Source organism: Lysinimonas soli (assembly GCF_042655435.1).
GTDB classification, from domain to species: domain Bacteria; phylum Actinomycetota; class Actinomycetes; order Actinomycetales; family Microbacteriaceae; genus Lysinimonas; species Lysinimonas soli.
The window spans coordinates 55,917-282,037 of sequence record NZ_JBHSMG010000003.1 but is presented as its reverse complement, the minus strand read 5'-3'; the positions used below and the strand labels follow the sequence as shown (position 1 = coordinate 282,037).

General features: G+C 69.2%; 216 protein-coding genes, 2 tRNA genes, 1 pseudogene and 2 riboswitches (1 of these 221 only partly in view). Of the genes and pseudogenes, 105 read left to right on the top strand and 114 right to left on the bottom strand.

Annotated elements, in window-relative coordinates; translation table 11 throughout:
• Positions 1-66 precede the first annotated feature (66 nt).
• From ACFPJ4_RS13110 to vanX, 3 genes are read left to right on the top strand one after another with little or no spacing between them, the layout of a single operon-like run.
• A complete protein-coding gene (locus ACFPJ4_RS13110; protein ID WP_465262169.1) occupies positions 67-1,092 on the top strand; it encodes an NAD(P)-dependent oxidoreductase in 1,026 nt (341 codons plus the stop codon).
• Complete coding sequence (vanA, locus tag ACFPJ4_RS13105) at positions 1,085-2,125, top strand: D-alanine--(R)-lactate ligase (protein WP_386740893.1); 1,041 nt, start codon at positions 1,085-1,087, stop codon at positions 2,123-2,125. Before ACFPJ4_RS13110 ends, vanA begins: the two co-directional genes overlap by 8 nt.
• A complete protein-coding gene (vanX, locus tag ACFPJ4_RS13100; protein ID WP_386740892.1) occupies positions 2,122-2,796 on the top strand; it encodes a D-Ala-D-Ala dipeptidase VanX in 675 nt (224 codons plus the stop codon). Before vanA ends, vanX begins: the two co-directional genes overlap by 4 nt.
• On the opposite strand, the gene ACFPJ4_RS13095 is transcribed toward vanX, so the two are convergent.
• Both ACFPJ4_RS13095 and ACFPJ4_RS13090 read right to left on the bottom strand, forming a co-directional pair.
• Positions 2,745-3,836: a sensor histidine kinase gene (locus ACFPJ4_RS13095; protein ID WP_386740891.1), complete on the bottom strand. Its 1,092-nt coding sequence runs from the start codon at positions 3,834-3,836 to the stop codon at positions 2,745-2,747. The genes vanX and ACFPJ4_RS13095 overlap by 52 nt on opposite strands.
• A 10-nt stretch (positions 3,837-3,846) precedes the next feature.
• A complete protein-coding gene (locus tag ACFPJ4_RS13090; RefSeq protein ID WP_386740890.1) occupies positions 3,847-4,536 on the bottom strand; it encodes a response regulator transcription factor in 690 nt (229 codons plus the stop codon).
• A gap of 62 nt (positions 4,537-4,598) precedes the next feature.
• On the opposite strand from ACFPJ4_RS13090, the gene ACFPJ4_RS13085 reads away from it, so the two are divergent.
• Positions 4,599-5,684, top strand: a complete 1,086-nt coding sequence (locus ACFPJ4_RS13085; RefSeq protein ID WP_386740889.1) for a DNA glycosylase AlkZ-like family protein — start codon at positions 4,599-4,601, stop codon at positions 5,682-5,684.
• An 11-nt stretch (positions 5,685-5,695) separates the two neighbouring features.
• On the opposite strand, the gene ACFPJ4_RS13080 is transcribed toward ACFPJ4_RS13085, so the two are convergent.
• Together ACFPJ4_RS13080 and ACFPJ4_RS13075 are read right to left on the bottom strand one after the other, a co-directional pair.
• Complete coding sequence (locus ACFPJ4_RS13080; protein WP_386740888.1) at positions 5,696-6,697, bottom strand: hypothetical protein; 1,002 nt, start codon at positions 6,695-6,697, stop codon at positions 5,696-5,698.
• Positions 6,698-6,777: 80 nt separating this feature from the next.
• Entirely contained in the window at positions 6,778-7,719 is a 942-nt protein-coding gene (locus tag ACFPJ4_RS13075) for a DsbA family protein (protein ID WP_386740887.1), read from the bottom strand.
• 259 nt (positions 7,720-7,978) lie between these two features.
• Here ACFPJ4_RS13075 and ACFPJ4_RS13070 point away from each other — a divergent pair, with 259 nt between their 5' ends.
• On the top strand, positions 7,979-9,091 hold the full coding sequence (locus ACFPJ4_RS13070) for an ABC transporter ATP-binding protein (protein WP_386740886.1): 1,113 nt from the start codon (positions 7,979-7,981) through the stop codon (positions 9,089-9,091).
• A gap of 86 nt (positions 9,092-9,177) precedes the next feature.
• Here the strand turns inward: ACFPJ4_RS13070 and ACFPJ4_RS13065 are convergent, their stop codons facing one another.
• Both ACFPJ4_RS13065 and ACFPJ4_RS13060 read right to left on the bottom strand, forming a co-directional pair.
• Positions 9,178-10,458, bottom strand: coding sequence for a pyruvate dehydrogenase complex dihydrolipoamide acetyltransferase (locus ACFPJ4_RS13065; RefSeq protein WP_386740885.1), 1,281 nt, complete (start codon positions 10,456-10,458; stop codon positions 9,178-9,180).
• Positions 10,458-12,647, bottom strand: a complete 2,190-nt coding sequence (locus ACFPJ4_RS13060; protein WP_386740884.1) for an alpha-ketoacid dehydrogenase subunit alpha/beta — start codon at positions 12,645-12,647, stop codon at positions 10,458-10,460. Before ACFPJ4_RS13060 ends, ACFPJ4_RS13065 begins: the two co-directional genes overlap by 1 nt.
• 174 nt (positions 12,648-12,821) lie before the next feature.
• On the opposite strand from ACFPJ4_RS13060, the gene ACFPJ4_RS13055 reads away from it, so the two are divergent.
• The 7 genes from ACFPJ4_RS13055 (at position 12,822) to ACFPJ4_RS13025 (ending at position 21,436) form a co-directional block, all read left to right on the top strand.
• Entirely contained in the window at positions 12,822-13,352 is a 531-nt protein-coding gene (locus ACFPJ4_RS13055) for a VOC family protein (RefSeq protein ID WP_386740883.1), read from the top strand.
• A gap of 35 nt (positions 13,353-13,387) precedes the next feature.
• Positions 13,388-14,071, top strand: coding sequence for a GntR family transcriptional regulator (locus ACFPJ4_RS13050; protein WP_386740882.1), 684 nt, complete (start codon positions 13,388-13,390; stop codon positions 14,069-14,071).
• A gap of 47 nt (positions 14,072-14,118) precedes the next feature.
• Positions 14,119-15,495 (top strand): NADP-dependent succinic semialdehyde dehydrogenase, encoded by a 1,377-nt coding sequence (locus ACFPJ4_RS13045; protein ID WP_386740881.1) that lies wholly within the window; start codon positions 14,119-14,121, stop codon positions 15,493-15,495.
• Positions 15,492-16,379 (top strand): NAD(P)-dependent oxidoreductase, encoded by an 888-nt coding sequence (locus ACFPJ4_RS13040; protein WP_386740880.1) that lies wholly within the window; start codon positions 15,492-15,494, stop codon positions 16,377-16,379. Before ACFPJ4_RS13045 ends, ACFPJ4_RS13040 begins: the two co-directional genes overlap by 4 nt.
• A gap of 55 nt (positions 16,380-16,434) precedes the next feature.
• On the top strand, positions 16,435-17,745 hold the full coding sequence (locus tag ACFPJ4_RS13035; RefSeq protein WP_386740879.1) for a DUF4032 domain-containing protein: 1,311 nt from the start codon (positions 16,435-16,437) through the stop codon (positions 17,743-17,745).
• Positions 17,742-19,982, top strand: a complete 2,241-nt coding sequence (locus ACFPJ4_RS13030; RefSeq protein WP_386740878.1) for an MMPL family transporter — start codon at positions 17,742-17,744, stop codon at positions 19,980-19,982. The genes ACFPJ4_RS13035 and ACFPJ4_RS13030 overlap by 4 nt, the downstream gene beginning before the upstream one ends.
• 89 nt (positions 19,983-20,071) lie before the next feature.
• On the top strand, positions 20,072-21,436 hold the full coding sequence (locus ACFPJ4_RS13025) for a carboxypeptidase regulatory-like domain-containing protein (RefSeq protein ID WP_386740877.1): 1,365 nt from the start codon (positions 20,072-20,074) through the stop codon (positions 21,434-21,436).
• Here the strand turns inward: ACFPJ4_RS13025 and ACFPJ4_RS13020 are convergent.
• Genes ACFPJ4_RS13020 through ACFPJ4_RS13010 form a run of 3 tightly spaced genes read right to left on the bottom strand, consistent with a single transcriptional unit; the run spans position 21,433 to position 24,508 of the window.
• Positions 21,433-22,023: a TetR/AcrR family transcriptional regulator gene (locus ACFPJ4_RS13020; RefSeq protein WP_386740876.1), complete on the bottom strand. Its 591-nt coding sequence runs from the start codon at positions 22,021-22,023 to the stop codon at positions 21,433-21,435. The genes ACFPJ4_RS13025 and ACFPJ4_RS13020 overlap by 4 nt on opposite strands.
• Positions 22,024-22,049: 26 nt before the next feature.
• Positions 22,050-23,483, bottom strand: coding sequence for an amidohydrolase family protein (locus tag ACFPJ4_RS13015; RefSeq protein WP_386740875.1), 1,434 nt, complete (start codon positions 23,481-23,483; stop codon positions 22,050-22,052).
• Complete coding sequence (locus ACFPJ4_RS13010) at positions 23,480-24,508, bottom strand: ketopantoate reductase family protein (RefSeq protein ID WP_386740874.1); 1,029 nt, start codon at positions 24,506-24,508, stop codon at positions 23,480-23,482. Before ACFPJ4_RS13010 ends, ACFPJ4_RS13015 begins: the two co-directional genes overlap by 4 nt.
• Before the next feature lie 115 nt (positions 24,509-24,623).
• Between ACFPJ4_RS13010 and ACFPJ4_RS13005 the strand changes: the two genes are divergently transcribed.
• Entirely contained in the window at positions 24,624-25,238 is a 615-nt protein-coding gene (locus ACFPJ4_RS13005; RefSeq protein WP_386740873.1) for a helix-turn-helix domain-containing protein, read from the top strand.
• A 45-nt stretch (positions 25,239-25,283) separates the two neighbouring features.
• On the opposite strand, the gene ACFPJ4_RS13000 is transcribed toward ACFPJ4_RS13005, so the two are convergent.
• From ACFPJ4_RS13000 to ACFPJ4_RS12960, 9 genes are all read right to left on the bottom strand, one after another.
• Entirely contained in the window at positions 25,284-25,934 is a 651-nt protein-coding gene (locus ACFPJ4_RS13000; RefSeq protein ID WP_386740872.1) for a helix-turn-helix domain-containing protein, read from the bottom strand.
• A gap of 112 nt (positions 25,935-26,046) precedes the next feature.
• Positions 26,047-27,102: a zinc-dependent alcohol dehydrogenase gene (locus tag ACFPJ4_RS12995; RefSeq protein ID WP_386740871.1), complete on the bottom strand. Its 1,056-nt coding sequence runs from the start codon at positions 27,100-27,102 to the stop codon at positions 26,047-26,049.
• Positions 27,103-27,123: 21 nt separating this feature from the next.
• A complete protein-coding gene (locus ACFPJ4_RS12990) occupies positions 27,124-28,512 on the bottom strand; it encodes a M24 family metallopeptidase (RefSeq protein WP_386740870.1) in 1,389 nt (462 codons plus the stop codon).
• A 55-nt stretch (positions 28,513-28,567) separates the two neighbouring features.
• A complete protein-coding gene (locus ACFPJ4_RS12985) occupies positions 28,568-31,111 on the bottom strand; it encodes an ATP-binding cassette domain-containing protein (RefSeq protein ID WP_386740869.1) in 2,544 nt (847 codons plus the stop codon).
• Positions 31,111-32,289, bottom strand: a complete 1,179-nt coding sequence (locus ACFPJ4_RS12980; protein ID WP_386740868.1) for a substrate-binding domain-containing protein — start codon at positions 32,287-32,289, stop codon at positions 31,111-31,113. The genes ACFPJ4_RS12985 and ACFPJ4_RS12980 overlap by 1 nt, the downstream gene beginning before the upstream one ends.
• Positions 32,286-33,350 carry an ABC transporter permease gene (locus tag ACFPJ4_RS12975; protein ID WP_386740867.1) on the bottom strand — a complete coding sequence of 355 codons (1,065 nt, stop codon included), beginning with the start codon at positions 33,348-33,350 and terminating at the stop codon, positions 32,286-32,288. Before ACFPJ4_RS12975 ends, ACFPJ4_RS12980 begins: the two co-directional genes overlap by 4 nt.
• Positions 33,350-34,726: an amidohydrolase family protein gene (locus ACFPJ4_RS12970; protein ID WP_386740866.1), complete on the bottom strand. Its 1,377-nt coding sequence runs from the start codon at positions 34,724-34,726 to the stop codon at positions 33,350-33,352. Before ACFPJ4_RS12970 ends, ACFPJ4_RS12975 begins: the two co-directional genes overlap by 1 nt.
• A 143-nt stretch (positions 34,727-34,869) precedes the next feature.
• Positions 34,870-35,202: a Dabb family protein gene (locus ACFPJ4_RS12965; protein WP_386740865.1), complete on the bottom strand. Its 333-nt coding sequence runs from the start codon at positions 35,200-35,202 to the stop codon at positions 34,870-34,872.
• Positions 35,199-36,638: an amidohydrolase family protein gene (locus ACFPJ4_RS12960; protein ID WP_386740864.1), complete on the bottom strand. Its 1,440-nt coding sequence runs from the start codon at positions 36,636-36,638 to the stop codon at positions 35,199-35,201. The genes ACFPJ4_RS12965 and ACFPJ4_RS12960 overlap by 4 nt, the downstream gene beginning before the upstream one ends.
• A 144-nt stretch (positions 36,639-36,782) precedes the next feature.
• On the opposite strand from ACFPJ4_RS12960, the gene ACFPJ4_RS12955 reads away from it, so the two are divergent.
• The gene (locus ACFPJ4_RS12955; protein WP_386740863.1) at positions 36,783-37,817 is read left to right on the top strand and encodes a ketopantoate reductase family protein; all 1,035 of its coding nucleotides are present in this window, start codon (positions 36,783-36,785) and stop codon (positions 37,815-37,817) included.
• On the opposite strand, the gene ACFPJ4_RS12950 is transcribed toward ACFPJ4_RS12955, so the two are convergent.
• From ACFPJ4_RS12950 to ACFPJ4_RS12930, 5 genes are all read right to left on the bottom strand, one after another.
• A complete protein-coding gene (locus ACFPJ4_RS12950; protein ID WP_386740862.1) occupies positions 37,810-38,514 on the bottom strand; it encodes an SDR family oxidoreductase in 705 nt (234 codons plus the stop codon). The two genes, ACFPJ4_RS12955 and ACFPJ4_RS12950, sit on opposite strands and share 8 nt — an antisense overlap.
• Before the next feature lie 201 nt (positions 38,515-38,715).
• On the bottom strand, positions 38,716-39,738 hold the full coding sequence (gene rlmB, locus ACFPJ4_RS12945; RefSeq protein ID WP_386740861.1) for a 23S rRNA (guanosine(2251)-2'-O)-methyltransferase RlmB: 1,023 nt from the start codon (positions 39,736-39,738) through the stop codon (positions 38,716-38,718).
• The gene (gene cysS / locus ACFPJ4_RS12940) at positions 39,735-41,177 is read right to left on the bottom strand and encodes a cysteine--tRNA ligase (protein WP_386740860.1); all 1,443 of its coding nucleotides are present in this window, start codon (positions 41,175-41,177) and stop codon (positions 39,735-39,737) included. Before cysS ends, rlmB begins: the two co-directional genes overlap by 4 nt.
• Positions 41,174-42,334 carry a 2-C-methyl-D-erythritol 4-phosphate cytidylyltransferase gene (ispD, locus tag ACFPJ4_RS12935; RefSeq protein ID WP_386740859.1) on the bottom strand — a complete coding sequence of 387 codons (1,161 nt, stop codon included), beginning with the start codon at positions 42,332-42,334 and terminating at the stop codon, positions 41,174-41,176. The genes cysS and ispD overlap by 4 nt, the downstream gene beginning before the upstream one ends.
• Positions 42,335-42,431: 97 nt before the next feature.
• A complete protein-coding gene (locus ACFPJ4_RS12930) occupies positions 42,432-42,914 on the bottom strand; it encodes a CarD family transcriptional regulator (RefSeq protein ID WP_386740858.1) in 483 nt (160 codons plus the stop codon).
• A gap of 101 nt (positions 42,915-43,015) precedes the next feature.
• On the opposite strand from ACFPJ4_RS12930, the gene ACFPJ4_RS12925 reads away from it, so the two are divergent.
• Complete coding sequence (locus tag ACFPJ4_RS12925; RefSeq protein ID WP_386740857.1) at positions 43,016-43,864, top strand: hypothetical protein; 849 nt, start codon at positions 43,016-43,018, stop codon at positions 43,862-43,864.
• Positions 43,865-43,944: 80 nt separating this feature from the next.
• On the top strand, positions 43,945-44,457 hold the full coding sequence (locus tag ACFPJ4_RS12920) for a hypothetical protein (protein ID WP_386740856.1): 513 nt from the start codon (positions 43,945-43,947) through the stop codon (positions 44,455-44,457).
• Between the two features lie 22 nt (positions 44,458-44,479).
• Here ACFPJ4_RS12920 and ACFPJ4_RS12915 read toward each other — a convergent pair whose 3' ends face one another.
• Together ACFPJ4_RS12915 and ACFPJ4_RS12910 are read right to left on the bottom strand one after the other, a co-directional pair.
• The gene (locus ACFPJ4_RS12915; protein WP_386740855.1) at positions 44,480-45,160 is read right to left on the bottom strand and encodes a response regulator; all 681 of its coding nucleotides are present in this window, start codon (positions 45,158-45,160) and stop codon (positions 44,480-44,482) included.
• A complete protein-coding gene (locus tag ACFPJ4_RS12910) occupies positions 45,157-46,374 on the bottom strand; it encodes a sensor histidine kinase (RefSeq protein ID WP_386740854.1) in 1,218 nt (405 codons plus the stop codon). The genes ACFPJ4_RS12915 and ACFPJ4_RS12910 overlap by 4 nt, the downstream gene beginning before the upstream one ends.
• A gap of 164 nt (positions 46,375-46,538) precedes the next feature.
• Here ACFPJ4_RS12910 and phoU point away from each other — a divergent pair, with 164 nt between their 5' ends.
• On the top strand, positions 46,539-47,192 hold the full coding sequence (phoU, locus tag ACFPJ4_RS12905) for a phosphate signaling complex protein PhoU (protein ID WP_386740853.1): 654 nt from the start codon (positions 46,539-46,541) through the stop codon (positions 47,190-47,192).
• Positions 47,193-47,215: 23 nt separating this feature from the next.
• Here phoU and ACFPJ4_RS12900 read toward each other — a convergent pair whose 3' ends face one another.
• Positions 47,216-47,959 (bottom strand): phosphoglyceromutase, encoded by a 744-nt coding sequence (locus ACFPJ4_RS12900; protein WP_386740852.1) that lies wholly within the window; start codon positions 47,957-47,959, stop codon positions 47,216-47,218.
• A 150-nt stretch (positions 47,960-48,109) separates the two neighbouring features.
• On the opposite strand from ACFPJ4_RS12900, the gene ACFPJ4_RS12895 reads away from it, so the two are divergent.
• On the top strand, positions 48,110-48,895 hold the full coding sequence (locus tag ACFPJ4_RS12895) for a class I SAM-dependent methyltransferase (RefSeq protein WP_386740851.1): 786 nt from the start codon (positions 48,110-48,112) through the stop codon (positions 48,893-48,895).
• A gap of 19 nt (positions 48,896-48,914) precedes the next feature.
• Here ACFPJ4_RS12895 and ACFPJ4_RS12890 read toward each other — a convergent pair whose 3' ends face one another.
• From ACFPJ4_RS12890 to ACFPJ4_RS12875, 4 genes are all read right to left on the bottom strand, one after another.
• Positions 48,915-50,030 (bottom strand): FUSC family protein, encoded by a 1,116-nt coding sequence (locus ACFPJ4_RS12890; protein ID WP_386740850.1) that lies wholly within the window; start codon positions 50,028-50,030, stop codon positions 48,915-48,917.
• Between the two features lie 14 nt (positions 50,031-50,044).
• On the bottom strand, positions 50,045-51,127 hold the full coding sequence (gene ygfZ, locus ACFPJ4_RS12885; protein WP_386740849.1) for a CAF17-like 4Fe-4S cluster assembly/insertion protein YgfZ: 1,083 nt from the start codon (positions 51,125-51,127) through the stop codon (positions 50,045-50,047).
• Positions 51,120-51,755 carry a nitrobindin family protein gene (locus ACFPJ4_RS12880; RefSeq protein WP_386740848.1) on the bottom strand — a complete coding sequence of 212 codons (636 nt, stop codon included), beginning with the start codon at positions 51,753-51,755 and terminating at the stop codon, positions 51,120-51,122. The genes ygfZ and ACFPJ4_RS12880 overlap by 8 nt, the downstream gene beginning before the upstream one ends.
• A 187-nt stretch (positions 51,756-51,942) precedes the next feature.
• The gene (locus ACFPJ4_RS12875; protein ID WP_386740847.1) at positions 51,943-52,194 is read right to left on the bottom strand and encodes a hypothetical protein; all 252 of its coding nucleotides are present in this window, start codon (positions 52,192-52,194) and stop codon (positions 51,943-51,945) included.
• A gap of 99 nt (positions 52,195-52,293) precedes the next feature.
• On the opposite strand from ACFPJ4_RS12875, the gene ACFPJ4_RS12870 reads away from it, so the two are divergent.
• The 8 genes from ACFPJ4_RS12870 (at position 52,294) to ACFPJ4_RS12835 (ending at position 60,919) form a co-directional block, all read left to right on the top strand.
• Positions 52,294-52,977 (top strand): winged helix-turn-helix domain-containing protein, encoded by a 684-nt coding sequence (locus ACFPJ4_RS12870; RefSeq protein ID WP_386740846.1) that lies wholly within the window; start codon positions 52,294-52,296, stop codon positions 52,975-52,977.
• 79 nt (positions 52,978-53,056) lie between these two features.
• Positions 53,057-55,234: an RNA degradosome polyphosphate kinase gene (locus ACFPJ4_RS12865; RefSeq protein WP_386740845.1), complete on the top strand. Its 2,178-nt coding sequence runs from the start codon at positions 53,057-53,059 to the stop codon at positions 55,232-55,234.
• Positions 55,231-56,187, top strand: coding sequence for an NUDIX hydrolase (locus tag ACFPJ4_RS12860; protein WP_386740844.1), 957 nt, complete (start codon positions 55,231-55,233; stop codon positions 56,185-56,187). Before ACFPJ4_RS12865 ends, ACFPJ4_RS12860 begins: the two co-directional genes overlap by 4 nt.
• 159 nt (positions 56,188-56,346) lie before the next feature.
• Positions 56,347-57,453: a phosphate ABC transporter substrate-binding protein PstS gene (locus tag ACFPJ4_RS12855; RefSeq protein WP_386740843.1), complete on the top strand. Its 1,107-nt coding sequence runs from the start codon at positions 56,347-56,349 to the stop codon at positions 57,451-57,453.
• A gap of 122 nt (positions 57,454-57,575) precedes the next feature.
• Complete coding sequence (gene pstC / locus ACFPJ4_RS12850; RefSeq protein WP_386740911.1) at positions 57,576-58,616, top strand: phosphate ABC transporter permease subunit PstC; 1,041 nt, start codon at positions 57,576-57,578, stop codon at positions 58,614-58,616.
• A complete protein-coding gene (pstA, locus tag ACFPJ4_RS12845) occupies positions 58,613-59,713 on the top strand; it encodes a phosphate ABC transporter permease PstA (RefSeq protein WP_386740842.1) in 1,101 nt (366 codons plus the stop codon). The genes pstC and pstA overlap by 4 nt, the downstream gene beginning before the upstream one ends.
• 31 nt (positions 59,714-59,744) lie before the next feature.
• Positions 59,745-60,524 (top strand): phosphate ABC transporter ATP-binding protein PstB, encoded by a 780-nt coding sequence (pstB, locus tag ACFPJ4_RS12840; RefSeq protein WP_386740841.1) that lies wholly within the window; start codon positions 59,745-59,747, stop codon positions 60,522-60,524.
• Positions 60,525-60,529: 5 nt separating this feature from the next.
• On the top strand, positions 60,530-60,919 hold the full coding sequence (locus tag ACFPJ4_RS12835; RefSeq protein WP_386740840.1) for a RidA family protein: 390 nt from the start codon (positions 60,530-60,532) through the stop codon (positions 60,917-60,919).
• A gap of 182 nt (positions 60,920-61,101) precedes the next feature.
• Here ACFPJ4_RS12835 and ACFPJ4_RS12830 read toward each other — a convergent pair whose 3' ends face one another.
• Positions 61,102-61,731, bottom strand: coding sequence for a DNA-directed RNA polymerase subunit beta (locus ACFPJ4_RS12830; protein ID WP_386740839.1), 630 nt, complete (start codon positions 61,729-61,731; stop codon positions 61,102-61,104).
• A gap of 70 nt (positions 61,732-61,801) precedes the next feature.
• Here ACFPJ4_RS12830 and ACFPJ4_RS12825 point away from each other — a divergent pair.
• Positions 61,802-61,874: transfer RNA gene (locus ACFPJ4_RS12825), tRNA-Lys, on the top strand.
• Positions 61,875-61,992: 118 nt separating this feature from the next.
• Here the strand turns inward: ACFPJ4_RS12825 and ACFPJ4_RS12820 are convergent.
• Positions 61,993-63,126: a hypothetical protein gene (locus ACFPJ4_RS12820; RefSeq protein ID WP_386740838.1), complete on the bottom strand. Its 1,134-nt coding sequence runs from the start codon at positions 63,124-63,126 to the stop codon at positions 61,993-61,995.
• 1,198 nt (positions 63,127-64,324) lie between these two features.
• Between ACFPJ4_RS12820 and ACFPJ4_RS12815 the strand changes: the two genes are divergently transcribed.
• From ACFPJ4_RS12815 to ACFPJ4_RS12785, 7 genes are all read left to right on the top strand, one after another.
• Positions 64,325-64,981, top strand: coding sequence for a helix-turn-helix domain-containing protein (locus ACFPJ4_RS12815; protein WP_386740837.1), 657 nt, complete (start codon positions 64,325-64,327; stop codon positions 64,979-64,981).
• Between the two features lie 356 nt (positions 64,982-65,337).
• Complete coding sequence (locus tag ACFPJ4_RS12810) at positions 65,338-66,279, top strand: hypothetical protein (RefSeq protein ID WP_386740836.1); 942 nt, start codon at positions 65,338-65,340, stop codon at positions 66,277-66,279.
• A 53-nt stretch (positions 66,280-66,332) separates the two neighbouring features.
• Positions 66,333-66,677 carry a PadR family transcriptional regulator gene (locus ACFPJ4_RS12805; protein ID WP_386740835.1) on the top strand — a complete coding sequence of 115 codons (345 nt, stop codon included), beginning with the start codon at positions 66,333-66,335 and terminating at the stop codon, positions 66,675-66,677.
• On the top strand, positions 66,674-67,339 hold the full coding sequence (locus tag ACFPJ4_RS12800) for a hypothetical protein (RefSeq protein WP_386740834.1): 666 nt from the start codon (positions 66,674-66,676) through the stop codon (positions 67,337-67,339). Before ACFPJ4_RS12805 ends, ACFPJ4_RS12800 begins: the two co-directional genes overlap by 4 nt.
• Positions 67,300-68,298, top strand: coding sequence for a hypothetical protein (locus tag ACFPJ4_RS12795; protein ID WP_386740833.1), 999 nt, complete (start codon positions 67,300-67,302; stop codon positions 68,296-68,298). The genes ACFPJ4_RS12800 and ACFPJ4_RS12795 overlap by 40 nt, the downstream gene beginning before the upstream one ends.
• 155 nt (positions 68,299-68,453) lie before the next feature.
• Entirely contained in the window at positions 68,454-68,942 is a 489-nt protein-coding gene (locus ACFPJ4_RS12790; RefSeq protein WP_386740832.1) for a WapI family immunity protein, read from the top strand.
• Between the two features lie 236 nt (positions 68,943-69,178).
• Entirely contained in the window at positions 69,179-69,847 is a 669-nt protein-coding gene (locus ACFPJ4_RS12785) for a DUF3885 domain-containing protein (RefSeq protein ID WP_386740831.1), read from the top strand.
• A gap of 80 nt (positions 69,848-69,927) precedes the next feature.
• Here ACFPJ4_RS12785 and ACFPJ4_RS12780 read toward each other — a convergent pair whose 3' ends face one another.
• The 5 genes from ACFPJ4_RS12780 to ACFPJ4_RS12760 are packed head-to-tail and all read right to left on the bottom strand — an operon-like array spanning position 69,928 to position 74,256.
• Positions 69,928-70,677: an SDR family NAD(P)-dependent oxidoreductase gene (locus tag ACFPJ4_RS12780; protein ID WP_386740830.1), complete on the bottom strand. Its 750-nt coding sequence runs from the start codon at positions 70,675-70,677 to the stop codon at positions 69,928-69,930.
• A 19-nt stretch (positions 70,678-70,696) separates the two neighbouring features.
• Positions 70,697-71,698 carry a zinc-dependent alcohol dehydrogenase gene (locus tag ACFPJ4_RS12775; protein WP_386740829.1) on the bottom strand — a complete coding sequence of 334 codons (1,002 nt, stop codon included), beginning with the start codon at positions 71,696-71,698 and terminating at the stop codon, positions 70,697-70,699.
• A gap of 11 nt (positions 71,699-71,709) precedes the next feature.
• Entirely contained in the window at positions 71,710-72,570 is an 861-nt protein-coding gene (locus ACFPJ4_RS12770) for a fumarylacetoacetate hydrolase family protein (protein WP_386740828.1), read from the bottom strand.
• Between the two features lie 10 nt (positions 72,571-72,580).
• Entirely contained in the window at positions 72,581-73,492 is a 912-nt protein-coding gene (locus ACFPJ4_RS12765; protein ID WP_386740827.1) for an SMP-30/gluconolactonase/LRE family protein, read from the bottom strand.
• Complete coding sequence (locus ACFPJ4_RS12760) at positions 73,489-74,256, bottom strand: IclR family transcriptional regulator (protein ID WP_386740826.1); 768 nt, start codon at positions 74,254-74,256, stop codon at positions 73,489-73,491. The genes ACFPJ4_RS12765 and ACFPJ4_RS12760 overlap by 4 nt, the downstream gene beginning before the upstream one ends.
• Before the next feature lie 84 nt (positions 74,257-74,340).
• On the opposite strand from ACFPJ4_RS12760, the gene ACFPJ4_RS12755 reads away from it, so the two are divergent.
• Entirely contained in the window at positions 74,341-76,068 is a 1,728-nt protein-coding gene (locus ACFPJ4_RS12755) for an IlvD/Edd family dehydratase (RefSeq protein WP_386740825.1), read from the top strand.
• A gap of 379 nt (positions 76,069-76,447) precedes the next feature.
• Positions 76,448-77,629: an RtcB family protein gene (locus tag ACFPJ4_RS12750; protein WP_386740824.1), complete on the top strand. Its 1,182-nt coding sequence runs from the start codon at positions 76,448-76,450 to the stop codon at positions 77,627-77,629.
• A 309-nt stretch (positions 77,630-77,938) separates the two neighbouring features.
• Here ACFPJ4_RS12750 and ACFPJ4_RS12745 read toward each other — a convergent pair whose 3' ends face one another.
• Genes ACFPJ4_RS12745 through ACFPJ4_RS12735 form a run of 3 tightly spaced genes read right to left on the bottom strand, consistent with a single transcriptional unit; the run spans position 77,939 to position 80,781 of the window.
• On the bottom strand, positions 77,939-79,024 hold the full coding sequence (locus tag ACFPJ4_RS12745; protein ID WP_386740823.1) for an NADH:flavin oxidoreductase/NADH oxidase: 1,086 nt from the start codon (positions 79,022-79,024) through the stop codon (positions 77,939-77,941).
• Between the two features lie 23 nt (positions 79,025-79,047).
• Entirely contained in the window at positions 79,048-79,818 is a 771-nt protein-coding gene (locus ACFPJ4_RS12740) for an SDR family NAD(P)-dependent oxidoreductase (protein ID WP_386740822.1), read from the bottom strand.
• 48 nt (positions 79,819-79,866) lie between these two features.
• Positions 79,867-80,781 carry an alpha/beta hydrolase fold domain-containing protein gene (locus ACFPJ4_RS12735; RefSeq protein ID WP_386740821.1) on the bottom strand — a complete coding sequence of 305 codons (915 nt, stop codon included), beginning with the start codon at positions 80,779-80,781 and terminating at the stop codon, positions 79,867-79,869.
• Between the two features lie 250 nt (positions 80,782-81,031).
• On the opposite strand from ACFPJ4_RS12735, the gene ACFPJ4_RS12730 reads away from it, so the two are divergent.
• From ACFPJ4_RS12730 to ACFPJ4_RS12715, 4 genes are all read left to right on the top strand, one after another.
• Positions 81,032-82,186, top strand: coding sequence for a substrate-binding domain-containing protein (locus tag ACFPJ4_RS12730; RefSeq protein WP_386740820.1), 1,155 nt, complete (start codon positions 81,032-81,034; stop codon positions 82,184-82,186).
• A gap of 72 nt (positions 82,187-82,258) precedes the next feature.
• Positions 82,259-82,978: an SDR family NAD(P)-dependent oxidoreductase gene (locus ACFPJ4_RS12725; RefSeq protein WP_386740819.1), complete on the top strand. Its 720-nt coding sequence runs from the start codon at positions 82,259-82,261 to the stop codon at positions 82,976-82,978.
• 27 nt (positions 82,979-83,005) lie between these two features.
• On the top strand, positions 83,006-85,558 hold the full coding sequence (locus tag ACFPJ4_RS12720; RefSeq protein WP_386740818.1) for an ATP-binding cassette domain-containing protein: 2,553 nt from the start codon (positions 83,006-83,008) through the stop codon (positions 85,556-85,558).
• A complete protein-coding gene (locus ACFPJ4_RS12715) occupies positions 85,555-86,577 on the top strand; it encodes an ABC transporter permease (protein WP_386740817.1) in 1,023 nt (340 codons plus the stop codon). The genes ACFPJ4_RS12720 and ACFPJ4_RS12715 overlap by 4 nt, the downstream gene beginning before the upstream one ends.
• Positions 86,578-86,586: 9 nt before the next feature.
• On the opposite strand, the gene ACFPJ4_RS12710 is transcribed toward ACFPJ4_RS12715, so the two are convergent.
• On the bottom strand, positions 86,587-88,314 hold the full coding sequence (locus ACFPJ4_RS12710) for a sigma-54-dependent Fis family transcriptional regulator (RefSeq protein WP_386740816.1): 1,728 nt from the start codon (positions 88,312-88,314) through the stop codon (positions 86,587-86,589).
• 220 nt (positions 88,315-88,534) lie between these two features.
• Positions 88,535-89,254: a GntR family transcriptional regulator gene (locus tag ACFPJ4_RS12705; RefSeq protein ID WP_386740815.1), complete on the bottom strand. Its 720-nt coding sequence runs from the start codon at positions 89,252-89,254 to the stop codon at positions 88,535-88,537.
• A 152-nt stretch (positions 89,255-89,406) separates the two neighbouring features.
• Here ACFPJ4_RS12705 and ACFPJ4_RS12700 point away from each other — a divergent pair, with 152 nt between their 5' ends.
• From ACFPJ4_RS12700 to ACFPJ4_RS12685, 4 genes are all read left to right on the top strand, one after another.
• Complete coding sequence (locus tag ACFPJ4_RS12700) at positions 89,407-90,903, top strand: NAD-dependent succinate-semialdehyde dehydrogenase (protein WP_386740814.1); 1,497 nt, start codon at positions 89,407-89,409, stop codon at positions 90,901-90,903.
• Positions 90,900-92,147: an iron-containing alcohol dehydrogenase gene (locus ACFPJ4_RS12695; RefSeq protein WP_386740813.1), complete on the top strand. Its 1,248-nt coding sequence runs from the start codon at positions 90,900-90,902 to the stop codon at positions 92,145-92,147. Before ACFPJ4_RS12700 ends, ACFPJ4_RS12695 begins: the two co-directional genes overlap by 4 nt.
• Positions 92,144-93,091: a 3-hydroxyacyl-CoA dehydrogenase gene (locus ACFPJ4_RS12690; RefSeq protein ID WP_386740812.1), complete on the top strand. Its 948-nt coding sequence runs from the start codon at positions 92,144-92,146 to the stop codon at positions 93,089-93,091. The genes ACFPJ4_RS12695 and ACFPJ4_RS12690 overlap by 4 nt, the downstream gene beginning before the upstream one ends.
• Positions 93,092-93,231: 140 nt before the next feature.
• The gene (locus tag ACFPJ4_RS12685) at positions 93,232-94,857 is read left to right on the top strand and encodes a flavin-containing monooxygenase (protein ID WP_386740811.1); all 1,626 of its coding nucleotides are present in this window, start codon (positions 93,232-93,234) and stop codon (positions 94,855-94,857) included.
• A 61-nt stretch (positions 94,858-94,918) separates the two neighbouring features.
• Here ACFPJ4_RS12685 and ACFPJ4_RS12680 read toward each other — a convergent pair whose 3' ends face one another.
• Entirely contained in the window at positions 94,919-95,188 is a 270-nt protein-coding gene (locus tag ACFPJ4_RS12680) for a glutaredoxin family protein (protein WP_386740810.1), read from the bottom strand.
• Positions 95,189-95,262: 74 nt separating this feature from the next.
• Between ACFPJ4_RS12680 and ACFPJ4_RS12675 the strand changes: the two genes are divergently transcribed.
• Both ACFPJ4_RS12675 and ACFPJ4_RS12670 read left to right on the top strand, forming a co-directional pair.
• Complete coding sequence (locus tag ACFPJ4_RS12675) at positions 95,263-95,700, top strand: OsmC family protein (protein ID WP_386740809.1); 438 nt, start codon at positions 95,263-95,265, stop codon at positions 95,698-95,700.
• 16 nt (positions 95,701-95,716) lie between these two features.
• Positions 95,717-96,055 carry a DsrE family protein gene (locus ACFPJ4_RS12670; protein WP_386740808.1) on the top strand — a complete coding sequence of 113 codons (339 nt, stop codon included), beginning with the start codon at positions 95,717-95,719 and terminating at the stop codon, positions 96,053-96,055.
• Between the two features lie 23 nt (positions 96,056-96,078).
• On the opposite strand, the gene ACFPJ4_RS12665 is transcribed toward ACFPJ4_RS12670, so the two are convergent.
• A complete protein-coding gene (locus ACFPJ4_RS12665) occupies positions 96,079-97,014 on the bottom strand; it encodes a LysR family transcriptional regulator (protein WP_386740807.1) in 936 nt (311 codons plus the stop codon).
• A gap of 69 nt (positions 97,015-97,083) precedes the next feature.
• On the opposite strand from ACFPJ4_RS12665, the gene ACFPJ4_RS12660 reads away from it, so the two are divergent.
• The 7 genes from ACFPJ4_RS12660 to chrA all read left to right on the top strand — a co-directional run bounded on the left by ACFPJ4_RS12660 (position 97,084) and on the right by chrA (position 103,122).
• Positions 97,084-98,247, top strand: coding sequence for a TDT family transporter (locus tag ACFPJ4_RS12660; RefSeq protein ID WP_386740806.1), 1,164 nt, complete (start codon positions 97,084-97,086; stop codon positions 98,245-98,247).
• Positions 98,248-98,299: 52 nt separating this feature from the next.
• On the top strand, positions 98,300-99,967 hold the full coding sequence (locus ACFPJ4_RS12655) for an FAD-dependent oxidoreductase (RefSeq protein WP_386740805.1): 1,668 nt from the start codon (positions 98,300-98,302) through the stop codon (positions 99,965-99,967).
• Positions 99,964-100,323, top strand: a complete 360-nt coding sequence (locus ACFPJ4_RS12650; protein WP_386740804.1) for a rhodanese-like domain-containing protein — start codon at positions 99,964-99,966, stop codon at positions 100,321-100,323. The genes ACFPJ4_RS12655 and ACFPJ4_RS12650 overlap by 4 nt, the downstream gene beginning before the upstream one ends.
• Positions 100,323-100,622 (top strand): metal-sensitive transcriptional regulator, encoded by a 300-nt coding sequence (locus tag ACFPJ4_RS12645; protein WP_386740803.1) that lies wholly within the window; start codon positions 100,323-100,325, stop codon positions 100,620-100,622. Before ACFPJ4_RS12650 ends, ACFPJ4_RS12645 begins: the two co-directional genes overlap by 1 nt.
• A gap of 240 nt (positions 100,623-100,862) precedes the next feature.
• Positions 100,863-101,090, top strand: coding sequence for a YgaP-like transmembrane domain (locus ACFPJ4_RS12640; RefSeq protein WP_386740802.1), 228 nt, complete (start codon positions 100,863-100,865; stop codon positions 101,088-101,090).
• Between the two features lie 114 nt (positions 101,091-101,204).
• Positions 101,205-101,918, top strand: a complete 714-nt coding sequence (locus ACFPJ4_RS12635) for a phosphatase PAP2 family protein (RefSeq protein ID WP_386740801.1) — start codon at positions 101,205-101,207, stop codon at positions 101,916-101,918.
• A gap of 28 nt (positions 101,919-101,946) precedes the next feature.
• Positions 101,947-103,122, top strand: coding sequence for a chromate efflux transporter (gene chrA, locus ACFPJ4_RS12630; protein WP_386740800.1), 1,176 nt, complete (start codon positions 101,947-101,949; stop codon positions 103,120-103,122).
• 21 nt (positions 103,123-103,143) lie between these two features.
• On the opposite strand, the gene ACFPJ4_RS12625 is transcribed toward chrA, so the two are convergent.
• Positions 103,144-103,956, bottom strand: coding sequence for a hypothetical protein (locus tag ACFPJ4_RS12625; protein ID WP_386740799.1), 813 nt, complete (start codon positions 103,954-103,956; stop codon positions 103,144-103,146).
• A gap of 166 nt (positions 103,957-104,122) precedes the next feature.
• On the opposite strand from ACFPJ4_RS12625, the gene ACFPJ4_RS12620 reads away from it, so the two are divergent.
• The 6 genes from ACFPJ4_RS12620 to ACFPJ4_RS12595 all read left to right on the top strand — a co-directional run bounded on the left by ACFPJ4_RS12620 (position 104,123) and on the right by ACFPJ4_RS12595 (position 108,754).
• Entirely contained in the window at positions 104,123-104,797 is a 675-nt protein-coding gene (locus tag ACFPJ4_RS12620) for a BON domain-containing protein (protein ID WP_386740798.1), read from the top strand.
• A 12-nt stretch (positions 104,798-104,809) separates the two neighbouring features.
• On the top strand, positions 104,810-105,241 hold the full coding sequence (locus ACFPJ4_RS12615) for an Hsp20/alpha crystallin family protein (RefSeq protein ID WP_386740797.1): 432 nt from the start codon (positions 104,810-104,812) through the stop codon (positions 105,239-105,241).
• Between the two features lie 4 nt (positions 105,242-105,245).
• Positions 105,246-106,232, top strand: a complete 987-nt coding sequence (locus tag ACFPJ4_RS12610) for a zinc-dependent alcohol dehydrogenase family protein (protein WP_386740796.1) — start codon at positions 105,246-105,248, stop codon at positions 106,230-106,232.
• A gap of 121 nt (positions 106,233-106,353) precedes the next feature.
• Positions 106,354-106,773, top strand: coding sequence for a type II secretion system protein (locus ACFPJ4_RS12605; protein ID WP_386740795.1), 420 nt, complete (start codon positions 106,354-106,356; stop codon positions 106,771-106,773).
• A gap of 2 nt (positions 106,774-106,775) precedes the next feature.
• Entirely contained in the window at positions 106,776-107,345 is a 570-nt protein-coding gene (locus tag ACFPJ4_RS12600; protein WP_386740794.1) for a type II secretion system protein J, read from the top strand.
• Positions 107,336-108,754, top strand: a complete 1,419-nt coding sequence (locus ACFPJ4_RS12595; RefSeq protein ID WP_386740793.1) for a hypothetical protein — start codon at positions 107,336-107,338, stop codon at positions 108,752-108,754. The genes ACFPJ4_RS12600 and ACFPJ4_RS12595 overlap by 10 nt, the downstream gene beginning before the upstream one ends.
• 24 nt (positions 108,755-108,778) lie before the next feature.
• On the opposite strand, the gene ACFPJ4_RS12590 is transcribed toward ACFPJ4_RS12595, so the two are convergent.
• Positions 108,779-110,596: a heavy metal translocating P-type ATPase gene (locus ACFPJ4_RS12590; protein WP_386740792.1), complete on the bottom strand. Its 1,818-nt coding sequence runs from the start codon at positions 110,594-110,596 to the stop codon at positions 108,779-108,781.
• 163 nt (positions 110,597-110,759) lie between these two features.
• Between ACFPJ4_RS12590 and ACFPJ4_RS12585 the strand changes: the two genes are divergently transcribed.
• Positions 110,760-112,118 carry an NRAMP family divalent metal transporter gene (locus tag ACFPJ4_RS12585; RefSeq protein ID WP_386740791.1) on the top strand — a complete coding sequence of 453 codons (1,359 nt, stop codon included), beginning with the start codon at positions 110,760-110,762 and terminating at the stop codon, positions 112,116-112,118.
• Here the strand turns inward: ACFPJ4_RS12585 and ACFPJ4_RS12580 are convergent.
• The gene (locus tag ACFPJ4_RS12580) at positions 112,108-113,511 is read right to left on the bottom strand and encodes an MBL fold metallo-hydrolase RNA specificity domain-containing protein (RefSeq protein ID WP_386740790.1); all 1,404 of its coding nucleotides are present in this window, start codon (positions 113,509-113,511) and stop codon (positions 112,108-112,110) included. The genes ACFPJ4_RS12585 and ACFPJ4_RS12580 overlap by 11 nt on opposite strands.
• A 197-nt stretch (positions 113,512-113,708) precedes the next feature.
• Between ACFPJ4_RS12580 and ACFPJ4_RS12575 the strand changes: the two genes are divergently transcribed.
• The 4 genes from ACFPJ4_RS12575 to ACFPJ4_RS12560 all read left to right on the top strand — a co-directional run bounded on the left by ACFPJ4_RS12575 (position 113,709) and on the right by ACFPJ4_RS12560 (position 119,757).
• Complete coding sequence (locus tag ACFPJ4_RS12575; protein WP_386740789.1) at positions 113,709-114,371, top strand: response regulator transcription factor; 663 nt, start codon at positions 113,709-113,711, stop codon at positions 114,369-114,371.
• A gap of 50 nt (positions 114,372-114,421) precedes the next feature.
• Positions 114,422-115,402 carry a sensor histidine kinase gene (locus tag ACFPJ4_RS12570; protein ID WP_386740788.1) on the top strand — a complete coding sequence of 327 codons (981 nt, stop codon included), beginning with the start codon at positions 114,422-114,424 and terminating at the stop codon, positions 115,400-115,402.
• Between the two features lie 100 nt (positions 115,403-115,502).
• A complete protein-coding gene (locus tag ACFPJ4_RS12565; RefSeq protein ID WP_386740787.1) occupies positions 115,503-117,044 on the top strand; it encodes a glycosyltransferase family 39 protein in 1,542 nt (513 codons plus the stop codon).
• Between the two features lie 100 nt (positions 117,045-117,144).
• A complete protein-coding gene (locus tag ACFPJ4_RS12560) occupies positions 117,145-119,757 on the top strand; it encodes a CDP-glycerol glycerophosphotransferase family protein (RefSeq protein ID WP_386740786.1) in 2,613 nt (870 codons plus the stop codon).
• A 13-nt stretch (positions 119,758-119,770) separates the two neighbouring features.
• Here the strand turns inward: ACFPJ4_RS12560 and ACFPJ4_RS12555 are convergent, their stop codons facing one another.
• Entirely contained in the window at positions 119,771-120,316 is a 546-nt protein-coding gene (locus ACFPJ4_RS12555; RefSeq protein WP_386740785.1) for a hypothetical protein, read from the bottom strand.
• An 82-nt stretch (positions 120,317-120,398) separates the two neighbouring features.
• Here ACFPJ4_RS12555 and ACFPJ4_RS12550 point away from each other — a divergent pair, with 82 nt between their 5' ends.
• On the top strand, positions 120,399-121,352 hold the full coding sequence (locus tag ACFPJ4_RS12550) for a quinone oxidoreductase family protein (RefSeq protein WP_386740784.1): 954 nt from the start codon (positions 120,399-120,401) through the stop codon (positions 121,350-121,352).
• A gap of 9 nt (positions 121,353-121,361) precedes the next feature.
• Positions 121,362-122,486 (top strand): DNA adenine methylase, encoded by a 1,125-nt coding sequence (locus tag ACFPJ4_RS12545; RefSeq protein WP_386740783.1) that lies wholly within the window; start codon positions 121,362-121,364, stop codon positions 122,484-122,486.
• Here ACFPJ4_RS12545 and ACFPJ4_RS12540 read toward each other — a convergent pair.
• The 4 genes from ACFPJ4_RS12540 to ACFPJ4_RS12525 are packed head-to-tail and all read right to left on the bottom strand — an operon-like array spanning position 122,447 to position 126,273.
• Positions 122,447-123,538, bottom strand: coding sequence for a VIT1/CCC1 transporter family protein (locus tag ACFPJ4_RS12540; RefSeq protein WP_386740782.1), 1,092 nt, complete (start codon positions 123,536-123,538; stop codon positions 122,447-122,449). The two genes, ACFPJ4_RS12545 and ACFPJ4_RS12540, sit on opposite strands and share 40 nt — an antisense overlap.
• Positions 123,535-124,476, bottom strand: coding sequence for an aldose 1-epimerase family protein (locus tag ACFPJ4_RS12535; RefSeq protein ID WP_386740781.1), 942 nt, complete (start codon positions 124,474-124,476; stop codon positions 123,535-123,537). The genes ACFPJ4_RS12540 and ACFPJ4_RS12535 overlap by 4 nt, the downstream gene beginning before the upstream one ends.
• Entirely contained in the window at positions 124,473-125,453 is a 981-nt protein-coding gene (locus ACFPJ4_RS12530) for an aldose 1-epimerase family protein (protein WP_386740780.1), read from the bottom strand. The genes ACFPJ4_RS12535 and ACFPJ4_RS12530 overlap by 4 nt, the downstream gene beginning before the upstream one ends.
• A 4-nt stretch (positions 125,454-125,457) precedes the next feature.
• Positions 125,458-126,273 carry a DeoR/GlpR family DNA-binding transcription regulator gene (locus ACFPJ4_RS12525; protein WP_386740779.1) on the bottom strand — a complete coding sequence of 272 codons (816 nt, stop codon included), beginning with the start codon at positions 126,271-126,273 and terminating at the stop codon, positions 125,458-125,460.
• A gap of 57 nt (positions 126,274-126,330) precedes the next feature.
• Between ACFPJ4_RS12525 and galT the strand changes: the two genes are divergently transcribed.
• The 3 genes from galT (at position 126,331) to ACFPJ4_RS12510 (ending at position 129,657) form a co-directional block, all read left to right on the top strand.
• Complete coding sequence (gene galT / locus ACFPJ4_RS12520; protein ID WP_386740778.1) at positions 126,331-127,659, top strand: galactose-1-phosphate uridylyltransferase; 1,329 nt, start codon at positions 126,331-126,333, stop codon at positions 127,657-127,659.
• Entirely contained in the window at positions 127,656-128,828 is a 1,173-nt protein-coding gene (galK, locus tag ACFPJ4_RS12515; protein WP_386740777.1) for a galactokinase, read from the top strand. The genes galT and galK overlap by 4 nt, the downstream gene beginning before the upstream one ends.
• Positions 128,829-128,916: 88 nt before the next feature.
• Positions 128,917-129,657, top strand: coding sequence for a hypothetical protein (locus ACFPJ4_RS12510; RefSeq protein ID WP_386740776.1), 741 nt, complete (start codon positions 128,917-128,919; stop codon positions 129,655-129,657).
• Positions 129,658-129,695: 38 nt separating this feature from the next.
• Here ACFPJ4_RS12510 and ACFPJ4_RS12505 read toward each other — a convergent pair whose 3' ends face one another.
• From ACFPJ4_RS12505 to ACFPJ4_RS12495, 3 genes are all read right to left on the bottom strand, one after another.
• Complete coding sequence (locus tag ACFPJ4_RS12505; RefSeq protein WP_386740775.1) at positions 129,696-130,583, bottom strand: bifunctional methylenetetrahydrofolate dehydrogenase/methenyltetrahydrofolate cyclohydrolase; 888 nt, start codon at positions 130,581-130,583, stop codon at positions 129,696-129,698.
• On the bottom strand, positions 130,580-131,866 hold the full coding sequence (glyA, locus tag ACFPJ4_RS12500) for a serine hydroxymethyltransferase (protein ID WP_386740774.1): 1,287 nt from the start codon (positions 131,864-131,866) through the stop codon (positions 130,580-130,582). The genes ACFPJ4_RS12505 and glyA overlap by 4 nt, the downstream gene beginning before the upstream one ends.
• A gap of 32 nt (positions 131,867-131,898) precedes the next feature.
• Positions 131,899-131,980: riboswitch (ZMP/ZTP riboswitch) on the bottom strand.
• Positions 131,981-131,982: 2 nt separating this feature from the next.
• Positions 131,983-133,194: an MFS transporter gene (locus ACFPJ4_RS12495; RefSeq protein ID WP_386740773.1), complete on the bottom strand. Its 1,212-nt coding sequence runs from the start codon at positions 133,192-133,194 to the stop codon at positions 131,983-131,985.
• Between the two features lie 118 nt (positions 133,195-133,312).
• Between ACFPJ4_RS12495 and purU the strand changes: the two genes are divergently transcribed.
• Both purU and nagA read left to right on the top strand, forming a co-directional pair.
• Positions 133,313-134,170 carry a formyltetrahydrofolate deformylase gene (gene purU, locus ACFPJ4_RS12490; protein WP_386740772.1) on the top strand — a complete coding sequence of 286 codons (858 nt, stop codon included), beginning with the start codon at positions 133,313-133,315 and terminating at the stop codon, positions 134,168-134,170.
• Positions 134,167-135,309, top strand: coding sequence for an N-acetylglucosamine-6-phosphate deacetylase (gene nagA / locus ACFPJ4_RS12485; protein WP_386740771.1), 1,143 nt, complete (start codon positions 134,167-134,169; stop codon positions 135,307-135,309). The genes purU and nagA overlap by 4 nt, the downstream gene beginning before the upstream one ends.
• A 5-nt stretch (positions 135,310-135,314) precedes the next feature.
• Here nagA and ACFPJ4_RS12480 read toward each other — a convergent pair whose 3' ends face one another.
• The 7 genes from ACFPJ4_RS12480 to ACFPJ4_RS12450 form a co-directional block, all read right to left on the bottom strand.
• Positions 135,315-136,085 (bottom strand): glucosamine-6-phosphate deaminase, encoded by a 771-nt coding sequence (locus ACFPJ4_RS12480; protein ID WP_386740770.1) that lies wholly within the window; start codon positions 136,083-136,085, stop codon positions 135,315-135,317.
• Complete coding sequence (locus ACFPJ4_RS12475) at positions 136,085-137,023, bottom strand: ROK family protein (protein WP_386740769.1); 939 nt, start codon at positions 137,021-137,023, stop codon at positions 136,085-136,087. The genes ACFPJ4_RS12480 and ACFPJ4_RS12475 overlap by 1 nt, the downstream gene beginning before the upstream one ends.
• The gene (gene nagZ, locus ACFPJ4_RS12470; protein ID WP_386740768.1) at positions 137,020-138,453 is read right to left on the bottom strand and encodes a beta-N-acetylhexosaminidase; all 1,434 of its coding nucleotides are present in this window, start codon (positions 138,451-138,453) and stop codon (positions 137,020-137,022) included. Before nagZ ends, ACFPJ4_RS12475 begins: the two co-directional genes overlap by 4 nt.
• Positions 138,450-139,304 carry a carbohydrate ABC transporter permease gene (locus tag ACFPJ4_RS12465; RefSeq protein WP_386740767.1) on the bottom strand — a complete coding sequence of 285 codons (855 nt, stop codon included), beginning with the start codon at positions 139,302-139,304 and terminating at the stop codon, positions 138,450-138,452. The genes nagZ and ACFPJ4_RS12465 overlap by 4 nt, the downstream gene beginning before the upstream one ends.
• A complete protein-coding gene (locus tag ACFPJ4_RS12460; protein WP_386740766.1) occupies positions 139,301-140,212 on the bottom strand; it encodes a carbohydrate ABC transporter permease in 912 nt (303 codons plus the stop codon). Before ACFPJ4_RS12460 ends, ACFPJ4_RS12465 begins: the two co-directional genes overlap by 4 nt.
• 103 nt (positions 140,213-140,315) lie before the next feature.
• On the bottom strand, positions 140,316-141,677 hold the full coding sequence (locus ACFPJ4_RS12455) for an extracellular solute-binding protein (protein ID WP_386740765.1): 1,362 nt from the start codon (positions 141,675-141,677) through the stop codon (positions 140,316-140,318).
• A 70-nt stretch (positions 141,678-141,747) separates the two neighbouring features.
• The gene (locus tag ACFPJ4_RS12450; protein WP_386740764.1) at positions 141,748-142,983 is read right to left on the bottom strand and encodes an ROK family transcriptional regulator; all 1,236 of its coding nucleotides are present in this window, start codon (positions 142,981-142,983) and stop codon (positions 141,748-141,750) included.
• A gap of 168 nt (positions 142,984-143,151) precedes the next feature.
• Here ACFPJ4_RS12450 and ACFPJ4_RS12445 point away from each other — a divergent pair, with 168 nt between their 5' ends.
• The 3 genes from ACFPJ4_RS12445 to ACFPJ4_RS12435 are packed head-to-tail and all read left to right on the top strand — an operon-like array spanning position 143,152 to position 146,013.
• Positions 143,152-143,610, top strand: coding sequence for an FMN-binding protein (locus ACFPJ4_RS12445; RefSeq protein WP_386740763.1), 459 nt, complete (start codon positions 143,152-143,154; stop codon positions 143,608-143,610).
• Between the two features lie 10 nt (positions 143,611-143,620).
• Positions 143,621-144,508 (top strand): FAD:protein FMN transferase, encoded by an 888-nt coding sequence (locus ACFPJ4_RS12440; RefSeq protein WP_386740762.1) that lies wholly within the window; start codon positions 143,621-143,623, stop codon positions 144,506-144,508.
• Entirely contained in the window at positions 144,505-146,013 is a 1,509-nt protein-coding gene (locus ACFPJ4_RS12435; RefSeq protein ID WP_386740761.1) for an FAD-dependent oxidoreductase, read from the top strand. Before ACFPJ4_RS12440 ends, ACFPJ4_RS12435 begins: the two co-directional genes overlap by 4 nt.
• Here ACFPJ4_RS12435 and ACFPJ4_RS12430 read toward each other — a convergent pair.
• Positions 146,007-146,903 carry a helix-turn-helix domain-containing protein gene (locus ACFPJ4_RS12430; RefSeq protein WP_386740760.1) on the bottom strand — a complete coding sequence of 299 codons (897 nt, stop codon included), beginning with the start codon at positions 146,901-146,903 and terminating at the stop codon, positions 146,007-146,009. The genes ACFPJ4_RS12435 and ACFPJ4_RS12430 overlap by 7 nt on opposite strands.
• Positions 146,904-147,006: 103 nt before the next feature.
• On the opposite strand from ACFPJ4_RS12430, the gene ACFPJ4_RS12425 reads away from it, so the two are divergent.
• The 3 genes from ACFPJ4_RS12425 to ACFPJ4_RS12415 all read left to right on the top strand — a co-directional run bounded on the left by ACFPJ4_RS12425 (position 147,007) and on the right by ACFPJ4_RS12415 (position 148,974).
• Entirely contained in the window at positions 147,007-147,702 is a 696-nt protein-coding gene (locus ACFPJ4_RS12425; protein WP_386740759.1) for an SDR family oxidoreductase, read from the top strand.
• Positions 147,703-147,814: 112 nt separating this feature from the next.
• Positions 147,815-148,285 (top strand): Hsp20/alpha crystallin family protein, encoded by a 471-nt coding sequence (locus ACFPJ4_RS12420; protein ID WP_386740758.1) that lies wholly within the window; start codon positions 147,815-147,817, stop codon positions 148,283-148,285.
• An 80-nt stretch (positions 148,286-148,365) separates the two neighbouring features.
• Positions 148,366-148,974 (top strand): YdeI/OmpD-associated family protein, encoded by a 609-nt coding sequence (locus ACFPJ4_RS12415; protein WP_386740757.1) that lies wholly within the window; start codon positions 148,366-148,368, stop codon positions 148,972-148,974.
• A 31-nt stretch (positions 148,975-149,005) separates the two neighbouring features.
• Here ACFPJ4_RS12415 and ACFPJ4_RS12410 read toward each other — a convergent pair whose 3' ends face one another.
• Complete coding sequence (locus ACFPJ4_RS12410; RefSeq protein ID WP_465262168.1) at positions 149,006-150,253, bottom strand: NADP-dependent isocitrate dehydrogenase; 1,248 nt, start codon at positions 150,251-150,253, stop codon at positions 149,006-149,008.
• Between the two features lie 160 nt (positions 150,254-150,413).
• Between ACFPJ4_RS12410 and ACFPJ4_RS12405 the strand changes: the two genes are divergently transcribed.
• Positions 150,414-150,866 (top strand): GNAT family N-acetyltransferase, encoded by a 453-nt coding sequence (locus tag ACFPJ4_RS12405; RefSeq protein WP_386740755.1) that lies wholly within the window; start codon positions 150,414-150,416, stop codon positions 150,864-150,866.
• Positions 150,867-150,871: 5 nt separating this feature from the next.
• Positions 150,872-151,192, top strand: a complete 321-nt coding sequence (locus ACFPJ4_RS12400) for an MGMT family protein (protein ID WP_386740754.1) — start codon at positions 150,872-150,874, stop codon at positions 151,190-151,192.
• A gap of 242 nt (positions 151,193-151,434) precedes the next feature.
• Here the strand turns inward: ACFPJ4_RS12400 and rplL are convergent, their stop codons facing one another.
• The 7 genes from rplL to ACFPJ4_RS12365 all read right to left on the bottom strand — a co-directional run bounded on the left by rplL (position 151,435) and on the right by ACFPJ4_RS12365 (position 157,445).
• On the bottom strand, positions 151,435-151,821 hold the full coding sequence (gene rplL, locus ACFPJ4_RS12395) for a 50S ribosomal protein L7/L12 (RefSeq protein ID WP_386740753.1): 387 nt from the start codon (positions 151,819-151,821) through the stop codon (positions 151,435-151,437).
• 54 nt (positions 151,822-151,875) lie between these two features.
• The gene (gene rplJ, locus ACFPJ4_RS12390; RefSeq protein WP_386740752.1) at positions 151,876-152,391 is read right to left on the bottom strand and encodes a 50S ribosomal protein L10; all 516 of its coding nucleotides are present in this window, start codon (positions 152,389-152,391) and stop codon (positions 151,876-151,878) included.
• A 252-nt stretch (positions 152,392-152,643) separates the two neighbouring features.
• On the bottom strand, positions 152,644-153,885 hold the full coding sequence (locus ACFPJ4_RS12385; protein WP_386740751.1) for a hypothetical protein: 1,242 nt from the start codon (positions 153,883-153,885) through the stop codon (positions 152,644-152,646).
• Between the two features lie 38 nt (positions 153,886-153,923).
• Positions 153,924-155,396, bottom strand: a complete 1,473-nt coding sequence (locus ACFPJ4_RS12380; RefSeq protein WP_386740750.1) for a sensor histidine kinase — start codon at positions 155,394-155,396, stop codon at positions 153,924-153,926.
• An 81-nt stretch (positions 155,397-155,477) separates the two neighbouring features.
• Positions 155,478-156,338 (bottom strand): NAD-dependent epimerase/dehydratase family protein, encoded by an 861-nt coding sequence (locus tag ACFPJ4_RS12375; RefSeq protein ID WP_386740749.1) that lies wholly within the window; start codon positions 156,336-156,338, stop codon positions 155,478-155,480.
• A 71-nt stretch (positions 156,339-156,409) separates the two neighbouring features.
• Complete coding sequence (locus ACFPJ4_RS12370; RefSeq protein WP_386740748.1) at positions 156,410-157,150, bottom strand: response regulator transcription factor; 741 nt, start codon at positions 157,148-157,150, stop codon at positions 156,410-156,412.
• A 97-nt stretch (positions 157,151-157,247) separates the two neighbouring features.
• Positions 157,248-157,445, bottom strand: coding sequence for a hypothetical protein (locus tag ACFPJ4_RS12365; RefSeq protein WP_386740747.1), 198 nt, complete (start codon positions 157,443-157,445; stop codon positions 157,248-157,250).
• A 259-nt stretch (positions 157,446-157,704) separates the two neighbouring features.
• On the opposite strand from ACFPJ4_RS12365, the gene ACFPJ4_RS12360 reads away from it, so the two are divergent.
• Positions 157,705-158,340, top strand: coding sequence for a YqaJ viral recombinase family protein (locus ACFPJ4_RS12360; RefSeq protein ID WP_386740746.1), 636 nt, complete (start codon positions 157,705-157,707; stop codon positions 158,338-158,340).
• A gap of 45 nt (positions 158,341-158,385) precedes the next feature.
• Here ACFPJ4_RS12360 and ACFPJ4_RS12355 read toward each other — a convergent pair.
• A pseudogene (locus ACFPJ4_RS12355) lies at positions 158,386-158,907 on the bottom strand (DUF998 domain-containing protein); the annotation flags it as partial.
• 102 nt (positions 158,908-159,009) lie between these two features.
• Positions 159,010-159,696 carry a Pr6Pr family membrane protein gene (locus ACFPJ4_RS12350; RefSeq protein WP_386740745.1) on the bottom strand — a complete coding sequence of 229 codons (687 nt, stop codon included), beginning with the start codon at positions 159,694-159,696 and terminating at the stop codon, positions 159,010-159,012.
• Between the two features lie 161 nt (positions 159,697-159,857).
• On the opposite strand from ACFPJ4_RS12350, the gene ACFPJ4_RS12345 reads away from it, so the two are divergent.
• Positions 159,858-160,814, top strand: a complete 957-nt coding sequence (locus ACFPJ4_RS12345) for an NADP-dependent oxidoreductase (RefSeq protein ID WP_386740910.1) — start codon at positions 159,858-159,860, stop codon at positions 160,812-160,814.
• 36 nt (positions 160,815-160,850) lie between these two features.
• Here ACFPJ4_RS12345 and ACFPJ4_RS12340 read toward each other — a convergent pair whose 3' ends face one another.
• From ACFPJ4_RS12340 to ACFPJ4_RS12305, 8 genes are all read right to left on the bottom strand, one after another.
• Complete coding sequence (locus tag ACFPJ4_RS12340; RefSeq protein WP_386740744.1) at positions 160,851-161,882, bottom strand: sugar phosphate isomerase/epimerase family protein; 1,032 nt, start codon at positions 161,880-161,882, stop codon at positions 160,851-160,853.
• A gap of 53 nt (positions 161,883-161,935) precedes the next feature.
• Positions 161,936-163,069, bottom strand: a complete 1,134-nt coding sequence (locus tag ACFPJ4_RS12335; protein ID WP_386740743.1) for a Gfo/Idh/MocA family protein — start codon at positions 163,067-163,069, stop codon at positions 161,936-161,938.
• Positions 163,066-163,815, bottom strand: a complete 750-nt coding sequence (locus tag ACFPJ4_RS12330) for a sugar phosphate isomerase/epimerase family protein (RefSeq protein WP_386740742.1) — start codon at positions 163,813-163,815, stop codon at positions 163,066-163,068. Before ACFPJ4_RS12330 ends, ACFPJ4_RS12335 begins: the two co-directional genes overlap by 4 nt.
• Before the next feature lie 223 nt (positions 163,816-164,038).
• Positions 164,039-164,728 (bottom strand): 50S ribosomal protein L1, encoded by a 690-nt coding sequence (rplA, locus tag ACFPJ4_RS12325; RefSeq protein WP_386740741.1) that lies wholly within the window; start codon positions 164,726-164,728, stop codon positions 164,039-164,041.
• A 2-nt stretch (positions 164,729-164,730) separates the two neighbouring features.
• The gene (gene rplK, locus ACFPJ4_RS12320) at positions 164,731-165,162 is read right to left on the bottom strand and encodes a 50S ribosomal protein L11 (protein ID WP_386740740.1); all 432 of its coding nucleotides are present in this window, start codon (positions 165,160-165,162) and stop codon (positions 164,731-164,733) included.
• Between the two features lie 314 nt (positions 165,163-165,476).
• On the bottom strand, positions 165,477-166,424 hold the full coding sequence (gene nusG, locus ACFPJ4_RS12315) for a transcription termination/antitermination protein NusG (RefSeq protein ID WP_386740739.1): 948 nt from the start codon (positions 166,422-166,424) through the stop codon (positions 165,477-165,479).
• Between the two features lie 74 nt (positions 166,425-166,498).
• Entirely contained in the window at positions 166,499-166,774 is a 276-nt protein-coding gene (secE, locus tag ACFPJ4_RS12310) for a preprotein translocase subunit SecE (RefSeq protein WP_386740738.1), read from the bottom strand.
• A gap of 49 nt (positions 166,775-166,823) precedes the next feature.
• Positions 166,824-166,896, bottom strand: a tRNA-Trp gene (locus ACFPJ4_RS12305).
• Positions 166,897-167,294: 398 nt separating this feature from the next.
• Between ACFPJ4_RS12305 and ACFPJ4_RS12300 the strand changes: the two genes are divergently transcribed.
• From ACFPJ4_RS12300 to ACFPJ4_RS12290, 3 genes are all read left to right on the top strand, one after another.
• A complete protein-coding gene (locus tag ACFPJ4_RS12300; RefSeq protein WP_386740737.1) occupies positions 167,295-169,328 on the top strand; it encodes a choice-of-anchor G family protein in 2,034 nt (677 codons plus the stop codon).
• A 139-nt stretch (positions 169,329-169,467) separates the two neighbouring features.
• Entirely contained in the window at positions 169,468-170,109 is a 642-nt protein-coding gene (locus tag ACFPJ4_RS12295; RefSeq protein ID WP_386740736.1) for a LysE/ArgO family amino acid transporter, read from the top strand.
• A gap of 91 nt (positions 170,110-170,200) precedes the next feature.
• Positions 170,201-171,172: an IS481 family transposase gene (locus tag ACFPJ4_RS12290; protein ID WP_386740735.1), complete on the top strand. Its 972-nt coding sequence runs from the start codon at positions 170,201-170,203 to the stop codon at positions 171,170-171,172.
• Between the two features lie 64 nt (positions 171,173-171,236).
• Here the strand turns inward: ACFPJ4_RS12290 and ACFPJ4_RS12285 are convergent, their stop codons facing one another.
• From ACFPJ4_RS12285 to ACFPJ4_RS12245, 9 genes are all read right to left on the bottom strand, one after another.
• On the bottom strand, positions 171,237-172,313 hold the full coding sequence (locus ACFPJ4_RS12285) for a UDP-N-acetylmuramate dehydrogenase (RefSeq protein WP_386740734.1): 1,077 nt from the start codon (positions 172,311-172,313) through the stop codon (positions 171,237-171,239).
• Positions 172,310-172,735 (bottom strand): MaoC/PaaZ C-terminal domain-containing protein, encoded by a 426-nt coding sequence (locus ACFPJ4_RS12280; RefSeq protein WP_386740733.1) that lies wholly within the window; start codon positions 172,733-172,735, stop codon positions 172,310-172,312. The genes ACFPJ4_RS12285 and ACFPJ4_RS12280 overlap by 4 nt, the downstream gene beginning before the upstream one ends.
• Positions 172,732-173,178 carry an FAS1-like dehydratase domain-containing protein gene (locus ACFPJ4_RS12275; protein WP_386740732.1) on the bottom strand — a complete coding sequence of 149 codons (447 nt, stop codon included), beginning with the start codon at positions 173,176-173,178 and terminating at the stop codon, positions 172,732-172,734. Before ACFPJ4_RS12275 ends, ACFPJ4_RS12280 begins: the two co-directional genes overlap by 4 nt.
• Before the next feature lie 440 nt (positions 173,179-173,618).
• Entirely contained in the window at positions 173,619-174,164 is a 546-nt protein-coding gene (locus ACFPJ4_RS12270) for a putative immunity protein (protein WP_386740731.1), read from the bottom strand.
• Positions 174,165-174,258: 94 nt separating this feature from the next.
• Positions 174,259-174,612: a hypothetical protein gene (locus ACFPJ4_RS12265; RefSeq protein ID WP_386740730.1), complete on the bottom strand. Its 354-nt coding sequence runs from the start codon at positions 174,610-174,612 to the stop codon at positions 174,259-174,261.
• Between the two features lie 108 nt (positions 174,613-174,720).
• Complete coding sequence (locus tag ACFPJ4_RS12260; protein WP_386740729.1) at positions 174,721-175,377, bottom strand: hypothetical protein; 657 nt, start codon at positions 175,375-175,377, stop codon at positions 174,721-174,723.
• Between the two features lie 107 nt (positions 175,378-175,484).
• Entirely contained in the window at positions 175,485-177,479 is a 1,995-nt protein-coding gene (locus ACFPJ4_RS12255; RefSeq protein WP_386740728.1) for an Ig-like domain-containing protein, read from the bottom strand.
• A 225-nt stretch (positions 177,480-177,704) separates the two neighbouring features.
• Complete coding sequence (locus ACFPJ4_RS12250) at positions 177,705-178,949, bottom strand: ABC transporter permease (RefSeq protein WP_386740727.1); 1,245 nt, start codon at positions 178,947-178,949, stop codon at positions 177,705-177,707.
• A gap of 2 nt (positions 178,950-178,951) precedes the next feature.
• Positions 178,952-179,860, bottom strand: a complete 909-nt coding sequence (locus ACFPJ4_RS12245; RefSeq protein ID WP_386740909.1) for an ABC transporter ATP-binding protein — start codon at positions 179,858-179,860, stop codon at positions 178,952-178,954.
• 135 nt (positions 179,861-179,995) lie between these two features.
• Here ACFPJ4_RS12245 and ACFPJ4_RS12240 point away from each other — a divergent pair, with 135 nt between their 5' ends.
• Genes ACFPJ4_RS12240 through ACFPJ4_RS12230 form a run of 3 tightly spaced genes read left to right on the top strand, consistent with a single transcriptional unit; the run spans position 179,996 to position 183,050 of the window.
• Complete coding sequence (locus ACFPJ4_RS12240) at positions 179,996-181,189, top strand: acyl-CoA dehydrogenase family protein (RefSeq protein ID WP_386740726.1); 1,194 nt, start codon at positions 179,996-179,998, stop codon at positions 181,187-181,189.
• Between the two features lie 14 nt (positions 181,190-181,203).
• Entirely contained in the window at positions 181,204-181,815 is a 612-nt protein-coding gene (locus ACFPJ4_RS12235) for a TetR/AcrR family transcriptional regulator (protein WP_386740725.1), read from the top strand.
• Between the two features lie 53 nt (positions 181,816-181,868).
• Complete coding sequence (locus tag ACFPJ4_RS12230) at positions 181,869-183,050, top strand: thiolase family protein (RefSeq protein ID WP_386740724.1); 1,182 nt, start codon at positions 181,869-181,871, stop codon at positions 183,048-183,050.
• Between the two features lie 37 nt (positions 183,051-183,087).
• Here ACFPJ4_RS12230 and ACFPJ4_RS12225 read toward each other — a convergent pair whose 3' ends face one another.
• A complete protein-coding gene (locus ACFPJ4_RS12225; protein ID WP_386740723.1) occupies positions 183,088-183,855 on the bottom strand; it encodes an SDR family oxidoreductase in 768 nt (255 codons plus the stop codon).
• 79 nt (positions 183,856-183,934) lie between these two features.
• Positions 183,935-184,573: an alpha/beta hydrolase gene (locus ACFPJ4_RS12220; RefSeq protein ID WP_386740722.1), complete on the bottom strand. Its 639-nt coding sequence runs from the start codon at positions 184,571-184,573 to the stop codon at positions 183,935-183,937.
• Positions 184,574-184,735: 162 nt separating this feature from the next.
• Positions 184,736-184,840: riboswitch (TPP riboswitch) on the top strand.
• Positions 184,841-184,935: 95 nt separating this feature from the next.
• Between ACFPJ4_RS12220 and ACFPJ4_RS12215 the strand changes: the two genes are divergently transcribed.
• The 3 genes from ACFPJ4_RS12215 (at position 184,936) to thiD (ending at position 189,534) form a co-directional block, all read left to right on the top strand.
• Entirely contained in the window at positions 184,936-185,604 is a 669-nt protein-coding gene (locus ACFPJ4_RS12215) for an ECF transporter S component (protein ID WP_386740721.1), read from the top strand.
• Complete coding sequence (locus ACFPJ4_RS12210; protein WP_386740720.1) at positions 185,582-187,924, top strand: ATP-binding cassette domain-containing protein; 2,343 nt, start codon at positions 185,582-185,584, stop codon at positions 187,922-187,924. Before ACFPJ4_RS12215 ends, ACFPJ4_RS12210 begins: the two co-directional genes overlap by 23 nt.
• A gap of 71 nt (positions 187,925-187,995) precedes the next feature.
• Entirely contained in the window at positions 187,996-189,534 is a 1,539-nt protein-coding gene (thiD, locus tag ACFPJ4_RS12205; RefSeq protein WP_386740719.1) for a bifunctional hydroxymethylpyrimidine kinase/phosphomethylpyrimidine kinase, read from the top strand.
• A 7-nt stretch (positions 189,535-189,541) separates the two neighbouring features.
• Here thiD and thiE read toward each other — a convergent pair whose 3' ends face one another.
• Positions 189,542-190,186 carry a thiamine phosphate synthase gene (gene thiE / locus ACFPJ4_RS12200; RefSeq protein ID WP_386740718.1) on the bottom strand — a complete coding sequence of 215 codons (645 nt, stop codon included), beginning with the start codon at positions 190,184-190,186 and terminating at the stop codon, positions 189,542-189,544.
• A 70-nt stretch (positions 190,187-190,256) separates the two neighbouring features.
• On the opposite strand from thiE, the gene thiO reads away from it, so the two are divergent.
• From thiO to moeB, 4 genes are read left to right on the top strand one after another with little or no spacing between them, the layout of a single operon-like run.
• The gene (gene thiO / locus ACFPJ4_RS12195; RefSeq protein WP_386740717.1) at positions 190,257-191,516 is read left to right on the top strand and encodes a glycine oxidase ThiO; all 1,260 of its coding nucleotides are present in this window, start codon (positions 190,257-190,259) and stop codon (positions 191,514-191,516) included.
• Positions 191,513-191,767: a sulfur carrier protein ThiS gene (gene thiS / locus ACFPJ4_RS12190; protein WP_386740716.1), complete on the top strand. Its 255-nt coding sequence runs from the start codon at positions 191,513-191,515 to the stop codon at positions 191,765-191,767. The genes thiO and thiS overlap by 4 nt, the downstream gene beginning before the upstream one ends.
• Before the next feature lie 3 nt (positions 191,768-191,770).
• Positions 191,771-192,562 (top strand): thiazole synthase, encoded by a 792-nt coding sequence (locus ACFPJ4_RS12185; RefSeq protein ID WP_386740715.1) that lies wholly within the window; start codon positions 191,771-191,773, stop codon positions 192,560-192,562.
• Positions 192,559-193,737 carry a molybdopterin-synthase adenylyltransferase MoeB gene (gene moeB / locus ACFPJ4_RS12180; protein WP_386740714.1) on the top strand — a complete coding sequence of 393 codons (1,179 nt, stop codon included), beginning with the start codon at positions 192,559-192,561 and terminating at the stop codon, positions 193,735-193,737. The genes ACFPJ4_RS12185 and moeB overlap by 4 nt, the downstream gene beginning before the upstream one ends.
• Before the next feature lie 39 nt (positions 193,738-193,776).
• Here moeB and ACFPJ4_RS12175 read toward each other — a convergent pair whose 3' ends face one another.
• Positions 193,777-194,352 carry a substrate-binding domain-containing protein gene (locus ACFPJ4_RS12175; RefSeq protein ID WP_386740713.1) on the bottom strand — a complete coding sequence of 192 codons (576 nt, stop codon included), beginning with the start codon at positions 194,350-194,352 and terminating at the stop codon, positions 193,777-193,779.
• On the opposite strand from ACFPJ4_RS12175, the gene ACFPJ4_RS12170 reads away from it, so the two are divergent.
• Positions 194,234-194,605, top strand: a complete 372-nt coding sequence (locus ACFPJ4_RS12170; RefSeq protein ID WP_386740712.1) for a MarR family winged helix-turn-helix transcriptional regulator — start codon at positions 194,234-194,236, stop codon at positions 194,603-194,605. The genes ACFPJ4_RS12175 and ACFPJ4_RS12170 overlap by 119 nt on opposite strands.
• Positions 194,606-194,733: 128 nt before the next feature.
• On the opposite strand, the gene ACFPJ4_RS12165 is transcribed toward ACFPJ4_RS12170, so the two are convergent.
• The 3 genes from ACFPJ4_RS12165 to ACFPJ4_RS12155 all read right to left on the bottom strand — a co-directional run bounded on the left by ACFPJ4_RS12165 (position 194,734) and on the right by ACFPJ4_RS12155 (position 201,823).
• Positions 194,734-198,975, bottom strand: coding sequence for a family 78 glycoside hydrolase catalytic domain (locus ACFPJ4_RS12165; protein ID WP_386740711.1), 4,242 nt, complete (start codon positions 198,973-198,975; stop codon positions 194,734-194,736).
• Between the two features lie 382 nt (positions 198,976-199,357).
• Positions 199,358-201,022 carry an alkaline phosphatase family protein gene (locus ACFPJ4_RS12160; RefSeq protein WP_386740710.1) on the bottom strand — a complete coding sequence of 555 codons (1,665 nt, stop codon included), beginning with the start codon at positions 201,020-201,022 and terminating at the stop codon, positions 199,358-199,360.
• 222 nt (positions 201,023-201,244) lie between these two features.
• Complete coding sequence (locus ACFPJ4_RS12155) at positions 201,245-201,823, bottom strand: TetR/AcrR family transcriptional regulator (protein ID WP_386740709.1); 579 nt, start codon at positions 201,821-201,823, stop codon at positions 201,245-201,247.
• Positions 201,824-201,945: 122 nt separating this feature from the next.
• Here ACFPJ4_RS12155 and ACFPJ4_RS12150 point away from each other — a divergent pair, with 122 nt between their 5' ends.
• Positions 201,946-202,386 (top strand): hypothetical protein, encoded by a 441-nt coding sequence (locus ACFPJ4_RS12150; RefSeq protein WP_386740708.1) that lies wholly within the window; start codon positions 201,946-201,948, stop codon positions 202,384-202,386.
• Entirely contained in the window at positions 202,383-204,029 is a 1,647-nt protein-coding gene (locus tag ACFPJ4_RS12145) for an MFS transporter (RefSeq protein ID WP_386740707.1), read from the top strand. The genes ACFPJ4_RS12150 and ACFPJ4_RS12145 overlap by 4 nt, the downstream gene beginning before the upstream one ends.
• 22 nt (positions 204,030-204,051) lie before the next feature.
• On the opposite strand, the gene ACFPJ4_RS12140 is transcribed toward ACFPJ4_RS12145, so the two are convergent.
• The 13 genes from ACFPJ4_RS12140 to ACFPJ4_RS12080 all read right to left on the bottom strand — a co-directional run bounded on the left by ACFPJ4_RS12140 (position 204,052) and on the right by ACFPJ4_RS12080 (position 216,064).
• Positions 204,052-204,945 (bottom strand): formylglycine-generating enzyme family protein, encoded by an 894-nt coding sequence (locus ACFPJ4_RS12140; RefSeq protein WP_386740706.1) that lies wholly within the window; start codon positions 204,943-204,945, stop codon positions 204,052-204,054.
• Entirely contained in the window at positions 204,942-205,271 is a 330-nt protein-coding gene (locus ACFPJ4_RS12135) for a DUF202 domain-containing protein (RefSeq protein WP_386740705.1), read from the bottom strand. Before ACFPJ4_RS12135 ends, ACFPJ4_RS12140 begins: the two co-directional genes overlap by 4 nt.
• Positions 205,268-205,621 carry a YidH family protein gene (locus ACFPJ4_RS12130; RefSeq protein WP_386740704.1) on the bottom strand — a complete coding sequence of 118 codons (354 nt, stop codon included), beginning with the start codon at positions 205,619-205,621 and terminating at the stop codon, positions 205,268-205,270. Before ACFPJ4_RS12130 ends, ACFPJ4_RS12135 begins: the two co-directional genes overlap by 4 nt.
• 232 nt (positions 205,622-205,853) lie before the next feature.
• The gene (nagB, locus tag ACFPJ4_RS12125; RefSeq protein ID WP_386740908.1) at positions 205,854-206,636 is read right to left on the bottom strand and encodes a glucosamine-6-phosphate deaminase; all 783 of its coding nucleotides are present in this window, start codon (positions 206,634-206,636) and stop codon (positions 205,854-205,856) included.
• Positions 206,621-207,676 (bottom strand): ROK family protein, encoded by a 1,056-nt coding sequence (locus ACFPJ4_RS12120; RefSeq protein ID WP_386740703.1) that lies wholly within the window; start codon positions 207,674-207,676, stop codon positions 206,621-206,623. The genes nagB and ACFPJ4_RS12120 overlap by 16 nt, the downstream gene beginning before the upstream one ends.
• Before the next feature lie 2 nt (positions 207,677-207,678).
• The gene (locus tag ACFPJ4_RS12115) at positions 207,679-208,671 is read right to left on the bottom strand and encodes an aliphatic sulfonate ABC transporter substrate-binding protein (RefSeq protein WP_386740702.1); all 993 of its coding nucleotides are present in this window, start codon (positions 208,669-208,671) and stop codon (positions 207,679-207,681) included.
• A gap of 22 nt (positions 208,672-208,693) precedes the next feature.
• Complete coding sequence (locus ACFPJ4_RS12110) at positions 208,694-210,001, bottom strand: AGE family epimerase/isomerase (RefSeq protein WP_386740701.1); 1,308 nt, start codon at positions 209,999-210,001, stop codon at positions 208,694-208,696.
• The gene (locus ACFPJ4_RS12105; protein WP_386740700.1) at positions 209,998-210,771 is read right to left on the bottom strand and encodes an ABC transporter ATP-binding protein; all 774 of its coding nucleotides are present in this window, start codon (positions 210,769-210,771) and stop codon (positions 209,998-210,000) included. Before ACFPJ4_RS12105 ends, ACFPJ4_RS12110 begins: the two co-directional genes overlap by 4 nt.
• Positions 210,772-210,773: 2 nt before the next feature.
• A complete protein-coding gene (locus tag ACFPJ4_RS12100) occupies positions 210,774-211,541 on the bottom strand; it encodes an ABC transporter permease (protein WP_386740699.1) in 768 nt (255 codons plus the stop codon).
• Positions 211,541-213,004 (bottom strand): sulfatase-like hydrolase/transferase, encoded by a 1,464-nt coding sequence (locus ACFPJ4_RS12095; protein WP_386740907.1) that lies wholly within the window; start codon positions 213,002-213,004, stop codon positions 211,541-211,543. The genes ACFPJ4_RS12100 and ACFPJ4_RS12095 overlap by 1 nt, the downstream gene beginning before the upstream one ends.
• Positions 213,005-213,234: 230 nt before the next feature.
• Positions 213,235-214,395: an ROK family transcriptional regulator gene (locus ACFPJ4_RS12090; protein ID WP_386740698.1), complete on the bottom strand. Its 1,161-nt coding sequence runs from the start codon at positions 214,393-214,395 to the stop codon at positions 213,235-213,237.
• A gap of 267 nt (positions 214,396-214,662) precedes the next feature.
• Entirely contained in the window at positions 214,663-215,280 is a 618-nt protein-coding gene (locus ACFPJ4_RS12085; RefSeq protein ID WP_386740697.1) for a hypothetical protein, read from the bottom strand.
• A 19-nt stretch (positions 215,281-215,299) separates the two neighbouring features.
• Positions 215,300-216,064 (bottom strand): SDR family oxidoreductase, encoded by a 765-nt coding sequence (locus ACFPJ4_RS12080; RefSeq protein ID WP_386740696.1) that lies wholly within the window; start codon positions 216,062-216,064, stop codon positions 215,300-215,302.
• 195 nt (positions 216,065-216,259) lie between these two features.
• On the opposite strand from ACFPJ4_RS12080, the gene ACFPJ4_RS12075 reads away from it, so the two are divergent.
• Both ACFPJ4_RS12075 and ACFPJ4_RS12070 read left to right on the top strand, forming a co-directional pair.
• Positions 216,260-217,138 (top strand): RNA polymerase sigma-70 factor, encoded by an 879-nt coding sequence (locus tag ACFPJ4_RS12075; RefSeq protein ID WP_386740695.1) that lies wholly within the window; start codon positions 216,260-216,262, stop codon positions 217,136-217,138.
• Positions 217,131-217,517 (top strand): sigma-70 family RNA polymerase sigma factor family protein, encoded by a 387-nt coding sequence (locus ACFPJ4_RS12070; protein ID WP_386740694.1) that lies wholly within the window; start codon positions 217,131-217,133, stop codon positions 217,515-217,517. The genes ACFPJ4_RS12075 and ACFPJ4_RS12070 overlap by 8 nt, the downstream gene beginning before the upstream one ends.
• 52 nt (positions 217,518-217,569) lie before the next feature.
• Here the strand turns inward: ACFPJ4_RS12070 and ACFPJ4_RS12065 are convergent, their stop codons facing one another.
• Positions 217,570-218,094, bottom strand: coding sequence for a TetR/AcrR family transcriptional regulator (locus ACFPJ4_RS12065; protein ID WP_386740693.1), 525 nt, complete (start codon positions 218,092-218,094; stop codon positions 217,570-217,572).
• 18 nt (positions 218,095-218,112) lie between these two features.
• Between ACFPJ4_RS12065 and ACFPJ4_RS12060 the strand changes: the two genes are divergently transcribed.
• Positions 218,113-218,952 carry an SDR family NAD(P)-dependent oxidoreductase gene (locus ACFPJ4_RS12060; RefSeq protein ID WP_386740692.1) on the top strand — a complete coding sequence of 280 codons (840 nt, stop codon included), beginning with the start codon at positions 218,113-218,115 and terminating at the stop codon, positions 218,950-218,952.
• A 54-nt stretch (positions 218,953-219,006) separates the two neighbouring features.
• Here the strand turns inward: ACFPJ4_RS12060 and ACFPJ4_RS12055 are convergent, their stop codons facing one another.
• The gene (locus ACFPJ4_RS12055) at positions 219,007-219,588 is read right to left on the bottom strand and encodes a TetR/AcrR family transcriptional regulator (RefSeq protein ID WP_386740691.1); all 582 of its coding nucleotides are present in this window, start codon (positions 219,586-219,588) and stop codon (positions 219,007-219,009) included.
• A gap of 178 nt (positions 219,589-219,766) precedes the next feature.
• On the opposite strand from ACFPJ4_RS12055, the gene ACFPJ4_RS12050 reads away from it, so the two are divergent.
• The 3 genes from ACFPJ4_RS12050 to ACFPJ4_RS12040 all read left to right on the top strand — a co-directional run bounded on the left by ACFPJ4_RS12050 (position 219,767) and on the right by ACFPJ4_RS12040 (position 221,928).
• Positions 219,767-220,600, top strand: coding sequence for an alpha/beta fold hydrolase (locus ACFPJ4_RS12050; protein WP_386740690.1), 834 nt, complete (start codon positions 219,767-219,769; stop codon positions 220,598-220,600).
• 62 nt (positions 220,601-220,662) lie between these two features.
• Positions 220,663-221,505 (top strand): alpha/beta fold hydrolase, encoded by an 843-nt coding sequence (locus tag ACFPJ4_RS12045; protein WP_386740689.1) that lies wholly within the window; start codon positions 220,663-220,665, stop codon positions 221,503-221,505.
• Positions 221,506-221,670: 165 nt separating this feature from the next.
• Positions 221,671-221,928 carry a hypothetical protein gene (locus ACFPJ4_RS12040; protein ID WP_386740688.1) on the top strand — a complete coding sequence of 86 codons (258 nt, stop codon included), beginning with the start codon at positions 221,671-221,673 and terminating at the stop codon, positions 221,926-221,928.
• A 7-nt stretch (positions 221,929-221,935) separates the two neighbouring features.
• On the opposite strand, the gene ACFPJ4_RS12035 is transcribed toward ACFPJ4_RS12040, so the two are convergent.
• Together ACFPJ4_RS12035 and ACFPJ4_RS12030 are read right to left on the bottom strand one after the other, a co-directional pair.
• On the bottom strand, positions 221,936-223,066 hold the full coding sequence (locus ACFPJ4_RS12035) for a sensor histidine kinase (RefSeq protein WP_386740687.1): 1,131 nt from the start codon (positions 223,064-223,066) through the stop codon (positions 221,936-221,938).
• Positions 223,067-223,068: 2 nt separating this feature from the next.
• Positions 223,069-223,725 (bottom strand): response regulator, encoded by a 657-nt coding sequence (locus ACFPJ4_RS12030; RefSeq protein ID WP_386740906.1) that lies wholly within the window; start codon positions 223,723-223,725, stop codon positions 223,069-223,071.
• 12 nt (positions 223,726-223,737) lie between these two features.
• On the opposite strand from ACFPJ4_RS12030, the gene ACFPJ4_RS12025 reads away from it, so the two are divergent.
• Positions 223,738-224,535, top strand: a complete 798-nt coding sequence (locus tag ACFPJ4_RS12025) for a response regulator (protein ID WP_386740686.1) — start codon at positions 223,738-223,740, stop codon at positions 224,533-224,535.
• A gap of 78 nt (positions 224,536-224,613) precedes the next feature.
• Positions 224,614-226,121: the 5' portion of a bifunctional lysylphosphatidylglycerol flippase/synthetase MprF gene (locus ACFPJ4_RS12020; RefSeq protein ID WP_386740685.1), read on the top strand. The gene runs 481 nt beyond the window's last position; 1,508 of the gene's 1,989 nt are visible here — the first part of the coding sequence; its start codon is at positions 224,614-224,616; the stop codon falls past the right edge of the window.

The following is a 226,121-nucleotide window of genomic DNA, read 5'->3' as shown; positions in this document are numbered from 1 at the left end:
GGCGTATCGTCCGCATATCGAAATGCGGATACGTCCTGGCAACGGGCGCTCGCCTTGGCTGGGGGGATGATCGGCAGCAAGTCAGCATCGAGATCCTCCGCAGCATCCATCCGGGAATCGCCCGATGCACGACCGGTCGTCGCCTTCTACGGATGCGACGTCGATGAGGCCGCGCTCCTGCGAGAGAAGGCGCCCTACTTCGGCATCACCCCCGTCATCACGGCGGCGGCCGTCTCGGAGTCGACGATCGAGCTCGCCGGCGGACATCGCTGCATCAGCGTGAGTCACAGGTCACGGATCACCGATGCGCATCTCGCGGCGCTGAGTCGCGCCGGCGTCGAGTACATCTCGACGCGGAGTATCGGACACAACCATCTCGACATCGACTACGCCCGCAGCGTGGGCATCACCGTCGAGGGAGTCGCCTACTCCCCCGACAGCGTCGCCGACTTCACGCTGATGCTCATGCTGATGTCCCTGCGGCACGCGAAGTCGATCGTCCGTCGCACCGAGGTGCACGACTACCGGCTCCACGACTCGCGCGGCAGGGAGCTGCGCGACTTGACCGTCGGGGTCGTCGGCACCGGGCGCATCGGTACGGCCGTCATCGACAGGCTTCGAGGATTCGGATGTCGGGTCATCGCCTTCGACCAGCGGCAGAAGAGCCCGGCCGACTACGTCACACTCGACGACCTGCTGCGGCGCAGCGACGTCGTCACGCTCCACACGCCACTCGACGCAACGACCCGCCATCTGCTGGATGCCGGTCGGTTCGAGCAGATGAAGCCCGGCGCGTACCTCATCAACACCGGCCGGGGCGGGCTCGTCGACACGCATGCCCTCATCGCGGCGCTGGAGAGCGGTCGGTTGGGCGGCGCCGCCGTCGACGTGCTGGAGGAGGAGGACGGGGTCTTCTACGCCGACCACCGGAACCGGCCCATCGAGAACGAGGCTCTGATGCGACTCCAGCAGCTGCCGAACGCGATCGTCACTCCGCACACCGCCTACTTCACCGACCATGCTCTGAACGACACCGTCGTCAACAGCCTCGTCAATTGCCTTCGCTTCGAGAGGGGGCTGCAGCATGACTAGGTTGACGATCGGAATCGTCTTCGGTGGCCGGTCGGAGGAGCACCCGATCTCGGTCAAGTCGGCGCGCGCGGTCGCGAAGAACCTCGACCTCGACACGTACGATCCGGTCTGGATCGGGATCACGACGAGCGGAACCTGGAAGCTCTGCGACCACCCGGGCGTCGACCTGGACGACGGCGAGTTGCCACGGGCGATGCTCGCGCCCGATCCCGGCGTCCACGGTCTGCTGGTTCTCACGCCGGAGGGATACCAGACCATCCGGCTCGATCTCGTGTTCCCGGTTCTGCACGGCAGATTCGGCGAAGACGGGGCGATGCAGGGTCTGCTTGAGCTCTCGGGCATTCCGTACATCGGGTGTGACATCGCCGCTTCCGCCCTCGCGATGGACAAGTCTCTTGCCTACCTCGTCGCCCGCGGTGCGGGGATCGCGACCCCCGACTTCCGAGTCGTCGGGCCCGACGAGACCGTCGACCCCGATGGGCTCGGCTACCCCGTCTTCGTCAAGCCCGCGCGGTCGGGATCCTCCTTCGGCGTGACGAAGGTCGTCCGAGGCGAGGGACTGGCGGATGCCGTCGAGACGGCGCGGGCGTACGACTCCAAGGTCCTCATCGAGGAGGCGGTCATCGGCAGCGAGATCGGCTGCGCCATCCTGGGAAACGGTTCGGAGCTGACCTCGGGAGAGGTCGATCGCGTCGCCCTCGCGCACGGTTTCTTCAGGATCCACCAGGAACGCGATCCGGAGAGCGGATCCGAGAACGCGACCTTCATCGTGCCCGCCGACATCTCGGCCCGGTCCCGGTCACTCGTTCAGCAGACGGCCGAAGCGGTCTATCGGGCCCTGGGATGCCGCGGGCTCGCCCGCGTGGACATGTTCCTTCGAGACGACGGCACGGTCGTGCTGAACGAGGTCAACACCTTGCCCGGTCTGACCTCGTACAGCCGCTATCCGAGGATGATGGCCGCCGCCGGCCTGCCGCTCGGCGAGGTGATCGATCGGCTGGCGACGCTGGCGCTGTCGGGAGCGGGCTCGTGAGGGAGGATTTCGTCTTCGTCGACGAGCTCGTGCCCGGGGTGCGCTGGGATGCCAAGTACGCCACCTGGGACAACTTCACGGGCGCACCCGTCGACGGGTACCTCGTCAATCGGATCGTCGGAACGAGGGCCCTGTGCGCCGCACTCGAACGCGCGCGCGACGAGGCCTCATCCCTCGGTTTCGGGCTGCTCCTCTGGGACGGCTACCGCCCTCAGCGCGCGGTCGACTCCTTCGTGCGCTGGTCGACGCAACCCGAGGACGGCCGAACCAAGAGTCGGCACTATCCGAACATCGACAGGGCCGAGATGTTCGCGAAGGGCTATGTGAACGCGAGGTCCGCCCACAGCAGGGGCAGCACGGTCGACCTGACCCTGTTCCACCTCGAGAGCGGCGAGCTCGTCCCGATGGGCGGCGACCACGATCTGATGGATCCCGTGTCGCACTTCGACGCGACGGGGCTGTCGCCCGAGGAGACGAGAAGCCGTCAGCAGCTCCGCTCCGTCATGGAGGACAGCGGGTTCCAGGCCTACGAATGCGAATGGTGGCACTACACCCTGACAGACGAGCCCCACCCCGACCGCTACTTCGACTTCCCGATCGCCCTGGACTCGGGACAACGTCACGGGTTCGGGCGCGACATGCCCGTGTCAGAAGGTGCGGTCGGCAGCTGAACCGTCACCCGAAGGCCACCGCCGGCCAGGGGGAGGAGCGTGAGGGTCCCGTCGTGGGCTTGGACGATGCTCTTGACGATCGCCAGGCCGAGACCCACCCCCGAGTGTCCGCTGCGGACGCGCTGGGTTCCGCGCTGAAACGGTTCCGTCAACGTCGACACCAGGTGAGGGCTGAGCTGCTCACCGGTGTTCTCGACGATCAGCTCGACGGAATCGGGCCCCGTGACCGTGCTGAGCCGCACCACGCCGTGCTCCGGGAGGTTGTGCACGATGGCGTTGTGCAGCAGGTTCGTCGTCATCTGCCGCAGGAGGGCACGCGAGCCCACGGCCGACGCGACCTCCCCGGAGGGCTCGATCGTGACGCCGTTCTGTTCGGCGAAGGGCACGAGGGTTTCGATCGCCTCCTCGGCGATGAGAGACAGGTCGACCTGTTCTCGGCTGAACGACCGCCGGTCGGCGCGGCTGAGCAGGAGCAGCGCCTCGGTGAGGTCGATCGCCCGGGCATTGACGACGCGAAGGCGCTCCAGCAGCGCGCCGGTGTCGCGATCCGGATCGTTGCGAGCGACATCGAGGAGGGTCTGCGTGATCGCCAACGGGGTGCGCAACTCGTGTGAGGCGTTCGCCGCGAATCTCTGCTGTTCGGCGTCATGCGCTTCGAGTCGCGCGAGCATGGCGTCGAAGCTGTCGGCGAGTTCGCGGAACTCGTCGTTGCGGCCCTCCAGTTCGATCCGATGGGACAGCGACCCGTTCGCGACCCGCCGGGTGGCGACCGCGATCCTCGACAGCGGCGCGAGCATCTGGCCGGCGAGGATCCAGCCTCCCAGCAGACCGAACGCGAGGAGGAAGATCAGCGCCCATGCGGCCGGGGGCGCGAAGGCCCGCCACAGGTCGTACCGTCCCGGAAAGGACGGGCCAGCGGTGATCGCCGCGTCGGCAGGCACGTAACGCAAGAGGAAGACCCACACGACGGCGAGCAGCAGGGCTCCGGCGAGCATGAGAAACCCCACGTAGCTGAGGGTGAGCTTCAGCCGGACACTCATCCCGGGCGCCCTAGGCATCGCGTCCGCCCGCCTGACGCGGTGTCGGATCGATGCGGTAACCGACGCCGGGCAGCGTCGAGATCAACCAGGGTTCGCCGAGCCGTTTGCGCAGAGCGGAGACCGTGATGCGCACGGCGTTGGTGAACGGGTCCGCGTTCTCGTCCCAGGCGCGCTCGAGAAGCTCCTCGGCACTGATCACGCCCCCCTCGGCGGCGACCAGGACCTCGAGGACGGCGAACTGCTTGCGCGTCAGCGCGACGTAGCGCCCGTCGCGATAGACCTCGCGGCGGAACGGGTCAAGGCGCAGGCCGGCGATCTCTCGCACCGGAGGCCGGTGGTACGCGCGCCGACGGTCGAGGGCTCGGAGCCGCAGCACGAGCTCTTGCAGCTCGAAGGGCTTGGTGAGGTAGTCGTCGGCGCCGACGCCGAACCCGGAGGCCTTGTCGTCGAGCCGGTCGGCGGCGGTCAGCATCAGGATCGGCATGCCGCTTCCGGACGCGATGATGCTCTCGGCGACCTCATCGCCGGACGGCCCCGGGATGTCGCGGTCGAGCACGGCGATGTCGTAGGCGTTGATGCTCAGCAGCTCCAGCGCGCTGTCGCCGTCGGCGGCGATGTCCGCCGCGATCGCCTCGAGCCGCAACCCGTCGCGGATCGCCTCTGCCATGTAGGGCTCATCCTCCACGACCAAAATGCGCATGCTCTCGATGCTACGAGCCCGCGCATATCGTCCGCGTAGCGAACGGGTTAGCCTTCCTTGCCATGGAAACCCGCCGGCTCACGCGCGAGGAGGCACGACGCATCGTCGTGCGGGCGCAGCTGCTGGACGCCGGGCGGCCGGGCGATGTCGTCGAGGTCGCCGCGCAGCTGGGGGCCGTCAAGATCGACCCGACCGCGGTGATCGCGCCGGCCGAGCACAGCATCCTCTGGTCGCGCATCGGGTACGCGTACGAGCCGGGTCAGCTGAGCAAGGCGGTCGAACGCGATCGCCTGCTGTTCGAGTTCGACGGGGCGTTCCGGCCGACCAGTCTGCTGCCGCTGATGCTGCCGCTCATGCGTCGCTGGCCCCGGCGAGAGAGCACGCGGCAGTGGCTCGAGGCCAACGACGCATTCCGCCGGGACGTGCTGGCGCGGCTCCGCGCCGAGGGGCCGCTGCTCGCCGTCGACATCCCCGACACGGCGCAACTCAGCCGCCCGCCCGACGGCTGGTCAGGCTCGAATCAGGTGCCGACCATGCTGGACTTCCTCAGCAGGCAGGGCATCGTCGCCGTGGTTGGGCGCGAGGGTCGCCACCGCCGCTGGGATCTCGCCGAACGCGTGTATCCGAGCAACCTCCCGCAGCTCGACGACGACGAGGCCGAGCGCCTGCTCGACGAGCGCCGACTGCAGGCCGCCGGTCTCGCCCGTCAGAAGTCACCGTGGACCCCGGTCGGTCTGGCCGGCGAGCCCGTGGCGATCGAGGGCTTGCGCACGAGCTGGCGCGTCGACCCCGCGGCCCTCGCCGTGCTCGACGACGACGACGGCGGCCGCGTCGCGTTCCTCAACCCCTACGACGGGCTGCTCTTCGACCGCCCGCGACTGCGCGAGATCTTCGACTTCGACTACGTGCTGGAACAGTTCAAGCCGAAGCCGCAGCGCACGTACGGCCCGTTCGCGCATCCGATCCTGATGGGCGATCGATTCGTCGGAATGCTGGAAGCCGCCGTCGATCGCGCGGAAGGGATCCTGCGGGTCGACGCGGTGCATGAGTTCTTCCCCCTCGAACCGGAGGAGCACGCGATGATCCGGGCCGAGATCTCGGAACTCGCCCAGTGGTTGGGCGTTGCGATCGCCGAAGGGCGTCGCTGACCGCCGATCCGCTACAGCTTGATGGTCAGCCGCTGCCGGTGCAGCCACCAGGCCACGAGCGTCATGAGCGCGAGGATCACGACCAGCTGGATCGCCGCGAGCCAGAACGTCGCACCGACGTACCACCAGCCTGTGGTGGGAACCACCACCGCGGCGAGGATCACCAGGTGCAGCAGATACAGCCCGAGCGCGCTCTCGCCCCACCAGCACAGCACTCCGACACCGTTCGGCACCGCCCGCGATCCGAGCTCGACCGCCAGGAACACGAGGGCGCTGATCGCCAGCGTGATCAGCACGAAGCTCAGCGACACCCGGTTCTTGCTCACCGGCACGAGCAGCGCCGAGACGGTCGCGACCACGACCAGCACGGCGCAGCAGATCGCATAGGGCCGCAGCCCCGCGCGCCATACGTCGGCGACGGCCGTGGACAGGATCAGCAGGGCCGCCCAGGCCACCGCGCCGAACAGGCCGCCGTGCACGGAGTGGAGCACGACCGCGAGCATCGACGTGTCGAGGGCGTACTGGTAGACGCAGAGGATCAGAGCCCCGACGACGAAGCGGATCCAGGTGGGGAACCGGATGACGATCAGGCAGGTCAGGCCCGCGACGCCCAGCGCCTGCAGAACGCCCCAGTCGCCGGGCGCGCCCGCCACGGTCGTCGAGCCCGCAGCGATCAGGGCGCCGATTCCGATGAGGGCGAGATATCGCAGGAGGAAGTGCCGGTAGCTGCGACCGCCCCCCATGCCCAGACGGCGGGCGAAGGAGGGGCCGTAGTTCACCCCGACGACGAAGACGAACGCGGACGCGACCGTGTCGGCGACGGTGAAGCCGACATCCGGCGCGTGTTTGAGGAACGCCGGAATGACCTGCACCCCGGCCAGATAGTCGCCCCCGACCATGAGGATGACGAGGGCGCCCCGCAGGCGGTCGACGGCCAGGTCACGGGTCGGCGCGACGGCGCTCGATCCGTCTTCGCTCGCGCTCAGCGGCGCGTCTCGGAACCCGGCTGACATGACGCAACGGTACGCCCCGGCGCGCCGCTCGTGGCGGCTCTGACCCAAGTCGGTGCCGCCATGAGCGGCTCCCTCGGAGATCAGCCGGCGGTCGGTGACGCGCTGGACGACGGGGTGGGTGTCGGAGACGGGTTCTTGGTGAAGGTGTCGCCGGCGACCTGCAGCACGAATTGCGCGAACTCGTTCGGGTCGAATGCCGTCGTGTACTTGAACTGCGTGCCGTTGACGATGATCGTCGGGGTCGACGCGACCGCCTTGATGTCGGCTCCCGGGATCGGGCCGTCGAGAGCGCGGGTGGTCGCCCCCTGCACCCAGCCGCGGAAGCGATGGTCGGTGATGCACTTGCCGACCTGTCCGATGTCGGTGACCCCGGCGCTACGGGCTCGTGCGATGAGCGCCGAATCGTCGAGGCCCGCCGTGCCCTCCTTGGGCTGGTCCACGAAGAGGGCGTCGTTGAAGTCGAAGAAGTGATCGGGAGAATACTCCGCGACGCAGGCCGCCGCGTTGGCTGCCCGCAACGAGTACTGCGTCCCCGCCGACTTGGTGGTCAGGATCGCGATCGGGTGGATCTCGACGGTCGCCGCCCCCGACTTGACCCAGGCCCGCAGCTGCTCGCCGTTCTTCTGCTCGAAGGTGCCGCAGTTGGGGCAGAGGTAGTCGACGTAGACCTTGATGTCGATGACGTCGGGCGAGTTGGTCGCCGAGGGGATGGGCTTGGAGTCGACGGGCAGTCCGGGCGTCTTCACCGCCTTGAAGCCGGTGCCGATCTTGATCCCGTCGCTGAGCATGTTGGCCGGACCGCGCCCGCTCGGCTGGGCGACGCTGAACAGCACGAGGACGATCGCGACGAGAATGACGAGCACGCCACCCACCACCGAGCCCTGGATGATCCAGCGCCGGCGGCGATCCTGCTTCTTGTGGAGTTCGCGCAGCTCACGTGCGCGCTCGCGGGCGCCTTCGCGCACCTCGCTCATGCCGCTGGGCGTTCCGGCAGGAGGAAGGCCGGATGGGCCGTCACTCATGGGTCCTCGTTCTCGGGTGGGTCAAGCGGCGCAAAACTACTCCATCGCCGGTGGGCGAGGCCAATCGGGCACCGCCGAGAATGCTAAGCAACGTTACTGGGAGGGGCCCGGATGCCGCCCCCACTCGGGACCCGAAGGTGCGACGCTCAGCCCGCGGTGCCATACTGGCGGTTGGCCGACGGTGCCCCCACCATCGGTTACTTCCATTCACTACGGATCGTCCGGCACGTACCTGCCGGTGAAGGAGTTCAGTACAACCATGGCATCTGTCACTTTCGACAAGGCGAGCCGCATCTACCCCGGCTCGACCAAGCCCGCCGTCGACCAGATCGACATCAAGGTCGAAGACGGCGAGTTCCTCGTGCTCGTCGGCCCCTCCGGCTGCGGCAAGTCCACCACGCTGCGCATGCTCGCCGGCCTCGAAGAGGTCAACGACGGGCGCATCCTCATCGGCGACCGTGACGTCACCGACGTTCCCCCGAAGGATCGCGACATCGCGATGGTCTTCCAGAACTACGCGCTCTACCCGCACATGACGGTCGCCGAGAACATGGGCTTCGCGCTCAAGATCGCCGGCGTCAACAAGGAGGAGCGCGCCGCCCGCGTGCTCGAGGCCGCCAAGCTGCTCGACCTGGAGCCCTACCTCGGCCGCAAGCCGAAGGCGCTCTCGGGCGGTCAGCGTCAGCGCGTCGCCATGGGCCGCGCCATCGTGCGTCAGCCGCAGGTGTTCCTCATGGACGAGCCGCTGTCCAACCTCGACGCCAAGCTGCGCGTGCAGACCCGCACCCAGATCGCCTCGCTGCAGCGCCGACTCGGCGTCACCACGGTCTACGTGACGCACGACCAGACCGAGGCGCTCACCATGGGTGACCGCATCGCGGTACTGAAGGATGGCGTGCTGCAGCAGGTGGGCACCCCGCGCGACCTGTACGAGTCGCCGAAGAACGTGTTCGTGGCCGGCTTCATCGGCAGCCCGGCGATGAACCTCTTCAACGCCGACATCGTCGACGGCGGCCTCAAGTTCGGTTCGGCGGTCGCCAAGGTCGACCGCTCGGTCACCGACGGCGCCACCGGATCGAAGGTCACGATCGGGGTTCGTCCCGAGGACGTCAAGATCTCGAACACGGGCGAAGGGCTCAAGGTCGAGGTCGACGTCGTCGAAGAGCTCGGCGCCGACGGCTACCTCTACGGACACACCGAGATCGACGGCCAGCGCGTCGACATCGTGGCCCGCGTCGATGGCCGCGCGCACCCGGAGGCCGGCGACGAGGTCATGATCCTCCCCGTCGCGGAGCACGTGCACGCGTTCGACGCCGAGACCGGCGAGCGCCTCTCGAAGCCGGTCGCCGCAAGCAGCACCGTGGGGGCCTGAGCTCCGCATCGCTTCACGACCTCTGCCGCGGCATCCACTCGGGTGCCGCGGCAGAGCCGTCTTCGGGCGACTCATGCTCCGAGGACTCAGACGAGCACCGAGACGGGGTTCTCGATGCGGCGCACGAACGCCGCCATCCATTCGGCGGCGACCGCGCCGTCGATGACGCGGTGGTCGGCCGACAGCGTGACCGTCATGACCGTGCCGACCTCGAGGCGACCGTCGACGACGACGGGCCGCTGCTTCGCCGCACCGACGGCGAGGATGCCCGACTGCGGGGGGTTCAGGATCGCCGAGAACTCGTCGACGCCGTACATGCCGAGGTTCGAGATCGAGAAGCTGCCGCCCTCGAGCTCGTGCTGCTGCAGACGCCCGGCGCGAGCGCGCTCGGCGAGTTCAGCCACGGTCGCGCTGATCGCGCTGATGCTCGATGAGTCGGCGTCCCGGATCACCGGCGTGAGCAGCCCGCCCTCGACCGCGACCGCGACCGCGATGTCGACCGTCTCGAACCGCCGGATGTGGTCACCGCCCCAGACCGCGTTGGCGGCCGGCACCTCGCGCAGCGCGGCCGCGACGGCCTTGACGACGAAGTCGTTGACCGAGATCTTGCGCGAAGCGGTCTGGTTGACCTCGGCGCGCAGGGCCAGCAGCCGGTCGACCTGCACGTGGGCGGTCACGTAGAAGTGCGGCACGGTGGTCTTGCTCTCGGTGAGCCGGCGCGCGATGGCGCGGCGCATTCCCGTGAGCGGCAGATCGGTGAAGCCGGCGCCCTCGACCCGGTCGGGCCGGGCCTCGGCGGCGCGCGGGGCGGGAGCCTGGGCGACCGCGGCGCTCTCGAGGTCGCGGCGCACGATCCGTCCGTTCGGCCCTGTTCCGGTGAGCGCACTCAGCTCGAGGCCGCGCTCGCGCGCCAGGCGTCGCACGATCGGACTCGCGAATACGCGTGCGCCGGTCGAGGGGGTGCTCTCCGGCGGAGCCTCCGCCACCAGGGGCTCCGCCGGAGAGATCGTGGAGCCGGCCACCGGCGGCTCCGAGACGGGTGGCGCTGCGACGGGCGCTGCTGCGGCGGGCGGCGGCTCCGCGGCGCCCGCGGCCTGCAGGGCGGGGCCGATCTGATCGGGCCCCTCGCCCGCCGCCAGGATGACGGCGATCGGGGTGCCGACCTCGACGTTCTGGCCGGGCTCGGTGAGCAAACGGCCGATCGTGCCCGCCACCTCGGTGGCGTATTCGACGACGGCCTTCTCGGTCTCGATCTCGGCGAGCGGGTCGCCGACCGCGACCTGCTGCCCCTCGACGGCGAGCCAGCTCTGGATGGCGCCCTCGGTGACGTTCGCGAGCACAGACGGCATCCGGACCACGGTGGCCATCAGCGACCGCCCATTCCGGCGCGCACCCGTTCGAGGCCGGCGACGACCTCCGGGGTCAGCGCGATGGCGGCGCGTTCGAGCACCTTGGAGATGCTCGGGCTCGCCTCACCACCGGTGACGCGCTGGATCGGCTGGTCGAGCCAATCGAAGTAGCGCCGCTGGATCTCGTCGGCCAGCCAGCCGCCGTACGAGGTGCCACGGGCGCCCTGCTCGACGATCAGCACGGCGTTGGTCTTCTTGATGCTCTCGCCGATGGTGTCCCAGTCGATCGAGGCGCGATCCAGCCAGCGCAGGTCGATCAGTTCGCCGTCGATGCCGGTCTGCTCGATCGCCTCGAGGCTGTGGTGCACCATCGAGAGGTAGCTGATGACCGTGACCTCCGAGCCCGCGCGCCGGATCGCGGCCTTGCCGGGCGGCAGGATGTAGTCGAGCTCGCCCTCCGGGACTTTGTCGGTCATCGCGTACAGGTCGATGTGCTCGATCACCAGCACCGGATCCTGCATCGCGAGGGCCGCGTTCATCAGCCCGACGTAGTCCGCCGCGCTCGAGGGCGCCACGATGCGCCAGCCGGGTGCCGTGGCGAAGATGCCCGCCGGATCCATCAGGTGCTGCGAGCCGTAGCCCGAGCCCATGGCGACCTTGGTGCGCAGCACGAGCGGCATGTCGTTGTCGCCGCCGAACATGTGCCGGGCCTTGCCGATCTGGTTGAAGACCTGGTCGGCGGCGACCCACATGAAGTCGGGGTACATGAACTCGACTACCGGACGGAAGCGGCCGTCGAGCGCGAGCCCGCCGCCGAGTCCGACGAAGGCGTTCTCGCTGATCGGGGTGCCGATCACGCGACCGGGCCCGTACTTCTTGGCGAGACCCTTGGTCGCCCCGTTGGTGCCGCCGTTGAGGCGGTGCACGTCCTCGCCCATGACGACGATGCGCTCGTCGGTCTCCATCCGGCGGTCCATCACGGCGGCGACCGCATCCACGAATTTGATCTCGCGCCACCCGCCCGCGTGCTCCACCGGGTCGAGCACCGTGAGCGCCGACAACTCGCTCGCGTCACCGCGGATGCCCACGTCGACGAAGCCCGGGTCGGGCCAGAGTTCGGGGCGGATGCGACGCTTGCCCGGATTCTCGGGATCGGCCTCGATGAGCTGGGCCACCGCCGCCGCCATCGCCGCCTGCGCCTGCTCGCGCACGGCGGTCACCTGCGCCTCGTCGAGCCGGCCGAGCGCGATCATCTCGCGCGCCACCCGGGCGAGGGGATCCCGCGCGCGCCATTCGGCTTCCTCGTCCTTGCCGCGGTAGCCGAAGGCGCTGCCCGGGTACGGGCCGTTCTGGTGGAAGAAGCGATAGACCTCGGCTTCGACGATCGCCGAGCCCTCGCCGGCGCGCAGCCGCTCGGAGGCCTCCTCGACCGCGAGGTGCACGGCCAGCGGGTCCATGCCGTCGACCCGCCAGCCGGGGATGCTGAACCCCTGCCCGCGCACCGACAGGCGCGTGTCGGCGGTGACCTCGTCGACGTGGGTCGACACCGCGTAGAGGTTGTTCTCGACGAAGAACATCAGCGGCAGCTTCCACGCCGAGGCCAGGTTCATCGACTCGAGCACCGAGCCGATCTGGCTTGAGCCGTCTCCGTAGTAGCTGATCGTCAGGTCGCGGGTGCCACCGTGCTTCTGCGCCCAGGCGTTGCCGGCGGCGAACGGGACCCCGCCGCCGACGATCGCATTGGTGCCGAGTGCGCCCGCCTCGAGCCACTGCAGGTGCATCGAGCCGCCGCGGCCGCCCGAAAAGCCCTGCGCGAGCCCGAGGATCTCGGCGAGGGTGCGCTGCAGCAGGTGCTGCACCGGCTCGGTGACGAGCTGGCCGAGGTCGACGGTGCCCCCCGTGACGTGGGTGAGCGCTTTGGCGAGGAACTGGTGGTGCCCGCGATGCGAGCCCGTCACCCCGTCGGCGGATCCGAGCCCGATGATCGAGCCGACCGCGCCGCCCTCCTGCCCGATGCTCGAGTGCGCCGGGCCGTGCACGAGACCCTCACCGGCGAGGTCGAGCACCGTCTCCTCGAAGGCCCGGATCAGGTGGAGCTGCCCGAGCATCCGCGCCAGAAGGGCCGGGTCGGCATCCTTCCAGTCCTGGGCGGTCGTGGTCAGTTCGACCCACGAGGCGCCGGTCTCCAAACGTCGTCGTTTCGGCATGGTGCTCTTTCCGTGTCGGCGGCGCACTGCGCTGAGCGGCATCCGCGTGTCGGCAGGTTAGCTCGGATTGAATCCAATATCAAGATCAATCGGCCCATTCGCTTGCGAAAATTGGGAGGAAGTGGACATGATGTATCCAATCAACGAAGATCGGCGCGACCAAGGAGGCCACTCGTGACGCACGGGATCCCCGGGATGCGCGGCACCGACCACATCGGCTTCACGGTTCCCGACCTCGACGAGGCCGAGCGCTTCCTGGTCGACGTGCTCGGGGCCGAGCCCATCTACACGCTCGGCGCGAAGCAGGCCGACGACGACTGGATGGCCGTGCACATCGGCGTGCATCCGCGCACCGTCATCCGCGAGATCCGGTTCTACCGCCTCGGGAACGGCTCGAACCTCGAGGTCTTCGAATACCAGGCGGCCGACGGGCAGAACCCCCCGCCGCGCAACAGCGACATCGGCGGCCACCACCTGGCCATCTACGTCGACGACATGGATGCCGCGATCGCCCACCTGCACGCGCACGGCATCGAGACGATGGGCGAGCCGACCGCGAGCAGGCAGGCCGCCGAAGGACAGCACTGGGTGTACTTCCGCAGCCCGTGGGGCATGCAGTTCGAGCTCGTGAGCTTTCCCGACGGCAAGGCGTACGAGCGCGATGCGAGCCGGCGGCTCTGGCATCCGGGCAGGCCCGCCGAGTGAGAGCGTCGAGCACCCCGAGCACGCAGAATAGGCGGATGAGCGATGCTCCCCGCGACCCGGGCACCGAGCCGGCGACGCGCAGCGGCGATGCCGGCAGCCGCATCGCGGCCGAACTCCGCGAAGCCATCCTCGACGGGGCGTACGCCCCGGGAGCGCGCGTACGCCAGGAGGACCTGGCGGGTCGGCACGGCGCCAGCCGGCTGCCCGTCCGCGAGGCGCTCAAGATGCTCGAGGCAGAGGGCCTCGTCACGGTCGTGGCCAACACGGGGGCCTGGGTCTCGCGGCTGAGCCTGGCGGAGTGCGAAGAGATGTACCAGATCCGCGAGCGCATCGAGCCCCTGCTGTTGCGCTACAGCATCCCGAAGCTCACCGACGAGACGATCGACCGGCTCGAGCGCCTGGCACAGCAGATGGAGCAGTCGACCGACATCGAGCAGTTCCTGCGGCTGGACCGCGAGTTCCATCTCTCCGGGTACGCGGCGGCCGAGACCGCGGTGCTGGGCGGCCTCGTCGAGCAGCTCTGGAACCGAACCCAGCACTACCGGCGCGCCTTCACCCGGGTGTTCCGCTCGGAGGGCGACCGGAGCGTGCATCACGATCACCACCTGCTCGTCCACGCCATCCGCCGGGGCGATCTCGACGAGGCGGAACGCGTGCTGCTCGGCCACATCCGCCGCACCCGGCTCGAACTCGCGCGACACCCCGAGGTCTTCGCCTGAGGCGAGTCGCACCCCATCCGAGCCACACCGAAACCCCGAGGAGAACCATGGCGATCGCCACCATCAACCCCGCGACCGGCGAGACCGAGCGGGAGTTCACGGCCGACGACGCCGCGACCGTCGATCACAAGATCGGCGAGGCGCAGGCCGCCTTCGAGGTCCTGCACGACACCACCTTCGCCCAGCGCGCGGCCTGGATGCGGGCGGCGGCCGAGCTGGTCGAGCAGGAGGCCGAGGCCACGGCGCGAATTCTGGTGCGCGAGATGGGCAAGCCGCTCGCCCAGGCCCGGGGCGAGGTGCTCAAGTGCGCCAAGAACATGCGGTTCTACGCGGATCACGCCGAGGGCATCATGGCCGACGAACCGCTCGACGACCCGACGAGCGTGGGCGCCTCGCGCGCCTACGCCAGCTACCAACCGCTCGGCGTCGTGCTCGCGGTCATGCCCTGGAACTACCCGCTCTGGCAGGTGGTGCGCTTCGCCGCACCTGCCCTGATGGCCGGCAACACCGGCGTGCTCAAACATGCCTCGAACGTGCCCCAGGCGGCGCTCTACCTCGACACGATCTTCGAGCGCGGCGGCTTCCCGGTCGGCTCGTTCCGCACGCTGCTGATCGGCGCGCGCGAGGTGAAGGCCGTGATCGAAGACCCGCGGGTGCAGGCGGTCACGCTGACCGGTTCGGAACCCGCCGGCCGCTCGGTCGCCTCGATCGCGGGCGGCCAGGTCAAGAAGAGCGTCATGGAGCTCGGCGGCTCCGATCCCTTCATCGTCCTGCCGAGCGCCGACCTCGAGGCGGCCGCGACGACCGCGGTCAAGGCGCGGGTGCAGAACAACGGGCAGTCCTGCATCGCGGCGAAGCGCTTCCTGGTGCACACCGACGTCTACGACGCCTTCGCGACGCTGTTCGCCGACAAGATGGCCGCCCTGGTGGTGGGCGACCCGATGGACGAGACGACGGATGTCGGCCCGGTCGCGACCGAGTCGGGGCGAACCGAGCTGGCCGAGCTCGTCGACGACGCCGTCGCCAAGGGAGCGAAGGTGCTGGTCGGCGGGGCTCCGCTCGACGGCCCCGGCTGGTTCTACCCGCCGACGGTGCTCAGCGAGCTGACGGACGACATGCGGATCGTCATGGAGGAGACCTTCGGTCCCGTCGCCTCCCTGTACCGCATCGCCGACCGCGACGAGGCGATCCGGATCGCCAATCAGACCACCTTCGGTCTCAGCTCGGCGGTCTGGACGAACGACCCCGACGAGCAGGAGTTCTTCATCCGTGAGCTCGCGGCCGGCGCCGTGTTCGTCAACGGCATGACGGTCTCGTACCCCGAGCTCCCCTTCGGCGGCATCAAGGACTCCGGCTTCGGTCGAGAGCTCGCCGCCGAGGGCCTGCGCGAGTTCACCAATGTGAAGACGATCTGGAGGGCATGATGACCATCGGATTCCTCGGCCTCGGCACCATGGGCGCCGCAATGGCGCGGCACCTGCTCGACGAGGGCCACGACCTCGTGGTCTGGAACCGCACACCCTCGGCGGCCGACGAGCTCGTCGCCGCCGGCGCTCACCTGGCGGACACCCCCGCCGAGGCCCTCGCCGCGCCGGTGTCGATCTCGATGCTCGCCAACGACGCGGCCGCCGAGGCCGTCTTGGCCGAGGGGAACCTCGCCGGGGGGCCGGGACGCCTGCACATCGCGATGTCGTCGTTGAGTCCCGCCGCCGCCGACCGCCTGCTCGCCGTGCACGAGGCCGCCGGGGTCGCCTACCTCGCCGCTCCCGTGCTCGGCCGCTGGAACGTCGCCGCCGAGGGGAACCTCAACATCATCGCGGCCGGCTCTCCCGAGGATCTGGCGACCGCCGCGCCCTACTTCGAGGTGATCGGCAAGCGCACCTGGGTGGTCGGAGACCGACCACGGCAGGCGAACATCGTGAAGGCGGCGGTCAACTACGACATCATCCACGCCTTCCAGGCGATCGCCGAGTCGATGACCCTGGTCGAGGCGAACGGGATGGACGGAGCCGCCTTCGCCGAGCTCCTCTCGTCCACCCTGTTCCCTGGCCCCGTCTACACCGGTTACGGCGACATGATCGCGCACCGCCGGTACTCGCCCCCCGGGTTCACGATGACGCTCGGCGCCAAAGACCTCGGTCTCGCCGAGGCGATCGCGCTCGAGGCCGGCGTCGAGCTCCCGTCGGCACCGGTGCTGCGACGCGTCTTCGACGCCGCCCTGGCCGACCCGGAGTTGAACGACGCGGATTGGGCGGCGATGGCCGAGATCACGCGGCGGCAGCTCTCGCACCCCGACGCTGCCGTCTAGCAGCGCACGGCATCCGCGAGGGAACGTGCCGTCGCACGCTCGCTAGGCTCATCGCATGGCATCGGCACTCTCGATCACCTCCGCGGTGCCCGATCCGGCACTGCTCGATCTGCCGTGGAACCTGCCCCTCGAGCTCTGGCCCGAAGAGAACATCGCCGCTCTACCCAAGGGCATCTCACGCCACCTGGTGCGCTTCGTGCACCTGGGCGGCTACGTCATCGCGATCAAAGAGACCTCGGCCGATCTGGCCAAGCGCGAATACGAGCTGCTGCGCACGCTGCAGCGGCTCGACATCCCCTGCGTCGAGCCGGTCGCGGTCATCACCGATCGCGTCACCGACGACGGCGATCCGCTTCCCCCGGCGCTCGTGACCCGTCACCTGCGCTTCTCGCTCCCCTATCGCGCGCTCTACTCCCAGGCGCTGCGGCCCGACACCGCGACCCGGCTCGTCGACGCCCTCGCCGTGCTGCTCGCCCGGCTGCACATCGCCGGATTCTTCTGGGGCGACGTCTCGCTCTCGAACACGCTGTTCCGGCGCGACGCGGGCGCCTTCGCCGCCTATCTGGTGGATGCCGAAACCGGCAAGCTCTACGACGGCGGCCTCTCGAACGGGCAGCGCGAGAACGACCTCGAGATCGGTCGGGTCAACATCGCCGGCGAGCTGCTCGACCTGCAGGCCGGCGGCCGCCTCGACGAGGACGTCGATCCGGTCGAGGTCGCCGACGGGATCGTGGCCGCCTACCGCACGCTGTGGACCGAGCTGACCGCATCGGAGTCGTTCCCCGAGAGCGAGCGCTGGCGCATCGGCCGTCGCGTCGAGAGGTTGAACGACCTCGGCTTCGACATCGAGGAGCTCTCGATCCGCAAGGACGAGAGCGGAACCCAGGTGCGCATCCAACCGAAGGTCGTGGATGCCGGCCACCATTCCCGGCGCCTGCTGCGGCTCACCGGCCTCGACGCCGGCGAGAACCAGGCCCGCCGCCTGCTCAACGACCTCGACGCCTACCGCGCCACGGGCGACCGCAAGGACCTCGACGAGGAGCAGGTCGCCCACGACTGGGTGGTCCGGGTCTTCGAGCCGGTGATCCGCGCGATTCCGAAGGAGCTGCGCGGCAAGCTCGAGCCGGCTGAGGTGTTCCACCAGTTGCTCGAACACCGCTGGTACCGCTCGCAGAACGAGAAGCGCAACATCCCTCTCGCCGAGGCCCTCACCTCCTACGTCGACGGGGTGCTGCGTCACCGCCGCGACGAGGTGACCGTCGTGGTGCCTCCGCTGACCGGGTCGATCACGTTGCCGATCGACGTCATCGCCGCCGACGGAGCCGAGGCGGCCGCCGACGACGAGGACTGGCGCAGCAAGGTATGACCAGGGGGCCGCTCGGACGACTCGGCGGCGCCGTCGGCCGGCATCCCTTCATCGCGATCGCGTGCTGGGCGGTCATCGTGGCCGTCGCACTGGCCACCGCCGTCGCGGGTCTCGGCGGGCAGACCGTGTTCCAGCGCCTGCAGGGGCAGGCTCCCAGCGTCGACGGCGAGGCCAGCAAGGCCGATGCGATCCTCTCGGGAGGGGGTCAGAGCACCCAATCGTTCACGCTGCTCGTGCATGGAGTCGACCTCGCCGACGGCCGCCTGAGCGCCGTGGCGAATCGACTCGGCACGACCCTCGCAGCGCTACCCGACACGAGCTACCTCAACCCGCTCGCCGCTCCTGTGCTGCCGGGAGGTGCGCATCCCGCCGCGATCGCGTCGAGCTTCGCCTCCGACGACAAGGGGGTGCTGTTCACGACGACCGTCTCGGGCAGGCACGGCGGCGACCCCGACCCCGACACCGTCGACAGGGCTCAGGCGGCGCTGGAACACGCAGCCAACGAGATCCGCGCCGACGTCCCCTCCGCGACGGCGCTCGTCGGCGGCAGCTCCCTGCTGGTCCACTCGCTTCTGAAGGTCTCGCAGAACGACCTGGAACGGGGAGAGGCCGTCGCCCTCCCGATCGCGCTCGTGATCATGCTGCTGGTGTTCGGCGGGTTCCTGGCGGCGGGCATCCCGTTGCTCGGGGCGATCGTGTCGATCGTCGGCGCGTTCGGCGCGCTGTTCGGCATCACCTACCTGATGGACATCGACAGCACCGTCATCAACGTCGTCACCGCGGTCGGCCTCGGCCTCTCGATCGACTACGGGCTGCTCGTCGTGAGCCGGTTCCGCGAGGAGTACCGCACCGCCCTCGCCGCCATGGGCGAGCCCTGGCACCTCGCGGCATCCGATCGCCGAGACATCCGGCTGCTGGCGATCGCGCACACCGCCGACCGGGCCGGCCGCACCGTGCTGTTCTCGGGCACGACCTTCGCCATCGCCTCGATCGGCCTGCTGGTCTTCGAGCCGCGGATCGTGCGGGCGATCGGGGTCGGAGCCCTCTCGGTCACGGTCATCGCGATCGCGACCGCGCTGACTCTCGTGCCCGCCCTGCTGGCCCTCACAGGCGATCGACTGCTGCGGCCGGGGGCGCTCACGCACATCCCCGGGGTCGGGCGCCTCGTCTCCCGTTTCGGCGACGTGGCCCCCGCCGAGGGCTTCTTCTCGAGGCTCACGCGACGGGTGCAGAAGCATCCCGCGCTCATCACCCTGATCTGCGTCGGCGCGCTCGTCGCCGTGGGCAGTCCGCTGTTCACCCTGCAGCTGGCCAACACGAGCATCGACGCCATCCCGAGCTCGTCGACGCAGTACCGGTTCACCGAGCAGCTCTCCCGTCATTTTCCGGATGCCACGAGCCCCCGCGTCGAGCTGGTCACCGCCACCCAGGGCGACGCCAAGACCTGGGCGACCCGGGTGTCGGCCATGCCGCACGTGGACTCGGTGGGCGCGCCCGCGCAGCGCGGCAACGGCTGGGCCGCCGTCGTACGCGTCGCCCCGGCCACGGGGATCGACGTCGTACGCGAGATCCGCGCCGATCGGCCCGACTTCCCGGCACGGGTGACCGGAACCGACGCCCGCACCGCCGACCTCTCCGACTCGCTCGTCCGCAGCGCGCCCTGGGCGATCCTGATCATCGCCCTCGGCACGATCCTGCTGCTGTTCCTGATGACCGGATCGCTCATCGTCCCGCTCAAAGCCCTCGTGGCGAGCGCGCTCTCGCTCGGCGCTTCGATCGGGGTGCTGGTCTGGGGTTTCGAGCAGGGCAACTTCGCCGGCGTTCTCCACTTCGACGCCTCGCATGTGCACGGGGTCGACGTGCTCGTACTCGTACTGACCTTCGCCTTCGGTTTCGGTCTGGCGATGGACTACGAGATGTTCATCCTGTCGCGCATCAAAGAGCAGGTGGATGCCGGGGTCGAAGCGCGCGAGGCGATCGCCCGCGGTCTGCAGCGCTCCGGTCGCATCATCACCTCGGCCGCGCTGATCATCATCGTGGTGTTCGCCGGATTCGCGACCGGCGACCTCATGGTGATCAAGCAGCTCGGCACCGCCCTCGCGGTCGCCGTCCTGCTCGACGCGACCCTGGTGCGCTGCCTTCTGGTGCCCGCGTTCATGACCTGGCAGCAGCGCATCATGTGGTGGGCACCGCGTTGGATGAAGCGGCTGCACGCCCGGATCGGGTTCTCCGACTGAGTCGGACACGGCGAAGTTGTTCCAGCGGTACATGATCCGGTAGCCTGGCCGCGCCGGATGTGCCGGTGGTACACCCGACAGGAGCCGTCGTGAAGAAGACCCTTGCCGCCCTGGCCGCCCTTGCACTCGTCGCCCTGGGCGTGACCATCGCTCCGACTGCCGCGTTCGCGGCATCCGGAGCGGTCACCGTCACGATCACCGATCAGGCATCCGCGCCGATCACCGGCGCCTTCGTGCAATTGCTGCAGAGCAACGGCAGCATCACGATCCAGGAGACCGGGACCCCGGGGACGTACTCGCTGACCGGTGTCGCCCCCGGCAGCTACAAGGTGAGCGCCACCGCCACGGGCTACGCGACGGAGTACTACGGTGACACCTCGGTGAAAGCGAACGCGAGCCCCGTCGTCGTCACCGACAGCGCGACGACGAGCCTCGCCATGGTCATGGTGCCGGAGTCGACGATCCAGGGCACGGTGACGGATCACCTCGGTCAGCCCGTCTCGACCCACGTCCTGCTGTACTCCTCCAACGAGGGCTGGGGGATCGCCGGCCAGGTCAGCACCGATCCCTCGAACGGCAGCTACGCCTTCGCCGGCCTCGGACACGGCGACTACAAGATCCTGGTGTACACCAGCGGGAGCCCGGCCGACGCCACCCAGTGGTACGTCGACGCCAACACCATCGACGCGGCGACGGTGATCCACCTCACCGGTGCATCGGCGACCGCCGACGTGCAGCTCGAGCAGGCCGCCATGATCACGGGTGCCGTCACCAACACCATCGGGCATCCGCTGCGGTCCATCGTGGTAGGAGCCATCCCCGCCGGGGCGGCGGACTTCTTCAACGCCGGGTCCACCGACGTGAATGGCGCGTACACGATCCAGGGCCTGCTGCCCGGTGCCTACACGCTGCAGGCGAGCGACAACTCGCACTTCTTCGCCACGCAGACGGCGGCTGCGGCGACCACCGTGGCCAACGCCGGCACGGAGGACTTCGTGCTGGTCCCGAACCTGCCCAGCGAGGCCCAGTTGCAGATCACCGGTATCCCGGTGACGCCAGTGAGCGGCCCCACCCAGGTCACGGCGGGCCAGAGCTATACCTGGGTGGTGACCGACGACAATCCGAGCGACGTCTACGCGGCCATCTACTCGGAACCGGTCTACCTCGGCGCTTTCGCCCACGACGCCGGCGGAACGACCGCGGCCATCACGGTCACCATCCCGGCGGACACCACCGCCGGAAGCCACTCGATCAGCTACTTGAGCTACGACAGCGGCAACCAGGTGCCGGAGAACGACCAGTTCTACTTCCCGATCCAGGTCGCGGCGGCCCCGACTGCGACGCTCGCGGAGACGGGGACGGACGGGGCCCTGCCGCTCGGCCTCGGCATCCTGCTGCTGCTCGCCGGCGGCGGCGCCGTGTGGATCGCGCGGCGCCGGGTCAGCGCCCGCTAGACATCACGGCTGCTCCGGGCCACCCAGTCGATCAGTGCCTCATAGCTCTCATCGGCTTGCGAGGTGCGGCCGCTGACGAAGTCGTCGAGGTAGAGGCCCAACAGGGTGGCGACGATCAGGCGGCCCTCCCGGGCCGCGCGAGCCGGAGCCAGACCCTCCTGGATCCCGAAGTGGGTCAGCGCTGCCGCGAAGTTGTCGAGATCGCTGGTCAGCGCCGGGATGTGCAGATCCGGCTGCTCGGCGGCAGCGTTGGCCAACGCGAAGAGCAGCTGCGTCTGCAGCCGGTTGTTGGGATCCCGGAACATCGTCCAGGTGCCCTGGATGGTCTCCACGCGAGTGGTCGGACGCCGGCCGTCGAAGTTGGCGATGTACTCGGCGCTCAGGCGGAGCATCACGAGCCCGAGCAGGTGCTCCCGGGTGCCGAAGTAGTAGGCGAGCATCCGGTGGCTGGTCCCCACTCCGGCTGCGATCTGACGGAAGGAGAGATCGACCCGCCCCTCGGCGCGGAGGTACGCGACCACGGCCAGAAGCAGCTCGTGCGCGCGACCTCCTTCGACGGGAACCCCCTCGTGCATCTCGACCTCCATGCACAGGGTACGCGCGCATCCGCGGGTCAGGCCCTCTCGCGGTACAGGGGGATGTCGATCGGCGGCTGCGGGATGAACCCGCCGTGCTTGTCCATCTCCTCGTAAAGGTAGTCGTGCGATGCCTGCATCTTGCGGAGGGCATCGTCCACGTCCACGTGCACGAGCCGGCCCCCGCGCTTGACGATCCGCCCGTCGATCAGCACGGTGTCGACGTTGCCCGCGTTGGCCTGCGAGATGATCGCGCCGCCGGGCTCGCGGCGGTTCCAGCCGGCGGTGCTGATGCCGCGCATGTCGAGCAGCACGATGTCGGCACGCTTGCCCGGAGTGAGCGAGCCCGCGACATCCCCGACGCCCGCGGCCTTCGCGCCGTTGATCGTGAGCCACTTCAGCGCGTCGGAGGTCTTCCATTTCATGACCTGCGGCGCGACCATCCGCTGATAGCCGGGCTCGTCGTCGCGCCAGCGGGTGGCCTGCAGCACGAGGCGGCCGTGCGAGATCATGTCGTGGCTGTCGCCGCTGACGCAGTCGATGCCGAGGCTCGGCCCTGGCGTGTACTCGGTGACCTCGCGGATGGCCGGGAAGCCCATCCCCATCTGCATCTCGGTCTCGGCGCAGACCGAGACCATGGTGCCGGTGTCGCGCAGCAGCTCCCACTCGTGCTCGGTGTTGAAGGTGCAGTGCACCAGCAGCAGGTCGTCGCCGAGCAGGCCGTGCGCGTGCAGCTGCTCGACGTCCTGGAAGAGCTGGCGCACGATCACCTGATTGGCGTGCTGGGTGATCCGGGCGCCGAGCTCCCGCGCGAGGGCGAACTCGCGGACCACCTCGGCCGGTGGGGTGATGGCGAACTCCTGGGGCGCCATCCCGAAGCGCAGCGGCTGCCTCTCGCTGCGGAAGTAGGTGTCGCGGATCTCGCGGGCCAGCGACGCGCGCGTCTCGTAGTCGGCCGGGTCGCCCTCCGCGGCCGAGCCGCCCTTGCTCTCGGCCCAGGTGTTGCTCTTGATCGGCGTCATCCCGTGCCCGTACAGGCCGCGCACCCCGGCGTCGAGCAGTCCGCGCACGGCGGAGTGCGCGTGATCCGGCGTCAGGATGTTGTGGCAGTAGTCGACGATCGACGTCACGCCGTTGTTGATCGCGTCGAGTGCGCCGAGATAGTTGCCGATGTACATGTCCTCCGGGCGCATCCGCTCGGCGAGTTGCAGCCGGATGCCGCGCAGGTAGTCGGGGATGTTGCCGTCCGCCAGGATCCCGCGCACCGGCGTCTGCCAGGTGTGCAGGTGGGTGTCGACCATGCCGGGCATCGCGATCATGCCCGAGGCGTCGATGCGCTCGGCCTCCGCCTGCAGCTCGGGGGCGATCGCGACGATCTCGCCGTCGTCGATCAGGATGTTCGCCCGCTCGAAGTCGCCGAGGCGCGGGTCGACCGTGACGACCGCCGCATTCTCGATCAGGATCCTGCTCATCGGACCGTCGCCCCCACGAGCAGCTCGACGTTCTCGGGCTTGGCCTCGAGCTCGCCCGCCTCGATGCGGTGCGCGATCGCGACCGTCAACGCGTTGGCCGGGGCAGCGCCGCCGAGCCTCTTCTGCTCGTCCACGACCAGCCCGTTGACCTCGTCGACCTCGCTGTGCCGGCGCTTGTCCCAGTCCTGCAGCACGGTCGTGCGGGTGTCGGGCAGCGAGAAGTCGCCGAGCACGGCGTCGAGCAGCTGCACGACGAAGCGGTCGGGGTCGGTCAGGTCCATGCCGTCGAGGCCGAAGATCGGCACCATGCGGTTTCCGGTCGCGACCGCGGTGTGCACCGCCTCGCGGCAGGCCTCGAGCATGAACTCGTGCATCCCCGGCACCCGCACGGCTTCGGCCAGGGGAAGGTTGAGGATCGCGGACGGCACCAGCTCGCCGGCGTTGACCACCAGCTTCATCCACTTCGATGACCGGATGTCGTCGGTCACCTCGACCCGCCCGGCGTGTCGCAGCACCTCGGCCACCTCCTCGGCACGCCCCTGCGCGGTGGCGTCGTAGCCGCCCAGGGCGAACCACGACCTCTCGATGGCGGTCTGCCGGTTGACGACGCCCGGCTCGTACATGTTCGACGCCATCTCGATGACGCTGCCGATCGTGCGATGCGGTCCGACCACATCGGCGACGACGTCGATGGTCATGCCGTTCTGCAACCCGATGACCAGACCGTCGTCGGCGAGGTAGGGCTTGATCAGCTCGACGGACCATCGGGTGTCGTAGGCCTTGACGAGCGTGAAGACCATGTCGAACTTCTCGCGCAGGGTCGCGACCTCGCACAGGTGCATCGTCCGCACCGGGGTGACGACGCTCTCGTCGGGGAAGTTCACCCGGATGCCGTTGGCCCGCATCGCCTCGACGTGCGCGGGCCATTGCTCGATGAAGGTCACGTCCAGACCGGCGCGGGTCAGATCCGCTCCGATGCCGGCGCCTTGCGCCCCGCTCCCCAGCACTGCGATGCGTGCGCTCATGTTCCCCTGCTCCCGTCGGACGACGTCGGCGCTCGAGCGCCGACACTGGCGTGTATAGCCACACTTTACAGTGTGGAACGGGAAGAAGGAAGGGGATCGTTCAGTCTGGCTTATCATGGGGGACGACCAGGAGGATGCCATCGCCGTCGAGATCGGGGCCCGACTGCTCCAGGCCCGCCGGGAGCGCGGTCTGAGCGTGCGCGGTCTGGCCGCCGAAGTCGGGGTCTCGGGCGCGCTGATCTCGCAGATCGAGACGGGCAGGACCCAACCCTCGGTCAGCACCCTCTACGCCCTGGTCGAGCACCTCGGTGTCTCGCTCGACTGGCTCGTCGGCCTCGACGACGTCGACCGCCGAGCGACGCCCCCCGCAGCCCTGGAGGCCGACCAGCCGGTGACCCCGGCGGGCGAGCACCCCGTGCTGCGAATCGCCAACGGGGTCAGCTGGGAGGTCGCCATCTCACGCGTCCACGGTTCGGTGGATGCCGTGCTCGTCAGCTACGAACCCGGCGCCTCGAGCTCCGAGACCGACGACGGCACCGTGCACACCGGCCACGAGCATGCCGTGCTGATCGACGGGGAACTCACGCTCGTTCTCGACGGAGTGCGTCACGCCGTGCGCGCGGGCGATTCGCTCTCGTTCGATTCCAGCCGCCCGCACCGGTACATCAACGAGGGGACGGTCCCGGCCCGCGGCGTCTGGCTGTCGAGCGGTGAGGACTATCCGGGCTGACGGTGCGGGCGCTTCGGGCGGTTCGGGCGGTTCGGTTCCTGCGATTCAGTGCCGGCGGCTGTGCACGAACCAGAGGCCCTCGAAGGTCGTGGTCCCCACGTTCTTGTGCACGTGCGGGATCGTCGAGTCGAAGCCGAGCGACTCGCCCTCCCGCAGGGTGAACACCTCGTTGCCCACGGTCACCTCGACGACTCCCTGGAGCACGTAGCCGTACTCGTAGCCTTCGTGGCTGACCAGATCGCCCCCCGCCGTGGAGGTCGCCCCGGGGGCGTAGACGATCTTCATGAAGTTGACCCCGTGCTCGGGCGTCGCCGCGAGCCGCTCCCAGACGACACCCTCGGCCATGTCGAGGTGGGGACGATGCGACGGGTGCACGACCGATACCCGGTTCGCGTACTCCGATGGATGCCAGGCGTTGGTCGGGTTCTTGTCGCCGTCCGGGCCCCAACCCTCGACGAGCGGCTCGGCGGGCGGCGCGTCGTCGAACAGCTCGTCGATCGAGATGCCCAGCAGACGCGAGAAGGTGTACAGCGTGGCCACCGACGGCTGCGACTTGCCGTTCTCGATCTGCGAGACGAACGAGGGTGAGACATCCGCCTGACGCGCCAGCTCACGCAGAGTCAGGCCCGCCTTCTGGCGTACGTCCTTCAGGCGGGTGCCCAAGTTGTCCATGAGTTCCTCTGCGTCCTCGGTCATCGCGACTGCTTGCCCCGCGACAGCCGAGCACACCCCGTCGAGTCACACTTCACGCCCGGTCCGCCCGTGCAGTGGATGTGGACAATATACCCGGGCGCTCGGCACGACACGGTCAGCCCATGGTCGGGTCGAAGAGCACCTTGCCCTCGAGACGACCGGTCGCGAGCCGCTCGAGCTGGTCCGCGATGTCGGCCAGCGGATGCACGGAGTCGAGAAGCTCGTCGGCCAGACCGCCGCTCGCGAGCAGCTGGAGGGCCGGCCCGAGATCCTCCGAGAAGACGTGGGCGTTGGTGGTGCGCAGGGTCACCTCGCGCAGCACGATCGCCGGGAGGTCCACCTCGGGAGCATGCGCGGGCAGCCCGAGCTGCAGGATCGACCCGCCGGCGCGCACCATCCGGATCGCATTGGCCAGCTGGCCCGGCGCCCCGCTCGCCTCGATGACCACGTCGGCACCGCGCGGGTGCACGGCCGCGAGCACGTCCGCCACGACGTCGTCGCCCGCCGGGATGATCCGGGTCGCGCCGAGCCGGAGGGCGCGATCCAGCTTGGGGCCGGCGAAGTCGACGACCGTCACCTCGATGTCGCCGAACGAGAGCAGGGCCGCGAGCACGAAGGTGCCGATCGCTCCCGCGCTGATCAGCACGACCCGGTCGCCGGGCTGGGCGGTGGAGCGACGAGCCGCATGGAACCCGACCGCGAGCGGCTGGGAGAGTCCCGCCGCATCGAGCGACATGCCCGCGGGGATGGGAGCCAGCATCTTCTCGGGCGCCGCGACGTACTCCGCCATCCCTCCGTCGACGTTGAGGCCGAAGGTGGTGTAGCTCCAGCACAGGTTGGTACGCCCCTCGAGGCAGCGCGGGCATTCGCCGCACCAGACCCCCGCGCCGGCCGCGACCCGATCGCCGACGGCGAAGGGGCTCTGCGGGCCGACCTCGACGACCTCGCCGATGAACTCGTGCCCCAGGATCAGGGGGCCCACGTGTCCGGTCAGCGGATGCGGCGTCCCGTCCACGGGGAAGAGGTGCGGTCCGGACCGCCACTCGGTGGCATCCGTTCCGCAGATGCCGCTGCGCAGCACCCGGATCAGCGCCTCGCCCTGCCCGCGCGTCGGCATCGGGCGCTCCTCGATGCGCACATCGTGGTGTCCGTAGTAGACCGCTGCCTTCATGTCGCCACCCCCGCCCGGCGCCTAGGCGCCGGGCTCGCCCCGGCCGGCCGGGGTGTTGAGGTGCGACTGCGAACTGCGGAGGTCGGGAAGCGGTCCGTTGACCGTGTAGAAGCGCTGACCGGCGATGAGCAGATCCTCGGCCGGGAACTTCGTCACGACCTCGCAGCCGGTCGCCGTCACGACCATCTCCTCTTCGATGCGCGCCGCCCCGATCCCGTCAGCCGAGGGCCAGTAGGTCTCGAGGGCGAAGAACATGCCCTCCTTGAGCTCCTCGGGATGATCCAGCGACACCAGCCGCGAGAAGATCGGCTTCTCCCAGATCGACAGCCCCACGCCGTGGCCGTACTGCAGGGCGAACGCGGCCTCCTCGTCCGGGAACCCGAACTCCTGCGCCTTCGGCCACACGCTCACGATGTCGGCCGTCGTCGCGCCCGGCTTCACCAGTGCGATCGCGCGATCCATGTACTCGCGTGCACGCTTGTAGGCATCGTTCTGCGCCGGACTCGCCGAGCCGACCGCGAAGGTGCGGTAGTAGCAGGTGCGGTAGCCGTTGTAGCTGTGCAGGATGTCGAAGAAGGCCGGGTCGCCGGGACGGATGATCCGGTCCGAGTACACATGGGGGTGCGGCGAGCAGCGCTCCCCCGAGATCGCGTTGACACCCTCCACGTACTCCGAGCCCAGGTCGTACAGCGTCTTCGAGACCAGGCCGACGGCCTCGTTCTCGCGCACTCCCGGGCGCAGGAACTCGTAGAGCTTGTCGTAGGCCGCATCGACCATGGACGCCGCCTCGGTGAGCAGGCTGATCTCATCCTGGGTCTTGATGGCGCGCGCGGTCAGGAACAGCTGCTGGCCGTCGACGACCTGGATGCCCTCCCGCTGCAGAGCGAACAGCACCGGCGGCTCGATCACGTCGACGCCCAGCGGCTGGTCGGCGACCCCGAACTTCTCGAGCTCGCGCTTGATCTTCTTCGCGACGTCCTCGGCGATGCCCGCGTTCGGGTTGAACGCGCCGCGCAGCGTCGAGATGCCGGCGCGCGCGCCCGATTCCAGACGCGGTCGCACGGCACCGTGGTGCGGGGCGTGCGGGTCGGCGTCCATCTCGGCGGTCGTGGTGTTCAGCCAGGGGTTGTGCAGCGCGTGATGCTTCGCGGCCGACCCGAAGTCCCACACGATCGGGTCGGTGTTGCGCGTCAACAGCGAGAAGCGGATCAGCTTGTCGATCGCCCAGGTGCCGATGTGCGTCGCCGACATGTAGCGGATGTTCGCGAAATCGAACGCGAGCACCGCCCCCAGGTCCGAGCGTTCGAGCTCTGCCTTCAGGCGTGCCAGTCGCTCGGCTCGCAGGCGATCGAAGTCGATGCGCTGTTCCCAGTCGACGGCATTGGTTCCGGTGGTGGCGGTGCTGATCATGAGGTCCTCCTCGTGAAGTTCTGCTGTTGGTTCGTGAGAGCGGGGTGCCGGGTCGTCATGGTGCGGCCTCGGCGACCGCCCCGCTCGGGGGCGCGGTCGGCGGCGCGATCAGCCGCCGGGTGCGCACGAATCGGGCGACCAGCGGGATCACCGCCGCGACCAGCACGAAGGCGCCCTGCACCCAGTACTGCCACGACAGGCTGAGCGAGAGGAAGGTCAACGCACTCGTGATGGTCTCGAGCAGCAGCCCGGCGGCCGCGACCGCGATCGCCGAGCCCGAGCCGCCGAAGATGCTGGCGCCGGCGATCACGATGGCGGTGACGGAGGTGAGCGTGAGGGTCTGGCCCGTGTTCGCGTCGCCGATGCCGGTCGTGGTGTACAACGCGAAGCCCGCGACCGCAGCCAGGCCGCCCGCCGCGACGCTCGCGAACATGCGCATCGCGCGCACGCTCACTCCCATCCGATTCGCCTTCACCGGATCCGAGCCCGCGGCCCGCAGTCCACGCCCGAGGCGCGTGCGGCCGATGATCAGCCAGAGCACGACCGCGATCAGGATCGCCGCGACGAGGATCAGGGGCACCCCGGCGACCGTGGTGCCGATCAGGGTCATGATCTCGTCGGTCGCGGTCTCGCTCGGCTGCGGTCGCAGAACCTGCGCGAGGCCGAGCACCGCGATCGAGGTGACGAGGGTCGCGATGACGGGTGGGATGTTCAGGCGCGTCGCCAGCAGGCCGTTGACGACCCCGACGACGAGGCCCGCCACGATCGAGAGCGCGACTCCCGCCACGAACAGCACGATGCTGCCGTGGGCGAAGAAGGAGGTGATCACCCCGGCGAGCGCGACCACGGAGCCGATGCTCAAGTCGATGCCGCCGGTCATCACGACGAGAAGCTGCGCGAGCCCGACCACGACCAGGGTGCCCGCGGTGGCGAGGGTCTGAGAGATGTTGAGCGGGTTGAGGAAGGCGGGGGCGACGAGGGTCGTCACGGCCCCGAGCACGAGGATGAGGCCGACGAGCACTCCCGCCTGGCCCTCCCCTCGCCACCAGCTCCGGCGCGCGCCCGAGGGGACCGCGCTCACGACCGGCGCGCTCTCGTGCTCGCGCTGCGAAAGCACGGCGGTGCCCGTGATGGCGCGCTCGGTGACCTGATCACCGTCGAGGGTCACCATGACGCGGCCGCGAGAGAAGACCAGCACGCTGTCGCACAGGCCCTCGAGCTCCACGGCGTCGGTCGAGAGCACGACGACGGCGACACCCGACTCGGCCATTCGGCGCAGGAAGGCGTAGATCTCGACCCGCGCTCCCGCATCCACGCCCTGGGTGGGGTCCTCGACGAGGAGCACCTTCGGGTCGCCGAGGCGGGCGCGGGCGAGCAGCACTTTCTGCTGGCTGCCGCCGGAGAGCGAGGTGACCGGCGTCTCGAGGGTCGGGGTCTTGACGGCGAGACCTGCGATGGCCTCGCGGGTGAGCCGGTACTCGCGCGGGCGGTCCAAGAAGCCGGCGGGCATCGCGAGATCGATCGAGGGCGCCACGATGTTCTCGCGGACCGACATCTTGCCGAACATGGCCTCGCCGATGCGATCCCCCGGCAGGTAGGCGATGCCCAGCTGGGATCCGGCCTTGGCGCTGCGCCGGGCGAGCGGCGTGCCGTTCACGCGGACCGTTCCCGCCATCGGACCCTTGCCGGAGAGAGCGCGGAGCAGCTCGCGCTGCCCGTTGCCCTCGACGCCGGCGAGGCCGACGATGCGGCCGGGGGCCACCGTGAACGAGACCGACCGGAATCCCGGGCCGGTCGCGTCGACGACCTCGAGCGCCGGCTGCACCCCGGGCTCGCTGCTCGACTTGTCGGGGAAGGTGGTCTCGAGGGAGCGCCCGACGATCAGCTCGACGATCTGGTCCTCCGAGAAGTCGGCGACCTTGCCGCGGCCGACGACCTTGCCGTCGCGAAGCACCGTGAGATCGCTCGCGATCTCGACCACCTCGGGGATCCGGTGGGTGATGTAGACGATGCCGACGTTCTTCGCGAGCAGCTCGTCGATCCGCTCGAACAACCAGCGCGTCTCGTCGTTGCCGAGCGCCTCGGTCGGCTCGTCGAGCACCAGCACCGACGGCTCGGACGCGAGCGCAGCGGCGATCTCGATCAGATGCGCCTCGCGCAGCGACAGCGAGCCCACCTGCGCGTTGGGGTCGATCGTGAGCCCGAGGCTCTCGAAGTGCGCCGACAGCCAGGCCGCGGCGCCGCGGCGCTTCGGCCGCCGCGACTCGGGAAGCAGCAGCAGCACGGAGTCGACGACCGAGAGAGAGGGGGCGAGCGCCGGGGTCTGGTAGACGATCGCCAGACCCTTCTCGCGGGCCTCGCGCGGTTGGATCCGCGCGACCTGCTCGCCGGCGAGGCCGATCGTGCCGGAATCCGGCACGACCGACCCCGCGGCGATCCCGACCAGCGTCGACTTGCCCGCGCCGTTCTCACCGAGGATCGCGTGCACACGCCCGCGCTCCACAGTGACACTCACGCTGTCGAGCGCCCGCACGCCCGGGTAGGTCTTGGTGATCTCGGTGAGCACCAAGCCGGGGGTCGAACTGGTCGGGGTTGCCATCAGCCGAAGATCTTCTTGAACTCGGCGTTGGTGAGCAGCGACGACGGCGATGCGTCGGTCGGCGCGTCCTTCAGGCATGCCGCGGACGGCGTCTTGGTGTCGGCGGTCTTACCCGTCGAGTCCTCGACCAGTCCCAGGTTGAACTGCGACGGCTCGCTGTCGCTCTTGCCGTAGAACGCGGCAAGGGCCTTGCGCAGCGCGACGCGACCGATCCAGGTGCGCGACGAGTTGGTCGCGAGCTCATAGCCGGGGTTGGTGGCCTTGAGCGCGTCGAACCCGCAGCTGAGCGAGTTGTCGTCGGTCGACGTCAGCAGGGGCAGGGTGACCCCGGCCGCCTGGTAGGCGCGGATGACGCCGTTGGCGACGGCGCCGTAGTCCGCGATGACCGCGTCGATCTTCGGGTACTGGCTGAGCAGTCCGGCCATCGCCTGCTGCGCCTGCGCCGGGTCCCAGTTGGTGGTGACCGGCTCCGGGGTCAGGAGCTTGATCTGCGGGTTCTTGGCGAGCACCTTCTGGATGCCGATGAACTCCTGCGCTGAGACAGCGGCGCCCGCGGGCCCGCCGAGGAACACGACGTTGCCGCCCTTCGAGCCGAGCGTGTCGACGACCCACTGCGCCCAGGCCTGTCCGCTGTAGGACGGGATCTGGTCGGCGTAGTCGAGGTAGTCGGTTCCGGCCTTGCCGGTCGGGTCGGAGGCGAACGGCACCACGATGGTGCCCGCCTTGCTGGCCTTGCGGATCGAGGCGAGCTGCGCCTGTCCGGGGCCGGCGTCCGGGATCACGAGCAGGATGTTGCTGCCCTTGGCCGCCGAACCCGTGATCGCGGCGTTGGTCGCGGCGAGGTCACCGCGGCCCGCCGTGTACGACACGCTCGTGATCGACTTGCACTTGGCCGCTTCCGAGTCGATCTCGGCCTTGACGGTCTTCGACCACGAGTTGGTGCCGTAGCCGTCGACCACCGTCACCGAGACCGGGCCCGAACCGCAGACCTTGTCGATGCTGCTGAAGTCCGCTTCGGTGCCGACCTTGCCGGCCGAGATGTCGGCGTGCAGGGTGTCCTTCTTGCCGCCGGATGCCGACCCGTTGGTCGACGAACACCCGGCGAGAACCAGGGCGCCCGCGACCACGGCTGCGACCGCGGCGATTCGCAGCGACCGCGCGTTTGCGATGCTTTTCACTTTCCTTCTCCTCTTTGAGATGACTTGGTGGATGGGGTGGAGCTTCTCCGGACGAGGCCCTTGAGCTTCGCCGTCGAACCGCCCAACTGGAGCTGGGCGACGATCCCGACGCCGATGATGAGCGCCTGGACGATGTTCTGCATGGCTGTGGACTGTGTGAAGGTCTGCACGAGCTGGCTGAGTTGGGCGAGGAACAGGGCGCCGAGCGCTGTTCCGGCGATGCTGCCACGGCCTCCGGTGAGGGCAGTGCCCCCGAGGACGACGGCCGCGATCGAGGGGAGCAGGTAGGCATCCCCCGAGGTCAGAGTCGGAATGCGCAGCAGGCCCGCGAGCAGCACGCCGGCTCCGGCCGCGAGCAGGGACGAGAGCCAGTAGGCGGCGATCGTGTAGCGCTTCGGCGAGATGCCGATGAACTCGGCCGCACGCCAGTTCTCGCCCACGAGCTCGAAGCGCCGTCCGACCCGGGTGAGCTTCAGCACCAGCTGAGCGACGACCGCAATGGCGAGGGCGATCAGCGCCAGCACCGGCAGTCCCACCCAGCGACTGAGCGCCAGCCCGCTGAGTCCGGGCGGCGCCTGGGAGCTGAAGCCACCGGAGACCGCCTGCACGGCGCCGATCATCAGGGCGTTGATGGCGATCGTGACGACGAGCGGCGGCAGCCCGAAGACCGCGACCGTGACGCCGCTCAGGATGCCGAACAGCGAGGTCGCGAGAATGGCGATCAGGATCGTCGCGACAAGACCGATTCGACCGTCGGATCCGAGCTTGGCCGCGATCACCGCACCGAGCGTCACGGCACCGGCGACCGACAGGTCGAGGCCGCCCTGCTGGATCACGAGCGTCTGCCCGATCGCGACCACCGCGATCAGCGCCGCGAACGGCAGCATCGAGATGATGGCGGTGCTGCTGACGCTTCCCAGCGAGAAGAGCGGGCTGACCGCGAACAGCACGATCACGGCGATCAGAGCCCGGGTGCCGGGCCACGACAGCACGACCGCGGGAAGGCGGCGGCGGTTGATCGGCTCGGTCTTGACGGGCGCCGTGGCGTTGTCGACGGTCATCAGGCGGTGAGGTCGGGGTGCCAGCCGCCGCCGAGGCTCGCGCCTGGCATGGCTGACATGACGTGGTCCCGGGCGGCGACCGCGAGCGACTTGACCCGGTCGTAGTCGACTCCGACCAGCTGGCCGTCCTTCTTGACCCGCTTGCCGGCCACGAAGACATCGCGCACCAGACCCGGGTGGGCCGCGTAGACCACGGCGCCGAAGGGGTTGTTCATGGGGGTGATGGCGAGCGAGCGGTCATCCAGGGCGACCAGATCCGCCGCCTTGCCGACCTCGACCGAGCCCGTGACATCGCCAAGGCCCGCGGCGTTGGCACCGTCGATGGTCGCGAAGCGCACGACCTCGGCGCAGCTGAGCCCGATGCGCTCGATGACCTCGCCCGTCTCGACCGCCGGGGCGTTGTCGAGCGCGCGCTGCATGCCGATCGCGGTGCGCATCGTGCCGAACATGTCGCCGCCGTTGCTGCTGCACACGTCGATCGAGAAGGTGGGGCGGATGCCGTGCTCGAGCAGTCGCCCGGTGGCCGGGAATCCGTGCCCCATTTGCATCTCCACGTCGGGCGACACCGAGGCGCTGCCCCCGGAGGCGGCGATGATGTCGAGCTCCTCGTCGGACAGCGTGTCGCAGTGCACGTAGGTGATGCGGTCCGAGAGCAGACCGTCGTCGCGCAGCTTCAGGATCGGCCCGCTCTTGCCCCAGTACCCGTCGCCGACGTGCACGGTGATGCGCAGGTCGAGGTCCTTGGCCAGAGCGAAGTCGTGCCGGTTCACCTCGGGGGTGGTGAACTGCGGGCCGCGCAGCGCCATCGCCATCGTGACGAGCCCGGTGTTGTCGGAGAAGTACTGCTCGCGGATCCGACGCGCGTCCTCGGGGTGGTTGTTGGGCGACGGCAGCGGGGCGCCCCACTGCTTGTTGCCACCGCCGTGGGCGAAGACCGCGCGCATCCCGGTGTCCTGCAGGGCCTTGATCGCGGCATCCGCGTGCTCGGGGGTCGCCAGGTTGTGCGACCAGTCGACCAGCGTGGTGATCCCGGAGTCGAGCGCCTCGAGGGCACCGAGGTAGTTGCCCGCGTAGGTGTCTTCGGGGCGGTAGTACTTCGAGAGCCCCGTGTGCAGCCCGGCGAGGTACTCGGTCAGCGACCAGTCCGAGGCGATGTCGCGCACGACCGACTGCCAGGTGTGGCGGTGGGTGTCGACGAAGCCCGGCATCACGATCCGGCCGGTGAAGTCGAGGATCTCGGCATCGCCGGCGGGCAGCTCGCGCCCGATGACGACGATCTTGCCATCCTCGATGAGGATGTCGGTGTCGGTCAGCACTTCGCCTGCCGAGGCCGCCGTGATCACGGTGGCCTTGCGGATGAGAGTTCGCTCGCTCATGGTCGGTCCTCGTCGACTGCTCGTGCGCACGGGAAGCAGTCGGGCCGCTTCATCGCGCTGGGTGTACTCGCCCGATATTAGAAGCGATGGCCAACTGTTGTCAAGTGCTACTTACCACTTTGTTTACGATTACTGAACAGAGCTCAGTGCCCGGCCAGCCAGTCGCCCGTGACGCTCAGCGCGTCGGAGCTGAGCTGTGCCGCCTGTCGGCTCGCGACCATGGTCGACAGCCACTCGCGCTGCACGCGCTGATGCGCCTCACCGTCGAGGTAGGCGTCCAGCCCGGCTGGATCGTCGACGAGCGCGAGCACGCCGAAGTCGGCACCCGCGGGGCGCAGCCGCAGATTCTCGCCGCAGAGATAGAACCGCAGTTGCGGCACCTCGCGCGCCATCTCGTAGAGGGCGGCCGTCACGCCGGCCACCTGTTCCGGCGAGGTGCCGTCCTTCCACACGAAGGACGCGAGGTGCACGATCACGACGCGGAATCCTCCTGGTACGTGTACGGGTTCTCGATCTCCTCGGTCGGGTCGAGCGGCGGGTGCATCCCCTCTTCCCAGTCCTTCTCACCGAGCTGCGAACGCACGTACTCGACCGAGCGGGCCACCGTGTCGCGCACGGGAGCGAGATCGAGGCCGATCCGCGCGCCCTCGTACTTCACGACGCGGCCGTTGACGACGACCGTGTTGATGTCGGCGGTTCCCGCCTGGTAGACCACGTGCGCCGTCGGGTTGAGGATCGGCGTCATGGCCGGCGACTGGTCGTTCTTGATCAACAGCAGGTCGGCCTTCTTGCCGGGGGTGATCGAGCCGATCTTGTCCTCCATGCCGAGCGACTTCGCGCCGCCCATGGTGGCCATCCAGATGACGTCCTCGGCACGCAGCTTGTTGACCGCGATGGTGTCGCCCTTGGCGTGCGCCTCCAGGTGGTCGCGTGAACGATCCGCGCTGAGGGTCGCGCGCATGGCCGAGAAGTAGTCGGCGCTCCACCACACGCTGGTGTCCATCGAGAGCGAGGCCGGGATGCCGTACTTGCGCAGCTCCCAGGTCGAGGGGTAGCCCTGGCCCGCGCTCTGCTCGCTCTCGGTCGAGACCGAGACCGTTCCACCGGTCGCTGCGATCTTCTGGTAGCTGTCGGGCGACAGCGTGGCGGCGTGCACATAGGTGATCTGGTCGGTCATGACGCCGGCCTTGTACATGTTGTGGAGACCGACATCGGTCGTCGCACCCCAGACGCCGGCGTGAGTCGTCACCCGGATGCCGTTGTCGCGGGCGTACTCGAAGGCGGCCCGCTCGGGGAAGTCCTCCGAGTCGGGCACGTCGAAGGCGATCTCGAGGCCGAGCATGTCGCTCGTCGGGAACTTGCCGATCCAGGAGCGGAACTCGGGCGTGGCCGTCCACTCCCACGGGGCTCCGAGGTAGTTGCCGTAGCCCAGCACGAAGCGGCCGGGGATCTCGCCGAAGGCCTGGAGGGCGGCATCCGCGTACTCCGGCGTGCGCAGGGCGTGCGACCAGTCGAGCGTCGTGGTGACGCCGGTGTCGACCGACTCGAGGGCGCTGAGCAGGTTGCCGGCGTAGATGTCCTCCGGGCGGAAGACCTGGCCGTGCTGCAGGTAGTAGAAGACGAAGTACTGGCTGAGCGCCCAGTCGCCGCCGTAGCCGCGCAGGGCCGTCTGCCACATGTGGCGGTGGGTGTCGACCATGCCCGGCATCAGGATGCCGCCGCTCGCGTCGATCTCGAGGGTCCCCTCGGGCACCGCGAGGCGCTGGCCCACCGCGGTGATCGTGTCGTCCGTGATCAGCACGTCGGCGTCGAGCAGCACCCCGGGGGTGTCGACGGTGATGACGATCCCGTTGCGGAAGACGACAGGGCGTCCCGGAACGAACTCTTCGGGCCGCGGGGCGGGTGTGGGCACGGATCCTCCTCGTTGAGAATTTCACTGGCACTGTACATTAGTGACCACGAGTGGTCGTTTCGTCAAGGGGTTGTTCTCTTAGACTTCACAACGATTCGCTCTGCGAGCGCTGAGAGCCTCGCCGACACGACGAAGTGGAGCACCATGCCTGGCAGCAGAATCGCCGTTCTCGGCGCCGGAGCGAACGGGGCGTCGATCGGCGCCGACCTGACGGCCGCGGGCCTCGACGTCACCCTGATCGAGCAGTGGCCCGCGCACGTGGAGGCGATGCGGGCCAACGGCATCCGGATCGAGATGGCCGACGGCGTGCTCGAGACCCCCGTCAAGACGATGCACCTGTGCGAGGTCGCGACCCTCCGCCGCCCCTTCGACGTGGTCCTCCTGCTCATGAAGGCTTACGACTCGCGCTGGGCCGCCCAGCTGATCGAGCCGTACCTGGCCGACGACGGGCTGCTCGTGGGCGTGCAGAACGGCATGACGGTCGACACGATCACCGAGGTCGTCGGCGCGCACCGCACCCTGGGCTGCGTCATCGAGATCTCGTCGACGATGGAGGATCCCGGCATCGTGCGGCGGCACTCCGGGCCCGATCGCTCCTGGTTCGCGGTCGGCAGCCTGAGCGAGGCCACGGCGGGCCGCGAGGAGCAGATCGCCGGCCTGCTGCGACACTCCGGCACCGTCGCGGTGGTCGACGACATCCGCGCCACCAAGTGGATGAAGCTGGTCAGCAACGCGAGCGTGCTCGTGACGACCGCGAACCTGGGGCTGTCGATGTCCGAGGCGATCGAACTGCCCGGAATGCGCGAGCTCATGGTCGCATCCGGAACCGAGGCCCTGCGCGCCGGCCGGGCTCAGGGGTTCCCCGTGCTGCCGATCTTCGGTCTGACGCCGGAGGACGTCGCGAACTCCGACACCGTCGTCGATACGCTGCTCGACGCGCTCTACCGGGGCTTCGTCACGCCGAACACGACCACGACCGTGCTGCAGGACTGGTCGAAGTCCCGTCACAGCGAGGTCGACGACCTCAACGGGGAGGTCGTGGCCAGGAGCGCGGCGGCGGGGCTCCCGGCGCCCGTCAACGCCGCCGTCGTCGAGGTCGCCCACCGCATCGAGCGCGGCGAGCTCGACGCCACGCCGTCGAACCTCGCCCTCATGCAGGAGCTCGCCGGGCTCAGGTGAGCCGCCAGCCCCGATCGAGGTGGATGTTCTCACCCGAGATACCGCGGTTGTTCAGCAGGAACTGCACGGCATCCACGATGTCGGCCATGGTGGCGAGCGCGCCGCCCGGCGTGCGGGACTCGTACCCGGCGATCGCCGCGGGCTTGGCCGCCCAGAACGGGCTGTCGCCGATGATGCCGGGGTGCAGGGCGTTGACCCGGATCGGCGCCAGCTCGAGGGCGAGGGTGCGGGTGAGCCCCTCGACGCCGCCGTTGATCGTCGACACGGTCGTCGAGCCGGGGTACGGCATGTCCTTGGCGCGTCCCCCGAAGAGCACGATGCCGGTGTCGACACTGGGGTCGAGCCGGTCGAGCAGCGAGTGCACGACGGTCGGGTAGCCGACCAGCTTCAGCACCGTGAGACGCGTGGCGCGATCGATCGCGTAATCGCGGATGGTGTTCGCGTCGCGTTCGATCGCGGCCAGCACGAGACCGTTGACCGCCCCGATGCCCGCGAGACTGTCGGCGATCGAGTCCGGCTCGGAGATGTCGAGCGCGACCCCCGTCGCCGAGTCCCCGATTGATGCCGCGATCTCACGGGTGCGCTCGGCATCCCGCCCGGTGATGACGACTCGATCGCCACGGGCGACCACGTCCTTGGCGAGTTCGAGACCGATGCCGGAGGTGCCTCCGACGACGACGATGGTGCGTGGGCTCATGGGGATGCGGGTCCTCTCCGACGGTACCGGGGAGGAGCCGCCGAGACCGACGGCCTCGAAGGTCACACTGCACACCGGTGTTCAGCGTTACTTAACCGGAGTAAAGCAGGCGCAGGCGGGAAGTGTCAAGGCGCGAGCGACCCGAGGCCCGAGACGGACCTCGGCGCAGGCGTCGCGGCGGAGGCCGGAAACGGCCTCCGCTTAGAGTTCCAGCGCGCGCAGCTTCGAGATCTCGTAGAGCGCCACGCTCACCGCGATGCCCGCGTTGAGCGACTCGGTCGATGCCTCGATCGGGATCGAGACGACCGCGTCGCAGGTCTCGGTGACGAGGCGCGACAGCCCCTTGCCCTCGTTGCCCACGACGAGCACGAGCGGCTGCGACGCCAGGGCGAGACCGGGCAGCGTGACGCTTCCGCCTCCGTCGAGGCCGATGACGAAGACGCCGCGCGCCTTCAGGTCCTTGAGCGTGTTGGTGAGGTTGCCGGCCATCGCGACCGGAACGCGCGCCGCAGCGCCCGCCGAGGTCTTCCAGGCCGATGCGGTCATCCCGACGGTGCGACGCTGCGGCACGATGATGCCCTGCGCGCCGAAGGCGCCGGCCGAGCGCACGATCGCCCCGAGATTGCGCGGGTCGGTGATCCCGTCGAGTGCCACGAAGAGCGGGGTGCCACCCTCGGCGAGCACCTTGTCGAGCAGTTCGAGCGGATGCGCGTACTCGTAAGCCGGGACCTTCAGGGCGATGCCCTGGTGCACGGCGTCGGGCCCGCTCAGGCGGTCGAGTTCCGGCCGCATCACCTCGAGCACGTTGAGGCCGCGCTTGGTGGCGAGCGAGAGTGCCTCCTTGACCCGGTCATCCATCTCGATGCGCGAGGCGATGTACAGCGTGGTCGCGGGGATCTTCGCGCGCAGCGCCTCGACCACCGAGTTGCGGCCGGTGACGATCTCGCTGTCGTCGGTCTTGGGGCGCTGCGGCCGACGCGGAGCGCCCGAGCCGCCGGCACCGGTGCGCCCGCCGCTCTTCATGCTGCTGCCGCCGTGCCGCTCGCGCGCGGCCTCGAGCCGATCGTTCGCGGCCTTGCGCTTGCCCGCGACGTGCCAGCTGCGGTCCTCGGCCTTCGGGGTCGGCCCCTTGCCCTCCAGCGCACGCCGGTTGTGGCCGCCGGTGCCCACCGAGGGACCCTTCTTCTTGGGCTTGCCCGCGCCGGGGCGGCCTGGCTTCGTCATGCGATGCTCCAATGTGTCGCGCCGCTGGCATCTTCGAGCACGATGCCCGCAGCGGTCAGTTCATCGCGGATGCGGTCGGCCGCCGCGAAATCCTTGCCCGACCGGGCACGGGCCCGGTCGTCGATCAGCCGCTCCACGAGGGCGGAGAGGGCCGCGCTCGCGGCGCCGTCCGTGGGAGCCGCCCACTCGGCGGAATGCGGGTTGACGCCGAGCACCTCGGTCATCGCGATCACGGCCTCGCGCAACTGCGCCGCCGTCGTGAGGTCGTTCTCGTCGAGGGCCGCGTTGCCGGCCCGCACCGTGTCGTGCAGCACGCCGATCGCCTGGGGCACGCCGAGGTCGTCGTCCATGGCCGCGGCGAACGCCTCGGGGAACTGCCCGGGAAGCGCGCCCGCGGTCATTCCGAGTTCCAGCGCCCGCGCCGCGCGGTCGAGGAAGGTCTCGATGCGCGTGAACGCGGCATCGGCCTCGGCGAGCGCACCGTGGTGGTAGTCGATCGTCGAGCGGTAGTGCGCGCTGGCGAGGTAGTAGCGCACCACGACCGGGCGAGCGAGGCCGAGCAGCTCGGAGGCGTAGACCGAGTTGCCGAGGGACTTCGACATCTTCTGCCCCTCGACGTTCACCAGGCCGTTGTGCACCCAGTAGCTCGCGAAGGCGTCGCCCGCGGCCGACGACTGGGCGAGCTCGTTCTCGTGGTGCGGAAAGCGCAGGTCGAGTCCCCCGCCATGGATGTCGAAGGCCGCTCCGAGGTAGCGCTTCGACATCGCCGAGCACTCGATGTGCCATCCGGGCCGCCCGGCTCCCCACGACGACGCCCAGGATGCGGACTCCGGTTCGCCCGGTTTGGCGCCCTTCCAGAGCGCGAAGTCGCGCGGATCGCGCTTGCCGCGCGTGTCGGCATCCGGCGAGTCCGACATGTCATCGAGCTTCTGGTTCGTGAGCTCGCCGTAGCTCGGCCAGGTCTTCACGTCGAAGTAGACGTCGCCCGAGCCGTCATCGGCCACGTAGGCGTGCCCGCGCTCGATGAGCTTCTCGATGAGCTCCAGCATCTGGGGGACGCTGCCGGTCGCCCGCGGTTCGTACGTCGGCGGCAGGATCCCGATGGCCGAGTAGCCGGCCGTGAACTCGAGCTCGACGCGGTAGGCGAGCGCCCACCACGGTTCCGTGCCAGTCCGGGGCGCCGCCGGCTCCGCCGTGCCGCCGGCGTTGGCCAGGATCTTGTCGTCGATGTCGGTGACGTTGCGCACGAAGGTCACGTCATAGCCGCGCGCGCTGAGCCAGCGCCGCCAGAGGTCGTAGGCGAGCGCACTGCGCAGATGCCCGATGTGCGGCGAGGACTGCACCGTCGGCCCGCACACGTACATCCCGACCCGGCCCGGGTCGAGCGGCTCGAACTCGCGCAGCGACTGCGTGCGGGAATCGTAGAGGCGGACGGTCACTGGGAGAGTTTAGCGATCAGGGCCGTCGCAAGGGCGCTCACGCCCTCACCCCGACCGGTGAATCCGAGGCCGTCCGAGGTCGTGGCGGCGACGCTGACCGGCGCACCGACGATCTCGCCGAGCTTCGACTCGATCTCGCCGCGGCGGCCGGCGAGCTTGGGCCGATTGCCCACGAGCTGCACGGCGACGTTGACGACCGAGAACCCGGACCCGACCACGAGCGCGAGCGTCTCGCGCAAGAACACTTCGCTCGCGGCGCCCGCGAACCGCGGCTCGTCGCTGCCGAATCGCGCGCCCATGTCGCCGAGTCCCGCGGCCGACAACAGGGCGTCGCAGATCGCGTGGATGACGGCGTCCCCATCGCTGTGCCCGTCCAGCCCGGCTTCATCGGGCCAGTACAGCCCCCCGAGCCAGAGCGGTCGGCCATCGTCGTAGGCGTGCACATCGAGGCCGACCCCGGTGCGGAATCCGCTGGAGACGCCGAGGAGGTTCTCGGCCCGGTGCAGGTCCCACGGGGTGGTGATCTTGAAACCCCGCGCCTCGCCCTCGACGACGGCCACCGGATGCCCCGCGGCGCTGAACAGGGCGGCGTCGTCGGTGTAGTCATGGTCGGCCGACGCGTAGGCGGCGACCAGCGCGGCGCGCGGAAAGCCCTGCGGGGTCTGCACGTGCACGAGGTCCTGGCGATCGACGGTGTCGGCCACGAACTCCCGCGCGTCGATGCGCTTGATGGTGTCGGTGACCGGCAGGGCCGGCACGACGCCGGTGCTCGGGGTCACGGCCCGCATCACACGATCGATCAGCGCGCCCGAGGTGAGCGCTCGGGCGGCGTCGTGCACGAGCACGACCTCGACCTCGGGTGCGAGGGCCGCCAGCCCGGCCGCGACCGACGCCTGCCGGGTCCCGCCCCCGACCACGACCGTCACGCTCCCGGATGCCGCCCCCGCCGCGTGCTCAGCCAGATGCCGCGCCGCCGCGAGCCGGGTCTCGGGCGCGACGACGATCACCTGCGCCGGCTCGGACGCATCGAAGACGCCGCGCAGCGCGCGCTCGAGAATCGTGATGCCGCGCAGTTCGACGAAGGCCTTGGGCTCCGAGTGCCCGAGCCGCGACCCACTCCCGGCAGCGACGACGATGACAGCGACCCGAAACCCCATGGTCAGAGGCTAGCCGCGAGCGCGCTGGGGACCGAGGACGCCGTCATCCGGGAAGGCGAGGAGCACACCGCGGACCGGCTGCGACGAGACCGGAACCCTAGGACGCCAGCACCTCGTCGAGAACCGTCGAGGCCTTCTCCTCGTCGGTCTTCTCGGCGAGCGCGAGTTCGGAGATCAGGATCTGGCGCGCCTTGGCGAGCATGCGCTTCTCGCCGGCCGAGAGCCCGCGATCCTGGTCGCGACGCCACAGGTCGCGCACGACCTCGGACACCTTGATGACGTCACCCGACGCGAGCTTCTCGAGGTTGGCCTTGTAACGACGGCTCCAGTTGGTGGGCTCCTCGGTGAAGGGGGCGCGCAGCACCTCGAACACGCGGTCGAGACCGTCTTTGCCGATCACGTCGCGCACGCCCACCAGATCGACGTTCTCGGCCGGGACCTCGATCGTGAGGTCGCCCTGCGTGACGTTGAGTTTGAGGTAGAGCTTCTCTTCGCCTTTGATGATCCGCTTCTTCACCTCCGTGATGGTGGCAGCACCGTGGTGTGGATAAACGACCGTCTCGCCGACCTCGAAGAGCATGGAGTTTTTCCTTCCGCAGACCTCCCAGTTTACCACAGCAGGCCTTCTGCGGCCGGGGCGAACGGGGCCGCGGAGGCCTCCTCCGCGCCTACACTCGTCGCATGAAACGGGCCATCGGGATGCTCGCCGGCGGCCTCGCGCTGCTCGCCGTCCTGAGCGGCTGCGGGGCCTTCTCGCGGCCCGCCGAGACGCGCGTCACGCTCACCGTCGCGGTCTACCAGCTGCGGTCGGACTACGCGGTGCGCCAGGCGCAGATCGAGGTCACCAACCACAGCTCGGTCGACGTCCAGGTCACCTCGGCGAGTTTCACCTCCTCGTGGTTCGCCTCGACCGTCTCGTCGCCGTCGGCGCCGAATCAGCTGCTCGCCAAGAGCACCACCGACTTCAAGGTCGTGCTCGCCGCCGCCCGCTGCGATGTCGCTCGGGCGACTCCCTCGGTCACCATCCGATTCACCCGGCCCGACAAGTCGACCGGCACGGTCACGACGACCCCGACGATCCCCTTCGACTCGATCGCGCTCGTGCACGCCCAGGATTGCGCGCAGCACGAGTTCGAGAAGGTCGCCACGATCTCGATCGCCCCCGCGGTGCGCTTCGAGCAGGTGGCCGGCAAGCCGATCGCCCTGCTCGACGTGACCTTCACCCCCACGGGGGCCGCCGGATCCGTCACGCTCCACAGCACCGAGGACACGACGCTGCTGGCCCAGCGGGAGGGCAGCCTCCGCACGATCGGGCTGACGCTCACCGCGGCATCCGGCCCCACGACCGTCACGCTCGACTACGTCCCCGCCGGCTGCCTTCAACATCGCGTCGCCGAAGACAAGATCGGCACCCTCATCCCGATGCGCGTGGATGCCGGCCCCTACCGGAACACCCTGTTCTCGATGCCCGTCCCAGCGGCGGTCAAGGCCCAGCTGCTCGACTGGGTCGGGGTGTACTGCGGCTGGTGACCGCCGGCCGATCACGCGAAATCCGCCTGCGGCATCCCCGATAGGCTGTGAGCGACGATTTCGCGTTTCGGGAGGGTTCTGTGAAGGTACGTGCCGGAGCATCCGTGGCCATCGCCGCATTGCTGGCCCTCGGGGTCACGGCGTGCGCGCCGATCTCCACGCTCAAGCCCTACGACCCGAGCGACGGGGTGAGTGCGACCCTGGGGCAGGTGAAGGTGCTCAACGCCTTCGTGCTCACCAAGAACGGCAAGGACGGGAACCTCCTCTTCGCCGGCTACAACGGCACCGACAGCGCGGTCTCCCTCAACATCACGGCCGGGGTCGACTCGGGCCAGGTGACGCTGCGGCCCAACACGACCACCGACTTCGGGTACGGCAAGGGCGGCGAACTGCTGCTGAACAACATGTCGGCCAAGCCCGGCACGCTGCTGTCGGTCTACGTGCAGTGGGGTTCCGAGCAGGGCAAGCAGCTGCAGGTGCCCGTGCTCGACGGCTCGCTGCCGCAGTACGCGACGTTGCTGCCGACGCCGGTTCCGACGCCCACGCCGACCGCGACCTCCACCGCGACGCCGACTCCCACGCCCACGCCGTAGCGCGAGCGGAAAGTCCGGCGCGCTACGCCTCGAAGCGGTAGCCCAGCCCGCGAACCGTGAGCAGCAGGGTGGGTTGTGACGGGTCGGTCTCGATCTTCGAGCGGATGCGCTTGATGTGCACGTCGAGGGTCTTGGTGTCGCCGAAGTAGTCGGCGCCCCACACCCGGTCGATCAGCTGCCCGCGGGTGAGCACCCGGCCGGCGTTGCGCAGCAGCAGCTCGAGCAGTTCGAACTCCTTGAGCGGCATGGCCACCTCGTCGCCGTCGACCGCGACTGCGTGCCGGTCGACGTCCATCCGCACCGGACCGACCTCGAGCACCGACTCGTCGGCGTCGTCGACCTCGACCCGGCGGCGCAGCACGGCCCGGATGCGTGCCAGCAGCTCCCGCGTCGAGTACGGCTTGGTCACGTAGTCGTCGGCTCCCAGTTCGAGGCCGACCACGATGTCCACTTCGCTGTCCTTCGCCGTCAGCATGATGATCGGAACGGACGAGCGGGTGCGCAGCTCCCGGCATACCTCGGTGCCGGACAACCCCGGCAGCATGAGGTCGAGCAGCACGAGGTCCGCGGGCTCGCGGTCGAAGGCGACGAGCGCCTCGCGTCCGTCGGCGGCGATCTCGGTCTCGTATCCCTCCCGCTTCAGCAGGAACGAGAGCGGCTCGCTCAGCGAGGGCTCGTCTTCGACGATGAGGATGCGGGTCACGAGGTGGCTCCGAGCTTCGAGGATTCGGCGGGCAGTGCCGCGGGGGTGGAAAGGCCTGCAGAGGGGGCCGGGGCGGGCGGCACGGGCGCCTTCGACGCCTCGGGCAGCCGGATGGTGAACGTCGAGCCGCTGCCCTGCTGCGACCAGACCCGCACGTCGCCGCCGTGGTTCTGCACGGCGTGCTTCACGATGGCCAGGCCGAGGCCGGTGCCGCCCGTATGACGACTGCGGGCGTTGTCGACCCGGAAGAAGCGCTCGAAGACCCGGTCGCGTTCGCTCTCGGGGATACCGACGCCCTGATCCGTGACCGCGATCTCGACGACCCCGTCGACGTTGCTGACCCCGATGCCGACGCGGAATCCGTCGGGCGAGTACTGGATCGCGTTGGCGATGAGATTGTGCACGGCGGTCACGAGCAGTTGCTCGTCGCCGTAGACCTCGGCGCCGGCGTCGCCCCCGCTGACCAGCGAGATGCGATGCGACTCCGCGGCCACCCGATTGCGATCGACGGCCTGCGCGACGACCGAGTCGATGTCAACCTTCTCGGCCGAGGCCAGCGGCTCGGCGGCCTGCAGCCGGCTCAGCTCGATGATCTCGTGGGTGAGCCGACCGAGTCGATCGGCCTCGATCGTGAGCCGCTTGGCGAACCGCTTGACCTCGGCGGGCTCGTCGGAGGCCGACTCGATCGCCTCGGCCAGCAGGCCGATGGCGCCGATCGGCGTCTTGAGCTCGTGGCTGATGTTCGCGACGAAGTCGCGCCGCACCTCGTCGAGCCGGTACGACTCCGTGCGGTCCTCGGCCAGCAGCAGCACGAAGCGGGTGCCGAGCCGCGCGACGCGCACCTGCACGTGCAGCTGGGTGTCGCCGAAGGGACTGCGGATAAGGTGCAGCTCGCGGCTGACCGGGATGCCGTCGCGCCGTACCTGGTCGACGATCGCGACCAGCTCCGGATGCACGAGCGCGTTGTTCCACACCAGCCCGAAGGCGAGCGCCGCGGTCGATGCGCTGAGAACGTTGTTGGACGAGTCGAGCACGACACCGGCCGACTCGAGCGAGTCGATGACCTCGTCGACGCCATCCGGAACCGCGGGAGTGACGACGGCGACGGCGCTGCGACCCCGCCGGTGGGCAGCCATGATGGCCACCGAGACGCCCACGCCGACCACGAGACCGAAGGCGAGAGCGGCGGGCACGAGCCAGGGCGCCGGGTCCATGGGACTAGATTAGGCCGCACCGGGTTGCTCGGCTCGACGGGATCTCGCCGAATGCGAGCGGCTTCGGCTGAAGTTCAGGCTCAGGTCACCATTCGTTCATCTGAACGGTGCAGCGTGGCCAGGAAGCGGGGCGTCTCAACGTGCCCGCCAGCGAGAGGATTGTCATGCGCGAGGTGTTCCAGCAGGAGCTGCGAGAGGTTCAGGACCGTCTGGTCGAGATCTCCACCCTCGTCGCCGACTCGATCGAGCGCGCGACCCAGGCCTTCAACGAATCGAACGTCGCCCTGGCCGAGACGGTCATCGCCGACGACGACAAGATCGACGCGCTCGCCGCGGAGCTCGACGAGCTGGCGATCCAGATCCTGGCCCGCCAGCAGCCGGTCGCGCGCGATCTGCGCATCGTCGTGAGCGCTCTGCGCATCAGTGCGTCCCTCGAGCGCATGGGCGACATGTCCGAGCACATCGCGCAGCTGGCGCGCTACCGCTTCCCCGAGAAGGTCGTGCCCAAGGGGCTGCGCGGCACCTTCCGTGACATGGGCGCCCTCGATGTCGAGATCGCCCGCAAGCTCACCGAGCTTCTGCGCACCGAAGACGTCGAGATCGCCGAGCAGATCCGCAACGAAGACGACAAGGTCGACGCGCTGCACCTCAGCGTCTTCGACAAGGTGCTCGGCGAGACCTGGAAGGGCGCGGCCGTCGACACGGTGGATGCCACGCTCGCCTCGCGCTACCACGAGCGCTTCGCCGACCATGCGGTGTCGATCTCGAAGAAGGTGCAGTACCTCGCGACCGGCGACTGGGTGCCGCTCGACGCGTAGCGCCCTCGCGGGTCGCCGGCGCGCTACTTCTTGCCCTGGCTCGCCACCGCCGCCGCGCCGGCCGCCGCAGCCTCGGGGTCGAGGTAGCGGCCCGGGCCGGTCGGCATGAACGACTCGTCGAGGTCGTAGACCAGCGGGATGCCGGTCGGGATGTTCAGCTCGGCGATGTCGGCATCCGAGATGCCGTCGAGGTGCTTCACGAGTGCCCGCAGCGAGTTGCCGTGCGCGGTGACCAGCACGGTCTTGCCGGCCGCGAGATCCACCGTGATGTCGGAGTGCCAGTACGGCAGCATCCGGTCGATCACGAGCTTGAGCGACTCGGTGCGCGGCAACTCGCCGTCGATGTGGGCGTAGCGGCGATCGTGCGCCTGCGAGAACTCGCTGTCATCGGACAGCGGGGGTGGCGGCACGTCGAAGCTGCGGCGCCAGGTCATGAACTGCTCCTCGCCGAACTCGGCGAGGGTCTGGGCCTTGTCCTTGCCCTGCAGGGCGCCGTAGTGGCGCTCGTTGAGCCGCCAGCTGCGCTTGACGTCGATCCAGTCCAGATCGGCCTCCGCGAGGGCGATGTCGGCGGTGTGGATGGCCCGCTTGAGCACCGAGGTGTACTGGACGTCGGGCAGCAGGCCCGCCGCCGCGATCAGCTGACCGGCCCGCTTGGCCTCGAGACGTCCCTGCTCGCTGAGGTCGACATCCACCCACCCCGTGAAGAGGTTCTTGGTGTTCCATTCCGAGTTGCCGTGGCGCAGCAGGATGAGCGTGTGGGTCATGCCTCAAGCCTATCCAGCGGGTTTCACCGCTCACGACCGAGCCCGGCCGCCGCCCGTTCCCCCGCCGCCCGGGGAGAATGTCCACATGGCCGATCGCGTTGTGCTCGCACACGCCCTCGCACGGCGCGCGACCGAGGCGGTCGGCGCCTGATGGGGCGCCCGAGCGCTCCGCGCGGCCGCATCACGCGCGGCACCACCGGGGTCAACCGGCTGCGACGCATCGACCGCTGGATCGCGACGCTCCCCGTGCTGCGCGGCGCCGTCGATCTGCTCGTCGTCGATCTCGGCTACGGGGCGTCGGCGACGACGACGCTCGAGCTGCGCGATCGGCTGGCCGCGATCCGGCCCGACGTCGAGGTCGTCGGAATCGAGATCGATCCCGAGCGAGTGCGGATCGCCTCGGAAGCCGCCCGCGACGGCGTGACCTTCCGGCTCGGCGGCTTCGAGGTGCCCACCCCCGAGGGCCGCCGGCCGACGGTCATCCGGGCGCTCAACGTCCTGAGGCAGTACGACGAGAGCGAGGTTGCCGAGGCGTGGGCGACCATGACCGCGCGCCTGCAACCGGATGGGGTGCTCGTCGAAGGCACCTGCAACGAGATCGGCCGCGTCGCGAGTTGGATCGCTCTCGGCTCGGAGGGACCGCGCACCTTCACGATCTCGCTCCGGCTCGCCGGACTCGAACGCCCGTCGATCGTCGCGGAGCGCCTGCCGAAGGCGCTGATCCACCGCAACGTCCCCGGCGAGCGCATTCACGAACTGCTCGTCGAGCTCGACCGGCTGTGGGCGGTGCACGCACCCCTTGCGGTCTACGGCCCGACGCAGAGGTGGATCGCGGCCATCGGCGATCTGCGCGCCTCCGGCTGGCCGGTGCGCGACGGCCGCGCGCGCTGGCGACTCGGCGAGCTCACGCTCGACTGGAGCTCGGTCGCCCCGTAGCCCCGCCGCAGACCAGCGCTCAGACCGGAGGCAGCAGCGCCCGCGCCGCGGCCGGGTCCATGCCCGTGCCGATCAGCAGGTCGATGACGAGGGGGCGCAGCATCAGCACGATCGCGGCGTCGGTGATCGCGGCATCCGGGACCACCACCGCGGGGTCGAGCCGGCGCGTGAGGTCGGCGAGCAGCGACCGCGCCTGCCCGGCGACCTGCAGGTCGTCGAGTTCCTGCCCGAGCAGCCCGACCGCGGTGGCGATCTCGCCGACCACGCCGGCGAGTGCCGGTCGCGGCCGGCCGTCTCGCACCAGGTATTCGACGCGACGAGCCAGAGTGCGCAGGTGACGCGACGCGAGGTCGCCGGCGGTGAGGGCGAGCACGTGCCGGCGCAGCTCGGGCAGCTGGTGGCGCAGGAACGGCGAGATGCGAGCGACCGCGAGCGCGGTGTCGAGCGACTTCGTCCAGTCGTCGACGAGGGGCTGGGTGCGGCGCAGGCGGGTCAGGGCCAGGTCGCCCGCGGCCTCGTCCGCATCGGCCAGGCTCTCGACGATCGACCCCATCGACTCGTGCAGGATCGAGAACAGGGTGCGTCCGTCGCGCAGCTCCGCCCGCCGCGGATCGCGCGGGATGAGAGCCGTCGCCAGCAGCGCGACGGTGCCGCCGATCGCGGCGTCGAGGGTGCGACCGAACGGCCCGCCGACGGGCGTCGGCAACAGGACCACGAGCGCCGACGGCACGGCGGCCGCGACGGCGAAGGCCACGTTCGACGAGACCGCGCGCCCGACGACGAAGACCACGAGCAGCACGACCAGCAGCTGCCACAGTCCCTTGCCGAAGACGATCGACAGGCCGTCGCTCAGTGCGACCCCCAGCAGGATGCCCAGCAGCGACTCGGCGACCCGACGCGGCCGGGCGTCCCGCGAGAAGCCCAGCGTGTTGATCGTGACGGTGATGGCGAGGATCGGCACGGTGTGCCCGATCCCCCAGTGCGCGATCGAGTACGCGGCCGCGACGGCGACCAGGATCTGCACGATCGCCGGGAGGGAATGCCAGACGCGCTGTCCGGCCATGCGGACGTCCAGCTGCCGCCGCACTCGACGCTCCAGCCGACGCAGCTGCGCGGCTGTCGAGCCCTCGGTCATCAGGGGTGCTCTGCTCAGCGCCGGGTCGAGCCGACCCGCGGGATACGCGGGACGTTCGCCTCGGCCCCGGCATCTGGCGGCACGATCACCTGCTGGGCCGCGGCCAGCACGGCGCCCTCGGCGCTCCGGACGGCGAGCGCCGCCTGCGGGTCGGCCGAGCGCTTCACGACGGCGAGCGCGATCGGACCGAGCTCGTGATGCAGGGCGGTCGCCGTGACCCGGCCCACCACGGCATCCGCGAGCAGCACCTCGTCGTCGGCGGCGGGCAGCACGCCCTCCGAGCCGTCGAGGTGCAGCAGCACGAGACGGCGCGGCGGGTGCCCGAGATTGTGCACCTTGGCCACCGTCTCCTGCCCGCGATAGCAGCCCTTGCTCAGGTGCACCGCGGAGCGCAGCCAGTCGAGCTCGTGCGGGATCGTCGTGGCATCGACCTCGGTCGCGGCGCGCGGGCGCCAGGCCGCGATGCGCAGCGCCTCCAGGGCGAGCGTCCCCGCGGCGGGCAGGACGCCCAGCTCGTCGAGGCGCGACCTCTCGACCAGCGCCTCCGAGTAGTTCCAATCCTCCCCCGGATGCACCGGGACCGCCGAGTACTGGAATCCGCCGGCCACGATCTCACGCCACGGGTCGTGCCACACCAGGGGGATGCCGTTGCGCACCGCGGTCGCCGCCGGGGCCTCGCCGAGCGTGCCGATGGTGGCGAACTCCTGCGAGCGGTCGAGCACCTCGACGCGCAGCGTGAAACGCATCCGGGACAGGAAGGCGAGGAACCCGGCACCGGTGCCGGCATCCAGCAGAAGCCAGGTGGTCTCGCCGTCGTCGAGCACGCGCGCGGCGTACTCGACCCGGCCGCTCGGGTCGAGCAGCAGGGTCTCGGCCGAGTGGCCCGGCGCGAGGCCGGCCAGCCGCTGCGAGGTGAGCGAGTCGAGCCAGCTCAGCCGATCGGGGCCGGTGACCGAGAGGATGTCGCGATCCGACAGGTCGACGATGGCCCGCCCCGCCGCCAGCTCGCGCTGTTCGCCGAGCGGATTGCCGTAGTGCCGCGGCGGGGTGCCGACGGCACCCTCCCGCAGCGTGAACGGATCGACGAAGTCACTCAATGCGGGCCAGCCGTCCCGAGGCGTGCGTGCGCAGTTCCTGGCCGAGGGCGGCGATGTCCCAGGCCCAGAGCAGGTGGTCGTCGACGAGCCCGTAGAGCCGGGTCGCCGCTGCGTACTCCTTGGCGCTCGCGGTGCGCACCACGGCGTCCGTCGCCAGGTCGATGCGGGGGCCCTTCACCTCGCCGAGGTAGAGCTCGCTGACCCCACCCGGATGGATGATCGACACCTCGAGCTCGAAGGCGCCGTCGGCGGTGCGCAGCGACTCCACCTCGTCGGCCGTCGTGAACACCGGCTCGCCGAGGCCCGGCAGCATCCCCGGCCCGGCGTCGGCGTCGCCCAGCGGACGGGCCAGCCGCCAGTACCCGATCTCGGAGAACAGCGGCGTCGGCACCGGGGCGAGCGCGTCATCCGGGGCCGCGTCCCCCTCGGGGTCGGCGAACAGCCACGTCGACGAGGAGTACTGCACGTGCGGCGTGCCGTCCTGGGTGAAGGCGACACGCTGGCCGAACTCGTACTCGCGGGTCTCGTCGCCGACCTTGTACGCGACGATCCCGCTGCCCTCCCAGATTCCGAGCAGCCACGACAGCGGCACGATCTCGGCCGGCAGCGTGGTGTCGAGTTCGAACATGGGCGTGCGAACGTGAGGCGTCAGGACTGGCCGCGGAACAGGTTGTACAGCACCGTGACGGACACGAAGGCGATCGCGAGGCCGGCCAGCACCAGCAGGCCGATGAAGAAGACTTCGAGCGCGAGGATCATGCCATCAGTCTATCGACCGGCCCGCGCCTCGGCGGGGGCCTCGACGGCGCGGAATCTCACACCAGGGCGAGGATGCCGGTGGCGACCGCGAGGATCACCAGGGCACCCCCGACGCTCGCCATCATCCGGGTGACGAAGCCCTCTTTGCGCTGCAGCGCCAGCTGGATCGCAGCGGCGAGCAACACCGAGACGGCGAGCACGACGGGCAGCCAGCTCAGCGAGGCGGAGGCCGCGAACAGCCCCACGGCGACGGCGCCCGCCAGCGCGACCACCCAGACGGGGATCACGCTGCGCACCTGCCAGGCCATGAGGCCCATGGTATCCCGCACGCACCCGCCCGCCGGTCGGGAGAAAGGGGGTGTGGATTCCGTCGTTACACTGTGCGGTAGGCGTTTTGGAGGACTCGCGTGGCGCAGCTGTTGATCCTGACCTCGGCAGTCGACGGCGACGTTCTGCCCGCGCTCGGTCTGCTGAGTCATCGGGTGCGCACGATCCCGGCCGAACCGGCGTCGCTGATCAACGCCCCCGCCGCCGACCTCATCTTCGTCGATGCCCGGCAGGATCTGGCCAGCGCGAAGTCATTGTGCAAGATCCTCAACACCACCGGCGTGACGGTTCCCCTGGTGCTCGTGCTGACCGAGGGCGGCCTCACGGCCGTGTCGGCCGACTGGGGTGTCGACGACGTGCTGCTCGAGACCGCTGGACCCGCCGAGGTGGATGCCCGCATCCGCCTCGTGATCGGCCGCCTGGCCCAAGAGAAGTCGGCCTCCAAGATCCAGGCCTCCGGCGTCGTCATCGACGAGGCCAGCTATTCGGCGAAGGTGCACGGTCGCCCGCTCGACCTCACCTTCAAGGAGTTCGAGCTGCTGCGCTTCCTCGCCACCCACCCGAGCCGGGTGTTCACCCGAGAGCAGCTGCTCAGCGAGGTCTGGGGCTACGACTACTTCGGCGGCACCCGCACGGTCGACGTGCACGTGCGGCGGCTGCGCGCCAAGCTCGGCGACCTCGAGTCGCTCATCGGCACGGTGCGCAACGTGGGCTACCGCTTCAACGTGTACGACGACGAGGAGCGGCTGGCGCCGGTCACCTGACACTCGGCGCCGGCACGGGCGCCGCCGGGCCACGGATCCCGACACCTTCCGTTAACCCGCACCCTGGCATGATGGATCGATGGAGAGCGACAGCCCCCTCGGCGATGCCACGATCGCGGCCGATCTGCTCGATGACGACGAAGCAGAGCCGGTGCTCGTCGACGACGGAACCCTGCCCCACGACCGGTTCCTCGACCGCGAGCTGAGCTGGCTCTCGTTCAATCAGCGCGTGCTCGAACTGGCCGAGGACGACCACCTGCCGCTCCTGGAGCGCGCGAACTTCCTCGCCATCTTCGCGAGCAACCTCGACGAGTTCTTCATGGTCAGGGTTGCGGGCCTCAAGCGTCGCATCGCGACCGGGTTGGCCGTGCCGACCAACGTCGGCCGCGCACCGCTCGATGTGCTCGCCGACATCAGCGCCAAGGCGCACGAGCTGCAGGACCGCCACGCCCGCGCATTCCGCGACCGCGTCAAGCCCGCGCTCGACGAGGCGGGCATCCACATCGAGAGCTGGAGCGACCTCGACGAGAAGGACCGGCAGCGCAGCGACGAGATCTTCTCGGCGCAGATCTTCCCGGTGCTGATGCCGCTCGCCGTCGACCCCGCGCATCCGTTCCCTTACATCTCGGGCCTTTCGCTCAACCTCTCGATCCGGGTGCGCAACCCCAAGACCGGAAAAGAGGAATTCGCGCGCCTCAAGGTGCCGCAGAACCTGCCGCGCTTCGTGCAGCTCCCGGATGACGCGCGCGGCCTGCTGCGCTACATCCCCCTCGAAGACCTCATCGCCAATCACCTCGGCGAGCTCTTCCCCGGCATGGAGATCGTCGCCCACCACGAGTTCCGCGTGACGCGCAACGAGGACGTCGAGGTCGAGGAGGACGAGACCGAGAACCTCATCCAGGCCCTCGAGAAGGAGCTGCTGCGTCGCCGCTTCGGTCCGCCGATCCGTCTCGAGATCAGCGACGACATGGATGACGTCACGCTCGGCCTGCTCATGAGCGAGCTGCAGATCACCGAGCAGGAGGTCTACCGGCTCCCGTCGCCGCTCGACCTCGGCGGCCTGTTCGAGATCACCAAGCTCGACCGGCCCTCGCTCAAGTACCCGCGCAACGTGCCGACGACCAGCGTGAACCTGCTGCCCGTCGAGCCGACCGAACGACCCGACATCTTCGCGTCGATCGATCGCGGCGACATCCTGCTGCACCACCCGTACGAGTCGTTCGCGACGAGCGTGCAGGCGTTCCTCGAGCAGGCGGCCGCCGATCCGAACGTGCTCGCCATCAAGCAGACCCTCTACCGCACGAGCGGTGACAGCCCGATCGTCGAGGCCCTGATCGACGCCGCCGAGGCCGGCAAGGCCGTGCTGGCGCTGGTCGAGATCAAGGCGCGCTTCGACGAGCAGGCCAATATCGGGTGGGCCCGCAAGCTCGAGAAGGCGGGCGTGCACGTCGTCTACGGGCTGGTCGGTCTGAAGACGCACAGCAAACTCGCGCTCGTCGTGCGGCAGGACAAGAACGGCACGCTCAAGCACTACAGCCACATCGGCACCGGCAACTACAACCCCAAGACCAGCCGGATCTACGAAGACCTGGGCCTGCTCACGGCGGATGACGTCGTCGGCAAGGACCTGACGCGCCTGTTCAACGAGCTCTCGGGCTACGCGATCGAGAAGAAGTTCAAGCGCCTGCTGGTCGCGCCCCTGCATCTGCGCAAGGGCCTGCTCAAGCGCATCGAGGTCGAGACCGAGAACGCCCTGGCCGGTAAGCCCAGTGGCGTCCGGATCAAGGTCAACTCGATGGTCGATGAGGCGATCATCGACGCGTTGTACCGGGCGAGCAAGGCCGGGGTGCACGTCGACATCGTCGTGCGGGGCATCTGCTCGCTGCGGCCCGGCGTCGAGGATCTCAGCGACAACATCCGGGTGCGCAGCATCCTTGGTCGCTACCTGGAGCACTCGCGCATCTTCTGGTTCGCCAACGACGGCGATCCGCAGGTCTACATCGGCAGCGCCGACATGATGCACCGCAACCTCGACCGCCGCGTCGAGGCGCTCGTGCGCATCGTGCGACCGGAGCACCTCGACGAACTGAAAGGCCTGCTCGACGAGGCGATGAGCGAGCAGACCTCGTCGTGGTGGCTCGGCGAAGACGGGGTCTGGGTGCGGCACGACCGCGACGCCGACGGCGCTCCGCTGCCCGACATGCAGACCGAGGTCATGCGTCGCATCGCGTCCCGCAGGCGCGGGGCGCTGCGGTGAGTCCGGCGGTCGTCGCGGGCACTCCGGTTCTCGCCGCCGGCGCCGTGTGCTGGCGGGTCAACCGGTCGGGCGAGGCCGAGGTGCTGCTCGTGCACCGCACGCAGCACCGCGATACCTCGCTGCCCAAGGGAAAGGTCGACCCCGGCGAGACCCTGCCCGAGACGGCCGTGCGCGAGATCGCGGAGGAGACCGGACTCGTGGTCGGCCTCGGCACGCCGCTGGGCGTCGTCGAGTACCAGCTTCCCAACGGCCGCGACAAGGTCGTCTACTACTGGGCGGCGGAGGTCGGCGAGCTCGCCATCGCCAACTCGACCTTCGTGTCCAACGACGAGATCGAGAGCCTGCACTGGATGTCGCTGGCCGAGGCCCGCGAGCGACTCAGCTACCGGCACGACGTCGACATCGTCGAGCGCTTCGCCGAGTTGCATGCGCAGGGCCGCGCCCGCACCTTCGCCATCGTGGCGTTGCGGCACGGCAAGGCCGTTCCCGCGCAGAGCTGGGACGGGCCGGATGCCACGCGACCCCTGCTGCAACGCGGAGTGGACCAGGCGCTGAGCGTCGCCCCCGGCATCGCCGCCTACCGTCCCGCCAAGCTGCTGTCGTCGACGGCGGAGCGCTGCCGGCAGACGATCGCCCCCACGGCGCGGGTCACCGGCCTCGAGGTCAAAGAGAAGGCCGAGATCAGCCAGGACGCCTACGACGCCGGCGGCGCCGCCATCGGCAGGATCATCGCGAAGCGCTTGCGCAAGCGCGTCACGACGGTGCTCTGCAGTCATGGGCCCGTGCTCCCGCAGATCATCCACGCGGTGATGCAGGCCACCGGCACGGCCGATTCCGGCAAGCTGCAGCGCGCCGCCGCACTCGCCACCGGCGAGTACGCCGTGCTGCACATCCCGATCGACCACCCCGAATCCGGCCTGGTCGCGGTCGAGGTGCACGGACCTACCGCCTAGCCGGACGCAGTGCCGGCAACGGGGGGGCATCCGGAGTTCCGCATTCGTTCACCTTCCGTTTACCATCCGCCCCGAACCTGGTCACGAGTCGTTCGTAGTGTCGCCACTGGCCCGATACGGGGCCGCCAAGACAAACCCCACATTCCCGAAGGGAACACAGTGAAGATCACGCGTACCGGCAGCATCGCTGCCGTCGCACTGGTGGGCGCTCTCGCGCTCGCCGGCTGCTCCACCACATCCGGCCCGTCCGCCAGCCCCACCCCCACCGAGACGCAGGCCGACTACAGCAAGCTTTCCGGCACCATCACCTCCGGTGGCTCGAGCGCACAGGCCAACGCCGAGGCGGCGTGGACCACCGCATTCAAGACCCTCGCCACGGGCGTCACCGTCAACTACGACAAGTCGCAGGGCTCGGGCGGTGGCCAGACCAACTTCCTCGCCGGCGCTTACGACTTCGCCGGATCGGACTCGCCGCTCAGCGCCGCTCAGACGACGCAGGCCGCGACCAGCCCGTGCGGTGCCACCGGCGCGGTCAACCTGCCGATCTACCTCGACGGCGTCGCCATCATCTTCAACGTGAAGGGCGTCACCAAGCTCAACCTGTCGGGCGCGACGATCGCCAAGATCTTCAACCTGAAGATCACCGACTGGAGCGACGCGGCCATCACCAAGGACAACGGCGGCACCGCTCTTCCGGCCGGCCCGATCACGACGGTCGCCCGCTCGGACGGCTCCGGCACGACCGCGAACTTCACCAACTACCTCGCGGGTACGCAGAAGGCCGACTGGCCTTACCCGGCCGACAAGAACTGGCCCGTGGCCGGCAACGTGTCGAAGCAGCAGGGTGGATCCGGCGTCGTGAACGCGGTCAAGGCCGGTAACGGGACCATCGGCTACGCCGACCACAGCGCGATCGGCTCCCTCGCCGCCGCGTCGGTCGACGGCGTCGCCTTCTCGTCCGACGGTGTCGCCAAGGCGCTCACCGATGCCACGACCGACGCCAGCAACGGCGTGGCCGGCGACCTGTCGCTCAAGTTCGACTACACCAAGGTCAACGCCAAGGGCATCTACCCGATCCCGCTGATCTCGTACGCGATCCTCTGCAAGACCTTCAAGGACGCCACGCAGGCCTCGCTGGTCAAGGGCTACCTTGGCTTCATCGCCAGCACGACGGGCCAGAAGGTCGCCGCGGCCAACGCCGGATCGGCCGCGCTTCCGAAGTCGATCCTCGACAAGGTCAACGCGACCTTGGCTATGGTCAAGTAGTTCAGGCAGTACCGAACCACCTCCGATCCGCGCAGTTGACGCCCGACCCGAACAGGAGCGCAGTGAGCGACAGGACCATCGTCGACACGGCATCCAATGCCTCGGCCTCGGGAGCGGATCGAATCGCCGGAGGCCCGGCCCCTCGCAAGGGGGGCCGGGCACTCCGCGGCACCACCACCCGCAGGGGTGACAAGATCTTCTTCGGCCTGAGCACCGCCTCGGCCGTCTCGATCATGGTGATCCTGGCCGGCGTCGCGATCTTCTTGATCGTCAAGTCCATTCCGGCCATCGTCGCCAACTGGTCGACGAACCCCGAGCTGAACAACGGCCCCACCGCCGGGTTCGCCAACTTCTGGGTCTACGTCGGCCCGCTGCTCTGGGGCACGATCTGGGCATCCGCGATCGCCCTCGTCATCGGCGCCCCCATCGCGATCGGCATCGCCCTCTTCATCTCGCACTACGCCCCGCGCCGTGTCGCGGGGGCGCTCGGCTATCTGGTCGACCTGCTGGCCGCCGTCCCGTCGATCGTGTTCGGCCTGTGGGGCATCATCGTGATCCGGCCCTTCCTGCTGCCGATCACCGACTTCCTCAACCACAACCTCAACTGGTTCCCGCTGTTCTCGGGCCAGGCCTCGAGCACCGGGTCGACGATCCTGGCCGGTGGCGTGGTGCTCGCGGTCATGATCCTGCCGATCATCACCTCGATCTCGCGCGAGATCTTCCTGCAGACCCCGCGTCTGCACGAGGAGGCGGCCCTCGCGCTCGGCGCGACGCGCTGGGAGATGATCCGGATGGCCGTGTTCCCCTACGCGCGCTCCGGGATGGTCAGCGCGACCCTGCTCGGCCTGGGCCGCGCCCTCGGCGAGACGATGGCGATCGCGCTGATCATCTCGCCGTCGATCCTGTTCTCGGTCAAGCTGCTCACCGAGGGGTCGAACTCCCAGACCATCGCGGCCAACATCGCCCTCAACTTCCCGATCGCGACCGATCTGCAGCGCTCGGCGCTGATCGGCACCGGCCTGATGCTGTTCGCCGTCTCGCTCGGGGTCAACATCCTCGCCCGCTACATCGTCTCGGTCACGGGGCCGGGTGCCACCCGCCGCCCCTCACGCGCCGCTCGTCGCGCCGCGAAGACCGCCGCTCTCACGAAGGCTGCCGCGTGACCGCCATCCTGCCCCGGCGCCCCGCGCCCGCCTCGAGCACCAACTCCCTGACCACCGGGCGGCTGCCCCGGTTGTTCGAGCTGTGGCTGCTGCTCACCGTGCTCGTCGTCGTCGCCGTCGCCTTCCTGCTGATGGGATTCAACATCACCGGATGGCTCGTCGTCTCGGCGATCATCTACCTGATCGCGATCGGCGTCGCCTCGAGCATCGTCGAGAACCGGCGCCAGGCCGTCGACCGGGTGGTCCGCGGCCTCGTCACGGTGGCCTTCCTGCTCGCGGTCGCCCCCCTCATCTCCACCCTGTGGACGGTCGTGGCCAAGGGCATCGGACAGCTGAGTTGGACCTTCATCACCCAGCCGGGCGGCTCGCACTTCGACCCGAACACCCTCAAGGTGACCACCACCCCGGGCGCGCTGCAGGCCATCGTGGGCACGCTCGAGATCACGGGGATCGCCGCGGTCATCTCGGTGCCGATCGGCATCCTGACCTCGATCTATCTCGTCGAGTACGCACAGCCGAAACAGCTGCTGCGGCGCATCATCACCTTCCTGGTGGATGTCATGACCGGCATCCCCTCGATCGTCGCGGGTCTGTTCGCCTTCTCGTTCTTCACGCTCATCGTCGGCCCCAAGGCGTTCAGCGGCTTCTCCGCCTCGATCGCCCTCTGCGTGCTGATGATCCCGATCGTCGTGCGCTCGGTCGAGGAGATGCTGCGACTCGTTCCCAACGACCTGCGCGAGGCCTCGTACGCGCTCGGGGTGCCGAAGTCGCTGACGATCACCAAGATCGTGCTGCGCACGGCGATCTCGGGCATCATCACGGGCGTCGTGCTCGCGATCGCCCGCGTGATCGGCGAGACCGCGCCCATCTTCATCGCGGCGAGCTTCACCGACAACTTCAACGCGAACCCGTTCAGCGGGCCCATGCAGACGCTTCCCGTGCTCGCGTACACGGGCTACAAGTTCCCGGGCCAGGACATCGCCGCGTCGGTGAACTCCGCATGGGGTGCGGCGCTGCTGCTCGTCATCCTGGTCGTCATCTTCAATCTCATCGCCCGTCTGGTCGGCCGGATCTTCGCCCCGAAGACCGGCCGGTAGCCGACCAAGAGCCCGCCAGAAAGGCAGCAGCGTGTCCAAGCGCATCGAAGTCAAAGATCTCAACGTCTACTACAGCGACTTCCTCGCGGTCGAGGGCGTCAACATCACGATCGAACCGCGCACCGTCACCGCGCTCATCGGCCCCTCGGGCTGCGGCAAGTCGACCTTCCTGCGCACGCTCAACCGCATGCACGAGGTGATCCCCGGCGCCCACGTGAAGGGCGAGGTCTTCATCGACGGCAACGACCTCTATGCGCCCGGCGTCGATCCGGTTCTGGTGCGGCGTCAGGTCGGCATGGTCTTCCAGCGGGCGAACCCGTTCCCCACGATGTCGATCCGCGAGAACGTGCTGGCCGGCGTCAAGCTCAACAACCGCAAGATCTCGAAGAGCGACAGCGACGACCTGGTCGAGAAGTCGCTCAAGGGCGCCAATCTCTGGAACGAGGTCGCCGACCGGCTCGACAAGCCCGGTGCGAGCCTCTCGGGCGGCCAGCAGCAGCGTCTGTGCATCGCCCGGGCCATCGCGGTGGCTCCGGACGTGGTGCTCATGGACGAGCCGTGCTCGGCCCTCGACCCGATCTCGACCCTCGCGATCGAAGACCTCATCGAGGAGCTCAAGCAGGAGTACACGATCGTGATCGTGACCCACAACATGCAGCAGGCCTCACGGGTGAGCGACAAGACGGCGTTCTTCAACATCTCGGGCGCCGGCAAGCCGGGCAAGCTCATCGAGTACGACGACACCACCACGATCTTCTCGCGACCGAACGTGCAGGCGACCGAGGACTACGTCTCGGGCAAGTTCGGTTGATCGGCATGGTTCGTCAGTTCGTCAGTTCCGGCTCCACCTTCGAAACCCAGATGGGTTACTCCCGTGCGGTCGTCGCCGGCGACTGGGTGTTCGTGTCGGGCACGACCGGCTTCGACTACTCGACCATGACGATCTCCGACGACATCGGCGAGCAGACCCGGCAGGCCTTCGCCAATATCGCAGCGGCTCTCGAGCAGGCGGGCTCCCGCCTCGACGAGGTCGTGCGCGTGACGTACGTGCTGCCCGACGGTGGCCTGTTCGAGCAGTGCTGGCCCGCGATGCGCGACGCCTTCGCCTCGGCACGGCCCGCCGCCATGATGATCGAGGCCGGACTTGCGAGCCCCGAGATGAAGATCGAGATCGAGGTCACGGCGCTCAAGGGCTCCGCCGCCTGAATGGAGCGGACCGAGAAGACTCGGTCTGGACGGCGTGCCCTGAGAAGTGCCGAGCCGCAGAACGCCTCTCGGCGGAAGGCCGCTCGAAGCGGCGGAAATTGGAGCCCGGGGTTACTGCGGCCCGGCGAATCGAGTTTACAGGACCGGATTCTCGGGCCCGCTGAGGTCCGCTGTCGGCGAAGTCAGTCGAGGGTTCCGGCTCGCGACATCCGCGCGCAGGCCGCGAGCTCATCCGCCGTCGTCGTCAAGCGGAGTGCGCGCGTAGTCAGTTCGCTGGCGCGCTCGGGGCTCGCGGCATCCTGATCGTCGGCGACGCTGGATGCCCCGGCCGCCTCCACGCGGCAGAACGCGGCCGCCCGCTCGAGCGCGATCGCGAAGTCCCCCTCGAAGAGCCCCCGCAGGATCCGATCGGCGAGCTCGGTGACCTCCTGCGGCCCGGCCGGGGTGGGCGCGCCCGCGACGACGGCGTCGATCGTGCTGAGCACCTCGGTTCCGCGCTGGAACAGCAGGGCGATGCCGCCGGGATCCTGCCGGATCATCAGCCGGACGAGGTAGATGCGCCAGAGGGCACCCGGCAGGGTGTGCGGTCCCGACCGCGCCCACAGCTCGGCGAGCGCATCGATGCCGTGCTCGTCGGTGTAATGGACCAGACGGTCGACCACGTGCGGATCGTCGGCATCGCGCGCCCGGGCGAGTAGCACGCGCGCGCTCTCGTGCGCGGCACGCATGACGGCGGCCGGATCCTCCCCACCCGCGAACGCCTCGAACTCGCCGCCACCGAAGAAGGCGGGCTTGTGGAAGTCGTCGGCCATGCGATCCAGCCTACGATCCGCCGCGTCGGGCGTCGGCGCCCCACCCTGCTCGCCGCTACGCTGGGACCACGGGCCTGTAGCTCAGTTGGCAGAGCATCGGACTTTTAATCCGCGGGTCGTGGGTTCGAGCCCCACCGGGCCCACACTTGACAGTGCTGGTTAGGGCATTATTCTTCCGGCCACTTGGTACAAAGTCCCCAGCCAACCCGAGGGATGGGAGGCCCAACTCTCTCGAACGTCGCGTCGACCATGCTCTCTCGCCTAGCAGTCATTCGTCTGGTTCACCGGGGCGACCTGACCCTTCTGGTCGCTAAACCAGCACAGCTTCGGCCCGCGCCACCCTCGCGCTTGGCTAAGGGTGCCGGTTGCATGTGGGACCGACCCCAACGGCCAGTCGCCCGCTTGGGCTCCCATGCAGTCTGTCTTCGCACCCACGCTGTAGGGCCACACGTTGCAGAGGCCGTCCAAGACGGCCTGTGTGCCGCCGCTGATGATGCTTGTCGCAGTCCGGCCTTTTGGCGCGGAGATTGTGAATACGATGCCGTAGCCCTGGATGTTTTGCGGATAGCGCAGACCAATCGCGAAACTGGCTTGGTTGCAGGGATCGGAGAGGTCGTTGTAGTCCGCGTACGCTCCGAGACTCTTGGGCGCGGTCACGCCGTCCGGACGGATCACTTGCCAGTTCAAATTCTGGTTCTGGGCCGCCAGGCTCGCCTTATAGGCGTAGTCAACGTCTGTTCCGTCCGGCAGGAAGCACGACGTGCGAGTGCCCCGATCTCCGTTCGGATCGTACATGTTGACCTCGAACTCAATGCCCCAGTCTGACGGAAGAAGCCAAGGGGCATCGGCGCCGAGCCACCAGTAGCTCGACGAGATGTCCACCCGGTTCGGTGCGCTGTAGGTCGTCAAGTAAACGTTCGCCTGGGCAGGTCGCCAGTCGCCGGACTGCACCGAGGCGGGGCTCGCCACCTTGCTCGTCTGGGACGTGGGTCGTGTGGTCAGCTTCTGAATTCGCGGGCTGAATGTCGCGGGCCGCGGCACAAACGCAGGGGTCAAAGTGTTGATCGACGGTGCGATCTTCGCCGATAGCCCGGCTGGCTGGGAGCCGACCGGCACCGTGGTTGCGACCACCAGCCCGGTCGCTGCCGGCGTCGTCGCGAAGGAGGAGTCAAACTTCGCCTCGAACTCGGCAGGGGTTTGTGTGGAGGCGAAGTAGTACTCGCCGGAGACTTCCGGATTGTCGTAGGCGATGCCGAGGACCGTCCCCGCGTAGCTGCCTGCCGCGGTCACCGCATCGTCGAACGAAACCGGACTGCTAAACGGAACGATCTCTGTGGTGGGGTCGCCCGGATTCGGCGCCACCGTGGGCGTTTCGGGATTGGTTTCGTCAGCCACGGCGGGGACCACGCCACTCCAAATGAGGGCGAGTGTCAGCGTTCCAGCAGCGATACCGACGTACTCTGCCCGCGCAGGTATCCCTGCGTCACGAACAAGATCACTGCGGCCAGGGCCGCAATGATTCCGACGGCGAGAACGACTGAGAGGGTCGGGCTAGGCATCTCCATGACAAATCCTCCACTCGTCATCGGAAAACGGCAGACCAGACCCGTCGGCCACCACGACCACGACCCAGTCCCGCCCTCCGGCACAACCGTGGCCAAATCGAGGTCTGGCCAGAGAGCCTGAAGGCAGCTGTAGTCAGGGTTAGGGGTTCTCAGCCATGCGACCAGAACCACGATTAATGCCACTCCGCCGACTACCGCAGCCATCCATGCGGCAACCAACATCCCAACCTGCGACTTCATGGTCCCCCGCCCGTCCCCTCACAAAACATCCAGGGAAGCTATGGGTAGCTATGGGTAGCTATGGGTAGCTATGGGTAGCTATGGGTAGCTATGGGTAGCCTATGCGAGCGCATGTCAGCTTTACAGTCGACCGTTTGGGGGACTCAGGGTGCACCAATTCCGCACCGGCTCAGTGCCGAGCCCTGCGCGGCTCGGGCGCCTGAACCCGAGCACGCCGCCGAATGAACATACTTCATCGATTTTGAAGAAATCGACGTTGTTGCACCCGCAGAACTCGAGACCGGTGAACGAATAGCTATCCTGTCCAACCGCGGTGTCAATCTACTTGTCCAAAGATGGCTCCACCACAACTCGCGGGTCGTTGTTCCTACAATCACCATCAATAGGCAGGCGTCGGGACCATTTGAGGAAGCTGATCTCATCCAAGAGGCCTGTGACGTGCTAGTCGAGGCTGGAAGAGCTCTTGAAGAGGCCCACACGCTTGTAGATGAATGGCTAGGGGATTCAACAGGCGAAAGCCCAGCTTCCCCCCGCGACTTGCTCTCGGACCCGCAACAGCGAAGTGTGGTCAGGTCGGCTCTTCGACGCCAACTAAAGACTTGGATCAGCTAAGGCGGCGCGGGTAGTTGGCAACCCTCTGCCGACTACCCGATTTTTAACACGTCACGGCAGTTGGCCGACGCGAGTCAGGCCGTGGACATACCCTCAAGCAGGCGCGCCACACAACACCGGAGCCGCCAGGGCATTCGCCCATTGATCTCCTATTGTCGTTTGGCTATATTAGTTCAATGCAGTTGAGCGTCTCAGAATTCGCCGAAGCCCGTGGGGTCTCACGGCAGCGCGCGCTTGCCTTGATCAGCGCCGGGCAAGTCAAGGCGCAACGCGTGGGACGCTCCTGGGTGATCGATCAGCAGGAAGTCAACCGGCGAGCGGCGCGGGGGCGACCGTTGAGCGCACGGATGGCCGAGCTGATTATCCACGCCATGTCTGGCGACGTCCCCGAGCGGCTCGACCCTCAAGAACGGTTCTTCCTCGGTAAGTATGTCGATCGCCTGCGCAGAGACGAGAGTCCTCTCGAGCTTTTGCACTCGTGGCTACGGTCGCGCCAGATTCGGGTCGTGGATGTCGGGGCGAACCCCGCCGACATCCCCGAGATCGCCGCGGACCGCCGGGCCGTCGCATCCGGAATCAGCGATCCTCGCGCCGGGATGTCTGCCGCGCGTGAGTTCGAGGGCTACATCGAGGCTGCGGACCTCGAGCGATTCCTTCGGGACAACCTGTTGGTCGAGTCGGCTTCACTGAACGTGCGGCTCCACGTTGTGGGCCGGAAGCCCGCCGATCCGGTTCCACTTGGGCTGATCATCGCCGACCTCGCGGACTGGAACCGTCCACGAGAGGACGGTCGCGCACTCGATCTGATGCGAGGCGTCTCGTGGCCTCACTAGTCCTGCCTCCCATGACGCCGAAGCAGGAGGCGTCGTGGCATGGCATCATCGCCGTCTCGAGGCGCATCCGCGGAGGCTGGTGCCTGGTCGGCGGTCCGAGCCCCACCGGGCCCACTGTTGACAGTGGTACTTGCCGGACGTCGAGCTCGTGCCAGTCCTCCTGGCGGCTCTGTTCCACGGAGTGCTGGTCACGCGAACGTTCGTCCCCCGGCGACCGCTCGGAGCGCCATCGCCTCGCATATGGAGTTGCCAATGACTCGGGACAACGCCGACACCGGCCCCTGAGGGCACGGCCGATGGTCTTGAGCGTCTCCGGCAAGCCGCCTAGCCGAGCGTTAGTGAGCTAGATTCACGGTGTGGGGTCCGAAGGTTCAGCACCGCGAGGTTTCAGTCGCGAATGGTGGCTTCTCGGCGGCCGCCCCAAGCCGTGGGCGCACGCAGCGCTCGCCTTCGGCGCCGGAGCGGCGCTGTACGCCATCGCGCAGTACGCACTCGTCGCACTGTTCGTTGTTGGGCCTCTTCTCGCGAGCGGGTTCGCGGTGCTGGGCGTCATCATCGCAGCGATCACGTTCGGCGCTCTCGGCGTCGGCTTCCTCGGCCGCGCTTCGGGCGGATGGCTTGCGTTCACATCCCTAGCCTGGGCGGGTGGTTCGGCGCTTGCGTTCGCGCTCGGACTGTCGAGTCGTGACGGGCAACTCGATCGTTGGCTTTGGTTCCCGCCTCTGCTGGCGGGAATCATCCCGTTCGCTATCGCCTTGCTGGCGCACCGGGGGCCAACCCGCGCTATCGCCGGCCTTCTGCTGGCAGTGGCGGCCACGACGGGGATCGTGGCGCTGGCTGTCGGCAGTTACGACCACCACCTCGCGGAGGGTCAGCGGCGCTTCGGATCGACTGTGCGCCCCGAGGTCACAACCGTCGCAGGCACACAGCCAGCACAGGTACTGGCTTACCCAGGATCCAGCGCGACAGTCGGCCGCTATCTGACCGCGAAGCGGCAAGCGAATGGCGACTATCCAGTCCTTTTCACCCTTCTCACCGAGCCAAGACCCGGGTCGGCGTGCGGTGCCCCACTCGCGGGGAACTCTGGCACCGAGGCGGAGATGACGTGCAGCCGTTCGGGCAAGCTCTGGATCCGTACGAGCGCGACAAGGCACGAAGTCGCAGCCGTCCTCGACGGGTACCTCGTGCGAGCCGTCGGGTCGACCTCAACGTCCGAGTCCCTGCTCAGAGCGGCGATCGATCATGCTCGGCCGATGAGCGCCTGGGACTACGAAGCGCTTCTGAACGACCAATTTTAAACGCGAGGCTCGCGGGGCTTGCACGAAGGAAGATACCTTCCTATGGTTAGGCCATGCCCAGTCGCCCGGTTGGAAGGCTGCTCGATCTCGAGTACCGCATCCTGCAAACCTGTATGGATCTCGAAGCCGCAGACGAGCCGGTGTACGGTTTCGTTCTGGCCCGACGGATGTCGGAAGCCGAGGGCGACCGCGGTCTAGTCGGCCATGGAACTCTCTACAAGGCGTTGGGCCGGCTGTCGAAGATGGGCATGCTGGAGTCGAACTGGGAGATACCGACCGAAGGAGACGAAGGGCGCCCTCGACGACGGTTCTACCGCGTCACGGGAGAGGGTGCGAAGGCTGCCGCATTGAGACCCTCCGAAGTCAAAGCGTCGCCCGCTCGGACGGCACTCGCATGACCAACCACAACGCACAGTCGAGAGTCGATCGCTGGTGTGCCGTCTATACGCGAGGTCTTCCCGAGGAGGTCGCCTCGGAGCGCAGGGAGGAACTAGCCGCGGATGTTCTCGACCACACCGAGTGGAGTGCATTCCAGGGAAATAGGCCGCGTGCAATCGCACGCGCGATCACGTGGCGAACGATCAAGGGGATCCCGTCGGACCTTGCGTGGCGACGCGCACAACTCAGAGCGGTCGACTCGGCGGGATATCGAATGCGACCCTTCGACGGCTGGCTGCTGCTTGGGGCCACTGCACTTGGGATAGGACTCGTCGCTCTTGCACTGACCGCCGTTATCCGTGACGGGAATGGAATCCTCATTGGCGACGCTTCTGCGATGCCGACGCTCGTTGCCGCACTCGGGATCATGTGCGGGCTGCTGCTTCTACTCCGCGAACAGACCCGACCGCTCGGATCGCTTTGGATCGCTGCCGGCGCTCCCGTCGTCGTCACCGTCGGCGTAGGACTTCTGGCCAAGAACACGACCCTGCTGTTCTACGTATCCCAATCGACGCCCCTGTGGGGAGTCGGACAGGCGTCGATAGCGACCTGCGTTGCGGTGTTCTATATCGCGGCGACGGCATGGTGGACGCCGGAACGCAGGAAGTCCTCGTCCCGATGAGGCGGCCGGTCATCGCGGGCATCGCTATCGGAGCAGCCACCGTTCTCGTAGCAGGCACGATCGCGGGAGTTGTCGCCTACCAGAGTGCGACGTCGAAGCTCCCCCACTCAGCGCCCGCGCCCCTCACCGCGACTCAGCTGGCCGACTATCAGCACGTGGTCGAGAGTTGGCCCTATCCGTTCGCACCGGGTGACGCAGTGCCGAAGTCGCCGCCGCCTCTCTCCGGTAACCCGCCCTCGCCCCAGAGCGACCGAGCCTTCATTTCGTTCTTCTATCAGTGCTCGTGGGTGAACGAGGTCATCGGCGGAAGGGCAAGCGCGCGCTCGACGGCATTGATCAGCTTGAGGGCCTGGAACGACCTCCCCGTTTCCGTATCCAGTGCAGACAACTCCGATGGAGCCTGGAAGGCAACGATCCTCCTTCCCGCCGAAAACGGGAACTTGAAGCCCTTGGAGGACTACTTCAAGACCTGTAAGGCATACCAGTCCTACCGGACTAAACCTGGTACGGGCATCGTCGTCAACAAGCCGCTGCCCAATCCTTTGGCGACCCCCAGTGCGACTCCCGGTGCGATCCCCACCTCTTCTCCGAGTAAGCGAGCCTCCGTCGGGACCGACATGGTCGGCAAGTACCACGTGGAGATTCCCGTCGACAACGGACCCGAGAACTACGCAACCGGGACCGTCACCCTCGATTCGGCCGGACATCCCGCTGCCTATGTTGTGGCGTCCGGCGACGTCATCGACTACATCGCCGATCGCTTCGGCTTCTTCTCTCCGAGCGGTGAAGGGTTCGACTACCTCAACACGATCAACCAGGTTCGACGGGGTGGATACCCGTGGACCATCTATGCCGGGGACACGCTGAATCTCTCGGCCTACACGATCCTCAACGTGGGAAGCATCGACGGCAAAGTCCTCAACGAGGCGCCGCCCGATCCGATGCCGGCTCAGCGATAGCCGTGCCCACATTTTTCCCACAGTCGTAAGAGAATCCATGTCATTGGACTGATGCCAATGTCATCCAAAAGTGCCGTATTTTCGGGCTTTTTGAAGCGCTACCTTGGTACAACGCCACCCTCAGCACGGCGCACCGTTCGGTAGGCTCCACCATCATGGAGATCCGCGATGACGGCTCGGGCTGCTTCGTCCGGCTCACACCCATCGGCTACCAGTACAAGAATCCAAGCGGCGATCCCTACGACGACAACTGGCTGATCATCAAAGGACGAGTCCAAGATCGCCATCAGGCGTGGACGTTCCAGGACCCCGCCCTACTCGTGGATGAGGCCCACTCCATCGCGCGTTGGCTGAGGGCGGCTGCGGCCGGCCACGGTACGCAGATGGAGGTCGGCGCCGACGGCCTGCCTTTGCCGAGCCTTCAGATGATCGAGCCGAACATCGGCCTGGGGCTGGTCGAGTTCACCCCCACCGCGGTCACGGTGCGATTCTTCCTGTCGTTGGAGTCGGCTCCGCCATCGAGCGTCGAGAGCGTCGAGGTCGACATGGAGTACTCCCTCGACCTGACGACCGCTCCGGGCAATCTGGAGCGGGCGGCCAAGGAGTGGGAAGACCAGCTAGCCCAGTTCCCCTATCGGGGTTGATTCGGCCCGGGGCAGAGGGGCGATCCGCGCACGAGGCGGTCGGCCGCCACGCCCAGATCTGGCCCAGTGGGTTGCGACTTCTCGGATCAGGCCGCGTCATCTGAACTCGAGAGCGCTCGAATCGCGACGCCCGGCCATTTCGATCCCGCCTGACACCGACCGCTCCGGCGCGCTGAGTCCATCCGACTGGAGCTGCGCGGCGCCTGGCAATGCGAGTGATCCGCCAGTATGGGCTTGTGAGCGCACGAGACTTCCTCTGGAGTCTGCGCTGGCGCCTCAGCGTGGCGACACGCCGCCTTCGTGGGATTCGCGGCGATTTCGAACAAGGCGAGCTCAGTGCCCGCGCGGCCGCGCTCACGTCGAGATGGGTGACGCGGTGGCCGGAGTTCGCCCCCAGCCCAACCGGCCAAACGCATCTTCACTCGCGCTACTCCGGCGAATTCATCCGCTTCCACAGCCTGCCCGACGCCGGTACTCGACCGTTTACACCCGAGGAGATGGTGGAGGCAATACGCCGCCACATGACCGCACTCGAGGACCTGGTAGAACTCGCGGGCGACTCGACCCTCGTCGTCGTCGCAGCCGACTGGGGAAGGAACGACCTCTTCGGCGCATGGAGCAGGAGTGTCTTTCCAGGCTCGTGGCCCTGGCTCTCATGGCGCGACACGCGCGACGAAGAGGGTGACCCGCTCACTTACTTCTGGGTGACCCCCGTCACCGAACTCGCCAAACTGAAGCATTCCTTAGAGCGAGTCGTGGAAGAGGACGGCCAGATCTACATCACCGACGACGGCATGAACTGGCTCTACCACCCGTACGACGGCGGTGCTGACATCTACTTGACCTCGATCGACGATGCGAACACGCTCCGTGCGCGACACGAGCACTGGCGACCAGGCGACTAGTCGACTGGTGCGCAACTCTGCAGCCTTGAAATCGTTCAGCAGTTGCGCCCGCTGAACGACGTACCTGGGAACTCTGTCCGTCAGCTGGTCGGCACCCGAACGCCGGCCATGCCGCCATCGACGGCCAGCAGTGTCCCCGTGGTGGACGATGACAGAGGCGACGCCAGGTAGACGATCGCCTGGGCCACCTCCGACGCCGTGACGAGGCGCCCCATCGGCTGCCGCGCGCGAAGGGCCGCGGCGGCGGCTTCGGCGTCGTCGGCCTCTCCGAGCAGTCGTCCGACCCACGGCGTGTCCGCGGTGCCGGGCGTCACCGCGTTGACTCGGATACCTTCGGCGACGTGGTCGGCTGCCATCGCGAGGGTCACCGATGCGACCGCTCCCTTGCTCGCCGAGTAGAGCGCTCGGTTCGGCACGCCGACCACGGCGACCACCGAGCAGGTGTTGACGATCGCGGCATGCTCGGACCTGCGCAGGTGCGGCAGGGCGGCGCGACTGACCCGGGCGAGTCCGACGACGTTGACATCGAGCACGCGGTGCCATTCGTCGTCGTCGTTCGCGGCGATGTCACCGGACGCGCCGATCCCGGCGTTGTTGATGACGATGTCGAGACCGCCGAAGTGGTCGATGACCGCTCCGACGGCCGCGTCGACCTGAGCGGCATCCGTGATGTCGCAGACGACGCCGAACTGCGACTCGGGGATGTTCGCGACGCTCCGATCGAGCACGGCGACTCGAGCGCCGCGCTCGACCAGGAGGGCGGCGGTTGCCTCACCGATCCCGGATGCTCCTCCGGTGACGATGGCGACGAGGTTGTTGAACTCGGTCATGGGCTCTCCTTCGAGCGGATCAGATGCGGGGGTCGACGTGGATCTTGGGGCCGAGACCTGCGCCCAGCGGGCGCTCTCCGGCCAGGACCGCTCCGACGCCGTCGAGTCCGACGGTGGCGGCGACGAGGGGACGAGGATCGACCGCTCCCGCTGCGTACTGTTCGACGGTTCCGGCGAGCCCCGGTGAAGCGCTGAGCACTCCCACCGCGGTGACGTCCTTGAGGGCGATCGTCCGGGTGTCGACCAGCGACGGGCTGCCGGCGAGCCCGACGTAGACGACCCGGCCGGCCGGCTCCACCAGGTCGAGAGCTTTCGCGGGGAGAGCCGGTGTGTTCGAGGCGTCGATGACGGCATCCCAGGGCAGCACGGGGAGTTCGTCCTCGGTCCAGACCCCGTCGAAGCCGAGGGCGCGGGCGCATTCGAGGGATCGCGGCGAGCGACCCATCAGGTGGACTTCGGCCCCCTCGGCCTTGGCGAACATGGCGACGAGGAGCCCGATCGTTCCGGGGCCCAGGACCAGCAGGCGGTCGCCTTGCTGCAGCTTGGCGCCCCAGACGGAGCGCAGTGCGTTGCCACCCGGTTCCACGAGCGCACCGAGGGTGTCATCGACGGTGTCAGGAAGGGGGTGGAGCGCCGTGACCGGCACGGCGAGCTGTTCGGCCAGCGCTCCGGGGAAGCCGCCCCGGATGCCGACCTCGTATCGGAACTCGCAGACATGCTGATTGCCCCGGAGGCACCGACGGCAGATGCCGCAGCCGAGCATGGTGTCACCGGTGACGCGACGCCCGATCCACGCTGGGTCGACCCCTTCTCCGATCGAGGCGACGGTCCCCATCCATTCGTGACCGATGCGCAGCGGGTACTCGGCGAAGCCGTCGTGCAGGTACTGCATCCCGCCGGTGAAGAACTCGACGTCGGTGCCGCATACGCCCGCCCGTTGCACGTCGATGACGACATGACCGGGCTCGGCGACGGGTGGAGCGACGTCCTGGACCTCGAACTCGCGAGGCCCGGTCAGCACGAACGCGCGCATCAGCGAGGGGCGATGACGGTCTGGCGCTGCGATCCGAGGCGGTCGATGCCGAGCTCCATGACGTCGCCGGGCTGCAGCCAGACCTGCGGGTTGAAACCCATGCCGACTCCGGGGGGCGTCCCGGTGTTGATGAGGTCTCCGGGTTCGAGCACCATGAACTGGCTGAGGTAGTGGACGATGAAGTACGGATCGAAGATCATCGTCGAGGTCGAGCCGGTCTGGCGGCGCACGCCGCTGACGTCGAGCCACATCCCCAGGTCGAGCACGTTCGGGATCTCGTCGGGCGTCACCAGCCACGGGCCGGCCGGGTTGAACGTCTCGGCGGATTTGCCCTTCGACCACTGCCCGTTCCGCTCGAGCTGGAAGGCGCGCTCGCTGACGTCGTTCACGACGCAGAAGCCGGCGATCGCCTCCTTGGCGTCCTCGACCGAGTCGAGGTAGCTGATCCGCTTGCCGATGACGATGCCCAGCTCGACCTCCCAGTCCGGCTTCGTCGAGCCGCGCGGGATCCGCACCTCGTCGTTCGGGCCGATGAGCGTGTTGGGCGACTTGGTGAAGAGGATCGGCTCGTCGGGGACAGCCTGACCGGTCTCGGCGGCGTGGTCACGGTAGTTGAGCCCGATGCACAGGATCTGGTGCGGCCGGGCGATCGGCGCGCCGATGCGTTCGCCGTCGAACGTCGAGACGCGTCCGCGCTCGACCCGTGAGGCGACGACGTCAGCCAGGCCGGCGAGCAGTCCGCTGCCGAAGAACTGCTCGTCGAAGTCGCCGACGACATCCGACAGGTCGACGTACGTGTCGTCATCGATGCGGGCGACGGGCTTCTCAGAGCCGGAGGCTCCGATGCGCATGAGGTGCATGTGGTTCCAATCAGCTTGCGGTCGTGTGCCTGGTCGGACGCCACCACGCGCCCGACCAGGAGAAGGTGGGGATGCCGGCGACGCCGACATCCGCGAGGAACAGCCGCCCCGCATCCGGATGCTCGAGCAGGCCGGCCTCGTCGAGATCACGCGAGGCCGTGGTGATCAGCAGTCGGTCCAGCTCCGGGCCGACGAAGCACACGCTCGAGACATGAGGCGGGTCGACCTCGACGACGTCGACGATTCGGCCGTCCAGGTCGTAGCAGCGGACCTGGCCGCTGCCCCACACCGCGATCCAGAGGTAGCCGCGCTCGTCGACGCAGATGCCGTCGGGGAATCCCTCGATGACCAACTGGGCTCGGCGGACACCGGTGGCGCCCGTCTCGGCGTCGTAGTCCCGCGCCCAGATCGTCCGGGCGAGGGTGTCGGCGCTGTAGAGCGTGCCACCGTCCGGCGACCAGGCGAGGCCGTTCGAGATGCCGAGGTCGGCATCGAGCGTGTCCAGCGAACCGTCGTGGTCGACGCGGAACAGATGATCGTGTCCGCCCTGCTCGTCGAACGCCATCGTGCCGATCAGGAAGCGGCCGGCGGGATCGACCGCACCGTCGTTGGTCCGGCTCGGATCGCCGGCCTCGACGATGCGAGGCCCGTCGGTGCGACTCCCGTCACGGGCGACCACGACGAGGCGATCCTGGCAGGCGACGAGAAGGCTGCCGTCCGGGCCCGGCACGGCGGCGCCGACCATGCCGTCGAATCCCTCGTCGGAGAGGGGTGAGATCGAGTCGCCGATCAGGGCGCCGCGGTAGACGTGGCCGCGGACGACATCCACCCAGATGACGGTGTCGGTGTCGGCATCCCAGACGGGACCCTCGGCGAGGACGTGACGCTGCGCCGACGCGACGGTCGCCGTGAAGGTGCTCACAGCGCGGTCTCGTCGACGTGGCCCGCCACGATCGAGCGGATCACCGGCAACTCCTCGATGAGGGCCGACAAGGGCGTTCGGTACGACAGCGCGCTGATGCTGACCGCCCCCGACGGCTCGTTCGGTGACGAGAGAAACACCGGGACGGCGAGGCAGTTGACGCCGGGCTCGTTCTCCTGATCGTCGACGCTGAAGCCGCGTTCGCGCACGGTCTCCAGCTGGGCGTGCAGCTCCTGCGCGGTGCCGGCAGTACGAGCCGTGATCTTGCGCAACGGATGTTCCGCAACCCAGGCCCTCACGGCCTGTTCGTCGGGCAGTTGCAGCGACAGCAGCAGCTTGCCCACGGCGGTGGCATGTGCCGAGTTCCTTCCCCCGACCGTGGACGTGAGCCGCATCGCGCCGACGGTGGGGTCGACCTTCGCGCGGTACACGATGTCGGCTCCGTCGAGGACCGCGTAGTGCGAGGTCTCGCCGAAGCGGTTGGCGAGTCGATCGAGGATCGGCTGGACCCGGAGGTGATCGGGGCGCGCTTCGTGGTGCGCGAACGCCATGCGGAGGAACTCGTCGCCGAGAAGATAGTGCCCGCGCCCGTCACGTCCGGCCAGGCCTGCCCTGCACAGTGAGGCGAGCGCCCGGTGGATGGTCGGCTTCGGACTGCTCATCACCCGCGCCATCTCGTCGAGCGTGACCCCCTCCGGGTACTTCGCGAGCTCGGTGAGCACGGCGAGCACCCGGTCTGAGCCGACGAGGCGATCGTCGCTCACCGGTTCCGTAACGAGAGCTGCGGGTGTAATCTCCATTGCGTTCCACATGTTAGACAAATGTTCCACGAAATGGAAGAAGGCGACGTGGCCGAGCAAGGACGCTCCCACCGCAGCAGCGAGTGGTACGCGGGCACCGACCGCAACTCCTACATCCATCGGGCTTGGATGCGACGTGGTCTTCCGGAGGACGCGTTCGACGGTCGCCCGCACGTCGCCATCGCGAACACGGCCTCGGACCTGACGCCATGCAACTCTCACCTCGACGAGGTGATGGAGAGCGTCAAGGCCGGCATTTGGGAGGCGGGCGGCGTTCCTCTCGACCTGCCCGTGGTGTCGCTGGGTGAGACGCAGGTGCGTCCGACCGCGATGCTCTGGCGCAACATGGCCGCGATGTCGACCGAGGAGATGATCCGCGCCAACCCGATCGATGGCGTGGTGCTCCTCGGGGGCTGCGACAAGACGATCCCCTCGCTGATGATGGCGGCGGCCTCGGTCGACCTCCCGGCCGTCGTGGTTCCCGGTGGGCCGATGAAGACCGGGACGTTCCAGGGCGTCGCGCTCGGCTGCGGCACCGACGTGTGGCGGCTGAGCGAAGAGGTGCGCGCGGGAACCCTGAGCGAGAAGGAGTTCCTCAAGTCCGAGGGCTCGATGATCTCGAGCAAGGGCCACTGCAACACGATGGGCACCGCCTCGACGATGGAGCTCGTGACGGAGGCGCTCGGGATGATCATCCCCGGTCTCGCCGGGACCCCCGCGGTCGATGCCCGTCTGCTCCAGAATTCCCACGAGACAGGCCGTCTGATCGTCGAGTTGATCGAGGCCGATCGGCGGCCCAGCTCCTTCCTGACGAGGGGTTCCTTCCAGAACGCGATCGTGGCGCTGGCGGCGATCGGCGGCTCGACCAACGCCGTCGTGCACCTGCTCGCCATCGCCGGCCGGCTGGGCATCCCGCTGACGCTCGACGACTTCGACACGATCGGATCGGGAGTCCCGTTGCTGGTGAACCTGCAGCCGGCGGGTCGGTACCTGATGGACGACTTCCACCGCGCCGGCGGTCTGCTGTCGGTCCTCCGCGAGGTGAAGGACCTGTTGGATCCGAACGCCCTCACCGTCACCGGCAAGCCGCTCGTCGACTACCTCGACGATGCCCGCATCTGGGACAACGAGGTGATCAGCGTTCGCGAGACGCCGCTGATCCCCGACGCGGGAATCGCCGTCCTGCGGGGCAACCTCGCCCCCGGAGGCGCGATCATCAAGCCGGCTGCTGCGTCGCCGGAGCTGCTCCACCACCGCGGGCAGGCGGTTGTCTTCGACTCGATCGAGGACATGCACGCCCGGATCGATGACCCCGAGCTCGAGGTCACCGCCGACTCCGTGCTCGTCCTCCGCGGCTGCGGGCCCAAGGGGTACCCGGGCATGCCGGAGGTCGCCAACATGCCGCTGCCGAAGAAGCTGCTCGAACAGGGCGTACGCGACATGGTGCGAATCTGCGACGGACGTATGTCGGGGACGGCATACGGAACGGTCGTGTTGCATGTCACACCGGAGGCCGCCGCCGGCGGGCCGCTCGCCATCGTTCAGACGGGCGACTGGATCGAGCTCGACGTGCCGAAGCGCCGGCTGACCCTCGACCTCACGCAGGACGAGCTGAACTCCCGCACGCCGAACCAGGCGACGCTCGACGGGTTCGCGAAGCCGAAGCGCGGGTGGGAGAAGCTCTACGTCGATCATGTGATGGGCGCCGACACCGGTGCCGACCTGGACTTCCTGCAGGGGTCGAGCGGAGACAAGGTATCGCGTGAGTCGCACTGACGTGACCCTCGAGTCGCCTCCCCGCCTGCCTGCTAAAAGCGCAAGCTCGCACTGCGTCCAGAAGCCTGTTCACAAACTGGGTGTGGACAAACCTTCACTTCCCCGGCTAGTGTCGCAAGGCTGTGCCGAGTAGGCCAGCAACCCCGTTGACCTGGAAGGAGCGCCGCGTGTTCGAGATGCGATATGACGAACCGCGCGATCTGCGCACCCTCCAGAACCTCGCGTAGGCACGCGCCGTCACTTCGACGTCCCCTGCCTGGTCGAGGCTCGGGGCCTCTGTCGTTCTCACACGACCCGTCCTTTCCGGTGCTGCAGAGCCGGATGGTCGCGCCCGTCCCGAGCGCCCATCCCAACCCATCTCTGAAGAATCGAAAGGACGATGAAGAAGATCACGAACCGGCTGCTCAGCTGGGCGACCATCCTCGGTGAGAACGCCGAGGAACAGGCTCGCACCACCGCGACCATGCCGTTCATCTACCCGCACCTGGCTTTGATGCCGGACGCCCACCTGGGTCTCGGCGCCACCGTCGGGTCGGTCATCCCGACCCTCCACGCGGTGATGCCGGCCGCCGTGGGCGTCGACATCGGCTGCGGCATGATCGCCGTCAAGACGGCGTTCACCAAAGCCGACATCGACCGGGTCTCGGTCGACTCACCCTTGCGGGAGTTGCGCGAGCAGATCGAGCGGGCCGTGCCGACCTCGGCGGGCAGCTACAACCGCAAGATCGTGGAGACCGCAGAGCCCCGTGTAGCCGAACTCCAGGAAAAGGCGGCGCGGGCCGGTTTCGACCCGTCGAGCTACGCCGGCAACTGGCAGCTGCAGCTGGGCACGCTCGGCAGCGGCAACCACTTCATCGAGGTCAGCCTCGACGAAGAAGATGCCGTATGGCTCTTCCTGCACTCCGGGAGCAGGGGCGTCGGCAACAAGATCGCGCAGCACCACATCCAGATCGCCAAGGCCGAGATGGAACGCTGGTGGATCACGTTGCCCGACCCCGACCTCGCCTACCTGGTGGAGGGCACGCCCCAGTTCCACCGGTACATCGAGGAGCTGCGGTGGGCTCAGCACTTCGCCCTGCTGAACCGTGAGGAGATGATGGACCGTGTCGTGCGGCAGCTCTCGGAGTGGATGCGCGAACCGGTTGTCGAGGTCGAGCGGGTGAACTGTCACCACAACTTCACCCAGCTCGAGAGCCACTTCGGCAAGGACGTCTGGCTCTCGCGGAAGGGAGCGATCTCGGCGCGGCTCGGCGAGAAGGGACTCATTCCCGGATCGATGGGAACCGCGTCGTACGTGGTCGAGGGACTCGGCAACGCCGTCGCTCTGGAGTCGTCGCCTCACGGCGCCGGCCGGATGTTCTCGCGGAGCGCCGCTCGGAAGACCTTCACGCACGAGCAGCTGCGGGAGGCCATGACGGGGATCGAGTTCCGGGATACGGACGCGTTCCTCGACGAGATCCCGGCCGCCTACAAGGACATCGACCAGGTCATGGCTGACGCCTCAGACCTGGTGCGGATCGTCTCCACGCTGCGGCAGATCCTCAACGTGAAGGGCGACTAGCGAGCGTGGGCTCCGGGAGAAACCCGGGGCCCACGTCCGGTCGGGCCGTGGGAAGCCTTCAGCGATTCAGAGCTCGGGCGGCGGGCAGGCCGTACTGGTAGGTGGCTCCCGCTTGAGCGTACGTGGCGACACCGGAGGGATCATCGTCTGCGGCACCGGTGACGAGACCGGGGCCGAGACCTCAGCCGGATCTGCTGCGCGAGCGCGGAGGCGACCGGACGATCGCCGTCGTCCGCCACGAACACGCGGCCGATGACCAGTACGGAATCGAAGGTCGTGTGATCGGTCGAGACGGGGAACGCTCGGGGATCAGGCCCACGTGGCCGCCCGGAACGGCAGCGGCACGTAGTCGATCTCGACACCGAGCTCTTTCGCGGCGCGGAGGGCGAAGTGCGGATCCCGCGTGAGTTCCCGGCCGAGGAACACGGCGTCGGCTCGCCCCTCCTGCAGGATCGCCTCGGCCTGCGCCGGGGTCGTGATCTTGCCCACCGCCGCCGCCTGCACCCGACCCTGCTCGCGCACCAGCTCGGTCAGCGGCACCTGGTACCCCGGCGAGACCGAGATGAAGATGTCGCGGACCAGCCCCCCGCTCGAGATGTCGAAGAAGTCCGCCCCACGGTCGACGGCCCAGGAGCAGACCCGCGCCGTCTCCTCCGGCGTCCAACCGCCCTCAGCCACCCAGTCCGTGCCGGAGAACCGTACGAACAGGGGCATCGATTCGGGCACGACCTCGCGAACTCGATCGACGATCTCGAGCAGCAGCCGCGCCCGGTTCTCGAGGCTGCCCCCGTATTCGTCGGTACGCCGGTTGCTCAACGGCGAGAGGAACTGGTGAAGCAGGTAGCCGTGCGCCGCGTGGATCTCGATGAGATCGAATCCGGCCTCGACAGCCCGCCGGGCCGCCGCACCGAAGTCGTCGACGACCTTGTCGAGGCCCGCCCGATCGAGTTCGACGGGGACGTCCATGCCTACGCAGGCGACGGCCGAGGGGGCGACGGTCGTCCAGCCACCTTCCGATTCGGGCTTGGTCTTGCCCGCCTCGGCGGTGAACCCCCGGTAGTCGGAGCCCTTGCGCCCCGAATGGGCGAGCTGGATGCCGGCGGCCGCACCCTGCGAATGGACGAAGTCGACGACACGGGCCCAGCGATCGCGCTGCGCGTCGTTCCAGAGGCCCGCGCACTCGGAGGTGATCCTCGCCTCCGGACTGACACCGGTCGCCTCCATCATGACCAGCCCGGCACCGCCTGCGGCGTAGGTGCCGGCGTTCACCAGATGCCAGTCGTGCGGCATCCCGTCGTGATCGAGGCAGGCGTACTGACACATGGGTGAGACCCAGATGCGGTTGCGCAGTTCGACGCCCCGGATGACGAGAGGTTCGAAGAGTTTTGCGGTCATGGTGAGGCTCTTTTCGGACGAGGTCAGCGGGCGGTGTAGCCGCCGTCGATGGGAAGCCCGACGCCGGTGATCCACGACGACTCGTCGGAGGCAAGGAAGAGGACCGCGTAGGCCACCTCGAGGGGTCTGCCCAGACGCCGGATCGACTGGTTGGCCGTCATCATCCGCTCGTAGGCCGGCAGGCCGCCCTCGTAGGCGGACGCGATCCCCTCGACCAGGGGAGTGAGCACAGTGCTCGGGTGAATCGAGTTGACGCGGATGTTGTAGCGGCCGTAGCTGGCGGCGTCCTGCCGCGTCTGCATCGTGACCGCCCCCTTGGCGACGTGGTACGGGGTGAACTCGTCGTTGCCGATGAGACCGTAGATCGACGAGAAGTTGATGATGCTCCCCCCGCCGTTGGCGATGAGATGCGGGATCACGTGCTTGGTCGTGAAGAAGACGCCCTTCACGTCGACCGCGAACAGCGCGTCCCATTCCTCTTCGGCGACCTCGTGCGTGGGCTTGTCGACGCCGATGATTCCGGCGCAGTTGACGAGCACGTCGAGCTTGCCGAAGTGCTCGACCGCGGCCTTGACCACGGATCCCACGCTCAGCTCGCTCGTGACGTCCAGCTCCCAGAAGCGGGCGACGCCTCCGGCGTCCACGATGGCCTGAGCGGTCTCCCTGCCGCGGTCGACGTTGGCGTCGGTGACCGCCACCGATGCCCCCTCGCGCGCGAACAGCTCAGCGGTCGACCGCCCCATCCCGGATGCCGCCCCGGTGATCAGGGCGACCTTGTTGGCGAGACGAGGCATGGCGTTCCTTTCGGCGGAGCACGGTCGGTGGGGAGGTGAGCGGGTCGACTAGCGGTGCGCGCGGCCCGCGCGGTACCAGTCCGCGATGAGTGCGATCTCCTCGTCGGCGCGCGGCTCGCGACCGGCCAGGAGCGGGTAGACGTGCTGCATGCCGTCACCGGCGGAGAACGTGACGTCGACGCCGGCGGCGCGCGCGAGCTCGTCGAGGCGGGTCGCGTTGTCCCAGAGGGATTCCTGGGGGCTCGCGCAGATGTACAGCCGCGGGAAGCCCGCGTACTCGGCGTACAGGGGATTCGCCAGAGGGTCGGTCCACAGCGCCGGATCGTCGAGGTAGCGATCGATGTTGCCCTGCAGTCCCTCCGGCGCGATCAGGAAGTCCGTGTCGTTGTTGGTGACGAGGGTCTCGCCGTTGTTCTCCATGTTGAGCCACGGCGACATCGTGATCACCTGGCCCGGCAGCGCCTTGCCCTGTTGCTTCAGCATCTGAACCATCCCGAGGGCCAGGTTGGCGCCCGCGCTGTCGCCGACCAGGGTGATGTCGCGCATGTCGTAGCCGTCGGCGACGAGCGCGTCGATGATCGCGACCCCGTCGTGCAGCTGGCCGGGGAACCGCGTCTCGGGAGCCAGCCTGAAGTCGGCGACGAAGGCGTACGTCCCCATGGCCTTGGCCAGGTGGCCCGCCAGCTTGCGGTGCGTCGCGGACGATCCCAGAGCGAACCCGCCGCCGTGCATGAGCACGACCATCTGCTTCGGGTCGCTGTCCCGCGGCATGACCAGGATGCCCGGCACGCCACCGAAGCTCGTCTCCTCGTACGACACCTCCGTGGGCTCCGTCGTGGCCCTCGCCCAGTCCTCGAAGACGATGCGGAGCAGCCCGAGCGACATGTCGGGGTACTTCGTCATCTCGGCGATCCAGTCGGCATACATCTGACCGAGCAGGTCGGTGGGCACAGGTGCTGACACGGTTCTCTCCTTCGCGAAGTCGCTGGAGCACCAGGATGTCGCCTGCCGCGACCCGCGAATCCGGCCGTCGCAAAATGACCCATCCGAGTCTCAAGCTGACGCCCGGGCGCCGACGAGCAGCCCGGAGACTCATAGCCCAGGGGGCGCACCTCGCCCCGTGCAATCACAGACAGTCCGAGCCGGCGTCAACGATGACATCTGCCGCACTCAGCGGCACGACCCCGGCCTCACCGACAGAAAGCAGATGAATGTGAACATCTCGATGAAATCGCGCAAGGGGGTCACCGCGATCGCAGCGATCGCCATGGTGTCGGCCCTTGCTCTGACCGGCTGCTCCAGCGGCTCCCTGAGCGGAGGAACCGGCTCCGGCTCCTCGACCGCGAAGATCACCACAGACGGTGTCGGCGTGCAGAGCGACATCGGCTCGATCACCAAGTACTGCGGCACCAAGCCCCTGACGGTCGCACTGGCCGACGGCTTCGGCGGCAACTCCTGGCGCAAGATCACCAAGCAGGTGTTCCTGGAAGACGTCAAGAAGTGCAAGAACATCAAGAAGGTGCTCTACACCGACGCCCAGGGCGACACGCAGAAGGCCATCTCCGACATCAACTCCCTCGTCGCCCAGAAGGTCGACGTGATTGTCACCTTCGTCGACGGAGGTCAGGCTCTGCTGCCGACCATCAAGAAGGCGACGGCGGCCGGAGTCAAGGTCGTCCCGTTCGTCGGATCCCCCGGTGGCGTTCCCGGCAAGGACTACACCGCCTTCGTCGCCGAGGACATCAGGACCTACGGCCAGAACCTGGCCGACTGGACGATCAAGACGATGGGTGGCAAGGGCAACCTGGTCATGCTCGGTGGCATCGCCGGCAACTCCTACTCGCAGGGCGTCTACGACGGAGTCGTCGCGGCCGCCAAGAAGAACCCCGGCATCACGCTGCTCAACACCGACGGACCTGTCGCCACCGATTGGGAGCCCGGCAAGACGCAGCAGGTGGTCGCCGGCCTGATCACCAAGTACGGCAAGATCGACGGAATCGTCTCGGACTACGGCGGAGGCTCCGTGGGCGGCATCCGCGCGTTCCTCGCGGCGAACCAGCCGATCCCGCCGTGGTCGGCCAACGACTCCAACCAGTTCTCGTGCCTCTGGTACCAGTACAAGGACACGGAGCCGAAGTACCAGATCGCCACGGAGTCGTCTCGCAACTGGATCGTCCAGGAGGCCCTCAACAAGGGACTCGCCGCGGCGAACGGGATCGACAACACCGAGCCGAGCACCTTCAACCTCCAGATCATCGAGGACTCGACCGACTCGTCGAAGCAGCCGAACTGCCAGAAGGCCCTGCCCGACGACGCCATCCTGTCGTCCGGCCTGACCGTCCAGCAGCTGTCGGACCTCTTCAAGTAACCCTCTCGAACACCGGGTGCCGGCCTCCGCTCATGGGCGGGGCCGGCACCCGCACCAGCAAAGGACACAGACATGGATCGCCTGACCGGCAAAGTCGCAATCGTCACCGGAGCGGGCCGAGGCATCGGTCGCTCGATCGCCGAGACCTTCGCACGCGAAGGGGCGACGGTCGTCGCGACCGGGCGCGGAGCATCCGAGACCTTCCCGGAGGGTATCGAGTACCTCCAGCTCGAGGTGTCGCAGGAGAAGGGCTGGAAGACCGTGGTCGAGGAGGTCATCGCGCGACACGGTCGCGTCGACATCCTCGTCAACAACGCCGGCGTGATCATCTACGACAACGTCCACGAACTCTCGCTCGACGACTGGAACACGGTCATCGGCATCAACCAGACCGGCGTCTGGCTCGGCATGCGCGAGGTGATCCCCTCCATGCTCAGCAACGGCGGCGGGTCGATCATCAACATCTCGTCGATCTGGGGAACCGCGGCGGTGTCGGGCGGTCACGCCTACCACGCCACCAAGGGCGCCGTCCGCAACATGTCGAAGAACGCCGCGATCACCTACGCCAAAGAGAACATCCGGGTGAACTCGGTGCATCCCGGATTCATCTGGACCCCTCTGACGGAGTCGCAAGACCCCGACATCAACGCCTACGTCGTCGGGCAGACGCCCATGGGCCGAGCCGGCCAGCCCGAGGAGATCGCGAACGGCGTGCTCTTCCTGGCCAGCGACGAGGCGAGCTTCGTGACGGGCTCCGAACTCGTCATCGACGGCGGATACCTCGCGCAGTAGCGCTCGGCACCCCGAAAGGATCCCCGCGTGAATCTGACAGAGCAAGCGAACGAGCAGGCCGTCCCCCGCGATGAGCCGCACCGCCTGCACTCCGACGACGCCGAGGTTCTGCTGCGGCTCGTCGGGATCGGCAAGTCGTTCCCCGGCGTCCGAGCCCTCACCGACGTGAACCTCGAGGTGCGAGCCGGAGAGGTGCACGCGCTCGTCGGCGAGAACGGGGCGGGCAAGTCCACCCTGATGGCGGTCGCGTCCGGAGCGCTCGCGGCCGACGAGGGCTCCGTCGAGATCGGCGGGGTGCACCTGTCGAGCGCCTCGCCCGACGAGGCCAGATCGCTCGGCCTCGCCATCGTCCGTCAGGATCCCGCCCTGCTGCCCGACCTCACGGTCGCCGAGAACATGGCGATCGGGGTCGGCTATCGCCGGGTGGGCGGGCTGCGCAACGCCCCACGGTGGGCGCAGACCCGGCTCGACCCCTGGCAGATGGGGGTGGATGCGCGCACCCGCGTGTCGGATCTCACGGTCGAGCAGCGTTTCATCGTCGAGATCGCGAAGGCGATCGCCCTGGAGCCCCGGGTGCTGATCCTCGACGAGCCCACCGAGCACCTGAGCCTCGAGGAGGCGCAGAGGCTGTTCCGGCGCATCCGGGAGATCGTCGCGGGTCGGTCCTCGGTCGTGTACATCTCGCATCGCATCCCGGAGGTCAAGGAGATCGCCGATCGCATCACGGTGCTCCGCGACGGCCAGGTGCGCGGCACCTTCGACGCCGCCGACGTCACCGAGGACCAGATCATCGAGCGGGTGATCGGCCGGGCCCTCGACACGGTGTTCCCCGACAAGGCCGATGACGGCGTGATGGCATCCGACTCCCGGCAGCTCGAAGTGCACCGCCTGTCCAGCGAGTACTTCCACGACATCACCTTCTCGGTGCGCCCCGGAGAGGTGGTGGGCATCGCGGGTGTGCAGGGCAACGGCCAATCCGAGCTGATCCGCGCCCTCGCCGGGCTCATCCCGGCCACCGGTTCGATCAGCGTGGCGGGTCAGCCCATCAAGGTCGGCAGCAACGTGGCCGCCGCCGCCGCGGGAACCGTCTACGTGCCGGCGGACCGTCACGGCGAGGGCGTCTTCCTCTCTCTCGCCGTCAGCGAGAACGCCGTCATGAAGACCTTGCCCGAGGTCGCCTCGGGCGGCATCGTGCGCGAGCACCGCATCATGGCCACCGCGCTCGAGCAGATCCGCAACCTCGCCATCAAGACCTCGTCACCGCGAGCGGCGATCTCGACGCTCTCGGGCGGCAACCAGCAGAAGGTCGTGCTGGCGCGCACGCTGCTCTCGAAGCCGCGCGTCCTGCTGGGCGAGGAACCGACCCAAGGCGTGGATGCCGGAGCACGCGTCGACATCTACAAGATCCTGCGCGACGCCGCCGGGCAGGGCGCCGCGGTCGTCGTTCTGTCGTCGGACGGCGTCGAGCTGCAGGGCCTCTGCGACCGGGTGCTGATCATGTCGCGCGGCGCGATCGTCGAGGAGCTGGCCGGCGACGCGATCAGCGAGTCGGCGATCACCAGTGCGGCGCTCACCTCGACCTCGACGGTCGAGCACGCCCCCGCACGCCGGGGTCGATTCGGCGGCTTCCGAGGGTGGCTTCGCGGCGACAGTTCGCCGGCGGCCGTCCTGGGCGCGCTGTTCCTGCTGCTCGGCGTCGCCGTGTCGATCACGAATCCGAGCTACTTCTCGGCGTTCAACATCAACAACCTCCTTCTGCTGGCTGCGCCGCTGATCCTGGTGGGAGCCGCTCAACAGGTCGTGGTGCTCGGAGCGGGATTCGATCTCTCGGTCGGTCCCCTGATGGGCTTCCTCGTGGTGGTCTCGTCGTTCTGGGTGGTCGACGGCGGCAACTTCCTCCTCGGCTTCGGTCTGATGATCGCCGGCGCGGCGGGCATCGGGCTGATCAACGGCGTTCTGGTGACCCGCTTCAACATCAACCCGGTCGTCGCGACCCTCGCGATGTTCATCGCCCTGCAGGGCGCCTACCTGTCGCTGCGCTCGACACCGGGCGGCCTGATCTCCGAAACCGTGACGAGCGCCGTCAGCTCCCGCGTCGGAATCGTGCCGGTCGTGACGATCGTGGCGACGGTCATCGTGCTGGTGCTCGAGTGGGGCCTGCGCCGGACCCGCTGGGGGGTCGAGCTGCGTGCGGTCGGCTCGCGGCGCGACGCGGCGGAACGCCTGGGCATCCCCGCGCGCCGCGTGCTGCTGTTCTCGTACCTGCTCTGCTCGCTGCTCGTGCTGCCCGCGGCCATCATCATGATGGCTCAGATCGGAATCGGCGACGGCACCCCCAGCATCTCGTACACGCTCTCCTCGGTGACGATCGTGGTGCTCGCCGGAGCCAGCGTGTTCGGCGGGCGCGGATCGTTCCTCGGGGTGCTCGCGGCGGCACTCCTGGTCGAGCAGGTGCTCAACATCTCGCCGTTCCTCGGGCTGTCGTCGGCATGGGGGTACTGGCTCCCCGGCGTCATCACGCTGCTGGCGGCGATCACCTACACCACCCTTCGGGGCGCACGACGGAAGGCGGCACGATGAACACCCCTCGGAACCCCCTCGCGGAGTCGGGCTGGCGCCGGATCCTGTCCGGCCGATCCAGTTCCATCTGGATCGCGACGATCGCCCTGTTCGCACTGAGCCCGATCATCGCTCCCGGCAGCCTCGGCGTCGCTCCCCTGCTGAGCATGCTGCCGTTCGCCTCGGTTCTGGCGATCGCGGCCGCGGGCCAGACCCTCGTCATCCAGCAGCGGGGACTCGACCTCTCGGTTCCCGGGATGATGGCCCTCGGCGCCGTGCTGGCCAGCGCTCTCCCGCAGAACGAGGGGTGGCCGGTATGGCTGGCCGTGATCCTCGGTGTCGTCGGACCGGGAATCGCCGGCCTGGTCAACGGCCTGCTGGTGACGGTCTTCCGGCTGGCCCCGCTCGTCGCGACCCTGGGGATGAACGCCCTTCTGCTCGGCACCGTGTTCGCCCTCGCGAACGGGACGCCCGCGTCGGCGCCGGCCGTGCTCACGAGGTTCGCCCTCGCGCGCACGATCGGGATTCCCAACACCCTGATCATCGCCGTCGTGGTGGTCATCATCGTCGGATTCCTGACTCAGAAGTCGATCATCGGGCGACGGCTCACGGCCGTCGGCGTCAGCGAGCGAGCCGCCATCGCGCTCGGGATCCGGGTCAACCTGTATCAGACCCTCGCCTACGGCTTCGCGGGCGTCTGCTACGGCGCCGCGGGGGTGCTCCTGGCGGGCTACACGCAGACGCCGCAGCTCTTCCTGGGCGACAGCTACCTGCTTCCGACCGTCGCCGCGGTCGTCCTCGGCGGCACCGTCCTGACCGGTGGCCTGGCCAGCGTCATCGCGTCAGGTGTCGCGGCCCTCTTCCTGACCCAGCTCGGACAGCTCCTCCGCGCCCTCGGGTGGACCGATGCGCAGCAGCTCGTCGCGCAGGCGGTCGTGCTGATCGTCGTCGTGCTGGTGCGGGAACTCATCCCTCGGATCAGCCGCCGTGTCTCGGCGGCGCGTCCGCCCCGGGCGATCGAGGCCGCGAACTCGCGCTAGCGCGGACGGTCACGCCGTCAGGTGGTACGCCTTCATCTTGCGGTACACCGTCGCGCGTGACAGCCCGAGGATCTCCGCCGCCTTGGCCCGGTTGCCCTCCGCCTCATCCAGCGCCTTGCGGATGGCCTCGAGCTCGACCCGCTCGATCAGGCTGAGCACCTTGGCGCTGCGCATCGCCGCCGGAAGGTCCTCGGGGGTCACGACGCCCTTCTTGCCGGAGCGGACGAGCTCGCCCAGGATCGCCCGGAGCTCTTTGACGTTGCCCGGCCAGCGGTAGGCCCGCAGCACTTCGATCGCCTCGCTCGTGGGCTGGAGGCCGGCTCCGACGGCGTCTTCGGACGAGAGCGCGTGCCAGAGCGCGGGGATGTCGGTGAACCGCTCGCGCAGCGGCGGCAGCCACAGGCACCCCGCGTTGAGCCGTCGAGCCGCGGAGTCCGCCTCGTCGGAATCGGCGGCCGTGAGCGTCAGCAGCACGCGACCCGGGTGAGGGGTGTTCTCGAGCACCGAACGCAGGCCGTCGAGCGCCGGCGCATCGAGGGTCTCGACACCGCGGATGACGAGCGGCGCCCCCGTGCTCAAGCGCTCGGTCAGCGACTGCAGCCACTTCCGAAGTCCCTGGATGTGGCGCTCGGCGGCATCCACGACCTTCCCCGTGGCGTGAACCGACCCGGGCCGGAAGGGGAAGCCGAGCGCGAGCGAGGTCTTGCCCACGCCGGGCTCGCCGGCGATGATCAGGGGCACCGAGGCGTCCCGCTGCCGACCGAGCACATTGACCGCGGCGAGCCACTCAGAGGATCGTCCCGCGAGCGGCGCCCGAGGCCGCGGCGCCGGGACCGGAGTCCGCGAGAGCTGTTTCTCCATCGCCATGACCACGTGATCGCCGTGGTCGAGGGTGGTCAGCTGCAGGTCGACCGCGCCATCGGAGAGCTCGAGCCGATAGCGCCCGGCCGGACGGCCGTCCTCGAGCATCCGCTGGAGAAGGGCGAGGTCGTCGGAACTCAACCGGCTCGCCGATCGGCTCTGCATCATCAGTCCCTGCGGCCCGAAGGCGATCACCGGCCCGGTGGCGTCCCGGCTGATCGACAGGAACGCATCGAACATGCGCCGCGATTCCGGCTGCTCGACATCGAGCACGTGCTGTTCGAGCTGCGTGGTCACCGAGTGCAGCAGGGGCAGGAGCAGCTTGCTCTTCGGCGAGAGCTCGGACGAGAGCGTGATGACGGCCAACAGCTTGCCGGTGAGGGGATGCCGGATCGGTCCCCCCGTGCACATCGCGGTGCTGTAGAAGTCGGCGAAGTGCTCGGTCCCGTTGATCTGGACGGTCTTGCCCGTCGCGATCACGGTGCCGACGCCGTTGGTGCCGACGACGTCCTCGGCGAGCACCGCGCCGCGCATGGTTCCCAGGCGATCGAGATGCTGGACCACCGACGAGTCGTGACTCCAGCGTTGCAGGATCTGCCCCTTGGCATCCGCGAGAAGGAGTCCGAGTCCGGTACCCGAGAGGTCGTCCGAGAACTTCGTCAGGGGCGCGCGGAACATGTCGAGCAGATGCGCGTCGAGCAGTTCGTCCGCGACCTGCGGGACGTCGCGGATGTTCGAGGGCACGCCGATCGCGGCCTTGGACCGCTCCCAGGAGCGGACGAGTTCGAGGTCAGGGGCGAAGGCCGCCGGACCCTGGCCGAGGATCTCGTCCTTGGCCGATTGGATTTGTCGTTGTGAATCGAATGCGAGAGACACGAAGTGGGCTCCTAGGGTATGTCGCCGCACCCTCGCCGTCGATTCGGCACTACCTCGACGTTGAGGGGAGTTCGCCGCGGATGCAAGACCCGTGGCAGGTCACGGTACGGCAAATCCCGCGCATCGAGACCCTTGGGTCTCAAATTGAGATCACCGACCGCGCCGCTCACATCGTAATACGGTATTAGTGAAAGTCGCTAATCGCCCTACTCGGCGATCGTCACTCGGGCGCCGGCGCCCCCGGGTGCGGCTGCCGCCGTCCGTACTCGAGGATGGCGAGCTGACCGGCGAGCCGGATGTGCTCCTCGCAGGCCGCCCGTCCGTCGACCGGATCACGGTGAACCGCGATGGCGCGCACGATGCGACGCAACTCCTCCATCGACATCGAGACCCGGGTGTCGTCGACGAAGGCGTATCGCCGGAACAGTCCGATCCGGGTGTGGATGCCGGTGAGGGAGGCGGCGAGCACGTCGTTTCCCGCTCCCTCGAGCATGATCCGGTAGAACTCCTCCTTGGACTGCTCACGCGTCTCGACGGTGCCGTGCAGGTAGAGCCCGTCCATGTCGCGCAGGTGCTCCTGCAGTCTCGCTGCGGTGTCGTCGGATGCGTTCCGGGCGAACAGCTCGCCGGCGAGGCCCTCGAGGGCGCGACGGACGTCGTAGAGGGCCTCGATGTCGTGCTGCTGCAGGACCGTGACGATCGGCCCGCGGTTCGGCAGCACCGTGATCAGGCTCTCCGACTCCAGCTGGCGAAGGGCCTCGCGGATGACCGTGCGAGACACGTCGTAGCGCTCGCAGAGCGCGCTCTCGAGAAGCCGTTCCCCCGGGCTCAACTCGCCTTCCAGGATGGATTCACGCATGGCTCGAACCACCTGCTGCCGCAACGGCGCCGCGTGACGCTCGACCCTCGCCCCCTGCACCGATCCACGCTGGATTGACACCCATGCCTCCTCGTTTGTCGCAGTCTGTCTCAATTTGAGCCGACCTGATTCCCGCCGCCTGGAGTCCCGTACCGTAATACGAGATTACGACACAGTGGGCCGACGCCGGATCGAGCACGGCACTGATCGCGAGCAACCAGGAGGCCTTGACCATGACCATTCTGTCGACCAGCACCGCAGCGACCGTCACCCTCCGCGCGCACACGGTGCGAACCGGCCTGTACATCGACGGGGAATGGCGCTCGACGCCGTCCACCTTCCCGGTCGTCAACCCCGCGAACGGCGAGATCCTCGCCGAGATGGCCGACGGCGGAGAGGCCGACGCGCGATCGGCGCTCGAGGCCGCGGTCGCCGCACAGGACGACTGGCGTGCCTGGGGGCCGAGGGCGCGCGCCAACCTCTTCCATCGGGCGCATGCCCTCCTGATGGAACGCGCCGAGACGATCGCCGAGATCATGGTGCTCGAGAGCGGGAAGCCCCTCGCCGAAGCGCGCAGCGAGTTCCAGCTCTCGGCCGACTTCTTCCTCTGGTACGCGGAGCAGATCGCGCACCTCCACGGCACGTACGCGTCCGGCTCGACGGGGGGCTACCGCGTGGTCGCCACCCACCAACCGGTCGGGCCCAGCCTTCTCATCACGCCCTGGAACTTCCCGCTCCTCATGATCGCGCGCAAGGCCGGGGCCGCTCTCGCGGCGGGCTGCACGGTCATCACGAAGTCCGCCAAGGAGACTCCGCTCACCTCGGCCGTCTTCGTCGAGGCCCTGCACGACGCCGGGTTCCCTCCGGGAGTCGTCAACCTCATCCACACCCGTTCCTCGGCGCGGATCTCGTCGACGATCATGGCGGACCCGCGCCTGCGCAAGGTGAGCTTCACCGGCTCCACCGGCGTCGGAAGCACCCTGCTCGAGCAGGCCGCGAAGAACATCACCAACGCCTCGATGGAACTCGGCGGCGACGGCCCCTTCGTCGTCCTCGAGGACGCCGACATCGACCTGGCCGTCGGGCAGGCGATCATCTGCAAGTTCCGCAACGCGGGGCAGGCCTGCGTCGCGGCGAACCGGATCATCGTGCACTCCTCCATCGCCGAGGAGTTCACGCGGAAGTTCGTCGAGGCCACCCGGGCCCTGCGCGTGGGCGACGGATTCGACGCGGTCGACATGGGCCCCGTCATCTCGTCCGATCAACGCGATCGACTGGGTCGGCTCGTCGGGGATCTCGTCGAGTCGGGTGCCGAGCTGCTCGTGGGAGGCCGCGAGATCGCCGGCCCCGGCTACTTCTACGAGCCGACGGTGCTGAAGATCACGGCCCCCGATCCCGCGCTCGCCAACGAGGAGCTCTTCGCCCCGGTCGCCACGATCTACACGGTCGACTCGACCGAGGAGGCCATCCGCTTCGCCAATGACACCGGCTACGGGCTCGCCGCCTACCTCTTCACCGAGGACATCTCCTCGGCGATCGTCGCCAGCGAACGCCTGGAGTTCGGCATGGTCGGGATCAACCGCGGGATCATGGCCGACCCCGCCGCCCCCTTCGGCGGTATCAAAGCCTCCGGCCTCGGGCGCGAAGGTGGGCACGACGGGATCTACGAGTTCCTCGAGCCCAAGTACCTGGCCATCACGGTCGACGAGACGACGGGAACGAAGCGATGAACGTCAACACCAACGAACTCGGGCTGGGCCTGCTGCGCCAGCCCAAGCAGGTTCTCTTCGGACCAGGACAGCGTCGGCAGCTGCCGAAGATCGTGCGGGAGGTCGCGACGCACCTTCTGATCACCACGGATGCGCGCATGGCCACGACGCAGGAGTTCATCGAGATCGTCGAGGCGGTGACCGCCGAGGGCATCCGGGTCTCCATCTACTCGGACGCCGAGCCCGACCTGCCGCGCGAGAACATCCTCGCCGTCGTCGAGCGCTTCGGCGACAGCGGAGTCGACGCCGTCCTCGGCATCGGCGGCGGCAGCTGCCTCGACCTCGCCAAGGTCAGCGCCGTGGTGCTTCCCCATCGGGCGGAGGTGCGCGACTACTACGGAGAGTTCCAGGTTCCCCGGCCGGGTCTTCCGGTGATCACCGTGCCGACCACCGGCGGCACGGGTGCCGAGGTGACGTGCATCGCCGTCGTCTTCGACGGCGACCGCGGCATGAAGATCGGGGTCGCCAGCCCCTTCCTGGAGCCCTACGCCGCCGTCATCGATCCGGAACTCACGCTGAGCTGCCCTCCCGGGCTCACCGCCGCGACCGGCGCCGATGCCCTCTCCCACCTCGTCGAGTCGTTCACCGACCGGGCGAAGAACCCCGACCCCGAAGAGCTGCGCACCAAGCTGTACGTCGGCAAGAACGTGCTGACCGACGTCTTCGCATCCCACGGGCTGTCGCTGCTGGCCACCTCGCTCGAGCGCGTCGCCGCCGACCCGGGAGACCTGCAGGCTCGCTCGGACACGATGCTCGCGGCCTTCTGCGCGGGTATGGCGATCAACACGGCGGGCACCGCGGCCGCCCACGCCATCCAGTCGCCGATCGGCGCTCTCACGCATACGGCCCACGGCTTCGGAGTCGGTGCGCTGCTTCCCTACGTGATGCGGTTCAACCTGCCTCAGCGGGTCGCGGTGTTCGCCGAGCTCGGTCGCATCCTGGGCGTCGCGACCGCCGATCAGAGCGAGCTCGATCAGGCGCACCTGGCGATCGAGCGGATCGACGCGATCCTGGCCGCCATCGGAACGCCGACCGATCTGAAGGCCCTCGGCCTCACGCCCGATCAGTTCGACTTCGTGGCGGATCAGGCGCTCCTGGCGACGCGCCTGACGGCGAACAACCCGCGCGAACTCGACAAGGCCGCGATCCTCGAGATCCTGCGCCGCGGGTACGACGCCGATCACTCGTGGTGGGACGAGACGTGATCCGGGAGCGCGTCGCGGTCGTCGGCGCCGGCTCCATCGGCGTGGCATTCTGCGCGCTGTTCGCCCGAGCCGGATTCGAGGTGCGTCTGACCGACCCCTTCCCCGACGCGCTGGAGCGAGCCCTCGGCGAGCTCGCTGCCCGCTTGGAGCTCCTCGCCTCGCACGGACTGCTCGACGAGCCGCCGGAGGAACTCGCGGCCCGCGTGACCACCGCAGCATCGATCGCCGAGGCGGTCGACGGGGCGATCCTGGTGCAGGAGTGCGCGCCCGAGCGTCTGGAGCTGAAACGCGAGCTCTTCGCCGAACTGGCCGCCGCGAGCGGGCCGCATACCGTCCTGGCGACCTCGAGCTCGGCGCTCACGGCGAGCGCCATTGTCGGCGATGGCCCGGGCGCCGAGCGGACGCTCGTGGGGCATCCGGGCAACCCGCCGTATCTGCTCCCCGTCATCGAAGTGGTCCCCTCCCCCGCGACGAGCAACGACATCGTGGCGACGGCGGAGTCGATCTACCGCCGGGCCGGGCTGACGACCGTCCGTGTGCGCCGGGAGGTCGAGGGCTTCGTCTTCAATCGGCTCCAGGGCGCGCTGCTGCGCGAGGCGTACTGCCTCGTCCGTGACGGCGTCGCCACCGTCGACGACATCGACACGATCGTCCGCCTCGGACTGGGTCGCCGCTGGGGCGTGATCGGACCCTTCGAGACCTCTGACCTGAACACCCGCGGAGGAATCGAGTCGCACGCCGAGAAGATGGGACCGGCGTACGAGCGGATGGGGGCCGAGCGCGGACAGCACGACCCCTGGACCCCCGAACTCGTCGCCGAGGTGACGAGGCAACGGCGGGCGGCGCTCCCCCTCGATCAGTGGGACGAGCGCGTCCGCTGGCGCGACGAGCAGCTGCTCGACATCGCTGCGCGCGCCGATTCCGCACCGCGCCCGCGGGCCTGACCGCGCCGATCCGCCTCACTGTGAGACGGCGATGCGTCATTCTGCGACAACGCCCCTGCCGGGCATTCGCGGGCGTCATCCTGATCCGAACATGATCTTTCGATGACCGACGACGGTCGTCGATGACGAAAGGATTGCCCATGACGACCCGAACCGACTACGACGCCATCGTCATCGGCGCCGGCTTCTCCGGCCTGGCACTGCTGCACCATCTGCGCGAGATCGGCATGTCGACCCTCGTCGTCGACGGTGCCAACGGGATCGGCGGAACCTGGTGGATCAACAACTACCCCGGGGTCCGCACCGACAGCGAGTTCAGCTACTACTCGTTCTCGTTCTCGAAGGAGGTTCGCGAGGAGTGGACCTGGACCCAGCGCTACCCCAACGGCGAGGAGGTGCTCGCGTACCTGAACTTCGTCGCCGATCGACTCGACCTCCGCAAGGACATCAAGCTGAACACCCGGATCGAGCGGGCGGTCTACGACGAGGTCGACAACGTATGGCGCGTGACGTCGACCGACGGGGAGACCCTCAGCGCGAAGTACCTGGTGAGCGGGATGGGCGTGCTGTCCCAGCCGGTGTGGCCGAACATCCCGGGCATCGAGACCTTCCGCGGTGAGAAGTACCACGCCGCGCGCTGGCCCCGCCAGGGCGTCGACCTGCGGGGCAAGCGCGTCGGGCTCATCGGTCTCGGCGCCTCGGGCATCCAGATCCTGCCGACCATCGCCCCGGAGGTCGGGGAGCTCGTCGTGTTCCAGCGACAGCCGAACTACATCGTCGAGACGACGAACGAAGCCGTCACACCGGAGCAGATGCAGTACGTGCGCGACCACTACGACGAGATCTACGAGCGCGCCGCCGCGCACCCGTTCGGCGTCGACATGGTGCCGGCACCCCATGGTGCGCAGGAGGTGGACGAGGAGGAGCGCCGGCGCATCTTCGAGAGCAAGTGGAACGAAGGCGGCTTCCACTTCGCCAACGAGACGTTCAACGACCTGGCGACCGACCACGCGTCGAGCGAACTCGCCTCCGAGTTCATCCGCTCGAAGATCCGCGAGATCGTGAAGGACCCGGCGACGGCGGAACTGCTCAGCCCGCGCGACTACTCGTTCAACGGGAAGCGCATCCCGACCGGGCACGGCTACTACGCCGCGTTCAACCGCGACAACGTCACGCTCGTCGACGCGAAGACCACGCCGATCTCGGAGATCACGCCCGAGGGCGTGAAGATCGGCGACACGGTCTACGAGCTCGACGTCATCATCTTCGCCACCGGCTTCGATGCGATGACCGGCACCCTGACCTTCATCGACATCGTCGGCCGCGACGGGCTGACGCTCCGCGAGAAGTGGGCAACGGAGGGTCTTCGCTCCAACCTGGGCATCTCGGTCAACGGCTTCCCGAACTTCTTCATGTCGCTCGGTCCCCAGACCCCGTACTCGAACCTGATCGTGCCGATCCAGCTCGGGGCGCAGTGGCTGCAGAACGCGCTCAAGTGGGCGCAGGAGAACGACATCGAGCGCCTCGAGGCGACGCCCGAATCGGAGCAGTGGTGGGCCGAGGAGGTCGTTCGGGCCGGGAACGCCACGGTCATGGCCTCCGAGGGGATGAAGGCCAAGGCGTGGTTCATGGGCGCGAACATCCCGGGCAAACCGCTGGAGTTCCAGGTCTACATGGGCGGCGGCCAGGTCTACCAGGAGTTCTGCCGCCAGGCAGCCGAGTCGGGATACGCGTCGTTCCTCGCCGGCAGCTCGGTCACGGCCTAGGCACTCGCGCACGAAGGGCCCGTCCGGTGAGGACGGGCCCTTCGTCGTCGCGGTTCGCGTTCTAGACGATCGCGAGCGACCGCAGCTTGGCTCCGAGTTCGTCGTTGCTCGGCTCGACGAGGTGCTCGCCGTCGGGGAAGACGATGACCGGCGTGCTCGTGCGGCCACTGATCGCCTGCGCCAGCTCGGCCGCGTCGCCGTCGGCGGCGATGTCGATGTCGTCGTACTCGACGCCCAGACGTGAGAGCTCGGCTCGAGACCGGAGGCAATCCGCACAGGTGGCCGTACCGAACAGAGTCACTTTTTCGAACTGCGGGATGTCGAGAGTCATACGACGATATTACGACCGACCCGCGGGCCCAAGGTCCTCACGCGATCCGCCGGCTCGGACCTAGGCTGCGCTGCATGGAGACGGCCCCCACCAGCTACACGGTCCACGCGCACACCACGCTGCCCGGCGTCGCGGAGGCCGAGTTCGGCGCCGAGACGGTCCGCTTCGATCGGAGCTGGGCATCCGAACCGTCCGGGCTGCCGGGCCCGGCGGAGCTGCTCGCCGCCGCGTTCTCGGCCTGCCTGCTCAAGAACCTGGAGCGCGCCGGCCAGTTGCTCGACTTCCACTACGACAGCGCCGAGGTGGAGGTCGTCGCCCGCCGTCAGGATGTCCCACCCCGCTTCACCGAGATCGGCTACGAGCTGCGGATCACCACCGCAGAGCCCGCACACCGCCTCGAGCTGGTGCACAGGAATCTGCGCAAGTTCGGCACGGTCTACAACACGCTCGCGGCGGTGTGCGCGGTCGACGGGACGGTCGTGGCAGTCTCTCCGAGCGGGCATCCGCGCTGATCGGCTGGAGGAACCGGTGGAGACGAAGCACGTCATCGTGCATGTGTACGGGCGGGACACCGACGACGTCGCCTCGGGCGCGCACATCAGCCGTCGACTCGGCGAGCTGCTGCCCGACGCCGACGTGCACTATGTCGTGCAGGGTCCGGCCGTCGAGGGCCTCACGGTCGCCGGAACCCGGCGGCTCGGGATCGACACGGTGCTCGACGGAGTGCAGGTTCACGCCTGCGCTCACAGCATGAAGACCGCCGGGCTGGACCCGGCCGAGCTGCGCGACGGTGTCACGACGGTTCCCGCCGCAGCGGTCTACCTCGCCGAACGGCAGTGGGAGGGCTGGGCGTACATCCGGATCTGACGGCCTGATCCGAGGGGCGCGCGTCAGCGGCGCGGCTCGGTGTGCGCGGCCACCTCGAGCAGGGCCGATGCCGCCTCGGCGGGTGCGCGGTCGGATCGCCAGATGGCGCTCAGCGGACGGATCAGCCGTACCTCGCGCACGCGCACGGCCACCAGCCGTCCGAGGGCGATGTCGTCGCGCACGGCGAGCGCGCTCAGCACGGCGGGGGCGATTCCGGATGCCGCGACCGCCCGCACCGCGGCGGCCGTCTGCAACTCCGCCGCGGGCGCACTGAGCACGAGCGCCGGGTCGTGATCTCGCAGCAGGACCTCGAGGCTGCGTCGGGTGCCCGAGCCCGGTTCGCGGGTCACGAGGGGCGTCACGGCCAAGTCGTGCACCGACACCTGTCGCCGACCGCGGGCCCAGCGGTGGTCGGGGGCGACCACGACCACCAGTTCGTCGCTCGCGATCAGGCGGGTCTGCAGGTCGTCCGGCAACTCGGCGGTCTCGACGAAGCCGAGGTCGGCCGAGCCGGCGCGCACCGCGGCGATCACGCCCTCGCTGTTCTCGGGGCTGAGATCCACGACGACGTGCTCACCGACCGGATGCCGTCGAAGCGCGACCAGCCAACCCGGCACCAGATACTCGGCGATCGTCAGACTCGCACTGACGCGGAGCCGGCTTCCCGACGATCGCAACGCCGCGACGGCGCCGCGAAGCCGGTCGGCCTCGTCGAGCAGCTCCGCCGACCACTCGGCGACCAACAGCCCGGCCTGCGTGAGCGCGGTGCCCCGGGGTCCGCGGGCGAGGAGCGTCAACCCGAGGTGGAGCTCCAACTTCTGCATCCGCGCCGAGACCGCCTGCTGCGTGAAACCGAACTGGAGCGCGGCGGAGCTGATGCTGCCGCCGTCCCGGATGGCGCGCAGCATCCGGAGCGCGACCAGGTCGGTGATCTGTGGCTCGTTCATGTCCTCGGTCACAAGCGTCGATTGTGGCTGCCTCAGGATATCGATCTTCTGCCGCCGGAACACGGCGCGCACGATGGCTCCGTGACCCAGACCATCCGGACCCTTCCGCCGACCGCCCGCCTCGCGCCCCGCCGCCCGCGCGCACTGCTCACCGAGCTCGAGCGGCCTCGCGATCTGTTCCGCAACCTCACGCCGAACTGGTACGCGTCGATCATGGGCACGGGCATCGTCGCGAACGCCGCGGCGACCCTGCCGCAGCAGCTCCCGGGGCTTCGCGCGGCCGCGACCGTCGTCTACCTGATCGCGGCGACGATGCTGCTCGCCCTGACCGCCGCCGTGGTCGTGCACTGGATCTCGCATCCGGCGACCGCGAAGAGCCATCACCGCAATCCCGTGATGGCTCACTTCTACGGCGCCCCGCCCATGGCCTTGCTCACGGTCGGGGCCGGGACGCTGCTGCTGGGCCGCGACGTCGTCGGACTCCCCGTGGCGATCGGCATCGACGCGGTGCTCTGGTCGCTCGGCACGCTGCTCGGGCTGGTCAGCGCGGTCGCGATCCCCTATCTGACCTTCACAACTCATCGGGTGGCGCCCGACGCGGCCTTCGGCGGCTGGTTGATGCCGATCGTCCCGCCCATGGTCTCGGCCTCGACCGGCGCGCTGCTGCTTCCCTTCCTGCCCGCCGGTCAGGCGCGCGAGACGATGCTCTACGGCTGCTACGCCATGTTCGGCCTCAGCCTCATCGCTTCGCTCGTCGTCATCGCGCTGATCTGGTCGCGTCTGACGCAGCACAAGATCGGGGCCGCTCCGATGGTGCCCACCCTCTGGATCGTGCTCGGGCCGCTCGGGCAGTCGATCACGGCCGCGAACCTGCTGGGCGGCAACGCCCACTTCGCGGTCGATGCCTCGACGGCGCATGCGCTGCAGCTGTTCGGGGTCATCTACGGCGTTCCGGTGCTCGGGTTCGCGGCGATGTGGGCTGCGGTGACCGCGGCCATCACCCTCCGCACCGCGCGGCGGGGCCTGCCGTTCTCGTTGACGTGGTGGTCGTTCACCTTCCCCGTCGGGACCTGCGTGACCGGGATCTCGGGGCTGGCGGCGCACACCGGCCTCGTCGCCTTCCAGGTGCTCGCCGTGCTCGCGTTCGTCGCTCTGCTCGCCGCCTGGGTGACGGTGGCGATCCGCACCGTGCACGGCAGCCTCATCCGAGGAAGCCTGTTCCTGCCGCCCGCCGCCCGGACCTGACCAGCACGCGGAGCACCTGGCGAATTTATACCCCCTAGGGTATAGTGGTCCCATGACCACAGCACGCAGGATCCTCATCGTCGGTGGCGTGGCGGCCGGGATGTCCGCCGCCACGAGGCTGCGTCGCCTGGATGAGAACGCCGAGATCACCGTCTTCGAGCGCGGACCCTACGTCTCGTTCGCCAACTGCGGACTGCCGTACTTCGTCGGCGGCGCCATCACCGACCGCCGCTCCCTGCTTCTGCAGACCCCGCAGGGCCTGGCCGACCGCTTCCGGCTCGACGTGCGCCCCGGTCACGAGGTGATCGGCATCGATCGTGCAGGCCACACGGTCACGGTGCGCGCAGTCGACACGGGCGAGTTCGCCGAGCACGGCTACGACGTGCTGATCCTGGCCGGCGGGGCGAGCACCACGCCCGCCCTCCGATCCAGCGGCGTGCCGACCCACACGCTGCGCACCGTCGACGACGTCGACCAGATCGTCCGCGACCTGGCCGAGGTGCACGGCGACACCACGGCCGTCGTGATCGGCGGCGGGTTCATCGGCCTCGAGGCCGTCGAGAACCTGGTGCACCGCGGACTCCACGTCGTGCTCGTGCAGCGCGGCGAGCACGTGCTGTCGCCCCTCGACCCCGAGATGTCGGCGCTGGTGCGCGACGAACTGCTGGCCTCCGGAGTCGAGGTGCGCACCTCGACGACCGTGGTCGGCCCCGCTGACGGCGGCGTGGAGTTGAGCGACGGCTCCCGCATCGCGGCGAGCCTCATCATCGACGCAACGGGTGTGCACCCGGACGTCTCGCTCGCCCGGGACGCCGGCCTGAAGATCGGACCCAGCGGGGGGATCTGGGTCGACGAGAACCAGCGCACGAGCGATCCCGATATCTACGCGGCCGGCGACGGCTGCGAGAAGGTCGACGCGATCGACGGACACGGCGCCCTCGTGACCATGGCCGGCCTCGCCAACCGGCACGGCCGCGCCGCGGCCGACAGCATCGCGGGGATCGCCGGCGTCGCCGCGCCCGCCATCGGTACCGCGATCGTCGCGCTCTTCTCCCTCACGATCGCGATGGTCGGCTGGAGCGAGAAGCGGCTGCGCGATGCCGGGCGGCCGCACCGCGTCATCCACACCCATCCCTCCTCGCACGCGAGCTACTTCCCGGGGGCGGAGCCGATGCACATCAAGCTGCTCGTGGATGCCGATAGCGACGCGATCCTCGGAGCCCAGATCGTCGGCGGCTCGGGGGTCGACAAGCGCATCGACGTGCTGGCGACCGCCATGTCGGCGGGCATCACGGCATCCGGTCTTCGTGAACTCGAATTGGCCTACGCACCGCAGTACGGCTCGGCGAAGGACCCGGTCAACCAGCTCGGCTACGTCGCCGACAACGTCGCCACCGGCGCGACGCGCACCCTGCAATGGCACGAGCTCGACTCCGAACTCAACCTCGGCGCACTGCTCGTGGATGTGCGCACCGCGACCGAGCACGGCGCCGGCCGGATTCCGGGCGCGGTCAACATCCCCGTCGACGAACTGCGCGAGCGGATCGGCGAGGTGGCCGGTCGCGACGTCATCGTGCACTGCCAGGTCGGCCAGCGCGGACACACCGCCGCCCGCCTGCTCGCTCAGCACGGCGTGGCCGTGCGCAACCTCGACGGCGGCTACCTCACCTGGCGAGCCGGAGCATCCACTCGCCTTCTGACCCCCAAGGAACTCGCATGAGCATCTTCAGCAGACTGTTCGCCAAGCCGTTCGCCACCGTCGACGGCGCGACCGCTCGACGCATCGTCGAGGAGGGCGGCCTGCTCGTCGACGTGCGCAGCATCGCGGAGTGGAACGCCGGTCACGCGCCGGCCGCCACCCATCTGCCGCTGGAGTCGGTCGAGCAGCGCGCCCATCGGCTGCCGAGCGGCGTGCACCTCGTCACGGTCTGCAAGTCGGGCATGCGGTCGGCCTCGGCGGCCCGCATCCTCGCCGCGAAGGGGTACGAGGTCTCGTCGGTGCGAGGTGGCATGAGCGCCTGGCGGCACGCCGGCGGGCGCGTGGTGAACAAGAACGGACGAGAGGGAACGGTCTGATGACGATCATCGACGCGAACGACGAGACTGCGCTCGAGCACAAGCGTGCCACCGAGCAGAAGAAGGTGCTCAACCGCCTGCGCCGGGCGCAGGGCCAGTTGACCGCCGTGATCACCGCGGTCGAAGCGGGAGGCAGCTGCCGGGACGTGGTCACCCAACTGGCCGCCGTCTCGAGCGCGCTCGACCGCGCCGGCTTCACGATCGTCTCGGCCGCCATGCGCGACTGCCTCACCGGTGACGGTGGCGAGGACGCGCTCACCGTCGAGGAGCTCGAGAAGCTCTTCCTGACCCTCGCCTGACCAGTCCCCACCCCACTCACTACTCTCACCCGATAACTCGAAAGGAGCACATCACCATGTGCCGTCAGATCCGTTGCAGCACCTGTCAGAAGATCACCTGGGCCGGATGCGGAGAGCACATCGACGCCGCCCTGCAGGGCGTGCCCGAGGCCGAACTCTGCACCTGCCCCGCGTAGGACCTTCGGCCGTGGTGGGCACGGGCCACCCGGATTACGGTCGAGACATTCGAAAGGAGGCGTCATGTTCATCCTCAAGTTCCTCGGTTCGACCACCGGCCGCTGGGTTCGCGGGATCGTCGGCGTCGCGCTTCTCGTGCTCGGAGCCTGGCTCGGCGGGTACTGGTGGATCCTCGCGGTGGTCGGTGCGATCGTGGCCGCTGCCGGCATCTTCGACTTCTGCCTGCTCGCACCGCTCGCGGGTAGACCGTTCTCCGGCAAGAAGCTCCGGGCCTCGTTCGCGTCGAAGTGATCCGCGACGCGCGTTCTCGAGCCGGTCGCCCGTGACGGTATCTTGGGACGGTCTTAGTCGGGCCCTGCTTGTGTGAAGCCCGCTGAGCCGGACGAAGATGGAGAACACGACCTCGTGACGACCCCCGCACCCGCCCCCCGACCACTGACCCGGTCGCGCGTCGTCGCGGCGGTCGCCGTGGCCGCCGTCGTGGCCCTGGCCGTTCTGGCCTTCGGCCTGCTGGTCGCTCGCGGGTCGGGCCTCACGCACCTCGAGTCGGGGGTCGTGTCCGGGTTCAACCAGCTGCACACCGGCGTGCTCGGCGCGATCACGACCGGGGTCTACTCGGTGTTCAGTCCGATCCCCGCGATCGCTCTGACCGCGGTCGCCACGCTGCTGATCTGGGGCTTCTCGAGGCGCTTCACCCTCGCTGCCACCTTCGCCGTCGGCATCGCCCTCACCTGGCTGCCGAGCGCCGTCGTCAAGGCGATCGTGCATCGGACGCGACCCGATGCCGCGGCCCTCCCCCACCCGTTCCACAGCCAGCCGGTCGACGCCTCCTACCCGAGCGGACACGAGGTCTTCGTCACGAGCGTCGTGGTCGTCGTGTTCCTGCTCGCCCCCCGCGGCACGGCCCGGCTCGTCGCCGGGGTGGTCGGTGCGCTCGCGATCGTCGCGGTCGGGATGTCGGTGCTGATCGACGGCGTGCACTATCCGAGCGACGTGCTCGCGTCGATCCTCTGGGCGCTCGGCGTCGCTCCGCTCGTCATGCTGGTCTGGCGGGCCGCGCTGTCTGGCATGGTTGCCTCATGGAGCCGGCGCGCGTCATCCTCGAGCGTCTCCCGGTAGTTCGGCGCTCCTCCGCGGGAGCAGAGCCGTGACGGCGACCTCCGCGGCGCGGGTGTCGCTGCCGACGATCGCCCGCGAGTGGGGGCGGATCGGCGTGACCGGCTTCGGCGGACCGCCCGCGCACATCGCGCTCCTGCGCGCGCTCTGCGTCGAGAAGACGGCGTGGATCGAGGCGAAGGAGTTCGAAGACGGCATCGCCGCGACGAACCTGCTGCCCGGCCCGGCATCGACCCAATTGGCGATCTTCTGCGCGTGGCGGCTGCGGGGGCCGGCCGGCGCCCTCGTCGGGGGGGTCTGTTTCATCGCCCCCGGGCTGGTGATGATCCTGATCCTGTCGGCGCTGTTCCTGCTCGCGCATCCGCCGCTGTGGATCCTCGGGGCCGCAGCGGGTGCGGGCGCCGCCGTCCCTGCCATCGCGCTGCACGCCGGGATCGGCCTGATCCCCGCGAGCTGGAAGCGCACCGGACTCCGGCGCGCTCCGCGGATCCGCTGGATCGTCTACCTCGGAATCGGCGTGATCGCCGGCGCGACGATCGGCTCGTACCTGGTGCTCGTGCTGCTGGCACTCGGGCTGATCGAGGTGATCGTCCAGCGCGACTGGCGCGAGCATCCGCCGCGAGGCGCGACGAGTCTGCTGCTGCCCGTGCTGCTTTCCGCCGCCGGCGCCAGCGGCCTGGCGGCCCTGGCCTGGGTGGCCCTGAAGGTCGGAGCCCTGTCGTACGGCGGCGGCTTCGTGATCATCCCCCTGATGCAGCACGACGCGGTCGTCGCCGAGCACTGGATGACGAACGCGCAGTTCCTGAACGCGGTCGCCCTCGGCCAGGTCACACCCGGGCCGGTGGTGTTGACGGTCGCCGCCGTCGGATACGCGGCTGCCGGCATCGGCGGCGCCCTGCTGGCGACCGTGGTCGCCTTCGCTCCCTCGTTCGCCTTCATCCTGCTCGGCGCGAGGCATTTCGATCGGCTCCGCGACAACGCGGCGATCCAGGCGTTCCTGAGCGGGGCCGGCACCGCGGTGATCGGGGCGATCATCGGCTCGTCCGTTCCCCTGGGGCTCGCCCTGAGTCAGTGGTGGCAGCTCGGCGTGCTCGCCGCGGCCCTGATCTGGCTCGTGGCCTTGCGGCGGGGCGTGGTGACGGCGATCGTCGTCGCGGCCGCGGTCGGGGTGATCGCCGTGCTGCTGGGGGCGCCCGCGCCGCACTGATCCGCGCGCTCGGGCGGCGCCCTACCGGGACAGTTCGGCAGCGCCCTCGTTGCGCGCGATCAGCAACGGGACCGAGGTGGTGCGAACGAGCGTGCCGAGCACCGTGCCGGCCGAGGTGACGCGCTCACCGCCGACCACGAGCATCGCGGCATGAGCCGCACCCTCGATCAGCGCCGCGACGGGCTCGTGCGTGCTCAGGCGGCTGCTCACGCGCAGCCGTTCGGACACCGCCCGCACCGCGTCGCGGGCGACGCGGATCGCGGGGTCGAGGGAACCGGGCGCGGCGAACGGGGCACGCGATTTCGGAACGGCGTGGATGATCAGCAGCGGCTCATCCAGCTGCTCCGCCTCCTCGGCGGCGACGGCCGCGATCATCGCGGTGTTCTCGAGGTGATCCACGCCGCACACCACGCCGAACCCCGTCGTCACGTAGTCCTCGGGGATCACGGCGACCGAGCAGGCGGCGAGCGCCGCCAGGCGCATCCCGCGCTCGCGCCCCTGCTCACCGGCTGGAACGCCCACGATCAGCAGGTCGTCGGGCAGGACCTCGACGAGGCTCGTTCCCGGGCAGACCTCGATCTCGTGGTTCACCGCAGACGCACGTCGGGCGAGCCGGTCCACCGCCTCGTCACGGTTCTGATCGTCGCTCGCGCCGTCATCGTCCAGCACGATGAGCCCGAGCGGGGCCGACCGGAGCTGCGCCCGATGCAGGGCCCATTCGAAGGCGGCATCGGTGGCCGGGGAGTCGTCGACCGCGACCCAGTACCGGCGGGCGGGGGTCACCTCGACCGTCGGCGACGTGACCGACCAGGAATCCGACGCGGAACTCGACATGTCTCAGGTATAGGCAGCGGCCCGTCGGCCAGGAAGGGCCGAAGGTCCTGGCGTCGCCGTGCGAGCCGCTGCCGGAGCCCCCGCACAAGCCGACGGGACCATGGACCCTTTCCCTCCCCCTCGTTCGGGGGTCGACTGGTCTCGCCAACAGGGAAAGGAGCTCACCATGAGCACAACCGAGACCACGCGCACTGACCAGGAGGTCCAGCTCGCGGTCCAAGACGAACTGGACTGGACGCCCGACGTGGATGCCGCGGGGATCGGGGTCGCCGTCGAAGACGGCAACGTCACCCTGAGCGGAGACGTCGACTCGTACCGGGAACGCACCGCCGCGGTCAAGGCGGCGATGCGCGTCCGCGGGGTCACGACGGTCGCCGACGAGTTGAGGGTCCACCCGCGAGGCGTCATCAGCCCGCGGACCGACAGTGACATCGCCGCCTCGCTGCACACCGCGTTCCACTGGGCCTCCGACGTTCCGGACGGGGTCAAGGCCGAGGTGGCCAAGGGGCACGTCATCCTCACGGGCGAGGTGGCCTGGAACTACCAGCGGGATGCGGCCCGCCGCATCGCCGCGCACACGCTCGGCGTGCTCGCGATCGACAACCGGATCACCCTGGCCCGCCGACCCGCCGCCGAGGACGTCACCGAACGCATCCGCAACGCGATCACCCGCAACGCCACGCTCGACGCCAATGCCATCACGGTCACGAGCGAAGGAACCGTCGTGACTCTGACCGGCAGCGTGCGCTCCTGGGCGGAGCGCCAGCAGGCCGGCGCGGCCGCCTGGTCGTCGCCGCACGTCACCGAGGTGCACAACCTCATCACCATCCGCTCCATCTGAAAGGAATCGAACATGTCCACTGAAATCGTGCTTCCCGGGGCCCTCCGCGGGCTCGACCCGATGTTCCGCCGCCTGGCCGGACTCATCGACGAGCCGATCCTGACGCTCGGCATTCCCTCGACCGACATCTGGACCGAGGGGTCCGACTTCGTCGTCCAGGTCCAACTGGCGAACTTCGATGAGAAGGACGTCTCGGTGAGCCTGGAGAACGGCGACCTCGTGGTGCAGGCACACCACCAGGAGAGCGAGAAGGACAAGAAGAAGCAGTACGTCGTCCGCGAGACGAGCAACAGCTTCTACCGGCGGGTGCGCCTTCCCGAGTACGCCGAGACCGACAAGATCACGGCCGAGTACAAGAACGGGACGCTGACCGTCAAGGCGCCCCTGGGTAGCCTGCCCGGCTCCACGAAGATCCCGATCACGGCACCGAAGAGCGCGTCGTGATCGGATGAGGGCCTGGTTCACGGCCTCCACCGGCGTCCGGCTGGGCGAGAAGGACACGCCCGCGCCGGGCGCCGGTGAGCTTCTGGTGCGGGTCCTTGCCTGCGGGGTGTGCCGAACCGACCTGCACGTCGTCGATCGCGAACTGCCCGAGCACCGCACGGGGGTTGTCCCGGGGCACCAGGTGGTCGGCGTCGTGGAGGCCCTCGGCACGGGAACCGTGTCGGCGACGGTGGGCGAGTTGGTCGGCATCGCCTGGCTCCATCGCACCTGTGGCGCCTGTCGATGGTGCCGCTCCGGACGCGAGAACCTGTGCCCGTACGCCGTGTTCACCGGGTGGGATGTCGACGGCGGCTTCGCTGAGTTCGTGACCGTGCCCGAAGCCTTCGCGTATCCCCTTCCTCCAGAGGCCGACCCGGTCGCTCTCGCCCCGCTGCTCTGCGCGGGCATCATCGGCTACCGGGCCCTGCAGAGGGCCGAGCTGCCCAGCGGAGGTCACCTGGGGATCTACGGATTCGGCTCAAGCGGTCACCTCACCGCGCAACTCGCCCTCGCCGCCGGCGCCCGGGTGAGCGCCATGACCCGGGGCGAGCAGAACCGTGCCCTCGCCCGTCGCCTCGGGCTCGACTTCGTCGGGGAGGCGATGGATGCGCCACCGCAGCCGCTCGACTCGGCGATCGTCTTCGCTCCGGCAGGCGAGCTGGTGCCCGCGGCCCTGTCGGCGACCGCACCGGGGGGAACCGTCGTGCTCGCCGGGATCCACATGAGCGACATCCCCGCGATGAACTACGACGCGCACCTCTTCCGCGAGCGGGACCTGCGCACGGTCACGGCGAACACGCGATCGGACGGTGACGCCTTCCTGCGGCTGGCCACACGGCTCGCTCTCACCCCGACGGTCACCCGCTACGGCTTCGGCGACACGGCCCGCGCCCTCGACGAGCTGCGACGAGGCGACGCCTCGGGCTCGCTCGTGATCGACTTCGGCCTCTGACGCCCTGCTCCGTCGTACCCCGAAGTGGGGGCGACCCGGCGCGTAACCCCGCCCGCCCGGCGGCGATGACCAGAGTGCCAGGAGCATCCCCGCTCCGGCTGCCTTGGGGGAGGTCGTTGTCGTGGTACGTCGTGGTTGGGGGCCTTCGAGGCGACTCACGGAACTGTCCGAGAACGACGGCGGATTCTCGCTCATCGAGTCGGTCGTCGCCCTCTTCGTTCTGATGATCATCGCCACGGCCGTGCTGCCGATCCTCCTGCAGGGTCTCGTGCAGTCGTCGAAGAACCAGACCATGGTCACCGCCGCCTCCCTGGCCAATCAAGCCCTCGAAGGTGCCCGGGCGCAGAAGACCTGCGCCGGATTGACGGCCCTCGACCAGACCAGCACCGGTCCGGGGGTCACGCTGCGCACCCAGCGAATCGTCGGCGCGTGCCCCGCGACATTCCCCGCGACCGTGAGCGTGCTGGTCAAGGTCAGCCGCACCGACACGGGCGCCGCGCTGGTCTCGGCCAGCACCCTCGTGTTCCTGACCGCGGCGTGACCATGACGACTCCGGACCCGAAGGGCGACGACGGTTTCACCCTGGTGGAGCTGCTCATCTCGTGCGTGCTCCTGGGGATCATCCTCACGGTGGTGGGCAGCCTGCTGGTGTCGTTGATCACGACCCCGAAGAGCGTGACCGCACGCATCGACACGAGCAATGCGGCACAACTCGTGCTCCGCTCGATCGACAACGGCGTGCGCAACTCCTCCGACTTCCGGTTGACCAGTCCGCAGGGCAACGACCAGCTGCTCGTGGCGCGAACCGCCCAGAGCGGGGCGACGATCGCCTGGGTCTGCTCGGCCTGGTACTACTCCGCCACCGACGGATCGATCCGGTCGACGGTCTCGACGACCACGATCGCCACGGCTCCGGATGCCGCCACGGTCGCGGGCTGGACGCTTCTGGACTCGGGGGTGACCCCCTCCTCGGGAACCGGCATCTTCACCGTCGTCGGCCAGCAGCTGCTGGTCTCGTTCAACGACGTGCCCGCGGGTCAGTCGAGCCCGCAGACCATGACCACCTCGGTCTACAGCCGAGCCGGAAGCACCGGGAGCCCGCAATGCTATTGATCACGAGACTCCGCCGCCTCCGGGACGGCGAGCGCGGCTCCGCGCTGATCCCCGTGCTGGGCGTCATGGCCGTGGGACTGATCGTCGGCGCGCTCGTGTCGTCGTCCGTCGTGCAGGGACTGACCTTCTCGAACGCGACCCGCTCGGGCATCCAGTCCCAAGCTGCGGCCGACGCCGGGGTCGCGGCGGCCCGGGCCGGCCTGTTCGCGGGCACCTGCACGGTTCAGCCGACATCCGGTACCTATTCGTCGACCGGTTCGTTGAACTACTCGGCCACCGTCTCGCGGTTCGTGAACGGCGCCTGGCAGGCCGGCTGCCCTGCCTACCTCACGCCGCAGGTGCGCATCGTCTCAATCGGGCGAGCCACCAACGCGGCCGGCAACCCGATCGGCTCGCCGAGCAGGGTCGAGGCGATCTACAACTTCCTCTGGCCCGGCGTGACCCCGAGCGGAGTCGCGATGTATCTCTACAGCGGCGGGGTCGTGCAGGCCAACTCCTCGCTCGATCTCTCCGAGAGCCCCGGCGCGGGTCTGGTGATCAAGAAGGGCAACTTCGTCTGCGGCAAGAACAACACCGTGATCAACGGGGACGTCGTCGTGATCGGCAACGTCGACCTGGGGACGAACAGCTGCGCCATCAACGGCAGTGCGTGGGTCACCGGGTCGATGAACCTGGGCAACAAGGGCAGCGTCAGCGGCAACCTGACGGCCGGCAGCGTGACCCCGAATCCGCCCAAGTCGCAGGTGGGCGGCACGTACACGCAGAGCAGCGCGCTTCCGACCGCGGCGCCCTGGAGCGACGTCGACTACGTGCCCGGCGACTGGATCGACTCGAGCGGCGATCCGTACCAGGTGATCACGCTGAGCGGCTCGACCTGCACCCAGTACGGCGGCAACTTCGGCGGCTTCACGGGCAAGCCGGTCATCATCAACGCGATGGGCTGCCCGTCGGGGATCTCGGGGACCAACAACACGACCTTCAAGCTGACCAGCGACGTGGTCATCTTCGCCCCCAAGTTCAGCTGGGGCTCGATCAACCAGCTCAACTTCGCCTCGGCCGACACCACCGAACGGAGGCTGTGGTTCATCACCCCCGACTCGGTCAAGGACGGCCAGCCCACCTGCTCGGCGAGCGAGGGGGACTTCGCGATCAACAACAGCTTCCAGATCCAGGCGCCAATCGACGCGATGCTCTACACACCCTGCGCCTTCAACGGCAGCAACGGCTTCACCTGGCGTGGTCAGATCTATTCGGGCACCTACAGCTCGGTGATGAACAACCCGGCGTTCACGTTCATCCCGGTGGGGATCGCCGGGCACGACCTGGGAACGGGGACGACGACGACGGTGCTCACCAGCCCGCAACCCGGCTCCCTGGTCTCGAACCGGAACGTCGCCGTCGCGCCCTGACGCGCACGCGCAGGAGCTTCGGGCTCAGGCGAGCCGTTCGCGCGGCCGCAGGGCGCGCAGTGCGTTGAGGATCGTCGCGAGGTCGACGACCTCCTGAATCGCGGCCCCCAGCGTGGCCGGGATGACCCCGAATGCCGCGACGACCATGAGCCCGATGCTCAGCGCCATGCCCAGCCAGATGCTCTGCAGCGCGATGCTGACCGTGTCACGGCCGATGTCGAGGCCGCGCAGGACCCGTGAGATGTCGTCGACCAGGATGACGGCCGAGGCCGACTCGCTCGCGGCCGTCGCGCCACGGGCCCCCATCGCGATGCCGACGTCGGCCGAGGCCAGCACCGGGGCGTCGTTGACGCCGTCGCCGACCATGAGCACCGGACGGTCGAGGATCCCGCGTAGCGCCTCGACCTTGTCGGCGGGAAGGCAGTTGGCGCGGACGTGGGTGATCCCCACCAGCGACGCGACGTGGTCGGCGGTCGCCTGGGCATCCCCCGACAGCATCACGACATCCCGCACCCCCCGCACCGCCAGCTCGCGCACCGTCGTCGCCGCGTTGGCCCGGACCGGGTCGGCGGCGACGATCGTCCCGGCGAAGCGGCCGTCGATCGTCACGTAGATCGCCAGCTCGCCGCCGTCGATGTCGCGCACGGCGGCGTCGGGGGCCTGACTCTCGGCGAATCGCAGCGTTCCGACCGACACCCGGTGCCCGCCGAGGGTGGCGACTACGCCCTGCGCCGCAACCTCCTCGGCGTCGCTCGCCTCCAGCAGCACGAGTCCGCGGTCGGCGGCCGCCTCGACGATCGACGCGGCGAGCACGTGGGACGACAGGCGTTCGGCCGACGCCGCGTAGGTCAGCAGCTCCGCCTCGCTCCACGGGGCGATCGCGTCGATCCGAACGATGGTCGGGGTGCCGCTCGTGAGGGTTCCGGTCTTGTCGAAGACGACGGTGCGGATCCGCGCGAGCTGCTCGATCACGCCCCCGCCCTTGACGATGATGCCGTTGCGCGCGGCCCGGCTCATCCCGCCCATGAAGGCGACGGGAGCCGCGAGCACGAGCGGGCAGGGGGTCGCCAGCACGAGCACCTCCGCGAACCGCACGGGATCGCCCGCGACGATCCAGGCGACCACCGCGATCGCGAGCGAGACCGCGGTGAACGGGATCGCGAAACGGTCGGCGAGCCGCACGACGGGGGCGCGGTTGCGCGCCGCCTGCTTGACGAGGGCGACGATGCCCTGGAACTGGCTGTCGCGGGCCAGCGCCGTTGCCGTGATCGTCACGGCCAGGTTGCCGTTGAGCGATCCGCTGAGCACGGTCTCGCCGTGGCTGCGCGCGACCGGCAGGCTCTCGCCGGTCAGCGAGGACTCGTCGAACGAGCCGTTCGGCGACGCGAGCGTGCCGTCGACCGGAACGATCTCGCCGGATCGCACCAGCACGGAGTCGCCGACGCGCACCGCGGTGGCCGCGATCTCTTCGATCTCGGTCGTCCCCGGTACCAGCCGGTGCGCCGTCTGCGGCTCCCGGTCGAGCAGGGCACTCAGCTCGCGTCGGGCTCGACCCTGCGCGTAGTCCTCGAGCGCCTTGCCCCCCGAGACCATGAGCACGATGATCATGCTCGCGATCACCTCGCCGACGGCCACGGTCGCCACGATCGCGACCACCGCGAGCACGTCGACTCCGAACTGGCGCCGCCGCAGCTGCTTCACGATCGCCCACAGCTCGATCGCCGCGACCACGAGGGCGAAGCCCGCGAAGCCCCAGCGCGCGGGCTGCTCGAACCCGAGCAACCAGAGCACGGCTCCGACGGCGCCGATCAGCACGGTGGCGATGACGATCGGATACCTCACCCGTCGAGCCTGTCAGTCGGCCGCCGCCGCCGCGAGGCCCTAAGTCCCCCTTCGGTCCGGGACCGCGGTCGCGGAGCACGCCGGGACCTTCGGACGTGGCGGAACCCCCGCGACCGCGCCATGCTGTGCTCATGTGCGCGATTTCGGCCCCGCGAGTGCCGCGATGACCCGTCGCGAGCATCTGACGACCCCCGATGCCCTCGGCCGCCCGGCCAAACGCACCTCCGCCGAGCGTCTGAGCCGGGCTCTGCGGGTGCTGGGGCCGGGACTGGTCACGGGGGCCGCCGACGACGACCCCTCGGGCATCGCGACCCACTCCCAGTCGGGCGCCCAGCTCGGCTTCGGCGTGCTCTGGACCGTGGTGTTCACCCTGCCCCTGATGGTCGCCGTGCAGGAGGCCTGCATGCGCATCGGCGCCGTCACGGGCCGGGGCCTGGCCGCCGTGGTGCGCGAGACCTACCCGCGGGCCGTGCTGTATCCGGTGGTCCTGCTCGTCGTCGTCGCGAACACGCTCAACGTCGGCTCGGACATCGGGGCCATGTCGGCGAGTCTGCAGCTGCTCGTGCCGGGCGTGCCGGCCCCCCTGTTCTCGATCGCCTTCGCACTCGTGATCGTCGCGCTCGAGGTGTTCGTGTCGTATCGCATCTACATCCGGGTGCTGAAGTGGCTGGCTCTCGCCCTCTTCGCCTACGTCATCACGGCCTTCCTGGTGACGGTGCCGTGGGACCAGGCCGTGCTGGCGACCGTCGTGCCGCACATCGAGTTCACGCCCGACTTCCTGTTCCTGCTGACCGCGATCCTCGGCACGACGATCTCGCCGTACCTGTTCTTCTGGCAGACCAGCAACGTCGTCGAGGACGAGATCGCCGAGAAGCGCATGCCGGATCCGGTCGGCGGCGTGCCGTCACGGCCACGGATCAGCCGCGGGTACCTGCGCCGGCTGCGCGTCGACACGGTCATCGGCATGTTCTTCGCGAACCTGATCGCCTGGTTCATCATGCTCGTCGGCGCGGTCGTACTGCACGACAGTGGCATCACGACGATCACGACGGCCGCGGACGCCGCCGCGGCCCTTCGCCCGCTCGTCAACAGCTTTCCGAACGCCGGAGTGCTCGCCGAAGCGATCTTCGCGATCGGGGTGGTGGGCGTCGGGCTGATGAGCGTGCCGGTGCTGGCCGGCTCGTCGGCCTACGCGGTCAGTGAGACCTTCGGCTGGCGCGAGGGGCTCTCCCGGCGTTTCGGCCAGGCGCGCGCCTTCTACCTGACCATCGTGGTCGGAACCCTGGTCGGGATGTCGTTCAACTTCCTCGGCGTCGACCCGATCCAGGCACTGGTCGTGACCGCCGTGGTCAACGGCATCGTCGCGGTCCCCCTGATCTTCCTGATTCTGCGACTCTCGAGCCGGGCCGACGTGATGGGCGAGCATCGCAGTCGTTTCTGGTCGAAGACGGGGCTCTGGCTGACCTTCATCCTGATGGCCGCGGCGGCCGTCGCCCTGTTGGTCTCGCTCGTCATCGGGTGACGCGGGCGGCCCTCGGCACGAGTTCGATCCGATCCAGCGGGCTCGGCACGCGCGCCGCCCAGCCGAGCTCCCGCTGGATGCGTCGCCGCAGGGTGTCGGCGGCCTGCGCCTCGCCGTGGGTGACGATCGTGAGGGCCGGGGCCTGCGGCGCGGTGCGCATCCACTCCAGGATGCCGTCGGCGTCGGCGTGCGCCGAGAGCGATTCGATCGCGACGACCTCGGCCTCGATCGGCACGTCGGCGCCGAAGATGCGCAGGCTGCGCTTGCCCGCCGCGAGGTCGGCGCCCCGGGTGCCGCCCGCCTGATAGCCGCTCAGCACGATCGCATTGCGCGGGTCGGGGCCGAACGCGGCGATGTGATGCAGCACGCGGCCGCCGGTGATCATCCCGCTCGCCGAGATGATCACCATCGGCCCGTGCTGCCGGTTGAGCCACTTCGACTCGTCGACCGTGTGGATCAGGCGCACCGCGTCGGCCATGTCGGCGATGTCGTCGGCGCTGAGCCGGAGCTCGTCGTTGTGCCGAGCGTAGATCTCGGAGGCCTCGACCGCCATCGGGCTGTTCAGATACATCGGGATGTCGGGAATCGCCCCGCGCCGCTTCAGCCGCGACAGGTGCAGGATGAGGCTCTCGGCCCTGCCCACCGCGAACGCCGGGATGATCACGACGCCGCCGCGTGCGGCGACGCGCGTGACGACCGCGGCGAGTTCCGCCTCCGAATCGACGTGCGGATGGCTCCGGTCGCCGTAGGTCGACTCGGTGATGAGATAGTCGCTCGCTTCGAGGGGCGCAGGAGGCCGCATGACCGAGTCGTCGGCGCGACCGAGGTCGCCGGTGAAGTGCACCCGGATGCCGGCGTCGTCACCGTCGAGCTGCAGTCGCAGCTGGGCCGCGCCGACGATGTGCCCGGCCGGCACGAACATCGCCGAGAGCCCTTCGACCACCGGAACCTCCTCGCCGAACTCGTGACCGTGCAGCGCGACGAGGGAGGCGGCGGCATCCGCCTGCGTGTACAGCGGCTTCGGGTCCCGGTGGCGGGACGATCCGCGGTGACGAGCGGTGTCGGCCTCCTCCTCGAGCAGGTGCCCGCTGTCGAGCAGCAGCAGTCGAGCCAGATCGACGGTCCCGTACGTGGCATGGACGGGGCCCGTGAAGCCGTCCCGCACGAGGGCAGGAAGGTAGCCGCTGTGGTCGAGGTGCGCGTGAGTGATCAGCACCGCATCGATGCTCGCCGGATCGACCGGGAACGGCGCCCGGTTGCGGTCGCGCAGCACCTTGTAGCCCTGGAACAGCCCGCAATCGACCAGCACGCGGCGCTCCCCGACGGAGAGCAGATAGCGCGACCCGGTGACCGTGTCTGCCGCACCGAGCACCTGCAGGGTCGGGGTGGTCATTCTGCCACAATGCCCCTGCGTCGCCTCCCGGTGCAGAGTCGAACGTCCCACGGCCGCGTCTCGCTCGACCCCGCCTCAGGATCTTCTGAGCGCCATCTGAGACGATCGCGCCAGGATCGCAGCGTGGATGATGTCACCCGCGCGATCGCGGCCGTGATCGGCGTGCAGGCGGCTGCCCGCGAGACGAGGAGGGTCTGATGGACCAGCGACCGAGACTGCTGCTGATCGAAGACGACCCCGAGCTCGGTCCGGTCATGCGCGACGTGCTCGACGAGGTCTACGCCGTGACGCTCGAAGACGACGGTCGCCGCGGACTCCAGACCGCCGAGGCGAACGACTTCGACGTCATCGTGGTCGATCGCCGACTGCCCGGCATCGACGGGCTCGGCATCGTCGAGACCCTGCGCGGCAAGGGCGCGACGACCCCGATGCTCGTGCTGACCGCGCTGGGCACCGTGCAGGACAAGGTGCGCGGGCTCGATGCGGGCGCCAACGACTACCTCGTCAAGCCGTTCGAGTTCGATGAGCTGTTCGCCCGCCTGCGCGCGATCCGCCGGGTCTTCTCGGGCGAGGGACCGTTCGTGCGGATCGGCGAGTGGGAGTTCTATCCCGAGAGCCGGGCGGTCTACTCGCCCTACGACGGGCGCACGATCCTCACCGAGCGCGAGAACGCCCTGCTGCGGTTGCTCGCGGTGAACCCGCAGCGCACCTTCACGCGCGAGCAGATCCTGCGCGAGGTCTTCGACGAGAACGACCAGCCGGGCACCGTCGACACCTATGTTCACTATGTGAGACGCAAGACGGATGTCAACATGGTCACGACCGTGCGCGGGCAGGGATACCGGCTGGGCCAGTTGTGAGTCGTGGATCCGGCTCGGCGGGCAATCCGGTCGACCCTGACGAACGGGCCATGCGCCGCGCGTCTCGCACCGTCGGGGTGCAGATCGCCGTGGCATCCAGCGCGCTCGTGCTCGTCGTGCTGATCGCCGCGTTCGCGTTCGTCTTCGCCCACATCGAGCCGAGCCGGCTGTTCGAGCCGGGCCGGCACGAGTCGGCGATCGACGTGGGCGGCCTCGACATCCTGGTCGGCGCCGTCGTGATCGGAGCCGCGGCGATCGTGCTGGCCGGCGTGGTCACCTGGTTCGCCACCCGGCGCGCGGTGCGTCCGCTCGGCGCCGCATTGCGGCTGCAACGCGAGTTCATCGCGAACGCGAGCCATGAACTGCGCACGCCCCTCGCCGTTCTCGACGCGCGCCTGCAGTACCTGCAGCGACGACTGCCCGCCTCCGACCCCGCCTCGAGCACGGTGGCCGAGTTGCGCCGCGACACGGGCATGCTCGTGCAGACGGTCAACGAGCTGCTCGCCGGCGTCGAAGACCTGCCGGATGCCGTGGCCGAGCCGGTCGACCTGGTTCCCGCCGTCGAGCAGGCGGTCGAGTCGATGCGCGTGCTCGCCGCGGCCCGCGGCGTCGAGATCGCCCTGGACGCACCGGAGGCCGTCCCGACCTGCGTGCCGGCCGTCAGTACGCACCGCTGCGTCGTGGCGCTCATCGACAACGCGCTGCGCTTCTCGCCCCGGGGCGCGACGATCACGGTGTCGGTGCGCGCCGACCGGGCCCATGCAGAACTGCGGGTCCGCGACCGCGGGTCGGGAATCCACGGGATCGATCCCTCCCGCATCTTCGAGCGATTCGCCCGAGGCAGCGCGCCGGGCACTCCGGGCGGACCGGACGAAGGCCGCCGCGGCTTCGGAATCGGGCTCGCGCTCGTGCACGACACCGTCGAGCGTTACGGTGGAACGGCAACGGTCGCCTCTTCTTCCGACGACGGCACGGAGGTTCTGATCACGCTGCCGCGGGCCGATGCGCCCCGTCGGCGCGCCCGGGGCTGATCACCTGCGGCGGCTGAGAGTTCCTTCAGAACGGTGATCGATGTCCAGCGGCCATGCACTTCTGAGAGATTTCTGGGGAGCGTCACGGTCCGCTGAAGTGGTGCCTCGAGCTGCTTCCGCGCTGTCGACCCGGGCCCGCACCGCGGCACCCGCGGTCATCCTCGGGCTGCTCGCGACGGCTCTTTCGGTGACCGGCTCGTGGATCCCCTCGCTCTGGGGGGATGAGGCCGCGAGCGTGCTCTCGGCCTCCCGCTCGGTTCCGAGCCTGCTGTCGATGATCCAGCACGTCGATGCCGTGCACGCCACCTACTACCTCGGGCTGCACGGCTGGGTCCAGCTCTTCGGGCCCTCCCCGTTCTCGGTGCGCTTTCCGAGCGCGATCGCCGTCGGGCTGTGCGTCGCCGGTGTCGTGCTGCTCGGTGCGCGCCTGCGGTCGATGACCTTCGGCGTCGTGGCGGGGGCCATCTGCGCCGTCCTGCCCCGCATCACCTACGTCGGCGAGGAGGCGCGCTCCTACGCCTTCACCGCGGCGATCGCCACCTGGCTGACGCTCGTCTTCGTGCTGATCGTGCGATCCGGATCGCGCCGACGCCTCTGGGTCGTCTACGCCGTGCTCCTCACGCTCGGTACCTACCTCTTCCTCTACCTCGCCCTCGTCGCGGTGAGCCACCTCGTCGTGCTCCTGCTGCTGCCGCGCGGGCGACGACGGGCGCTGATCGTGCCGTGGGTCGTCGCCTCGGGCGCCGCCGTGCTCGCGACCGCACCCGTGATCGTGCTCGCCGCGTTCGAGCGCGGTCAGATCGCCTACCTCTCGAATGAGGAGCAGGTCACCCCCACGTCGACCCTGGTCTCCATGTGGTTCGGCAGCACCGGGTTCGCTGTCGTCGGCTGGACGCTGCTCGCGGCGGGCATCGCCGCGATGATGCTCGACTGGCGCGCGCGACGCGATCCCCTGGTCCCCGGTGATGCCACCCCGCCGGTCGCCACCGTGGTCGCCGCGTGGATGCTCGTGCCCTCGGTCCTCCTGATCGGCACGAGCCCCGTGCTCGAGGGCTTCACCGCGCGCTACCTCGCCATGTGCGCCCCCGCGGTCGCCCTCCTCATGGCGGCGGGACTGCTCTGGCTCGTCGAGCTCCTGCGGCTGCGCCGCCCCGCCGTGGTCGCCCTCATCACGGGAGTCGGAGTCATCGCCGTGGCCGCCGTGGCCGCCCCGGTCTGGGCGGAGCAGCGCGGCCCGTACGCGAAGAACGACAGCGACTGGGTGCAGATCAGTTCGACCGTCGGTGCGCTCGCCCGCCCGGGCGACGCGATCGCCTTCGACGACGGCGTGCGACCCTCGCGCCGGCCGCGCCTGGCGCTGCATCTCTACCCGAAGGGATTCACCGGCCTTCGCGACGTGACCTTGACGGTGCCCTACTACCGCTCCGATACCTGGTACGACCGCACACAATCCCTCGCCGCGGCGGCGGCAGCAGGACGTCTCGACGGCGTTCAGCGGGTGTGGCTCGTCGAGTACGCCATCGGATCGCACGTCGACCACTACGGCGAATCCACCCTGACGTCGCTCGGCTTCACCCCGGTGCACACGACGCGGACGCATCGGGCGGCGATCATCGAGTACACCCGCGCTCCTTCGCCCTGAACGACCGCGCCCCGCGCGGTGCTGTCCCTGCGACCTCGCTGCGCCATCGCTGAGAGACGGCACAGGGGATTCCGATCACGGCTTGCCATACTTGACGGTGATGACTGACGCGGCTGAGCTGCGCCGAGGGCCGATGCACCGGGTCCGGCGACGGGTGAAACGTCTGATGCGCCGATTGCTCGTGGCCTGGGAGGCCGAGGCTCGAGCGCGCGCCCGACGTCGCCCCATCCTGGCGAACGTGGTGCTCTACGAGTCGTTCGCCGGCAATGGCGCACTCGACAACCCCGAGGCGATCTTCCGCGCCCTGCTGCGCGCCCCCGACCTGACCCGGCTGCGTCACGTCTGGGTGCTCGACGGACGCAGCAGCCACCGCGCGATCCGCGCGGAATTCGCGCGCGATCGACGAGTGCGCTTCGTGCAGCACCGCTCCTCGGCGTACTTCCGCGCCCTGTCCCGCGCGCACTACCTGATCAACAACGCGACCTTCCCGCTCGAGTTCCAGAAGCGCGAGGGACAGGTCTACCTCAACACCTGGCACGGCACCCCGCTCAAGCTCATGGGCTACGACATGCCCAACGGCGCGGTCGCCTCGGCGAACACCCTGCGCAACTTCGTCGCCGCCGACCTGCTGCTCTCGCAGAACTCCTTCATGACCGAGCGGATGTACCTGGGCGCGTACAAGCTGGCCGGCGCGTTCCGCGGCAGGATCCTCGAACTCGGCTACCCGAGGGTCGATCGCCAGACTCTCGACGACGCTCAGCGCGCGGCCGCGCTCGCCCGCCTGTCGGAGGCCGGCGTGCCGATCGGCGAGCAACGCCTCGTGCTCTACGCCCCCACCTGGACCGGCGACGACTTCTCCTCCCCCGACGACGAGGCCTCCGCGCTGGTCGCCACGGTGTCGCAACTGCAGGAGCGGCTCGGATCGGGCTACCGGGTGCTGCTGAAGACCCATCAGGCGGTGCACCACTTCGCCCGCCGCGACGCGGACGCCCGGCGGGTGCTCGTGCCCAACGACATCCCGACCAACGTCATGCTCGGCCTGACCGACACCCTGATCACCGACTTCTCGTCGATCTTCTTCGACTTCCTCGCGCTCGACCGCCCGATCGCGTTCTACGTGCCGCCGTCGAGCGAGTACCTGACCCAGCGCGGGGCGTATCTGCCCGCCGACCAGCTGCCCGGCCCGACGGTGCGCGACGTGGACGCCCTGGCCGAGGTGATCCGCTCCGCGACCCCGCCGGCGATCGCGCAGCGGCGCCTGGAGTGGCGCGACCGATTCATCGGCCCGCTCGGAGGCCCGACCGGGGACGCGCTGGGCGGCGCCTCGGAACGCGTCATCGACGTGCTCTTCCGCGGCGCGCCCGTCGTCGAGCCGTCCCGCGAGGTCATCGCGACCGACGACGCCGACCGCAAGCGGACGATGCTCATCTACCTGGGCGGCATGCGCTCGAACGGGATCACCAGCTCGGCGCTGAACCTGCTGCGGGCGATCGACCACGACATCTTCGACGTCTCGATCCTGATCGCACGACCGCGGGGTCGACAGCAGCGGGCGAACCAGGCCCTCATCGATCCCCGCGTGCGACAGTTCCATCGCGCGGGCGGCATGAACGGCACGAAGCTGCGGGTGTTCCTGCTGAAGGTGCACGAGCGGCTGCGGCCGTCCGCGCCGACGAGCGCCTGGGAGTCGCGGCTCTGGCGCGACGAATGGCTCCGGCTGTTCGGCGACTGCCGCTTCGACGACGTCATCGACTTCAGCGGCTACGGCCGCTTCTGGTCGCAACTGCTGCTGCACTCCCCCCAGGCGCGGCGGTCGATCTGGCTGCACAACGACCTGGCCGCCGAGGTCACGCGCGAGGTCTGGGGGCGGCAACGGATGCGGCGCTCGCTTCCCGCCGTGTTCGCCCTCTACCCGCGGTTCGACGAGCTCGTGTCGGTGTCCCCCTCGCTCGCCGAGGTGAACCGTACCCGGTTGAGCGCGCTGTCGGGGGCCGACCCGGCCGCGTTCGTCTCGGCCCGCAACCTCGTCGACGTCGACCGCGTCACCGAGGGGGCCGGTCACCCCGTGCTCGATCTCGAGGAGGTCGCCGACGCCGATGAGACGCCGGCCTGGGTCGACGCCCTCGCGGCCGACGACGGAACCCGCTGGTTCGTCACGGTGGGCCGGCTCAGCCCCGAGAAGAATCAGACGAGGCTCATCGCCGCGTTCGCGCAGCTGCACGCGAGCCGCCCCAGCGCTCGGTTGCTCATCGTGGGCGACGGTCCCCTGCGTGCGCAGCTCGACCAGGAGGTCACGGCCCGCGGGCTCGACGGCGTCGTCTTCCTCACCGGAGCCCTCTCGAACCCCTTCGCCGTCATGGCGGCGGCCGACTGCTTCGTGCTGTCGAGCAACTACGAGGGGCAGCCGATGGTGCTGCTCGAGGCGGCGGTCGTGGGACTCCCCATCGTGACGGTCGACTTCGGCTCGGTACGCGACGCCCTCCCGCCCGAGGCGATGCGCGTCGTGGAGCAGTCGGAGGCAGGTCTCGCCGCGGGGATGGCCGCCTATCTCGACGGCGCGGTGCCGCCGGCCCGGTTCGACGGAGCAGCGTACAACCGCCGCGCGACGCGTGAGTTCGAACGCGTCGTGAACGGGTCGCTCCCGGACGAGGATCCGACCCCGTCCTCACCGGCGCCGGGAATCGCCGCGGCAGGGACGGCGACCGCGGGCTGAGGTCGACCGCGCACTACCGCGCGCGCAGCACCTTCGCCCAGGCGGCCGAGAGGTAGATCCCGCCGACCGCGACGAGCGCCGTCACGAACCAGGCGGCGGCGATCAGCGCCAGGAGCTTGTCGGTGGCGCGTTCGCTGGGCGCCAGCGACTGGCCCGCGATCACCACGTGCGAACCGACCGCGACCTCGACCGTCGCGAATCGCAGACCGTCGCGCGGCTGCCAGGTGACCGCGTCGCGGCCCGCGGCGCGGGTGCTCGCGATGACGCCGGCCGGCAGAGCGGGGGCGGTGCCGTCGAGGGTGGCCGTGCCGTCGGTCACGGCGCCGGAGCGGTCGACGACGACGACGAAGGGGGCGAGACTCCGCCCCAGATCGACGGGAGCCGCGGCGTCGACCGTCTGCGTGGAACCCGACGAGAGCTCGGCGGCGACCTGCGAGGCCAGGCGGGTGGGCGCGTCATCCGCTGAGGTGCGCTCGATCTGCTGCGCCACGACGTACCCGGTGCCGAACACCGCGGCGCTCAGGATGACGGCGAGAACGGAGGCGATGAGCTGGCGCATGCCCCGATGCTAGAGACGATGCCGGGGGTGCGGCGTCATCCGGGCGACCGATATCGGGCTCATCCCGATGTAGCGTCATGACATGCGTGCCATCCATCTCGCCGAGCTCGGCGGTCCCGAGAAACTCCGCGTCAGCGAGCAGCCGGAGCCCGTCGCGGGGCCCGGCGAGGAGGTGCTCGAGGTGCTCGCCGCGGGCGTGAACTACGCCGACACCCACCTGACCGAGGGCTCGTACCTCTCGGCACCTGCCCTCCCGTTCATCCCCGGCAGCGAGGTCGTCGTGCGTGCCGCCGACGGGCGGCGCCTGCTCGGACTCGTCCCGAGCGGCGGCTACGCCGAGCGCATCGCGGTGAATCCCGCACAGCTGTTCCCGATCCCCGATGGGGTGTCCGACGCCGACGCGCTCACAACCCTCGTGCAGGGAGCGACGGCCTGGCACCTGCTGCGGACCAGCACGCACCTGGCCGCTGGCGAGACGGTCGTCGTGCACGCCGGGGCGGGCGGCGTGGGCACCATCGCCATCCAGCTGGCCAAGCGCTGGGGCGCCGGTCGCGTGATCGCCACGGCATCGAGCCCCGAGAAGCGCGCGATCGCCCTCGAGCTCGGGGCCGATGTCGCCCTCGATCCGCGCACCGACGACCTCGCCTCCGCGCTGCGCGAGGCCAACGGCGGACGCGGCGTCGACATCGTGCTCGAGATGACGGGCGGCCCGGTCTTCGATGCGAGCCTGCGGGCGCTGGCTCCGCTCGGCCGCCTCGCGGTCTTCGGAATGGCCGGGCGCGTCCCCCCGCACGACGTGCCGCCTGCGACGCTCATGGCGCACAGCACCGCCGTCATCGGCTTCTGGCTCGTGCACATCGTGCAGCGCCCTGCCCTGCTCGCCGCCGCGGTGACCGAGCTGCTGCAGTTGCTGGCATCCGGCGAACTGCGCGCCGTGATCGCCGGAGAGTACGCGCTCGAGAACGCGGCCGAGGCGCACCGTTCGCTGCTCGACCGCACGTCGGTCGGCAAGTTCGTGCTCGATCCGCGCCGCTAGGCCGCGCGGGTGATCAAGTACCTGGGGTCGAAGCGCACGCTCGTCCCCGTGCTCGGCACGATCGCCGCAGCGCTCGAGGCCCGCACCGCCGTCGACCTGTTCACGGGCACGACCCGGGTGGCCCAGGAGTTCAAGCGCCGCGGGCTCGCGGTCACCGCGGTCGACATCGCGAGCTACAGCGAGGTGCTGGCCCGCTGCTTCATCGAGACGGATGCCGGGACCGTCGCCCCTGCCGAACTCGCGGAGGCGCTGGCCCGGCTCGCCGCGCTCCCGGGCGAGCCCGGCTATGTCACCCGCACCTTCTGCGAAGAGGCGCGCTACTTCCAGCCGAAGAACGGCGCGCGCATCGACGCGATCCGGGACGCGATCGAGGCCGACTATGCGGACTCGCCGCTGCATCCGATCCTGCTGACCAGCCTGCTGCTCGGCGCCGATCGGGTGGATTCGACGACCGGCGTGCAGATGGCCTACCTGAAGAACTGGGCGCCACGGTCGTCCCGAGATCTGGAGCTGCGGATGCCCGAGCTGCTGCCCGGGGCGGGGCGCGCCGTCCGCGGCGATGCCCGAGCGGTCGTCACCACGCTGCCGCCGGTCGACCTGATGTACCTCGACCCCCCGTACAACCAGCACCGCTACTACACCAACTACCACGTCTGGGAGACCCTGGTGCGGTGGGACCGGCCGGAGGCGTACGGGGTGGCCCGCAAGCGCATCGACAGCCGCGACGCGACCACCAAAAGCGTCTTCAATCGCAAGCGCGAGATGCCGCCGGCGTTCGTCGAGCTGCTCGGCGCCGCGCGCGCCGAGACGGTCGTGGTGTCGTACAACGACGAATCGTGGATCACGGCCGAGCAGATGATGACCGCCCTGCGCGATGCGGGGCACCCCGAGGTGCGGATGCTCGCCTTCGACGCGAAGCGTTACGTCGGCGCGCAGATCGGCATCCACTCGCCCGCCGGCATCAAGGTCGGCACGGTGTCGCATCTGCGCAACACCGAGTACCTCTTCGTCGCCGGCGAGCGCGAGCGGGTGGATGCCGCGGCCGCGGCGGTCGTGGGCGGCGCGCTGCCGAGCGGCAGCCGAGGCCTCGTGCCTCAGCCGAGCGCGGCGCCGAAGAGCAGCCCGAGCACGTAGGTCACGCCGGCCGCGCCGAAGCCGATGATCAACTGCCGCAGCGCCCGCTTGAGCGGGGACGCGCCCGAGAGCACCCCGACGATCGCGCCCGTGCCGAGCAGCGCGAGGCCGACCGCCGCCGCCGCGATGACCACGGCGAGCAGGTGCCGGGCGCCGAAGAGGTAGGGCAGCACCGGGATGAGCGCGCCCGACGCGAAGAACAGGAAGCTCGAGATCGCGGCGTTCCAGGCCGAGCCGATGGCCTCGTGCTCGTCGATGCCCACCGCGGCGGGATCGTCGCCCTCGAGGCGCAGCGTGGCGAGCACCTCGGCCGCGTGCAGGGTCGCCTCCGACTCGCTCATGCCACGCGCGCGGTAGACCAGGGCCAGCTCGTTCGCGTCGACGTCGAGGTGCGCGAGCGCGGCCTGCGATGCCGGATCGGGTTGTGACGCCTCGAGCAGCTCCCGCTGCGAGCGCACCGAGACGTACTCGCCCGCCCCCATCGACAGGGCACCGGCCAGCAACCCCGCGAGGCCGGTGAACAACACGGTCGCGGCCGACACCCCGGTCGCGCCGATGCCGAGCACGAGCGCCAGGTTGCTCACGAGTCCGTCGTTGGCGCCGAACACGGCGGCGCGGAACGAGCCGGCGAGCCGGGTCCTGCCCCGGGCGGCGAGGCCGCGGAGCACTTCACCGTGGATCCGCTCGTCGGCCGCCATGGCATCCGAGGCGTCCGACTCGTCGTCGTAGGGCGAGCGCGCCTCGGCCCGCTGCGCCAGCGCGAGCACGAAGAGCGACCCGAAGTGCCGGGCCAGGAACGCCAGCAGCCGGGTGCGCAGGTCCCCGCGCAGGGGCGGGCCGACCTCGTCGCCGAGCAGGTCGATCCAGTGCGCCTCGTGCCGGCCCTCGGCGTCGGCGAGCTCGAGCAGGATCTCGCGCTCCTCGCCCTTCTTGCGGCCGGCCAGCTCGCGGTAGACGGCAGCCTCCGCCCGCTCGTCGGCCAGGTACTGGCGCCAGCGTTTGACCCGCGCCGCGCGCGACGGCAGCGGTCGAGGTCGCGCAGCCCGGGTCACGGCGCTGCCCGGTAGCGGAGGCCCCAGGCGCCCTGCCAGCGTTCGCCCGGCTCGAGCCAGATCAGACCCTGGCCCGAGTTGAGGGCGTCGGGCGGCGCCGTCATCGGCTCGATGGCGATCGCATCGATCGGCCCGGCCGGGGTCGGGAACACCCGGGTCGTGAAGACCTGGACGTAACCCCAGTCGAGGTCCTGCCACAGGGTCGTGCGGGCCCCATCGGGGGCGGTCAGCCAGGCGCTCGCGCCGCGACCATCCGCCGGGTCGGCGTGCGACAGCTCACCGAAGGCCGTGTCGAACTGCAGCGCGCCGACCCGGCGCGGCGCGCGCACGTCGTACGGCGTGCCGCTGACCGGCACCTCGCCGATCGGGTCGAGCCGGTCGTCGACGTCGAAGTAGCTCGCGGCCGGAACGGTGAGCTCCAGCTCGGCGATCGGCGCCTCGCCGACCCGCAGGTACGGGTGCGTCCCCGTGGCATACGGCGCGCGCGCGTCCGAGAGGTTCTGCGCCCCGTGCGTGACGGTCAGGCCGTCCGGCTCGAGCTCGTACCGCACCCAGGTGTCGAGCAGGAACGGCCAGCCGTGCTGGGGGTAGATGGTGGCGCCGAGGGTGAGGGCGGCATCCGTCCTGTCGCGCAGCTCGTAGTCGGTGAACTGCAGAAGACCGTGCAGCGCGCCGCCGCGGGCCGGCTCGGTGATGTCGAGCTGCTGGGCCGCCCCGTCGAGGTTCCAACGGCCGGCGCGCACGCGGTTCGGCCAGGGAGCGAGCACGATCCCGTTGCACATGGCGGGCGGCTCCTCCGCGGGGATCGGCTGCGTGAGCTGTACCCCGCCGACGCTGAGCGAGCGCAGCACGGCGGCCACCGAGCCGATCTCGGCGCGGACCCCCTCGCGTTCGAGCAGGTACGGCGTGCCCGTGGGCAGGATCGTCGGGGCGGTCATCGGGTGGTCCCTTCGGAGAAGCGGATGCCCCACGACGCCTCCCAGCGTCGGCCGGGCTCGAGGAGGATCAGGTCGGTGCCGCTGTTGAGCGCGTCCGGCGGGGCGGTCATCGGCTCGAGGGCGATCGCGAACCCGGGGCCGCCGCGCCGCGGGAAGTCGCTCGGTGTGTAGGCCTGGATCCAGCCGAACTCCGGGTCGGCCCAGAGGGTCGTGCGGCGACCGTCGGGGGCGTCGAGCCAGGCGATATCGGCACGGCCGTCGCGGTTGGCGAGCTCGCCGTAGCCGGTGTTGAGCGCGAGACCGGCTGCGGGCCGCCCCTCCCGCAGGTCGATGTCGTCGGGCCGGAGCGGACCGGAGTCGAAGCGGTGCACCGCGACCGGGGTGAGCCGGGCATCCAGTTCGAGGCGGCTCGCGCCCGTGAGGGTCACGGTCAGCTGCTCGCTGGGCACCTCCCCGACCCGCAGATACGGGTGCGCGCCGACCGCCCACGGCGCCGGACGGCCCGACAGGTTCGTCACGGAGTGGGTGACCGTGATCCCGTCGTCGCCGAGCGCGTAGCGCACGGCGGTGTCGAGCAGGAACGGCCAGCCGTGCTGCGGCGCGATGAGCGCGCCCAGCGTGACAGCGTCATCGCGGCGCTCGAGCAGCCGGTAGCCCGTGTTGCGCAGCAGACCGTGACTCGCGTTGTCCAGCGCCGGCTCGGTGATGTCGAGCAGCTGCGGTTCGCCGTCGAGCAACCAGACGGCGTCGCGCACGCGGTTCGGCCAGGGCGCCAGCACGAGCCCGCAGCCCATCGGGGCGACAATGTCGCTGCCGACCTGCTCGGTCAGCAGGGTCCCCGAGACGCTGAGCGAGCGCAGGGCCGCCCCCAGCGACGCGATCTCGGCCCGCACCGTGCCCCGCTCGAGCAGGTACTGGGTGCCGCTGACGGGCGACCCGGGCGCAGCGGATGACGGTGCAGGAGTGGCGGCAGGCACCTGCTCAGCCTAGGGCGGCGTCGGCGATCACGAGTCGGCACCCGGCGTCGTGCGCGGGCGCGCGCAGCGACTCGGCCCCGGCACCCCCCGTCACGAGCGTGGCGAAGTCGCCGAGCTCGCCGATGAGGCCGAGGTGCCGTTGACCGGACTTCGAGGCGTCGGCCACCAGCATCCGGGTCTCGGATGCGGCCAGCATCCCGCGCTTGACCTCGGCTTCGGCCAGGTTCAGGTTGGTGACCCGGCCGTCGGCGTCGACGCCGTTGCAACCGAGGATGGCGAGATCCACGTGCAGGCCGGCCAGGGTCTGCCCGGCGAGCGGGTTCACGAGGGAGTGCTGCAGCGGACGGAGCGTGCCGCCCGTCACGACCACCGTGATGCGGGGGATCGCCGGTTCGAGGGCCAGCGCGATCGAGAGCCCGTTCGTGATCACGACGAGGTCGACGAGCTCGGTGCGGGCCACGATCGCCCGCGCGACGGCGAGCGTGGTCGAGCCGACATCGAGCAGGATGCTGCTTCCGCTGGTCACGAGGGCGGCCGCGCGCCGGCCGATCGCGCGCTTGACCGCCGCGTGCGTCTCGGTCGTCGCCTCCACGGGCGACTCGCGGCCCGCCCCCGCCACGGCCATCGCGCCGCCGTGCACCCGGCGCACCGCCCCCGCCTGCTCGAGCGCGCGCAGGTCGGAACGCACGGTGACCTCGCTCACCGCGAAGACCTCGCTGGCATCGCCGACGCGCACGAAGCCCTCTTCGGCGACGAGGGCGGCGATCCGCTCCCGGCGGGCCGCGACCGGCACGACGGATTGGGGGCTGCTGTCGGTCATCGGCCGCCTTTCGATTGATTACGACAACGAAGGTCGCGTTTTCGTTATCGTAATGCGGTGAGCACAGTGGAGCCGGGCATCCCCCTGGGCGACTCGGGCATCGTCAAACGGTCGGCGCACCTCGCCGACGGCCGCGAACTGTTCTACTTCGACGACGCCGGAACGACCCTCGGGCCGGATCGGGCGGTGGATGCGCGTGCGCTCGACCCCCGGCCCGATACCGCGACCATGCGCCAGGACGTGCTGACCGGCGACTGGATCTCGATCGCCGCCAACCGTCAGAACCGGGTGTTCCTGCCCCCGGCCGACCGCGATCCGCTCGCGCCGCAGAGCGCCGGCAACCCGTCCGAGGTCCCGGCCGTCTACGACGTCGCCGTCTTCGAGAACCGCTCCCCCTCGTTCGGCCCCGCCCTCCCCGCCCCACCCTGCCTCACCCCGCCCCGCCTCGTGCCCACCCCCTCCATGCCCACCCCCTCCATGCCAAATGAAGGAGATTCCGCAGTCGACCCGCGCGGGAATCGCGATCTCGACCCCTCGTCCGACGGATCTCCTTCATTTGGCATGCAGGGCGTCGGGCAGCCGGGCGCCGAGCCCGCCGACTGGGCCGTAGCGACCGACCCGCCCCGCGGGCTCGCCGACCTCGCCGAGCTCGGGATCGGACGCACGCGCAGCTCGGTCGGCCGCTGCGAGGTCGTGTGCTTCAGCCCCGACACGACCGGATCGTTCGGCACCCAGACCGAGACACGGGCCCGCACCGTCATCGAGGCGTGGGCCGACCGTACTGCCGCCCTCTCGGCCCTCCCCGGGGTCGAGCAGGTGTTCCCCTTCGAGAACCGCGGCGAGGCGATCGGGGTGACGCTGCACCATCCGCACGGCCAGATCTACGCGTATCCGTACATCACCCCGCGCACCACGCGGCTGCTCGAGTCGATCGATCGCACGACTCCCGAGCTGTTCCAGCGCATCCTCGACAGCGAGCGCGAAGGACCGCGCGTCGTCCTCTCGGGCGAGCACTGGACCGCGTTCGTGCCCTTCGCGGCACGCTGGCCCATCGAAGTGCACCTGCTTCCGCATCGCCACGTGCCCGACTTCGCCGAGACCGATGCGGCCGAGCGCGACGAACTCGCCGGCCTCTACCTGCGCCTGCTGCGCGGGATCGACGCGCTCTACGACTCGCCGACGCCCTACATCGCCGCCTGGCATCAGGCGCCCGTTCACCGCGGCCGCGACACCGTGCGGCTGCACCTCGAGCTGACCTCGCCCCGCCGCGCCGCCGATCGGCTCAAGTACCTGGCCGGATCCGAGGCGGCCATGGGAGCCTGGATCGGCGACGTCACCCCCGAGAGCGCAGCCGACAACATCCGAAAGGCCATCGAAAGCGTATGAGCGACATGCGAGACGAACTGCGGACGATGTTCGCCGGTCTCACCGGGCACGACGCCGACGGGATCTGGTCGGCGCCCGGTCGCGTCAACCTGATCGGTGAGCACACCGACTACAGCGGCGGCTTCGTGCTGCCGTTCGCGATCGACCGCCGTGCCCTGCTGGCGCTGGGCCTGCGCGACGACGGGGTGCTGCGGGTCGCCAGCACGTTCAGCGACGAGGTGTTCGAGCTGCCGGTGGCCGAACTCTGCGCCGCGCAGGCCGACGGCCGGCTCGGCGGCTGGTCGGCGTACCCGCTCGGCGTCGCCTGGGCGCTCGGCGAGTTCGGTGCCGACCTGGATGCCGTGCCCGGCGTCGACCTGCTCATCGACTCGAACGTGCCCGTCGGCGCGGGGCTCTCGTCGTCGGCCGCGATCGAGAGCGCGGTCGCGATCGCCCTCGACGAGGTGTGGCGGCTCGGACTCAGCAGGCAGACGCTCGCCCTGGTCGGACAGCGCGCCGAGAACGACGTGGTGGGCGCCCCCACCGGCATCATGGACCAGTCCGCCTCGCTGCTCTCGCGGCCCGACGCGGCGGTCTTCCTCGACTGCCTCAGCCTCGAGAGCGAGATCGTTCCCCTCGGCTTCGCCGACGCGGGCCTGGCCGTGCTGGTCATCGACACCGGCGTGATGCACGCGCACTCCACGGGCGGCTACCGTGAGCGCCGGGAGTCCTGCGAGGCGGGCGCCGCCGCGCTCGGGGTGGCGATGCTGCGCGAGGTCGGGGTCGACGAGCTGGACCGGGCCCGCCGCATCCTCGACGACGTCACCTTCCGGCGGGTGCGGCACGTCGTCACCGAGAACCAGCGGGTGCTCGACACCGTGAAGCTGCTCCGCTCCGAGGGACCGGCCGCGATCGGCGAACTGCTCGACGCCTCGCACCGCTCGCTGCGCGACGACTTCGAGGTCTCGGTGCCCGAGCTCGACCTGGCCGTCGACACCGCGATCGGCAACGGCGCGATCGGCGCCCGGATGACGGGCGGCGGCTTCGGCGGATCGGCCATCGCCCTCGTCCCGGTCGACACCGTCTCGCGCGTCCAGGTCGCGGTGGACGGCGCCTTCGCCGAACACGGCTTCGGCGCTCCCGAGACCTTCGTCGTGCGGCCATCCGACGGCGCGCACCGCGAGCCCTGAGGCCCTCGAACTCGTCCGACCGGGATTCGGCTGGTACCGTCGTGCTCACGGCGGCGACCGAGAGCCGCCCACCTTGCCAGGGGGTTTCGTGCTGCAGCGTTTCGTCATCCTCGCGACGGTCGCCGCGCTCGGCGCGCTGAGCCTCGCCGGCTGCGCGCCGCACCCCTCGCCCACCCCCTCGGCCGATGCCGCACGCTCGAGCGCGACGCCGAGCGCCAGCCCCACGCCGACGCCGACCCGGCCGGCGCTCCCCGCCGATGTGCTCTTCCAGATCAGCGTCAATGCGACGGCGCCGAACGGCGCGGTCGCGCACCTGATCGAGACGGTGCACGCCCCCGTGGCGGCGACGAACAGCCAGGCCGCGGACGAGTCGCAGCTGAACACGGAGTGCGATCCCGGTTGGCAGGACGGCTTCTCGCCCCTGCGCTACCTGGTGGCCGACATCTCGACCTCCGTCATCTCGGGCAGCTGGGACTCCAAAGACGTCGTCGCGGCCGACATGGCCAGCTATCCGGTGTGGACGGGCGATCAGAAGCCGTACCAGGCCTTCTGCGCGAGCGCCCTGCCCTACATCCCGGGCGCGGCGCGCGCGGTCTCGCCCGTCGGCGGTGGGCCCTCCGACTCGGCGGGCGGCTGGGCGATCTTCCGCTACGGATTCGGTGTCCCCACCGCCTCGGACGCCGGGGCGAGCCCGAGCGCGGGGGATGTCGTGCTCAGCAAGTGCGCCATCCAGCTCGGCACGGCCGCGAAGTCGAGCGTCTTCGCCGGAACCTGGCCGACGTCGGCCCAGACCTCGAACGGCCTGAGCTGCTTCTTCGGCGGCACCTGAGCAGGCGGCACCTGAGCACCTGAGCCCGGAGGCTCGGCTCAGCCCGCCCGCGCAGCCCGCTCGGCGGCCTCGACCACGTTGGCGAGCAGCATGGCGCGGGTCATCGGCCCGACTCCGCCCGGATTGGGCGAGAGCCAGCCCGCGACCTGCGCCACTTCGGGGTCGATGTCGCCCGCGAGCTTCGCCTTGCCCGAGGCGGTCGTGCCGACCCGGGTGACGCCCACGTCGAGCACCGCGGCACCGGGCTTGATCCAGTCCGGCTTCACGAAGTGCGGAACCCCGATCGCGGCCACGACGATGTCGGCCCGGCGCACCTCGGCGGGCAGATCGACCGTGCGCGAATGGGTCAGGGTGACCGTCGCATCCACACCCTTGCGGGTCAGGAGCAGCCCGAGGGGGCGCCCCACGGTGAGGCCACGGCCGATGATGACGACGTGCTTGCCCGCGATCGGCACCTCGTGGCGGCGCAGCAGTTCGACGATGCCGGCCGGCGTGCACGGCAGCGGCGAATCCAGCTCGCCCTCGACGCCCAGCACCAGGCGTCCGAGGTTGGTCGGATGCAGTCCGTCGGCGTCCTTGGCGGGGTCGATCAGCTCCAGCATGGCGTTCTCGTCGATCCCCGCGGGCAGCGGCAGCTGCACGATGTATCCGGTCACGGCCGGGTCCGCGTTGAGCGCGGCGATCGCGGCCCGCACCTCGGACTCGGATGCCGTGGCCGGCAGGTCCACGCGGATCGACTCGATCCCGACCTCGGCCGAGTCGCGGTGCTTGCCCCCCACGTAGCTCAGCGAGCCGGGATCCTCGCCGACCAGCAGGGTGCCGAGACCGGGGACGATGTCCCGCTCCCGCAGGGCCGCGATCCTCCCGGCCAGCTCGCCCTTGATCGCCGAGGCGGTCGCGATGCCGTCGAGGATGCGAGCCGTCACTGCCACGACCCCGGCGAGGTGAGGCCCCCGTAGAGCGGGAACTTCTGGGCGAGCGCGGTCACCCGCGCGCGCAGCGCCGGCAGGTCGGCATCGGGCAGGAGGGTCTGCGCGATGATGTCGGCCACCTCGGTGAACTCGGCGTCGCCGAAGCCGCGGGTGGCGAGCGCGGGCGTGCCGATGCGCACTCCCGAGGTGACCATCGGGGGGCGCGGGTCGAAGGGCACGGCGTTGCGGTTGACGGTGATCCCGACCTCGTGCAGCAGGTCTTCGGCCTGCTTGCCGTCCGTGGCCGAGTTGCGCAGATCGACGAGCACGAGGTGCACGTCGGTGCCGCCCGTCAGCACGTCGATGCCGGCGGCCGTGGCGTCCGGGGCGGTGAGACGCTCGGCGAGGATCGCGGCGCCGCGGATGGTGCGGGCCTGACGGTCGGCGAACTCCGGCTCGGCCGCGAGCTTGAAGGCGGTGGCCTTCGCGGCGATGACGTGCATGAGCGGGCCGCCCTGCTGCCCGGGGAAGACGTTGGAGTTGATCTTCTTGGCGAGGTCGGCGTCGTTGGTCAGGATGAAGCCCGAGCGCGGTCCGCCGATGGTCTTGTGCACGGTCGACGAGGTCACGTGCGCGTGCGGCACCGGAGAGGGATGCAGTCCGGCCGCGACCAGCCCGGCGAAGTGCGCCATGTCGACCCAGAGCAGCGCGCCGACCTCGTCGGCGATCTCGCGGAAGCGCGCGAAGTCCAGTTGACGCGGGTACGCCGACCAGCCGGCGATGATGACCTGCGGCTGCACCTCGATCGCCTTCTCGCGCACGACATCCATGTCGACCAGGAAGGTCTCGGGGTCGACGCCGTAGGCGTGGGCCTCGTAGAGCTTGCCCGAGAAGTTGAGCTTCATGCCGTGCGTCAGGTGACCGCCGTGGGCCAGCTCGAGACCCAGGATGCGGTCGCCGTGCTTCGCGATCGCCGCGAGCACCGCGGCGTTGGCCGAGGCTCCCGAGTGCGGCTGGACGTTGGCGAACTCCGCGCGGAACAGCGTCTTCGCGCGCTCGATCGCCAGGTTCTCGACGATGTCGACGAACTCGCAGCCGCCGTAGTAGCGACGCCCCGGGTAACCCTCGGCGTACTTGTTGGTGAGTACCGAGCCCTGCGCCTCGAGCACGGCGCGGGGCACGAAGTTCTCGCTCGCGATCATCTCGAGGGTGTTGCGCTGGCGGCCGAGCTCGAGCTCGAGGGCCGCCGCGACCTCGGGATCGACGACCGAGAGCGGGGCGAGGAAGGTATCGGACATGGTGCCTCCTGAGTTCTGAACAGATGGATGTCTGTCACAGCCCAGGCGTACGGCCGTTTCCGTGTAGTCGCTCCCCGATGGTGACCCATCCGAACGCCAGTCGCGACCGTCCTACTCTAGCGGCCGACGTGCAGCGGAAGCAGCCCCATCCGCCGACGATCCGACAGCACGACGAACAGCATCCCGGCCAGCACGAACGCCACCTCGACCCAGGGAAGCACGCGGATCCCGAAGCCGTCGAGCAGGAGGCCGCCCAGGAAGGCTCCGCCGCCGATGGCCACGTTGAACGAGATCGTGGTCCAGGCCGCCGCGGTGTCGCGCAGACGCAGCGAGGCCGAGTGCATCATCCGGCCCTGCAGCAGCGAGGGGATGCCGCCGAACGCGACGCTCCAGGCGATCATGCCGATCACCACGATCACGGGCGAGGCGGCGCCGAAGATCCCGAGGGCGGCGACCGTGACCGCGACGCTGAGGGCGAGGATCAGCAGGGCGCCCCGGGGGAACCGATCGCCGAGCAGCCCCGCGATGAGCAGACCGAACGCGCCGGCCGCGCCGTAGCCGAACAGCAGCGCGCTGACATCGCCGGCCGGGATGCCGCCCACCTGAGTGGCCCAGGGCACGATGTAGGTGTAGTACGCGTTCTGCCCGACCGCGAGCAGCAGGATCGTGACGCTGACGATCACGACGGCCGGCACCGTGCGGTCCTGGCGCAGCGGCAGCGCGATCTCGCCGGTCTTCAGCGTGACCAGGTGCGAGACGTGCGGGAGCGCGAGCACCACGAGCAGCAGGAACACCAGCACGACCCCGCCCATCACGGCGAAGGCGAGACGCCAGCCGAGCGCATGACCGAGCGCTGTGCCGAACGGGACGCCCAGGATGAAGGCCGCGGTTCCGCCGGCGTTGGTCACGGCGAGGGCCCGCGAGAGCTGACGCTGCGGCACGATCCGCGAGGCGTAGGGGCCCGTCACCGACCAGAACAGGCCGTGCGCCAGGCCGCCGAGCACGCGGGCGCCGGCCAGGAACTCGTAGCTCGGCGAGATCGCCGCGAGGAAGTTCGCCACGGCGAACACCCCGAGCATCGTCACCATGAGCCACTTGCGCGGGAACCGGTGCGTCAGCGCCGTCAGCGGCGCCGTGCTGACGACCACGGTGAGCGCGAAGATCGTCACGAGCAGCCCGACCCGCGATTCCGAGACGTGCAGCTCGGCGGCGATGTCGGGCAGCAGGCCGGTGGGCAGGAACTCGCTCGACACGGCGACGAAGATCGCGCCCGTGATGACGAGCAGGCGGAACAGGGGGAATCGGGAGTCTGAGCCCTCGGCGCTCATCGCGAGACTTTCTGGATCGGAGGGCTCGGAACGCCGGCCGCGGGGTGCCGCGAGCCGCGGCATCGACACCAGCCTACCGAGAGCGCGCCCCCGAGACGCCCGCCAGTACGCTGGGGGCGTGAGCCCGACGCCGACCCATTGGATCGTCACGCTGGTCTGCGAGGACCGTCCCGGGATCGTGCACGCCGTCAGCGGGGCGATCGTCTCGGCTCAGGGCAACATCACCGAATCCCAGCAGTTCTCGAGCGCCGACAGCGGCCGCTTCTTCATGCGGTTGCAGGTCGAGTCGGCGGTCTCCCGCGAGGTGTTCGAGGCGGCTCTTCTGCCCGTCACCGAGCGCTACCGGATGACGTGGCAGCTCGACGTCGTCGGTCGCCCGTTGCGCACGCTCGTCCTGGTGTCGCGCGCCGCACACTGCCTCAACGACCTGCTGTTCCGGCAGCGCGCCGGGCAGCTCGCCGTTGATCTTCCGTTGGTGCTCGGCAACCACCCCGACCTCGGCGAGCTCGCCGCCTTCTACGGGGTGCCCTTCGAGTCGCATCCGGTCACGACGCCGGGGCAGAAGCTCGCCTTCGAAGACCGCGTGCTCGAGGTCGTCGAAGAGCACGACATCGAGCTCGTGGTGCTCGCGCGCTACATGCAGATCCTGTCGCCCGAGCTGTGCGCGGCGCTGACCGGGCGGATCATCAACATCCACCACTCCTTCCTGCCGGGCTTCAAGGGCGCCAACCCCTACAAGCAGGCGCACGCACGCGGGGTGAAGCTGATCGGCGCGACCGCGCACTTCGTGACGAGCGACCTCGACGAGGGCCCGATCATCGAGCAGAACGTCGTGCGGGTCGACCACTCGCGCACCCCGGGCGAGCTGGTCGCGATCGGTCAGGACGAGGAGTCCCGCACGCTCACCCAGGCCGTGAAATGGTTCGCCGAGCACCGCGTGCTGCTCGACGGGGCCCGGACGATCATCTTCACATGACGACGCTGCTGCATTCCGCTCACCGCATCGACGAGCTCGGCGAGGTGCCGGACGCCTGGCTGCTGTTCGACGGCCCCGTGATCGCGGCCGCCGGGAGCGGCCTGCACACGGCGCCGACGGCCGATGAGCGCGTCGATCTCGCGGGCGCGCGGCTCGTGCCGGGCTTCATCGATCTGCACGGGCACGGCGGCGGCGGGCACGCGTACGACGACGGGGGCACGGCGCTGACGGCGGCGCTCGCCGCGCACCGGGAGCACGGGACCACCCGCTCGGTGGTGAGCCTCGTGGCGAACCCGCTCGGGCAGCTGCGCGACAGCCTCGCCGAGATCGCGGCACTGGTCGCCACCGATCCGCTCGTGCTCGGATCCCACCTCGAGGGGCCTTTCCTGGCACCCGACCGGCGCGGCGCGCACAGCGCCGACTTCTTGCGGCTGCCGGATCCGGAGGCGGTCGAGTCGCTGCTCGCCGCCGCGGCCGGCACCCTGCGCCAGGTCACGATCGCACCCGAGCTGCCGGGGGCGCTGCAGGCCATCGACGAGATCGTCGAGGCCGGCGTCGTGGTGGCGATCGGGCACACCGAGGCCGACTTCGACACCACCCGGGCCGCGTTCGCGCGCGGTGCCCGGATGCTGACGCACGCCTTCAACGCGATGCCCGGCATCCACCACCGCGCCCCCGGCCCGGTGCTCGCCGCGTTCGCCGACGACCGCATCAGCATCGAGCTCATCCTCGACGGGCAGCACGTGCATCCCGAGGTCGCCCGGCTCGCCTTCGATGCCGCTCCGGGGCGCGTCGCGCTGATTACCGACGCGATGGCCGCGGCGGCCGCGGCGGACGGCGACTACCGCCTCGGCTCGCTCAACGTGACCGTCCACGAGGGCTTCGCCAAGCTCTCGGGTACCTCGACGATCGCCGGCTCCACGCTCACCCAGGACGTCGCCCTGCGCCTCGCGATCGACGAGGTCGGCCTGCCGCCTGCGACGGCGGTCGCCGCCCTGACCGCCGTTCCGGCGCGGGCCCTGGGGCTCGGCCACCGCTTCGGTCTGCTCAAGCCCGGCTATGCGGCCGACGCCGTCGCGCTGGACGCCGCCGGTCGCGTCACGCGCGTCTGGGCCGACGGGCGCGCGCTGCTCGGCTGAGCACCTCAGCGTTCGACGTCGAGGCGGTTCTCCCAGGCGAAGCGGTAGTAGTCGGCGTGGCGCAATTGCGAGGCGGCGGCCTCGTCGACGATGACCGTGACGAGCGGATGCAGCTGGATCGCCGATCCGGGCAGCGACGCCGTCACCGGGCCCTCGACCGCCCCCGCGATCGCGGACGCCTTCGCCTCGCCGAAGGCGAACAGCAGCAGGTGTCGCGCCCGCAGGATGGTGCCGAGCCCCTGCGTCAGACAGTGCCTCGGCACCTCGTCGAGCGAGGGGAAGAAGCGCGCGTTGTCGACCCGGGTCTGCTCGGTGAGCGTCTTCACCCGCGTCGTCGAGGCGAGCGACGAGCCCGGCTCGTTGAACCCGATGTGGCCCGTGCGCCCGATCCCCAGCACCTGCAGATCGACGCCTCCCGCCTCGGCGATGGCCCGCTCGTAGGCAGCGCCGGCGAGCTCGAGCGGGCCCCCGTCGTCGCCGGGTACGCGCACCAGCTCGGGGGTGAGTCCGAGGGGCTCGACCACCTCGCGCGCGATGACCGCGCGGTAGCTCTCGGGGTGCCCGGTCGGCAGTCCGATGTACTCGTCGAGGGCGAAGCCGCGCACCCGCGAGAGGTCGAGGCGGCGGCGGATCAGGGCCTGCCAGAGCGGAAGGGGCGTGGATCCGGTCGCCAGGCCGAGCACGGCATCCGGCCGCGCCGCGACCAGACGCTGCACAAGCTCGGCACCGAGCTCGCCTGCCTCGTCAGCCGACCCGACGATCACGACCTCGGCCATCAGGCGGGCTTCCGTTCCGCCGCACCCGTCTCGGTCCCGGTCGACCCGATCAGCGCGGCGCCGACCGCGGCGACCGGCAGGCCTCCCGGCGCCAGGCGCACCCGGTCGGGCAGCTCGAGCGAGGCGAGGAAGGCCGACTCGACCGCCCAGCGCCGCAGCACCGCATGGACGGCGGCCAGCAGCGGGTCGCCCAGGGAGGTGATGCCCCCGCCGATCACGACATCGTCCACGTCGACAGTGAGGACGAGCACGCGAACGGCGGAGGCAACATTATCGACGAAGCGCTCGCGCACCTCGATCGCGAGGACGTCGCCGGTGTCGGCGGCCTCGAAGAGGGATCTGACGGGATGGCTGGTCCCGGTGGGCCACAGGCGCGCGACGGCCGAGCCCGAGGCGACCATCTCGAGGCAGCCGCGCTGTCCGCAGCTGCACAGCGGCCCGGCGGGGTCGACCGGGATGTGCCCGATCTCGCCCGCGGTCCCGCGCGAGCCGCGCCAGAGCCGCCCGGCGAGCACGAGCCCGGCCGCGAGTCCCGTGCCCAGGTTGAGGTAGGCCATCGACGAGGGGGCGCTCCGGCCCAGCAGGTGGAACGCCCCGAGCGCCGCGGCGTTCACGTCGTTCTCGATGCTCACGGGAGCGCCGAGCCGCGCGGCGAGCTCCGTGCCGAGATCGAGACCGTCGAGCCCCAGGTTGACGGCGTGCGTCACGCGCCCGCTGAGCGGATCCACCGCCCCGGGCACGCCGACCCCGATCGACTCGAAGCCGCGGGGCGTGACGCCCACCGCATCCGCGAGCCGGTGCAGCGCGTCGACGGTCGAGGTGACGACCCCGTCGGCCCCGAACCCCGTCGACACCCGCACCTCGCCGAGCACCGCGCCGGCGGCATCGATCGCGACCGCCTCGGTCTTGGTGCCCCCGATGTCGACCCCCACCCTCATCGGCCGCGCTCCTCGAGCAGCCGCAGCAGCGCCGCGCCGGCCAGGCGCGAGGCGCCGAAGGTCGCGATGTCGGCGTAGCGGCGGTCGGCGGCCGGCCAGCCCATGTCGACGACGACGACATCCGGATGCCGCGAGCGCGCCTCGTCGATGGCCCGACGCGTCCAGGCCCGCCTGTGGTTGTCGCGGCCGATCAGCACCGGCTGCCGGTCGGAGTCGACGATCAACGGTTCCCCCTCCGCCAGCCACTGCACGGGAGCCCCCGCCGCGGCCGGCCCCCACGGCGAATCCCCCACCGCGATGTTCGACTCGGTGCGCAGCTGCACGAGCGCGCGGTCGGCGCGCAGCCGGAGGCCGGACGCGAGATCGAAGGCGCGGGCGATGACCGCGGTGTCGAACTCCGGCAGCGGGTCCGGCACCGCGAAGGGCCGCACCGCCTGCGACCGCAGCTCGCCGGCGAGCTCGGCGACCCGGCGCGCCGCATCGGCCGGCCGGGCCACACTCAGTCGGCCGTCGTCGACCGCCGCCGAGACTCCCGCGACGATCGCGGCGAGCTGCTCCTCGGTGTTCGCGGTCCCGAGGCACAGCAGATCCGCCCCGGCCGCCAGCGCCCGCGCCGCCGCCCCCGGCAGCCCGTCCTCGTCGTCGGCCCCGCGCATGTCGAGCGCGTCGGTGACGATGACGCCGGTGAAACCCAGTTGCCCGCGCAGCAGCTCACCGAGGATCCGCTCCGAGAAGGTGGCGGGCTGCGCGTCGAGCTGCGGCAGCAGGATGTGCGAGGTCATGATCGTGCGGGTCCCGGCCGCGATCGCCGCGGCGAAGGGCACGAGCTCGCGTCGGCGCAAGGCGTCGAGCGGCAGGTCGACGGTCGGCAGCGCGAGGTGGGAATCGGTGGCGGTGTCGCCGTGACCCGGAAAGTGCTTCGCGCTCGCGGCGATCCCCGTCGACTGCAGCCCCTCGACCCAGGCGGCGCCGTGCCGTGCCACCAGCTGCGGGTCGGCGCCGAAGCTCCGGGTACCGATCACGGGGTTGTCGTCGTTCGAGTTGATGTCGATCGTCGGCGCCAGGTCGAGGTCGATGCCCGCGGCGCGAAGTTCGGCGCCGACTCGGCGCGCGACGCTCTCGGTCAGGAGGAGGTCGTCGAGGCGGCCGAGGATGGCGTTGCCCGGGAACGGGGAGCCCACCGACTGGTAGAGCCGGGTCACGTCCCCTCCCTCCTCGTCGATCGCGATGATCGCGAAGGGGTTGGCCGCCCTGATCTCTCCGGTCAGCCGGCGCAGCTGCGACGGCGAGGCGATGTTGGTGGCGAACAGGCAGACCCCGGCGAGCCCGCCCGCCAGGCGCGCGGCGAGCCAGCCGGGGAGCTCCGTGCCGTCGAACCCCGGCAGCAGGGTGCCGAGCACGAGACGATCCCGCGATCCGGGGGCGGTCATCCCTTCACCGCCCCGCCGACCAGCCCGCTCGTCATGCGTCCCTGCACGAACAGGAAGAAGACGATCACCGGGATCGCGACCAGGGTCGACGCGGCCATCACCTGGCCCCAGTCGATCGCCTTCGAGGCGCTCGACTGGATGAAGCCGCGCAGCCAGAGCGGGAGCGTCTGCGACCCCTGGCCGGGCAACACGACGAGCGCGATCGTGAACTCGTTCCAAGCCTGCAGGAAGGCGTACACCCCCGAGGCGACCAGCCCGGGCGCCAGCAGCGGGAAGGTGATCCGCAGGAAGGCCTGGGTGCGGCTGAGCCCGTCGACCATGGCGGCCTCCTCCAGCTCGGCCGGGACGCCCGCGACGAAGCCGCGCAGCATCCAGATCGTGAACGGTACGACGGCCCCGATGTAGAGGATGCTCACCCCGACGACCGTGTTGAGCAGGTTCACCGAGGCCATCAGCTTGTACTGCGCGATGAACAGGCCCTCGGCGGGGAGCATCTGCACGAACAGGATCGCCAGCACGAAGGAGGTGCGCCCGCGGAAGCGGAAGCGGCTGATCGCGACCGCCGCGAGGAAGGCGAACAGCAAGCAGACCACGACCACGACGAGTGCGATCGTGACGCTCATGCCGAGGGCGGGCAGGAAGGTTCCGCCCGCGATGACGCTCGCGAAGTTGTCGAACGACGCCCCGACGGGGAAGAAGGTCGGGGTCGTCGAGGTGAGCACGACGTTCGACAACAACGAGGAGTTGACCATCCAGTAGACCGGGAACAACCAGATCAGGGCGACGACGATGCCGACGATCGAGAGCACGACGCGGGAGGCGCGCGGCCGGCGGGCGCGGAGGCGGGTCATCGGTCCTCCCGCAGCATCGAGCGCACGTAGGCGGCGCTGAGGGCGACCGTCAGGATGAGCACCAGGATCGACACGGCCGAGGCGGTGCCGAAATCGCTCGACCCCGCGCCGAGTTGGTAGATGTACGTGCCGAGCAGGTTGGTCTGGCTGGCGATCGAGCCGGCATCCTGCAGCACCTTGATCTGGGTGAAGACGCGCAGGTCCCAGATCACCTGCAGCAGCAGCACGATCGAGATGACGGGCCGGATGATCGGAACCGTGATGCCCCAGAAGCGCTGGGTCGGCGTCGCCCCGTCCATCTGGGCGGCCTCGAGCACCTCGTCGGGCACCTGGGTGAGCGAGGCGAAGATCGAGAAGGCGACGAAGGGCACACTCATCCAGACCACGATGATGAGCGCCACCAGGAAGAAGCTCAGCGGATTCTGCAGCCAGTTGTGCTGCTGGAACGGCAGCCCGACGGCGCCGAGCAGCCAGTTGACGACACCGCGGCGCCAGTCGAACAGCCAGTTCCAGACCGTCATCGCGGCGACCACCGGCATCGCCCAGGCCAGCAGCAGCGAGATCTGCAGCACGACGCGCACCGCCGACGGCACCGCCCGCATGAGCAGGGCGAGCAGCACCCCGATCGCCATCGTGACGAGCACGCAGGCGAAGCAGAACAGCAGCGAGCGGCCGACGACGGTCCAGAGGTAGGGATCGCCGAGCAGACGCGCGTAGTTGTCGAAGCCGACGAACGGCGCGGGCTGCCCGAACTGCTGCGAGAGGCCGAACTTCTGCAGCGAGGTGACCAGCTGCCACACGAGCGGGTACCCCATCGCGAGCAGCAGCACGACCACGGTCGGGATGAGGAGCAGATAGGGCGCGAGCGGGCGTCGGCGGCGCGGGGCGCTGAGGGCGGTCACGGTCATCTCCTCTCGGAATCCGGGGTCTCGGGCGGGGTGGTCGGGCGGCGTGGGGTGGGTCGGGGGTGCGGCGCGGTGGCTCCGCACCCCCGACCGGGGATGCCCTCGGCTACTTGGCGTTCAGCATCGGGGTGATCTTGGCGTCGTACTCCTTGGCGAGCGCCGCGAGATCGGTCGAATCCTTCAGCTTGCTGAAGAACTCCTCGAGCACGTTGGACGCCTCCACGCTCGCCCAGCCCGGTGCGGCCGGGGTCAGCTTCGAGTTCTGCGCCGAGGAGATCAGGGCGGTGGCGAACTCGTCGGAGCCGAGCGAGGAGGTGTAGTCCGAGTTCGCCGGTCCGAGCCCGTTCTTGCCGAGCATGGTCTGGTAGCTCTTGCCGAAGATGATCTTCAGCAGGGTCTTGGCCAGGCCCGGGTTCTTGCTCTTCGCCGAGATGCCGATGTTCGAGCCGCCCGCGAAGACCGGGGCCGGCTTGCCGTCGTTGCCGGGAAGCGGGAAGACCCCGAAGACGCTGTCGTCCCAGGTGCGGGTCACCTTGCCGTCGGCGCCGGTGCCCTTGGTGCCGATCGACCAGTGCGCCCATCCCGGCGCCATGATCGTCGCGGCCGACAGCGACACGGGCGTCGCCGCGTCGGATGCCGTGGCACCGGCGATCGCGTCGTCATCGTTGATGTAGATGTACTGGTTGCTGTCCTTGGCGTCGTTCGGCGCCTTCGAGGCGTTCTGGTAGATCGCCTGCAGCTGCTTCAGCCCCGCCATGGTCTTGGGGTCGTCGAGCGTCGCCGTCCACTTGCCGTTGGACTCCGAGGCGATGTTGCCGCCGTTCGCGAAGATCCACGAGATGCCGTCGCGCCAGTCCTGGCCGCCCAGGTACAGACCCGAGAAGTTGGCGATGTTGTCGGGGTTCTTCGCGGCGATGGTCGCGACATCCTGGTTGAACTGATCCAGCGTGGTCGGCACCGAGGTGATGCCCGCCTTGGCCCAGACGTCCTTGCGGTAGAACACGTAGCGGGATCCGAAGTAGTACGGCAGCGTGTAGTTCTTGCCGTCGACCTTGCCCGCCTCGACGAACGACGGCAGCAGCTTGCTGCCGCCGAGCTCGGAGTACATGTCCGAGATGTCGAGGAAGGCCCCCACGTTGGTGAACGTGGGCGACTGCGTGTTCCCCATCTCGGTGACGTCGGGGGTGTTGTTCGCGTCGGGGAGCGCGGTCGTCAGCTTGGTGACGATGTCGCTCCAGTCCTGCTGCTCGATCTTGAGGGTGCCGCCGGTCTCCTTCTTGAACTCCGAGACCAGGTAGCTGCGAAGGGCGTCCGGGGTGTCGGAGCCGACCAGCCACAGGGTGACGGTCTTGCCCTTGCCGTCGGTGCTGGCCCCGGCTCCCGATCCGCCGCCGGTGCTGCTGCACCCGGCCAGGACGAGAGCCGACGCGAGTGCGACAGCGGTAACGCCTGCGATCTTTCGCTTCATCGTGATTCCTTCTCTGTGGTGAGGTTGCGGCGCACGACGCGCGCCGCCTGGTGCCGGGGCCCGCTGTCGACTACGAAACCCCGAGTTGCGCAGACAGGACCATGGCGGCGGCGCCGCGCATGACGATGTCCTGACCGAGAGTGGTCATCCGCAGACTCAGATCGCCGTGGAACTCGGCCATCGTGCGACTGCGGAGGGTCTCGATCGCGGCCTCGGCGAGAGGTCCATCGAGAAGTTCGAGGGGGCCGCTGAGCACGATCTCGGCGAGGTCGAGCGCGCCCACGACCGGGGCGAGGGCGATGCCGAGCCGCTCGCCGGCACGACGGAGGATCGCGGTGCGCTCGGCGGGATCGCTCGTCGCGGCGAGCGCGGCGTCGAGCCGCGGCGTGGCCAGCCAGGTCTCGAGGCAGCCGTGCTTCCCGCACGCGCAGGCGTCGCCGCCATCCGTTCCGACGACGACGTGACCGATCTCGCCCGCGGCGAAGCGGCTGCCGACCAGCGCCGTGCCGCCGATGATGAGCCCGGCGCCCACGCCGTGCCCGACCTTGACCAGCATCATGTCGCTGAGGGCGCTGCCGAAGCTGTGCTCGGCCAGGGCCGCCGCGTTCGCGTCGTTCGCGACGATCACCGGATGCCCGGTGGCGGCGGCGAGGGTCGCCTGCAGCGGTTCACCGGCGCCCGCGCCGCTCGGCCAGCCGAGGTTCGGGGCGCTCAGCACGGTGCCCGCCAGGTCGACGACACCGGGAGACCCGACCCCGATGCCCAGCAGGGGAAGGGTCGCCGCGGCGACGAGGCGCTGCGCGAGGGCGACGACCTTGGCCGTGGCGGCGGCACCCGTCGCGCCGTCGAGGGGAACCTCGATGCGTTCGAGCACGACGCCGTCGAGGTCGAGCACGGCCCCCCGGAAGGTGGCGTACTCGCTGAGGTCGATGCCGATGATGTGGAATCCGGTGCGGTTGATGTCGAGCATCGTCGCGGGCTTGCCGGGTCGGGCTTCGTCGCGCTGGCCGACCTCGACGACGAGCTTCTCGACCATGAGCTCGGCGACCAGATCGGAAATGGTGACCCGGGTGAGCCCGGTCGCGCGCGACAGGTCGGCGCGGCTGAGGGTTCCCGAACGGTAGAGGGTCTGCAGCACGAGGGAGCGGTTGTGGCCGCGCGCGTGCTCGGGCAGCGATTTCGCGCTGGGCCGCAGGGCCCGGCCCGAGCCGAATCCGGCATGACCCGACGCGGTCGCGAGACCCTGGCCGGCAGCGGGTGCGCCCTCTCGGACGGAAGAGCCCCGCTGCACTTCCGATGCAGACATGTTTGTTAGTAAAGCGTACGAACAATCAACGCGCAAGCGCCGATCTCCCCCGACCGTGAACCTTTCGCCTGCGGCGCCCGTTAGGCAGGTTGTCAGGGATTCCTACACGTACCCCTGACAGGCTGGCTTCGGCCCGCGTGTCCCCGTCCATCACCGCTCAGGAGTCTCATGTCATTCCGTCCCTCCCGCCCCTTCGCCATCGGCTTCGCCGGCCTCGGACTGGTCGGCGCCCTCGCCGGCTGCTCCTCGACCGCGAGTGCCGACTCGCCCGCGAACACCGGCGCGTCCGCCGGCTCCTCCACGGGCGAGACGGCGAGTGCGAGCGCGTCGTACAAGGACGGCACCTACAGCGCCGACGGCAGCTACCAGGCCCCGAGTGGCACCGAATCGATCTCGGTGAAGGTCACGCTCTCGAGCGACAAGGTCACGGCGGTCACCGTCACCCCGCACGCCACGAACGGCAATCCCGCGATGTTCCAGAGCCAGTTCGCCAGCAGCATCTCGGCGCTCGTGGTCGGCAAGGACATCGACACGATCAGCGTCTCCCGGGTCGCCGGTTCCTCGCTCACGAGCGCCGGCTTCAACGCGGCGCTCAAGAGCATCAAGGCCGACGCCCTCGAGTCCTGATCGGCACTCGATGATCGTCGATCCGCTTCCGGTCGCCTGGACCTTCGACGCGATCGGCACCGGATGGCGCATCGACACCGCCGAACCGGTCCCGGAGGACGCGCGCGCCGCGGTCGAGCAGCGCATCGAACGCTTCGATCGCGACTGGTCGCGCTTCCGGGACGACTCCCTCGTCACCCGGATCGCCCGCTCCCCCGGTCGTCACCGCCTGCCCGACGACGCCCCCGAGCTGCTCGGGTACTACCGCGAGCTCTACGAGGCGAGCGGCGGTCGGGTGTCGCCGCTCGTCGGGCGGGCGCTCGAATCGCTCGGCTACGACGCGCAGTACCGGCTGGTCCCCACCTCGACGCCGGCCCGGGTGCCCGCCTGGGACGACGCGATCGCCTGGGACGGCGAGTTCCTCGACACGGTGACGCCGGTGCTGCTCGACCTGGGCGCGGCGGGGAAGGGCCGCCTCGTCGACCTGGTGAGCGCGGTGCTGGTCGAGCACGGCATCCGTCGCCATGTCGTGGATGCCGGCGGCGACCTGGTCACCCGCGGCGTGCCCCTGCGGGTCGCGCTCGAGCATCCGGGCGACCCGAGCAAGGCCATCGGCGTCGTCGATCTCAGCGGCGACGACCCGGCCCGCCTCGCCCTGTGCGCGAGCGCCGCGAATCGGCGCGCCTGGGGCGAGGGCCTGCACCACGTGCTCGACGCCGTGACAGGCCTGCCGACGGGCGCGGTGGTCGCGAGCTGGGCGATCGCCGCCAGCGCCATGATCGCCGACGGCGCGGCCACCGCCCTGTTCTTCGACACGGATCCGCAGTTGTACCGCGCCCACGACGTGATCACCATCAGGATGTTCGCCGACGGGCGCGTCGAACATTCGCCCTCGTTCTCAGGAGAGTTGTTCCTATGACCGCATGGCTGGACCGCATCCTCGGACGCGTGACGATGTACGGGCTCGTGGTCATCTGCCTCGTCGCCATCGCGGCCGTGGCGCTCGTGCGGAGCGCCCTCGGTCAGCTGTCGTTCTCGCCCCTGGCGCTGCTGGCCAGCGGCGCCGTGCTGCTGCTGTCGTCGTATCTCGCCAACGGGGTCGCCGGGCTCATCGTCAACACCCGGCCGCAGCTCAGCTCGACGGCGATCACGGCCCTGCTGCTGCTGTTCATCTTCCCGCCGACCCTCGATCTGCTCGGCCTCGCGGCCCTCGCCCTGGCCTCGGTGGTCGCCGTGCTCGCGAAGTACCTCCTGGCGTTCCGCGGGCGGCACGTCTTCAACCCGGCGGCGCTGGGAGCCTTCGTGGTCGGGCTCACCGGGCTGAACTTCAGCGTCTGGTGGGTCGCGACGCCACTGCTGCTGCCCGTCGTGGCGATCGGCGCGTTCCTCGTGCTGTGGCGCACCCGGCGGTTCCCGCTCGCCCTGGTCTTCCTCGTCGTGGCGACCGCCAACGTGGTCGTGCGCAGCGCCGTGCACGGCGTGCCCGTCGTCGACGGCATCTCGACGGCCCTGCTCTCGCTTCCCCTGGTGTTCTTCGCGGGCTTCATGCTCGACGAACCGCTCACGCTGCCGCCCCGGCGCTGGCAGCAGCTCGCCGAGGCGGCGATCGTCGGGGTGCTGTTCTACCTGCAGTTCACGGCGGGCCCGCTCACCTCGACCCCCGAGTTCGCCCTGCTGATCGGCAACCTGCTGGCGTTCTTCGCGGGGCAGCGGCGCGGCATCCGACTGGTCTTCCTGGGGCGCTCGCCCCTCACCGCGACGAGCTGGCGGTTCGACTTCCGCCCGCTGGCCCCCGTGCGGTTCACCCCGGGCCAGCACATGGAGCTCACCCTCCCGCACGCCAAGACCGACTCGCGCGGCTGGCGTCGGGTCTTCAGCATCGCGTCGGCACCCGGCGACGGCGGCACCGTGCGCTTCGCCATGCGTCTGCCGGAGCGATCCAGCAGCTTCAAGGCGGCGCTTCTCGCGCTCGAACCGGGCGCCGTCGTGTCGGCCACCTCGGTGGGCGGCGACTTCGTGCTGCCGAAGGACCTCGGCAGACCGCTGCTGCTCGTGGCGGCCGGCATCGGCATCACGCCGTTCGTCAGCCAGCTCGAGCACGCGGCGGCGGTCGGCGAGCGGCGCGACATCGTGCTGCTGTACTCGGTCTCGAGCCCCGACGAGCTCGCCTTCGCCGAGGCGCTGCGCGCCGCCGGCTGCCGGGTGATCGTCGTCTCGCCGACGCCACCCATCGAACTGCCCGCGGGCTGGAGCTGGGCGGGGGCCGGGCCCGTCACCGCGGCGATGATCCATTCCGCGGTTCCGGATGCGGCGTCCCGCACGAGCTACCTCTCCGGACCGCCGGAGCTCGTCGCGAGTCTCGCGAAGGCCCTGCGCAGAAGCGGCGCACGCCGGACCGTCACCGACGTGTTCATCGGCTACTGAGCCTGCGGCGAGCGACGGAGCGATTCGACGACCCGCTCACCCGCTGACGGCTCCGCGGACTCCAACTCCTGGATCCCCGTCACGCGCAAGAGCGCGAGCCCGTCGGCGGCCGCGCTCCCCGGTGCGGCGGTGTAGACGACGATGCGAAGATCGCTCCCCGGCACCGTGAGCACGTCGCAGTCGAAATCGACCGAACCGATGAGGGGATGCCGGATCGTCTTGCGGGTCGATGTCCCCGGCGCCAGCTCATAGCGGTCCCACAGCGTCGCGAACCGAGCACTGCGCCGCCGCAGCTCGGCGATCATGGCCACCAGCTCCCGGTCGTCGGGATACCGCCCGACCGCGATGTGCAGGTCGGCGACGATACCGCTCTCGAAGGCATCCCGACCGGCCTTTTCGTGATGCACGCGGCCCTCCCCGACGGTGAAGACGCGCCAGACCAGGTTGCGTTCCCGGCCTTGCCACGGCGAAGGATCGCCGAGCAGCGCGGCCCAGAGCGCGTTCCACTGCACGATCTCCCAGCCCGAGGTGTACACGGCGAGTGCGGTATCGGCCAGTCGGTCGATCATCCGCTGGATGCCCGGCGGCACGTGTCGTGGGACGGTCCCCGCTGACGGAGGAGCGACGCCGGCCATGCGGTACAGGGCATCCCGTTCCTCGACGGTGAGCCGCAGGGCGTGCGCCAGTGCGCCGATCACCTGCGGAGACGGGTTGCGGGCGCGGCCCTGCTCGAGCCGGACCAGATAGTCGACCGAGACGCCCGCGAGCGCCGCGAGCTCCTCGCGCCGCAGGCCCGGCACCCGCCGGCCGGCACCCGAGGCGACGCCCACGGCGCCCGGGGTCACCCGATCGCGCCAGGCACGCAATGCGGCAGCGAGCTCGAGTTCCATCGCTCCAGTCTGCGCCCTGGAGCCGGAACCCCGGGTGGTACTGACGGTCCCCCCGTCGGGCACGCACTGGATGGGCCGATGCCGTCCGCGCAGACTCGAGGGCATGACCACAACACTGATCACCGGAGCCAACAAGGGCCTCGGCTACGAGGCGTCCCGCCGTCTGCTTGAACTCGGCCACATCGTCTATCTCGGCGCCCGCGACGAAGAACGCGGGCGCGCAGCCGCGCAGGCGCTCGGCGCTCGGTTCGTGCTGATCGATGTCACCGACGACGACTCGGTCGCACGGGCCGTCGACCGCATCCGTGACGACGAGGGTCACCTCGATGTGCTCGTCAACAACGCGGGCATCACGGGTGGTCGAGCCACTGCCGATGAGCTCGGTGCCGAACAGATGAAGACGACCTTCGACACCAATGTCTTCGGGGTGGTCCGAGTCACTCGCGCCACGCTTCCCCTGTTGCGCAAGTCGGAGAACCCGGTCATCGTCAATGTCAGCAGCGGACTGGGCTCGCTCAGCATCGTCACCGACCCGACGCGGATGGAGTGGCCTTTCCCCTCGCTGGCGTACAGCGCATCGAAGGCCGCGGTCCTCATGTTGACGGTCCAATACGCCAAGGCGCTCCCCGAGCTGCGCATCAATGCCGTCGATCCCGGATACACCGCGACGGATCTCAACGGGAACAGCGGGACGCAGACCGTTCGGGAGGGCACGGACGCGATCATCCGTCTGGCCACGATCGATCGCGACGGTCCGACGGGCACCTTCCAAGACCGCTCCGGCACGGTTCCCTGGTGAATGTTCGCCCTCGGCGAGCAGCATCGCCGGGGTCTGGCACTCTCATACCGAGAGTGCTAATCTGGCGAAAAGTTGAGTCATCAAGACTCATGTCAATCCTCAGGAGGACCAGATGGCAATGTTCTTCGACCCGTTCCGCGAGTTCGACCGCGTGGCAGGGGAGCTGCTCGACTCGCGCCAGGGCCCCCGGCTGATGCCGATCGACCTGTATCGCGACGGCGACCACTACGTGCTCAACGCCGACCTGCCGGGCATCGACCCGGGCAGCGTCGACATCGACGTGGACGGCCAGTTGCTCAGCATCCGCGCCGAGCGCACCCCGCGCAGCCAGGCGGGCGTCAAGTGGATCACCCGTGAGCGCAACGCCGGCTCGTTCCTGCGCCAGTTCAACCTCGGCCAGGGCATCGACACCACCGCGATCTCGGCGAACTACGAGAACGGCGTGCTGAGCGTCGTGATCCCCGTGAGCGAGAAGGCCAAGCCGCGCAAGATCGAGGTGCAGACCTCCTCGGGGCCGACCGCGGTTGAGACGCACGCCGAGACGACCGGCGGTTCCACCACGACGGAGTCCGCGACCGCGTGAATCACCCTCGAGGGGCCCTGAGCGATTCTGCTCCGGGCCCCTCGTCGTTCGCCGTCGGTCGCTCGCAGTAGCGTCATCGCATGGTGGCCCACGCCGACAAACCGGAGCTGTTCTTCGAGACGGCCGACGACTGGGAACGCTGGCTCGACTCCGAGACCGCCGACCGCCCGGATGCCGTGCGGCTCCGCCTGCGCAAGACCGGATCGTCCGCCCCGGGCATGCTGCACGCCGAGGCGCTGCAGGTCGCGCTCTGCTTCGGTTGGATCGACGGCCAGGCCGGCCCCGTCGACGACGACTACTTCACCGTCGGCTTCAGCGTTCGGCGGCCCCGAAGCCTCTGGTCGCAACGCAACCGCGAGTACGTCGAGCGGTTGATCGCCGAGGGGCGCATGCGCCCGGCGGGCCACCGCGAGATCGAGCACGCCAAGGCCGATGGCAGGTGGGATGCCGCCTATCGGCAGGCGACCACGGCGGTTCCCGCCGACCTGCGCGCCGCACTCGACGCCAACCCGGCCGCCGCGGCGGTGTTCGAGTCGCTCACGGCGCAGAACCGCTTCTCCGTGATCTTCCGCATCGACAACGTCAAGCGCGCGACGACGCGGGCGGCCAAGATCGCCGGCTTCGTCGAGTCCCTGGCCCGTGGCGAGACGCCGCACCCGCAGAAGAAGGGCATCCCGCCGACGCCCTGAGGCAGGCGGGGTCCCTCGCCCCCGGCGGGGCTCAGCCCAGGCGCGCCTTGAGGTTGGTGTCGAGGCTGTCCAGGAAGTCCTCGGTCGTCTGCCACGGCTCGTCCGGTCCGACCAGCAGGGCCAGGTCCTTCGTCATCTTGCCGCTCTCGACCGTTGTGATCACGACATCCTCGAGGGTCGCGGCGAAGTCGATGAGGGCCTGGTTGCCGTCGAGCTTGCCGCGGTGCTGCAGGCCGCGCGTCCAGGCGTAGATCGACGCGATCGGGTTCGTCGAGGTGGGCTTGCCCTGCTGGTGCATGCGGTAGTGGCGCGTCACCGTGCCGTGGGCCGCCTCGGCCTCGACGATCTTGCCGTCGGGGGTCGTGAGCACCGAGGTCATCAGGCCCAGCGACCCGAAGCCCTGAGCGACCGTGTCGCTCTGCACGTCGCCGTCGTAGTTCTTGGTGGCCCAGACGTAGCCGCCCTCCCACTTCATGGCGCTCGCGACCATGTCGTCGATGAGGCGGTGCTCGTAGGTGAGTCCGGCGGCGTCGTACTGCGCCTTGAACTCGGCCTCGAAGATCTCGGCGAAGATGTCCTTGAAGCGGCCGTCGTAGGCCTTGAGGATCGTGTTCTTGGTCGAGAGGTACACCGGGTAGTTGCGGGCCAGGCCGTAGTTCAGCGAGGCGCGCGCGAAGTCGCGGATCGAGGCATCCAGGTTGTACATGGCCATCGCGACGCCCGAGCCGGGCGCCTGGAAGACCTCGAAGCTCTGCGCCTCGCCGCCGTCCTTCGGCTGGAACGAGATGGTGAGCGTGCCCTCGCCCTCGAAGCGGAAGTCGGTGGCGCGGTACTGGTCGCCGAAGGCGTGGCGGCCGATGATGATCGGCTTGTTCCAGCCCGGAACCAGGCGCGGGATGTTCGAGATGATGATCGGCTCGCGGAAGATGACGCCGCCGAGGATGTTGCGGATCGTGCCGTTCGGGCTCTTCCACATCTTCTTCAGGCCGAACTCCTCGACGCGGGCCTCATCGGGGGTGATGGTGGCGCACTTGACGCCGACGCCGTGCTTCTGGATGGCGTGCGCCGCATCGATCGTGACCTGGTCGTCGGTCGCGTCGCGGTTCTCGATCCCGAGGTCGTAGTACTCGAGGTCGATGTCGAGGTAGGGGTGGATGAGGCGGTCTTTGATGAACTGCCAGATGATGCGGGTCATCTCGTCGCCGTCGAGTTCGACGACCGTTCCTTCGACCTTGATCTTCTCGACCACGTCTCTCCTCTTTTCCGTGTGCCGTCGCATCGACGGCGCACACGTTGCGCGGCACGGACGCGGTTCGCGCCACGTCTGCCTGAGTCGTTCGGCCCATCCTGCGGGCCGGGGATCAGCTTATCGCGTTCTCCAGATATCTCGATATCGAGAGACTTCCGCGCTGGTGGCCCGCGCGGGTTAGCCTGGGGGGATGGCAGACCTGACCCTGCAGGAGTTGACCGCCCAGACGATCGTCGCGGCGAACGGTCTCACGCTCAAACCGGGCCAGGAGGCATTCCTCAAGCCCGAGACCTACACCCACGCCGAAGAGGAGCTCGACCCCTCGGGTTCGTGGCCACGAGTCGTGCTCGACGGCGAGCGCGTGGTCGGGTACGTCATGGGGTCGTTCGACGCGGATTCGCCCGAGGACTACCTGCGGGCCGCGCTCTGGCGCATCGAGGTCGCCGAAGGCGCCCAGGGCATGGGCGTCGGCCGGTTCGCGGTGAAGGCCTTCGCCGACGAGGCCCGCGCCCGCGGCTTCTCCCGGGCGACGGTCGTATGGGCCAGCGGCGAGGCCGGGCCCGAGAAGTTCTTCAAGGCGGTCGGGTTCGTCGTGGTGGGGCAGACGCCGTACGGCGAGAACCTCGGCGCCCTCGAGTTGTAGGGCAGATGCCGCCGCGCGAGCCGAACCCCGAGTTCGCCGAGGCCGTGCTCGCGGTGGTCGCGTCGATTCCGCCTGGCATGGTCATGAGCTACGGCGACGTGGCGGCCGCGATCGGCTCGCGCGCTCCGCGCGCCGTGGGAGCGGTGATGGCCTGGTACGGCGGGGACGTTCCGTGGTGGCGGGTGGTGCGGGCATCCGGACACCCGGTCGCCGACCATGAGGCCCGCGCCCTCGAGTACTACCGCACCGAGGGGACGCCGCTGAGGTGGTCGGGCGACTCCTTCCGCATCGACCTCGCGACGGCGCGCCACGACCCGAGCGCCTGACCCGCGACGCCGCCCGCCCGTCGCCGGCCAAGCCCGGCCCGCACCGGCCTCGCCGCCCGACCCCGCGGTCGGCCCAGCACGATGTCGGATGACACGTGGCCACGCGCACGCAGCGACCGCAACGCGCGCCCTGGCCCGACACCGTGCTCGCGCCAACGCGCGAACGCCCGCCCCCGGAAACGACGAAGGCGCCGCCCGTGACCGGACGGCGCCTTCGCGCATGCGGCTCGCGCCGCGGGAAACTACTTGAGGGTGACGGTCGCGCCGGCCTCTTCGAGAACGGCCTTGGCCTTCTCGGCGGCTTCCTTGTTCGCGCCCTCGAGGACGGTCGACGGCGCACCGTCGACAAGCGCCTTCGCCTCGCCCAGCCCGAGGCTGGTGAGGGTGCGCACCTCCTTGATGACCTGGATCTTCTTCTCGCCGGCCGACTCGATGACGACGTCGAAGGAATCCTTCTCCTCGACCTCTTCCACCGGGGCAGCAGCGCCGGCACCAGCGGCCGCGACGGCGACCGGGGCAGCGGCGGTGACCTCGAAGGTCTCCTCGAACTTCTTCACGAAGTCGCTGAGCTCGATGAGCGACAGCTCCTTGAACGCTTCGAGCAGCTCGTCAGTGCTGAGCTTTGCCATTTCTTTCTCCTTGCTTGTGGTTCAGATGGGTGATGAGCTCGTCCGGGTGGACGGTCAGCTTGCGGATTCCTGCTTCTCGCGCAGCGCGTCGACCGTGCGAACGGCCTTCGACAGCGGCGCCTGGAACAGATAGGCAGCACCGAACAGCGAGGCCTTGAAGGCGCCGGCCAGGCGGGCCAGCATCACCTCACGGGTCTCGAGATCGGCGAGCTGCCCGACCTCTGCCGCTGAGAGCGGGGCGCCATCGAAATAGCCGCCCTTCACCACGAGCAGGGGGTTGGCCTTGGAGAAGTCACGCAGAGCCTTCGCGACGGTCACGGTGTCACCGTGAACGAAGGCGATGGCCGAAGGTCCGGCAAGCTCGTCGTCGAACGCGGTGATACCCGCCCCGTTCGCCGCGATCTTGGTCAGCGTGTTCTTCACCACGGCATAGCTCGCGTGCTCACGGATGTTGCCGCGCAGCTGCTTGAGCTGCGCCACCGTGAGACCGCGGTACTCGGTGAGCACGACCGCGTTCGAGGTGCGGAACAAGTCCGTCAGCTCGGCGACCGTTGCTTCCTTGTTCGCCATGGCGCTCTTTCCTGGTTGGTATTCATGGATGCGGCCGCACTCCGCCGGCTGAACATCGAAAAAGCTCCGGCGCAGAACGCACGGAGCTCATACCCAGAAAACCAGGAAAATCACTTCACACGCCTGCGCGGGCTCCCGGGGAATCTCTTCCCGATGGGACTTCGTCCATCGCGCCCTTACGGACACGGCGGAGACCAGCGGTCTACGGCCTTGACTAGAGTACGCGACGACGCCCGCGCTGGCAAACCGGGCTCAGTCCTCCGTCGTCGCCTCGGGGGCCGTGTCGCCGGCCGACGTCGAGCCGGGGGCGATGGGGGGCGTCGTGTCGGGCTTCGGCCCGACTCTCGGCGTCTGCCTCGGCTTGGCGCCGGGCTTCGGCTGAGTGGATGCCGACGACTCGGCGGATGGCTGGGCAGGGGATTCCTGCGCGGGTTTCGGCTTCCGCGCGGCGGGCTTCTGGGTGGGCGGCTTCTGGACCAGCGGCTTCTGCACGGGCGGCTTCTGCACCGGTGGCTTGCCGGATGCCGCGGCGGTCGTCGCCGTGCGTCCGGCCGATCTCGAGGCGGGCGGCTTCGACGTGGCCGGCTTCGTGACCGGGGTGGCGCGTGATCCGGGGGTGGACCGCGGGGAGTGCGCGCCGGGCGATGGAACAGGGGCGGCCGCCGGCGACGGAGCGCGCGCCGGCTCGACCGTTGACGCCGGGGTCACCACGGGCTCAGGCGGTGCCGGCGCGGCCTGCTGCCCGCCGCCCGCCCCCGCCGAACCGACCGCGATCCGCCTCTGCCGACGGCTCTGCACGACGAGCGCACTGAGGATGATCACCACGATCGCCGCCACGAGACCGATCGCCAGCAGGAGTCCCGTGTTCGGGTCGCCCTGCACCGGCACCGGGGTGGCTCCCGCGACAAGCCGCAGCGAGTCGACCGGGGCCGGCGTCGTCAGACCGGACGAGCCCGCGACGAGCGGCGTGACCACCCCGTCGGCCAGCGCGAGCCAGGCTCCGGTCGCGGTGTCGCGCACGAGCGCGGCGGCGGCGGGAACCTGCGACATCGCGGTCGCCAGCGCGGGCTTCGGCGAGAACTGGGCGAGTTCGGGCTCGACGGTCTGCGGGTTGATCCAGATCGTTGCGAGACCGACGGGCTTGTCGCCGATCGTGATCGGCACGACCCAGTTGTTCGTCAGCTGCACCGGGTGGTCGGTCTTGGCACCCGTGAGCCGCAGCGCGGTCCACTCGTAGACCCGACTGATCGCGCCGGCCTTCGTCGTGGCGTCGAAGTCGATGCCCGCGGTGCCCGAGGCGTTCTTGCCGTAGACATCGTTGAGGCGGGCGACCATGCCGCCGTCGGCGACGTAGCCGGCGACCTCGGCGGGCACCGAACCGAGACTCGCGGATGCCGCGGGAGCCGGCCCGAGCACCAGCGCGCCCAGCAGGCCGACGAGCAGCGCGACGAGCGCCGCGCGCGGCGCAGCACGGAAGGGTCGAGGGTCAGTCATGCGAGTCGGCTCTCGGGGATCGGGGTGATCCCATCAAATCACCCGTTCGACGCGGCAGACGGAAGGCGCAACGGGAGGCGCACGATGAATCGCGTGTCGCCCGGCCTGCTCTCGGCGCTCACGGTGCCGGAATGGGCTTCGACCACCGCCGCGACGATCGACAGGCCGAGGCCGGTGCTGCCCGTGGCGCGGGAACGGGATCCGTCGCCGCGCGCGAAGCGCTCGAAGAGCACGGGAAGGAGTTCGGGAGCGATTCCCGGGCCGTCGTCCGCGACCGTGATCACCGCGTCGTGGCCCTCGACCGCGAGCGTCGTCAGGACGCGCGTGCCCGGCGGGGTGTGGGCCCGCGCGTTGGCGAGCAGGTTGACGATGACCTGGTGCAGGCGCCCGCGGTCGCCGGCGACCACGACCTCCGACTCCGGGGTCTGCAGCTGCCAGTCGTGATCGGGGGATGCGGCGTGGGCGTCGCTCACGGCATCCACCACCAGGGGCACCAGGTCGACCTCCCCGACCACGAGTTCCCGGCCGGCGTCGAGCCGGGCGAGCAGCAGGAGGTCTTCGACCAGCGACGTCATGCGGATCGACTCCGATTCGATCCGACCGAGCGAGCGCACGACGTCGTCGGGCAGCGCATAGCCGCCGCGCCGGGTCAGCTCCGAATAGCCCCGGATCGACGCCAGCGGCGTGCGCAGCTCGTGGCTGGCATCCGCGACGAACTGGCGCACCTTGTCTTCGCTCGCCTGGCGCGCGAGGAGCGCGCCCTCGACGTGGCCCAGCAGGCGGTTGAGAGCCGCACCGACCTGGCCGACCTCGGTGTTGGGATCGGTGTCGGCCTCCGGAACGCGGTCGGCCAGACTCACCTCGCCCCTCGCGAGCTCGAGCTCCGAGACCCGGGTGGCGGTCGCGGCGACCCGCCCGAGCGGGCGCAGCGCGACCCGCACGACGGCGGTGCCGGCGAGGGCCGCCGCGATCAGGGCAAGCAGCGCCACCAAGGCGAAGATCCGCAGCAGGTTGTCGGTGGTGGTGTCGACGTCGGCCATCGACTGGCCGATCACGACCACGGTCCCGTCGGGCCGGGTCGCGTAGGCCACCCGGTACGAGCCGAGCGCGCCTCCGAGATCGACGGTCGTCGGGGTGCGTTCGGCCACGTGCAGGGCGAGCAGGCTCTTCTGCTCCTGCGCGCTGAGGGCCACCGTGACGCCGTCCTCGCCGACCGCCTGGGAGATCTGGACGACTCCATCCAGCGACACCAGCAGCAGCGTGCCGAAGCGACGCGGGCCGGCGCCGTCGAAGGACCCCCCGGGCAGGTTCGCTCCCCCGACGTTGTCGTCGTTCGCCGAGAACCCCACCGAGGCCACGACCTGCCGATCGAGGCGGGTGAGCAGGTTCTGCCGCAGCGCGAAGGCGCTCGCCCCACCCACGATGACACTCACGACGGCGAGCAGCACGATGATGCCGACGAGGAGTCGGCGCTGCAGCGACCAGCGCGCGGGATGGAGGAGGGACGGCACTCTTCCTACTCTCGCTGCTCGCCTAGGTAAATCCTATGAAGGAGGCTGGAGCGCGCTTTGACTGCCGTCAGCGATCGCGGGTCAGACGTGGTCGCGCCAGCTGAACTGCGGGGCGTAGCCGAGCATCCGCTTCGCCTTGTCGATCGACAGCAGGGTCTCGTGCTCGTCGAGCTGCTTGGTCACCGGGACCCCCGGAAAGACCTCCGCGGCGAGCTCGGCGCTCGATCGCGACATCACCGTGTCGGTGGCGGCGATGATGAAGGCCTCGTAGCCCGGCCCGCGGGTCTCGAGCGCCTTCAGCACGGCCTGGCCGGCATCCCGCACGTCGATGTACCCCCAGAGGTTCCAGCGGCGCAGCTGCGGATCGGCGTCGAACGCCGGGAAGCCGGGGTACTCCGTGCCGTCCATGACATTCGAGAAGCGCAGCCCGGTGACGCTGAGCTCGGGGTCCCAACGGCAGAGCTGCGTCGCGAGCTGCTCCTCGAGGTGCTTCACGAGCGAGTAGGTCGAGTTCGGGACCGCCGGGTACTCCTCGTCGACCGGCAAGTACGGCGGCGGAACGTCGAAGGGCAGCCCGAGCACGGTCTCGCTCGAGGCGTGCACGATGCGGCGGATGCCGGCCTTGCGGCAGGCCTCGAAGACGTTGTAGCCGACCGCCATGTTGTTCTGGAACGTGGCGACGTTGCTCGCCAGCCCCGGAGCGGGGATCGCCGCGAGGTGCACGACCGCGTCCAGCGAGTCGAAGACCTCCTCGACCCCGCTGAGCGCGTCGGCGACCTGCCCGTAGTCGCTCAGGTCGATCTCGACGAAGCCCGGTCCGCGGGCCGGTCCGCCGGGAGCGGGGGCGCGATCCAGGTTGAACACGTCGTGCCCTGCCTCGCGCAGAACGGCGACGACGCCGCGCCCCAGCTTGCCGCTGCCTCCGGTGACTGCGATCCGCATCCGACCGTCCTTCCCTCGGGTCAACGGTAGCCCCCCGGTTCCCCTCACCGAGGCGGCGGGGGCGGCGGCGCTCAGCTCGCGGGCTTGATGAGGTAGCCGACGCCGCGCACGGTGTGGATCATCGGGGCGGCATCCGCATCGATCTTCTTGCGCAGGTACGAGATGTAGATCTCGACGATGCTCGATCGGCCGCCGAAGTCGTAGCTCCAGACCCGGTCGAGGATCTGCGACTTGCTCAGAACGCGGCGCGGGTTGCGCATGAGGTAGCGCAGCAGCTCGAACTCGGTGGCCGTGAGCTCGATCGGGACGCCCGCGCGCGACACCTCGTAGCTCTCCTCGTTCAGGAGCAGGTCTCCGACCCGCAGTTCGGGATCGATCGCGTCGCTCACGATGCGCGACGAGCGCCGGATGAGCCCGCGCAGACGGGCCACGACCTCCTCGAGGCTGAACGGCTTGGTGACGTAATCGTCGCCGCCGGCGGTGAGCCCGGCGATCCTGTCGTCGACCGAGTCCTTCGCCGTCAGGAACAGCACCGGGATGTCGAGGCCGTCCGCGCGCATCCGGTGCAGCACCTCGAGGCCGTCCAGGTCGGGCATCATCACATCGAGCACGACCACGTCGGGCTTGAACTGCCGGGCGATCGAGAGAGCCTGCTGGCCCCCGGTGGCGGTGCGGACATCCCAGCCCTCGTATCGGAGGGCCATCTGCAGAAGGTCGCCGAGCGACACCTCATCGTCGACGACGAGGGCTCGCACAGGCGAGCCGTCGATGCGGGTGAGCTTGGCCGGCGGGAGCGTCTGAGGTGTGGTCACCTGTCTATGAAGCTCCCGCCGGCTATGAGGATCCTGTGAAGCGGACGAACGCTTGCCGAGCAGGTTCGGGCCGGGCTCGGTCAGCGGTCGAGTCGCCTCAGACCCGATGCGCCCGGTGCGCTCCACGGGGGCGACGACCGGTGCCGCCGACCACGAGGGCGACGACTCCGAAGAGAGCGATGACTCCGAAGAGCACGAGGGTCGGCACCGGGGCGAATCCGGTGGCGGCGGCCTGCTCGTGTGCGAGGTGGGCGACCTCCTTGGCTGCACCTGCGATGTTCCCCAGCTGGTCCATCTCGTCCGTCCTCACGTCGTCCCGCCCCCAGGCGGAGTATGTCAGTTGAAAGGGGGACTGGTTTGTCCCCCATATGAAAGCTACGGCCATGTCCCCCCGAATGCCGACACTCGTTCGGGGGGTTCGTCTGCCCCACTCCGGGGGGTGTCCTCCATAGTGCCGACACTCGTTCGGGGGTGATTCGGCCGGTTCGGGGTACAGCAACCGGGGGACGAGCGTCGCACCACGCGATGACCGGGGCACGCCCCACAATGGACGGGTGACCCTCGTGCAGCCCACCCTCTCCCTGTGGGACGACCCCCCGAGCCGGCACACCGACCGCATCGTCGCCGACGCGAACGACCGGGTCGCCTGGCTCAAGGCCCGCGCCCGCGGCGTCACCGCAACCGATGTCGCGCGGCTCTCGGGCCCCAAGGCCCTCAACGGCCTCGCGCTCGAGAAGCTGCTGGGCAGCCGCTTCGGCGGCAACGCGTTCACGGCGCACGGCCGGCTGCGCGAGCCGGAGATCGCACACTGGGCCCGGCGCGTCTACGGGATGCAACCGAGCAGCGCGCTGTTCCACGCCGACGGTCGGCCCGAGCACCTCGCCACCCCCGACGGGATGCGGGAGCGGGCGCTCTCGGCCGCCGGTTCCGACAACCGGACGGCCCTCGAGCTGTGCGAGATCAAGACCACGAACTCGGCGTGGAGGAGCATCCCGCGGCACTACCTGCGTCAGGTGTGGTGGCAGCAGTACGTGTTAGGCGCCGAGCGCACCCTCGTCGTCTGGGAGCAGCACGACGGGTTCGTGCCGGTCGGCGCCGAGCCCGAGGTGCGCTGGGTCGACCGGGACGAGAACGAGATCCACCGCCTGATCGGCCTGGCCGATCAGCTGCTGGCCGCGATGCGCCGCTGACGGGAGCGACGAAGTCCGCACGACCGCGAGCGAGGCGCCGAAGACGACGATCCAACTCAGGCCGACGGTCGTGGCGACCAGCTCGAGGCGGCTGCCCAGGCCGGTCTGGAAGTGCAGCAGCGACATGAGGCCGCCCGCCGCCGAGATCGCCGCGACCGCGACCGCGGCGGCCAGCGAGAAGCGCGCGAGCACCGGATGTCCGACCGCGAAGGCGCACTGCAGCATCGCCCAGCTGGCCGCGGCGAAGGCGAGGACCGCCGAGAGGGTGTGCACGAAATCCTGGAGCGTGAAGGTGGCGCCGACCGGAAGCGGACATCCGGGGGTGCAGCTCACCTGCGAGTCGATCAGGAAGAAGCCGGCGGCCGCCCAGAGCGAGACGGCCGGGATCCAGCCGCGCAGCATCCTCGCCCGCGAGCGGATGCCACGGCCCGCCCACGCGATGAGCGTCGCGCCCAGCACGATGAGCAGAAGCACGATCTGGAAGGCGTGGGCCGTCGGCATCCCGACCGCGCCGAGTTCGCTCACGTACAGCTCGTACGGCACGCTGAGACGCGTGATCCAGAGCATGACGAGAGCGGCGCCGAGGCACAGCGTGCCGATGAGCGCGGCCGAACGGTCGATCAGGCGCACGGCGGTCCCGGGGTTCGGAGTCTCAGCGGTCTCGGCGGTTCAGGCGATTGCCCGCAACGGCCACCGGGCGCCACGCCGCGAGACCCAGATGACCCCGGCGCCGACCGCAAGGATCACACCGGCGATGAGGATGACGTAGAACGCGACCGAGAAGTACCCCTCCGGCGAGAGCGAGGGGTCGAGGAAGGGATACGGGTACCAGGTCGGCTTCTTGCCGACCTCGTTGTACGCAAGGGGGCCCCGGATGAGCGTGTAGACCACCCAGAGGATCGGGAACGCCACGATGATCCGCAGCTCCCTCCACTCGAGTCGGCGACGGCCCGGCGCGAAGAACCAGTCGACGATGATGAGCAGCGGCGCGACGACGTGCAGCACCTCGTTCGACCAGGGCAGCGTCGTGCCCTGAGGCAGCTCGATGCCGCGCAGAAGCAGGTTGTAGACGACGAAGGTGACGACCATGTACGCCGTGACGCTCGCGCGCAGGATCGCGAACCACCGCGGGTCGTCCACCCGTCGCAGCAGCAGCACGGCACCGATCGCGAACACGACGACCGCGCCGACGTTGGAGTCGATCGTGAAGAAGCTGAAGAAGTTGACGAAGACGCCGGAGAGGTTGCGGATTCCGAGGCTCGCCCACTTGTTGTAGGTCGTGATCAGCTGACCGACCATGGCGGCAACGCCCGCGACGACCCCCGCGATCCGCAGAATCCCGAACAGTGCGCGCATGCCAGACCCCTCTGGGCACGCTTGCGCCCTGCCGAAATGCTAGTGGGTCGGCCATGGGGAGCTGAGGAAGGTTTGCAACACGGTGATGCCGCCGTAACACCGCCGTATCATTGCCCCCGTTTACTGGAGGGGAGGCGGGGAGGCCGAGGAGAATGACCACCATGCGGGCCATGACGATGTCGAAGGCCGGGGGGCCGGAGGTGCTCGGCATGGCCGAGGTCGAGCGACCCGTGCGGGTGAGTTCCGAGCTGCTCGTCAAGGTCGTGGCCGCCGGCGTCAATCCGATCGATGCGAAGACCCGCGCCGGCCGCGGCAGCTACCCCGCGATCTCGACCCTGCCCGCGATACTCGGTCTCGACTTCAGCGGCGTCGTCGTCGAGGCGCCCTACGCGGCGCATCCCCTTCAACCCGGAACCGAGGTGTACGGCATGGGGATGGTGCCGCGCATGAGCGGCTCGTACGCGGAGTACCTGACGGTGTCCGAGCTGAGCGTCGTGCGCAAGCCGAGCACGCTCTCGCACGCCGAAGCGGCCGGAGTCCCGGTGGCCGCGCTCACGGCGTGGGGCATGGTCGTCGAGACGGCGAAGGCCCACGAGGGGCAGCGGATGCTCATCCACGCCGGATCCGGCGGCGTCGGGCACTTCGCGGTGCAGTTCGCCGCGTACTTCGGTGCGCATGTCGTCGCGACGGGGTCCACGCGCAACGTCGGATGGCTGCGCGAACTCGGCGCCGCCGAGGTCGTCGACTACACGACGACGCGGTTCGAGGAGGCCGTCGACGAGGTGGATGCCGTGATCGACCTGATCGGAAACGTGAAGGACGAGACGGCGACGCGCTCGCTCTCGGTGCTCCGCCCGGGAGGCATCATCGTCAACGGGCCGAGCGGCAGCTGGCCGACCATGGCCGAGGAGGCCGCCGTCGCGGGCGTTCGTGCCACCGGCTACCAGGTCGCGCCCGACGGGGCGACGCTCGCCATCATCTCCCGGCTGCTCGAATCCGGCGATGTGCGGGTCTACCTCGACCAGGTCTTCGGTCTCGCCCAGGCGGCCGACGCCCACCGGAAGGTGGAAGAGGGCCACACCCGCGGCAAGATCGTGCTGTCGGTCAGCGACAGCTGAGCCACGCGGCTCGGCGGCGCAGCCCGGTAGCGCGGCTCAGGCCGGCGTCACGCCCGCATCCGCCGGGCTGCTGAATGCCGCATCGAACGACGCGGTCGGCAGCTCCCAGAGCAGCGAGCGGACGAAGTCGACCGCCTCGGCCGCTCCGTGCCGGCGCTCCATGCCGGCATCCTCCCACTCGACCGAGATCGGGCCCGCATAGCCGATCGAGCGCAGGGCGCGGAAGCAGTCCTCCCACGGCACGTCGCCGTGGCCGGTCGACACGAAGTCCCAGCCGCGACGCGGGTCGCCCCAGGGCAGGTGCGAGCCCAGCGCGCCGTAACGGCCGTTGGGGGTGCGCAGCCGGGTGTCCTTGCAGTCGACGTGGTAGATCCGATCGGCGAAGTCGGTGATGAAGGCCACCGGATCGACGTGCTGCCACATCATGTGCGAGGGGTCCCAGTTGAACCCGAACGCGGCACGATGCTCGATCGCCTCGAGGGCGCGCACGCTCGTCCAGTAGTCGTAGGCGATCTCGCTCGGGTGCACCTCGTGGGCGAACCGCACGCCCTCGCCGTCGAAGACATCGAGGATCGGGTTCCAGCGATCCGCGAAGTCCTGATAGCCGGCGTCGATCACCTGCCCGGGGACGGGAGGGAACATCGCCACGTACGGCCAGATCTTCGAGCCGGTGAAGCCGACGACCGTGTCGACGCCGAGCGCCCGTGCGGCTCTCGCCGTGAGCTTCAACTCCTCCGCGGCGCGCTGGCGCACCCCTTCGGCGTCGCCATCCCCCCACACCCGCGGGCGCACGATGGCCTGGTGACGGAAGTCGATCGGATCGTCGCAGACCGCCTGGCCCGTCAGGTGGGCCGAGATGGCGAAGACCTTCAGACCGTGCCGCTCGAGGATCTGCCGCCGGTCGGCGAGATAACCGGGATCCTCCGCCGCCCGCCAGACATCGAGATGCTCACCTGAACAGGCGATCTCGAGCCCGTCGTAGCCCCACTCGGCCGCGAGCTCCGCGACCTCCTCGAGCGGCAGATCGGCCCATTGACCCGTGAACAGAGTGACCGGGTGTGTCGTCAACGTCGTTCCCCTCGTTTCGCCTGATCGTGGTGCGGTTCGGGCGGCTTCCGGCGTCATCCGCCCAGAGTCGCCGCCGCCGGGTCCCAGTCCGACGGGACGGCGCGCGGCCGCTCGACGGTGGTCTCGACCTCGACCCAGGCACCGGATTGCGCGGCCTCGCTGATCGAGATCATGGCGTCGAGCACATGGAAGGCGAGGGCCCCCGAGGCCCGTTCGGGCACGCCCGCCCGGATCGAGCGGGCGAGGTCGAGCACGCCCATCCCCCGGCCGAAGGCCGGGCCGGCCTCCGGGATCAGGGTCGGCTCGCCGTCGGCCGGCTCGAACAGCGCCGTCGCGCCGTCGAAGCCGTTGGGGTCGGGAAGGGCGGCCGCGGCATCCGTTCCCGTGATCTCGAGCAGGGTGCGGCGGATCGCCGACTCGAAGCTCAGCACGAGCACCGCGGTCGCCCCCGACTCGAACTCGATGAGCGCGTCGTGCTGCGTCGGCACCTCGACCGGGAACACGGTGCCCGCGCGCGGGCCCGATCCGATCGTGCGATGGCTGCGTGCCGTCGACGAGCTCGCACTGACCCGCGCGATCGGCCCGAAGGTCTGCACGAGGGCGGTGAGGTAGTACGGGCCCATGTCGAACAACGGGCCCGCCCCGACTCCGAACAGGAACTCGGGGTTGGGATGCCAGAGCTCCGGCCCTGCCGACTGCATGATCGCGAGAGCCGACACGGGGCTCCCGAGACGCCCGCCCTCGATCAGACGCTGCGCCGACTGCAGACCGGCGCCCAGGAAGGTGTCGGGCGCGCAGGCGGCGCGCAGCCCCCGGGCGGAGGCGGCGGCCAGCAGACGACGGCCCGACTCGCGGTCGAGCGCGAAGGGCTTCTCGCTCCAGACGTGCTTGCCCGCCTCGATCACCTGCAGCCCGACCTCGACATGCGCGGCGGGGATCGTGAGGTTGACGACGATCTCGACCTCGTCGCGGGTCAGCAGCTCGGCGACCGAACCGTGCCCGGGAACGCCGAAGGCCGCCGCCTGAGCCGCCGCACGCTCGAGATCGAGGTCGGCGATGAAGTGCACCACGACATCCGGGAAGGTCGTGAGCACCTGCAGGTACTGGGTGCTGATGACGCCGGCGCCGATGATTCCGACGCCGACGGGGCCCGTGCCGGTCGGGCCCGTGCCGGCCGGGCCCGTCACGCCGCCGCCTCCGTCGCGGCCAGGTAGGAGAAGCTACGCGCGACCGCGTCCCAGATGTCTCCGCGGGTGTCGTCGAGCTCGGCCACCCGCCGGGCCTGCGGGGCGGCGGCCAGGATGCCGGGGATGTCCAGCGCCCCATCCCCCACGGCGACCTGGTCGCTCGGTTCGGCCGTGCCGGGACCGTCCTTGACGTGGATCAGCTGCACCCGCTCACCGAGCCGCTCGAGCAGCCCGACCGGGTCGACCCCGCCGACGGCCGCCCAGTAGGTGTCGACCTCGAGCACGACCGCGTCATCGAGCTCGGCCGCCAGGACCTCGAGGGCGGGCAGGCCGTCGATGCGCGCCGCGAGCTCGAAGGCGTGGTTGTGGTAGCCCAGGCGCAGCCCGGAATCCGCCGCCTGTCTCGCGAGCTCGCCGAGCCGCCGGGCGGTGCGCGTGACGTCGTCCCGGGTCGTCCAATGCTCGGCCGGGTAGTGCGGGTCGATGATGGTCCGGATGCCGAGCCGCGTGGCGGCGGCGAAGGCCGGCGCGGGGTCGTCGGCCACGATCAGCGAGGCATGCGCCGAGGGGGCGGTCAGCCCCGAGTCGGCGAGGGCGGCGGCGAACTCCCGCTCGCGGTCGACGAAGTTCCACAACTCGACCTCACGGAATCCGATCTCGGCGACCCGCGCGAGCGTTCCGCCGAGGTCGTCGGCCACCGCGTCACGGAGGGTGTAGAGCTGCAGGGACAGGCCGGGGGATGTCACGAAGGGGCTCTCCTTTTGGGCGAACGTACGAGTTCCCGACACCGCGTGGGAACGCTCTCTCAACTCTAGGACCGGCGGATGACGCTCGCGAATGGATGGCGCCGGCGCGCGGAGTCCGCCCCGTAACCGACTTGGGCAGTTACCAGCGTTGCTCCCGATGGCGACCCCGGCGCACGCAAAGAGGGGCCCCGCCGAAGCGGGACCCCTCATGAGACGGTGACGACTAGAGCGCCGCCACGTCGAGCGGAACCCCGGGACCGAACGTCGTCGACAGGGTGCCCTTCTGGATGTAGCGGCCCTTCGACGAGCTCGGCTTGGCGCGCTGGATCTCGGCGAGCGCTGCTGCGAAGTTCTCATCCAGCTGCTCGGGCGTGAAGCCCGCCTTGCCGATGACGAAGTGGACGCTGTTGTGCTTGTCGACGCGGAACTCGATCTTGCCGCCCTTGATCTCAGAGACGGCCTTGCCCGTGTCGGGCGTCACCGTTCCGGTCTTCGGGTTGGGCATGAGGCCGCGCGGGCCGAGCACCTTGCCGAGTCGGCCGACCTGGCCCATCAGCTCGGGCGTCGAGACGGCGGCGTCGAAGGCGGTGTAGCCCCCGGCGACCTTCTCGATGAGCTCGGCGCCGCCGACCTCATCGGCGCCGGCCGCGATCGCCGCTTCGGCCGCGGGGCCCGTGGCGAAGACGATGACGCGGGCGACCTTGCCGGTGCCGTGCGGGAGGATGACCGTTCCGCGCACCATCTGGTCCGCCTTGCGCGAGTCGACACCGAGCTTGAGCGCGACCTCGACGGTCGAGTCGAAGTTCTTCGACCCGGTCTGGCGCACGACGTTGACGGCCTCGGTGGGCTCGTAGAACTTGCCGGGCTCGATCTTCTCGGCGGCGGCGCGGTATGCCTTGGATTTCGTCGACATGATTACGCCTCCACCGTGATCCCCATCGACCGGGCGGTGCCGGCGATGATCTTCATGGCAGCCTCGACGTCGTTGGCGTTGAGGTCTGCCTGCTTCTGCTCCGCGATCGAGCGCACCTGCTCCTTGGAGAGCTTGGCGACCTTGACGGACTGCGGGGTCGCCGATCCCTTCTGCACTCCTGCGGCCTTCTTGATGAGCTCGGCCGCCGGCGGGGTCTTGAGGATGAACGTGAACGAACGGTCCTCGTAGACGGTGATCTCCACCGGGATGACGTTGCCGCGCTGCGACTCGGTCGCGGCGTTGTACGCCTTGCAGAACTCCATGATGTTGACGCCGTGCTGGCCGAGCGCCGGACCGATGGGCGGTGCGGGGTTGGCCGCACCGGCGTTGATCTGGAGCTTGATCAGCCCCGTGACCTTCTTCTTGGGTGCCATAAGTGGCTCTTCTTTCCTGTCATGCCTCCGAGGAGGCGCTCCCACGGACCGGGCAGATCCCGGCAGTGGTTGGGTGGGGTGCCGCGAACGGCAACTTCGCAATATTACAGGTTCGACGCGCTGTGCGCCTCCCCCGATTCTTCCGGGTCCGGCTCCGGCTCCGGCGATCAGGATGCCGCGGCCGACACGCCGGCACCGCATCCTGATCCGCAGACACACGCGGCGCGTCGACCTGAATCGCGGACACCGCGCAGGCGCAGGCGCAAGCGCAAGCGCATCGACGGCCGGACGCCGAGGCGCCCTGCCCGGGCGGGCTAGAGCTTGGTGACCTGGTCGAAGCTGAGCTCGACCGGGGTCTCGCGCTCGAAGAGCGAGACGAGCACGGTGAGCTTGCCGCTCTCGGGCTTGATCTCGCTGATCGTTCCGGGAAGACCCGCGAACGAGCCCTCCTTGATCGTGATGGTCTCGCCCACCTCGAAGTCGACCTCGGCCGGGATGACGCGGGCCGTGGCCTTGCCGCCGCCCTTGCCTGCCGCGCCGCCCTTGACGGGCGCCTCGACGACCTGCACGAGGCTCTTCAACATGTTGAAGGCCTCCTCGAAGCGCAGCGGGGTCGGGTTGTGGGAGTTGCCCACGAATCCGGTCACCCCCGGGGTGTGCCGAACGACCGACCAGCTGTCTTCGTTGAGGTCCATGCGCACGAGCACGTAGCCGGGGATGCGCACCCGGTTGACCAGCTTGCGCTGACCGTTCTTGATCTCGACGACGTCTTCCATCGGCACCTGCACCTCGAAGACGTAGTCCTCCATGGCCATCGACGAACGACGCGACTCGATGTTCTGCTTCACGCGCTTCTCGAAGCCGGCATAGGAGTGGATGACGTACCACTTGCCCGGCTTGGCGCGCAGTTCGGCGCGGAACTCCTCGTAGGGGTCGACCGCGACTTCCTCCTCCTCGAGCTCCTCCTCGTCGCTCGTGGCGGCGACAGCGGCATCCGTGTCGGACGCCTCGCCGATGTCAAGCGCGGAGTCGACGATCGCGTCGGCCTCGGGGTCGCTCGCCGCGTCGAGGGCGTCGAGGATGCTGTCGAGGTTGGCTTCGACATCCGCCTCGTCGTCGACGATGTGGATGGCGCGGTTCTCGGCGTTCTCGCCCGAGAGCTCGTCGCTCTGGAGCACGTCGTCCTGCAGCAGGTCGTCTTCTTCAGACGACTGCTCGGCGGCGGGCGCGAGATCGACGTCGCGGCGCTCTTCTTCAGTCACGGTGATTTCTTCCATTCATAGAACGTTCCGGGGCGGGGCCCCTCATGCAGTGGATCCGGCTCAGCCGGACCGGGTCAGCTGGTGCCGTTGCCGAAGACCCAGGCGACGAGCGCACTGAACCCGAAGTCGAGACCGTAGACGAGGGCCATCATGACGATGACGAACGCGAGCACGACTCCCGTGTAGCTGAACAGCTCGCGCCGGGTCGGCGTGACCACCTTCTTCAGCTCGTTGACGACCTGCCGGATGAAGAGTGCGATGCGCGCAACCGGGCCGCGCCGTTCGGCGCGTTCCTGCTTGGCGCTCGCGACGAGGTCCTCACCGGGCTCGTCGACCACCTTGCGTGCCACTCTCAACAACCTTTCAACAGGGAACCTCGCAAAGGGTTGCGAGGTGTCGCAGGGCGGACAGGACTTGAACCTGCAACCTGCGGTTTTGGAGACCGCTGCTCTACCAATTGAGCCACCGCCCTACAGGGATCGGCCCGCCGTCGGCACGCCCCGATGAAAATGGGCGCGACAAAGCTTGGCTGACTTCACCACTGCGATCAGTGTATGCCATCCCGCAGGACGGGTCATCGGCACGGGCGCCGAGCCGACCGCGGCCCCCGAAACCCACCCCCCGAAGAGGGGTCAGAATCGATCGGAATCGTCGCGTCATAAAACGACGACCCCTCAGTCTCTTCCGGTGAAGGGGCCAACCATCCCTTCGCAACACCCGCAACCGAACACGGGCAACGAAGCTGAGATCAGCAGCCGCACCACCTCGTCCGCCGCATCGAGTGCCGACCCGCAGTCTGCGGGACGGCACTCGATGGGCGCTCGACCGCCGACCAGCTTCCTCGTCCGTCCAGGATCAGGAAGGTACGTCGTGTTCACCACATCGGCTTCGAGCGAGTCCGCTCGAACAGGGAAGGTAAACCGGCTCACGCGCCTCGGCGCGTCCGTCGGAGCTCTCGCACTCGGAACAGGGGTCGTACTGTTCACCCCGGTCTCGGCGACCGCAGCAGATCAAGCACAGTCGTTCGGCGAGGGCCAGTTCCTCTCGGGATCGGTGCTCGGCACGGATCTGAGCAACATCGCCGCCGTCGACTCGGCACAGGCGCGCAACGACGGGACCCAGTCCACGCAGACTCAGAAGAATCCGCTCTCGGCGACGGTCCTCAACTCGATCCACGTCGGCAACGGTTCGACCCTGGCCATCCCGCTGGGCAGCTTCCTACAGCTCGGGGCGGCGTCGCAGTTCGCTCAGGCAGCGAGGGGCGGAAGCTCGCTGGCCGCGAGCGGTGCGGTCACCGACGCCGGCGGCCTCACCGCCGGCAACGAGAAGAGCGCCCCGCCCGCTGACGCGACGTTCAACCTGTCGGCGCTGCTGGGCGACCAGATCGGGTCGAACATCTCAGACCTCACGCTCACCACGAGCGACGTGGCCGCCCAGGCGACCGGAAACCTCGACAAGGCCTCGGGCGACTACACCCTCGCCGACCTCAAGCTCTCGTTCTCGAGCCCGGCGATCGCGAACCTCACCCAGAAGGTGGATGGGGCGCTGCAGCAGGCGCAGAGCAGCCTCGACAAGCTCGTCGGCAAGAACGGCCAGTTGGTCTCGGGGGTCAACGGCCTCGTGCAGAAGCTGGATCCGGCGCTCAACCTGCTCGGCGCCAACGCCAACGTCACGGCGACGATCGACACCGGCGACCTGCAGTCGCTCGTGCAGTCGATCCTCGACGGCAAGTACGGGAACGGAGCCGTCGCCTTCGACCTGCAGACCGGCAAGGTGACCGTCGATCTCGCCAAGCTCCTCGGCAGCAACATCAACGATCTGCCGCCGGGCACGGAGCTGCTCAACGACCCGATCGTCAACCAGATGCTCAACGGCATCACCTCGACGATCTCGACGATCGCGGACCAGGTGGTCAACAAGGTCAAGGACAACCTGCACAACGCGGCTGTCGACATCCACGCGGATGCCACCGCCAACGTCGCGCAGGCCCCGATCGTCCAGCAGGTCTGCAAGACCGTTCAGAAGATCGTCCAGGTGCCGGTCACGGTGCCGGGAACCGGGTCGACCACCGACACCGGAACCGGCGGGCTGCTCGGCGGCGTCCTGGGCGGACTCGGCGGGGTCCTGAGCCCCGGCGGCTCGACCTCGGGAGCCGTCAACGGCATCACCCAGCTCGTCAACCAGACGGTGAACCAGCTCGTGTGCACGGACCAGAGCACCGCGGTGGCTCCCCTCGGCACCGGCGTGAACCTCGACATCCACGGAACGGTCGATCAGCTGATCAACGGTTCGGGTGCGACGGCGACCGCCAAGCTGACGCTGCCGGGCGGTGCCGCCACGACGATCAGCGCCAACACCCTGATCGACGGCGTCGGCACGACCCTGGCGAATCAGCTCTTCGGCAGCGACAGCACCGTGACCGATCTGGTCAACGCGCTCAACACCGGGCTGGTGCAGCCCGCAGTGGACGGCCTGACCGGGCCGAGCGGCGTCTCGGTGGGCAACGTGCTCACCGGGTTGGTCTCGGCCAAGGTCAACCTGCAAGAGACCCACCTCGCCTCGGCGAAGGGCACGGCGGTGGCGTCCGGCTCGGAGTTCACCGAGACCGCGCTTCGAGTGAGCGTGCTCAGCGGCGTCGGCGGCTCGAGCCTGGCGACGGTCAACCTGGCGCAGGCCACCGTCGGTCCGAACATCACGACCGTGGTCACGCCGCCCACCGACGGCAACCCGGGAGGGCCGGGAACCCCGGGCAACCCGGGCACCACGGCGGCATCCATCAGCCGTCTCGCGACGACCGGCGTGGGGATCGCCGCTCTCGTCGCCGCGGTTCTCGCCCTGTTGGCAGCGGGTGCCTACCTGGTGCGAGAGAGCTACCGTCGCAACCACCCGGCTCAGATCGGGTAGCGCGGTAGCACCGAGAAGCCGGGACCGCCTGCCCCCAAGACTCGCGGTCCCGGCTTTTTATCGCCCCTCGCCGGGCGCCGGGCGGGGCGGGCGAAGCCGGGGCGCGGGGGCAGGGGCGTCGCCGCGCTAAGGTCCAGGGATGCTCCCCGCCGACTGGTTCCCGGCCGCCATCGCGGGGCTCGGCCTGGGCCTCTCGTTGATCATCGCGATCGGCGCCCAGAACGCGTTCGTGCTGCGGCAGGGCCTGCGCCGCGAGCACGTCGCCCTCGTGGTGGTCATCTGCGCGGCATCCGATGCGCTGCTGATCGCGTTGGGCATCGGAGGAGGGGCGGTCGTCTTCGGGCGGATGCCGTGGCTCGTGGATGTCGTCCGCTGGGTCGGTGCCGCCTTCCTGCTGTTCTATGGGATCCTCGCCGCACGGCGCGCGCTGCGTCCGGCCCGGGCGACGCTCGCCGATGCCGATGCCGACACCGCGCCGGCACGGCCGGCGGCTCTCGCCGTCGCCGCCACCTGCCTGGCGTTGACCTGGCTGAATCCGCACGTCTACCTCGACACGGTCGTGCTGCTCGGCTCCGTCGCGAGCACGCACGGCGAGGCGCGCTGGGCGTTCGGCGCCGGGGCGGCAGTGGGCAGCATCCTGTGGTTCAGCGCGTTGGGATTCGGGGCCCGGCTTCTGGCCCCGGTGTTCGCGAAGCCGCTCGCCTGGCGGGTGCTCGACGGAATCATCGCGATCGTCATGGTCGTGCTCGCGGTCACCCTCGCCGTGAGCTCGTTGCGCTAGCTGTTCTGACTCGGAGCCTTGTTGACTTAGGGAGAGACCTCCGGGTCGAGTGGAGCTGTTCAGGTTCCTTGCTCGATGACGGAGGTCTCTCGTGTCTCACGGTAATGCCCGGTTGACGCCGGTTGGCAGGTTGACGATGGTTCAGCGGATCGCGGCCGGCAGGCCAGTGGCTCATGTCGCGTCCGAGATGGGTATCTCGCGCACGTCGGCGTGGAAGTGGTGGCGACGATACCGCGCGGAAGGGCTGGCTGGTCTGATCGACCGGCCCAGTGTCGCGCACTCGCATCCTCGGCGCACGAGCCCCTGTCGGGAGACGCGGGTGCTGATCGCCCGAATGCTGACGCGGCGAGGCGCGCTCACGATCGCCGCGAAGACGGGAGTGCCGGCGTCGACGGTCGGTCGGATCCTGGTGCGCAGGCAGGTTCCCGCGTTATGTGATGTCGATCCGATCACCGGGGTGCTGATCAGGGGGTCACGGCGATCGCCGAACCGCTACGAGCACCCTTACCCGGGCGCGTTGCTGCACATCGACGTGAAGAAGATCGGCCGCATCCCGGACGGCGGCGGCTGGCGCGTTCACGGTCGCAGCGAGCAAGCCAGGGGGCGCGGGATCGGTTACGACTACCTCCACACCGCGATCGACGACCACTCCCGGTTCGCGTTCGTGGAGCGCTGCGACGACGAGAAGGGCACTACAGCCGCCGTGGTCCTGCGCCGCGCCGTTGCCCACTACGCAAAACTCGGCGTCCGCATCGAAGCGATCATCAGCGACAACGCATTCGCCTACCGACGTTCACGCGAGCTCGCCGCCACCTGCGCCGAGCTGGGCATCCAGCAACGATTCATCCAACCCGCACACCCCTGGACCAACGGCAAAGTCGAACGCCTCAACCGCACCCTCGCCACCGAATGGGCATACTCCCGCGCCTGGACCTCGAACACCGAACGCGCCAACGCCTTGCAACCCTGGCTCGACTACTACAACCTGGAACGGCCCCACTCCGGCATCGGAGGCCAACGCCCCATCGACCGAATCAACAACGGTCCAGGTCAGAACATCTAGCGCCGGGTCGCGCGGTGCCGCGCCGTGGCCCCTCGCGGCGCCCGGTGAGGGAGGACGCGGTGCGTCAGAGGTGCACGCCGACGAGCACGGGCTCCGGTTGCAGCAGCACCCCGAACTCCGACATCACGCGCGTCTGCACGTAGCCGGCCAACTGCACGATGTCACGCGCGGTCGCGTGCCCCCGGTTGACGATCGCCAGCGTGTGCTTGCTCGAGATCGCCGCACCCGAACCCGGCAGGGCGAAGCCGCGTGAGATCCCCGAGTGCTCGATGAGCCACGCCGCGCTGAGCTTGACCAAGTACTCCCCCGAGGCCGGCGCCACGGGGATGGGCGCCCCGAGGGGGAGCACCCGCGGCGGGCGCTCGGGCTCGGTGGGCCAGCGCGGTGCATCCGAGGGGAGCCCGCGGGCGAAGTTCTCGCTCACGATCGGGTTGGTGAAGAACGAGCCGGCGCTGATCGAGTCGGGATCGGCGGCATCCCAGATCATGCCCTTCGAGGCGCGCAGCGCGATGACGGCCGCGCGCAGCTGCGCGAGGGGAACGTGCTCGCCCGGCTGCACGCCGAGGTCCTTCGCCAGCTGCTCGTAGGCGATCGGCCGCGAGAGCCCGTCACCGGATGCCGTGAGCGCCAACTCGAGGGACAGCACGACGCCGAGGCGCCCGCGCTTGAGCTCGCTCGTGCGGTACCCGAGCCCGAGTTCGGCGGTCGGCAGCCGCAGGACGTCGCCCGTGGCGAAGTCCAGGAAGTCGATCGCCACGAGCGTCTCGCCGAGCTCCTGACCGTACGCACCGATGTTCTGGATCGGGGCGGCCCCCGCCGTGCCCGGGATGCCGCTCAGCGCCTCGATGCCCGCCAGCCCGTTCGCGACCGCGTACTCGACGACGCCGTCCCACGGTTCGCCCGCCTGCACCCGGATGCCGGAGTCGGTGCGCTCGATACCCCGCGTGACCACGCGCAGCACGTCGCCGTCGATGCCCTCGTCGGCCACGACCACGTTGGACCCGCCGCCGAGCACGAACCACTCGTCGAATCCCGACCAGAGCTCGAGGGCGGTGGCGACCAGCTCATCGCGCGTCGCCGGCTGCAGCAGGCGCGCGGCGGGGCCGCCGACGCGCAGCGTGGTGAGCTCGGAGAGGTTCACGCGGGCAGCGCCACCCGCACCTGGGCCTTGCCGAGCACGGTCTCGTCGCGGAAGGTCACGGTGAGGTCGATGCGGGCGCTGGGGCGGCCGTCCGGAAGGGTGTCGAGCACGCCGACCTTGGCGAGGACGGTCACGTCCGCGCCGGTGGCGGCATCCACGAACACCGGGCGGGTGAACCGCACCTGGTAGTCGAGCACCTTGCCGCTGTCGCCGCCCAGCCAGTCGACGACCGGCTGAACGGCGAGGCCCATGGTGAGCATCCCGTGGGCAAGCACGCCGTCGAGGCCGACCGAGATCGCGACGTCGTCACGGTAGTGGATCGGGTTGAAGTCGCCCGAGGCGCCGGCGTAGCGCACGAGGGTGTCGCGCGTGAGGTGGAAGGTGCGCTCGGCGACGACGGCGCCGACGGTGAGCTCGCTCATTCGTCACCCCGCACGACGAGCGTCGAGGTCGCGGTGACGACGTGGTCGCCGTCCGCGCCGACGATGGCGGATTCCGCGGTCACCATGCTGTGGCCGCCGAGGGTCTTGACGCTCGTCACGGTGAGGGTCGCGGTGAGTTCGTCGCCAGCCACGATGGGGCGGGTGAAGGTGAAGCGCTGGTCGCCGTGGACGACGCGCGAGAAGTCGATGCCGGCATCCGGATCGGCCAGCAGTTGGGCGAGGGTCTGCTCCTGCACGACGACCGCGAAGGTCGGTGGGGCGACCACATCGGGGTAACCGGCGGCTCGGGCGGCATCCGGATCGAGGTTGAGCGGACTGGTGGCGAGCACGGCGCGCGCGAACTCGCGCACCTTCTCTCGCCCGACGAGGTAGGGAGCGGTCGCAGGGTAGCTGCGGCCTGCGAGCCCGGGATTCACTGGCACGAGTCGAGCCTACCGAGGGGGCGCACGGCCGACGCGTGGATGCTGGGCGGGCAAGTGAAAGCCCCGGTGACCTTCTCGGTCGACCGGGGCTTTCGGTACTGCTTGGGGGGGTCTTAGGGCTAGTGCGTGCGCCTTACTGGCAGCTGTCGCACTGCAGGTCGTCCATCGGATCGACCGGAACCGCGTAACCGCCCACGCTGTCGACGTCGTTCATGGCGATCCTCCTTCTGAGTCTCATCTCCCGCGCATCCCCGGGATGGGTTCTCACTATATAACCGGAATGCCACGGATGTCATTCCACTAGATGTAGTGATTTTCGGCGTGTCGCGGATATCTCTATTCTCGCAGCCGCCGCCGACAATTGTCGGTTTCCGGAGTGGGTTGCGCCCCTGTCGATCGTCACCGCGCTGGCCCCAACAACGCCGTACCGGAAACAATGGCTATCGCACGTCAGGCTGCCGCACAGCGGCCTGCAGCTCGCGGATGACTGCCGCGAGAACGCCGGAAGCCAAGAGGCCTCCGCCGAGCGGACCGGCCGAGTCTTCGCCGACCGGCGGAAGTCGTCGAAGGGCAGCCCTGACCGGCGCTGTCATGTGCGCCAACTGCCAACTGACCTCGCGACGCCTTGCGGCGGCTTCATCCGACGCGGCCAGACCCGCTGCCTTTGCCGCATACGCAGCGGCACCCAGGGCGTGCGCGCCCATGTGCGCAACACCTGAGGCCTGCGCGGCGGCGCGAGCCGCCGCGACCGCGGCGGGCGAGCTCACGGCGCTTGCTGCGCGGCCGGCCACGAAACGGCGGCGGATCTCCCCAGCCGCTTCGAGTTCACCGCGACTGTAGGCACGGGTCCGCTCGATCGCGTCACGGGGGCGACCGTCGGCGGGCGCCTCGGCCTCGAACAACTCGACGACGTGCTCAGCGCAGTCGGCGGCCCATGCGGCCACACATCGCCGGTCGGAATCGCTCAGCGCTTGCGGAGAGGACATCATCCCTATTCTCGCCGCATCGTGCGAGCAACTGTCGTGCCCGGCACGGCAGACTCTCGGCTGAACCGAGTCAGCCTCACATTGGCAGCCCGCGTCAGCCCGCGCCGAGCTGCAACTGAGTCACGAGGCCGAGCGTGTCGGCGTTGAGCCAGTACTCGACGGCCTGCTGGTCGGCGACTCGCAGGATGTCGATGATGGGGCCGACTTCGACGGAGGAGACGAGATCGGGCAGCAGGGATCGCAGTTGCGTGACGAAGTCGACCATTCCCGACACCCCGCCGACGGCGCTTCCATCCCCTCCGTCGAACATCGCGGCGTGCACGCGGTTGCCGTCCGAGATGATCTGCGCGGCGAGCGAGTAGTCGCCGTTCCACAGTTCGACCCACTTCTCCACGAGCGCGCCGGCATCCCGGTCGGAGTCGGTGGCGGTAGTGCCTGCGTTGCTCATGCGTGTTCTCCCCTGATGTCGCGAACGTCGAGAAAACAGTCAAGGCGACGGGGCCAGGCCTATCGAATCCCGCGGGTCGGCCGGCCCCCGGGTCGGCCGGCCCCCGGGTCAGCCCGCCCCGAGATGCAGCGCGGCGAGGGCGGTGGTCCAATCGGCGGCGATCGCGTTCTGCGCGGCGGCGAGCGTCACGGTTCCATTGCACACCGCGGCGTGGAGCGAGTTCTCGACCTTGTCCTTCGGATTGTTGAACGAGGAGGCGAGAGTCCGGTTCGGCTCGACCCACAGGTTCGACGCCGAGGATGCGCCGCCGAGTTCCAGCGGCACGAGGTGATCCAGCTCGGTCGTCGTGGAGTACTGCTCCGAGTAGGCGGCATAGCTGATCGACTTGAACCGCCCGGTGGCGGCCGCAGGGGGACGCACCGTGGCCGTGTAGCCGCGAACGCAGATGGTCTGCTGGATGTCGGCCTGGCTGACCGCCGGATCGATCGCACCGGGGGTGCAGGCGGCATCCGGCAGGTAGTCGCCCCGGGTCGCATCGACCGTGCGGGCATGGCACTCCCCCGCGCTCAGCTGCTCGTCGACGACCACCACGGCGGGCGTGTGGACCGTCCGCAGCGGCGTCTGCGCTGCCGGCACCGCGGTGACGGCCGACGGCGGCGACAGCGTCGGTTGTGGGGTGAGGGCGATCTGCGGCGACAACGTCGAGCACCCCGTCATGCCGCCCAGGATGACTCCGACTGCCACTGCGAGGACTGCCCTGTTCACTGCTCTCCGTCGATCTCGAGCCGCGAACCGCGCCCACCACCTGGTCACGGTCACTCTACGTTCCCCGCGAGGCGACTCCGGCGCGGTCGGCGCCGATAGGCAGAGTGCTATCCGATCGCGAACTGGACGGTCGTGATCGACCCGACCCGGCCCGTCGCCAGGTCGACGTAGCGCACCCCGATGCGGTGCGGGCCGTCGGGAAGGGCCTGGGTGACGCGGACGATCGGGGCGCTCGTGAGGGTGTGGATGTTGCCGGTCGAGACGCCGTCGACGAAGACCTCGACCTGCATTCCGGCGATGCCGCCGATCTGCACCTGCACCGAGGTCGACCCTCCCGTGGTCGGCACCGTGCTCCCGGTTGTCGGCTCGAGCAGGGTCGGACGGTCGAAGACGAGCGGCCCGAGAGCGGTGGACGCCGCGGAGCGATTGCCCGCCGGATCGGTCTGGATCGCCACCACCGTCTCGTCGTCACGCGCCGGATCGGGAACCGGAATGCTCCAGGCCCCGGACGCGTCGGCCGTCGCGGTTCCCAGAACGCGCCCGCTCTCGTCCTGGAGTTCGACGGTCGCGTTCGGCTCGGCCAGACCCTTCACGTCGGGGAGCCAGAGCAGGGGCGGCGCGGCGAGCGGGTCGACCGACGGCGGCAGCGCGACACTGTCGACCGTCAGGGTGCGGCGGATCGCCGAGGACACGTTGCCGGCGGCATCCGTCAATGTCACCTCGAACTGCCAGGCCCCGTCGGGCACCGGGCCCGAGGCCGCGACGACCCAGGAGCCGTCGGCGGCGACCACTGCGGAACCGGTCTGGTCGAGGACGGTCACGCCGTCGGCCCCGAGACGCTGGACGCGCACGACGACGCCCGCCTCCCCTGTGCCGGTGAACCGGGGCAGCGGATCGGAGCTGAGCAGGCCGTCGACCGGAGCCGTCACGACCGGCGCGGCCGGTGGCGTGGTGTCGGGCGGGGCCGGCGCGGGCGGGGCGGGCTGCGTGGGCCGTCGGGTCACGGGAGGTGCGACGGGAGCGGCGGGAGCCGGTACGACCGGCGGATCCGCCGCCGTGGTCGGGCTGGGGGTCGGCGACGGCGGTGTCGGGCGCGTGGTGTGCGACGGCGTCGACGACGCCTCGGGTGCCGACGCCCGCGGGGTGGCGGTGGAGAAGGACGCCGATGCCGCGAAGGCGCCGCCCGCCACGAGCACGACGGCCGCCGCCGCGATCAGCGCGACGATGCCGCGGCTCGGGCCGCTCACGATCATCGGGGTCGCGCCGGCAGAACCGGTCGCGCCGGCCGAGCCCCCGGCGGAACTCGCCGACGCCTGGCCGCCCGACGACTGCCGCTGCGCCAGGAGCGCCGCTGCAGCGGCCCCGCCGATCATCAGGGGGAACAGGAACGCCGCCAGCCTCGTGCTCAGCTGGTCGACCTCCTCCAGCAGGATCGAACAACTCGCACAGGTCTTGAGGTGCTCGGCGAAACGGACTCTCGCCCGCGGGGTCAGACCACCGCGCGCGTACTCGCCCATGCGTGCCGTGGTCCAGCGGCATTCGGGCGCCACCCGGATGCCGCTGACGTGCGCCTGCAACCAGGCGTTCTTGAGTCCGTCGCGGGCGCGATAGGCCAGGGCCGCCGTCGCGTTCGCCGTGAGCCCGAGGAGCGGGGCGACTTGCGCCGGCTCCATCCCCTCGACCTCCGTGTACCAGAGCACCGTCTGCCACCGCTCGGGCAGCGTGCGGAAGGCGCGAACCGTCGTCGTCGACCCGATCGCGACCTCCTCGGGACCGGGACGGTCGTCGGCGGGGTCGTCGACATCCTCGAGGGAGGCCGGATCGGTGTCGGGCTTCCACCTCAGCGCGACGTTGCGGATCGTCCGATACAGGTACGGGCGGAACGCCTCGTTCGGGCCGCCGCCGCGCTGCACCGCGCGCAGGATCCGCATGTACGCCTCGGCCACGATGTCGTCGGGCTCCGCGATCGAGCGGAACCGGCTCGCCACGGTGAGGCCGGCTCGCGCGTGGCGCTCCCAGAGCACCCCGAAGGCGCGCACGTCGCCCGCGCGCGCACGCTCGACGAGCCCCTCGTCGCTGACCCGCCGGTCGTCGCGGTCCATTAGCCCTCACCATCGATCGGGCGCGATATGCCCTACTTACTCAGACCCCGTTCCCCTTTCATCATGACGCCGAAAACAACTCATGATTTCCGCGTCATCATCGCCGGCCCTCGTGGGTGTACTCCCTGGATGCGTCCGCCCGCGAGCACCGTGCGACCGGGCGCCTGACCCGCTCCGACTCGTCGACCGCCCGGGCTTCCCCCACTCGGGCGGTCGGCGGCACGTTCACGGGCGGGGCAGTGATCCCGAGGTGCGGTGCGGCGTGAGCGCATCCTTGATCGACACCCGACGGCTGTACTCGATCGAGCCGAAGCGGAACAGTTGCACCGCGACCCGGAGCACGATCACGGCCAGCAGCAACAGCTCCGCCGAGAGGGCGATGCCCTGCCAGAGCGGCAGCCCGCCGAAGGCATTGCGCAGCAGCGCCGTCACGGGAGCCGAGTACGGGAACCAGGTGAAGATCTGCACGATCAGCGCGGTGGGCTCGGACACGATCAGGGTCACGATGTAGAACGGGATGAAGATCAAGATCATGAGGGCGCCGAAGATGGGGCCGGCATCCTTCGCCGTGGGCATGACCGCCCCGAGGGCGACCAGGCTGCCGGTGAACAGCGCGAAGCCGCCGATCAGGATGAGCGCTCCGATGATCATCTGCTGCGGGTCGAGCACCAGCGTGCTCAGGTCGAGCGTGGGGATGTTCAGCTGGGTGCGGAACAGGCCGTAGGCGAGGGCGAGGGGGATCGCGAAGACGACCATCTGCACGAGCCCGGTCGCGAACAACGAGACGATCTTCCCCAGGATCAGCGCCGTCGGGTTGATCGTGGTGAGGATCATCTCGGTCACGCGGTTCTCTTTCTCGTCGAGGGTCGACGAGAGCATCTGATTGCCCAGCAGCAGGATCACCAGGTAGAACGCCACGAGGTAGAGGATCGGCGCGATCACGCCGTTGATCCCGGCGGCCTGGTGCCCGTCGCGATAGGTGGTGCTGACCGTGTGCACGTTGCCGCTGACGAGCGCGACGAGCTGGGGCGAATCGACCTTCTCTTCGGCGCTCGACTGGAGCAGGGCGACCGCGACCGACTCGTAGACGCCGTTGCCGAAGATGTCCTTGTCTTTGCCGTAGACCTTGATCGTCTGCTTGGCCGGGTCGGCGGGGAAGTCGAAGAAGGCCTGGCTCGTGCCCGCCTTCACGGCGGCGACCGCCGCGGTGGCGTCGCCGACCGGGTGGCCGCCCATCTTGCTCGCGAGGGCGGGGTCGATGATGCCGGAGCTGTCGCGGTAGCCGAAGCTCAGGTGGGCATTCTTCTGAGCGGATGCCGCATCGGCCGTCGCGCTGTTCGACAGGAACACCAGGGCGAAGACCACCATGAGGGCGACCGGCACCACCAGGGTGATGATCCAGAACTGCGGTTTGGCGAGGCTGCGACCGAACTCGAAACTGACGACGGTGCGCAGGTTGTGCTGAGCCACGTTCACTCGCCCTTCTCATCGGTGCCGTAGACCTCGACGAAGATGTCGTCGAGCGACCGGCGTCGAGGCTCGAAGCGGGTGACCGTCAGCCCCGCGTCGAGCAGCCCGCGCAGGATGCCCGCGAGGTCCGCTTCGCTGCCGACGCCGAGCACGGCGTGCCCGTCATGGGTCTCGACGACCTCATAGCCGGGCGAGACCGGAAGGGTGCCGCCGTAGTCGACCGCGATCGTGAGACCGCCGAACTGTTCCTGCACCTCGGGCACCGTCCCGTAGGCGCGGGCCGCGCCGTCCTTCAACAGGATGATGCGGTCGCACAGCCGCTCGACCTCCTCCATCTGGTGGGTCACCATGAGCACCGTGGCGCCGGCGGCCCGCTGCTCGTCGATGATGTTCATCAGCAGCCGGCGGTTCACGGGGTCGAAGCCCTTGGTCGGCTCGTCGAGGATCAGCAGCTCGGGCTCGTTCATGATCGTCACGCCGAGTTGCACCTTCTGCTGCTGCCCGCCCGAGAGCTTGTCGATGCGCGTCTTCGCCTTGTCGCCGATCTCGACCCGCTCGAGATAGCCGAGCGACCAACGCCGCGCCGCCTCCTTGGTGAGCCCCTTCAACCGGCCGAAGTAGGTCATCACGTCGATGACCGACTCCTTGCGGTAGAGGCCGCGCTCCTCCGGCAGATAGCCGAGCCGCCGCGAGTGCTCCGGGGTGAACGGCCGCCCGTCGATCAGCAGGCGGCCCGCGGTCGGCCGGTAGATGCCGAGCAGGGCGCGAAGCGTCGTCGTCTTGCCCGAGCCGTTGCTGCCGAGGAAGCCGAAGGTCTCGCCGCGTCGCACCTCGAACGAGAGGTCGTCGATCACCGTGACATTCGAGAAGTCCATTCGGAAGTGGTCGATCTCGACGATCGGAGCATTCATCACCCGAGCAAGGCTAATCCGTCACACCGACCGTCGATACGCCCGGAGGGCCCCGCACCTGCACCACCATTCCCGAGAGCACTAGCCGGGCGAACTGTACGCACGTATCATCATGCGTACAGCACTGGAGGCCGCATGCCCGTCGATCGTCTGCTCCCGACCCCGGAGGCGGAACTACTGCTCGACCTCGTCCGCGACATCGCCGACCACGAGCTCGCCCCGCTCGTGGACGAGTACGAGCGCGACGCCCGTTACCCCGACGGGCTGTTCCAGCTGCTCGGCGATGCCGGCGTTCTCGGACTGCCCTACCCCGAGCAGTACGGCGGCGGCGGGCAGCCCTACGAGGTCTACCTCCAGGTGCTCGAAGAGCTGGCGTCGCGCTGGTCGTCGGTCGCCGTCGCCACGAGCGTGCACGTCATGGCCTGCTTTCCGATGGTGCAGTACGGCTCGGCCGGGCAGAAGGACGAGTGGCTGCCCCGGATGCTGACCGGCGAGCTGATCGGCGGCTACAGCCTCTCCGAGCCCCACGCCGGGTCGGACGCGGCCGCCCTCAGCTGCCGTGCCGACGCGGTGGACGGCGGCTACCTGGTCACGGGCTCGAAGGCCTGGATCACGCACGGTGGACGCGCCGACTTCTACACGCTCTTCGCCCGCACGGCGCCGGGCTCACGCGGGGTCTCGTGCTTTCTCGCCCCCGGCCGGGTCGATGGACTGCAGTTCGGTCCGCCCGAGCAGAAGATGGGCCTGCACGCGATCCCCACCGCGGGCGCCTTCTGGGACGGCGCCTTTCTCGAGAGCGATCGCCTCATCGGCGTCGAGGGAGAGGGTCTGCCGATCGCCTTCAGCGCCCTCGACTCGGGTCGGCTCGGAATCGCCGCGGTCGCCACCGGACTCGCCCAGGCCGCACTCGACGTCGCCGTGCAGTACGCCCGGGAGCGCACCGCGTTCGGCAAGCCGATCTTCGATCACGAGGGCCTGGGGTTCCTGCTGGCCGACATGGCGGCCGCCGTCGACTCGGCGCGCGCCACCTACCTCGATGCGGCCCGGCGACGCGATGCCGGGCATCCGTACAGCCGTCAGGCGTCGGTGGCCAAGCTCATCGCGACCGACGCGGCCATGAAGGTCACGACCGATGCCGTGCAGGTGCTCGGCGGCTACGGCTACACGACCGACTTCCCCGTCGAGCGCTACATGCGCGAAGCCAAGATCATGCAGATCTTCGAAGGCACCAACCAGATCCAGCGACTCGTCATCAGTCGCGGACTGAACCCCTCGCGAACGGCGGCGGTACGCTCGGAAGGCCGGCCCGGCGTCCACCGAGTCGGCTGAACGGAGGGCGCGTCGTGTCGAGCTACAGCCCCTCGTTCGCCGTCGAACTCGTCGGCCGCGAACACAGCCCACGTCAGGCGGACGTCTTCGCCCGGCTCGTCGCCCTGACCCTCGAGCGCGGCTTCGCCCGCTACACGCTCGAGCAGGCCGCCGTCGCCCTGCGCTGCTCGAAGTCGACGATCTACGCCTTGGCCGGGTCCCGCGAGCAGCTGATCCGCGCCGTCGTCGTCTCGTTCTTCCGCGAGGCCGCCGAGCGCGTGGAACGACGGGTCGCGGCCGAGTCCGACCCGGTACGCCGCGTCGAGGCCTATCTGCTGGCGGTCGCCGACGAGCTGCGACCGGCATCCGCCGCCTTCATGGATGACGTGGCCGCCTTCCCGCCGGCCCGCGAGATCTACGAGCGCAACACCGTCATCGCGACGCAGCGCGTGCGCGAGCTGATCCTCGACGGCATCGAGTTGAGGGCCTTCCGCGACGTGCCCGCCGAGTTCGTGGCCGAGGTCGTGACCTCGGCCATGGTGCGCATCCAGCAGGGGGTGTTCGCGAAGAACACCGGACTGACCGACGCCGAATCGTATGCCGACCTGGCCAACCTGGTCGTGAACGGCATCATCCGGCCGAGCTGAGCCGGCGCCCCGAGCGCCGGAGACCAACCGAAAAGCACGTCGAGGAGGACGCCATGCCCACTGCAGTGATCGTCGATGCCATCCGCACCCCGTCGGGTCGGGGCAAGCCGGGCGGAGCGCTCAACCCGGTGCACCCGGTCGACCTGCTGGCCGGCACGTTGACCGCGCTCGTCGAGCGCTCCGGGCTCGACCCGGCCCTGCTCGACGACGTGATCGGCGGATGCGTCTCGCAGGCCGGCACGCAGTCGGTCAACATCGCCCGCAACGCCGTGCTCGCCGCGGGATTCCCCGAGCACGTGCCGGCGACGACGATCGACCGGCAGTGCGGCTCGAGCCAACAGGCCGCGACCTTCGCGGCGCAGGGCATCATCGCCGGGGCCTACGACGTCGTCATCGCCTGCGGCGTCGAGGCGATGAGCCGCAACCCGATCGGGTTCGCCGCCCTCGGCCTCGACCCCTACGGCAAGGCGATCGCGGCGCGGTACCCGGGCGGGCTCATCGGGCAGGGCGTCTCGGCCGAGCTGGTCGCGCAGCGCTGGGGGATCTCGCGCGAGCAACTCGACGAGTTCGCGGCACGGTCGCACCAGCGAGCGGCGGCCGCGGCGGCATCCGGAGCCTTCGCGAACGAGATCGTGCCGGTCGAGGTCGACGGTGTCTCGATCACCGACGACCAGACCGTCCGGCCCGGCACGACGGTCGAGGGCCTGGCGACGCTCGCCCCCGCGTTCCGCAGCGACGAAGCCGCCGAGCGCTTTCCCGAGCTGACGGACTGGAAGATCACGCCCGGCAACTCCTCCCCGCTCACCGACGGCGCCTCCGCCGCGCTCATCATGAGCGAGCGCAAGGCCGGCGAGCTGGGGCTCACCCCGCGAGCGCGCTTCCACAGCTTCTCGGTCATCGGAAGCGATCCGATCCTCATGCTCACCGGCATCATCGCGGCGACCCGCAAGGTGCTCGAGCGCGCCGGCCTGGGCATCGACGATCTGGATGTCTACGAGGTCAACGAGGCGTTCGCCTCGGTTCCGCTGGCCTGGCTCGCCGAGACCGGAGCCGACCCAGACAAGCTCAACCCGCGCGGCGGCGCGATCGCTCTCGGGCACCCGCTCGGCGCATCCGGCGGTCGCCTGCTCGCGACGATGCTCAACCACCTCGAGGCGACGGGCGGCCGCTACGGCCTGCAGACCATGTGCGAGGGCAACGGCATGGCCAACGCCACGATCATCGAGCGGGTCTAGAGGGCCAGCCGGTTCCGCCGCCGCGCGACGACTGCGGCTACTGCGGCGCCAAACGCAGGGCGCCGTCCATGCGGATCGTCTCGCCGTTGAGATAGTCGTGCTCGGCGAGCATGACGACGAGCTGGGCGTACTCGTCGGGGCGCCCGAGTCGGTGCGGGAACGGCACGCCGGCGGCGAGCGAGGCGTTGACCTCGGGTCCGAGCGCGGCGAGCATCGGGGTGTCCATGATGCCGGGGGCGATCGTGTTGACCCGGATACCCGAGCGCGCGAGATCGCGGGCCGCCGGCACGGTCATCGCCACGACTCCGCCCTTCGAGGCGGAGTAGGCGATCTGGCCGATCTGACCCTCGAAGGCGGCGACCGACGCGGTGTTGACGATCAGGCCGCGTTGGCCGAACTCGCCCTCCGGCTCGGTGGCCGCGATCACCTCGGCGGCGAGACGCAGCACGTTGAAGGTGCCGATGAGGTTGATCTCGATCGTCCGGCGGAACAGCTCGAGCTCGTGGGTGCCCTTCGACGACAGGATGCGGCGGGCCGGCGCGATGCCGGCGCAGTTCACCACGAGACGCAGGGGCGGGTCGTCCGGGCCGATCGTCGCGAGCGCGGCGCGCACCTGCTCCTCACTCGTCACGTCGGCTCCGACCAGACGCACCCCCTCCGGCGTCGCCCCGGCGTGCGCCTCGACGGCGGACGGAAGGTCGAGGCCGATCACGGCGGCGCCCTTGGCGACCAAGGCCTGGGCGGTCGCGGCACCGAGGCCGGATGCGGCACCCGTGACGAGAGCGGTGATCCCGTTGATCTGCATCGCTGTTCTCCTGTGAACGAATGGCCGGCCGGACCGGGACGGCGCCCACCCAGCCTACGATCTCAGGCCGGCCGGGAGCTCAGGCCAGCCAGCCGCCTTCCCGCAGCCAGTCGATGCAGAGCTCCGGCCAGCGCTCGGCCGTGCCGGAACCTCGCGCGAGTCCGAGGCCGTGACCGCCCTCGGGAAAGACGTGCAGCCCGTGCGGCACCCCCGCGTCGGCCAACGCCGACCCGAGCAGGTAGCTGTGCTCGACCGGAACCAGGTCATCGGCCGCCGTGTGCCAGATGAAGAACGGCGGGGCCTGCGGCGTGACGAGCCGGTCGAGCGAGGTCTCTCCGCGCAGCGCATCGCTCGCGTCGGCGCCGAGCAGCTCGGCGCGCGAGCCGGCATGGGTCGGCAGCTGCATCGAGACCACGGGGTAGGCGAGGATCGCCAGATCCACCCGCTCGGAGTCGGCGGCTCCCGGCGCCAGGGCGGCCATCCCGGCGGCGTGCGCGCCGGCCGAGAAACCGATCAGCCCCACGTGCGATGCCCCGGCGTCCCGGCGTTCGCGCACGGCCGAGCGGATCGCATCCAGGGGGCCCGGGTGCCGGGTGCCGACCGGATAGCGGAACACGCTGGCCTCGAGGCCGGCGTCGACGAGCCAGTCCCGAACCGGCTCGGCCTCGTGATCGGCGTGGACGCGGTATCCCCCTCCCGGCAGGACGATGACATGCAATCGGGGATGCTTCTCGGGGGGCATTCGACCTCGTTCTCGTGCGTGCGCGGACATTCAGATTAGGCCGAACGCGACAGGGAGCCGACCCACGCGTTGACGACCTCTCGCCCGACCCTGCCTTGCGACGGTTCGCACCGGAGGAGTGCGCCCGATAGTCTCGTCGAAGAACGACAGGGGAGCGCCTTCGGGCGCTGAGAGTGCGGTACGCCGCAGACCCTCGAACCTGCTCCGGTTAGTACCGGCGAAGGGAGTCGGGAATCTCAGGTTTCCTCGTGCCATGCCCGTTCCGGGCTTCCGGAGCGGATGCGGCACGAGGGCGCCGCCCCCGCGGAATCCATCGGACCCACGGGAAGCAGGAACACATGAGCACCCATCGCACCATCGACCAGGACGCGACGTCCTCGGTCACCGCGAACCGCACCATCCGCGCCGCCGGCCGCCCTCTGGCCTGGCGCGGAGTCGACCTTCTCACCGCGGCCATGCTCGCGGTCGCTTGCGGGGTCGCCTTCTGGGCATTCGACACCTTCGTCTACCCTCTGGTCACCCTCGTCACCGCCGGCTTCCCGCCGGCCGGCGAGCTCGCCCTCGGCGTCTGGCTGATCCCCGCGGTCGTCGGCGGACTGATCGTGCGCCGACCCGGCGCCGCGCTCTTCGCCGAACTCATCGCCGCGAACATCGAACTGATTCTCGGCAACGGCTGGGGCGTGGCCGTGCTCCTCTCCGGCCTGCTGCAGGGCCTCGGCGTCGAGGCGATCCTCGCCCTGTTCCGCTGGCGGCGGTTCGGGGCCGGGGCCGCCGTGCTCGGTGGCATCGCCTCGGCGGCGCTCGAGATCATCGGCTACGAGTGGTGGGCGTACACCCCCGCCTACACGCCGGTCTGGAAAGTGGTCTACCTGGCCTGCGGCGCCGCGAGCGGCGCCGCCATCGCCGGTCTGGGCGGTCACGCGCTCGCGCGTGCGCTCGCTCGCACCGGTGCCCTGAACGCCTTCCCGGTGGGCCAGGAACTCCGTGAGTCCCGCTCCGCGCGCTGACGGCATCGCCCCCGTCCGGACGGGTGCTCGCGTCGAGGCGCGGGAGCTCAGCTGGCGGCCGTACGGGCGAGCGCTCCCCGTGCTCACCGGGCTGACCTTCCGCATCGAGCCGGGCGAGCGGGTGCTTCTTGCCGGTCCGAGCGGTTCCGGCAAGTCGACCCTGCTCCGCGCGCTCGCCGGGGTGCTGACCACGGTCGAGTCCGGCGACCTGGGCGGATGCGTCACCCTCGACGACGCGGAGGCGCCTTCCCGCGGCGTCCCTGTCGGCCTGCTCATGCAGGACCCGTCCGACGCGATGGTCGCCCGTCGGGTCGGGCGCGAGGTCGCATTCGGCCCCGAGAACCTCGGCCTGTCCCGCGATCGGATCTGGGCGGCCGTGCGGGAGGCGCTCGACGCGGTCGGATTCCCGTACGGCCTCGAGCATCCGGTCGACGCGGTCTCGGGGGGCGAGGCGCAACGCCTCGCGCTCGCCGGCGTGCTCGCGCTCGGCCCCCGGCTGATCCTGCTCGACGAGCCGACCGCCATGCTCGATCCCGCCGCGGCGGCCGTCGTGCGCGAGGCGATCTGGGCCGCGGGACTCGCGAGCGGCGCAACCATGATGGTGGTCGAGCATCAACTCGACGGGTGGCTGCCCGGGGTCGACCGAGCCATCGTGCTCGACGACGGCGGGGCGATCAGCGCCGACGGACCGGTCGAGGCGACCTTGCGCGAACAGGCCGCGTCGCTGTCCGGCCTGGGGGTCTGGGTGCCCGGGCTCCCCTCCCCCCGGCCACGGGAGATCCCGCGCGAACTGTGCACCCCGCACGACGGCGCGGCCGCGTCCGGGACCGTGCTGCTCACCGCGAGCGCGGTGGGCCTGGTGCGCGCCCGGCGCCGCGGCCTCGGTGCCGACCTCGAGGAGCAGGGTCCGGATGCCGTGGCGGCCCTGTCGGGCGTCGACCTGCTCGCGAGCGCGGGCGAGGTGCTCGCCATCGTCGGCGCCAGCGGAGCGGGCAAGTCCACACTCACGGCGCTCATGGCCGGGCTGGAGTCGCCCACCTCCGGCGAGGTGACCGCGACCCGCGAGCTGCGGCGTGACGCCACCCCGCAGCCGGCGCGGTGGACCTCTCGAGAGCTGGCCCGCCGGGTGGGCTGGGTGCCGCAGCAGGCCGAACTCGCGGTGGTCGCCCGCACCGTGCGCGACGACGTGCTCGCCACCGCTCGGCTGCTCGACCGCGACGAGCGTGCAGCCGAGCAGCGCACCGACGGTCTCCTGGCGGCTCTCGGGCTCTCGGCCCTGCGAGATGCCGATCCGCACACGCTCTCGGGCGGCGAACTCCGGCGGCTCGCCCTGGCCGGCGCGATCGCGCACGGCCCGGCCGTGCTCGTGCTGGACGAGCCGACCGTCGGCCAGGACCGCAACACCTGGGCCGCCGTCGCGGGGGTGATCCTGGCGGCACGGGATGCCGGCGTCGCGGTCGTCGTCGCCACTCACGACCCGCTTCTGATCGCCCTGGCCGACCGGCACGTCCGGCTCGAGCGCGGCCGGCTGGTCGACGACGGCGCAGCGCCCGGCGCCCTCGCCTCCACCACCATCGACGCCCCCGTGCCCGAGAACGCCCCACGACGCTGGTCCGGTCTCGCGATGCGGGCGGGGCCGCTCAGCCTTCTCGGGTCGTCGCTGCTGCTGCTCGCCGGCGCCTCCTCCATCACCGAGCTGCCGGTCGCCGCGGCTGCCGTGGCCGTCGAAGTCGCGCTCGCCCCCGTGGTCTTCGGCTGGCGGCGAGTCCCCCGGCGGCTGCTGCCCGGACTGCTCGCGGTCACCTCGGTCGGATTCTCGAGCTGGCTGCTCGGCTCGGGGCAGGATCTCGGCGTCGCCGTGACGGCCGGTCTGCGGGTCGCCTTCTTCGTGCTCCCGGGGGTCATGATGGCGGGCCTCGTTGACCCGTTCGCCCTCGGCGACCATCTGGCTCAGCGGTTGCGGCTACCAGCCCGGCCCGTTGTGGCTGCGGTGGCCGCGCTGGGACGATTCGAGACGCTCGGCGACACGTGGCATCAGCTCTCCCGCATCCGTCGGGTCCGGGGGCTCGGCGCCGGGCGCTCGCCGCTGGCCCGCGGTCGCGAGTGCGCCGCGCTCACCTTCGGGCTGCTGATCCAGTCCCTTCGTCAGGCCGGCCGGATGGCCGTCGCGATGGAGGCCCGCGGATTCTCGCAGGCCCGTTCGGGAGCGCCGCGGTCGTGGGCCGAGCCGGCTCCCTGGCGTCGTGCCGACTCGGCGTTGATGTCCCTCGGCATGCTGGTGGCGCTGGTGCCGCCCCTCCTCGCCCAGGTGATCCGATGATCGCCGCACCCGGGCCCGCCAGCACCGCCGCCGCCGAACCTCCCGTGGACACGGCTGAAGGGATGCCCTCCATGATTCACGCTGTCGACGACCTCGGCACACGCCCCGGTCTCCGCCTCAGAACAACGCCTCGGGTGCTCAGCATCGCCGGCACCGACCCGACGGGTGGCGCGGGCATCCAGGCGGACCTCAAGAGCATCGCCGCGAACGGCGGCTACGGCATGGCGGTGGTCACCGCTCTCGTCGCACAGAACACCCGCGGGGTGCGGTCGGTGCACACCCCGCCGGTCGCGTTCCTTCGCGAGCAGCTCGACGCGGTCAGCGACGACGTCACCATCGACGCCGTCAAGATCGGCATGCTGGCCGATGTCGACGTGATCGCCGAGGTGCGCTCCTGGCTCGAGGCGACCCGGCCGCCGCTCGTCGTGCTCGACCCGGTCATGGTGGCCACCAGCGGGGACCGGCTGCTCGAGCCCTCCGCGGAGCAGGCGCTGCGCGAGCTGCTGCCGCTCGTCGATCTCGTCACGCCGAACCTGCCCGAACTCGCCGTGCTGCTGCAGGAGGAGCCGGCGGCCACCTGGGCCGAGGCGGTCGAGCAGGGCACTCGACTGTCCGCCGCGGTCGGGGTGATCGTGCTCGTCAAGGGCGGGCACCTCACGGGAGACAGCTGCCCGGATGCCCTGGTCGACGCCCGGGGACTGCTCGGCGAGACGGTGGTGGAGTTCGCCTCGCCGCGCGTGGTCACCCGCCACACGCACGGCACCGGCTGTTCGCTGTCGTCGGCCATCGCCACCGTGCAGGCCCGGACCGGGGACTGGGTGCGCTCCGTGGCGCAGGTCAAGGAGTGGCTGCAGGGGGCGTTGCTGCACGCGGACGAGCTCGAGGTGGGCGCCGGCAACGGCCCGATCCATCATCTGCATCACCTGTTCGCCGACCGTCCGCCCGCCGGGCAGGAGTTCAGCGGGAGCCTGTGGAGCGAGATCGAGCCCATCCGCACCGCGATCTTCGAGCTCCCCTTCGTACGGCGGCTGGGCGACGGCAGCCTGGACGCTCGGGACTTCGGCTACTACATCGCCCAGGACGCCCTCTACCTCAACGCCTACTCGCGCGTGCTGGCCCGAGCCAGCGCCCTGGCCCCGACCCCGACCCCGGCCGAGCAGGTCTTCTGGGCGGACTCGGCCGGGGTCTGCCTCAAGGTGGAGTCGGAGCTGCATCGCAGCTGGCTGGGCGAGCACGCGACGCCCGCCGCGCTCGGCCCCGTGACCAAGGCCTACGTCGATCACCTGCTTGCCATCAGCGCCCAGGGCAGCTACGGCGTGCTGCTCGCCGCGATCCTGCCCTGCTACTGGCTGTACGCCGAGGTCGGCGAGCGCTTGCACGCCGCCTTCCAGACCCGCGGGGATGCCGCCGCGCATCCGTACGGCGCCTGGCTCGAGACCTACGCCGACGAGGCCTTCGCCGTCGCCACCCGCCGAGCGATCGCCTTCACCGACTCGGCCGCCACCACTGCGTCGCCGCAGGAGCGCGCGGCGATGCGCGCGGCGTTCGCGGCGTCGTCCCGGTGCGAGCTGGACTTCTTCGACGCACCACGGCTCCACGCGGGAGCCTGAGATGCGCCTAGTCGAGTGGGGGAAGGTGCGCGAGCAGCCGCTGCGCGGCGTCCGTCGGGTCGTCGGCCTCGGTGATCGCCCGCACCACGACGACCCGGGTCGCCCCGGCATCCACCACCTGCTCGATGTTGCCCAGATCTATGCCGCCAATGGCATACCAGGCCATGTCGCGGCCCGTCGCTGCCGTTCGCTCGGCCGCGTGCCGGACCAGTTCGAGGCCGACCGCGGCCCTGCCGGGCTTGGTCGGTGTCGCCCAGAGCGGGCCAACGCAGAAGTAGTCGAGGGTCGGGGCAGCCAGCGCCGCGTCGACCTGTCCCGGCGTGTGGCTCGACAGGCCGATCACGGTCTCGGCGCCGAGCAGTCGCCGGGCCGCGGCGGCCGGGAGATCCTTCTGGCCGATGTGGAAGACAGGAGCCTGCGCCAGGGCGGCGATGTCGGCTCGGTCATTGACGGCCCAGAGCCGACCGTGACGCTCCGCCGCTGCCCTGAGCACACCGAGCAGTTCCAGCTCCTCGGCGGCCTCGATGGTCTTGTCCCGCAACTGGATGATGTCGACGCCCCCGGCGAACGCCGCATCGAGGAAGTCGGCGAAGTCGCCGCGGCCGGTGCGGGCATCGGTGCACAGGTACAGGCGGGGGTCGGTGGGGTTCATCCGACCAACGATAAGGGGCCCCGACCGACGACGGCCGCGGTCGGCCCCTCCGCCGAGGGGGCGGGTTCCCATGAGTGAGCGCCGAGTGGACGTCGTCGTGGTGGGGGCCGGGATCGTCGGATTGGGGATCGCGTGGGAGGTCGTCAGGTCGGGCCGCACGGTCGCCGTAGTCGATCCCGAACCCGCCGGAGGCGCCACGTATGCTGCAGCCGGCATGCTCGCCCCGGTGGGCGAGCTGCACTACCAGGAAGAGGACCTGCTCGAGCTGACGCTCGACTCGGCGGCGCGGTATCCGGCCTTCGTCGCGACGTTGGGGCCGGACCCCGCCGAGGCCGGCTACCGAGCGACCCGCACCATCACCGTGGGCGCCGACCCGGCCGACCGGCGCGCCCTGTTGGACCTGCGCGAGGCGCAACTCCGCAACGGGCTGACGGTGGAGCCCCTGACCATCCGGGAGGCACGCGCGCTCGAGCCGCTCCTCAGCCCCCAGCTCTCGGCGGCGTTCGACGTCGAGCAGGACCACCAGGTCGATCCTCGACGACTCGCGGCTCGGCTGCAGGCTGCCCTCGCCGAGATCGCCCGGCGGGAGTCCGGCTCCTCCGAGCCGTTCATCCGCCAGGACGCGACCGGGCTGCTGCACGAGCACCCGGCGGATGCGTCATCGCGGGTCACGGGGGTCGCGCTCTCCGACGGCTCCGCCGTGCACGCCGACGAGGTGATCGTCGCGAACGGCCTCGCGGCCCCGGAGCTGACAGGGCTGCCCGACGGACTCCGTCTGCCGCTTCGCCCCGTCTACGGCGACATCCTGCGTCTGCGGATTCCCGCGCACCTCCGGCCGCTCCTCACCGCCACCATCCGCGGCCTCGTCCGGGGGCTGCCCGTCTACCTCGTCCCCCGCTCCGACGGGACCGTCGTGCTCGGGGCCACCCAGCGCGAGGACGGCTCCGCGGCGGTGTCGGCCGGCGGCGTGCACCAACTGCTGCGGGATGCACAGGTGCTCGTCCCCGCGGTGGCCGAGCTCGAGCTGATCGAGGTCACGGCCCGCGCGCGACCCGGAACTCCCGACAATGCACCGCTGCTCGGACGAGTCGCCCGCCATCTCGGCGCGCCCGCCGACCCCGCCGGCGACATCCCGGGACTCATCATCGCCACCGGGTTCTTCCGCCACGGCGTGCTTCTCACTCCCGTCGCGGCTCAGCACTGCGTCGACCTGCTCGACGACGCCGCCGGCACCCGCTGGGCGAGGTTCCGGCCCGACCGCTTCTCCGCGCCCGGCCTGCCCGCCGCGCCGTCCACCCCTTCCCTCGAGACCCCAGGAGCACGCTCGTGACCGAACCACAGCCCGCCGGGATCACCCTCAACGGTTCGGCGCGCGCGCTGACCGCCGGTGAGACCATCACCCACCTCGTCGCGGAACTCACCGGGCGCGCCATCGACGCGGACGGCCGGCCCACGGACGGCGGCCGCCTCGGCGTCGCCGTCGCGCGGAACTCCGGCGTCGTGCCCCGAAGCCTCTGGGGCGCGACGGCACTCGAATCCGGGGACGACGTCGAGATCGTCGCCGCAGTACAGGGAGGCTAGACCGTGACCGGCACCACACCACCGACCCGCGATCCCCTCGTGATCGACGGGGTCGCCCTGGGCTCCCGGTTGATCATGGGCACCGGCGGCGCACCCAGCCTGCAGGGTCTCGGCGCCGCGCTGCAGGCATCCGGCACCGAGCTGACGACGGTCGCGATGCGCCGCCACAGCCCCGGCGCCGCCGGCTCGCTCTTCGAGTTGCTGGTGGAGCAAGGGATTCGGGTGCTGCCCAACACCGCGGGCTGCTTCACGGCCCGCGAGGCCGTGCTGACGGCCGAGCTCGCACGCGAGGCCCTGGAGACCGACTGGGTCAAGCTCGAGGTGATCGCCGACGAGCACACACTCCTCCCCGACGCCGTCGAGCTGGTGGACGCCACGGAACGCCTCGTCGCCGGCGGGTTCAAAGTGTTCGCCTACACCAACGACGATCCCGTGCTCGCGCTCCGGCTCGAGCACCTCGGCGCCGTGGCCGTGATGCCGCTGGGCGCTCCGATCGGCACCGGCCTGGGCATCCTGAACCCGCACAACATCGAGCTGATCGTCTCGCGCGCGAGCGTTCCCGTGGTGCTCGACGCCGGAATCGGCACCGCGTCGGATGCCGCCCTCGCGATGGAGCTCGGCTGCGACGCCGTCCTGCTGGCGACGGCCGTCACCCGGGCGCAGGACCCCGTGCGCATGGCGGAGGCCTTCCGGCACGCCGTCATCGCCGGGCGGCTGGCGGCCCAGGCCGGACGCATTCCCCGACGGGAGCATGCGCTCGCGTCCTCCGCGATGGACGGGCGGCCCGATCTGTGAGCGGCGGCAGCGCGGTGGTGCCCCTGGTCGATCCGGCCGACGGCCTCACGACCGAGGAGCGGGAACGGTACTCCCGGCACGTCATCATCCCCGAGATCGGAGAGCTCGGCCAGCGTCGGCTCAAGAACGCCCGCGTGCTCGTGATCGGGGCCGGAGGGCTCGGGTCGCCGGTGCTGCTCTACCTGGCCGCCGCCGGCGTGGGCACGCTGGGCATCGTCGACGACGACACCGTGGAGCTGAGCAACCTGCAGCGGCAGGTGCTGCACGGTGTCGGCGACGTCGGGAGCACGAAACCCGACTCGGCGCGCGCCGCGGTCGCGGAGCTGAACCCGCTGGTGCGCGTCCGCCGGCACGACACCCGGCTCGATGCCTCGAACGCCCTCGAACTGTTCGCCGACTACGACCTGATCGTCGACGGCTCGGACAACTTCGCCACCCGCTACCTCGTCGACGACGCTGCGGCACTGCTCGGCAAGCCGTCCGTCTGGGGCGCGGTCCACCGCTTCGACGGGCAGGTCGGCGTGTTCTGGCGCAAGCACGGCCCCAGCTACCGCGACCTGTATCCGGATGCCCCGCCCGCCGGATCGGCTCCCTCCTGCGGCGAGGCGGGCGTGTTCGGCATGCTCTGCGGGGTCATCGGCTCGGTCATGGTCGTCGAAGTCGTCAAGCTCATCACCGGCATCGGGCAGAGCCTGCTCGGCCGGGTCTCCCTCTACGACGCACTCACCGCGTCGTGGCGCGAGATCTCGGTCGTGCCGGATCCCGCCCGGGCGCCGATCGCCGGACTCGTCGACTACGAGGCCTTCTGCGGCGTGCCCACGCGGTCCCCCGCCGTCTCCGAGGACGAGGTCACCGTCGTCGAACTGGCGACCATGCTCGAGGCGCGGGATCGGGGTGAACAGGACTTCGAGCTGATCGACGTGCGTGAGCCCGGCGAGCACGACTTCGTGCGCATCCCCGGTTCCCGGCTCATCCCCCAGGCGGGGCTGCTCTCGGGAGACGCCCTCCCCGAGCTGTCCCTCGACCGCGCCATCGTGCTGTACTGCAAGGCGGGAGCGCGATCGAGCGCCGTGCTCACCGAACTGCAGCGACGCGGTTACTCCCGCGCACGGCACGTGCCCGGCGGCGTGCTCGCCTGGGTGCGCGACATCGACCCGACCCTGCCGCGGTATTAGCCGCGCCGGCGGTCAACCGTCGAATCGTCGAAACTGAACTCAGCGGGTGCTGTCGCGCTCCACGAGCTGTGGCTGCACCAGTCGCAGTCCGTGTTCGTGCGAGTGGACGCCGTCGGCCTCCTCCTCGAGAAGTTCAAGTGCGGTGCGGGCGATCTCATCTCGAGGCTGACGGATCGACGTGAGCGGGACGATGTTGGATGCCGCGAAGTCGATGTCGTCGTATCCGATGATGGCGATGTCGTCGGGCACCCTGAGCCGGCCGTCGCGAATCAACTCCTGGATCAGGCCGATGGCCAGCAGGTCATTGGCGGCGAAGACCGCGTCTGGGCGACGATCAGGCGGTCCGGCGAGAATCCGGCGCCCCAGTTCGCGTCCTTCCTCCACGGTGAGGTCGGCCGTCTCTTCGACCGACAGGGTCACGCCCGGCGCTGCCGCGACGGCCTGCTGCGCGCCCGCGATGCGTTCGCGCACCTGGGCGATCGGACCGCCGGCCACCATGAGCCGATGCCGGCCGCGTTCGATGAGGTGGCGCGCGGCGAGGCGTCCCGCGGCAGCACCGTCCAGACCGACCGAGCACACCTGTCGCGAATCGATGTTGGCGTCGAACAACACCATCGTGCTGAGTGCGCTGGAGAAGAGGCCGGGGTTGACGCAGATCGAACTGGCGAAATCCCTTGGCCTGGACAAGACCACCCTGATGAGCCAGCTCGACAAGCTGGAGAAGGCGGCGTTGATCACGCGTCGTTCCGACCCGCACGACCGACGACGCCGCGTTCCGGAGATCACCAAGGCGGGCGACGACCTTCGCGCGAGCGTTGCGGTCGCCAGCGCCGAGGCGGAGCGGGAAACCCTTGCCGACCGGGCTTGAGGGCCCCGGCTTCGATCAACGTCTCGTCGAGAGTCACCTCCACGCATTCCTCGCACACCCGTCGGTCACGGCACTCACCCCCGTCGCGTATCCGGTGGAGTCGGCGAGGGGGTGGGGCGCCGTCGGCCCTACGGGACTGCGATCAGCCAGGCGTCGGCGATCGACGGGTCGTAATGTCCACTGACGCCGTTGTAGGTCATCCGGATGGTTACATGTCCCGTGCTCGTGAGCGTGCCATCATCCGGAATCAGGATCTGATATGTCACGAGCCCCTGCCCGCCCGCGGTGCGCTCGTAAAGCCTGGTCGCGACCTTCGTCCCGTTGACGGTGATGTCGTAGTCCTTGATCTGGGCACGGTCGTAGGTCTCGACGGCTCGGAAGACGAAGGACTTGCCCGGAACGACGGTGCCGGTGAACTCGAAGTACGAGCCAGGGCTGGTGACTCCGGAGTACCGGCGCGTCCGGCCCGCCTCCACCGATGTTCCGCTTGAGGGCGAAGCGACGACGGCGTGAGCCGCCTCGGACACCGCATCGCCGAAGTCGATGTGATCGGTGAACGCGGCGGGAGGATCCGCGAGCGCAATCGAGAGCGGGACCGGGGCCGTCGCCAAGACCGAGCCGGCCGACACGAATCGCACCACGAGCGACACGGTTTCCGCCGTCACGCTTGCGGGGATCGGTACTGCCGTCGTGACCGTGGCGGTATTGCCCGGGTCGATCGTCACGTCCGTTCCTGCCGCCGGCTGCACCCAGCCCATCGGCGTCTCGACGGCGATATGGCCCGTGATCGGCGCTGCTGCCGCGTTGGCGACGACGGTCGATACGACAGCGCTTTGCGCGGGGTCGCCCGGAGCGATGTCGCCTACCGTCGGGGTCACCGAGATGGCCTGGCTGACGGTGACCAGAGGACTGGAAGTGCTGAACGAGCGCACTTGGCTTCGGTGTGAGGTGAACGTGATCGTCGCCTTCGCGGTGACCGGTCCGGCTGGCTGGATGATCGGAACCTTCACGCTGAAGGGGATCGTGATGCTCTGTCCGGGCCGGAGCGCTGTTGCATCGAATGACGCCGGCGACGCTACGAGCCCGGCCGAGAGTGCCAGATCGACGTGCACCTGGTGGATGACCGACCGGCTCGTGTTCGTCAGCCGGACAGCGCTCGACATCGCCGATCCGGGCAGTGCCTCCCTCGCGCCCGTGATCTGAACCGTCAGCCCGACATTCGCCGGCGATGAGATGAAGTGGTACTCCCCTGAGCCGACGCTGATCTCGACGACCCCATCGGCCTCGGTCACCCGGGTCACACCGGGGACCGAGTCGAGAGCGCGCCCCCCCTCGGTGACCGCCCACTTGCTGATCGCCGGAATGCGGATCGTGGAGGTGGTGTTGGTCGGCACGGTCGCCTCGAGCTCCATGCCGTCCGACGTCACCGACCACTTCGAGGAGATCCTGCCGTACACGGAGTCGAAGGATCCCTGGCCATCGCGCAATCCGCCGCCGATGTTGGGTGCGATGACGCTGGTCTTGTACCCGGCCGCGGTCGACGAGATGCCACCGATGTTGTTGTACATCCAGTTGCCGACGGCGCCATACGCATAGTGGTTGAAGGAGTTCATGCCGACATCGCCGAACGTTCCGTCCGGTTTGAGCGAGTCCCAGCGCTCCCACATCGTGGTGGCTCCATTGGCCACTTCGTAGCCCCACGACGGGTAGTCCTTGTTCAGGAGCAACCGGTAGGCGACATCGCTGTGGCCGATGGCGGTGAGAGCAGGGAGCAGCCAGGGGGTGCCGATGAAGCCGGTCGAGAGGTGGTAGTTCCGTTCGGCGACCTTAGCGACGAAGTTCTCGCCGACCTGCGCGAGTCGAGCGGTCGGGATCAGCCCCATGCCGATCGAGAGGGCATACGCAGTCTCGCTGTTTCCGGCCATGGTGCCGTCCGGGGACAGGTAGTGCGCAAGAAAGGCTGCGGTCACGTCTCGTTCGAGCTGTGCATACCGGGTCGCGTCGGCGGTCTCTCCGATGGCGCTCGCCATCGCGCTCATCATCCGGGCATCGGACGCGAAATAGGCAGTACCGATCAGGCTCTGGTCGGTCGGATCGTCGAGGTTGAGCCAGTCGCCGTACCCACCCTGAGTGCGGATGAGGCCGGCGCCGGACTGCGCCTGCACGTAGTCCATGAGCTTCTTCATCGACTGCCAACCGGCTCGGATGACTCCAGTGTCGCCATACGCGGTCCAGAGCGTGTTCGGCACCGTAATGCCCGCATCCGCCCACCCACTGCCGCCGCCGATTCCGATCGGATCGGGCGCGACGCCCGGGTAGTCACCGCTTGGCAACTGCGCATCGCGTAGGTCCTGAAGCCATTTCGACAGGAACGCCAAGGTGCGTTCGTTGTAACTGGCGGTCGGCGCGAACACGTTGATGTCTCCGGTCCACCCGAGTCGTTCGTCGCGGGCGGGCGTGTCGGTTGGAATCGAGAGGAAGTTGCCGCGCTGACCCCACGTGATGTTGCTCTGCAACTGATTGAGCATCGCGTTCGAGGAGCTGAGGGTCCCGGTGCGCTCCAGGTCTGTTCCGAGCACGAGCCCGGTGAGGCTGGATGCCGTCGGCGCGGCTGCCAACCCGGTGATCTCCACATACCGGAAGCCGTGGTAGGTGAACTTGGGAACATAGGTCTCGGTGCCGGTCGTCGCGAAGGTGTAGTAGTCGGTCGCCTTCGCCGAGCGCAGGTTGGCCGTGTAGAGCGAGCCGTCCTGGTTCAGCATCTCGCCGTATCGGATGCGCACCTGCTGACCGGCAACACCGGTGAGTCTGAGCGAGACGATGCCCACCATGTTCTGTTTCATGTCGTAGAGCCAAGAGCCGCTGGTCGGCTGATTCGCCAGTAGCGTCGCAGGGCGCTTCTCGGTGACACGTACCGGTTCGTCGGTTTGCGGCTCGAGCAGCCTGGTCGGGGCATCGTTCCTGAGCGTCACCGGTTCCCAGGATGCCGTTGACGCGTTTGGTGAACTCCAGTTGGCCGGAAGTTGGCGGGCGTCGTAGTTCTCGCCCATGAGGATGTCTGACGAGACGAGCGGACCTCTGATGTTCTTCCAGGTGCCGTCCGTGGCGACCAACGCGCTGGTGCCGTCCGAGTAGTCGATGCGGAGTTGCGCGATCAGCGCCGGCTGGGTGCCGTAGTGACCGGACCCGAAGCTTGCAATGTTCCCCGCGTACCAACCGTTGCCGATCATCGCGGCAATGGTGTTGGCGCCCTTACGCACGAGCTTCGTCACGTCGTAGCTTTGATAGTCGACCCGCTTGGTGTAGTCCGTCCACCCCGGCGCCAAATACTCGTCGCCGACCTTCGCACCGTTGATATCGAGTTCGTAGACGCCGAGCGCAGACGCGTAGAGGCGTGCTGATCTGACCTTTCGCGCGACCGGGAAGTCCTTGCGCAGGAGCGGTTGGCTCGCGTCCACCGTGACGAGCGACTCCAGCGGCGCGAAGGCACGGTACGCACCGTCCACGATCTGGCCGTCGGTGAAGGGGTTCTTGCCGTCGGCGAAGGTGGCGTCGAGCAGAACGCCGCTCGACGGTGAGACGACCTTGACGCCATAGATCGTGGATTGCTCGGGGCCTTCGGTTGCATTGGATTCGCGGAAGCCGACGTAGCCCTGAGTGAAGGTGGTATCCGTTCGCCGGTCGATCTCCACGCCGTCGAGTGACGAGATGATGGTCGGGCCGTCGTAGGTGACGCTGAAGGTGTGCCGCCCCGCGAGGAGCTGAGCCTTGGAGATGACGGAGGAGATGTCTTTGTTGTCGAGGAGGGTGAAGTTGCCGCCCTGCTTCACATGCGGGCGCAACCGTGGGGTGCCATCGGCGACGGAGAGTTGCCACATGTACGCGTTGTTCAGGTCAGTGGCGCGACCGTAGACCCCCAGGACCAGGTTGTCCATATGGAAGTCGACGCTGACCGTGTAGTTCCGCCACTTGGCAAGGTTCTGGGCGGCTGTATCGGTGCCGCTGATCCATTTGGCCTTCCACTCCGCCGGGGAGAGGATGCCGGTCTCGAACCAGGCCGGTTTCGCCCAGCCTGTGACCTTTCCTTTGTTGTCCCAGGTGCGCACCTGCCACCAGTATCGGCTCTGCGATGTGAGCGCCGGCCCGGCATAGGCGACGTTGAGCTGCTCCGCCGACGCGACCTTGCCCGAGGACCAGACGTTCCCCAAGCTGAGCGTCGACTTGGAGTCGGAGACCCGGATCTCGTATGCGGTCTGGGTTATCCCACGACCCGACGATTCAGTGATCCAGCTCAACGTGGGGTTGGCTCCGGCGATGCCGAGAGGATCGTGGAGCCCGTTTGTGCGGAGCCCGTCGACTGTGCTCACCACTCGCGAATCCTCGTCCGCTTGAGCTCGACTGCCTGCGCCTCCGACCAGCAGCAGGCTGAGCGTCAGAACGCTGGCCAGGACGACAGCGATCGAAGTGCGGGAAGAATGCTGTTCGCGAACCTTCGAGTTGCGCCACATCGCTTAGTCCAATCGTCATTGAATGGTGTCTGAATCGATTCACTTTTCTAGCTCTGGCGAGGCTATCCATGACGACTCCCGACTGTCAAGGACCCTTTCGAAACGGACCGGAAGTCAGCCGCGCTCCTCATGAAACGTTCTATTCTCAAAGCCTCTCGCGCGTGACAACGCGCGCGGATGCCCGACACGCAGTCGCCCCCTGCCGCGAGACCTGCGGCAGGGGGCGACTGATTCGCTCAGGAAGTCACTGCTGGGGCAGCACGCGCGTGCCTTCGATCCGCACGGCTTGGAGCGCCTTCGGGTTCAGCCCGAGCAGCTTCAGGATGGTCGGCGCGATCTGCGTCGTCTCCACCGGTGCGGTGACGGTCTTGCCGTGCTCGGAGTGGAATCCCGAGACGACCAGCGGCACGTCCCGGTCATCGGCCGCAGCACCGCCGTGCTCGGCGATCTTGCCCTTTCCGCCGGTGTAGACCACGCCGGCCTGCACGATCCCGAAGACGTCCGGGTAGCGCGGGTCGGCCGTGGTTGTACCGAAGTAGCCGGCGACGGCCGCTCCCGCGTAGATCGAGGCGAGCCCCGACGAGGCGGCCGTCTTGCTCGCCCCCGAGATGCCGTTGCCGGTCGCGGAGTGCGATGCCAGGTAGGCCTTCGCGAAGTCGGCTGCGGCCTGCGAGTGGTCGGACAGCCAGAGCAGCATCACGTCGTCATCCGTCGAGAACGCGACGAGATCCGCGCTCGTCGGGTGCGTCGCCTTCCAGGCCGCATTCAGGCCGTCGATGATCGGGCCATCCGGGATGCGCGTGAGCGCGGCCGGGTCGGTCGGTGACTGGCCGTGCTTGGCCGACAGGATGATGGTCGTCGACTTGGCGAGACCGTCAGCCGTGATCGTGGAGACCATCTTGCCCACCGAGGCGTTCACGAAGTCGAGGGCCTTGGTGAGCAGCGGCCCGGGCACGGTGCCGCCGGGGAGGTATCCACCGGTCAGGCCGTCGGAGGTCGGCAGCTTCTGGGCCGTCGACACGGACTGGAAGTTCATGCCGAAGATCCCGGGCACCGCCTGCGACCTGGTTCCGGAGTGATCCTTCCCGCCGATCTCGTTGAGCACCGCCTGCACCTTGTAGCCGTCGTACTGCTGGGTGGCGGCGTTGTCTTTCGTCCAGTCGCCGGCCGAGTACGGCGCCGCGGCCTGGCTGTTGATCTCGGGCGTGAAGAGATCGTCGATGCCCGAGCCCGATGGGCCGCTCAGGATCTCGTACGCCGGGTGCTTGTCGGACCACGCCGTCGTCAAGCCCGCACTCTTGGCCACCTCGAAGACGGTGTTCACCTTGAGGTACTCGTGCGGGTAGATCGGCTTGCAGGTGGCCGGATCGACGGGAAGCGTGGCCGGGTTGAGCAGGCTCTGCGGCTGACCGGTCATCGAGAGGATGCTGCCGGGCAAGCCGGTCAATCCGGCGCCCGCATCCAGCGAGTTCTGGTCTTTGTCTGCCGCCTCGGTGAAAGCGACCTCAGCCCCCGGAGTCACTCCGGCGCAGTTCGTGGTTCCGGCGGGCAGCACCGCGCGGTTGAAGGTGTCGTCGTAGTAGATGCCGGTGGTGCCGGGATTTCCGCCGGTGACCTGGGCGATCATGCCCGGGAACGAGTCGGACGGGACGGGCGTCTGCGCCCGCGTGTAGCTGGTTCCGCGGGCGACGAGTTTCGCGAGCGCGGAACTCGGGTGCGCGTGCACGTACCAGTCCAGATCCTTCTGGTGCAGCCCATCCACCGAAAGCAGGAGAACGTGTCGGGAGTGTTTCGCATTGCCATCACCGTCATGGCCGTCGTCGGCGAGGGCCGGTGAAGCAGCGGACGCCACCAGCGCTGCGCCGACAAACGCCGCGGTCACGTAGGTGATCCGTCGTGTTGATTTCATGGGCGTACCTTCCTGTATGCAGGCACCGCGAAACGCGGCGCCAGGCGACACTAGGTAGACAGGACGCCCCACCCCCCAACGGGTGTCAACGTTCGAGTGGACGGACTGTGGCCGGGGCGTGAACTCCGACGCAGCGGCACTGAGCACGGTGCCCCTCGACGAGTGGGAGCCGATTCGCGGATGGACACTGCTCGCGCGAGGACGCCAGCACCAAGGCCGGTTTCAATCGGTCGCTATGGCCGAACGGATCAGTGCGGTGGTGCGCTCGATGACGGGCCGGACGGGTTGCCCTGACTCCACCATGACCATGGCGACCTCCAGCATGCCGCCGAGCAAGCGGGCGGTGACGGGGAGGTCCGCGACTCCGAGATCGGCGAGTGCCGCGAGGAATGGGGCCGCTTGCTCCTGATGCAATTCCATGAGGCGCGCGCGACATGGTTCCGGCAGTTGGGCTCCGGTCAACGCTGAAGCAGGCCGATGGTAACCCTTGGCGGCGAGCAGGAGGGTCTCGCGAACATACGCGTCGATGCGTTCCTGAGGGGTACCGGCTTGGGCGAGCGATTCAGCCAGGATGCGGTTGGCGCGGGGGAAGGCATCCTCGATGATGGCCGCGATGATGTCGGCCCCCGAAGAGAAGTACTGGTAGACGCTCGGGCGGGCGAGACCGGCGGCGGTTCCCACGGCAGCCGGGGTGACTGCGGCGAGCCCTTCGGACACGAGGATCTCTGTTGCCGCACTGAGCAAGGCGGCGCGTTGACGGACGCGGTGCTCCGCAACGGTCGGGGCGGAGATCTTGGGCAAGGTCAACCTCCTCCGAACTCGTCTGAAGCAACGATTTTACCGTCCCGCCGAATCCACGTAGGATACCGACATTAGTGTCAGCAAAACCTCAGAGAACGACCCGAGAGTGAGAGACGCACCTGATGACCACGACGTCGAACCCGAACCCGAACACCGCACCGACCCCAGGTCGGATCAGTCGACGCCTGATCGTCTTGAGCATCAGCATGATCCTCGCCCTGCTGCTCCAAGTGATCGTCGGTGTGGCCAACGCGCTGTGGCTCACTGTCCCCGAAACGGGCAACGGCTGGGCAACTGCGGCACCGCTGCTCCTTCTCAACGCGCATCTGCTGCTGGGGACCGCGATCACCGGTCTGGGCCTGTGGCTGTTCATCGAGGCCCTGCGAACCCGTCACGGCATCTGGATCATTTCGAGCATCGTGGGACTGCTCGGAGTCGTCGTCGCGCTCGGGGGAGGCTCGGCCTTCCTCTCGACCAACGGGAGCGCCGTGTTCTCGTTCATGATGGCGATCGGCTGCGTCATCGCGATCGGCGCCTACCTCGCCCCGGTCGTGAAGCGATGACCACGGTCACCGCGCCGGTCATCCCCGACCCACGGCGCTGGAAGGCGATGGCGGTCGTCGCCCTCGGCGTCTCGATCGTGATCATGGATGCGACGGTGGTCAACGTCGTGCTTCCGGTTCTGATCCGCGACGTCCGCCTCACCGCGACGGACGCCGAATGGACGAACTCGATCTACGCACTCGTCCTTGCCGCGCTACTGATCACCACGGGACGCCTTGGCGACCGCTTCGGGCGCCGGCGACTTCTCATCGCAGGCATCGTGATCTTCGGCCTCGGAAGTGTTCTGGCGGCGATGGCAACGGGCGCACCCGAGCTGCTCACCGGGCGACTTGCGCAAGGTGTCGGTGCGGCGGCGATCCTTCCGGCCACCTTGTCGACCGTGAACGCGTTGTTCACCGGTCGCGAGCGAGGTATCGCCTTCGCGATCTGGGGGTCGACAATCGGCGGAATGGCCGCGGTCGGCCCTGTCGTCGGTGGATGGCTGACCACCGCTTTCAGCTGGCAATGGGCGTTCCTGATCAACATCCCGATTGTCATCGTCGTGCTGGCGGGCGCGATCTTCTGGGTACCGGAGACCAGGGACGAGCATGCCGTGCGCGGTGCGGACGCCCCAGGCATCCTGCTCTCGGTCGTCGGCCTGAGCGCGATCGTCTTCGGCTTGATCGAGGGGCAGCGCCTCGGCTGGTGGCTCACGTCCGGTACACCCCTCACGTTCGGATCACTGAGTTGGAGCTGGACGGTCTCACCCGTCCCGTTCGCCTTCCTGACCGGGGTCGCATGCATCGGCGCATTCGTTCTGCACGAGCGCTCACGAATCCGCCAAGGCCGCCCTGCGCTCGCCGATCTGCGCCTGTTCGGAATCAGGAGCTTCCGCTTCGGTGCCATCGCAGCGCTCATCGTCGCGCTCGGCGAGTTCGGGATGTTGTTTGCCTTGCCTCTCTACCTTCAGGGCGCGCTGGGCTACACCGCGCTGAACACCGGCGTCGTGATCCTCGCCCTCGCTGTCGGCACCTTTTTGAGCTCGGGTCTGACGCCACAGCTGACCAAACGGATCGGCGCGCGCGGCGTCGTGAGGGTCGGGCTGCTCCTCGAGGCGCTCTCGATCCTCGCGCTCGGCCTGACAGTCAGTGAAACCGTCACCCCGTGGCTGGTTGCCACCTGGCTCTTCGTGTACGGCATCGGGGTCGGCCTGGCGACCGCACAGCTGACCGCGGTGATCCTGGCGGAAGTGCCGGTGAATCAGAGTGGTCAGGCATCCGGGCTGCAGAGCACTGTTCGTCAGCTCGGGTCGGCGCTCGGAGTGGCCCTGCTCGGCACCCTGCTCGTGACGTCGCTCGCGACGAGTCTGTCTGCCCGCCTGGAAAGTCAGACCACCATCGATGGGGTCGGCCGCGCCAGAATCGTCGAACTCGTCTCGACCTCGGCAGGTGCCGTGATACCGCAGCTCGACGAATTGACCGGCCAGACGGGAGTCCGAGCGATTGCGGAGACCTCGATGATCGGCGCGACCCGAGTCACGATTCTCTCCGCGTCCGCGGTCATCCTCCTGGGACTGATCGCCACGCTCGCCCTGCCCCCGGTCACATCCCGCACGCGACGGAGGCCCGCGGGCGACAAGGTGGCGTCCGCGACAGAACGCTAGGCGAGCGGGACGCGGTGACCGGTCATCTGGCGCAGCGGAATCCGAGGTGCGTGGTCGACGAGTCCTCTGTTTGTGCGGATCGAGCGGCGGGCCGATAGCGGAGGCAGTACTCCGGGGCGCAGAGGTGCGACCCCCCTTTGAGCACGCGTCGCGCGACAGCGCCACCCGGAGCGATGCTTCGGGCCCTCGATGAATCCGGTGAGCACATGCAGGTGACCGTCGGATCCTGGAGCCGATCCGTCCAGTAGGTGCTGGTCCACTCCCAGGTGTTCCCGGTCATCTCGTGCAATCCGAACCCGTTCGGCGGGAAACTCCCCACCGGCGCCGTCCCCACCCAGCCACCGCTGCCGGCGCCAGTGTTCAGGTACGGGAAGCATCCCTGCCAGCTGTTGGCGCGCATCCCGTCGTTGGGCTCGTCACCCCAGGAGAACATCGCCTGGTCGAGCCCGCCTCGCGCCGCGTACTCCCATTCCACCTCGCTGGGCAGTCGCTTGCCTGCCCAGTCGGCGTACGCGCTCGCGTCCTCGAAGGCGACCTGGACCACCGGATGACCGTCCAGGCCCTCGATCGAGCTGCCCGGACCGGAGGGATGCCGCCAGTCGGCGCCCGGCACCCATCGCCACCACTGCCTCCAATCCCTCAAGTCCACGGGCCCCGGTGTCGGCACGAACACCAGTGCGCCGGGCTCGAGGCTCGGCATCTCCGCGCCAGGAAACAACGCCGGGTCCAACTCGCGCTCGGCAACGGTCAGGTATCCCGTTGCGGCGACGAACTCGGCGAAACTCGCGTTGGTCACCGCGAACCGGTCCAACTCGAACGGCTTCACCCACTCCTCATGGATCGGGCCCTCCTCCGGGTAGAAGTCCGAGCCCATCCAGAAGCCGCCGCCGGGCAGCGCGACCATGTCATCCGTCATGCCGCGACCACCAACCATGCCAGACAGGCCACGGCGAACACTGCGACGGAGGCGGCCGCCAAAGAGATCGGAATCGCGGCCGACGCCACAGACAGGCCGACCGTCAGGTACCCGTGCACACGACGGTATCGGCGGGACGCATCGATATAGGAGGCCACCGCCAGCAACAATCCCAATAGGCCCAACAGGATGGCCGCGGCTCCCATCCGTTCCACAGCGAACCTGATGAACAGCAACCCGCCGACCCCGATCGACAGACTCGTCCTGCGCCACGCAAGCAGAGTTCGTTCCGGCTGCAGACCTGCATCGAAAGGCGTGTCGGTCACAGGAACGACCCAACCACGACCGTCACCGCCACGACGAGCACCCCGATGGCGACCACAGCACCGACCGTCGGTCCAGGAAGCGCCCGCGACAAACGCAGCGAGCGCTCCGATCGCGCCCACCCGATCCATCCCTGCGCCACAGCAAGTAGACCGAGCAGGAGCAGCAGCCCGGCGGCAGCCAGCCGGAGGCCGGCCACCTGGGGGATGCGCAACGCCTCCAGTCCCACGCCGCCGGCCAGCAAAGCAAGCGCCGTCCGCAGCCAGGCGAGAAAGGTGCGCTCGTTGGCCAGGCTGAAACGCGGATCGGGCTCGGTACCCTCGCGGTACACCCAGGCGGGAAACCGAGTCATGAAGCAGTCATAGGGGTCATCGCGGCACGGCATCTGGCCGCCTTCAGCCCGAACGCGCCGATCGAGTAGGAGGCGTGATCGTCAGTGAGGATCATGACGATGTCGGAGCGTCGTGCGCGGGTCATCCGTGTGCTGCTTTCTGTTGCTGAGGTTGTTCGTCTCATTCCGGGATCTTTCCGCCGACCACCCCGAGAGCTCGTCTCCGAACTACCGGCTCTGTCCCACGGCGCCGTTAGAGCGCTTGCCAGTCCGGCTTGTTTCGGTATGAGGAGGCATAGTATTCGGCGTTGCTCAGGTGCCTCGCGGCCGCCTCGTCGACGAGAACAGTCGTGTGCGGATGCAGTTGAAGTGCCGAGGCAGGATTCGACGCCGATATCGGACCTTCGACAGCCGCGGCGACCGCCTGAGCCTTGCTCTCTCCAAACGCGAGAAGCACGAGATGCCGCGCCTTGAGGATGGTTGAGACCCCCTGGGTGATGCAGTGCCGCGGGACTTCGTCCTCCGACGGGAAGAACCGGGCGTTGTCGTGCCGGGTCTGCGCGGTCAACGTCTTCACCCGAGTGCTCGACCCCAGCGACGATCCTGGTTCGTTGAACCCGATATGACCGTTGCCGCCCAGGCCCAGGAGTTGCAGATCCACACCCCCGGATGCCGCGATTTCGGCCTCATACTCGGCGGGGGCGTCCTTGATCGTCTCCGTTGCCCCGTTCGGCACGCGTATCTGCGACGGGGTCAGGCGCAGTGGTTCGATCACCTCACGGGTGATGACTGCTCGATATGACTGAGGGTGACCTTCCGGCAGGCCCACGTATTCGTCCAGCGCGAATCCCCGCACGCGGGATGTGTCCACTTCCCATTCGGCAATCAGTCGTTCCAAGGCTCGATAGACCGGCAGCGGCGTTGATCCCGTAGCCAGCCCAAGAACAGCGTCGGGCTTGTGTTGAATGAGCGTGAGGATGTGCCGGGCGACCAGCTCTGCAGCAACATCCTGGGGCAGGATCAGGACTTCCATGATCCGTCGTCCCCCAGGAGGGCAGCTCCGACCGCGGCGGCGTGACTTCCTTCTGGCACGAGCATGAGGCGTCCCGGCAGATTCAGCGATTCGAGAAATGGCGAAGACTCTGCCCAGCCGGCCAACACTCCGTGGACCTCGCCAATCAGAGTCCTCCCCAGACGAGTCAGCCCGCCGCCCAAGACCACGGCGTTCACATCCACGGTGAGCACGAGGACGCGCACGGCTGATGCGATTCCCTCGACCAGCCGCCTTTGCACAGCCCTCGCGGCAAGGTCGCCCCCTGCTGCGGCGGCGAGAAGCGCGCGAACTGGGTACGGATCATCGGTCGACCACTGCCGAGCGATCCCGGATCCACTTGCCACCGTCTCCAAGCATCCCCGCTGACCGCAGGGGCATCGAGCACCGCCGGGGTCTATCGGGATGTGCCCTACCTCGCCGGCCGCACCCTTCGCTCCGCGCAGTACCCGTCCATCGACGATGATGCCGGCCGCCGTTCCGGTACCGAGGTTCAGATAGGCCATCGAATTGCGGACGGCCATCACCCGGTATGCCCCGAGCGCGGCCGCCTTGACGTCGTTGTCGACTCGAACTGTGGAGCCGAAGCGCTGGGCAAGCTGGTTGCCCAGGTCGAGCCTTGTCACTCCGAGATTCAGAGCATGCTGGACTTCGCCGGTCACCGTGTTGACGGTGCCGGGCACGCCGACGCCGATGGCGTCCAGGCCTGACATCGCAACATGGCTCAGCTCGGCGACTCGGTTGGCGGCTGCCACGGCCGTATCGATGACCGCGCGGGGCCCCGGCACGGTGGGCAACTCGACGGAGTACAGGACCCGACCGCATCCGTCCACCGCGACGGCCTCGGTCTTCGTACCGCCGATGTCGATACCGATTCTCACGGCCGCCGAGCGGGGACCGGCCGGAGATGTGCTGGTCGAGTCTGAACCCACGTCGTCTTCTTTGCTTTGCTCGGGAGCGGTCAGTGTGGACCGCCGGCCGTCGAAACGATCGCACGACGGTTTCGACGACCGGTGGCGACGCACGACTACCTGCTCGCTGCTGCCTCGGGCCACAGCTCGGACAGGTACCAGTCCTTGATGTCCTTGGCCTTGCCGAGCTTCCCCATCCCGACGAAGATCGACGCCAGGTCGGAGAGCCATTTCGCCGAGGTCCCGTCCTTGGACTGAGTGACCAGCTCCGCCGTCGTGGGGTACATGATGTTCTCGGCATTGCTCTTGACGGTGGCCTCCGGGATCTTCAGGTACTCCGCCGTCAACTTGATGGTCTGCTCCTTGTGCGTCAGCCAGTAGTCGTTGGCAGCCTGAAGAACCTTGAGGAGCTTGACCAGCGCCGGCTTGTTCGTCGCAGCGAAATGGTTGCTGGCGACGATCGTCCCGGGGAAGGTGTTCTTCGGGTAGAACTCCTTGTCGGACGCCAGCTCGATCAGGCCGGGCTGGGCCTTCTTGATCGTGTCGACCAACGGGTACCAGATCGCAGCGGCGTCCACCTGCCCGGCGGACAAGGCCGAGACCACCGTCGACGGGTCCATGTTCACCGGCTGGATGTCGGCCTCGGTCATGTGCGCCCTCTTCAAGGCGAGCTGGAGGATCATGTCGCCGGACGTGCCCTGGGGGACGGCCACCTTCTTGCCGCGGAGATCCTTGATCGACGAGATGCCCTTCCCCGGCAGGGCCACGACTCGGTCGGCCAGGCCGAGCCCATTGATGGAGATCACCTTCGCCTGACCGGCGGCGGCCATCCAGAGCGCGCCGGGGCCGATGCTGCCGGTGTCGATGTCACCCGTCTGCATCGCCTGGATCTGAAGGGGTCCATTGGTGAAGACCTTCGGGTCGATCTTCACGCCGTACTTGCTCCACAGCCCCAGCTTGTCGGCCACGGCCAGCGCGTAGCTCCCGTTGAAGTCCCCGATGTAGCCGAACTCGATCGTCGGAATCTCCGCCGTCGAACTCGCGCTCGGGGTCGAGCTCTGCGCGCATCCGGATATGGCCGTGGCCGCCGCTGCGATCGTTGCGATCACGGCGATTCGTCTCAGGCGACTCTTACTGTTCAACGAACTTCCTTTCTGTGTGAGTGAAGGCCGGATCATCGGTGATCTCGACCAGGAGGAGAAGTGCACGCATGAGGTGGAAGGGATCCTTCACGGGGAGCAGTGCCTGAGGATCCGGCTCTGAGGGGACGCCCTGCCGAGTGAGGATCTGATTCCATTCCCGCCCAGGACCCGCCGGGAATCGGGAGAACGAGTACTCGTCCAGCCGCCAGAACCAGTTCAGAGCCCGCTCATCGCCGGTGCGCGTCCAGAGGAGCAAGGCCGAGTACATGGCCTCGGTGTGCGGCCACCAGAGCTTCAGGTCCCAGGTGCTCAGAACGGTCCGCTCGTAGTCGGAGCCGGTGCGTGCTCCCCGCGGTGCGCCGCCATCCTTGTCGACGAAGCGGAAGAGGCCCCCGAACTCCGCGTCCCAGGCGCGCTGACACTGGAAATCGAGCACATCGACCAGCCAGGGCGCCGTCGTGCTGTCCGGTGACGCGGCCGCTCCCGGCAGGGGCTCCGCAACGTCGAGCATGAACCACAGGGACTCGAGCAGGTGCCCCGGATTCCGGTGCCTGGCCTCCACCGTCTCCGTCGCCTCCTGCCCCAGAGGCCGGAGCTCGCAGCTGTCGACGCCGTTCTCGAAGAACTCCGATCGAAGCTGCCGAGCAGCAGCGAGCGCGACCATGGCGCTGCTCTGCGACCCGGTCGCCTTGTGGACCTCGGAGGCGGAGTTCATGAGGATCATCGGCGGGCCGAACCCGGCGAACCCGGGGGGAACCGGGTAGGGAGCGGTCCGCGCCGTCTTCGCTTCGATGCGCGATGCCGCGCCCGAAAGCAGGCGATCAGCGAGCGAACCCCACTCGGGCGCGTTCGACTCGCGGGAGAGGGCGGCGAAGCCCGACGCCACGAACAGGTCGGCGTAGACGCTCGAGTGCAGCTCGGTGCCGGTGAATCCGAGAGTGGGCGAGCCCTCGCGAGTGAGGAAGTTCGCGCAGGTGCCGTCCTCGAGGATCGCGGAGTCGCGAACGAACGAGGCCGACTGGGCCGCCAGCCGCAGCAGCTCCTCCGCGTCGACCTCCGGCAGCAACCCGCGCTTGGCCACGCGCGCCAGGGAGGCCAGGGTCCAGATCCACCGACCTTGCGACCACACGTACTTGTCGGTGGACATCAATCGGGTGCCGTCGCCGCCCCAGAAGGTGAACACTCCGCCGTACTCGCGGTCGACGCCGTGGGTCAGCCACCACGGCAGGACATCCTGTTGGAGGTGACGAGCGAGAGAGGCGAGCCGCGCGGCGACGCGGTCGTGCTCGTCGCTCATGCGTCCGGCCCCAGGGCGGACGGCTGGTGGTACACCGCTCGCCACACGCGCCGACGGACGTCCTCGAACTCGTCGGAGAGGCGGATCTCCTCCGTGCGCGGGTAAGGCAAGCCCACGTCGATGATCTCGCGGATCCGGCCGGGCCGGCTCTCCATGACCACGACCCGGTTAGCGAGGTAGACGGCCTCGTCGACGTCGTGGGTCACGAACATGACCGTGCGGCGCTCTTCCGACCAGGTGCGCAGCAGATTCTCCTGCATGTGCACCCTGGTGAGCGCGTCCAGGGCGCCGAAGGGCTCGTCCATCAACAGGATCTTCGGATCGGCGGCGTAGGCCCGTGCGATCGCGCAACGCTGCTTCATCCCCCCGGACAGCGTCTTCGGCAAGGCATTCGCGAAGTCGCCCAGTCCCACTAGATCGATGTAGTGCCGAGCCCGCTCCGCACGCTCCTTCGCCGGCACGCGCGCGAGTTTCGGTCCGAACTCGACGTTCTTCTGCACCGTCATCCACGGGAACAGCGCGTACTGCTGGAAGATCACGCCTCGATCGGGATGAGGCCCGCGGACGACATCCTTGCCGACCATGACGTTGCCCGAATCGGCCTGCAGAAGCCCCGCCGCGATGTTGAGCAGGGTGCTCTTGCCACAGCCGGATGGGCCGACGACGGTCACGAACTCGCCGTCCTCGATGGTCAGGCTGACATCGTGAAGAGCCTGGAAGCCCTTCGATCCGAAGGTCTTGCTCACATGCTGGAAGTCGATGTCCGGCATCGCTAGATCCTTTCCTGCCAGCCGCCGAGCTTTCGCTCAGCGCGAAGCAGCAGTTGGTCCATCAGCAACCCGATGACTCCGATCGCGATGAGTTGCACGAAGATCGTCGGAAGGTCGTAATAGAGCTGCGCCTGTTGCATCCGGAACCCGAGCCCTGACTGAGCGGCGATCAGCTCCGCGGCGACCAGCGTCGCCCAGGCCGATCCCAGGCCGATCCGCATTCCCACCAGGATGAACGGCGTCGAGGCGGGGACGATGACGAACCGGAAGAGGTCGGAGTTCTTGGCTCCCAGAACCCGAGCCGCGTTGATCATCGTGACGTCGACGGAGATCACGCCCTGGTAGGTCGAGACGAGGGAGGACAGGAACGCGGCAAGGAAGATGACGAAGACCTTGGGAACCTCCCCGATGCCCATCAGGACGATGGCCAGAGGGATGACGGCAAGCGGCGGCACCATGCGCAGGAACTGCATCCACGGAGCGAAGAGGCCCCGGACGATCGGATACCACCCCATGAGGAAGCCGACGGGAATCGCCAACCCGATGCCGATCGCATAGCCGATGAGCACCCGCTGCAGGCTGGCGAGCGTGTCCGAGAGAAGCACGCCGTTCTGGATGCTCGTCCACGCCCGGGACAAGACCGCGGCGGGGCCGGGGAAGCCGGTGATCCCGATGTTGGACAGGAGGAACCACAGACCAAGGGCAAGCGCCGCTGAACAGACGCCCAGCAGCACGCTCTGCGCGACGGAGAATTTCCTGTTGAGCTGCATCAGACTTGATCCGCAACCCCGTCGACGTCGGCCATGCGACCGTCCCCGACTTCTCCCATGTAGCTCATCCAGGTGTAGGCGGTGTCGCCCCGCTCATACAGTTCTCGATAGAGCAGAGCGCCCAGCCGTTCTCTGTCTTCTCGGTAGATCGGCGCGTCGTACACGTTGTGCAGCTCGTCGGGGTCGACGACCAGGTCGTACAGCTCGTTGACGCTGCCCGGGTTGAAGATGTACTTGAACCGCTGGTCGCGGATCATCCTCTGGTCGTGCATGAAGTGATGGCCGTGGAATTCGGCGACGATGTGCTGCGGCCATTCGTCCGGCGTGCCGCCCGCGAGGAGGGGCACGAGCGTCGTGCCGTCGGCGGTCGGGAGAGGCTCGAGACCCGCCAGGTCCAGGATGGTGGGCGCCAGGTCGATGAGCGACGCGAACTCCTGACGCCGCTGAGGCGGCAGGCCGGGCACCCGAATGATGCCCGGGATCCGGTAGATGTCCTCGTACATGGCCGGGCCCTTGTCATTGAGGCGGTGGGCACCGGTGAACTCGCCGTGGTCCGCGGTGAAGATGACCGAGGTGCTGTCCCAGAGCCCCGACTCGTCGACTCGCGCGAGGATCATGCCCATGCAGCGATCGATCATGGTGACGTAGCCCCAGTAGACCGCGATCAACTTGCGCCATTGATCCTCATCGAACGAATCCGACGACCAGTACTCGCTGTATCGTCGCTGAACCTCGGGTTTGCCATCGAAGGTCTCGGCGAACGAGGCGGGCAGCTCGACGAGGTCGGGGTCGTACATGTCGTAGAACTCATCCGGGATGAGGTACGGCAGGTGCGGGCCGAACCAGCTGCAGGTGAGCATGAAGGGCGTGCCCTCTGCGCGGTAGTCGCGGCCATATCGCTCGAGAAGGGTCAGCGCGCTGTCCGTGATGAATGACTCCATCGTGGCCTCGAACGGCTGCTGCAGGCGACCGGCGAGAAGGTGGCCGCGCCCGGAGTCGTTGAACGACGTGCCGAAGATCGGCTCCTTCACGGCGAACGGCGGGTAGCCACGGTCCCCCAACCACCGAAGGTAGGAGTCGTGATGAAAGGGGTTCAGAGCGCCGGCCAGGTGCTCCCCATCCATGCCGTAGTCCTCGGGTCCCTTGTGGCGACCGATGTGCCACTTGCCGACGTGCCCCACGTTGTAGCCGGCTTCCAGCAACGGCGCGGACAGCACCGGAGTCCCCTCGCCGATCTCCGACTGAAGCCCGCTGCTCCTCTCGGGGTTGCCCAACAAGCCGTGACGGAATGGGTGCATCCCGGTGAAGAGCGACGCTCGCGCGGGCGTACAGATCGCGGTCGGCGTGTAGAAGCGGTCGAACTGAGTCCCGCTCTCCGCAAGACGATCGATGGCGGGCGTGCTCGTGACCCCGTTCCCGTAACTCCGCAGGGAGTCCGCCCGATGCTGATCAGTCATCAGCACGAGGACGTTTGGCGTCGCTGCCGTCAAGGTTGCTCCTCATTTAATCCGTAACGCGACAATATTCGTCTCCGCCCTCCAGCGCAAGACGGAAGCGCAATCGTTACGTCCGCGGCGACGCGACAGCGGTCGGACGCCGGGCCAGATAGGCGCCCGATCAGCTCGGAATCGTCGACGGCGACGCGATGAAAGGACGCGAACGGCGACGGCTGAGGCCGTCGGTCAGCGGCGTCTCAGAGTCCGATGGAGGGCATGACCAGGGCCACCGCGCCCCTCGCTGCCACACTCGAATCCAGGGCACCGGGCACCACTCGAACCTCGCGTGGTGAATTGGGCAACGCCTGCTCTCGGATTGCCTGCCTGATCGGAGCCAGGGCGATCTCGCCGAGATTGGCGATGTCACCGCCCACGACCACGAGCTCGGGGTCGAGCTGCACCGAGCATGCGGCAACCACCCGACCCAGCAATGAGGATGCGTGCCCGATCAGGTCGAGAACAACCGTGTTCCCCGCTCGTGCCTCAGCAAGCAGTTCACTCTCGTCGCCCAACACGACGCCTGCATTTGCACAGTCCGAGAGCAGGGCGTCGATGCCGGCATACATCTCAATGCAGCCACGACTCCCGCAGTAGCATGGGCGACCAGCTTCGGGGTCCACACTGATGTGTCCAATCTCGCCAGCCGCTCCATGTGCTCCCTGCAGCAGCTGTCCCCTGACCACAGAGCCGCTCCCGATCCCACTGGACCATCGAATGTAGAGCGCGTTTTCGGAACCGCGCGCCGCGCCCCAAGTCGCCTCGGCGAGAGCAGCCAGACGAGAGTTGTTCGCAACGGCGACGGTGACACTCAGCTCTTCAGCAAGTCGACTTTGAAAGGCACTCACGTCACTTTGGGGGACGACCACATTCACTATTCCGGACAGGCCGACGCCCACTGACCTGATCGTGCCCAGTTGCACATCATTGTCGCTCGCCGTCTTGCGGATCAGTCGGATCGTCTGTTCGGCGCGGCTCACCAGGTCTCCTGATCCGCTGGCCGCAGGCTCGATCCCCTCGCCCACCACCTCGTACGCCGCGTTGACCAGTACGACCCGCGTGTGCCGTCTTCCGATATCGACACCAGCCACGAGTGTCGTCCTCAGGTTCAGCGCCACTTTCGTCGACGGTCGTCCCCGCGTCTTGGGAGCAGCCGCCAGGGCGACCTGCACGACGAGTTCTTGGCGCAATAGCTCGGCAACCACCTCGAAAACCGTGGTGCGCGAGAGGCCTGTGTAGTCAGCCAATTCTGCGCGACTGACTTGCCCGCGTTCGAGCATCGCCGTGAGGATGCGACGTTCGTTGTCGACTCGGACCGCACGAACCTTTTGCTCAGGCACTGGGATCGAGCTAGGTGTCATGGTGGAACTCCATGTTCGGGCAAGTATCCCACTCCGGATCTCTCCGAGGTGCTTTGGTACGTCGATCGCCCTTGAGTCTGGCCTATCGGGTCAGGGACCGCTGCCGAACCCTGTCGAAACGTGCGCCCGCTCGCTTCGGGCTCGAGCGATCCAAAGAGATCCCGTCCCGATGACGGTTCCGCACGCCGTCGCCGTGGCGACAAGCCGCGCGTCCGCGGTCTCGTGGCCGTTCGGTTGCACGATGCGAGGGCCACCGATCGATCTCGGCTATCCCCTGTTCAACAGCGGACTGAACCGTCGGATCTGATACCGCAGGGACGCTCCCAATGCGACGAGCCCGAACCCGACGCCTGCCAAGACGCTCCCCAGGACTCCGATCCGGGTGAAGGCGGAGAGCATCATGGCGGCCCCCGAGCCGCCGACGACCGAGTTCACCACCGCCACCATGGTCGCGGTGGTGAACAAGACCGACCCGCGCCGGTACCGGACGCCCAGCGAGCCCTGGCTGCCGAGGGAATCCGGGGGGAAGAACGGCGCCGCTGAAGGGTCCAGGCTCGCGTAGTACGCCCGGATCCGTTGGATCCGGGCCAGCGCCACGGCATTGACCACGCTCGTATCGACCAACCGCACGACCGTGAACCATCCGAGGGCGAACAGGGTCGGGAACACCGTCGACGCGAAGGCGAGGAGAAGGCCCGGAGCCTGACCGGCGAACCCGATCGCGACGAGACCACCCGATACTGCAGCGAGGTAGATCGATGCCCGTCCGCCGCTCTCTCCGATGGTCGAGCTCGCGGCCGATTGAAGCGCGAAGTGTTCCGTGCCCAGAGCAGCGAGGAGAGCCGGACTCGGGGCCACGGGCTCGACCTGAGACTCGTTCGTCATGAGGACGAAACCCTCGGCTCTATTTCGCCGATCGGGCGAGCCACTCGTCGAACCGCGTCGCGCCGAGATGCAGCTCGGTGATCCTGGGATCCTGACCGGGTATCAGCGACGTATCGTTGACCACGCCGCCGAAGTATCCGACGGTCGGATCAGAGACGACGCGTCGCGTGTCGCCGCGCGATGCCAGGATCGACGTCGCCAGGTCCGCGAGGCGAAGCTGCTCCGGACCGGCGAGCTCGGTGATGCCGTTCGACGGCGGCTGAATTGCCGCGTCGGCCAGAGCGGCGGACACATCGGCCGCCGCGATCGGCTGCATGAGGACCGGCGACATCCGGATGACGTCACCCTCAGCCGCGCCCTCGGCGAGAGCGGGGACGAACTCGAAGAACTGAGTGGCGCGGATGACACTGAACGGCAGTCCGCTGCCGGTCACGATGCCTTCCTGCGCGACTTTCGCGCGCATGTACCCGATGTCGGGCATGCGGTCGGCTCCCACGATCGACAAGACGAGGTAGTGCCCGACGCCGGCATGCGTCGCCGCTTCGACGAGGTTGCCGGTGGACCGTCGGAAGAAGTCCATGACGGCGTCGTCGGCGAAGGACGGCGAGTTGGGGATGTCGATCACGACGTCGGCGCCCTCGAGTGCCTCTGCGACACCACGCCCGGTCACGCTGTCGACGCCTGTAGACGGCGATGCCGGCACCACGTCGTGGCCGCCCTTCTGGAGGAGGTCGACGACGCCTCTCCCGATCAATCCCGTTCCTCCGATGACCACGATCTTCATGACTTTTCCTCTCCGGACCGGCGCGTTCGCCGTCTCCCCAAGATCGACCGGGTGGCGCCACGATCTGTGACAGCGCGCGTTCGGACGGCCACGGCTCCCTGCCGAGCAGGGAAGTCGGTCACAGATCGCGACGCTGCGCGGTCAGAAGGAGAGGACGCCGGCACGGCAGAATGCCGGCGAAGGGAGAATGGCCGCATGGAACCAGGCTTGACCGAGGCGCTCACCGCCTACGACGCCGTGCGGCCGCGCTTGTTCGGCGTTGCGTACCGGATGCTGGGCAGCGTGGCCGAGGCGGAGGACGTCCTCCAGGACGCCTGGATCCGATGGCAGGCGACCGACCGCAGCGCGGTCCTCGAACCGGCTGCGTTCCTGATGACGATGGTGACCCGCCTTTCCATCAACGGGCTGACCTCGGCGCGCGTGCGGCGCGAGGCGTACGTGGGGCCGTGGCTCCCGGAGCCCGTCGACACGAGCGCCGACCCGACGCTCGGTGCCGAGCGGGCCGAGGCCCTGGGGCTGGCCGTGCTGCTGATGTTGGAGCGGCTGAGCCCGACCGAGCGGGCGGCGTATGTGCTGCGCGAGGCGTTCGCCTATCCCTACGACCAGATCTCCGCGATCGTCCAGGTGTCCGAGCCGGCGACTCGCCAACTCGTGAGTCGCGCCCGCAAGCATCTCGCCGAGGGTCGCCGCCGCGAGGTCCCGGTGGACGAGCAGCGCCGCCTCCTGTCGGTGTTCCTCACCGCGGCTCGGACTGGCGAGCTGCACGACCTGGAGCAGCTGCTCGCCGAGGACGTCGCCTCCTACTCGGATGGCGGCGGGCTGGTTCGCGCGTCGCGGTTCCCGGTGCTCGGTCGCACAAAGGTCGCCAAGTTCATCCGCGCGTTTCAACCGCACTTCTGGACGGGGATCTCCCTGGTCGAGCGCGAGTTCAACGGCCGTCCGTCCACCGCGCTGGTCCGCGACGGCAGCGTAGTCGCCGTCGTGAACATCGACGCCTCCGAGGACGGCATCGAGCAGATCCAATGGATGATGAGCCCGCAGAAGCTGGGATTGCTGGCAGTCGGTGGTGCCTGAGGAGATCCCGGAGCGGCTCCGTGACGCCCTCGAGCGGCGCGACGCGGCGGCACTCGAGCGTCTCCTGAGCTCGGCCGTGCGGCTGGTGCTCGACACCGGGGACGACGAAGGGCGGACCATCCAGCGGCGGCGGCAGGTGATCCCGTTCCTGCTCAGCCACGCCTCGACGCATCGCAGCCTGCGGATCACCGTCGAGACGGTCAACGGGATGCCGGGCATCGTCCTCCGCGCGAAACGCGGCACCGCCTTGGGGGTTCTCGTGTTGAGCGTCCGGCGCCGGGCCGTGACCGACATCTGGATGGTCGCCGCCCCGGACAAGCTGACCCGATGGTCGGGAGATGACGCGAGCGAGGAGAAGGAGACGCGCGGAAGATCCTGATCGTTGGCGGCGACAGACACGATGGCTTGCTACACGCTCGTCGGCACGGCTTCTATCTCTCGTGAGTGCGGGGTCCAACAGTGGACATCGCCCGGTCGACCGCGGCCGCGAAGCTGCCCCTCCCATTCCCAGCCAGCCACGAATGTTGCGCGGCAATGAGACAACCGAACGCCGCAGCGACAATCGCGCGGGGAGCCGGGTCGTCTTCCGCGAAGGGTGCGCCGACCCGGGCAGCCCGTTCGCGGACCGCAATGACGGCGGCGTCTTGCATGCGCTGCAGCTTCTCCAGGTAGCGGGCGAGGAGGTGCGGTGTATCGAACACGATTCGTTGCATGGGCTCAGCGACCTCATGGTGACCCGGCGCGTCGACGTAGGGCATGAGCAGGTCGAAGCACCGGCGCAGGGATTCCCACACCGGTTCCGCCACCGGCCGGTCGCGGAGCATGGAGAGCATCGCGTCGGCGACGAGGTCGAACTTGCCGACGACGATGTCCTCTTTCGTGGGGAAGTAGCGGAAGACGCTGCGCGCGGAGATTCCGACAGCGGCGGCGATGTCATCGATCGTGTCCTGGCTCACCACGGACAAGGAATGACCATGCCCAACAGCAAGACCATCATCATTACCGGCGCCAGTGACGGGATCGGCGCTGCCGGAGCCCGGAAGCTCCACAGCGACGGCCATCACGTCGTCATCGTCGGACGATCTCCCCAGAAGACCCAGACAATCGCCCGTGAACTAGACGCCGATCACTTCCTGGCCGACTTCACCAGACTCGAGGACGTGCGCACGCTCGCTGCCGACCTCGACAGCGCTTACCCGCACATCGACGTTCTCGCCAACAATGCCGGCGGCATTTTCGGTGACCGCACCAAGACCGCGGACGGGTTCGAGAAGACCTTCCAGGTCAACCACCTCGCCCCCTTCCTGCTGACCAACCTCCTCATGGAGAAGCTGATCAACAGCAGGGCCACCATCATCCAGACCTCCAGCTCGGGCGCACGGCTGTTCGGCAAGATCGAGCTCGACGACCTGAACCACGACAAAGACTTCACCCCCCAACTGGCGTACGGGACCGTGAAGTTGGAGAACATCCTGTTCACCAAAGAGCTGCACCGGCGCTACCACGGCCGAGGGATCTCCGCAGCCGCTTTCCACCCTGGCGCGGTAGCCACGAGCTTCGCGACCGAGTCGGACAGCTTCATGAAGCGCATCTACACCAGCCGATTAGGCCGCGCGTTCATGGCCAGCCCAGACAAAGGTGCCGACCAAATGGTGTGGCTGGCCGAGACAGACCCCGGAGCGGTATGGGAGTCCGGCACCTACTACGAAAACCGCAGACCCGCCAAACGGAATAACCCCCAGACCCTTGACGCGGACCTCGCCGCCGAACTCTGGGAGCGCTCCGAGCGACTCGTCACTCAAGCCTCCCGCTAACGGGAGTCCTGCCCAGAAGGGGCCGAGACCGACACCACGAACGGAGGACCACGTCTAGTCCAGGCCAGCAACCTCCCGCGCCGCTTTGGTGAAGGTGCTGGTGACAGAGGCCGGACCATCTAGATAGCCACCGATCAGAGCAGCGTCGCGGAGCAGCACCAGGGTGCGGGCGCGCTCAGCGGGATCCGGGCGCCCAGCGTTGGCAAGTGCGGCCTCCAATGCTTGGCGAAACCAGTTCCGATGAGCCGTGACCCGCTGCCGCACACCAGAGTTCGGATCGGGATACTCGGCCGAGGCGTTGATGAAAGGGCAGCCCCGCGTGTGATAGCGGAGCGCATCCTCCGCGATCCCGCCGACCACCATTTCGAGATAGTGCTGGGGGCTGGTGGCGTGCTCCTCCGCCGCGCTGAAGTACCCGCGGATCGTCTGATCCTCGCGGTCCAGGTACGACTCGACGAGCCCCTCCTTGCCAGCGAAGTGCCGGTAGAGCGTCGCCCGCGTCACACCGGCTTCGCCAAGGATGCGGTCCACGCCGACGCTGTTGATGCCGTCTCGGTAGAACAACTCGGACGCAACCCGCAAGAGACGTTCACGGGGCTCCGACGGGCGAAGCTTCGGATCCTCTAGCGCACTCACGATCACAGGCTACCAGAACGTTCTTTCTTGGACGATCTTTGATTTCGGATTTGACAGACAGCAGATCGATGATCCAAGCTTCCAAAGAGAAAGAACGATCTTTCTTCCAAGACGGATAGCGATGACGTCCCTCCTCGCTGCAGATCCGAAAACCCAGGGACAGATTCGAGATCAACCAATGTCCACGCTCACTGTCGGCACCGAGAACGGTTCTCCCGTCGAGCTCTACTACGAAGTCCAGGGATCGGGAGCACCGGTCGTCCTCATCCACGGCTGGCCGCTGAACGGCCGGTCATGGGAGAAGCAGGTCGCGGCTCTCGTCGCAGCCGGCTACCAGGCCATCACCTACGACCGTCGCGGCTTCGGCCAGTCGACCCCGACGTGGGACGGCCACGACTTCGACACCGTCGCCTCGGACCTCGACGCGCTGCTGACACACCTGGGCCTCAGCGGTGTCACGCTCGTCGGCTTCTCGGCCGGAGGCGGGGCGGTCGCCCGCTACATCGGCACCTACGGCACGGACCGGGTCTCCAAGGCCGTTCTCGCCAGTGCGGTCACCCCGTTCCTGCACGTCACCGAGGGCAACCCCGAAGGCGATCTCGACGACGCGACGATCGGCCACTTCGAAGGCGGGATCGCCGCGGACCGCGCCGACTTCGTCGACCACTTCCTCACCTTGTTCTACTCGACCGCGGATGGACTGGCGGTCAGCGAGGCCCAGCGGCTCTATGGTCGGGACCTCGCCAACATCGCGTCACCGCGCGCCACCTTCGCGGGTGTGTCCGCCTTCGGTCGCACCGATTTCCGCGCCGACCTGGAGAAGTTCACGGTGCCGACGCTCGTCATCCACGGTGACGCCGACCAGGTCGTCCCGTTCTGGATCAGCGGCCGCCGCTCGGCCGAGTCGATCCCGGGCAGTGAGCTCGTCGTCATCGAAGGCGGCCCGCATGGCATCAACGTGTCGCACGCCGACCAGTTCAACAGCGCCCTCCTCACCTTCCTCGCCCGCTGAAGCCCTACCTCCTATCCCCCTCCCCAATGAACAGGCGCATCGTCGCCGCGAAAGGAAACACCATGTCCACCACCCGCACGCTCAAGACCGCCGGCATCGCCGCGGCCGCCGTTGTCGCGCTCGGCCTCGCCATCCCGGCGGCGGCTTCCGCAGCGACCCCGGCCCGCGCGATCAACTCCCAACCAGCAAAGCCGACCGTCGTCCTCGTCCATGGCGCCTGGGCCGATGCCTCCAGCTTCGCCCCGGTGGCCAAACGCCTCCAGCGCGACGGTTACACCGTGCTTGACGCCCCGAATCCGCTCCGCGGGCTTTCCACGGACGCCGCATCCGTCGCCGCATTCGTGAACCAGGCCACCACCGGGCCCGTCGTCCTCGTCGGCCACTCCTACGGCGGAAGCGTGATCACGGCCGCAGCCTCCACGCTGCCCCGAGTCACCGACCTGGTCTACGTCGATGCCTTCGCGCCGGCCACCGGCGAGTCCATCGTCGGCCTCAGCAAGGGATCCGGATCGGCGTTCGACACCGACCCGGCCACCGTGTTCGACGCCGTCCAGGACCCGAACATGCCCACCGGCGACCCGGACCTCTACGTGAAGCGTGACCAGTTCCGCTCGATCTTCGCCGCCCATTTGGACGCGAAGGATGCGGCGGTACTCAGCGCCTCCCAGTCCCCGATCGCCGGAGGTGCCCTGCAGGAGACGCTGAGTGGTGCCCCCGCCTGGCAGACCATCCCCAGCTGGTTCGTGATCGGAACCGACGACAAGGTCATCCCGCAGGCCGGCCAGCTGGCCATGGCCCACCGCGCACACGGCCAGATCACGACCGTCGATGCCGACCACCTCTCCATGCTGGAGCGGCCCGCGCAGATCACGCAGGTCATCGAGAAGGCGGCACGGACCAAGTAGAAACCACGAGGGGGCCGGGCGACGAGCTCGCTCGGCCCCCTCCCCGCCTCCAGGCCCCCATCCTCGAGGCGGAGGTAGACCACTGTCCGACGCTCCACATGGAACCATCCAACCGGCGGGACCAAAGTCCCTGGTCAGGACCCGCCCCCTCGGTAGCGTCGCAAGGTGCCCAGCGAGCCCCTCGATGTCGATGAGCACATCGAGGTGGACGGCATCATGATGCGGGTTCGTGCCAACTCAAACGGTCACGGGATTTGGAACGTGTCCGACGAGAGCGGATCGATCGGTACTCTCGCCGAAAGCCACCCCTACCGTCCCGCACCTTCCCCGCGCTACATCGCTCGCAGCAGCAGCTGGCCGACCGCCGAGACGGTCGATGGCTGGGAGGACGGGTTGCGCTTTCTGCTCCGGCACCGCCCGTGACCAGACCTCAATGAGGGCTCCCCTGATGCCCTGGTGCGCCGGCTGGGGGCAGTGGTACTCGTAGAGCGAGCCGATAGCCGCCCCCTGCGGGTCCGGCGGCGAGGTTCCCGCCCAGCAGCTCGGCACGCTCCCGCAGGCCGATGTGCCCGTGGCCCGGTGTCGACGCGGCGTGCGCGGGGCGGTCACCGGCGGTGTTCTCCATCACCAGCACGACATCAGAGCCCTCAATGGTCAGATCCAGCGTGACCGAGGAACCCGGAGCGTGTTTGCTCACGTTCGTCAGACCCTCCTGCACAGTCCGGAACAAGGTGCGTTCCACTGCCGCCGAGAAGGCAAGGCCGGGTGCGACCCGCATCTCGACATCGACGCCGCTGCCGGAGACGAGATCGTCGAGCCGCGCCAGCGACGGTTGCGGCCGCAAGTCGCCGCGCTCCTGAGTGTCGGCCCGGAGCACGAGGATCATCTGCCGCAGCTCATCGAGGGTCTGGACGCAAAGCTGTCGTATCGTCGCCCCCACCCGCTTGACGGAAGGGTCGGCGGCGCCGACCTGAAGGGCACCCGCCTGGACCGTGATCAAGGTCACCTGATGCGAAACCACGTCGTGCATCTCACGTGCGATGCGCGTCCGCTCCGCCCTGAGCACTTCGGCGGCGATCATCCGGCGCGTCTCCGCTCGCGCCTGTCGAAGCTCCTCCAACTGTGCATGCAGGGTCTTGCGGGCGAGCACAAGCTGACCGAGCACGATCGGCGTGACACCGAACATCACTCCGTACAACCCGTCGTACAGCCACGAGATCCGAGCCGAGTAGTCCCACGGCGAGATCCAGAGCACGACCACCGCGGCACCCGCCACGGCGAGAACCCAACGCCGCCGCCTGGTCCCGACGGACACCGTGAAGAGGAGGATGAGCGTCGGGATGAGGATCTCCGCCGTTGCGACGGCGGGGAGGGTGAGGGCGAAAGCGAGCCACGCCCACCGGCGTCGGAGCGCGATCGACAGCACGGCCAACGCTCCGCACCCGAAATCCACCGTGATCCCGACGGGCGTGGAGACGAGGAGTTCTGCCGCCCCGGCCGCGACGAGCGCGACCTCGATGACAATGAGCACTGCGAGGCGCGGGGGGTGCAGGATCGTCACGATCAGGCCCTACCGAGCCCGACGCGTGCAGCGACGAGCGCCGCCTGGACGCGATTGTCCACGTTGAGCTTGCGAAGGATGGCGCTGACGTGGTCCTTGACCGTGGCAGCCGTCAGGCCCAGCGCGCTCGAGATCTCGGCGTTGGACAAGCCGGTGCCGACAAGGGCGAGCACCTCGCGTTCGCGCCCCGTGAGCGTGTCGATCTCCGGATGTGTCGGCGAGCCTCGGCGAAGGCGATCCACGACCTTGTCTCCGACTGCTCCGGACAAGACGAGCCCTCCCCGCGCGGCCGTCTTGACGAGCTCGGGCAGCAGCTCGGGATCGGTGTCCTTCAAGAGGAAGCCGCGCGCTCCCGCCTCCAGGGCCTCGGCGATGTGCTCGTCTGCGTCGAATGTCGTCAGCATGACGACCCCGAGGTGCGGGCTGCGCGCCATGAGATCCCTGAGGATCGTCATGCCATCGCGGTGAACCATTCGGATGTCGAGGAGGACGATGTCAGGACGAGTCCGTTCGACGATATCGACTGCACCAGTGTCGTCCGACGTGCCGACGACGTCGATTCCGTCGTCGACGTTGAGGATCAGCTCGAAGCCCGAGCGGACGAGAGCCTCATCATCGACGATGACGACCCTGACCGGTTCGGCATCACGCCGCGGCACGGCACTGGTCCGATGATCGAATCCCGTCACGAGACCAGTACACACCCTCGGCCTCCCCGGCCCGGCCGACTTCCGGCTGCCCGATGCCCGACTTGCAGGAGGATCGCACGACCTAAGGTGAGAGAGCCCACCAGCACGATTCAGGAGCAGGACATGATCTCGGTCGTCATCGTCGATGATGAGGCCCTCCTCCGGTCGGCCTTGAGCATGATCGTTGCGGCGGCCCCCGATATCGACGTCCTGGCGACTGCCGATGCAACGTCGGCGATCCCGGTCATCTCGACGGCCCGCCCCGACGTCGTCCTCCTCGACATCCGCATGCCCGAACGCGACGGCCTCAGCATCCTGCGAGAAATCCGTCGGCGAGGACTGCCTTCCCATGTGGTGATGCTGACCACTTTCGACGCGGACGAGTACATCGCCGAGGCCCTGGAGGAGGGAGCACGCGGGTTCCTCCTCAAAGACACCGAACCCGACGACCTGCAGCAGTTCATCCGCGCGGTGGCGGGCGGAGGCGTGGTCCTCGGGGCCAGCGTCGGTCGTCGGGTGGTCTCCGGGCTCGGGTCCGCCCGTCCGTCGGCGGGCGAAGACGCTCTCATCGCCCGCCTCACCCCGCGCGAACTCCTCGTTCTGCAGCACGCGGCCAGCGGACTGGGCAACGCCGAGATCGGCGAGCGCATCCACCTCAGCGTCGGCACGGTGAAAGACCACATGAGCTCGGTGCTGACCAAGCTCGGGGTGTCGACGCGCGTGCAGGCCGTCCTCATCGCCGAGCGATCCGGCGTGCTGAGCGGCCCTTCGACCGGGTGACGAGGTCCCGCCCCTCGGCCGACATGAAGTGGCCGATCGGCGGGGGCCGCCATCTCGTGTGAGGCGGAGGATGCAGGGATGCTGTCCCCAAGCTCCGCCGATTCACGTCTGCGACGACCGTCGGCTCGTGCATGGCGCGGCATCTCCGCGCATCCTGTCGCGGCGGTCGCCGCCGGAGTTGCGCTTGCGCTCGCGGTCGGCATGCCCGGTCTGCGCATCGCCGGGTTCGCCGGACTGGGGAACGCGGTGATCATCGTCGGCTGCCTTGCTCTTGCCGAGCACGTCATGGGCGGGTTCCGCGCCGTGATCGCCCTCCTGGCCGCACCCATGATCGCGATTCCCGCCGCTGCCGCCCTCGATGCCCTTCAGACCGGGACCGGTTTCGAGACCGCTCTGCGGACGTCGGCCGAGCTCACCCTCGACCCGCTGGTGATCGGGGGAGGCTGTCTTCTCGCGACGAGTGCCTACCTGTCGCCGAGATGGCGGCGCCGGATGCGCGTCGGCATCATCGCCGGGCTCGCGGCGCTCGCCTTGTTCAACGGCTCGGCGGTCGACATCGCGCGGTTCTGCAGCGGCGCAATCGGCCTCGCCATCGGCCTCGCCGTCGGGCCCCGTGTACAGGTGCGATCCGCTTCGGGCCTGCATTCGGCACTCGCCGCTGCTCTTGTGGCACTCGCCGCCGGTCCGGTCATCCTTGCCGCGTCGCACTCGGCGCACGGGCCCCTCGAACCGCTCGCCGACTCCCGGGGCGGCTTCATCACGCTGCTGGTCATTCCGGGGATGCTCGTCGTCACCGCCGCCATGCTGCGGGCTCGCGGAGGACGCGTCCCCGTCATTCTCGGGGGCGTCGCGCTTCTGGGGCTGGGTGTCACGGCCTTCGCCTCCAACGTCGTGGTGCCCCTCACCCAGAACTGGATCGAGTGGACGGGGATATCGGCGGCTGAGGCGACGTGGCAGATCGAGATGCTCGGCTCCTGGGCCATCCCGCTGGGGATGCTCGTCGCGCTCGTCATCGTCGAGGCGCGCTCGCGGCGAATCGTCGCGACCACAGGGAGCTCGTCCCCCGTCGAGCGGGAGGTGATCGGCCGCCTCGTTGCCGCGACCGACGCCGGAACTCTGGGCCACATGGCGACGTGGAAGGGCAACCGCTACTGGCGCTCCGACGCCACGACGGGCGCGATCGCGTATCGCCGGATCGGACGTGTCGCCCTCGCCCTCTCCGACCCGATCGCATCGGGGGCGGATTCGGCGACGGTGATGCGCGAGTTCGAACGCTACTGCGACAATCGCGACCTCATCCCGGTCTTCTACGGCCTGCACGCACAGCACGTCTCCGGGCTCCGGCATCGGGGGTGGCACGCTGTTGCCGTCGCCGACGAGTCGATGATCGACCTCGAGTCCTTCACGCTCAGCGGAAAGCGTCGGAACGACCTTCGCACCGCATCCAACCGCGCCGAACGCATCGGATTGTCGGCGGTCTGGACGACCTTCCCCGATGCCGACGACGGACTCCGCGATCAGATCAGGCGGTTGAGCCGCGAGTCGGCCGGACGACGACGGCTCCCCAAACTCGAGTTCACCGTGGG

Bases quoted from the DNA above. Each gene is read 5' to 3' on its own strand.
- ACFPJ4_RS13110 (WP_465262169.1), top strand. From the start codon at position 67: ATGATCGGCAGCAAGTCAGCATCGAGATCCTCCGCAGCATCCATCCGG.
- vanA (WP_386740893.1), top strand. From the start codon at position 1,085: ATGACTAGGTTGACGATCGGAATCGTCTTCGGTGGCCGGTCGGAGGAG.
- ACFPJ4_RS13095 (WP_386740891.1), bottom strand. From the start codon at position 3,836: ATGAGTGTCCGGCTGAAGCTCACCCTCAGCTACGTGGGGTTTCTCATG.
- ACFPJ4_RS13090 (WP_386740890.1), bottom strand. From the start codon at position 4,536: ATGCGCATTTTGGTCGTGGAGGATGAGCCCTACATGGCAGAGGCGATC.
- ACFPJ4_RS13085 (WP_386740889.1), top strand. From the start codon at position 4,599: ATGGAAACCCGCCGGCTCACGCGCGAGGAGGCACGACGCATCGTCGTG.
- ACFPJ4_RS13080 (WP_386740888.1), bottom strand. From the start codon at position 6,697: ATGTCAGCCGGGTTCCGAGACGCGCCGCTGAGCGCGAGCGAAGACGGA.
- ACFPJ4_RS13075 (WP_386740887.1), bottom strand. From the start codon at position 7,719: ATGAGTGACGGCCCATCCGGCCTTCCTCCTGCCGGAACGCCCAGCGGC.
- ACFPJ4_RS13070 (WP_386740886.1), top strand. From the start codon at position 7,979: ATGGCATCTGTCACTTTCGACAAGGCGAGCCGCATCTACCCCGGCTCG.
- ACFPJ4_RS13065 (WP_386740885.1), bottom strand. From the start codon at position 10,458: ATGGCCACCGTGGTCCGGATGCCGTCTGTGCTCGCGAACGTCACCGAG.
- ACFPJ4_RS13060 (WP_386740884.1), bottom strand. From the start codon at position 12,647: ATGCCGAAACGACGACGTTTGGAGACCGGCGCCTCGTGGGTCGAACTG.
- ACFPJ4_RS13050 (WP_386740882.1), top strand. From the start codon at position 13,388: ATGAGCGATGCTCCCCGCGACCCGGGCACCGAGCCGGCGACGCGCAGC.
- ACFPJ4_RS13045 (WP_386740881.1), top strand. From the start codon at position 14,119: ATGGCGATCGCCACCATCAACCCCGCGACCGGCGAGACCGAGCGGGAG.
- ACFPJ4_RS13040 (WP_386740880.1), top strand. From the start codon at position 15,492: ATGATGACCATCGGATTCCTCGGCCTCGGCACCATGGGCGCCGCAATG.
- ACFPJ4_RS13035 (WP_386740879.1), top strand. From the start codon at position 16,435: ATGGCATCGGCACTCTCGATCACCTCCGCGGTGCCCGATCCGGCACTG.
- ACFPJ4_RS13030 (WP_386740878.1), top strand. From the start codon at position 17,742: ATGACCAGGGGGCCGCTCGGACGACTCGGCGGCGCCGTCGGCCGGCAT.
- ACFPJ4_RS13020 (WP_386740876.1), bottom strand. From the start codon at position 22,023: ATGGAGGTCGAGATGCACGAGGGGGTTCCCGTCGAAGGAGGTCGCGCG.
- ACFPJ4_RS13015 (WP_386740875.1), bottom strand. From the start codon at position 23,483: ATGAGCAGGATCCTGATCGAGAATGCGGCGGTCGTCACGGTCGACCCG.
- ACFPJ4_RS13010 (WP_386740874.1), bottom strand. From the start codon at position 24,508: ATGAGCGCACGCATCGCAGTGCTGGGGAGCGGGGCGCAAGGCGCCGGC.
- ACFPJ4_RS13005 (WP_386740873.1), top strand. From the start codon at position 24,624: ATGGGGGACGACCAGGAGGATGCCATCGCCGTCGAGATCGGGGCCCGA.
- ACFPJ4_RS13000 (WP_386740872.1), bottom strand. From the start codon at position 25,934: ATGACCGAGGACGCAGAGGAACTCATGGACAACTTGGGCACCCGCCTG.
- ACFPJ4_RS12995 (WP_386740871.1), bottom strand. From the start codon at position 27,102: ATGAAGGCAGCGGTCTACTACGGACACCACGATGTGCGCATCGAGGAG.
- ACFPJ4_RS12990 (WP_386740870.1), bottom strand. From the start codon at position 28,512: ATGATCAGCACCGCCACCACCGGAACCAATGCCGTCGACTGGGAACAG.
- ACFPJ4_RS12985 (WP_386740869.1), bottom strand. From the start codon at position 31,111: ATGGCAACCCCGACCAGTTCGACCCCCGGCTTGGTGCTCACCGAGATC.
- ACFPJ4_RS12975 (WP_386740867.1), bottom strand. From the start codon at position 33,350: ATGACCGTCGACAACGCCACGGCGCCCGTCAAGACCGAGCCGATCAAC.
- ACFPJ4_RS12970 (WP_386740866.1), bottom strand. From the start codon at position 34,726: ATGAGCGAGCGAACTCTCATCCGCAAGGCCACCGTGATCACGGCGGCC.
- ACFPJ4_RS12955 (WP_386740863.1), top strand. From the start codon at position 36,783: ATGCCTGGCAGCAGAATCGCCGTTCTCGGCGCCGGAGCGAACGGGGCG.
- ACFPJ4_RS12950 (WP_386740862.1), bottom strand. From the start codon at position 38,514: ATGAGCCCACGCACCATCGTCGTCGTCGGAGGCACCTCCGGCATCGGT.
- rlmB (WP_386740861.1), bottom strand. From the start codon at position 39,738: ATGACGAAGCCAGGCCGCCCCGGCGCGGGCAAGCCCAAGAAGAAGGGT.
- ispD (WP_386740859.1), bottom strand. From the start codon at position 42,334: ATGGGGTTTCGGGTCGCTGTCATCGTCGTCGCTGCCGGGAGTGGGTCG.
- ACFPJ4_RS12930 (WP_386740858.1), bottom strand. From the start codon at position 42,914: ATGCTCTTCGAGGTCGGCGAGACGGTCGTTTATCCACACCACGGTGCT.
- ACFPJ4_RS12925 (WP_386740857.1), top strand. From the start codon at position 43,016: ATGAAACGGGCCATCGGGATGCTCGCCGGCGGCCTCGCGCTGCTCGCC.
- ACFPJ4_RS12910 (WP_386740854.1), bottom strand. From the start codon at position 46,374: ATGGACCCGGCGCCCTGGCTCGTGCCCGCCGCTCTCGCCTTCGGTCTC.
- phoU (WP_386740853.1), top strand. From the start codon at position 46,539: ATGCGCGAGGTGTTCCAGCAGGAGCTGCGAGAGGTTCAGGACCGTCTG.
- ACFPJ4_RS12900 (WP_386740852.1), bottom strand. From the start codon at position 47,959: ATGACCCACACGCTCATCCTGCTGCGCCACGGCAACTCGGAATGGAAC.
- ACFPJ4_RS12895 (WP_386740851.1), top strand. From the start codon at position 48,110: ATGGGGCGCCCGAGCGCTCCGCGCGGCCGCATCACGCGCGGCACCACC.
- ACFPJ4_RS12890 (WP_386740850.1), bottom strand. From the start codon at position 50,030: ATGACCGAGGGCTCGACAGCCGCGCAGCTGCGTCGGCTGGAGCGTCGA.
- ACFPJ4_RS12880 (WP_386740848.1), bottom strand. From the start codon at position 51,755: ATGTTCGAACTCGACACCACGCTGCCGGCCGAGATCGTGCCGCTGTCG.
- ACFPJ4_RS12875 (WP_386740847.1), bottom strand. From the start codon at position 52,194: ATGGCCTGGCAGGTGCGCAGCGTGATCCCCGTCTGGGTGGTCGCGCTG.
- ACFPJ4_RS12865 (WP_386740845.1), top strand. From the start codon at position 53,057: ATGGAGAGCGACAGCCCCCTCGGCGATGCCACGATCGCGGCCGATCTG.
- ACFPJ4_RS12835 (WP_386740840.1), top strand. From the start codon at position 60,530: ATGGTTCGTCAGTTCGTCAGTTCCGGCTCCACCTTCGAAACCCAGATG.
- ACFPJ4_RS12830 (WP_386740839.1), bottom strand. From the start codon at position 61,731: ATGGCCGACGACTTCCACAAGCCCGCCTTCTTCGGTGGCGGCGAGTTC.
- ACFPJ4_RS12815 (WP_386740837.1), top strand. From the start codon at position 64,325: ATGCAGTTGAGCGTCTCAGAATTCGCCGAAGCCCGTGGGGTCTCACGG.
- ACFPJ4_RS12805 (WP_386740835.1), top strand. From the start codon at position 66,333: ATGCCCAGTCGCCCGGTTGGAAGGCTGCTCGATCTCGAGTACCGCATC.
- ACFPJ4_RS12800 (WP_386740834.1), top strand. From the start codon at position 66,674: ATGACCAACCACAACGCACAGTCGAGAGTCGATCGCTGGTGTGCCGTC.
- ACFPJ4_RS12795 (WP_386740833.1), top strand. From the start codon at position 67,300: ATGGTGGACGCCGGAACGCAGGAAGTCCTCGTCCCGATGAGGCGGCCG.
- ACFPJ4_RS12790 (WP_386740832.1), top strand. From the start codon at position 68,454: ATGGAGATCCGCGATGACGGCTCGGGCTGCTTCGTCCGGCTCACACCC.
- ACFPJ4_RS12780 (WP_386740830.1), bottom strand. From the start codon at position 70,677: ATGACCGAGTTCAACAACCTCGTCGCCATCGTCACCGGAGGAGCATCC.
- ACFPJ4_RS12770 (WP_386740828.1), bottom strand. From the start codon at position 72,570: ATGCACCTCATGCGCATCGGAGCCTCCGGCTCTGAGAAGCCCGTCGCC.
- ACFPJ4_RS12750 (WP_386740824.1), top strand. From the start codon at position 76,448: ATGAAGAAGATCACGAACCGGCTGCTCAGCTGGGCGACCATCCTCGGT.
- ACFPJ4_RS12745 (WP_386740823.1), bottom strand. From the start codon at position 79,024: ATGACCGCAAAACTCTTCGAACCTCTCGTCATCCGGGGCGTCGAACTG.
- ACFPJ4_RS12740 (WP_386740822.1), bottom strand. From the start codon at position 79,818: ATGCCTCGTCTCGCCAACAAGGTCGCCCTGATCACCGGGGCGGCATCC.
- ACFPJ4_RS12725 (WP_386740819.1), top strand. From the start codon at position 82,259: ATGGATCGCCTGACCGGCAAAGTCGCAATCGTCACCGGAGCGGGCCGA.
- ACFPJ4_RS12715 (WP_386740817.1), top strand. From the start codon at position 85,555: ATGAACACCCCTCGGAACCCCCTCGCGGAGTCGGGCTGGCGCCGGATC.
- ACFPJ4_RS12700 (WP_386740814.1), top strand. From the start codon at position 89,407: ATGACCATTCTGTCGACCAGCACCGCAGCGACCGTCACCCTCCGCGCG.
- ACFPJ4_RS12695 (WP_386740813.1), top strand. From the start codon at position 90,900: ATGAACGTCAACACCAACGAACTCGGGCTGGGCCTGCTGCGCCAGCCC.
- ACFPJ4_RS12685 (WP_386740811.1), top strand. From the start codon at position 93,232: ATGACGACCCGAACCGACTACGACGCCATCGTCATCGGCGCCGGCTTC.
- ACFPJ4_RS12680 (WP_386740810.1), bottom strand. From the start codon at position 95,188: ATGACTCTCGACATCCCGCAGTTCGAAAAAGTGACTCTGTTCGGTACG.
- ACFPJ4_RS12675 (WP_386740809.1), top strand. From the start codon at position 95,263: ATGGAGACGGCCCCCACCAGCTACACGGTCCACGCGCACACCACGCTG.
- ACFPJ4_RS12655 (WP_386740805.1), top strand. From the start codon at position 98,300: ATGACCACAGCACGCAGGATCCTCATCGTCGGTGGCGTGGCGGCCGGG.
- ACFPJ4_RS12650 (WP_386740804.1), top strand. From the start codon at position 99,964: ATGAGCATCTTCAGCAGACTGTTCGCCAAGCCGTTCGCCACCGTCGAC.
- ACFPJ4_RS12645 (WP_386740803.1), top strand. From the start codon at position 100,323: ATGACGATCATCGACGCGAACGACGAGACTGCGCTCGAGCACAAGCGT.
- ACFPJ4_RS12640 (WP_386740802.1), top strand. From the start codon at position 100,863: ATGTTCATCCTCAAGTTCCTCGGTTCGACCACCGGCCGCTGGGTTCGC.
- ACFPJ4_RS12625 (WP_386740799.1), bottom strand. From the start codon at position 103,956: ATGTCGAGTTCCGCGTCGGATTCCTGGTCGGTCACGTCGCCGACGGTC.
- ACFPJ4_RS12620 (WP_386740798.1), top strand. From the start codon at position 104,123: ATGAGCACAACCGAGACCACGCGCACTGACCAGGAGGTCCAGCTCGCG.
- ACFPJ4_RS12615 (WP_386740797.1), top strand. From the start codon at position 104,810: ATGTCCACTGAAATCGTGCTTCCCGGGGCCCTCCGCGGGCTCGACCCG.
- ACFPJ4_RS12610 (WP_386740796.1), top strand. From the start codon at position 105,246: ATGAGGGCCTGGTTCACGGCCTCCACCGGCGTCCGGCTGGGCGAGAAG.
- ACFPJ4_RS12600 (WP_386740794.1), top strand. From the start codon at position 106,776: ATGACGACTCCGGACCCGAAGGGCGACGACGGTTTCACCCTGGTGGAG.
- ACFPJ4_RS12595 (WP_386740793.1), top strand. From the start codon at position 107,336: ATGCTATTGATCACGAGACTCCGCCGCCTCCGGGACGGCGAGCGCGGC.
- ACFPJ4_RS12585 (WP_386740791.1), top strand. From the start codon at position 110,760: ATGACCCGTCGCGAGCATCTGACGACCCCCGATGCCCTCGGCCGCCCG.
- ACFPJ4_RS12580 (WP_386740790.1), bottom strand. From the start codon at position 113,511: ATGACCACCCCGACCCTGCAGGTGCTCGGTGCGGCAGACACGGTCACC.
- ACFPJ4_RS12575 (WP_386740789.1), top strand. From the start codon at position 113,709: ATGGACCAGCGACCGAGACTGCTGCTGATCGAAGACGACCCCGAGCTC.
- ACFPJ4_RS12570 (WP_386740788.1), top strand. From the start codon at position 114,422: ATGCGCCGCGCGTCTCGCACCGTCGGGGTGCAGATCGCCGTGGCATCC.
- ACFPJ4_RS12560 (WP_386740786.1), top strand. From the start codon at position 117,145: ATGACTGACGCGGCTGAGCTGCGCCGAGGGCCGATGCACCGGGTCCGG.
- ACFPJ4_RS12555 (WP_386740785.1), bottom strand. From the start codon at position 120,316: ATGCGCCAGCTCATCGCCTCCGTTCTCGCCGTCATCCTGAGCGCCGCG.
- ACFPJ4_RS12550 (WP_386740784.1), top strand. From the start codon at position 120,399: ATGCGTGCCATCCATCTCGCCGAGCTCGGCGGTCCCGAGAAACTCCGC.
- ACFPJ4_RS12535 (WP_386740781.1), bottom strand. From the start codon at position 124,476: ATGACCGCCCCGACGATCCTGCCCACGGGCACGCCGTACCTGCTCGAA.
- ACFPJ4_RS12525 (WP_386740779.1), bottom strand. From the start codon at position 126,273: ATGACCGACAGCAGCCCCCAATCCGTCGTGCCGGTCGCGGCCCGCCGG.
- galK (WP_386740777.1), top strand. From the start codon at position 127,656: ATGAGCGACATGCGAGACGAACTGCGGACGATGTTCGCCGGTCTCACC.
- glyA (WP_386740774.1), bottom strand. From the start codon at position 131,866: ATGTCCGATACCTTCCTCGCCCCGCTCTCGGTCGTCGATCCCGAGGTC.
- ACFPJ4_RS12495 (WP_386740773.1), bottom strand. From the start codon at position 133,194: ATGAGCGCCGAGGGCTCAGACTCCCGATTCCCCCTGTTCCGCCTGCTC.
- nagA (WP_386740771.1), top strand. From the start codon at position 134,167: ATGACGACGCTGCTGCATTCCGCTCACCGCATCGACGAGCTCGGCGAG.
- ACFPJ4_RS12480 (WP_386740770.1), bottom strand. From the start codon at position 136,085: ATGGCCGAGGTCGTGATCGTCGGGTCGGCTGACGAGGCAGGCGAGCTC.
- ACFPJ4_RS12475 (WP_386740769.1), bottom strand. From the start codon at position 137,023: ATGAGGGTGGGGGTCGACATCGGGGGCACCAAGACCGAGGCGGTCGCG.
- nagZ (WP_386740768.1), bottom strand. From the start codon at position 138,453: ATGACCGCCCCCGGATCGCGGGATCGTCTCGTGCTCGGCACCCTGCTG.
- ACFPJ4_RS12465 (WP_386740767.1), bottom strand. From the start codon at position 139,304: ATGACCCGCCTCCGCGCCCGCCGGCCGCGCGCCTCCCGCGTCGTGCTC.
- ACFPJ4_RS12460 (WP_386740766.1), bottom strand. From the start codon at position 140,212: ATGACCGTGACCGCCCTCAGCGCCCCGCGCCGCCGACGCCCGCTCGCG.
- ACFPJ4_RS12455 (WP_386740765.1), bottom strand. From the start codon at position 141,677: ATGAAGCGAAAGATCGCAGGCGTTACCGCTGTCGCACTCGCGTCGGCT.
- ACFPJ4_RS12450 (WP_386740764.1), bottom strand. From the start codon at position 142,983: ATGTCTGCATCGGAAGTGCAGCGGGGCTCTTCCGTCCGAGAGGGCGCA.
- ACFPJ4_RS12445 (WP_386740763.1), top strand. From the start codon at position 143,152: ATGTCATTCCGTCCCTCCCGCCCCTTCGCCATCGGCTTCGCCGGCCTC.
- ACFPJ4_RS12440 (WP_386740762.1), top strand. From the start codon at position 143,621: ATGATCGTCGATCCGCTTCCGGTCGCCTGGACCTTCGACGCGATCGGC.
- ACFPJ4_RS12435 (WP_386740761.1), top strand. From the start codon at position 144,505: ATGACCGCATGGCTGGACCGCATCCTCGGACGCGTGACGATGTACGGG.
- ACFPJ4_RS12430 (WP_386740760.1), bottom strand. From the start codon at position 146,903: ATGGAACTCGAGCTCGCTGCCGCATTGCGTGCCTGGCGCGATCGGGTG.
- ACFPJ4_RS12425 (WP_386740759.1), top strand. From the start codon at position 147,007: ATGACCACAACACTGATCACCGGAGCCAACAAGGGCCTCGGCTACGAG.
- ACFPJ4_RS12420 (WP_386740758.1), top strand. From the start codon at position 147,815: ATGGCAATGTTCTTCGACCCGTTCCGCGAGTTCGACCGCGTGGCAGGG.
- ACFPJ4_RS12415 (WP_386740757.1), top strand. From the start codon at position 148,366: ATGGTGGCCCACGCCGACAAACCGGAGCTGTTCTTCGAGACGGCCGAC.
- ACFPJ4_RS12410 (WP_465262168.1), bottom strand. From the start codon at position 150,253: ATGCGACGGCACACGGAAAAGAGGAGAGACGTGGTCGAGAAGATCAAG.
- ACFPJ4_RS12405 (WP_386740755.1), top strand. From the start codon at position 150,414: ATGGCAGACCTGACCCTGCAGGAGTTGACCGCCCAGACGATCGTCGCG.
- ACFPJ4_RS12400 (WP_386740754.1), top strand. From the start codon at position 150,872: ATGCCGCCGCGCGAGCCGAACCCCGAGTTCGCCGAGGCCGTGCTCGCG.
- rplL (WP_386740753.1), bottom strand. From the start codon at position 151,821: ATGGCAAAGCTCAGCACTGACGAGCTGCTCGAAGCGTTCAAGGAGCTG.
- rplJ (WP_386740752.1), bottom strand. From the start codon at position 152,391: ATGGCGAACAAGGAAGCAACGGTCGCCGAGCTGACGGACTTGTTCCGC.
- ACFPJ4_RS12385 (WP_386740751.1), bottom strand. From the start codon at position 153,885: ATGACTGACCCTCGACCCTTCCGTGCTGCGCCGCGCGCGGCGCTCGTC.
- ACFPJ4_RS12375 (WP_386740749.1), bottom strand. From the start codon at position 156,338: ATGCGGATCGCAGTCACCGGAGGCAGCGGCAAGCTGGGGCGCGGCGTC.
- ACFPJ4_RS12365 (WP_386740747.1), bottom strand. From the start codon at position 157,445: ATGGACCAGCTGGGGAACATCGCAGGTGCAGCCAAGGAGGTCGCCCAC.
- ACFPJ4_RS12350 (WP_386740745.1), bottom strand. From the start codon at position 159,696: ATGCGCGCACTGTTCGGGATTCTGCGGATCGCGGGGGTCGTCGCGGGC.
- ACFPJ4_RS12345 (WP_386740910.1), top strand. From the start codon at position 159,858: ATGCGGGCCATGACGATGTCGAAGGCCGGGGGGCCGGAGGTGCTCGGC.
- rplA (WP_386740741.1), bottom strand. From the start codon at position 164,728: ATGTCGACGAAATCCAAGGCATACCGCGCCGCCGCCGAGAAGATCGAG.
- rplK (WP_386740740.1), bottom strand. From the start codon at position 165,162: ATGGCACCCAAGAAGAAGGTCACGGGGCTGATCAAGCTCCAGATCAAC.
- ACFPJ4_RS12295 (WP_386740736.1), top strand. From the start codon at position 169,468: ATGCTCCCCGCCGACTGGTTCCCGGCCGCCATCGCGGGGCTCGGCCTG.
- ACFPJ4_RS12280 (WP_386740733.1), bottom strand. From the start codon at position 172,735: ATGAGCGAGCTCACCGTCGGCGCCGTCGTCGCCGAGCGCACCTTCCAC.
- ACFPJ4_RS12270 (WP_386740731.1), bottom strand. From the start codon at position 174,164: ATGTCCTCTCCGCAAGCGCTGAGCGATTCCGACCGGCGATGTGTGGCC.
- ACFPJ4_RS12265 (WP_386740730.1), bottom strand. From the start codon at position 174,612: ATGAGCAACGCAGGCACTACCGCCACCGACTCCGACCGGGATGCCGGC.
- ACFPJ4_RS12255 (WP_386740728.1), bottom strand. From the start codon at position 177,479: ATGGACCGCGACGACCGGCGGGTCAGCGACGAGGGGCTCGTCGAGCGT.
- ACFPJ4_RS12245 (WP_386740909.1), bottom strand. From the start codon at position 179,860: ATGAATGCTCCGATCGTCGAGATCGACCACTTCCGAATGGACTTCTCG.
- ACFPJ4_RS12240 (WP_386740726.1), top strand. From the start codon at position 179,996: ATGCCCGTCGATCGTCTGCTCCCGACCCCGGAGGCGGAACTACTGCTC.
- ACFPJ4_RS12230 (WP_386740724.1), top strand. From the start codon at position 181,869: ATGCCCACTGCAGTGATCGTCGATGCCATCCGCACCCCGTCGGGTCGG.
- ACFPJ4_RS12225 (WP_386740723.1), bottom strand. From the start codon at position 183,855: ATGCAGATCAACGGGATCACCGCTCTCGTCACGGGTGCCGCATCCGGC.
- ACFPJ4_RS12215 (WP_386740721.1), top strand. From the start codon at position 184,936: ATGAGCACCCATCGCACCATCGACCAGGACGCGACGTCCTCGGTCACC.
- thiD (WP_386740719.1), top strand. From the start codon at position 187,996: ATGATTCACGCTGTCGACGACCTCGGCACACGCCCCGGTCTCCGCCTC.
- thiE (WP_386740718.1), bottom strand. From the start codon at position 190,186: ATGAACCCCACCGACCCCCGCCTGTACCTGTGCACCGATGCCCGCACC.
- thiO (WP_386740717.1), top strand. From the start codon at position 190,257: ATGAGTGAGCGCCGAGTGGACGTCGTCGTGGTGGGGGCCGGGATCGTC.
- ACFPJ4_RS12170 (WP_386740712.1), top strand. From the start codon at position 194,234: ATGAGCCGATGCCGGCCGCGTTCGATGAGGTGGCGCGCGGCGAGGCGT.
- ACFPJ4_RS12175 (WP_386740713.1), bottom strand. From the start codon at position 194,352: ATGGTGTTGTTCGACGCCAACATCGATTCGCGACAGGTGTGCTCGGTC.
- ACFPJ4_RS12160 (WP_386740710.1), bottom strand. From the start codon at position 201,022: ATGAAATCAACACGACGGATCACCTACGTGACCGCGGCGTTTGTCGGC.
- ACFPJ4_RS12150 (WP_386740708.1), top strand. From the start codon at position 201,946: ATGACCACGACGTCGAACCCGAACCCGAACACCGCACCGACCCCAGGT.
- ACFPJ4_RS12145 (WP_386740707.1), top strand. From the start codon at position 202,383: ATGACCACGGTCACCGCGCCGGTCATCCCCGACCCACGGCGCTGGAAG.
- ACFPJ4_RS12140 (WP_386740706.1), bottom strand. From the start codon at position 204,945: ATGACGGATGACATGGTCGCGCTGCCCGGCGGCGGCTTCTGGATGGGC.
- ACFPJ4_RS12130 (WP_386740704.1), bottom strand. From the start codon at position 205,621: ATGACTCGGTTTCCCGCCTGGGTGTACCGCGAGGGTACCGAGCCCGAT.
- ACFPJ4_RS12110 (WP_386740701.1), bottom strand. From the start codon at position 210,001: ATGAGCGACGAGCACGACCGCGTCGCCGCGCGGCTCGCCTCTCTCGCT.
- ACFPJ4_RS12105 (WP_386740700.1), bottom strand. From the start codon at position 210,771: ATGCCGGACATCGACTTCCAGCATGTGAGCAAGACCTTCGGATCGAAG.
- ACFPJ4_RS12100 (WP_386740699.1), bottom strand. From the start codon at position 211,541: ATGCAGCTCAACAGGAAATTCTCCGTCGCGCAGAGCGTGCTGCTGGGC.
- ACFPJ4_RS12090 (WP_386740698.1), bottom strand. From the start codon at position 214,395: ATGACACCTAGCTCGATCCCAGTGCCTGAGCAAAAGGTTCGTGCGGTC.
- ACFPJ4_RS12085 (WP_386740697.1), bottom strand. From the start codon at position 215,280: ATGACGAACGAGTCTCAGGTCGAGCCCGTGGCCCCGAGTCCGGCTCTC.
- ACFPJ4_RS12080 (WP_386740696.1), bottom strand. From the start codon at position 216,064: ATGAAGATCGTGGTCATCGGAGGAACGGGATTGATCGGGAGAGGCGTC.
- ACFPJ4_RS12075 (WP_386740695.1), top strand. From the start codon at position 216,260: ATGGAACCAGGCTTGACCGAGGCGCTCACCGCCTACGACGCCGTGCGG.
- ACFPJ4_RS12060 (WP_386740692.1), top strand. From the start codon at position 218,113: ATGCCCAACAGCAAGACCATCATCATTACCGGCGCCAGTGACGGGATC.
- ACFPJ4_RS12050 (WP_386740690.1), top strand. From the start codon at position 219,767: ATGTCCACGCTCACTGTCGGCACCGAGAACGGTTCTCCCGTCGAGCTC.
- ACFPJ4_RS12045 (WP_386740689.1), top strand. From the start codon at position 220,663: ATGTCCACCACCCGCACGCTCAAGACCGCCGGCATCGCCGCGGCCGCC.
- ACFPJ4_RS12025 (WP_386740686.1), top strand. From the start codon at position 223,738: ATGATCGAATCCCGTCACGAGACCAGTACACACCCTCGGCCTCCCCGG.